The following is a 227,820-nucleotide window of genomic DNA, read 5'->3' as shown; positions in this document are numbered from 1 at the left end:
GGTCTGTTCTCCAACGTCTCGCATGCTACTCCCTCGCGGGCCGGCTGCCAGCCCCAGGCGATGACCGTCGCGACAAAAGCGCAAGTTTATGCAAGCGCGAGCCTGCGCCATGGCCGCAGACTGGGCCGGACTTTCAGGAGCCCGCACCATGAACCTCTTTCTCTATCTGCTCACCGTACTGATCTGGGGTACCACCTGGATCGCCTTGAAACTGCAACTGGGCGTGGTGGCGATTCCGGTGTCGATCGTCTATCGCTTCGGCCTGGCGGCGCTGGTGCTGTTCGTCATGTTGCTGCTCAGCCGGCGCCTGCAGCCGATGAACCGGCGGGGTCACCTGATCTGCCTGGCCCAGGGCCTGTGCCTGTTCTGCCTGAATTTCATGTGTTTCCTCACCGCCAGCCAGTGGGTTCCCAGTGGCCTGGTGGCGGTGGTGTTTTCCACCGCGACCTTGTGGAATGCCCTGAACGCCCGGGTATTCCTCAGGCAGCGGATCGCCCGTAACGTGCTGCTGGGCGGCGCCCTGGGCCTGCTGGGGCTGGGCCTGCTGTTCTGGCCCGAACTGTCCGGGCACAGCGCCGGCCCGCATACCGCGCTGGGCCTCGGCCTGGCGTTGCTCGGTACCCTGTGCTTCTCGGCCGGCAACCTGCTTTCCAGCCTGCAGCAGAAGGCCGGGCTCAAGCCACTGACCACCAACGCCTGGGGCATGCTCTACGGCGCGGCGATGCTCGGCACCTACTGCCTGCTCAGCGGCATTCCCTTCGCCATGGAGTGGAACACCCGCTATATCGGCTCGTTGCTGTACCTGGTGATTCCGGGCTCGGTGATCGGTTTCACCGCCTACCTGACCCTGGTCGGTCGCATGGGGCCGGAACGGGCCGCGTACTGTACGGTGCTGTTCCCGCTGGTGGCGCTGAACGTCTCGGCCTATGCCGAGGGTTACCACTGGAGTGCCCCGGCACTGCTCGGGCTGCTGACGGTGATGGCCGGCAACGTGCTGGTGTTCCGCAAGCCCGCTGCCCCACGGCCTGCGGTGGCGGTGAAGACAGCATGAGCCCGGTCGGCGTGATACCCGGCTAACGCCCGGCGACCGTCGCGGTTTTCTAGGCTGGCGTTTTCAACGCTTGCCAGGGAGGCCGAATGAGCCCGCCGGAACCACCATCGCCAACCACCGCGTTACTCCCAGCCGATATCGCTGCGGGCGTCGACCCGCAGCTCGACGCCTTCGTCGCCCGCCAGAACCCGGGCCTGCATTCCCGTGACAGTTGGGCCCGGCAGCAGGTCCTCGACCATATCACCCAGACGTTCCAGGCTTCCATGGGCCCGCTGAACGAGAGGGAGCAGCGCACCTGGCTCGGTCTTTTCCATTCATTGAACGCGACCGGAAATGCCCTGGATACCGAGAGCCGGCGTCTGCTCGACGAGTTCGAACAGAACGGTCTGCGCGAGTTGCGCAAGTGGCTCAAGCAGATCAGCCGCCTGGACCTCGACCCGCAAACCACCTATCTGCACACCGCCTATGCCCTGGATCCGCAGACGCCTGGCAGCTTGCCATCGATCTTCAAGCGGGCACTCGATACCAGTAGCGTGACGGTCGTGGAGGTGGCGACGCTGTCGCTGTGGGACGCCGCACGCCTGAACTTCGCCTTCTTCGACTTCCCTGAAGTGAAAGGCCGCTGGATCAGCCATGACCAGGGGGCAGAGAGTGTCAGCAAGTACGGTCTGCTCGAGGTGGATGATTTCATCCGCATCGTCCGGGAACTGAACCTGGGCGCCGACCTGCGCCAGCGGGTCGAGAAGGCCCTGGCTCCCGATGCCGGGCTGAGCCGGGCGATCAGCGCGCACATGCACGACCTGTTCCGCTTCAACCTCTATGACGCGCCACGCAATGCCAACAACAGCGGCCTGAGCCGGGAACTGTTCGACGCCTTGCGCGATGCGCTGGAGCTCGGCCTGCCCTGGCTGAAGGTCGAGCATGTGTCGCTCAAGCTGCCGGACTCGCTGCCGGGCCGTATCGCCGAGGTGGAATTCACCATCGAGGAGGCGATCCTGCAGCTGTTTTCGTCGAGTCCTTCGGACCACGGGCGTTTCCATTTGCCGCTGCTGATCATCCGGGTCCCCGGGGTGGTCGGGCTGTACAGCTATTGTGCCGAGCGGCCGGGCGGGGTGTTGCGTCACCACGTGTCGCAGGCGGCCTTCGAACATGAGTTCAAGGCCCTGCTCCAGGTCGACAACGCCCGCGGACAACTGGGCTGGCTGATCTCCTCGCTGTCCTTCGAGCAGCAGGGCCGGCTCTGGCCACTGCTCGATCCCGAGCACAAGCCAGAGGGCCTGAACTGGGCCGCCGGGAAACTCTACGACGCCTTTCACTGGGTGTTTCCGGTCCGGACCCTGGATGACCTGGAGTTTGCCTACCAGCCCACCGGGCAGGATCCACAGCAGGCGTTGAGCACGTTCTACAGTTGGCGTTTTCGCGTCAATGTCGAGGCGATGGCGGTGTCCAAGGGGCAACAGGATTGGCGGGCGGTCAAGGAGGGGGTGATCACCTTCATGCACCATTTGCTCGACCTGTTGCTGACGCCGGTGCCGGGAGGGCTGGGCAGTATCGGCCGGATCGTCACGGCTGCCCTGGGCATGAATCTGGTGATGGAGCTGTACGAAGGGATCGAGCAGGCCGGGCAGGGTCATCCGGAAAGCCTGCTGCAGGCTGGGCTGGAAATCGGCAGCCTGTTGCTGATGGGCGGCTTGCATGGCTATGCCGGGCGCCTGGCTTCGCGACACATTGCCAGCGAGTTCGCCCAACTGGACCGGTACCGCATGGTGCCGGGTGGGAGCACGGTCACCCGCCTGTGGAAAGACAGCCTGATTCCTTATGCGCGCAAGCGTCTCGAACTGGCCTCGGTGTTCGATGGCGACGGGCTGGGCCGCCAGGGTGGCAAGCTGTATGGCCAGGCCAGGGAGAACGATCAGGAACTGACGGTCGAGCTGCAGTACGACAAAATCCTGCCGGGTTATCGGGCGGTCCCGGCCGACCCTGCGGCATTTCACCCGCCGATGGCCTACGATCCCGAGTCCCGGCGCTGGTCGGTGTCCCTCGACGACAGTCGAACGCTTTCGGATACCCGCCTGCTCGAGCGCATGGTCGCTCTGAAAGGGGGGACCCCGGAGCAGTTGCGGCGGGTTCTGGAGACCAGTGGCGTTTCCCGCGAGCATCTGGACCAGGTCTGGTCGGGGCAACTGCCGCAACCGGCGCTGGTTGAAGCGCTGGAGCGTTTCGAGGTCGAGCAGGGGATCGCCGGGATCGTGGCCGCCGACGAAGAGCAGGGCCTGCTGTCGCCCATGTCCCAGCGCGTGCTGTTCTGCCTCTTGCCTCACTTGTCACTCTGGCCCGAGGACCTTTGCCTGCGGGTTCATGACAGCAACGGCGAACTGCAGCAGGTTTATGGCCGGCGCCAGCGCCTGGGCATGTTCAGTCGCTCGGTAAACATCAGGCAACTGGCGCAGGGCGGTTTCGTCGAGCATTCCGGGGTGGCCGGCGCGGCGATGACCACCCTGGCCCATGAAGCCGGCGTGCTCGACCTGATCCTCGGCCTGTTGCCTGGCGAGACACTGATCGGCGGCATGGAGCCGGTGGTACGACGTGTGCTGGTGGGCGAGGTGCGTCTTCAACTCGGCGTGATGGCGCGTGAGCGTTCGGCAGAACTGTTCGACGCTCTGGGCATGTATTCGGGCTGGTTGAAGATCGATGCTGGCACCAGTACCCATGCCTCGAGCAGCGGCGCCATCGGCTACCTGCCGGTGTTCCTCGGCGGCATACCGCATTCGGTGGTGACCCTGCGCCTGTTGTATCCACACCTGTCGTTGCCCAGGCTGGCGCAGTTCCTGCGGGACAATCCGCTGTCGTCGACGCAGGTCGGGGAGTTGCTGGACGCTCGACGTGTGCCTTATCGGCTGCGCTACAGCCTGGATCGCGAGCAGCAGTTCAGCGTCCTGGGACGTGTGCTGGATGGCATTCGCCAGGTGCGTTCGTTCCATGAGTCAACGGATGCCTGGTTGCAATGCATCGCCGACGACTTTCTCCATGATCGCCTGGGCAGCGGCCTGAGGTGGGTCGAGGGTGACAGTGCGGCCTTGCCCGTGGCGGACCGGTTGTCGCTGCGTCGATACGGGCAAGGCGCCTACTCCACGTTGCAGGCACGCCACCAGCCGAACGTCGACCTGTCGGTGCCGAGCCAGAGTTTCTATCTGGCACTGGCCGCGTCGCTCTCGACGCGGGAGCAGGGACTGCTGGGGATGTCTTCGCCGCAGGACATCCAGTCGCTGCGCGACGGCATCTTTGCCTATCTGCTGACGTTGCGTCGGGAGGACGGCAGCCTGGGCCTGCGGCTGGAACAGTATGCGCGCCCGCTTCCGGTCAGCCCCCTTGCGGTGGCGGCTGTGCCAGGGCTGTACACGCTGGATCGGCGTTGGCTGGTACGCCTTGGCGAAGACTTTCATGAAGTCGAATGGGATGGTTTGTTCGGTGAGTGGCGGGGGCGGCACCCGACGGCCATGGGCGCCTATGGGCCCTTGCTGGAACACAATGGGCGCGGCGGCTGGTGGCATGAGTTCGAGCAGCCGTTGGCCTGGAGCGCGGAGCGGGCGCTGCGGCGCCTGCTGGGGGACGGCCCGGAGCTTTCCGAGAGTCTGGTCCGCCAGGTGCTGGGCACCAGTGGGGTGCCGGACAGCCTGCCCGGTCGGCTGCTGTTCGAGAACCAGGTGCCGGTGCCGCTGCTGGACGAGGTCAGCCGGCACTTCGGCCTGGCCCGCCCGCCGGCCCGTGCTGAGGCCTCCAGTGAACTCGCGCCCTTGGTGAGCGTTGTCCGGGAGCAGTTTCCGTCACTGAGTGAGGAACTGGCGCAGGCCATGCTGGAGCAGGCGGAGTCGTCCGAATGCCGGCTGATTCGCGAGTCCCGGCGGCTGCCGCTGGGGTTGGCCGAGGAGGCCCGCTACCTGAGTGGCGAGATCGACGTCTGCCGGCTGTACGAGAGCCTGTGCCTGCCCACCGAGAGAACCGACGTCAACGATACGTTGCTGTTGCAGTTGCTCGAACATTTGCCCGGTTGGGAGCCGAGCCTGCGGATCGAGTTGCGCCGCGATACGGCGGCCGGTCCGTTGATCGCCCGTGTCGGGGTCGATACGGCCATGACTCGCCGGATACTGGTCAAGAGCGATGCGGGTTATGAATCGTTCGCCATGGAGCGCGATGGTGCCCGCAGCCTGGCGACGGTTCATGAGGATCCGTTTTCCGCCGTGCTGCTGGCCTTGCCGCAATTGCGGCGTACCACTCTGGGGATCGCTCATCTCGGCGAGACGGTCGAGCAGGATCTGAAAAGGGTGATGTTCCAGAGGGCGGCAAGTGATCGCAATCAGCTCAGGCGCCTGCTCGGACAATCTCCGGTCATGCCCTGGGCCCACCTGCCGCAACGCCTGGTGCGCCTGGTCGGTGGCACGCTGGGCTATCCGCTGACCGGACGGGCAAGAGCGAGCGGCTATCCGCCCGGCCTGCTCAGAAAGCTCAGGGGGCTCTATCGCGGTTGTAGCGATGCGCAGTTGTTCAGCATTCTGGCGGACCTGGGCCGCACGACCGAGGAACGCACCCGGGCTGTCGAGGGGCTGCAGGCCGAGTATCGCCGGCTCAGGAAGGAACTGGCTGCCTGGGTGGCTGCACCGCTGCTCTATGAGCCCGAGTCTTTCTCTGTCGATAGCCGGGTCGTCCCGCGTCGGGAGATTGCCCGGCGTATCCGGCGCTGCTGGCGTCGCCAGAGCACCGGGGCGCAATCGCCGTTGTCCTACGTGTTGGTGCTCGACGGCCTGGAAGTCGAGGATCTGCCGGAGCTGAATGCCGATTTCAGCCATGTCACGCTGCTGTCGATGAACAACATGGGACTGGAAGGCGTTCGCTACCTGAGCCGGTTCCTGAGAAGCTTCACCGGGCTGACCACCTTGCGCATGGAGCGTAGCGGCTTGAGCAGCCTGCCCAACGGTATCTCCCAGTTGCAGAAGCTGCAGGTGCTGTCGCTGGAGAACAACCGCGTGCGCCTGATCCGGGGTACTGCACGGGAGCTGGAGGGATTGACGCAACTGCTCGAACTCAATCTCAATGGCAACCCGCTGGCCGTGCTCCCCGATTTTGCCAGCCTGCAGCGTTTGCGGGTGCTGCGGCTCAGTCACACCGGTATTCACGAATGGCCCCCCGGATTGCTTGGGCTCAGGGATCTGGTGAGGGTTGAGCTGCGGATGAACACCATCAGCGATCTGCCGGTGCAGTTGTTCAATGGGAACGATCAGCTCTGTCATGGGACCGATCTGTCGGGTAATCCACTGTCCTCCCAGGCACTCAGTGCGATTCTCAACTACCGGCAACGGCATGAGCAGCAGGTGAACTTCGGCATTGAGGACCTGCCGGTATCGTCCACGTTCGGGATCGACCGTTGGGCGGTGGGTGGCGAAAAGACCCCGCACAGGATCGCACTGTGGCGTCAGCTCAGGGATCTGCCGGGGGCGGACGTGTTCTTCCTGCTGTTCGAGCGCATGAGCTCCCCGCCGACCTTCTTCAGTGTGCACTATCAGGGGGCGCGCAACGATCTGAGTGCGCGGGTCTGGCGAGTGCTCGAGGTGGCCTCGCAGAGCCTGAGCCTGTGCAACCGGTTGTTTCAGATCGAGGGGCACTGGCGTTATTCGGGGTCCACCAGTTACCAGATTTTCAACCGCCTGGAGTTTGCCGTGAATTGCCACGAGGCCTTGAAGCTGGAGCCGCAGGCCGCCGAGTCCCGCTTGCTGACACTGTTGAGAGGGCAGTTCCGCCTGGAGGCCATGCGCCTGGCAAGCACTGTCCGGCATACGTCGCCGCTTTTCTGGTATCGGGCCTACTATGATGCACTGGCGCGGGACCTGGCCTTGCCCGACCAGTTCAATGGCCTGTTCAGCACCAGCCCGGTACGGCTCAGCCCACGACAGATCGAAGAGATGAAGGCGCAGGTGCTGAGCCAGGAGCTTGCCGTGCAGTCTCCCCAGTCACCGGTCACCGATCCGTCACGGATGTTGCTGAGTGAGGTACTCGAAGAGTTGCCCGAGGAGGTTGCGCCGGAGCCGCCCGAGGTGTTGCCCGAGTACCTGCCCCAGGAGGATGCCATGCCGGTCGAGGATGGCAGTTCTGCGCTGGTGCGGTTCCTGGTGAGCAACGATGTCTGGAGCAATTTCCTGATTCATGCCCATGACGCCGATTTTCAACGGGTCTTCGGCAAGCTGCTGGCGTACGACAGCCATCCGGAAGACAACGAGTATCGCCTGCTCTGGCGTACCCGGATGAGCCAGTTCCAGTACAACACGCGGCGTTCGGTCTGGGTCAGGTACTGGACCATCCGGGCACTGCTCAAGGAGGGGGTATCGGCCTTGGGCAGTGCCTGAGGCCGATCGGTCGCAAACGCCTCAGCCTTTCCAGACCTGCGGGTTGACCAGGTCCTGCGGGCGCTCGCCGAGCAGGGCGCTGCGCAGGTTGGCCAGCGCCCGGTTGGCCATGGCTTCGCGGGTTTCATGGGTGGCCGAGCCGATATGCGGCAGGGTCACGGCATTCTTCAACTGGAACAGGGGCGATTCGGCCAGCGGCTCCTTCTCGTAGACATCCAGCCCGGCACCGCGCAGGGTGCCGGCCTGCAGCGCCTGGATCAGTGCCGGCTCGTCCACCACCGGGCCGCGGGAGATGTTCACCAGGATCGCCCCCGGTTTCATCAGGCCCAGCTCACGCTCGCCAATCAGATGGCGGGTCTTCTCGCTGAGCGGCACCACCAGCACCACGAAGTCGGCTTCGGCCAGCAAGGCGTCGAGGCTGCGGTACTGGGCCCCCAGTTGCTGCTCCAGCTCGGTCTTGCGGCTGTTGCCGCTGTAGAGAATCGGCATGTTGAAACCGAAGTGGCCGCGGCGGGCGACGGCGGCGCCGATATTGCCCAGGCCGACGATACCCAGTGTCTTGCCATAGACGTCGGTGCCGAACAGGTCCGGGCCGATGGTGGCTTTCCACTGGCCGGCCTTGGTCCAGGCATCCAGCTCGGCCACCCGGCGAGCGGTGCTCATCAGCAGCGCGAAACCGACGTCGGCGGTGCTTTCGGTGAGCACGTCGGGGGTATTGGTGAGCATGATCCCGCGTTCGCTGAGGTAGGCCACGTCATAGTTGTCGTAGCCGACCGAGACACTGGAAACCACTTCGAGCCTGCCGGCGTTTTCCAGCTGGGCGCGGCCCAGCTTGCGCCCGACACCGATCAGGCCGTGGGCATGGGGCAGGGCTTCGTCGAACTGGGCACTGAGATCGCCAAGCTTGGGATCCGGGACTATCACCTCGAAATCCTGGCGCAGTTGCTCGACCATGGCAGGGGTGATGCGGCTGAAGGCAAGTACGGTTTTTTTCATCGCGAAGCTCATCGAACGGCGGGGATAGCAAGCACGCTATCATTTTTCGCCGGGGGGCTGTAGGGGCGAGTAAGGCTTGAGGGCTCCTTCGCGGGCAAGTCGGATCGCCGCACCGCCGGCTCCTACAGGTCATCAGTCGCTTGCGGATTTGTGGTTCGACACGGACCTTGTAGGAGCGTGGCTTGCCCGCGAAGGGGCCCTCAAGCCTGCACACAATCCTGGGCTCTTCCACCGTCTCAGGTCGCCAGGCGTACGCTGCTCAGTTCATAGGCGGCCAGCTCGGCCTGGTGGGCGGCGAGGATTTCCGGCAGCGAGCCGCGCAGGTACTCGACCCAGGTCTTGATCTTGGCATCCAGGTACTGCCGCGATGGATAGATCGCGTACAGGTTCAGTTCCTGGGAACGGTACTCGGGCATCATGCGCACCAGGCTGCCGTTGCGCAGGCCTTCGATGGCCGCGTACACCGGCAGTACGCCGACGCCCATGCCGCTGGTGATCGCGGTTTTCATCGCGTCGGCCGAGTTCACCAGGAACGGCGAGCTGGACAGGGTCACCGCCTCCTGGCCATCCGGGCCGTTGAAGGTCCAGTTGTCCAGGGCCGTTACCGGACTGACCAGGCGCAGGCAGGCGTGGTTGAGCAGTTCGCTGGGCTTGCGCGCGCAGCCGTTGGCTTTCACGTACTCGGGCGAAGCGCAGACGATGCTGTAGGTGATGCCCAGCCGTTGCGAGACGAAACCGGAGTCGGGCAGCTCCTTGGCGAGCACGATGGACACGTCGTAGCCCTCGTCCAGCAGGTCCGGCACGCGGTTGGCCAGGGTCAGGTCGAAGGTCACGTCCGGGTGGGTCTTGCGGTAGCGGGCAATCGCATCGATCACGAAATGCTGGCCGACCCCGGTCATGGTGTGCACTTTCAGCAGCCCGGCCGGCCGCGCATGGGCGTCGCTGGCTTCGGCCTCGGCTTCCTCGACGTAGGCCAGGATCTGTTCGCAGCGCAGCAGGTAGCGCTTGCCGGCTTCGGTCAGGGCGATACGGCGGGTGGTACGGTTGAGCAGGCGGGTTTGCAGGTGGGCTTCCAGGTTGGAGACCGCGCGCGAGACGTTGGCCGTCGTGGTGTCCAGTTGTACGGCGGCGGCGGTGAAGCTCCCGGCTTCGGCCACGCAACTGAAGGCGCGCATGTTTTGCAAAGTGTCCATGGGGCTCTCTCTGGGGCGATGGTAAATTGTGACACGAAGTAACAGGGCGATGTGCAGCTTGTCTCCGCCCGAATGTGGCGCTTTTGCGCCATCGGCTTCATTCGACCCGCCAGGCCCCCTTCACCTTGGCGTCATAGTAGTCGTCGATGTAGGCGAAAAACACCTCCTTCAGGGCTTCCCGGGCCAGTTGCAGGTGGTGCTCGTCCAGGTTGTCGCGGGCGGCCTTGGCGGCCTCGAACAGGCTATCGACGACGTGGCTTCCAGCCGGTGAGATGCGCCTCCTGATTTCTTCGAGCTCCTGAACGATCAGCGTCTTTTCGCTGCCATTGGCAATATTGTTCAGCAGCTTGTCGAAGGCGTTCGCATGCTTGTGAACATAGCCGTCCCACCAGTCGATGTCGGCCTGCGTGCGCTTGCTCAGTTTGCCCAGGGCGAGCGGTAACAACAGGTCCAGCGACTGGCTGCCCAGCTGTTCCCCGAGCAGGCTGTGCAGAAGGCCGCCGAGGCCGACCTCGACCGTCAGCGGGGTGGGGGTATCGATGGTCCGATTGACATTGTCGGTTTGCGTGAGGAGTTTCTGGCTCAACAGCAACACCGGTTTCCCCTCCTTGATCTTCAGCGAGAACGTCGCCGAGACGCCATGTTGCTGATACACCACCGTGCCGGCGATCATCGCCACGATAGGCGCCGGGTCGAAGCCGTTGACGCCGAGCCGGGACAGGCCGCTCGAGACCAGGTTCTGCAGGCTTTCCAGGCTGTTGAACTGGCCGTTGAGCGTAAGGTCCAGGTAGGTCCCGCTCAGGTGCGGGTCATCGTCCTTGACCGACGACAGGCTGAGTTTCACCGAGGTTTGCGCACTGGCACCGGCGGCGACCTTGAGTTTTGCTTCGGTGCTGATGCTCCGGGTTTCGGTGTCGGCCTTGGCCGTATGGATCTTCAGGCTGTCCGGGCGCAGCAGCAGTGCATGCTCCGTGAACCGCTGGCTGATGGCCCGGTCCTCTTTCGAGTCTTCAGCGATATCGTTGCTGATCTTGAGATGGATGTATTGGTTGGCCAACTCCCGGGAGCGGCTGTCGACTGCCTCTGTGAGCTCTTTTCGCTTGCGGGAGTCCAGATTGCGCAGTACCGCGCTGGTCAGTTGCTCGCTGCTGTTGTCGACATGTTCGTCTATGGCGCTGATTAATTGCTGCGCTGTGGTGTTGTCGCGGTGTGTTCTATCAAGGCGCGTTCTGGCGAGCTCCGGGTAGCTGTCATGCAACCCGATGATATCCATCGCCTGGTTTTTCGTGGTGTGCAGGATGTCCGCCTTTACCGTCGCCCCCAGCGTGACGACGCCCAGGCCATCGAATTCGGCGCTACCGGTCAGGGCAACCCGCGTGCCGCGTTCGATCTGGAACGGCTGGGCCTTGGGGCTGTGTCGCTCGAACCCCGGCGAGGCGAGGCCGTTTTCCCGCAGCTTTTTTTCCAGGTAGAGCTGGCTCTGGGCGGCAAGCCGGATGTTGCGCTTGTAGTGGTTGCAACTGGCGAACAGGTTGCGGCTCTGGGTGAGCATGTCGCGCTTGGAGCCGTTCCACCAGGTCCATTTGGAGCGGCTGCGGGCATTGGCATAGGCGTCGATATCGCCGTACTTGCGGACGGTGGACTTCTCGACCGACACACCTGCCTGTGCCGAGGCCACTCTGGCTGACAACTTTGCCGTCACCCCCGCGCTGACGCTGGTGGTATCCCTGATGATGCGGCCCTGGGTGGTGCTCAGTCCCGTGGACAGCTCCATGCCTGGCACGATACTGGCCATGCCCGGTACCCCCATGCCCACTCCCAGCCGGGTCTGGTTACCCAGTGAGCCACCCTCGGCCACCGTGGCCCGGCTTTTGGCCAGGGCCTGGTCCAGCACGGTTTTGCTGCGCTGGTCGCGGCTGGCACGAAACTGCCATTTGAGCATCCGGCACAGGTCGCGTTGCTCCTCGTGCTCCTGGCGTTGTGGTTCGGCGCCGGTGCGGGCGAGTTCGTCAAATGATTGCTGGGCCGCCTTGAAGTACTCGTAGCAGGCCTGTGCCTCCTTTTTGCCGAGGCTGGCCGGGTCGGGGGCGCCGCTGGTGCGCGACAGCAACTGTCGGTAGAGCTTTTGCTGGGTGGCACGCCGGGCAGGCGGGCTGTCTGCCAGCTTTTCCAGGAAGTGATGGGAAAGCGTGCCAACGGTTGTCGGGGGGCGGTCCTGGCTGGCAGGGGCCGCTTGGACGCCTTGCAGGTGTTGCGTGAGGTCCTGCGGGGACGGGTTCAGCGACGGGGCTTCGTCGTGGTACGAGTCCATGCGGGTGAAGCTGAGCAACCTGGGGGCTGCAGGATCGCTGGGAAACAGGGCCTGCTTGTTTTGCACCGCGCTGGAGAGCTTCATGGTTCGTCACTCCGGCGCCTGGCAGCGTCGCAGGAAAAAATCGCAGGCGTCGAGGATGCCGGTCCTTTCGCCCAGGCAGGGTTCGACGAACAGGGCCTTGACCGCCTGGTCGCGGAACCAGGTATCGAACAGCAGCATCACGGGGGCATCGGGGCCCTGGACGATAAAGTCGGGCGAGCCACTACCGGCCGGTGCATCGGGGCGGGCGAGCATGAGCAGCAGTCTTGGCCGGTCGTACTCCAGCCAGAGCCGGTGCTGATCCCAATCGGTGGCGAGTTGGAAGTAGTCGGCCGGCGGATCCGGCAGTTGGCGGCTCAGAAGGCGGATGAAGTCATCACGGATGGCTTCGGACATGGTGAGCGTCCTGTTTCAGTCGGCGGAGTGTTTGGCGGCACTGGAGAGGTTGAAGAAGGTGGTCAGTTCTCTCAGTACCTGTTCCGGGGAGTGGGCCGGGCGGATCAGCCCCCTGACGACGGGTGTCGTCTCCTGGCAGTCGATGCTCATGTGGCTGCGGCACAGGCTCAGGTTGAGCTGTTGCCAGTGCCGTACCGCGATGTGCCCGACGCCCTGCAATGCCCGGCTGACCCGGTAGCCGTCGGCGTACTCGAGGGTGCAGGGATCGCCATCCAGAGTCAGCAGGTGCAAGCGGTCTTCGCGCCGTTCGACCGCGATTCGCAAGTCGTCGAGCAGGCAGTGTTGCAATGCATCCAGGGGATCGGGAGGGGCGAGGGAGCGGTAAAGACCACAGCGCTTGCGTAGTTCGAGAGACAGATTCATGGAATGCCTCTGACTTGTGTTTTTTATTGTCAGTCCGGTGACAACGTCGATATGGATTCAGACTGGCATGGCGGTTGGGTCGCCAATATCACAATGCGCTCATGGACCGGGTCGCTCCGGCACGTCATTTCGCCATCGCCTGCGACGGATTATCGCGGGAACGGTAACAAATATTCGCAGGAATCCACGCTTATCGCCGTGCCGGGCGCCCCCTAGAATTGCCGCTCCAAAGCTTCTCCATCCATGTCGGGAATTCGCAGCAGTGCCGCGTCGCATCAGCAGAGAGTTGAAGACTCTCAGTGTTTGGGCTTTATCCTTGGCTATCAGCGGCTGCATCGGAACCGGAGGAATTGCCCCACAAGGCAAGAGCCTCGCCGCCAACACCCTTTCCACCGACGAAGCGATCCGCAGCGCCGCGCGCGATGCCCACTGGCCGACAGCCCGTTGGTGGCAGGCCTATGGCGATCCGCAACTCGACCAATGGCTCGACCTGGCCCTGCAAGGCAGCCCGAGCCTGGCCATGGCCGCCGCCCGGGTGCGCCAGGCGCGGGCCCTGGCCGGTCTGGCCGAATCGGCCGAGGCGCTGCAGGTCAACGGCCAGTCGACCCTCAAGCGCCACAAGTGGGCCACCGATCCGTTCTACGGGCCCGGTGATTTGGCTGGCTCCAACACCTGGGACAACAATGCGGCCCTTGGCCTGAGCTATTCCCTCGACCTCTGGGGCCGCGAGAGCAACGCGACCGAACGCGCCGTGGACCTGGCACACATGAGTGCCGCCGAGGAGCGCCAGGCCCGCCTGGAGTTGCAGGGCAACATCGTGCGGGCCTACATCCGGTTGTCGCTGCATTACGCCCAGCGCGATATCGTCGAGGCGACCCTGACCCAGCAGACGCAGATTCTCGACCTGGCACAACGCCGCCTGGCAGGCGGCATCGGTACCCAGTTCGAAGTCAGCCAGGCCCAGGCGCCGTTGCCGGAAACCCACCGCCAGCTCGATGCGCTGGACGAGGAAATCGCCCTGAGCCGCAACCAGCTGGCGGCCCTGGCCGGTTTCGGTCCGGGCGAGGGCGCGCGCCTCAAGCGTCCATCGCTGTCTCTGCGCACCGCACTGAAACTGCCGTCGGCCCTGCCGGTCGACCTGCTCGGCCAGCGCCCCGACGTGGTCGCCAGCCGCTGGCAGGTCGCGGCCCAGGCCCGCGGCATCGACGTGGCCCATGCCGGTTTCTACCCCAACGTCGACCTGGTCGGCAGCCTCGGCTACATGGCCACCGGCGGCGGCATGCTGGAGTTCCTGGCCGGGAAGAAATTCAACTACAGCGTCGGCCCGGCGATCTCGTTGCCGATCTTCGATGGCGGCCGCCTGCGTGCCGAACTGGGCGAAGCCACGGCCGGCTACGACATCGCCGTGGCTCATTACAACCAGACGCTGGTCAATGCCCTCAAGGGTATTTCCGATCGATTGATCCGCCGCGAGTCGCTGGACAAGCAGCAGGCCTTTGCCGCCGAGTCGGTGGCGGCGGCGCAGAAAACCTACGACCTGGCGATGATCGCCTACCAGCGCGGCCTCACCGACTACCTCAATGTGCTCAATGCGCAGACCCTGCTGTTTCACCAGCAGCAGGTCGAGCAGCAGGTCCAGGCCGCGCGCCTGAGTGCCCACGCCGAGCTGGTCACCGCCCTGGGCGGTGGCCTCGGTGCAGGCAACGATGTACCGGCGCCGGAGCGCAGCATGCCGTCCAGACCACCCGCCGTAATGGCCGCCTTCGATCACTGAGAATCGCCCCATGACTCCCTTGCCCGCCCCGGTGCGCTGGCTGTACTCCCTCGAATGGCGTCGCGGTTTCTTTGACTGGGCGCGTAGCGATGGCGTGACCTGGGTCTATATCTTCAAGGTCCTGGCCGCCGCCTTCCTGACCCTCTGGCTGGCCATGCGCCTGGAGTTGCCGCAGCCGCGCACGGCGATGATCACCGTGTTCATCGTCATGCAGCCGCAGAGCGGCCACGTGTTCGCCAAGAGTTTCTATCGCCTGCTCGGCACCCTGGCCGGCTCGGCGATGATGGTGTTGCTGATCGCCCTGTTCGCGCAGAACACCGAGCTGTTTCTTGGCGCCCTGGCGATCTGGGTCGGGGTCTGCTCGGCCGGTGCGGCGCGCAACCGCAACTTCCGCGCCTACGGTTTCGTCCTCGCCGGCTACACCGCGGCGATGGTCGGCCTGCCGGCCCTGGCACACCCGGAAGGGGCGTTCATGGCGGCGGTGTGGCGGGTGCTGGAGATCGCCCTGGGGCTGGTCTGCTCGACCTTCGTCAGCGCCGCGATCCTGCCGCAGAGCGCCAGTGCGGCGATGCGCAACGCGCTCTACCAGCGCTTCGGCGCCTTTGCCGGGTTCGTCAGCAGCGGCCTGCGTGGCCCCCATGCCAGCGCGGCGTTCGAAACCGCCAACATCGGTTTCATCGCCCAGGCCGTGGGCATAGAGGGCCTGCGCAGCGTCACCGTCTTTGAAGATCCGCACATGCGTCGGCGCAACGGTCGCCTGAACCGGCTGAACAGCGAGTTCATGGCCCTGACCACCCGCTTCAATGCCCTGCACCAACTGCTGGAGCGCTTGCGCGCTGACCAGGCCCCGACGGTGTTCGCCTTGATCGAGCCGGGCTTCCGGGGCCTGGCCGAACTGCTCGACGGTTTTGCCGGGCGCGGCCTGACCGACGCCGATGCCGCACGCCTGGCGCAGCAACTGGCCGACTACAAGGCGAGCCTGCCGGAGCAGGTGCGCAGCCTGCGTTCGGCGTTCCTGGAGCGCGAGCCGGACGAAGCCGACCTGCTGGATTTCCACACTGCCTTCGAACTGCTCTACCGCTTCGTCGAGGAACTGCACAGCTATGCGTTGACCCACGCGTCCCTGGCCGACCACCGCCACGAACGCGAGCAGTGGGACGAATCCTTCGTGCCCAAGACCAACTGGCTGGCGGCCTCGGCGTCGGGCCTCCGGGCCGCGTTCATCCTGCTGGTGCTCGGCAGTTACTGGGTCGCCACCGCCTGGCCGAGCGGGGCGACCATGACCCTGATCGCCGCCGCCACGGTCGGCCTGTCGGCCGCGACCCCGAATCCCAAGCGCATGTCGTTCCAGATGGCCTGCGGGACCTTTCTCGGCGCGCTGATCGGCTTTGGCGAGATGTTCTTCGTGTTCCCCTGGATCGACGGCTTCGCGCTGCTGTGCCTGGTGCTTGCCCCGGTGTTCGTGCTGGGCGCCTTCCTCGCCTCGCGCCCGGCCTACATGGGAGTGGGGGTCGGCCTGCTGATTTTCTTCAGCACCGGCTCGGTCCCGGACAACCTGACGGTCTACAACCCCTACACCTTCATCAACGACTACATCGGCATGGTCATGGGCATGCTGGTCTGCGCGGCGGCGGGCGCGATCATCCTGCCGCCCAACAGCCGCTGGCTCTGGCAGCGGCTGGAGCAGGACCTGCGCGAGCAGGTGGTGTTCGCCATCAGCGGCAGGCTCAAGGGCCTCGGTTCGGCCTTCGAAAGCGGTACCCGCGACCTGCTGCACCAGGCCTACGGTTTCGCCGCGGGCCAGCCGCAGGTGCAGAGTTCGCTGTTGCGCTGGATGTTCGTGGTGCTGGAGGTCGGCCACGCGATCATCGAGCTGCGCAAGGAACAGGCGATCCTGCCGGTGCATCCGGCCTATGCCGAATCGCAGCCGTGGCGCCAGTCGATCCGGGTCATGGGCCGCTCGCTGATGCGCCTGTTCATCCAGCCGGGCGCCAGCAACCTGGAGCGCGCACTGGTGGCGGTGGACCACGCCATCAGCCGGGTCCAGGCCACCGACGAACCCTTTGCCCGCCACTTCGACACCTCGGTGCTGCGCCGGGTGCAAAGCTACCTGCACTTCATCCGCACCTCGCTGCTGGACCCGCGTTCGCCGCTGGCGGCCCTGGGCCACCCACAAGGAACTGCCCATGCTTCGTGAAATCGCCTTCCACGGCCTCTACCTGCCGACCGTGACCCTGGTGTTCCTGGTGGCCGCCGGGGTGGGTTGGGCGCTCGACCGCTTCATCGCCAGCCATGACCTGTACCGCTTCTTCTGGCATCCGGCGCTGCTGCGCCTGAGCCTGTTCAGTTGCATCTTCGGCGCCCTGGCGCTCACTGTTTACCGTTGAGAACGACCCGATGAAAAAGCTCTTCAGCCTGCTCGCCACCTTGCTGGTCCTGGCCCTCGCGATCTGGATCGGCCGGCTGCTGTGGGTGCAGTACATGGAAACCCCCTGGACCCGCGACGGCCGGGTACGCGCCGACATCATCAACGTCGCGGCGGACGTCACCGGCGAGGTGGTGGACGTGCCGGTGCGTGACAACCAGGTGGTGAAGAAGGGCGACCTGCTGATGCAGATCGACCCCGAGCACTATCGCATCGCGGTCAAGCAGGCGCAGTCGCTGGTGGACTCGCGCAAGGCCACCTGGGAGATGCGCAAGGTCAATGCCCATCGTCGCGCCGACCTGGACAACATGGTGATTTCCAAGGAAAGCCGCGACGATGCCGGCAACCTCGCCGACGCGGCCCTGGCCGACTACCAGCAGGCCCAGGCGCAACTGGAGGCGGCACAACTGAACCTGGCACGGACCCAGGTGCGCGCGGCGGTGGACGGCTACGTCACCAACCTCAACGTGCACCGCGGCGACTATGCGCGCATGGGCGAGGCGAAGATGGCGGTGGTCGACATGAACTCGTTCTGGGTCTACGGCTTCTTCGAGGAGACCAAACTGCCCCATGTGAAGGTCGGCGACCCGGCGGACCTGCAACTGATGAGCGGCCAGGTGCTCAAGGGGCACGTGGAAAGCATTTCGCGGGGTATCTACGACCGTGACAACCCCGAGAGCCGCGAACTGATCGCCGACGTCAACCCGACCTTCAACTGGGTACGCCTGGCCCAGCGGGTGCCGGTGCGGATTCACATCGACGAGGTGCCGGACGGTGTCTTGCTGGCGGCGGGGATCACCTGCACGGTGGTGGTCAAGCCGACCGCGCAGTGACCTGGGGCAGCGGCAGGCTGCAAGGGCCCCGAAGATCACCGCCAACGCCTGGCTTCACTCGGTCGTTGTGGGGCCATCACGGCGGATGGTGCCTAGAGCCGGCCTCCCAAGCCGAACTTCTTCATCAGCACCTTCTCCAGCAGGCCCTTGGGCAGCAGGTTCGCCATCAATGGCAAGGCCCGGCTGCCGTTGCCCAGGCGCAACAGACGTGGCGGATTGGGCTGGCTGGCGGCCCTGAGCAGGCCGGCGGCAAATTCGCTGGCCGGCGTCGGCCGGTTCTGCGAGGCGTTGGCCCGCGCGCGGATGCCCTCACGCAACGGCCACCAGGGCGATTCCTCGGCAATCAGTTGCTCGGCCTCATGGCTGGCATTCCGGGCGAAATGGGTGTCGATCGCCCCGGGCTGCACTTCCATCACCCGCACACCAAAGGGGGCCAGTTCCATGCGCAGCGCATCGCTCAGGGCATGCACCGCCGCCTTGGACGCGCAGTAGGCGCCGGCGAACGGAGTGACCAGCACGCCCGAGACACTGCCGACATTCACCACCAGCCCACGGCTGCGGCGCAGCGCCGGGAGCAGGGCGCGGGTTACGCCGACGACGGAAAACACATTGGTTTCGAACTGCCGCTGCATGGCCTCGACACCGCCATCGAGCAGCGGACCCATGGCGCCGTAGCCGGCGTTGTTGATCAGGATGTCCAGGCCCGCCGGCTGCTGCCCGATACGTTCGGCCAGCTGTTGCAGGGCCTTGCCATCGTTGACGTCCAACTGCACGGCGGTGAACCCGGCGGCGGCCAGGGCAGCGACATCCTCGGCCTTGCGTGCGGTGGCCCAGACCTCATGGCCGGCCTGTCTGAAACTGTCGGCCAAGGCGCGGCCGATACCGCTGGAGCATCCGGTGATCAAGGTGACGGGCATGGGCACATCCTTATGAGGCCTGGGAGTCGAAGACCTCCGAGAATACCTTGTCCGTGACAAAAAGGAGTGAATCGAGCCCCTGTTTGATCTTTTCCCGGTTGGTGCCGTGCATGCGGCTCTGGCCACCGTGACCATCGAGAAAGAACAGGGTGGGTACGAACTCGATCTCGATAGCCGGTTGCATCAGCTTGAAGATCGGATAGCTGAGCTGGAAAAACGCCACCTTGTCCCGATAGGGCCCGGCGGCCAGTGCCGCGATTTGCGGCTTGAGTTGTTCGCAGGGCGGGCAGCCGCGACCGTAGATCAGCACGACCGAGGGCTTGGGGCGGATGAGCGGCACTTCCAGACTGCCCAGCTCGCTGCGGAACGCGCGCCGGGTCTTTATCTCGGTCACTGAGGTGTGGCTCTTCATTCTGACTCCCTGCCTGGGTTGCACCGCCAAAGGGTTATTCAACGCCAAAATCAGAGGGTTGTAACCTGTCAAAAATGACAGGTGGCCAAGTGCCATCATTGTCGGTTTCAGCCGGAAAAACTGCCCTGCAGACGCTCTGCGCGAAACTCCAGAGTCTGTGGACGGTAGCCGGGACGCAGGGGCGGCATTGGCAGGCAATCTTCCCAGACTCCTGCGGCCTGCAACTGGCCAGGACCGCGATAGCGGGGGGCGCTGTAGCTGTTTTCGGCGAGGTTGACGGTGTCGCCCGGAGCGTAGGCGGCGATGCGCCAGCGCAGTTCCACCAGGGGCACGCTGTTGTCGTTTTTCATCTTCAGTTGCAGCGGTCGGTCGGCCGGGCAGTGCTCGGGGGCGTAGCTGATACGCATCTCCAGGCGCGCCAGTTGCCGGGCTTCGCGGGTATCCATCCAGGCCACCCAGGCGGCCACCATGCCCAGTCCGGCCAGCGCGGCCAGGGAGACCGGCAAGGCCTTGGCCGGGTAGCGCAACAACAGGATCAGCCAGGTGATGATCAGCAGGACGCCGATGAACATGAACGGATGCCTCGATAATGCGGGAAGCCTCATCCTGACAGTGTAGGTGGCGCGGGTCCATCCTGGAGATTTGCCCACCTGTCAGGGAGCGTGGCTCTTACAATTCGGGGGCAGTGTTGTGAGCGCAATGGGGGCACCCGCGCCCTGCCCGCCGCGGATAGGGGACGCGGCGGGCAGGGCTCAGGTGGTGGAACGCGGGAGTCACTGGGCGATGGTTTTCACCGAGACGCCCCGCTCGACCGGAGTCGAACGGCCGTAGATATCTTCGAAACGCTCGATATCGTCTTCGCCCAGGTAGCTGCCCGATTGCACTTCGATGATCTCCAGCGGGATCTTGCCCGGGTTGCGCAGGCGGTGCACCGAGGCGATCGGGATGTAGGTGGACTGGTTCTCGCAGAGCAGGAACACGTTTTCGTCACAGGTCACTTCGGCGGTGCCGCTGACCACGATCCAGTGTTCGGCGCGGTGGTGATGCATCTGCAGCGACAGGCACGCTCCCGGCTTGACCGAGATGTGCTTGACCTGGAAGCGTCCGCCCATGTCCACCGAGTCATAGGAGCCCCATGGCCGGTAGACTTCGCAGTGGTTCTGGGTTTCGCTGCGGCCCTGTGCGTTGAGGGTGTTGACCAGTTGCTTGACGCCCTGGACCTTGTCCTTGTGGGCGATCATCATCGCGTCCTTGGTCTCGACCACCACGATGTTCTCCAGGCCGATCACCGACACCAGTTTGCCGTTGCCGTGGATCATGCAGTTGCGGCTGTCCTGGATCACCACGTCGCCCTTGCTGACGTTGCCGTTCTCGTCCTTCTCGTGCACATCCCACAGCGACGACCAGCAACCGACGTCGCTCCAGCCGGCGGTGAGCGGCACCACGCAGGCGCGCTGGGTCTTTTCCATCACCGCGTAGTCGATCGAGTTGTCCGGGCACTGGGCGAAGGTGGCTTCGTCGAGGGTCACGCTGTCGGCATCCTGCTGGCTGCGTTCGAGGGTCAGCAGGCAGGTGTCGTAGATGTCCGGATCGTGCTTTTTCAGCTCTTCGAGGAAGCGGCTGGCGCGGAACAGGAACATGCCGCTGTTCCAGTAGTAGCCGCCGGCCTCGACGAACTCGTTGGCGCGTTTTTCATCGGGCTTCTCGACGAATTGCGAGACCCGGCTGACGCCTTCCGGCAGCAGCGCGTCGTTGCTCGACTTGATGTAGCCATAGCCGGTTTCCGGCTTGGTCGCCGGCACGCCGAACAGCACCATCTCGCCACGTTCGGCGGCCACGGTGGCCAGGGCCAGGGCGCGCTGCAGGCCCTTCTGGTCCTCCAGCACATGGTCGGCGGGCAGCACCAGCATCAGCTCGTCGCGGCCTTCGTTGACCAGCAGCATGGCGGTCAGGGCCACGGCGGGTGCGGTATTGCGGCCGAAGGGCTCCATCAGGATGCGCTGGGCTTCGAGCTGGCGTGCCTGCAGCTGTTCGCTGACGATGAAGCGGTGGTCCTTGTTGCAGACCACGATCGGGGTGTCCATGCCTTCGAACACCAGGCGTTCGATGGTCTGCTGGAACAGGGTCTGCTCGCCGGTCAGGGCGAGGAACTGCTTGGGAAACTGCTTGCGCGACAGTGGCCAGAGACGGGAGCCGCTACCACCAGAGAGGATTACCGGGATCATGCTGTTACTCCTTTAAACGATATTGGGTTCAGAGCTACTGTGTGCTGTCTTGTTGTTGTCCAGTGCCGGACGATGCGCGTTGGCGGGAGCAGCACCTGTCGAGCCCGCACGCTCAGGTCGCGTTCGTCCGGCGAATTCATCAGCGGGTCGACACCGGGCGCTTGACCCAGACCGGCGACAGGCTGCTGCCGCTGCCGGTGACGTAGAGCACCGCCGCTTCGCCGCGTTCCAGCGCGACCGGCTTGAGGTCACTGACCTTCTGGTTGCCGTCGTACAGGGCGAAGCTGACCTTCACCGGGTTGATCTCGCGTTCGCCACGACCCTTGGCGGCCACCGACTGGACCACGTCGGTCTTGCCATCGGCGGTCTTGAGGGTCAGCGCCTTGTCGCTGAGGTTCTGCACGCGTACCAGGGACTTCTGCTTGTTCTTGAACGGTGGTTCCTCGATCAGCTGTGGCTGGCCGCTGGCGTTGTTGACCAGGGTGTAATAGTGATCGGGGGCGAGTTTCACCGGCAGGCTCTGGCTGCCGACCTTGGCGCTGTAGTCACCGCCGGGCATGAAGCTGAAGTCGCTGCTGGCCAGTGGGGCGACGTCGTTGAGCGCGGTGGCCCCGACGGTGGCGCTGACTTCCTGGTTGCTGGCGTTGTACAGGCGTACGAAGCTCGAGCCTTTCGGTGCGGTCGGGCCGTACAGGGCGGCGTCGCCGGCGGCCCAGACCTGCAGCGAGAGCAGGCTCAGGCCGGCGGCCATGACCAGGGTCTTGAGGGTACGGCCGTGGGTGTTACCAGTAGTAGTAAAAGTCATGGTGCATACCTCTTTTTCAGTTTTGCGCCTGTGCAGGCGACTCGGATCGGGTTGTGTTCAGAACCAGGTTCTGTTGGCGGATACCCGCGGCTTTCAATTGCGCGACCCACTGCGGGTCGGCATCGCCGATTTCGTTGTTGACCGGCAGGTAGCGCTCCGGGAATTCCCAGATCAGCACCTGTGGCGGGTTGTTCTTGAAGGCGTCGCTTTTCAGGTAGGCGAGCATCGGCAGGATGGGTCCATGGCCGTCCTCGGCGTAATTGACCACGTCGCTGTGCAGTGCCTGCTTCAGGGCGCCGACGAAGTTCCATTTCGGGTTGGCGCTGTAGCTGGTGCCGATCAGTGCCACCGGCACTTCGTTGTCGGCGAACAGGGCGTCGCCGCCGGCCGACTCGCTGTCGACGGCACGGGTGACACGTTTTTCCAGCGGCTCCTCGGCCGGCATCAGGTTCTCGAACAATGGGTCCAGCGGCAGGAACTGACGCAGGTCGCCCTTGTGTTCCTCGGTCTTCCCGGCCTCGGTGACGAAGCGCTGCGGCTGGCCGCTGAGCGGCATGGCCTGGGCTATCGCGTTGGCCAGTTGGTTCGCGGCGACCTGGGCACCGTCCGGGGTCCAGTGGGTGTCGGTGCGCAGGAATACCTGCTGGCCGTTCTGCTTGGCCTGCTGCAGCGGGCCGAGCAGGTCGGGGGCGAGGATGTGCCCGGCGGCGACGCGGGCGTGGAAGTCACGGTACAGGTCGGCATGGATGCTGGCCGGACGCTCGTCGCCGAGGTGTTCCGGATACAGCCGGACCTTGGCCGGAACGATCGCCATCACCAGGTTCACGCCCTTGGCCTTGAGGGTCTGGCGCACGCCTTCGACCAGTGCGTAGTTGTCTTGCAGGTTCTGCTGCTGGCCGGCGGTCGGCTTGAATTCCTCGTCGCTGTAGAGCCATTGGTCACGGCCCAGTACCACGCCGGGACGGCCTTCGTTGAACAGCTTGAAGTCCAGCGCGGCCCAGAGGTTGGTGCCCAGGCGCTTGATCGGGAACTCGTCGTCGTAGCGGGTCTCGACGGCCTTGGCCCAGCGCCCGTTGAGGAACGTGGCGTCGGGGTTGGTGCTGAAGCCGATGAGGCCGCGCAGGGACCACAGGCCCAGCGCCAGCAGCAGGGCGAGGAACAGCGCGATATAGAGGATGCGTAATGAGCGGGTCATGGTCGGCTCCCTCAGAACTGGAAGTAGAGGAACGGCGAGAAGCTCTGCGCCGAGAGTTTGAGAATCGAGGCGATGAACAGCAGCAGCACCAGGGCGCGCATCAGGTAGCGCGGCCAGTCGGCGACCCAGTAGGCCGGTTGCACCTGGGCTTCGACGCCGACGGTGTAGCCGGGCTCATGGATGCTGCCGGCCGCCTCGCCGGGCGCGGCCTTGATCAGGCCGGGTTGGGCGCTGGCCGGGCCATCGGCCGGCTTGCCTTTCGCCTTGGCGGCGGGCGGGTCGCGGTACAGGTCGCGCAGGCCGAAGAACGCCAGGGTCGCGTAGGCCACCACCAGGGTCGCCACCTGCAGGCCGGTGAGGCTGGCGCGGTTGAGTTCCGACAGCGACCAGTCGCCGAAGCTGAACATGGCACCGTACATGCGGCCGGCCACGTGCAGGTTCTCGGCACGGAAGATCACCCAGCCCATGATCACCAGCAGGAAGGTCAGGGCCCAGCGGATCGGGTTGAGGCTGCGCGGGGTGGTGTTGATGCCCAGGGCCTTTTCGATCGCCAGCCACATGCCGTGCCAGGCGCCCCAGACGATGTAGGTGATGTTCGCCCCGTGCCACAGGCCGCCCAGCAGCATGGTCAGGAACAGGTTGCGGTAGGTGATCAGGGTGCCGCGGCGGTTACCGCCGAGGGTGATGTACAGGTAGTCGCGCAGCCAGGTCGACAGGCTGATGTGCCAGCGCCGCCAGAACTCGGTGATCGACTGGCTGATGTAGGGCTGCTTGAAGTTCTCCATGAAGCGGAAGCCCATCATCAGGCCCAGGCCGATGGCCATGTCGCTGTAGCCGGAGAAGTCGAAGTACAACTGCGCGGTATAGGCCAGCGCGCCGAGCCAGGCATCGCCGGTGGTCGGATGTTGCAGGGCGAAGCAGTGGTCGGCGACCACCGCCAGGGTGTCGGCGATGAACACCTTCTTGATGAAGCCCTGCATGAACCGCGTGGCACCTTCGGAGAACTTGTCGAGGGTGTGGGTGCGGTGGTTGAACTGGTCGGCCAGGTCACGAAAGCGCAGCACGGGACCGGCGATCAGGTGCGGGAAGATCGCCACGAAGGCCGCGAAGTCGATCAGGTTGCGGGTCGCCGGGGTGTCGCCGCGGTACACGTCGATGATGTAGCTGATGGACTCGAAGATGTAGAACGAGATTCCGATCGGCAGCAGCACGTGGGTCAGGATGAACGGTTCCAGACCGAACGAGGTCATGATCGCGTTCAGGCTGTCGACGCCGAAGTTGGCGTACTTGAAGTAGCCGAGGATGCCCAGGTCGACGGCCACGCCCAGCAGCAGCCAGCGCTGGGCCGGTTTGCTGCGTACGCCGGCGGCACCGACTTTCAGGCCGATCCAGTAGTTCCACAGGGTCACGCCGGCGAACAGCGCCAGGAAGTCGACCCGCCACCACGCGTAGAACACGTAGCTGGCGACCAGCAACAGCAGGTTGCGATAGCGTTGCCCGCTCAGGTAGTACAAGCCGAGAAAGATCGGCAGGAACAGGAACAGGAACACGTTGGATGAGAAGACCATCCCGATCTCTCCTTGTCTGATCAACAGTCCGGGGCCAAGGCCCCCCCAAACCCCCCATGCAATCCGGGGGGCGTCGATCGTTCCCACGCTTTGCGTGGGAACGCCTCTCAGGACGCTTGGCGTCCGCTTTGTGACGCAGGGCGTCACGGGCTGCGTGCCCACGCGGAGCGTGGGCACCATCGGGTTCGTTAGCGGTTACCCTTCTCGTGCGCCGGGTCGTAGACCCGGGTCAGGTCGCCGCCGAGGCGGAAGGCCTTGAACGGCTGCATCCCGTGCTTGCGCTGCAGCACATCGTCCGGGCAGGTGTAGAGCGTGCAGTAGGGCTCCAGCCAGGCGAATTTGCTGTCGACCTTGAGATCGGTCATGTCCTGCTCGCGGCCGTTGCGGGCCTGGAACTGGCTGGGGTCCTGGACGCCGGCCAGCACCCGGTCGCCGAGGCGCTTGAGGGCAGCGTTGTTTTCCTGGCGCAGGTCGACGCCGTTGGCCAGGGCGAAGCTGGCGATCATCGCCAGCGGCGGCAGCGCATAGTTGTGGTAGGCCAGGGCGCGTTGCTGGCGCTTGAGTTCGTTGGGCAGGAAACCCTGCGGGTCGACCTGGTTGGCACCGACCTTGTATTCCTTCACCGCCCAGTCGAACAGGTCGCGGCGGTCGGTGGCGATGGCGGTTGCCATCACCGCCCAGGCGGCCCAGTACGAGTGGTTGTTGGTCTTGTCCAGCGGCAGGTTGTCCCAGTCGCTGACCACCTGGTCGGCCAGCTTGCCGAACCAGGCCTCGATCTGCTGCGCCTCCTTCTGGTGGGTCGCCAGCGGACGGGAGTCGGAGAACTTCAGGCGCAGGTAGGACGAGGCCATGCTGCCCAGCGCCCATTTGCGCATGGACTTGCCGGTGTGGTTGAAGTCCCTGGAGGTCAGCGCATCGGCCTGGGCCCAGGCGGTCAGCCAGTTCAGCGTACAGCTCAACTCCTGCGGGCGGCCGTCACGCATGAACTGCATCACCTGTTTGCTGGTGCCGCGCTCCATGCTGGTGATGTCGGCGGTGCTGTCGCGAAAGGCCTTTTCCGACTGCACGTTGAGGGTCGCCCGGGCCTTGTCGGAACCCTCGTACTTGCTGCGGAACTGCAGTTGGCCGGTGTAGGGCTGGGGCATGGCCTCGCAGCCCTCGCTGCTGTCGCCGCTCTTGACCTTGTCGACGGCGGCGAAGTAACCCTGCGGCGGACGCAGTGGCGCCGCCGCCTGGGCGGAGCCGGCGACGATCGCCAGGCCCAGCAGGGAAGGAACGAGCAGTGTGCGGATAGTCATCTTCAGGCACCTCATAACCCGGCCTGGGCCCGGTGGGGCTCGGCGCTGGGGAATACGTTGCGTTTGCAGATCTTCGCCTCGACCTTCTGGGGCGCGGTGCCCGGTTCCGGGCCCTGGACTTCCACGGCCAGCAGGTTCTGGTTGGCCCAGTCCTCGTCGGTGCGCAGTTCGAAGGCGAAACGTCCGTCCGTGTCCGATGTTTCCGGTTTCTCGATCTTGATGTCCTCGTGGCGACCGTTCATGTACCAGAGGGTGGCTTGCAGGGTTTTCACCGAGGTGTCGGCGAAACGGATGTCGACCTGGTGGCCGCTGTTGCGCAGGTCGCGGTTGTTGCTGTTGACCAGCAGCTCGTTCTTGCCCGGCTTGACCGTGGTGCTGGCACTCATGTCGGCGTTCTTGCCTTCGCAGCCGTTGTCGAGCAGGGACATCATCTGCCGGTAGATGGTTTCCTGGTCCAGGCGGTAGAGCGGCGAGAACTCCCAGATGAGAATCTTCGGTGGTTTCTTCTGGAACTCTTCGCTGCCCAGGTATTGCAGCATCGAGCCTTCCAGGCCGCCGCCGGGGAAGGCGACGTTGAGAATGTCGGCACCGATGTACTGCTGCAGGAAACCGGCGAAATTGTAGTTCTTGCCACTGTGGCTGGTGCCGACCAGGGTGATCTGCGGGTCGCCGGCGTCACCGAACAGGTCGCCGTCTGCTGCCTCACCCTTGGGCTCGGTGGCGAACTGTTCCATGTACTGGATCGCGTAGCTGGTGCCGCACAGCTGGCCGGCCATGTTGTGCAGGGTGCCGGTCTTGCCCATGCGGCCGGAAACGTGGGTCTCGAATTCGCGATGGGGGATGTCGGCGAAGCCTGGGACCTTTTTCACCGTCTCGGCGACGATCTTCGCCGTGCGTTCGGCACCGTACGGGGTCCAGTGCTGGTCGCCACGGAAGTAGAAGTCGTGGGCCTGCTGCTCGTTGGTCAGTGGCGACAGGTCGGGCACGTGGTAGCCCATTTTCGCGAAGCGGCCGAGCATCGCCTGGTAGTTGTGCAGGGCCTTCTGGTAGTCGAACTTGTCGCGCTCGGCGGGGAACAGCTTGTTGCGGTTCACCAGGCCACGGGTCGGTTGGTAGACCACCACCAGTTCGACGCCCTTGCTCTTGAAGGCATCGTGCAGTTGCTGCAGGCGCTTGTAGCCGGCCGGCGTGGTGTCGAACTCGGTGCGCAGGTCTTCCTGGGTACGGAACAGCCAGTCGCCCTGGGCCTGGACCAGGGTGGTGAAGTTCTGCTGGTAGCGGGTCACGTAGTTCTTCGCGTCATGGGCCGCGGGGCACAGGCTGCAGCAAGGCTCGGCGGTGAATTTCGGCGCTTGCACTTCCTCGGCCCGCAGGTTGCCGCTGGCGGCGAGGATCGCGGTGGCAAGGGCAGAGAGGCCGAGCAGTTTGATCAGGTGTGGGTTCATTAAGGTCGTCCTCAATCGCGCATTTCGGTCTGGCGTTCGACGGGGTCGATCAGCACGGCTTTCTGCTGGCGCACCAGCAGGTCGAGAATTTCATCCTGGCGATCACCCAGCACGCCGGTGAAGGTGATGCCGCTGCTCTTGGCCGGGGCGAGCATCGACACCCGGTACAGTTCCAGGCTCAGCGGCGAGTCGATGGACAGCGGGCCGCTGCCGTTGCCGGCCAGTTCGCCGCCGACCACGATCAGCGAGACTTCGGCGTCGAACGGGTCGAGCTTGATGTCGCGGTCGGTGTCGCTCAGGTCCTTGATGTGGCCGTAGATGCCGGTCAGGCCGTTGGCCATCGACAGGTTCTCGTACAGGCGCACGTTGACGCTGTTGCGGATGCGGATGCCGTGGCGCTTGTTGCCGATCAGCCGGTTGGCGTAGATCAGGTTGTCGGCACTCTCGTAGAGGGTGATGCCGTCGGTATGGTTCTTGTAGATCTCGTTGTAGGCGATCAGGTTGTTGACGCTGTTGCGGTCGATCACCAGTCCCGAGAGGTGGTTGTCGTAGCTGCGGTTGTTGAAGATGAAGCTGTCGTTCACTTCCCGGGAAATGATGATGCCGTGCTTCTTCTTCGTGCCGTACACGGTGTTGTCGGCGATGATCAGCCGGTGCGAGCGGTCGTGGGGGTCGATGCCGTAGACGATGTTGTCGCGATAGGTATTGCCCTTGAGCACGAAGTCACGGGTTTCATAGCAGTAGAAGCCGTACCACATGTCGCTGAATTGCGAACCGATGATCCAGCCGGTCGGTTCGGGACGCTTGAGCACCTTGGCCATGTTCGGCGTGTACTGGGAAATACTCACACCGTAGGACTTGCTGTTGGAGTAGCCGAAGCTGGCCATCGTGCTGTTGACGATATAGGTCTCGGTGCCGCCCCAGGCCAGCAGGAACGGACGGAATTCCTTCGGCGAACGGAAGGTCGCCGGGCCGTTGTCGGCCTCGCGCCAGCCGGTGACCTTGGTGTCGCGCACGAACAGTTGCCCGTCGTTGACCAGGAACGCGCCGCCTTCCTGGGACAGCCGCAGTTCCTGGGTCTGACCGTCGATTTCGAGGATGCCCTTGCGCCCGACCACGATCGGAATCCTGGCCAGGAATACGCCCGGCGAGGTTTCGCTGATGTACTTGGCCGGCAGCTTCTTCACCAGGTCCTTGAGGTTCAGGTAGCCGTCGTCGATGAAGATCGCCTGGGGGATGCCGTGCTGGCGCACCACCCATTCGGCCATCTTGTTGTCACCGCCGATGAAGTCCTTGAGGGCGTCCTCCTGCATCATCCGGCGCACGCTGATCTTGCCCGGCTGGCCGCGCACGATCTTCGCCGCGACGGCCTCGGCGGTGTAGCCGCCGAGGTCCGGCAGCTTGGGCTTTTCCAGGTGCAGCGGTTCGCTCGGCGCGGTGCTGACGGTATAGGTCTTGGCCTGTTGCAGTTCCTTGGCAATGATCGGCGCCTGGCCGCTGGCGGTGGCCGGCTTCTCGACGTTGGCGAACGCCGTGCTGCCGGCCAGCAACAGGGCGGCAGCGAGAGCGCTGAGCGAACCTTGCATGGCGATCTGATTCATCTTGGAAACTCCCTTGGCGGCCGGCATCAGAAGCGCCAGATCACGTCGATGAATGCGCGGTGCATGTAGGAATCGACGTCGTGGCCGTAGGCGCTGCCCGGCTTGAACACGCCGCCGCGAAAGCGCACCAGCGCCGAGGGTTCGTCGATCGACTGGCTCAGGGCTGCCGGCAGCAGGCCCTGCTTGAAGTACTTGGTGACCACCAGATCCATCTCCTGGCCCATGTCCTTCTTGCCGTCCTGCAGCGGCAGCGAGGTGCTGGAGAGCAGGGCGCCGGTGCTGTCGTCATAGGTGTTCTGCGCGGCGTTGATGCCGTTGCTGCCGACGTCCTTGTTGCCATCGACACGCCAGAACTTGTGGTAGACCAGGCTGGCGTCGTAGTCCTCGCGCAGCTGCCAGGAGCCGAACAGGGTGGCGGTCTGCAGGTTGTTCAGTTCGCCACGGAAGGCTTCGCCGAAGCGGTGCATGCGTGAGCGGGTGCCGGTGAAGTTCGAGCGGTTGCTTTCCAGGCCGTTCTGTTCGTAGTCGCCGCTGGCACGGGCGTAGGCGGCACCGACCTGCCAGTTCGGATCCAGGCGCAGGCGCACGCCGAGGTCGGTGGCCCAGCCGTTGACGCTGTCGCCACGCTTGGCTTCGGCCGGACGGGTACCGTCGGCGTTGAGCGGGTTGACGCTATCGCGGTGGCCGCTCATGCCGGTCAGGCTGGCCCAGTAGTTGATCGTGTTGGTGTTGCGGAAGTTGTAGGCGTCGCTGTTGGCTTCCAGGCCGAGCCAGGTCAGGTTGCCGTTTTCCTTCTTGTCCAGCGGGTCGCTGGCGACACCCGGGGTCGGGTAGTCGAGCTTGCCGTCGTCGTGGCTGTGGTGGGCGCGCAGGCCGACCCACTGGCCCGGGGTCCACTGGTAGGCGACGTCGCCGTAGACGTGCAGGCGGTCCTTGTCCTTGGGCGCGAGTTCGGTGAGGTCGGTGCGGTATTCGCTGAAGCGTTCGGCGGTCCCCAGGTTGGCGCGCAGCAGGGTGGTGTCGAAGGTCCAGTTCAGCGCTTCGATATTGGTGTCGCGCCACTGTCCGTCGTCGTTGCGCAGGCGCTGGCGACCGAACTTGAGGATCTCGCCGGGGTAGGGCGTGAAGCCCTTGTAGCCGACCCAGAACTCACGCAGGGCCAGGTAGCTCTTGTCCGGCTTGCGGGCGTCGTTGCTCGAGCTTTCCTGGTCGCCATTGGCCTGTTGCAGGGTGTCGGTCTCGATGATGTCGGTGGCGGTCACCGCCTGGCCCATGGCGTAGGCGCTCCAGTTGCCGCTTTCGCCGTAGACCCAGGGGCGCAGGTCGAGGCCGATGCCGTTGGCGTCGCCACCCTTGAGGGTGCCGAGGTCGCGATCGTCTTCCGACTGCGCGGTGATCTTCGCTTCCAGGCCGAAATTCTGGGTTTCGGTGAGGGCGGCCAGGGTCGGCGTGGACCAGGCCAGGGCAAAGCTCAGGCCGATGCCGGCCTTCACGAAAGGATTGAAAGTCATAGGGTCTTTTCCTCGCTGTCGCCTTCCTGCAGGACTTGTTGCAGGTCCAGCGCGTTGCGGCTCAGGGTGCCGCGCAGGCGCTGCTCCTGCTGCAACAGGCGCTGGGCGTCGGCGCGCTGGGCAGGCGGCAGTTGTTCGTCGAGTTGCTGGGCCAGCTCATTGGCTTGCGGCGTGTCCTGGGTTTTTGCCAGTTGGCCGAAGACATAGGCGTTGAGCGGGTCGGGCTTGGTCCCGCGACCCTGGGAAAACAGTTGGGCAATGGCGTAGTCGGCGCTGTTCTGGCCGTTGCGGGCGGCCTTGAGCAGGTGGTCGAGGGCTTTCTGCGGGTAGACCTGGCCGAGGTAGCCGCGGCGATAGATCTGCCCCAGGTAGTAGTCGGCGGCGACTTCGCGGCCGACGGCTTTCTGGAAATGCGCCTCGGCCTGTTTCGCGTCCGCCGGCACCCACTTGCCTTCGTAGTAGAGCTTGCCCAGCAGCAGTTCGGCCCGCGGCTGGTCGGCGGCGCGACCGTTGTTCAGGTACTCCATCATCTGGTCGACGTTGCCCAGGTCGGGGTAGTCGTAGAGCAGTTGCGCCAGGCTGACCCAGGATGCCGGGTATCCGGGGGCGATCTTCTCGAGCAGTGCCTGCGCGGTTTTCGTATCCGGCTGGCCGAGGCTCGAGTCGGCCAGTACCCGGGCGACGCTGTCGACCCGCTGGGCACCGACTGCACCGCGGCTGTAGGCGGCCTGCAACTGCTTGAGCAGTTCGGCCTGCTGGTCCGGCTGGGCGCGTTTCTGGTAGACGGTGGCCAGCTCGACGTAGCAGATGTCGGTGCTGTTGAGCGCGGCCTTGCAGATTTTCTCCACCTCGTCCAGGTGCTGGTCGTAGGTACCCTGGGTGCGATAGAGCAGGACCTGGGCCAGCCCCGCTTCCGGGTAGCCGGCGCTGCGCCACTGGTCGATCTGGCGCTGGGCGTTGACCTCGGGGAAGCTCTGCGGGAATTGCAGGTAGAGCATCGCCAGGGCGATCAGGGTGTTGCCTTCACCATTGGCGAAGGCCTTTTTCAGCAGGGTCTCGGCCTCGTGGTGCTCGGCTTCGGTCGCGCCGGGCTTGGCCACCAGCAGGCGCCCCAGGCGGGCCTGGGCACGGGGCGAGGTGTCGGCGGCGGCGCGGTAGGTCGCCTCGGCCTGACGGATCTGTGCCGGGTCGCGGCTTTCCACCTGGATATCGGCCAGGCCGACCTGTGCGTCGCTGTAGCCCAGGTCCGCCAGTTGGCGGTAGTTCTGCTCGGCCAGGGCGGTGTCGCCGCGCTTGAGCGCCTCGTTGGCCAGGCGCTGGTCGGGCAGACCGGCGCAACCGGCCAGGCCGATCGCCATGGCCAGTGTCAGGGGCAGGGGTCTGAAGGTCGTCACAGGCATGTCCTCCGCTTACAGTCCGGCGGCCATGGCTTTGTCGATCAGCCAGTTGAGGTTCGGGCCACGGTCGCTGTGCACTTCCACCGGACGGCCGGCGAGGCTGCTGTCGAGGCTTTCATCCGGCTTGATCAGCACGCGGATGTCGGAGGACAGGTCGTCGCTCTTCAGGCTGGAGCTGCTGACGATCCGGCCCTGGCGTACCTGCTCTTCGCCGGCGACCTGGAAGTTCACGCGGGTGCCGGGACGTACTTCGCCGAACTGGCGATAGGAGAAACGTGCCTCGACGTTGGCCACGCTGTTGCGTGGCACCAACTGGAAGATCACGTCGCCCTTGCTGGCGTACTGACCGTTGGCGACCAGTTGCTGGGCGACCACGCAGTCGCACGGCGAGGTCAGGGTACCGGTCATCTGCTTGCCGAACAGTTCCTCGACCTTGGCCGGTTGCAGCTGGTCTTCGTCCAGGTGGCCCTTGAGCACGTCGAGCATGCTGGTGCTGAAGCTCGCCAGTGGCGCGCCCTTGGCGGCGATGCCGTCGTCCTTGAGCAGGCTCTGCACGGTACCGTCGCGCGGCATGGTGACGTTCACCCCCGGCACGCTGACCAGGCCGGCCTGAGCGTGGCTGACGAAGTACATGCCGTAGATCGACTTGAGCACGAAGCCGAACGCCGCCAGGCCGACGACGAACACGCCGACGCTGAAGGTCACCGCACGCAGGCGGCCAAGCGGGCTCAGGCCGGTGCCGTCGTCCTTCTTGCGCCGGGCCTTGGTGAAGTTGTCGCGCTGCAGGGTGGCGAGCACGTCGCCCATGCTGACGATATCACCGGCCAGGTGCGAGGTGATCAGGTGGCGCAGGGTGGCGATGTCCTGGGGTTCCAGGTTCTGGAACTGGCAGCCGACGCGACCGTGCTGGCGGTCGTAGGCGCGGATCTGCAGTTCGACATCCATGCCCAGGCCGAGGTTGTCGATGACGAACATCAGACGGCCCTTGTACACCTCGCCGAGGGTCAGTTCCTGTTGCTGCTGCGGCGGCAGGTTGAAGCTCAGGCCGCCGGCGGACAGGTCGTGCACAGGCACTTCCATGGGCTTGCCCGCGCTACCGAAGAAACGCAGCTTGGCCGGGATCTTCACCCGGGCGTGCTGGCGCTGGGCTTCGGATTCGTGGACGACGTTGGCGTTGACTTTAGAGTTCATGAGTTAAAGCTCCATTGGCTAATTCAGGCGAGTCGGGTCAGACCATCGTCATCAGCACGGCGATGAAAATGCTGCCGGCGGAGAAGGTCATGGTCCGGGACGACCAGGTGTTGAACCAACCTTGAAAGCTGGCGAGGTCGCGGCTCAGTTTGGTGTCCTGGCGGGTCCAGGACTGGCGGTCGAGGCGGAAGAACACGTAGATCTTCATCAGTGCGCCGACGATCTGGTTGTAATAGAGGATCGCCGGGTAGGCCGGGCCGATGCTGTGGCCCGAGCAGGCCAGCAGGATCGTCAGGATCAGGCGGGTGATGCCGATCCACAGCAGGTAGGCGAGGATGAATTCGATGCCGTACTTGAAGCTGGCGATCAGCGCCACGGTCAGGCCCAGCAGCGAGGTCCACATCGACACGCGCTGGTCGAACAGCACCACGCTGGTGAACAGGCCGAGGCGGCGGATACCCAGGCCCAGGGCGCGGGAGTTCTGGCGCAGGTTGTTGCCGTACCAGCGGTACATCAGCTTGCGGCTGGACTTGATGAAGCTCTTCTCCGGCGGGTGCTCCACGGTATGGATCGCCGCGTCGGGCACGTAGAAGGTGTCGTAGCCCAGGCGCATCAGGCTGTACCAGCTGGACTTGTCGTCACCGGTGAGGAAGCGGAAGCGGCCCAGGCGCCAGTGTTCCAGCGAGTCGCTCTCGACGTCGGCGATGAAGCCGGCATCGGTGACCACGCTGGCGCGGAATACCGACATGCGCCCGGTCATGGTCAGTACGCGCTTGGACAGGGCCATGGAGCACATGTTGATGTGGCGCTGGGCGAAGCGCAGCTTGTGCCATTCGCTCATGACGTAGCCGCCGCGCACTTCGCAGAATTCGTTGGTGGTCAGGCCGCCGACGTTGTCGAACAGCTGGAACCAGGGCACGGTGCGGCGCACCACGCCTTCGCTGAGGACGGTATCGCCGTCGATCACCGCGACCACGGCACGCTCGTCCGGCAGGTGACGGGAGATCGCCCGGAATCCGTAGGCCAGGCCGTCGCGCTTGCCGGTGCCGGCGATGCGGACGAAGTCGAGGGTGACGCGCTCCGGCGGGTTCATCCGCGCCCAGAGGCTCTTGACCAGCAACTCATCGGACATTTCCACCAGCGAGCAGACCACGGTGGTGGGGAAGCCGCAGTCGATGGCTTCGCGGATCACCGATTGGTAGACTTGGGCGGTGGTGTGGGCGTCGATGCGAAAGCTGGTGACCATCAGGAACACGTGGGACGGGTCCGTGGCCTTGCCCAGCTTGCGCAGTTTGCGCCGCAGGTGCGGGTAGACGATGTAGAGGAAGATCATCCCGCGCACGAAATGGGTGGCGCCCATGGAGTAGCGCCAGATACCCACGGCACCGATCAGGAAGATGAAGTCCTTGGATTCGGCATCGAAGGTCGAGGTGGGCAGCAGTGAGGCCAGGCCCATCAGCAACGTCAGGTAGAACAGCCAACCGGCGGCCTGGAGGAGGCCATGTTTCAGCCTGTACATAATCTGCATCCATCTGTGTCTCGGGCGAGGCCCGATGGGGTCGTTAGCAATCCTGGGGGCGAGGCGCCCGGTGGGGCGCCATCGTCAGCAAGCCGGCTCCCGCGGGGAGGGGAGGGACCCGAGGGGCCGGCCTGCTGGCGATCAACCGCGTTGCGGTTGCCGCGGGTTTACCAGCAGATCCCTTCGGCGCGGCCGCCGGCGCTGGTCGGCTTGGACATGAAGCCGACCAGGTCGATGACCTGCTTGCCGTGTGGCGCGTTCTCGGCCAGGTCGCGGAACTTCTCGTCGCGGTTGCCGAGGATGATCACGTCGCTGTTGTCGATCACGGCGTCGAAGTCGGCGTTGAGCAGGGACGACACGTGGGGAATCTTCGATTCGATGTAGTCCTTGTTCGCCCCGTGGACGCGGGCGTACTCGACGTTCTTGTCGTAGATGCTCAGGTCGAAGCCCTTGCCGATCAGCATTTCCGCCAGTTCCACCAGCGGGCTCTCGCGCAGGTCGTCGGTACCGGCCTTGAAGCTCAGGCCGAGCAGGGCGACCTTGCGCTTGTCATGGCTGGCGACGATGTCGAAGGCGTTCTGTACCTGAGTCTCGTTACTGCGCATCAGCGAGTTGAGCAGTGGCGACTCGACGTCCAGGGAGCCGGCGCGGTAGGTCAGGGCGCGCACGTCCTTGGGCAGGCAGGAGCCGCCGAAGGCGAAGCCGGGGCGCATGTAGTACTGGGACAGGTTGAGAGTCTTGTCCTGGCAGACCACGTCCATCACTTCGCGGCCATCGACGCCGACGGCCTTGGCGATGTTGCCGATCTCGTTGGCGAAGGTCACCTTGGTGGCGTGCCAGACGTTGCAGGTGTACTTGATCATCTCGGCCACTTCGATGTCCTTGCGGATGATCGGCGCGTCGAGTTCTTCGTAGAGGGCCTGCAGGACATCGCCGGAAGCACTGTCGAGTTCGCCGATGACGGTCATCGGTGGGTAGTCGTAGTCCTTGATCGCGGTACTTTCGCGCAGGAACTCGGGGTTGACCGCGACGCCGAAGTCGACGCCGGCCTTCTTGCCCGAGCAGTCCTCGAGAATCGGGATCACCACGTTCTTCACGGTGCCCGGCAGCACGGTGCTGCGTACGACGATGGTGTGGCGGGTGGTCTTGTCGCGCAGGACGAAACCGATTTCACGGCACACCGATTCGATGTAGTTCAGCTCCAGGTCGCCGTTCTTCTTGCTTGGCGTACCGACACACAGCATCGACAGATCAGTGGCCCGAATCGCCTCGGCGAAGTCGGTGGTGCCGCGCAGTCGACCACTGGCAATACCTTGGGCCAGCAGCGGCTCCAGACCCGGTTCGACAATCGGCGACTTGCCGTTGTTGATCAGGTCGATCTTGTCCTTGGAGATATCAACGCCAACGACATCATGGCCTCGTGCAGACAGGCAACCGGCACAGACTGCACCGACGTAACCCAAACCGAATATGCTAATGCGCATTGCATTTACCTCTATCTTAATTACGCCATCAAATGGCGGAAGTTAATGTAGCCAGTAGTCGTAATGCACTCGAAAGTCTCACCGGAAGAGGTTGCTCTACCGAGTGCAGGCATATAAATATCGAGTGGCTAAATAATTGCACTCAAGCTGTGCGCAACTTGGCCTTGTTATGAGGGACATGCCCTTTAATGTGGCCGACCTTCTTCAGGACGGTCCTTGTCAGCGGGCTTGCCGTCCGCTTATGCCCGTGGCAGAGCCTTTGGGGTATAAGCCGGCAAGTGTCTGACTGGTGCATTGTCTGGGTGGCCGCCCTGGCCTTCGTAGGGGATATTAATGATGCGTATCTCCTGTCCTTTGATGGATTGCAATTGGCTGGGCTCTTTCGTAAGTCCTAGGTTCAAACTTAAACAAGTTATCCAGCCTGCCTGTAAGTCATCTCTTACAAAATCGTTGAGACTCGTCACGGGTGGTATGAGCAATGGAGGGGAACATAAGTTCCGATCCGCTCATCCTGTTTTCGGAAAATTCTTGAAATATTGTTGGAGATGGCACTGCTTTCATATTGATAGCACTTCTCGTTTCGCCCTTTGATTACGGGGACGAAAAACGCTGCGATGGTTCTATGCCATCATGGGAAAAATTTTTTGGTGCCACTACGAAAAAAAATGAAAAAAGTCGAGTGAAAGAATTTTCATTGTTGTTACGGTCAATTTTATGGCGTCAGAAAAATGGATTTCCGGGGTGGCGCACGAAGGGGAGGAGAGGAAATCGTGGGTTCTACACATTGCGTGCAGTGCACCAGGTCGGGGCAGGGTAACAGAAAAATCGCCTTGGGCCGGCAATCATTTTCCTCAAGGGGAGAATCGCCTGCGAGAGCCAATGGGCTTTGACTCCCCGGCGACGAGCGTTCAAGCCGGCACCCGAGAGTAAACCGGCGCCCGTTGTTCGCGGAGCTGCTGCCATGATTATTGTGGGAGTGGGGCTTGCCCGCGAAGCTTTTGCCGCTCTCGAAGACGCCTTCGCGGGCAAGTCCGCTCCCACCGTGCAGGGGGCTGTGCCTTGAAACGGTTACTCCTGCGCGTGGTCGCGGAGGAACACCAGGTTGTCCGGCTTGGAGAGTTCTGCGCTGAAACGGTAGCCTTGTTCGTCGAACGTCTTCAGATTTTCAGGGTTGGTGATGCGTTCGCGAATCACGAAGCGGGCCATCATGCCGCGGGCCTTTTTGGCGTAGAAGCTGATGATCTTGTACTGGCCGTTCTTCTGGTCACGAAACTCGGTATTGATGATGCGGGCGTTGAGCGCCGAGCGTTTGACCGCCGAGAAGTATTCATTCGAGGCCAGGTTCAGCAGTACGTCGTCACCTTGTGCGGCCAGGGCTTCATTGAGCCATTCGCTGATGCGCGTGCCCCAGAAGGCGTAGAGGTCCTTGCCGCGGCCGTTGGCGAACTTGGTACCCATTTCCAGGCGGTACGCCTGCATCAGGTCCAGGGGGCGCAGCAGGCCGTAGAGCCCGGAGAGCATGCGCAGGTGGGTCTGGGCGAAGTCGAAGTCGGCGTCGCTGAAATCCTCGGCGTTCAGGCCGGTGTAGACGTCGCCCTTGAAGGCCAGCAGGGCCTGCTTGGCGTTGTCCGGGGTGAAGGCCGGGGTCCAACTGCCGAAGCGCGCGGCGTTGAGGCCGCCGATCTTGTCGGAGACATGCATCAGCTCGCTGATCTGTGCCGGGCTCAGCAGGCGCAGTTGTTCGATCAGCTCCTGGGAGTGGTCGAGGTATTGTGGCTGGGTATAGCGTTTCGTCACCGGTGGTGTTTCGAAATCGAGGGTCTTGGCGGGGGAAATCACCATCAGCATGAAGTCGTCTCCTGTAATCGTCGGGGGATTCTAGGGGGTTGGGCGGTTTGGCTCCACCTATGATGCCGATAGCGGCCGGGTGCTTGTCTTTGGGGCTTGGCGATTTTTACGCAGGATTGTCATGCGACCCGGGACTGCAGGAGCCGGGCTTGCCCGCGAATGGGCCGGAACACGCGCAGCAGGAGGGGCGGACGTTGAGATCGGCTATAGTGCGCAGGTTCCTGTCACGGAGACATCCTTCTTGCGTTTTCTTCTTTTATGCTCGGCCCTGCTGGCCTGCCTGGGCGCCGCGGCCGCGCCGAACGACGTCGCGACCCTGGATCGCAGCACCTGGCCCGAGGCGCTGAGCAGCCCGGCGCTGTTCGATGTCGCCTCGCGGGCGGAAATCCTCACCTTCGCCCATGCCCTGCTGGTCAGCGAGATGACCGACGAGCCGGCCCTCAGGCAGCGCCTGGGGCTCAGGCAGATCAACATGGCGTCGATCAACCGGGTGCGTGCCCGTCTCTGGTCGCGCCTGCTGCAGAACTACAACTTCGCCCAGCAGAGCTGCGAGCAGGACGCTTCGTTCTGCTATTACGTCGAAGACATGGACAGCCTGCGCGAACAGGCCGGCAAGTTCCGCGTGCCGGAAGACTCCTTCTATATCCGCTGGGCCGAGCCGAGCCGGGCGTTTCACGAGCGCTACCTGGATGAACTGCTGCGCATGGCCGCGCTGTTTCCCCAGACCAGCAGCGAAATCGCCCTGTTCGGCGAGCCCGAGCGCAATGGCGAGGATTTCCATGATCGACTGTTCCTGCTGAGCTTCGACGGCGGTCCCGGTCCGGTCGCGGGCAATACCGACAAACTGACCGGGTACCTGCGCCGGCAGAAGATGAATGGCCTGTTCCTTGTCCTGGGCGGCGCCCTGCAGGCGCGGGTGGACAAGAGCTCGATCATGGCCGTACGGGAGCTCTATAAACAGCAGTGCGTAGGTATCGAGGGCTGGCAGTATCGCTCCCACAGTCACTGGCAGGACTGGCAGGATTCGGTGCAGCGCAGTGCCGCGCTGGCACAGAGCGTGTTGCCGGAGAACTACCTGCCGTTGTTCCGCCCGCCTTATGGCCAGCGCCAGGCGGACAGCGGGGCGTTCTTCAGGAAGCAGGGCTTGCAGGTGGTGTTGTGGGACATCGATTCGGCCGATGGGAGTGGCAAGCTCAGCGCCGAGCAGTCCGCCCAGCGGGTGATGACCCTGATGCTGTTGTGGCGGCGTGGTGTGATCGTGTTCCACGATGCCCAGGACAAGGCGCTTGGTGCATTGCCCTGGCTGTTACGGCAGACGGCGGAAAGTGGCCTGGGTTGGCGTGATTGCAACGACGCGTTTCGCTAGTGCGTTGTGGGAACGTCCGCCGTGCTCGCCAACCGTGCCATAAGCTGGGTTCTCGTGGCTTGAAGGCTCGGGATGTAGGAAATTTCGAAGGAATTCGGGGCAGGTGGACTTCCGACTTTAACGGGGTCCGGCCTGCTCGCCAAGGGCTATTCGTCACTCTGAAAAATAAACTTCAAAAAGTCGTCAAAGTGCTTTTTCCTGTCACGGGTTTTGCGGTATTACGGAGTCAGACCGCCGAAACCTGCAACACAGGTGGCGTCTGCCAAGACCCCACCTTGTGCACAGAGCGCCTGCCCCTTCCAGGCGAGTTCGGCGGTCACTTCGAGGCGCGATGCCGTCCAGGCGTCGCGTCGACTGGCTCCCACAAAGGTGACCGAGTATGGATGATCACGGACGCACGCCTTCTTCCAACCAGCCAATCCTTTACGTGCTCGATACCAACGTACTGATCCACGATCCAAACGCGTTACTGAACTTCGAGGAGCATCACGTCGCCATCCCGATGACGGTCCTGGAGGAACTCGACAAACTCAAGAGCGGCCACCACAGCGTGGCTTCCGAATGCCGTCAGGCGATCCGCCTGATCGACAAGACCCTGGGCGATGCCAGCCCCGAGGACGTCGAGCGGGGAGTGCCTATCCAGCGGGGCAAGAGTGGTCCCAAGGGGGCGCTGTCGATCCTGATGAGCAAGCGCAACGAGCCCAATCTGTTGCTGCCGGAAAACCTCAACGACAACATCATCATCAACCAGTTGGTCGACCTGCATGCGCGTGACAAGGGGCTGCGCCTGGTACTGGTGACCAAGGACATCAACATGCGCCTCAAGGCGCGTGCCTGTGGCATCGCGGCCGAGGACTACAGCACCGACCAGTTGGTCGATGACGTGGACCTGTTGCCCAAGGGCTTCCACAACGTGCCCGGCTCGTTCTGGGACCGGGTCAGCAAGGTCGAGACCCGTCAGGGGCATGGGCGCACCTGGCACCAGGTGCAGATGACCGACAACCTGCCGGCTGTGCACGTCAATGAGTTCATCATCGATGAGCAGGGTTTCGTCGGTTGGGTGAAGGAGATCGATGCCGATGTGCTGCTGATCCTCGACCTGCATCAGGAACCGCTGCTGCACCAGGAGGCCTGGGGCCTGAAACCCCGCGACATCTACCAGAGCCTGGCGCTGTACGCCTTGCTCGACCCGGACATCCACCTGGTCAACCTGACCGGTGCCGCCGGTTCCGGCAAGACCATCCTGGCCCTGGCGGCCGCCATCGAGCAGACCATGGTCAGCAAGCGCTACCGGCGTATCATCGCCACCCGCAGCGTGCAGGGCCTGGACCAGGAAATCGGCTTCCTGCCCGGTACCGAGGCGGAGAAGATGGAGCCCTGGCTGGGAGCGATCACCGACAACCTCGAAGCCCTGCACATGGATGACGAAAGCACCCATGGCAGCGTCGACTACATCCTCAGCAAGGTGCCGTTGCAGTTCAAATCCCTCAACTACATCCGGGGCCGCAGCTTCCAGCAGAGCCTGATCCTGATCGACGAATGCCAGAACCTCACGCCGCACCAGATGAAGACCATCATCACCCGTGCCGGCGCCGGTTCCAAAGTGGTGTGCCTGGGTAACCTGGCACAGATCGATACTCCCTACCTGTCCGCGACCAGTTCCGGGCTGACCTACCTGACCGAACGCTTCAAGGACTTCCCGAACGGCGTGCACATCACCCTGCAGGGCGTGCCGCGTTCGATCCTGGCCGAATACGCCGAATCCCACCTGTAACCGCAACCCGGGCGGCCGCGCGCCGCCCGGTCCGGTGCCCATCTCGGGCGTGCGGAAAACTGACCCGCGGGTTTACAATCGACACTCCTGATCAGGAGTATCGCCGTGCTGACTCATCTCGATTCCCAAGGTCGCGCCAATATGGTCGACGTCACCGACAAGGCCGTGACCTTTCGCGAGGCGCTGGCCGAAGCGCGGGTGCGCATGTTGCCGCAAACCCTGCAAATGATCGTCAGTGGCGGTCACCCCAAGGGTGACGTGTTCGCCGTGGCGCGTATCGCCGGGATCCAGGCGGCGAAGAAGACTTCCGAACTGATTCCGCTCTGCCACCCGCTGATGCTCACCAGCGTCAAGGTCGAGCTGAGCGCCGAGGGCGAGGATGCCGTGCGCATCGTGGCGCGCTGCAAGCTGTCCGGCCAGACAGGGGTGGAGATGGAGGCGCTGACGGCGGCCAGTGTCGCGGCGTTGACGATCTATGACATGTGCAAGGCGGTCGACCGTGGCATGACCATCGAGAACGTGCGCCTGCTGGAGAAGCTCGGCGGCAAGAGCGGTCACTATCAGGCGGATGCGTCATGAAGCTCGATGTGCAGTTCTTTGCCCGCTACCGGGAAGTACTCGGGGTGGATGCCGAACAGGTCGAGGGCGAGTTCGCCACGCTCGGGCACTTGCGCGACCACCTGCTGCAGCGCGGTGGCAACTGGCAGGTGCTGGCCGAGCAGGGCCTGATGTGCGCGCGTAACCAGGAACTGTGCGGGGTGGGCGAGCCGCTGGTCGACGGGGACGAGGTGGCGTTCTTTCCTACCGTGACCGGAGGCTGAGATGGCGGTTCGTATCCAGGCCGGAGCCTTCGATCCGGGCGCCGAAGTCAATGCGTTGCACGCGGCGAATGTGGGTATCGGCGCGGTGGTCAGCTTTGTCGGCTATGTGCGTGACTTCAATGACGGGCGCGAAGTGGCCGGGATGTTTCTCGAACATTATCCGGGTATGACCGAGAAGGCGCTGGGCAAGATCATCAGCGAGGCCGAACAGCGCTGGCCGCTGCTGCGGCTGGAGGTTCTGCATCGGATCGGGGCGCTGGAGCCGGGGGAGCCGATCGTGTTCGTCGGTGTGGCCAGTGCCCACCGCCAGGCGGCGTTCGACGCCTGCAACTTCGTCATGGACTATCTCAAGACCCGGGCGCCGTTCTGGAAGAAGGAAAATACCGCCGAGGGGCCGCGTTGGGTCGAGGGGCGGGCCAGCGACCAGGCGGCGGCGCAACGCTGGAAGTAGCGGTCTGCTTGAGGGCCTCTTTGCGGGCAGGTCCGGCTCCTGCAGTCAGTCGTCGTTCACCCGCTCTGTGTACGCCAAAGGCCTGCTGGAACTGGGGCGTGTCGGTTGCCGCATCCCCGCGAAGACCGCGGTGAAATCACGGTAAATCTCCCTTCACGGCCACCTCGGGCCGGCTGCATTTGCTCGTTGACGGATTGTACATATAAGTCCAGTATGGATTTATAAGTACAAAATCAAGTTGTTTTCTTCTGTCTACTGCCGTGTCACAACACCTCCAATAACCAGCGGGAGCCCCAGCATGAAGAAGTTCACCCGGATCTGTGCCGTTACCCTGAGCCTGCTCACCAGCGCCAGCCCGTTCGCCGCCGAGAAGACCTTGCGCATCGGCATCGAGGCGGCCTATCCGCCGTTTGCGTTCAAGACCGCCGAAGGCAGGATCGGCGGCTTCGACTACGACATCGGCAATGCCTTGTGCGCGCAGATGCAGGTCAAGTGCGAATGGGTCGAGGGCGAGTTCGACGGGCTGATTCCGTCGCTCAAGGTCAAGAAGATCGATGCGGCGCTGTCGTCGATGACCATTACCGACGAGCGCAAGAAGTCGGTGGATTTCACCCACAAGTACTACTTCACCTCCTCGCGGCTGGTGATGAAGCAGGGTGCGGTGGTGGATGATCAGTACACCAGCCTCAAGGGCAAGACCATTGGCGTACAGCGTGCGACCACCACTGACCGCTACGCCACCGAGGTCCTGGAACCGCGGGGTATCAAGGTGGTGCGCTATGGCAACAACGAAGAGATCTATATGGACCTGGCGTCCGGGCGTCTGGATGGCATCTTCGCCGACACCATTCCGTTGAGCGATTTCCTGGCGATGCCGCGGGGCGCGGGCTATGCCTTTGCAGGGCCTGAACTGAAGGACCCGAAATATGTCGGCGAAGGCGCGGGGATCGCCGTGCGCAAGGGCAACAGCGAGTTGCTGGGTCAGTTGAACAAGGCCATCGACGGTATCCGTGCCAGTGGCGAATACCAGAAGATCGAAGGGAAGTACTTCAAGTCGGATATCTACGGCGACTGAGTGCCGGAGCCCGCTCGCCACAATGGGGGGCTGTCTGATAGCTCCGGCTGCTTCAGACCTCTGCCTTCAATTCCTTCAGGTGCTTGTAAACGGTCGCCCGGCCCATGTTCAGCACGTTCGCCACATAGTTGGCCGCGCTCTTGCCCTTGAACGCGCCCTCGGCATGGAGGGCCAGCACCAGCTCGCGCTTGTGGTCGCGGGTCAGCAGGTTGAGCCCCAGTTGCCGCTGGCGCAGCCAGTTGTGCAGGAAAGTGTTGATCCGTTCCTGCCAGTCATCACGAAACAGTGCATCCGGTTGCGGCACCAGCTTGCTGGAGGAGAGGAACAGGTCCAGCGCAGCCTTGACGCTTTCAAACAGGGAAATATTCAGATTGATGCACAGCACCGCCAGCGGAGTGCCCTGGCTGTCACGCAGGACGGTGCTGACACTGCGAATCTTCTGGCCATCCCAGTTGAGCTTCTCATAGGGGCCGATATTGCGCTCGCTGACTTGCCCGTCAAGCATGTCCTCCAGGGCTGCATCGTCGCCAATCTCGCGTTTGGAGATATTGTTGGCGATGTAGTCGACCTTTTGTGTGCGCAGGTCGTGCAGCACCACTTCCGCATGGGGAAAGAACAGCGTGGCAATGGCGTCGGCAATGGCTCGGAAATTATCCAGGGCGGGATCCTGTCGGGGTGTCATGGTCTTCTCCAGGCGGCGTCAGCGCCCCGGTAAGGGCGCTGGCAGTGTGCCGTAATCGCCGGCGGTCGTCATCCCAGGCGGGCAGGCGAGAGCATCGCGGCGGTCAGGCCGAAATGTTCGAGGTGGGCCGGCAAGGCCTGGCCACGCACCAGGGCAGCGCTGGCCTGGCCCATGGCGGGAGAGGTCTGGATGCCGTAACCGCCCTGCGCCGCCACCCAGAACAGACCTGTGACCGAAGGGTCGAAACCGGCCACCAGGTTACCGTCGCTGACAAAACTGCGCAGGCCGGCCCAGGTGCGGGTCGGGCGGCGGATGCTCAGGGTGGTGGCTTCCTCGATCTGGTAGATGCCCATGGCAATGTCCAGTTCCTCGGGTTGTACGTCGTGGGGTTCGACCGGGTCGGCGTTGGCCGGCGAGCCCAGGAACATGCCGGCATCCGGTTTCATGTAGAACGATTCGTCCAGGCTCACCAGCATGGGCCAGTGATGGGTTTCCAGGCCTTCGGGCGGTGCGAAGATAAACGCGGTCCGGCGCTTGGGCTGCAGGCCCAGCGCGGCGGCACCGGCCAGATGACCGATATGATCGGCCCAGGCACCGGCAGCGTTGATGATCACCGGGGCGCTGAAGGTCTGTCCGTTGGTCAGAACTTGCCAGCGGCCGTCGGCATCGCGCTCCAGGCCGAGGACTTCGCAGTCGGTGTGGATTTCCCCGCCTTGGCGACGGATGCCGCGCAGGTAGCCCTGGTGCAGGGCATCGGTGTCGATATCGCTGGCGCTGGGGTCATAGAAGGCGCCGTGGACCTTGTCCCGGCGCAGGATCGGCAGGCGTGCGCAGGCCTCGTCGGCGCTGAGCTTCTGTACCTCGGGGACGCTGGCCTTGGCGCTCAGGTACTGCGACTGCAGTTCGTCCGGGTCGCCGTTGAAGTCTACTGTCATCTCGCCACGGGCGGTGAGCAGCGAGTGTTCGGCGAAGCCGGCGGGTGGATGATCGAAAAAGTCCCGGCTGGCGAGGGTGAGCGCGCGGACCTGTGCGGTGCCGTAGGCGGCACTGTAAAGGGCAGCCGAACGGCCGGTGGAATGGTAGGCCGGATGCGACTCGCGCTCGAGCACGATGACCCGGCCGTGTGCGGCGAGCCAGAAACCGGTGGACGCGCCGGCAATGCCGCCGCCGATGATGATGAAATCTGCCTGGCTCATTCAAGGTCTCCTGAAAGGTGAGGTTGGGGGGGCGGGCCTGCCGAAAAAGGGCTGGGCAGTCTTTGCGGCGGGCCGCGTTATCGTTCTTCCCGGGCAGGCCCGCCCCACAGTGCGGGGGACAAGGTGCGATCAGCGGGCGTTGTGCAGATGATAGAGCGCATTGGCCAGCGCGATATCTTCCAGGCCCAGGCCGATGGAGCGGAAAAAGACATGCCGTGCGTACTCCGGGCGCGGGACCTGTCCACTCAGCAATTCGGCCAGGTCGCCACGAATGCTGTCGGCCTCCCAGTCGTGCTTGCAACTGGCAATCAGCATCTCTCCCGCCGAGTCCGGGGTGGTCTTGCGGTAGTCGCAGTAGACCTCCATCGCTTCCAGGGCTTGCGGCGGGATTTCATGGGCGCGCGGCGCATTGGTGCTGATGGAGGTGATCAGGGCCGGTTTGCCCAGTGTGCGCGGATCAATGACCGGGGTCGCGGAGGAGGTGCAAAGCATGATCACATCGGCCTCCTCCAGGGCTGCGTCGAGGTGCGCGACGAGTTCCAGGTGGGGTTCGATCTCCAACAGGCGCCCGCGGGTTTCGGCACCGAGGTTGGGCGAATACAAGCGTATGCTCCGCCATTCACGCAGGTTCCTGGCATAACGCAGGTGTGCCTGGGCCACCGGGCCACTGCCGACGATCGCCAGGCGGCTGGCGCTCGGCGCAGCCAGGGCGTCCACGGCCACTGCGGTGGTCGCCGCGGTACGGGCAGTCGTCAGCTCGCCGGCGTCGCAAAGCAACAGCGGCTGGCCGCTGTCCATGGACATCAGCAGGGTCCAGGCGGTGACCAGCGGACCCTGCTCGCGCACGATATAGGGCGAGGTCTTGATGCCGTAGACACGCTCCTCGGCCAGCACTCCCAGGTAGTTGATGAAATCACCGTCCCCTTGTGGAAAACCGACCTGTTGCTGGGCCGGTTGCACCGCCTTTGCGGCTGCGAGATCACGGAACAGTCTGCGCATGATCTGCGGTACGTCGAGTTGCTGCAGTAACTGATGCGCCTGCGGCTGTGCAATCACGTAAGGGGTGGGGCTGGGCATGCGTGGGGTTCCCTTGGATTTTATTGAACTGTTTTGTCTATTATGGACTTTTAGTTCAATTCAGCAATCCGCAGGCGAAAAAAAACGCCGACTGCGAACAGGCGGCGTTCTTGCGTGGCGCTTGGGGTGTGCGTCAAGGACGCTGACGCACCACCGGTCGCAGCAAGTGCGTCGGCGGCATCTCGCAACTGATCTTGCGCCCCAGCAGTTCCTCGATCGACGGCAACTGGTAGGAGTCGTCCTCGCCGGCGAAGCTGATGGACACGCCATCGGCCCCGGCACGACCGGTACGCCCGATACGGTGTACATAGTCATCCGGCACTTCCGGCAGGGTGAAGTTGATCACGTGGCTGATGCCGTCGATATGGATCCCGCGCCCGGCGACATCGGTGGCCACCAGTACGCGGATCTTGCCTTCGCGGAAACCTTCCAGGGTCTTGATGCGCTTGTGCTGCGGCACGTCGCCGGACAGTTGGGCGGCGTTCACGCCGTCACGCACCAGGCGTTCCTCGATACGCCGCACCTCGTCCTTGCGGTTGGCGAAGACCATCACCCGTTCCCAGCCGTTGTCGTTGACCAGGTTGTACAGCAGCTTGTACTTGTCGGCCGAGGCCACCGCATAGATGTGCTGCTCGACGTTCTGGTTGGCGACGTTCTGCGATTCGATCTCGACGATCGCCGGGTCGGTGGTCCATTGCCGGGCAAGGTTCATCACGTCGTCGGTGAAGGTCGCGGAGAACAGCAGGGTCTGGCGTTCGCTTTTCGGCGGGGTCTGGCGAATGATCTGGCGAACCTGCGGGATGAAGCCCATGTCGAGCATGCGGTCGGCTTCGTCCAGCACCATCACCTCGACCATGTCCAGGTGCACCTCGCCGCGCTGGTTGAAGTCCAGCAGGCGGCCCGGGGTGGCGACGAGAATGTCGCAATGACGGGCTTCGAGCTGCTTGAGCTGCTTGTCGAAATCCATGCCGCCGACGAACTGCATGACGTTCAGGCCGGTGTACTTGGTCAGGTCGGCGGCGTCCTTGGCGATCTGCACCACCAGTTCACGGGTCGGCGCGATGATCAGTGCCCGCGGCTCGCCCATGTAGCGCTCGGCCGGAGGTGGTGTCTGCAGCAACTGGGTGATGGTCGAGATCAGGAAGGCGGCGGTCTTGCCGGTGCCGGTCTGGGCGCGGCCGATCGCATCCTTGCCGGCCAGGGTGTAGCCCAGCACCTGCGCCTGGATAGGCGTGCAGTAGGGGAAGCCCAGGTCGTGGATGGCGTGCATCAGTTCCGGTGCCAGCCTGAAGTCGTGGAAGCGGGTCTTGCCTTCCTGGGGTTCGACGACGAAGTCCTCCAGCTTCCACGGTGCCGGTTTTGGCTTCGGCGCCCGCTCGCGGCGTGGCTGGGCGGCCTTGGGCTTCCCGGCGCTGGGCTGGCCGGAGGGCTGTGGGGCGGCGGTCGGCTGGGCTTTCGGTTTGGCCGCGGGCTCGGCACGTTCCGACGACTGGCCGGTCAGGCGGCTTTCTGGTGGGGGAGTCGGAGTGCCGGTACCTGGTGCGAGCTGCTCAGTCTCGCCTTTACCGAATATTTTTTTGAGTGCTTTGAGCACGGTCGTCTCATCAATTGGTTAAGGAATGTACGCCGGCCAGTGTAATGCAAGAATCGGGCGCGGCGTAGTGCGTTACGGCGATCAGCGCAAACGAGCGGCCAGCCAGGTGCCGATGTCGTTGATTTCCTCCGGTAACACTTCGTGGCCCATTGGGTATTCCTGCCATGTCGCGGTGACATCATTGCGCTTCAGGTGCTCGTAGGCGGTGCGACCCATGGCGTTCTGCACCACTTCGTCGTAATGGCCATGCAGGCAATACACCGGAATCCGTTGCTGGCTGGCCGAAAGCTGCAATTCGTCACTGAAGGTCGGGGCGTAGGTCGACAGGGCCAGCACGCCACCGAGGGCGCCCTGCCACCTCAGGAAAGCGGTGTGCAGCACCACCGCGCCGCCCTGGGAGAAGCCGGCGAGGAAGATTCGCGTCGGGTCGATACCTTCGGCCCGCTGGGCCTCGATCAGTGCGATCACGCTGTCTGCCGAGGCCTCGAGCTCTTCGTGGCTGATGGAGCGCGCCGGGCTCATGGCCAGGATGTCATACCAGCTGGGCATGGCGTAGCCGCCGTTGATCGTGACGGCGCGGGTTGGAGCCTGGGGTAGCACGAACCGGGTGCTCGGCAGGCGCTCCTGCAGGGCCTCGGCCACGGGCAGGAAGTCGTAGCGATCGGCGCCCAGGCCGTGAAGCCAGATGACACAGGCATCGGCGGGTTTGGCCGGGTGGATGATCAGGGGATCGGTCATATCTGCTCCATTTGCTCCATTAATGTGCGTGCGCTCCGATTGGGTGCGTGATTGCAGTGCACAGCTGGCGTATCTGTTAAGAAGATGTCGCAACTTTGAAAGTTTTCTTGTTGACCTCTGGCTGAATCGCTTTACCCATCACTGTGGTACGGGCTTTGCTATGGGAGATTCGAGTGTGTGCTTTCCCCCGCTGGCGGTAACACTAACAGGCTAGCGTCAGCAGTGGGATAGCACGAATCCGGCTAACGGATTCGGATTGATGTTCGCCACCGGCCGGGAAGGCTCCGCGAACACAGGGCGCAAGCCGTTCGGCCGATTGGCGGGCAATGAGTGCACCCCGGGGATGTCCCCCAACTAGACTCATGGCTCAAAGTCTTTGTCGCTGACCCAAAAATAAGCCAACCCGGGTCAACTAACGCCTCATAAGGGTGCGACAAGGCTCTAGCTCCGACACAACAAGAGCAACTGGAGGTTTGAATGAAGATGTTGAAATCCACCCTGGCAGTCGTGACTGCTGCTGTCGTCCTGGGTGTCAGCGGTTTTGCACAAGCGGGTGCCACCCTCGATGCCGTTCAGAAGAAGGGTTTTATCCAGTGCGGTGTGAGTGATGGTCTGCCAGGTTTCTCGGTACCTGACGCCAGCGGCAAGATCATCGGTATCGACGCCGACGTCTGCCGCGCCGTTGCCGCTGCCGTGTTCGGCGATGCGACCAAGGTCAAGTTCAGCCAGTTGAATGCCAAGGAGCGTTTCACCGCCCTGCAGTCCGGCGAGATCGACATCCTTTCGCGTAACACCACCATGACCAGTTCCCGTGACGCGGGCATGGGCCTGAAATTCCCCGGCTTCATCACCTACTACGACGGCGTGGGCTTCCTGGCCAACAACAAGCTGGGCGTGAAGAGTGCCAAGGAACTGGATGGCGCGACCATCTGCATTCAAGCCGGTACCACCACCGAACTGAACGTGTCCGACTACTTCCGTGCCAATGGCCTGAAGTACACCCCGATCACCTTTGACACCTCCGACGAAAGCGCCAAGTCGCTGGAATCCGGTCGTTGCGACGTACTGACTTCGGACAAGTCCCAACTGTTCGCCCAGCGCAGCAAGCTGGCTTCGCCGAAGGACTACGTGGTTCTGCCGGAAACCATTTCCAAGGAGCCTCTGGGCCCGGTCGTGCGTAACGGCGACGACGAGTGGCTGGCCATCGTGCGCTGGGTCGGCTACGCGCTGCTCAACTCCGAGGAAGCCGGTATCACCTCGAAAAACGTCGAGGCTGAAGCCAAGTCGACCAAGAACCCTGACGTAGCCCGCCTGCTGGGCGCCGACGGTGAATATGGCAAGGACCTCAAGCTGCGCAAGGACTGGGTTGTGCAGATCGTCAAGCAGGTCGGTAACTACGGCGAGATCTTCGAGAAGAACCTCGGCAAGAGCACTCCGCTGGAAATCGATCGTGGCCTGAACGCCCTGTGGAACAACGGCGGTATTCAATACGCACCTCCTGTGCGCTGATTGATCTGTCGCCCGGCGGGCCAACCGCCGGGCGATCTTCCCTGTTCCGTTTTTTCTGGGGCACTTCATGCAAAATCAAGTCGGCGCACCAAAGCAGAGGCTCAGCCTCAGCGATCCGCGAGTGCGTGCGTGGTTATTCCAGATCATCACGGTTGTCGCGGTGATCGCCTTGGGCTGGTACCTGTTCCACAACACCCAGACCAACCTGCAACACCGGGGCATCACCTCGGGCTTCGGTTTCCTCGAGCGCAGTGCCGGTTTCGGTATCGCTCAGCACCTGATCGACTACACCGAATCCGACAGCTATGCGCGTGTATTCGTCATCGGTCTGCTCAACACCCTGCTGGTGACCTTTATCGGTGTGATCCTGGCGACGATCCTGGGCTTCATCATCGGCGTCGCGCGGCTGTCGTCGAACTGGATCATCAACAAGCTGGCGACCATCTATGTCGAGGTGTTCCGCAACATCCCGCCATTGCTGCAGATCCTGTTCTGGTACTTCGCGGTGTTCCTGACCATGCCGGGGCCGCGCAACAGCCATAACATCGCCGATACGTTCTTCGTCAGCAGCCGGGGCCTGAACATGCCGGCGGCCATCGCCGCGCCAGGCTTCTGGCCGTTCGTGGTCAGCCTGGTACTGGCCATCGTCGCGATCGTCTTCATGACCCGCTGGGCCAACCGGCGCTTTGAAGAAACCGGCGAGCCGTTCCACAAGTTCTGGGCCGGGCTGGGGTTGTTCATCGTTATCCCGCTGCTCTGCACGCTGGTCTTCGGCGCGCCGGTGCACTGGGAAATGCCCAAGCTGCAAGGCTTCAACTTCGTTGGCGGCTGGGTATTGATCCCTGAACTGCTGGCGCTGACCCTGGCCCTGACGGTGTACACCGCGGCGTTCATCGCCGAAATCGTCCGTTCGGGTATCCGTTCGGTCAGCCATGGCCAGACCGAGGCGGCGCGCTCCCTGGGGCTGCGCAACGGTCCGACCCTGCGCAAGGTGATCATCCCCCAGGCCCTGCGCGTGATCATTCCACCGCTGACCAGCCAATACCTGAACCTGGCGAAGAACTCGTCCCTGGCGGCCGGTATCGGTTATCCGGAAATGGTTTCGCTGTTTGCCGGTACGGTGCTCAACCAGACCGGGCAGGCCATCGAAGTCATTGCCATCACCATGAGCGTGTACCTGGCGATCAGTATCAGCATTTCCCTGCTGATGAACTGGTACAACAAGCGCATCGCGCTGATCGAGCGGTGAGGAAAGGCCCATGAGTTCCCATACCTTCAAACCTGACATGCCCCCACCGAGCAGCAGCATCGGCGTGGTCGCATGGATTCGGGCCAACATGTTCTCCAGCTGGATCAACACGCTGCTGACCCTGTTCGCCTTCTATCTGATCTATCTGGTGGTGCCGCCGATCCTGCATTGGGCGATCCTGGATGCCAACTGGGTCGGCACCACCCGTGCCGACTGCACCAAGAGCGGTGCCTGCTGGGTGTTCATCCAGCAGCGTTTTGGCCAGTTCATGTACGGCTACTACCCGCAGGAACTGCGCTGGCGCATCGATTCGACGGTGTGGCTGGCGATCATCGGTGCGGCGCCGCTGTTCATCTCGCGCTTCCCGCGCAAGGCGATCTACGGCCTGTGCTTCCTGGTGGTGTTCCCGATCGTCGCCTTCATCCTGCTGCACGGCGGCTTCGGCCTGGAAACCGTGGCGACCAGCCAGTGGGGCGGCCTGATGCTGACTCTGGTGATCGCTACCGTCGGTATCGCCGGCGCCCTGCCGCTGGGCATCCTGCTGGCGCTGGGACGACGTTCCAATCTGCCGGCGATCCGTGTGGTCTGCGTGACCTTCATCGAGTTCTGGCGCGGCGTGCCGCTGATCACCGTGCTGTTCATGTCCTCGGTGATGCTGCCGTTGTTCCTGCCCGAGGGCATGAACTTCGACAAGCTGTTGCGGGCACTGATCGGGGTGATCATGTTCCAGTCGGCGTATGTCGCCGAAGTGGTGCGTGGCGGCCTGCAGGCCATTCCGAAAGGGCAGTACGAAGCCGCGGCCGCGATGGGCCTGGGCTACTGGCGCGCCATGGGCCTGGTGATTCTGCCGCAGGCCCTGAAGCTGGTGATCCCCGGCATCGTCAACACGCTGATCGCATTGTTCAAGGATACGAGCCTGGTGATCATCATCGGTCTGTTCGACCTGCTCAACAGCGTCAAGCAGGCCGCCGCCGACCCGAAATGGCTCGGCATGGCTACCGAGGGCTACGTGTTCGCCGCCCTGGTGTTCTGGATTTTCTGTTTTGGTATGTCCCGCTACTCCATGCATCTGGAGCGCAAGCTGGACACAGGCCACAAGCGTTAGGAGTCAAGTGATGAGCGAAGCGATCAAACAGCCTGTGGGTCCTGAAGGCATTATTCAGATGCAGGGCGTGAACAAGTGGTACGGGCAGTTCCACGTACTGAAGGACATCAACCTGAACGTGCGGCAGGGCGAGCGTATCGTGCTCTGCGGTCCGTCCGGCTCGGGCAAGTCCACCACCATCCGCTGCCTCAACCGCCTGGAAGAGCACCAGCAGGGCCGCATCGTGGTCGATGGCGTGGAACTGACCAACGACCTCAAGCAGATCGAGGCGATCCGCCGTGAAGTCGGCATGGTGTTCCAGCACTTCAACCTGTTCCCGCACCTGACCATTCTGCAGAACTGCACCCTGGCGCCGATGTGGGTTCGCAAGATGCCCAAGCGCAAGGCGGAAGAAATCGCCATGCACTACCTGGAGCGCGTGCGTATCCCGGACCAGGCGCACAAGTTCCCCGGGCAGCTCTCCGGCGGCCAGCAACAGCGTGTGGCGATTGCCCGTGCACTGTGCATGAAACCGAAGATCATGCTGTTCGACGAGCCGACCTCGGCCCTCGACCCGGAAATGGTGAAGGAGGTTCTGGACACCATGATCGGCTTGGCCGAAGACGGCATGACCATGCTCTGCGTGACCCACGAAATGGGCTTTGCCCGTACCGTGGCCAACCGCGTGATCTTCATGGACAAGGGCGAGATCGTCGAACAGGCGGCCCCGAACGACTTCTTCGACAACCCGCAGAACGATCGGACCAAGACGTTCCTCAGCCAGATCCTGCATTGATCGACTGGCGTTGAATGAAGAACCCGGACCTGGTCCGGGTTTTTTTATGGGGCGGCATCGACTGTCGCCTGCGGCTTGAGCGCCCGCCGGTTTCTGGGATAGGCTAGTGAAAATTCATCCTATGATTGGATGTCAAGGCGAGACCATGTCCCCAAGCATTCCCCTGATCAGGCGCTCCCTGGTCGACCAGGCCCTGGAGCAATTGCGCGAACGCATCACCCGCGGCACCTGGGTGGTGGGCGAACGCCTGCCGACCGAGCCGGAGTTGGCGGCCGAGCTGGGCATCAGCCGCAACACCATGCGCGAGGCCATGCGTGTGCTGGCGTTTTCCGGGTTGATCGAGATTCGCCAGGGCGACGGCAGTTATGTGCGGGCCACCACCGATCCGCTGGCGACCATGCAGGCGTTGTCGCGCTGTTCCCTGGACCAGGCGCGCGAGACGCGGCACAGTTTTGAAGTCGAGGCCATTGGTCTGGCGGCCCTGCGTCGTACCGATGAGGACCTCAAGGGGTTGCGTGAAGCCCTGGATGCCAGCAGCCACCACTACCATGGTGATCTCGACTGCTTCATCTCCTGCGACCTGGTCTTTCACCAGCGGCTGATCGACGCCGCGCACAACCCCATGCTCAGCGAGCTGTATCGCTACTTCTCCAGCGTGATCGCCAGCGCCTTGCGCCAGACCCTCGACATCACGCCCCGCCGCCAGTCGGTGTTCGATCTGCATGTCGCGCTGCTCGAGGCAGTCGAGCAGCGCGATCCCGAACGCGCCAAGGCCCTGTGCAGGACCCTGATCAATGAACCTTGAATCCGAGACCATCATGCCCCGTTCCATTTCCGAGGCCGGCGCCTCGACGCAGCCGCGCCGAGGCGAACTCGATCCGCTGCTGATCGATGCCGAAGCCGATGACGCCATCGTCCAGCAGGCTCACCCGGTACTGCGCCGTCCCTGGCTGTTGCTGCTGGGGCTGGTGCTGGTGGCGCTGAACCTGCGCCCGGCGCTGTCGAGCATGGCACCGATGCTCAGCGAAGTGTCCCGCAGCCTCGGCTTGTCGGCGGCCAAGGCCGGCCTGCTGACGACCCTGCCGGTACTCTGCCTGGGCCTGTTCGCGCCCCTGGCGCCGGTGCTGGCCCGGCGTTTCGGCAGCGAGCGGGTGGTTCTGGGGATTCTCCTGACCCTGGCCGGCGGCATGCTCCTGCGCAGTTCCCTGGGCGAGTTCGGCCTGTTTGCCGGCAGTATCCTGGCTGGCGCGAGCATTGGTGTGATCGGCGTCCTGCTGCCGGGGATCGTCAAGCGTGACTTTGCCAGGCATGCCGGGACCATGACCGGGGTCTACACCATGGCCCTGTGCCTGGGGGCGGCCATGGCGGCGGGCTCGACCGTGCCACTGAGTCAGCACTTCGGTAACAGCTGGTCGCTGGGGTTGGGCTTCTGGGTGGTGCCGGCCCTGGTGGCGGCCGTGGTATGGCTGCCGCAGGTCGGCAGCCGGCAGGGGGCGCACCAGGCGGCCTATCGTGTGCGTGGCCTGTTGCGTGATCCGCTGGCCTGGCAGGTGACCCTGTACATGGGCCTGCAATCGTCGCTGGCCTACATCGTGTTCGGTTGGCTGCCTTCGGTGCTGATCGGCCGTGGCCTGACGCCAACCCAGGCGGGGATCGTGCTCTCCGGTTCGATCCTGGTCCAGCTGGCCAGTTCCCTGGCGGCGCCCTGGCTGGCGACCCGTGGCAAGGACCAGCGACTGGCGATCCTGGTGGTCATGCTGCTGACCCTGGGTGGCCTGTTCGGTTGCCTGTACGCGCCCCTCGACGGCCTGTGGGGTTGGGCGATCGTGCTGGGGCTTGGGCAGGGGGGGACCTTCAGCCTGGCACTGACCCTGATCGTCCTGCGTTCGCGCGATGCCCATGTGGCGGCGAACCTGTCGAGCATGGCCCAGGGCATCGGCTACACCCTGGCGTCGATGGGCCCGTTCGCGGTGGGCCTGGTGCATGACCTCACCGGCGGCTGGCAGGCGCTGGGCTGGATTTTCGCGGTGGTCGGCCTGGGTGCGATCGCTGCCGGGCTCGGGGCCGGGCGGGCGCTGTACGTGCAGGTCAACAGCGAAAAACTCTGAATGGCCCCGTACTCCCGGTATTCGAATGGCGAATGCCGATAGTCAGCGGCGCATTTGCGGACTATCGTGCAGGCGATCCTTTTACCTGCACGGAGCCCGTACATGAGTGATACCCACAGCGCGTTGATTACCGAGTTCTACAAGGCCTTCCAGCGGCTGGATGCCGAGGCGATGAGCGCCTGCTACACCGAGGATGTGCTGTTCAGCGACCCGGCCTTCGGTGAGTTGCGCGGTCGTGATGCCGGCGACATGTGGCGCATGCTCACCACCCGGGCCAAGGACTTTTCCCTGACCTTCGACAATGTCCGTGCCGACGAGCGCAGCGGTGGTGCCCATTGGGTGGCGACCTACCTGTTCAGCCAGACCGGCAACGTCGTGGTCAACGATATCCAGGCCCGCTTCGTGTTCCGCGACGGCAAGATCTGCGAGCATCACGACAGTTTTGACCTGTGGCGCTGGGCCCGCCAGGCATTGGGGGCCAAGGGCTTGATCCTGGGCTGGACGCCGCTGGTGAAAAATGCCGTGCGTGGCCAGGCGCTCAAGGGACTCAAGGCATTCCAGGCAGGCCGCTGAGGTCTGTTAAGATCGTTTCCCCGTTTCCGCTCAAGCCGCCTGCCACGTGAACACCAGCCCGGAACCCGTAGTCATCGCCGAGACCGTCGTGCCGGCGACCAAATCCTGGTTCGTCTATCTGGTGCGGGCGGCCAACGGTTCGTTGTACTGCGGTATCAGCGACGACCCGCAGCGGCGTTTCGCCTCGCACCAGAGCGGCAAGGGCGCGCGCTTCTTTCACTCGAGCCCCGCGGTGGCGCTGGTCTACGTCGAAGCGTGCCGTGACAAGGGCGATGCCCTGCGTCAGGAGCGCCTGATCAAGAAACTGCGCAAGAGCGCCAAGGAGGCGTTGGCGGCGAGCTTTTGCCTGGAAGCCTTTTCGGTCGGGCGAAAATGACCCGCGCTCCCTGGCCGTACCGTCGGCCATTAGTGCCTTCGATAGGGCGATATCAGCCAGGTCGGGTAGGCTGGCGCCGATTTGCAGGCTAAGCTGCGGACTCCTACTCGTACGGCGGATCCCGGCATGTCTGAGCTGATTCTTCACCACTATCCAACGTCCCCCTTTGCCGAAAAGGCTCGGCTGCTGCTGGGTTTCAAGGGGCTGTCCTGGCGCTCGGTGAACATCCCGCCGATGATGCCCAAGCCTGACCTGACGGCCCTGACCGGTGGCTATCGCAAGACTCCGGTGCTGCAGGTGGGCGCGGATATCTACTGCGATACCGCGCTGATCGCCCGTCGCCTGGAGCAGGAAAAGGCTTCGCCGGCATTGTTCCCCGAAGGCCGGGAGATGGTGGCCACGACGTTTGCCGCCTGGGCCGATTCGGTGGCCTTCCGGCATGCCGTGGCTCTGGTGTTCCAGCCGGAATCGGCGGCGGTGCGTTTCGCCCGGTTCTCCCCGGAACAGGCCAAGGCCTTCATGGCTGACCGTGCCGGGTTGTTCAGCGGTGGGTCGGCCACCCGGGTTCCGCTGGAGGAAGCCAGGCATTCATGGCCGGCCTTCATGGCCCGACTGGAACAGCAACTGCAGCGTGAGGAAGGTGACTTCCTGTTCGGCGAGCCATCCATCGCCGATTTCTCGATGGCGCATATCCTGTGGTTCCTCAAGGCTACGCCGGTCACTTCGCCGCTGGTGGATGAGTACCCTGCAGTGCTGGCCTGGTTCGAGCGGGTGATGGGCTTCGGGCACGGTGCCTCGAACGTGATGACGGCCGAGGAGGCGGTACAGGTGGCACGGGAAGCTGTGCCGGCAGAGCTGCCCGAGGAACCTTTCGTCGATCCGAACGGCTTCACCGCGGGGCAGCAGGTGGTGATTGCCGCCACGGACTACGGCGTCGACCCGGTGGCCGGCGAGCTGCTGTTTGCCGGCAGCGAGGAACTGATCCTGCGGCGTGAGGATGAGCGGGCGGGGGTGGTGCATGTGCACTTCCCGCGGCTGGGGTTCCGTATCGAGCCGCGTTGAGCGGCGTGGGCCCCGCGTGCAGCAGCATTCTGTAGGAGCCGGCGGTGCGGCGTCCGACTTGCCCGCGAACAGGCCCGTGCGGCCGCTGAAAGCTTCGCGGGCAAGCCCGCTCCTACAGGGCGGAGTCACTTGAGGGCAGCGAGGATGTCGTCTGGTCGATAACCGCGAATCAGCGTGCCGTTGACGTCGAGTATCGGAATCCCGCCGCCGCCCAGGGCCTGGTAGGCCTTGCGCGCCTGCGCGTCCTTTTCGATATCGAATTCCTTGAACGGAATGTCCTTCTGGTCAAGAAAGCGCCGGGTCGCCTGGCAGTAGCCACACCATTCGGTGGCGTAGAGCACCACCCGGGCCTGGCTGCGGGTCTGCTCGGACACCACCGATTCGGGGTGGAACACCCGCTCGATCCTGCCCCAGTTCTGGTAGACCACGACCACCAGCAGGATCAGCAGGAACTTCTTCAGCACGCCAGCGAGCATCGATCAGTCCTTGCGGCGCTTGAGCTGATCGGTGAGCTGGGTCGGCAGGCCCTTGATGATCAGTGTGCCGGCTTCCTCGTCATACTCGATCTTCGAGCCCAGCAGGTGTGCCTCGAAGCTGATGGACAGCCCTTCGGCCCGACCGGTGAAGCGGCGGAACTGGTTCAGGGTGCGTTTGTCTGCCGGGATTTCCGGGGACAGGCCGTAGTCCTTGTTGCGAATGTGTTCGTAGAACGCCCGGGGGCGATCCTCGTCGATCAGCCCCGAGAGTTCCTCCAGGGCCACCGGCTCGCCGAGTTTCGCCTGGCTGCTGGCATAGTCGACCAGGGCCTTGGTTTTCTCGCGGGCGTCGTCTTCGGGCAGGTCCTCGCTCTCGACGAAGTCGCTGAAGGCCTTGAGCAGGGTACGGGTTTCGCCCGGGCCGTCGACGCCTTCCTGGCAGCCGATGAAGTCGCGGAAGTACTCCGAGACCTTCTTGCCGTTCTTGCCCTTGATGAAGGAAATGTACTGCTTGGACTGCTTGTTGTTCTGCCACTCGGAAATATTGATCCGCGCGGCCAGGTGCAACTGGCCCAGGTCCAGGTGCCGGGACGGCAGGACGTCCAGTTCGGCGTTCACCGCCACGCCTTCGCTGTGGTGCAGCAGGGCGATGGCCAGGTAGTCGGTCATGCCTTGCTGGTAGTGGGCGAACAGCACGTGGCCGCCGGTGGAAAGGTTGGACTCCTCCATCAGCTTCTGCAGGTGTTCGACCGCCACCCGGCTGAAGGCGGTGAAGTCCTTGCCGCCATCGAGGTACTCCTTCAGCCAGCCGCTGAACGGGTAGGCGCCCGATTCGCCGTGGAAAAGACCCCAGGCCTTGCCTTGCTTGGCGTTGTAGCTTTCATTGAGATCGGCCAGCAGGTGCTCGATGGCCTGGGACTCGCTCAGTTCGGAGTCACGGGCATGGAGCACGGCGGGTGTGCCATCGGGTTTCTTGTCGATCAGGTGGACGATGCAATGACGGATCGGCATGGGCTTCTCGGCTGGTGGTCGGGGGGAGAGGCGCGGCTCCCCGGGTAAAGCCGTCAGTGTACCGTACCGTGGCGCTGAAGCAGCGTTTGGCGGAACAAACTTGACCAATCAGCGGTTTCTGGCAGTTTTTTTTCGAAAACGAGCGCAAAAGCTGACCAAATGGCTAGGTAGAGGCGGATATTTCCCCGTCTCTGTGCTAGCTTTGCCCCGTCTTGCGCCAAGGTATGCGCGCAAAGCGTGTTTTCAGCAGGTGTCAGGTCGAACCAAACCCCGTTTTTGTTATCTACATCCGCGATCCGTCGCGGTTTATCAGCGGGGTGTCAGGTCCAAAAGGCTTGGCTCGATGGCTGGCACTGCACTCTGCAATCCAAATGAATTTGATAGGGAAGGAACATCTCAATGGCTATTACCAAAGACCAACTGATCGCCGATATCGCCGAAGCTACCGCTCTGCAGAAGACTGAAGTGCGCAAGGTTCTCGAGCAACTGACCGATATCGTTGCTGATCAGCTGGAAAACGGCGGCGAAATCACTCTGCCAGGCGTTGGCAAACTGAAAGTGACCGAGCGTCCTGCCCGTACTGGCCGTAACCCTTCGACTGGCGCTGCCATCGAAATCGCTGCCAAGAAAGTGATCAAGCTGGTTGTAGCCAAGGCCCTGACCGACGCTGTCAACAAGTAAGATGCCGTGAAACCGTGCCTTGGAGCGATCCGGGCACGGTTTTTTTTCGCCTGCGAAATGGCGTTGTTCGATTTATCCCCGGCTTGGCCCGCCGGCAGGCATCCAGCGTTCCTGGCGCCAGGCCTGTTGCCGGGCCTTGTCCTGGAAGGTCCAGGCGACGAAGCGGCTCTGCTTCTGGCCCTGGGACATCTCCACGACCCGGCTTTCCAGGACACCGGCCTTCTTCAGGGCCGCCTCGATGGCAGGCAGGTTCGAGGCCTTCGATACCAGCGTACTGAACCACAGCACCTGGTTCGCCAGCGGCGAGCTTTCGCTGATCAGTTGCGTCACGAAGCGCGCCTCGCCACCTTCGCACCACAACTCCGCCGCCTGGCCGCCAAAGTTCAGCACCGGCAGCTTGCGCTTGGGGTCGGCCTTGCCGAGGGCCTTCCATTTACGTCGACTGCCACTCCGGGCCTCATCGAGGGAGGCGTGAAACGGCGGATTGCACAGGGTCAGGTCAAAATGCTCGTCACTGCCCAGCAGGCCGCTGAGGATGTGTTTCGGGTTGTCCTGCTGGCGCAGGCTGATGGCCCTGTTCAGGCCGTTGGACTGGACGATCGCCTTGGCGGCGGCAAGGGCCGTGGGGTTGATGTCGGAGCCGAGGAACTGCCAGCGATAGTCGCCATGGCCGATCAGCGGGTAGATGCAGTTGGCCCCGACGCCGATATCCAGCACCCGCACGGCAGCACCACGGGGAATCACGCCGTCGTTGTGTTCGGCCAGCAGGTCGGCGAGGAAGTGCACGTAGTCGGCCCGGCCCGGTACTGGCGGGCAGAGGAAGTCCGCCGGGATGTCCCAGTGGGCGATGCCGTAGAAGGCCTTGAGCAGGGCCCGGTTGAACACGCGCACGGCCGCCGGGTCGGCGAAGTCGATGCTTTCCTTGCCGTAGGGGTTGATGATCACGAACTGGCCCAGCTCCGGGCAGCCCTTGATCAGTTGCGGGAAGTCATAACGCCCCTGGTGACGGTTGCGCGGATGCAGTGCGGCTTTTTCGCGTGGCTGTGCCGCCTTGGCCGGGGCGGCCTTGGCGGGTTTTTTACGGGGGGGCTTGGGTTTGCTTGGGGCGTTCATGGGCAGGGTCGGTTCAGGTAAGGCTCGATTGACCGGCATTGTCCCACATTCGCCCGCTCAGGGCTGGAATGCGCCGATGAAGATCGCCGGGTCGACCCGGGCGTCGTTCAGGCTGATGTTCCAGTGCATGTGCGGCCCGGTGGCGCGTCCGGTGGCGCCGACCTTGCCGACTACGGCACCGCGGGCCAGGGTCTGGCCGACCTGCACGTCGATCTTCGACATGTGGCAGAACATGCTGATGAAACCCTGGCCGTGATCGACGAACACGGTGTTGCCGTTGAAGAAGTAGTTGCCGGTGAGGATCACCTTGCCGGCGGCCGGTGTCTTGATCGGCGTACCGGCCGGCACCGCGAAGTCCAGCCCGGCGTGGGGGTTGCGTTCCTCGCCGTTGAAGAACCGGCGTACGCCGAAGCGGCTCGACAATGGGCCGTTCACCGGTTTGTCCAGCAGCAGGTTGCTCGGCGTGCCCGGACTGAAGCTGCGATAGGCGCGCAGTTGCACCGCCAGTTCCTCATCGATGCGCTTGAGGTCGGCCGGGTTGGGATTGACCTGGCGGGTGTTCTTCAGCGTGATGTGCTGTTCCGGGTATTGCTTGCTGCCGACGCTGAAACCGAGATTACGGCTGCCCGAGCTGATCTGCTGGTTGCCGGGCTTGACGCTCAGCGGGATGCCGACGATCGCCAGCCAGTTGTTCTGCTCTTTGACCACCAACACCGGTTTGCCCTGGTAACTGGCCTTGGGCGCCTGGGCCGCCGTGCCGAGGTCGACCACGGCGACGCCGCCGGGTACCGGTTTGTTCAGCAGGCGGGTGATGTAGCTGTCGGCGTGGGCATTGCAGGCCAGGCCCAGGAGCAGCAGGGCGGCAAGAAAACGCGGCATGTTCAGATCCCTTGAAAGTCAGTCCAGTAGCGAGAGGGTCACGGGTGTCAGGTGGTTGTCCTCGACCCGCACCTGCAATTCGCCCTCGGCCAGTTTCGCCTTCAGCCGTTGGCCGGGGCGGGTCTGCCCGGCATTGCGGATGGCCTGGCCGCGTTCGTCCAGCAGGATGCTGTAGCCGCGTCCGAGGGTCGCCAGCGGGCTGACCACATGCAGGGTTTGCATCTGGCTCTGCAACTGCAGGCGCCGCGCCTTCAGGCCCTCGCGCATGGCTCGGGGCAGGCGTTCGGCAAGGCTGTCCAGGCGTTGGCGCAGCAGCGCCAACTGACGGCCCGGATGCTGGCCGGCGAGGCGGGTTTCCAGGCGCAGGAGCTTTTGTCGGCGGTTATCGAGCTGGCGTTCAAAGGCCCGGCGCAAGCGCATGTCCAGGTCATCCAGGCGCTGGGCCTGCTGACGCAGGCGTTCGCCCGGATGCCGCAGGCGCCGGGCCAGGCCGTCCAGGCGCAGGCGCTCACGCGCCAGTCGGTCCTGCATGCGCATCACCAGGCGACGATGCAGGTTCTCGACCCGGCGTTGCAGGTCGCTGGAATCGGGGGCCAGCAGTTCGGCCGCGGCCGAGGGCGTCGGGGCACGCACGTCGGCGACGAAGTCGCTGATGGACACATCGGTTTCGTGGCCGATGGCGCTGACGATCGGCGTCACGCAGGCATCCACGGCGCGGGCGACCGCTTCTTCGTTGAAGCACCAGAGGTCTTCCAGCGAGCCGCCGCCGCGGGCCAGGATCAGCGCGTCGAAACCCTTGGCGTCGGCGATTTTCAGGGCGCGAACGATCTGCGCGGTGGCCTCGCGGCCCTGGACCGCAGTGGGGATCAGGGTCAGTTCCACCTGCGGTGCGCGCCGACGGAAGACGCTGATGATGTCGCGGATCACTGCGCCGGTCGGCGAACTGACGATACCGATCCGTTGGGGGTGGGCCGGCAACGGGACCTTGCGTTGCGCGCTGAACAGGCCTTCGGCACCGAGCTTTTCCTTCAAGGCTTCGAACGCCAGGCGCAGCGCGCCATCACCGGCCGGTTCGACGGTGTCGAGAATCAACTGGTAATCGCCGCGGCCCTCGAACAGCGAGACCTTGCCGCGCACCTTGACCGCCAGGCCATCCTTCAGGGCCTGGCGTACGCGGGCGGCGTTCTGCCGGAACAGCGCGCAGCGCACCTGGGCGCCGCTGTCCTTGAGGGTGAAATACACGTGGCCGGAGGCCGGGCGGGCGAGGTTGGAGATTTCGCCTTCGACCCAGACATTGCTGAACACGTCTTCCAGCAACACCCGCGCGCGGCCGTTGAGCTGACTGACAGTAAGGACTTCGCGGTCGAGGCCCAGACGGGAAAAGGGGTCTTTGATCATGGCGGGCATGATAAAGGCATTTGCTGGCCGATCACCATGCTCAGTGAATGGAGGCCACTATTCTTGTGGGTTTATCAGGATGGCTTTTTTGCGGCCACCCAACAGGAACTTCCGTGTCTGGAAGGGCGCAATCGCCAGCCAGCCTGGCCCCACAAGGGGCAATCAGTGTTGCAGGTGCTGCCGGAAGCACTCGACGAACTGTGCCACCAGCGGTGTCGGTTCCTGGCGGCAGGCCAGGGCCAGGGTGCTCTGGCAGTCCGGGTCACTGAGTGGCAGGAAGTGGATGTTGGCCGGGGCGATGTCCCGCATCGACTCCGGCAGCAGGGCGATGCCGAACCCGGCCTGGATCAGTTGCAACTGAGTGGTCTTGCGCGATACCACTCGGGCCGCCTTGGGAAAGAACCCCTGGCGCATGCACAGCTCGGCCGACAGGTAACTCAAGCCACCCCGCTGGGGATGGGGGATGGAGATGAAGGCTTCGTCCCTGAGCAGTGCCAGGTCAATGCCTTCGGTCGACCCCGCCAGCGCATGGTCCGGTGGCACGGCCAGCAACAGGCGCTCGCTGAACAGCGGCAGGATCTGTACGCCTTCGCGCTGGCGCAGCACCGGCAGGCGCAACAGGCCGACATCCAGCCGACCCTCGGCCAACTCTTCAAGTTGCGCCTCGGAAGACAACTTGGCGATATCCATCGAAGCGCCCGGGCTCTGCTCCAGGTAATGACCGATTGCCCGCAGCAGGCGTCCGCTCATCGGCACGGTGCTGGAATGGCTCAGGCGCAACGTGCCCAGTTGGCCATTGCCGACCTGGGTCGCCAGCTCGCTGGCCTTGTTCAATTCGTTCAGCAGGTTTCTCGCCCTTGGATAGAAGGCCTCGCCAGCCGCTGTCAGCCGCGGCTGGCGTGCGGTGCGCTCGAAAAGGGGCGTTTGCAGGTGATGTTCCAGTTCCTTGATCTGCCGGCTCAAGGCGGACTGGGCAATGAACAGGCGCTCGGCGGCCGCACTGAAACTGCCGGAGTCGGCGATTTCGACGAAGTAACGCAACTGGCGGGTGGAAATCACAAGTCATGCCTTTTCGAGATGAGTGAAGGGCTTTGAACATATTAGTCGCAAGGCTCGCCAATGGCTAAAGTCAAGCGAACCCATTGTGGAAGTCGTTTCTCATGAGTGTCGTCGCGTTGTTGAGCCAGTGGCCGTTCAGTGCCACCGACTGGCTGGTGGTGGAACTGGGTGTCGCCCTGGCCTATATCGTCTTTGGCGTGGCCGGTTTCGGTACGGCGCTGGTGGCCGGTCCGATCCTGCTCCTGTTCATGCCGTTGTCGAAGATCGTGCCGTTGCTGGTGTTGCTGGATTTCGTCGCGGCGTTCGGCAACCTGCTGCCGTCGCGCAAGGATGTCGCCCGCTCGGAACTGTTGCGCCTGTTGCCCTGCATGGCGGTGGGTTGCACCCTGGGCGTGGTGTTCCTGCTCAACCTCAAGTCCGACATCCTGCTGTTGCTGATGGGCCTGTTCATCAGCGCCTATGCCCTCTACAGCCTGCTGATCAAGGTTCGGCCCACACAGTTGAAGGCTGGCTGGGCAGTGCCCATGGGGACGATGGGCGGGATGTTCGGCGCGTTGTTCGGCAGTGGCGGCTTTCTCTATGCGATCTACCTCAACAGCCGGCTGCCCAAGGATGCGGCCCGGGCCACGCAGAGCGCGCTGATCAGTTGCAGCACGGTGGTGCGTCTGTCGCTGTTCGTGATCGCCGGGGTCTACGCCGAACTACCTTTATTACTGTTGGCGCTGTGCCTGCTGCCGGCAATGGCGTTGGGGCTGTGGATCGGCCGGCGGGTGACGGCGAGATTGTCCCGTGAAGCCTTCGTGCGTCTGGTGACCTGGCTGGTGCTGGCCAGTGGCATTGCGCTGATCAGCCGCTACTTCAGTGCTTGACCTGGGGGGGCAGGGGATTAAGCTGCTGCGCCGGGTTGCCGAAAAGCTGTTCTCTCCCGACGCACCCGCCCGTAGCCATGAAGTCCCTGAGCATGAACACCCAAAGCATCATCGTCCCGAAAATCTCCACCCTGCCGGTTCACGAACCTCGTGCCCGGGCGATCCTGCGTTGGCTGGTACGCAAGAACATCGTCGAGGAGCAACTGAGTACCTGCGGCCGCACCGGCAATCGCATGGCCTACGCCATCGCCCCCGGTGCGGCCAATGTGGTCCTGCGTCCCGAGGCGCTGCCGTTCGGCGAGCCGATCAACGGCCTGGAGATCGTCACCAAGCGCTGCATCTATACTCCGTCCAGGGGCTTTCTCGAAGAGGCCGGCTGTGCCGAATGCCGCCGGGAAGTCGGCGAGGCGCTGTTCGACAGCCTGGAAGACTGGATGCCGGGGCGCACCGAGAACTTCATCTGCCCATTGTGCGGGCATGAGGACGACATCAACGGTTTCCTGTTCCTTCAGCCCTGCGCCTTCTCCAACCTGGGATTCATCTTCAATAACTGGCTGGAAGCCGGTTTTAGGCAGGCGTTTCTCGACGAGTTCGCCGACTGGCTGGATCAGCCCGTCGCCTGGGTGCAGGTCGAGCTGTAAATAGGCCAAGGTTTACATTGAGCCGGGGCCCTGGTGTGAGTATAATGGCGCGCTTCCATTTTCCCGCCCGGGAGCCCCCGCGATGCTGCGTATCAGCCAAGAAGCCCTGACTTTCGACGACATTCTCCTTGTGCCCGGTTATTCCGAGGTGCTTCCCAACGAAGTCAGTCTCAAAACCCGTCTCACCCGTGGCATCGAGCTGAATATTCCGCTGGTTTCCGCTGCCATGGACACCGTCACCGAAGCTCGTCTGGCCATTGCCATGGCCCAGGAAGGCGGTATCGGTATCATCCACAAGAACATGACCATCGAGCAGCAGGCTGCCGAAGTGCGCAAGGTCAAGAAGTTCGAGGCCGGTGTCGTCAAGGACCCGATCACCATCGAGGCCGACGCCTCGGTCCGTGACCTGCTCGAACTGACCCGCATGCACAACATCTCCGGCGTGCCAGTGCTGCACGATGGCGACCTGGTGGGTATCGTCACTTCCCGTGACGTGCGTTTCGAAACCCGCCTGGATGTCCCTGTCCGCGAAGTGATGACGCCGAAAGAGCGTCTGGTCACCGTTCGTGAAGGTGCCGACAAGGCCGAAGTCCGTGCGCTGCTGCACAAGCACCGCCTGGAAAAGGTCCTGATCGTCGACGACAAGTTCGCCCTCAAGGGCATGATGACCGTCAAGGACATCGAGAAATCCAAGGCCTACCCGCTGGCCAGCAAGGACGACCAGGGTCGTCTGCGCGTCGGTGCCGCGGTCGGCACCGGCAAGGACACTGGCGACCGCGTGACCGCGCTGGTCAATGCCGGCGTTGACGTGGTGGTGGTCGACACCGCCCACGGTCACTCCAAGGGTGTGATCGACCGCGTTCGCTGGGTCAAGGAAAACTTCCCGCAGGTGCAGGTGATCGGCGGCAACATCGCCACCGGCGCTGCGGCCAAGGCCCTGGCCGAGGCGGGCGCGGATGCGGTCAAGGTCGGTATCGGCCCGGGCTCGATCTGCACCACCCGTATCGTCGCCGGTGTCGGCGTCCCGCAGATCAGCGCCATCGCCAACGTCGCCGCTGCCCTTGAAGGCACCGGTGTTCCGCTGATCGCCGACGGTGGCATCCGTTTCTCCGGCGACCTGTCCAAGGCCATCGTGGCCGGCGCCTCCTGCGTGATGATGGGTTCGATGTTCGCCGGTACCGAAGAAGCGCCAGGCGAGATCGAACTGTTCCAGGGCCGTTCCTACAAGGCCTACCGCGGCATGGGTTCGCTGGGTGCGATGGCGCAGTCCCAGGGTTCCTCCGACCGCTACTTCCAGGACTCCTCCGCAGGTGCCGAGAAGCTGGTGCCGGAAGGTATCGAAGGTCGCGTACCCTACAAGGGCACCCTGACCGCCATCGTTCACCAACTGATGGGCGGCCTGCGTTCCTCGATGGGCTACACCGGCAGCGCCAACATCGAGGAGATGCGCACCAAGCCCGAGTTCGTGCGTATCACCGGTGCCGGCATGGCCGAATCTCACGTCCACGACGTGCAGATCACCAAGGAAGCTCCAAACTATCGCGTAGGCTGATAGTGATCGCCTCCTGGCGCTGGTCGGGAGGCGATTGACGAATTTGAACCGGGGCTGTTGATGACAGCCCCGTGTTGTTTCTGATTTCACAGACGAGAATGAGCCATGGCCCTCGACATTCACGCCCACCGCATCCTGATCCTCGACTTCGGTTCCCAGTACACCCAACTGATCGCCCGCCGCGTGCGTGAGATCGGGGTGTACTGCGAGCTGCATCCGTTCGACATGGACGACGAGGCGATTCGCGAATTCGCTCCCAAAGGCGTCATCCTCGCCGGCGGCCCCGAGTCGGTACACGAAGCCAACAGCCCACGCTGCCCGCAGGCGGTGTTCGAACTGGGCGTACCGGTCTTCGGTATCTGCTACGGCATGCAGACCATGGCCGAACAGATGGGCGGCAAGGTCGAAGGTTCCGAGCTGCGTGAATTCGGTTACGCCCGCGTTGACGTGGTCGGCAAGAGCCGTCTGCTGGACGGTATCGAGGACCACATCGACGCCGACGGCCTGTACGGCCTCGACGTGTGGATGAGCCATGGTGACAAGGTCACCCGGATGCCGGAGAACTTCCACATCCTGGCCAGCACCCCGAGCTGCCCGATCGCCGGCATGTTCAACGACGACCTGCGCTACTACGGCGTGCAGTTCCATCCAGAGGTGACCCACACCAAGCAGGGCGGCCGCATCCTGTCGCGTTTCGTCCTCGACATCTGTGGTTGCGAAGCGCTGTGGACCCCGTCGCACATCGCCGACGACGCCATTGCCCAGATCCGCGCCCAGGTTGGCAGCGACAACGTCCTGCTGGGCCTGTCCGGCGGTGTCGACTCCTCGGTGGTCGCGGCGCTGCTGCACAAGGCTATCGGCGACCAGTTGACCTGCGTATTTGTCGACAACGGCCTGCTGCGCCTGCACGAAGGTGACCAGGTGATGGCCATGTTCGCCGAGAACATGGGCGTCAAGGTGATCCGCGCCAACGCCGAGGAGCAGTTCCTCAACAACCTGGCCGGCGAAGCCGACCCGGAGAAGAAGCGCAAGATCATCGGTCGCACCTTCATCGACGTGTTCGATGCCGAATCCTGCAAGCTGAACAACATCAAGTTCCTGGCCCAGGGCACCATCTACCCGGACGTGATCGAATCGGCTGGCGCGAAGAGCGGCAAGGCCCACGTGATCAAGTCCCACCACAACGTCGGTGGCCTGCCGGAAGAGATGAACCTCAAGCTGGTCGAGCCGTTGCGCGAGCTGTTCAAGGACGAGGTTCGTCGCCTCGGCCTGGAACTCGGTCTGCCGTATGACATGGTCTACCGTCACCCATTCCCGGGCCCGGGCCTGGGCGTGCGGATCCTTGGCGAAGTGAAGAAGGAATACGCCGACCTGCTGCGTCGCGCCGACCACATCTTCATCGAGGAACTGCGCAAGGCCGATTGGTACCACAAGGTCAGCCAGGCTTTCGTGGTGTTCCAGCCGGTGAAATCGGTAGGTGTGGTCGGTGACGGCCGTCGCTACGCCTGGGTCGTGGCCCTGCGTGCGGTGGAAACCATCGACTTCATGACTGCGCGCTGGGCGCACCTGCCTTACGAACTGCTGGAGACGGTCAGCGGCCGGATCATCAACGAGATCGAAGGCATTTCCCGCGTGACCTACGATGTGTCGAGCAAGCCGCCGGCAACTATCGAGTGGGAGTGATCCCTGCCTGATGTAGGCTCAAGGCGTTAAAACAATGGCGGTCGATACCTCGGTATCGACCGCCATTGTCGTTTCTGGCTATAGGAAAATTCGCTGCTCTTAACCGTCGCAATATCCTGAAAACACACTGGTCTTCTTGCGTTTTCTATCTCTGTACACTCAAGAAACTCTCGCGCGGAGCCCCGACCATGGTGATCAAGAGCGGACTGCGTTTCATGCAGAAAGCTGGACCGGCCAATCGCGGTTGACAAAATGTCAACTTTTTATCATTCTATATCCGTGGGCATGAAACGACATGCACGTCATATCCAGAAAGCCGTTCAGCGATGCGGCAAGAGCCTACCCAAACGATGTTGAAGCTATCGACCGCACCTATCGGGTCTTGCGATCCGGCGAGTTCGATACACCGCAGGCGCTTAGGAAGGTTTTTCCATCACTGGACAACTTCAAATACAAGGATAAGTGGTGGGTACTCGACATTGGTGGCAACAATCTTCGCCTGATTGCCTTCATCGAGTTTCGCGACAACCGCCTGTACGTCAAGCACATCGTGACTCATGCCGAGTACGACAAGCTTTGCAAACGTTACCGGAAGGAGGCTGATTGATATGGGGTTTGCCGCCATCAAGGAAAAAGCCCATGCCTTGTTCAGCGAGGCGGGCTTCATTAGCCGCATAGCCAATGATGACGACTACGCCAAGGCGCTGGCGTTGATGGATGATCTGCTTGAGGACTATGAGGTCAACCGTCCGCTGATCGAAATCCTGGCTCGCTCCATTGAGAGTTGGGAAAACGAGTCTGAGGAGTTTGTGGCGTTCAACGCACGGGTGGCAAAGTTGGGAGGCGTTGACGTGCTTCGGTTGCTGATGGAGCAACATGGTCTAGGAGTGGCTGATCTGCCAGAGATTGGTAGCAAGTCACTGGTGTCCAAGATTCTTAATGGCCGTGGCCGCAACTTGACCCGCGACCACATTGCGGCATTGAGTAAGCGGTTTGCGGTCAGTCCTGCACTTTTCTTTTGATCGCGCCACTTTTCCATCCATACCGGCAGCTTCAGGTGCGTTAAGTGTTGCTCATCTCCCTGTTGACCTTGCCGAGAGACTTCGATTGGCATCTGACTTGATCACGTCATTGAAGTGGTGCCGGACCTGGTCGGGCTCACCAAGGCCACCGGCAAACTCGGTGCGGTGAGCCCCGAGTTGCTGGCACTGGTGCTGTGAATCATCGGCTGGCAGCGCCTCAGCGGCGCGCCACATCCGAAAAGTAGAACTTGTCCAGCGTATGCCGCGACTCGGTGTACTCGAACTGCCGGCCGTCCTGCAGGAAGGTCTGGTTCTTCACCACGATCACGTGGCTGGCGCCGTCCAGGTCCAGGTGCTGCAGGTCGTCCTTGCTGCAGCGCATCGCCTCGATGGTGCGCTGGGCGAAGCTGATGTTCAGTTGCAGGGTTTGCTCGATGTAGGCGTAGATCGAGTGTTCGGCGATCTCCCGGGTGAGGCCGGGAATCAGCTCGGCGAGGAAGTGGTTGATGTCGAGAATGATCCGCTTGCCGTCGATGCGCCTGACCCGCTTGATCCGGATCACCGGGCTGCCCGGTTCGCCCTGCAGGCGTTCCTGCAGGAAACCCTCCAGCGGTACTTCACTGAACTCCACGACTTCCGTACCGATGTTGTTGCCCAGGCTCGAATGGGCTTCCTGGAAGGTGACGATGCCGCCGAGCTGGAACTCGATCGGGCTGCGTGACAGCACGAAGGTGCCCTTGCCGTGGATCTTCTGGGCAAAACCCCGTTCCTGCAACTGCTCGATGGCCTTGCGCACGGTGCCGCGGCTGGCCTGGTAGCTGTCCATCAGCTCGGTTTCCGAAGGGAGCCGGGCGCCTTTTTCCAATTGTTCGGTGGTGATGCTGGCAAGCAGATCGCTGTAGATCTGGTTGTATTTGCTCATGGTGTTCGCTCTGGATCGGAAATCGCCCGGTAACAGCGTAGCGGACGGGATGTCCCAAGGAATGGAACCTTAAGGGCAGGTCGAGGCTTTGTCCATTTGTCGGGCTTTTTGCCAATAAACGCTCAACTCGTCTGTACGAGTTGTTGCTTTAACTCGTACAGACGAGTAACGTCTACTCATGTGCTGCGACAACCTCCAATAACAATCAGCGCGGAAGAAAAATCATGAGCCACGACTATCCGAATATAGCCCGCCAGTTGCTGAGCAGCCTCGGCGGTGCCGACAACCTCGAGCAGGCCGCTCACTGCGTCACCCGCCTGCGGCTGGCGCTCAAGGACCCGAACAAGGTCGACCGGGCCGCGTTGTCCGCGATCGATCTGGTCAAGGGCTCGTTCTTCACCGGCGGGCTGTTCCAGATCGTCATCGGTCCCGGCGAGGTGGAGCGGGTTTACGCCGCGCTGCGCGAGGCCACCGGCCTCGCCGCATCGACCATCGCCGACGTCAAGAAGGCCGGCGCCGACAAGAGCAACGCCATGCAACGCCTGGTGCGGGTGTTCTCCGATGTGTTCATGCCGATCCTGCCGGCGCTGATCATTGCCGGCCTGCTGATGGGGGTGAACAACCTCATGGGCGCCAAGGGCATGTTCGTCGATGGCAAGACGCTCCTCGAAGCCTATCCGTCGCTGGAGGGGCTGTGGAGCCTGATCAATCTCATGGCCAACACCTCGTTCGTGTTCCTGCCGGCGCTGGTCGGCTGGTCGGCGGCCAAGCGTTTCGGCGGTAGCGAAATCCTCGGTATCGTCCTTGGCCTGATGCTGGTCCATCCCGACCTGCTCAACGCCTGGAACTACGGCAAGGCGGTGGCCGGCCTCGACGGTCAGAGCCTGCCGTACTTCGATATCTTCGGCTGGTTCCGGATCGAGAAGGTCGGCTACCAGGGGCAGATCCTGCCGATCCTGCTGGCCGCCTACGTCATGAGTGTGATCGAGAAATGGCTGCGCGCGCGGGTACCGAATGCCGTCCAGTTGCTCGTGGTGCCGATTACCACCATCGTCGTCACCGGTGTTCTGGCCCTGGCGATCATCGGCCCGGTGACCCGTCACCTGGGCATCCTGATCACCGAGGGGATGGTCTGGCTGTTCGACGTGGCACCGGCGGTCGGCGGTGCGGTGTTCGGTCTGTTGTATGCGCCGCTGGTGATCACCGGCATGCACCACATGTTCCTCGCAGTGGACCTGCAACTGATCTCCGGCCATGGCGGTACCTTCATCTGGCCGATGATCGTGATGTCCAACCTGGCCCAGGGCAGTGCAGCGCTCGCGGTGTTCTACATGAGCCGCAACGCCCGGGATCGCAGCATGGCCTCGACTTCGGCGATTTCCGCCTACTTCGGCATCACGGAACCTGCGATGTTCGGCGTCAACCTGCGCTACAAGTTCCCGTTCTACGCCGCCCTGATCGGCTCGGCCCTGGCCAGCGTGTTCCTGTCGCTGAACAAGGTGCTGGCCTCGGCCATCGGTGTGGGCGGCCTGCCGGGTTTCATCTCGATCGTCCCGCAGTCGATTCCGGTGTTCATCATCGGCATGGCCGTCGCGATGCTCGTGCCCTTTGCCCTGACCTGTGCGCTGAGCCTGAAGATCGTGCGCCCCGGCTATCGCGTCGCCTGATATCGACTCCACCGACTACAAGGGAATCTCCATGCAAGACTGGCAACGCTCGGTGATCTACCAGATCTATCCGAAGAGCTTCCATAGCCATGCAGGCCTGCCCACCGGCGACCTGCTGGGGGTGGTCGACAAGCTCGACTACCTGAAGTGGCTGGGGGTCGACTACCTGTGGATCACGCCGTTCCTGCGCTCGCCGCAACGCGATAACGGCTATGACATCAGTGACTACTACGCCATCGACCCGAGCTACGGGACCATGGCCGATTGCGAGTTGCTGATTGCCGAGGCCGGCCGACGCGGGATTCGGCTGATGCTCGATATCGTGGTCAATCACACGTCCATCGAACATGCCTGGTTCCAGCAGGCCCGCAGCAGCCTGGACAACCCCTACCGCGACTTCTACATCTGGCGTGACCAGCCGAACAACTGGCAGTCGAAATTTGGCGGCAACGCCTGGGAGTACGAGGCGCAGACCGGCCAGTACTACCTGCACCTGTTCGATCACACCCAGGCCGACCTGAACTGGGACAACCCCCGGGTACGTGAGGAAGTGTTCCGCATGATGCGCTTCTGGCGCGACAAGGGTGTCGGTGGTTTCCGCCTGGACGTGATCAACCTGATCTCCAAGCCGAAGGACTTTCCCGAGGATGCCTCCGATGGCCGGCGTTTCTATACCGACGGTCCGAACGTTCACCAGTACCTGCAGGAAATGCACCGTGAGGTGTTTGCCGGCCATGATCTGATCAACGTCGGCGAAATGTCCTCCACCAGCCTGGAGCACTGCATCCGCTATTCGCGGCCGGAGTCGCGGGAGCTGTCGATGACTTTCAACTTCCATCACCTGAAGGTCGATTACCCGAACATGGAAAAGTGGGTGTGTGCCGATTTCGACTTCCTCGAACTCAAGCGCATCCTCTCCGACTGGCAGCTTGGCATGCAGGCCGGCGGTGGCTGGAACGCGTTGTTCTGGTGCAACCACGACCAGCCGCGGGTGGTCTCGCGCTTTGGCGACGACGGCGAGTATCGCGTGCACTCGGCCAAGATGCTCGCCACGGCGCTGCACTTTCTCCAGGGCACGCCCTACATCTACCAGGGCGAGGAGCTGGGCATGACCAACCCGGGGTTCGAGCACATCGACGACTACCGCGATGTCGAGACCCTCAACATCTATCGCATCCAGCGCGATGCCGGCCAGTCGCCGGAACAGAGCATGGCGGCGATCATGCAGAAGTCCCGCGACAACGGGCGCACGCCGATGCAATGGACTGCCGGTCCGAATGCCGGTTTCACCTCGGCGCAGCCCTGGATCGGCGTGCCGCCGAATTCCGCCTGGATCAACGTCGAACAGCAGTTCGAGGACCCGGATTCGGTGCTTCATCACTACCGCCGGCTGGTGGCACTGCGGCGCAGCGAAGCACTGATGGTCGAAGGCAGCTATCGGCAACTGCTGCCCGAGCATCCGCAGGTCTGGGCCTATGTGCGTGAAGGCCGTGGTGAACGCCTGCTGGTGATCAACAACTTCTATGCCGACAGCTGCGAGATAGCCTTGCCCCACGGGATTTTCGAGCCGGGGCAGCAGCAGCGCCTGCTGATCAGCAACTACCCGGACTGTCCGATCCGGGAGCGGGAACTTTTCCTGCGTCCCTATGAGTCCTTTGTACTTAGTCTTTCAGAAAAATAGGAAAAGTCGTTCATCAAACGCAGCTCGTAGTAGGTCGTGTGCTGGAGGGCCACGTCTGAAAATCGAATCTCGACAATAAAAACAATGAGAACAGCGGAGTGGTTAATGAAGACAATAAGTAGAGGTCTGCTGGTGTCCTGTGTCTGCCTCGGCCTGCCGTTTCCGGCCGAAGCACTGGAGTTCGCCGGCTACCTGCGCAGCGGCATCGGTGGCTCGACCAACGGCGGCAAGCAGAGCTGCTTCCAGTTGCCGGGGGCACCGTCCAAGTATCGCCTGGGCAACGAGTGTGAACAGTATGCCGAACTGGAACTGCGCCAGGACCTGGCGACCCTTGACGACGGTTCGGTGCTGAGCGTCGATGCCATGGCCTCGTTGTACAACCGATATGGCCGCAACCTCAGCTTCGACGGCGAGAACGGCGCGGCGCGGATGCCGCAGATGTATGCCCAGTGGTCGAAAATGCCATCGCTCAACGGTGGTTCGCTGTGGGCCGGGCGACGCTACTACAAACGTAACGACATCCATATCTCCGACTTCTACTACTGGAACCAGAGCGCTACCGGCGGCGGTATCGAGGACGTGCTGATCGGCGACCTCAAGTACAGCTACGCCTTCTCGCGCAAGGACAACCTGTACCAGAAGGACTACATCAACCGGCATGATTTCAACGTCGCCGGCTTCAAGGTCAACCCCGATGGCGAGCTGGAGTTCGGTGTCAGCTATATCGATGCACCGCGGCGCAACGATACCCACCAGGGCTGGGCGATCACCGCGCAGCATGTTCAGAAGAACTTCCTCGGCGGCAAGAACAAGTTCGCCCTGCAATACGGTGAAGGGCCGGGCACCGGCCTTGGCTACACCGGTGACCCGCGCCTGGATACCAGCAGCAGGAGCTACCGGGCGGTGGAGTTCTTCGACTGGCAAGTGACCCCGCGCTTCGGCGGCCAGTTCGAAGCGGTCTACCAGAAGGATATTCGCCCCGACGGCCAGGACCAGAACTGGATCTCCCTGGGCGTGCGTCCGGCCTATGCGCTCACCGAACAGTTCAAGCTGGTGACCGAACTGGGTCATGACCAGATCGAGGCCCCGGGCGGTACCCGCAAGCTCAGCAAGTTCACCTTCGCGCCGACCTGGTCGCCGAAAGGGCCGGACTTCTGGGCGCGTCCCGAAGTTCGTCTGTACTACACCTACGCCAGTTGGAACGCGGCGGCACAACGGGCGGCCAACGAGTTGGCGGCCGGCTCCGCGCTGTCCGACAGCGGCGCGTTCGGCAATGCGCTGCATGGTTCCAACTTCGGCGTACAGGTCGAGTACTGGTGGAAGTAGCTTCATGCCGGGGGCAGGGGCCCGTCGGCGCGTCACGGAACAACAATCAGAAGGTGATCTCATGAGCGCAATTCCTTCCCTGGAACTGCTGGCTCCGCTGTCCGGGGTGCTGATGCCGCTGGACCAGGTGCCCGACCCGGTATTCTCCGGTCGCCTGATCGGCGACGGTGTGTGTATCGATCCGACTTCCGGCGTGCTCTGCGCCCCCCTGGCCGGAGTGGTCAGCAACATCCAGGACAGCGGACATGCCATCAGCATCACCGATGAGCGTGGCGTGCAGGTGCTGATGCATATCGGCCTGGATACCGTGAACCTGGCGGGCAAGGGCTTCACCGCATGGGTCGTCGAGGGTGAGCGGGTGGAGGCGGGCCAGCCGCTGATCGAGTTCGACGCCGATTACCTGGCACTGCATGCCCGCAGCCTGCTGACGCTGGTGCTGGTGGTCAGTGGCGAGCCCTTCAGCGTGCTGGCGGACACGCTGGTCGACAGCGGCCAGCCGCTGCTGCGCCTGGGCTTGCAGGCCCCGTCGAATGGCGTGCCGCTGCCTGAGCATGAAGAGCAGGAGGGCGAGGCGCTGTTCTCCAGGCCGCTGACCCTGCCCAATGCCAACGGCCTGCATGCCCGCCCGGCAGCCGTCCTGGCCCAGGCGGCGAAAGGCTTTGCCGCCAGCATCCAGTTGCACAAGCGCCAGAGCAGTGCCAATGCCAAGTCGCTGGTGGCGATCATGGGCTTGCAGACGGTCCAGGGCGATGTACTGCAACTGAGCGCCATCGGTGAGGACGCCCAGGCGGCCCTCGACAGCCTGATCGCGTTGATTGCCGATGGCTGCGGTGAAACGGGAGTCGCCCAGGCACCGCAGGAAACCTTCGAGGCCCCGGAGCAATCCACCATGACTCTGCTGCGCGGCGTTTGCGCCTCGCCGGGTGCGGCCCTGGGACGGGTGGTGCAACTGGCCGAGCAGGTGCTGAATGTCCAGGAGGTCGGCACTGGCGAGGCACAGGAGCGTGCGCGCCTGGACGCCGCCCTGCTGCAGGCGACCCGGGAGTTGCAGGCCTTGCAGGACAGCGCCGCCGGCAGCGCCCAGGTGGAGATCTTCCGCGCCCATCAGGAGCTGCTGGAAGACCCGGATCTGCTGCAGCAGGCGCAGGCGCTGCTGGCTCGGGGCAAGAGTGCGGCCTTTGCCTGGCGGGCGGCCACCGAGGACACCGCCGCCCTGTTCCGGCGTCTTGGCAGCGAATTGCTCGCCGAGCGTGCCCTGGACCTGACGGATGTCGGCCAGCGCGTGCTCCGGCTGATCCTGGGCGTTGAAGAGCGTGCAGCGCCACTGCCGGACGAGGCGATCCTGATTGCCGACCAGCTCACGCCATCGCAGACGGCCAGCCTGGATACCCGGCGGGTCATGGGTTTCGCCACGGTCGGTGGCGGTGCCACCAGCCATGTCGCGATCCTCGCCCGGGCTCTTGGCCTGCCGGCGTTGTGTGGCCTGCCGGTGCAGGTACTGGAGGTCGCCAACGGCACTCCGGTGCTGCTCGATGCCGACCTCGGACAGTTGCATCTCGAGCCCGCAGATGCGGATGTCCGGCAATTGCTGGTCAAGCGCGAGCAGCAGCGCGAACGCCGCGAGCGGGACAGCGAGCTCTCCCACCATGCCGCGTTGACCCGCGACGGCCAGCCTATCGAGGTGACGGCCAACGTCGCCTCGCTGGAGGAGGTGAAGCAGTCCCTGGCCCTGGGCGGGGAAGGGGTCGGTCTGTTGCGTTCGGAGTTCCTCTACCTGGAGCGCAGCAGCGCGCCGAGCGTCGAGGAGCAGGGCGCGACCTACCTGGCGATTGCCCGGGCCCTGGGCCCTGAACGCAACCTGGTGGTTCGCACGCTCGATGTGGGTGGGGACAAGCCGCTGGCCTATGTACCGATGGACAGTGAGGCCAATCCGTTCCTGGGTATACGCGGCATCCGCCTGTGTCTGCAGCGTCCGGAACTGCTGCGTCAGCAACTGCGGGCGATCCTCGCCTGCGCCGGGCAGACGCGGCTGCATATCATGCTGCCGATGGTCGCCCGCCTGTCCGAGCTGCGGGAAGCCCGGCAATGGCTGGTCGAGGAGGCGCGGACGCTGGGGATTGCCGAGCTGCCCAAGCTGGGGATCATGATCGAGGTGCCTTCGGCGGCGTTGATGGCCGACCAGTTCGCGCCAGAGGTGGACTTCTTCTCCATCGGCACCAACGACCTGACCCAGTACACCCTGGCGATGGACCGCGACCATCCGCAACTGGCGAGCCAGGCCGACAGCCTGCACCCGGCGGTGCTGCGCCTGATCGCCAGTACCGTCAAGGCCGCCCATGCCCATGGCAAGTGGGTCGGTGTGTGTGGCGCGCTGGCTTCCGAGGCGCTGGCGGTACCGGTGTTGCTGGGGTTGGGGGTGGATGAACTGTCGGTCAGCGTGCCGTTGATCCCGTCGATCAAGGCGGCGGTGCGGGAAGTCAGCCTGGCTGAATGCCAGGTTCTGGCGCAGCGGATTCTTGGGCAGGAAAGCGCCGAGCAGGTGCGCGGCATCCTGCGTGATCATCAACAGGCGACGGCGGCTGCGCCGGTACTGGAGCACTGAACATGTTCGAGAAATTCAGGCAAGCGTTCTGGAAGGCGCTGACACCGGATCTGGTGCCGGAAACCACGGCCTCAGCGAGCGGTGGCGGACCATTACCGCCGACGGATGAGCTTGCCGAGTCGCTACTGGCGGCGCTGGGCGGGCCGGCCAATCTCAAATCCCGACAGCGGGTGGCGCTGACGCGCTTGCGGGTCGAGCTGCACGATGCCGGCCGGCTCGACCCGTCGGCGTTGCGTAGTGCCGGGGTCCAGGGGCTGATGAGCTTGCCCGGTGGTGTGTTTCATCTGTTGGTGGGGCTGGACTGACGGCTCATTGCCACCCCGGCCTTACTGTTTCCCAACTGCGGGTGTATCGTATTCGCCTTTTGCGAGCCGTGGGCTTGCGGCTGATTCGGTGAGGTGGTTGGGGTCATGTCTTTTTCCCGTCGACAAGTACTCGGTGGCCTGGTCGGCCTGGCGGTCGTAGGTGTGGGAGCCGGTGGTGCGTCGCGCTACTGGCTGGGGAAGATGGCGGACGCCGAGGCCGGGCATGACTACGAACTGATCGCCGCGCCGCTGGACGTCGAGCTGGTGGCGGGACACAAGACTCCGGCCTGGGCCTTCGGCCCCTCGGCGCCGGGCACCGAACTGCGGGTGCGCCAGGGCGAATGGCTGCGGGTGCGTTTCATCAACCACCTGCCGGTGGCGACCACCATCCACTGGCACGGCATCCGCCTGCCGCTGGAGATGGATGGCGTTCCCTACGTTTCGCAACTGCCGGTGCTGCCCGGCGAGTACTTCGACTACAAGTTCCGCGTACCGGATGCCGGCAGCTACTGGTATCACCCCCACGTCAGCAGCAGCGAGGAGTTGGGGCGCGGGCTGGTCGGGCCGCTGATCGTCGAGGAGCGCGAGCCCACCGGGTTCCGCTACGAACGCACCCTCAGCCTGAAGAGCTGGCATGTCGATGAAGAGGGCGCCTTCCTGCCGTTCAGCATTCCCCGTGAGGCCGCCCGGGGTGGCACGGCGGGGCGGCTGTCGACGATCAATGGCGTGTCGCAGGCGGTGGTCGAGCTGCCGGCCGGGCAGATCACCCGGGTGCGCCTGCTCAATCTCGACAACACCCTGACCTACCGCATCAACATCCCCGATGCCGAGGCGCAGATCTATGCCCTGGACGGCAACCCCGTCGAGCCACGGCCGCTGGGCAAGGAATACTGGCTTGGCCCGGGCATGCGTATCTGCCTGGCGATCAAGGCGCCAGCGGCCGGTGAGGAGCTGGCCCTGCGCAACGGCCCGATCCGGCTCGGCACCTTCCGTTCGGTGGCCAACAGCGATGCACCGAGCCAATGGCCACCGGCGCTGCCTGCCAACCCGATTGCCGAGCCGGACCTGGCCAATGCCGAGAAGCTCAACTTCAATTTCGAGTGGGTTGGCTCGGTCTCGGTGAACGTCGATAATGGCAAGCCGCCCAGCCTCTGGCAGATCAACGGCAAGGCCTGGGACATCACCGACAAGACCTGCGCCGACCGGCCCATCGCCAGGCTGGAGAAGGGCAAGAGCTACATTTTCGAATTGAAGAACATGACCCAGTACCAGCACCCGATCCACTTGCACGGCATGAGCTTCAAGGTGCTTGCCTCGAACCGCAAGACCATCGTTCCGTACTTCACCGACACCTACCTGCTGGGCAAGAACGAGCGCGCGCGGGTGGCGCTTGTGGCGGATAACCCGGGGGTGTGGATGTTCCACTGCCATGTGATCGACCACATGGAAACCGGCCTGATGGCCGCCATCGAGGTGGCGTGATGCGGCAGATTCGCCCGGCTGCGATCATCGATCGCAGCCGCGACCAGGATTTCATGCGTGAAGCGTTGGCGCTGGCGGCCGAGGGCGCGGCCCTGGGCGAGGTGCCGGTGGGGGCGGTGCTGGTCCAGAACGGCGAGATCATCGGGCGGGGCTTCAACTGCCCGATCAGCGGCAGCGATCCGAGTGCCCATGCCGAGATGGTCGCCATCCGCGCGGCGGCCCAGGCGGTGAGCAACTACCGGCTGCCGGGCAGCACCCTCTACGTGACCCTGGAACCGTGCAGCATGTGCGCCGGGCTGATCGTCCATTCGCGGATCGCGCGGGTGGTCTACGGTGCCCTGGAGCCCAAGGCCGGTGTGGTGCAGAGCCAGGGGCAGTTCTTCACCCAGGGCTTTCTCAACCACCGGGTGCTGTTCGAAGGTGGGGTGCTCGCCGAGGAGTGCGGCACGATCCTCAGCGAGTTCTTCAAGGCCCGCCGCAGCAAGGCCTGATGGCGGTTACTTGCGCGCGACGATCACCGCGCGCATCGGCGCCGGCAAGCCTTCGATGGTTCTGCTGTGGTCGCTCGGGTCGAGGAAGTCGCTCAGGGACTGGTACTTCATCCATTCGGTTGCGCGCTGTTCCTCGACGCTGGTGGTGCTGACATCCACGCAGCGCACGTCGCTGAAGCCGGCCCGCCGCAACCAGCGTTCCAGCGCTGGCACCGACGGCAGGAACCAGACGTTGCGCATCTGGGCGTAGCGGTCCTCGGGCACCAGTACCTGGTTCACGTCACCGTCGACCACCAGCGTCTCCAGCACCAGTTCACCACCCTTGACCAGGCAGTCCTTCAGCGCCAGCAGATGCTCGATGGGCGAACGCCGGTGGTAGAACACGCCCATGGAAAATACCGTGTCGAAGCCTTCCAGGTTCGCCGGCAGGTCCTCGAACGGGAACGGCAGGTGCCAGGCCGCATCCTGCGCCAGGTAACGTTGCACGGCCTGGAACTGGCAGAAGAACAGCCAGTTCGGGTCGACGCCGATCACCGTGTCGGCGCCGGCACCGAGCATGCGCCACATGTAGTAGCCGTTGCCGCAACCGACATCGAGGATGCGTTTGCCCTTGAGGTCCAGGTGCGGGGCGACTCGCGACCATTTCCAGTCCGAACGCCATTCGGTATCGACATGCACGCCGAACAGCTCGAATGGTCCCTTGCGCCACGGACTCAGGCCCATCAGTGCGCTGCGCACCTGGGCGCGGGTCGCGTCGTCGCAGTCGCTGTCCAGGGTCAGGCCGCCGAGCAGGTCGATCGTCGTCGGTTCCAGTGCTGGCAAGGCGTCGAGCGCCCCCTGCCAGCGCTCAAGGTCGCCATGACCTTTCTCCAGCCGGGTATCGAGCTGGGCCTGCAGGCTGTTGGCCCATTCGGCCAGGGGAGTACGCGCCAGGCGGCGGGCGAGGGGTGACAGATCGATCATGGCAGGGCAATCAACGAGGCAAAGTTAAGGCATTGGAACCAGGGCACGACTTTCGAGAAACCCGCCGCCAGCAGGCGTTCGCGGTGTTCCTCGAGGCTGTCGGGTTTCATCACGTTTTCGATGGCGCTGCGTTTCTGGGCGATTTCCAGTTCGCTGTAGCCATTGGCGCGCTTGAAGGCGATATGCAGGTCGGTGAGCAGCGCATGCTCCTCGGGGTCGTTGAAACGCAATTTCTCCGACAGGATCAGCGCTCCGCCGGGCAACAGGGCCTGGCGAATGCGTCCGAGCAGGGCCAGGCGCTGATCCGGGGCGATGAATTGCAGGGTGAAGTTCAGCGCCACCACCGAGGCCGGGCGGAAGTCCAGGGCGAGGATATCGCCTTCGATCACCTCCACCGGCAGCAACTCCTGGAACATCGAGTCCTGGGCGTTGAGGTATTCGCGGCAACGTTCGACCATCGCCGTGGAGTTGTCCACCGCGATCACCCGGCAGCCGTCGCTGCGCACGTGCCGGCGCAACGCCTGGGTTACCGCCCCGAGGGAACTGCCCAGGTCGTAGAGCACGCTGCCCGGCTGGGCGAACTGGGCGGCGAGCACGCCGAGGTTCTCGACGATGGTCGGGTAACCGGGAACCGAGCGCTTGATCATGTCCGGGAACACCCGTACCACATCTTCGTTGAAGGCGAAGTCCGGCACCTGGGCCAGGGGCTGGGCGAAAAGGCGATCAGGTTCTTTGCTCACGGCGGTTCCGGCGACAATCGAAAAAGGGTCGGCATTTTAGCCAAGTTGGCGCCGGGATGCGCGGTTTGTCGGATAAAGCGCCTGAGGCGTTGGCGCGGGCTTCAGGCGAAGCCCGGCTCCTGCCTGTTGGCCTTTTGCGAGAACGCCGAGGCGGCAATACCCCATTGGCCGATCCAGTAGGCAATGATGATCAGGTAAGGCGCGGCGGCGAACTTGACCACGAAGCGGTCGATGCCGATCAGGCTGTCGGAGAAGGCGAACACCAGCGCGCCACCGGCAGCCAGTCGCGCCGAGCGTTGCGGCACGTCGCTACCCAGCCGTGCGAGGGCTCGCCAGAGCATGCAACTGATGGCCAGGGCATACACACTCACCGGCACCAGCAGGTTGCCCAGCCCCTTGGACATCAGCACGCCCAACAGCGCGGTGCCGATGAGCAGGGCCACGATCAGCTGGACCGGCGCCAGGCGCCGGCAGTCGCCGAGGTAGGCCTTGAGATAGCACAGGTGGGCGACCAGGAAGGCGCCCAGGCCGAACACGAACAGATCGCCCGGCCAGGCCAGCAGGATGTCGCCGAGCAGCGAGAACACCAGGCCCAGGGCCAGCCAGCGGCGATATTCGCCCCCCGGTGCGTCATGCAGCCAGCCGAGCAGGGCCAGCACCGGCAGGGGTTTGGTCAGCAGGCAGATCAATGGCGAGTCGATACTCAGCCCATACAGGAACGCGACGGCGCCCATCAGGGCGAGAATCAGCCAGGGCATGTCAGTTCACCACGATCGGGCAGTCGAAGCTCTGTACCGGCGGGACTTCCGGTTCCCAGGGCTGCTGGTAGGTCAGGCGCAGGCGGCCGGTGCCGGTGGCGAAGGCCTGGAAGCGCCAGGTCGACTGGCCGGCGGCGCCGATCACATCGCTGTTTTCCGGGTTGTGGTAGACCTCCGGGCCAAGGCTTTTCAGCACGCCGCCGGCGGAATCCTGGATGGCCCAGCGATAGCCCGTGGTGGGGTTGCTCGGCAGGCTGAGGATCATGTTCTGCCCGTTCTTGAGCTGCATCGGACAGTCACGCTGGTTTTCCACGGTCACGTTCTGGCGCGGTTGCTGCGCACAGGCAGCGAGTAGCACAAGGCTTAACGGAAGCAACAGACGAGTCGGGGTCATAGTGTCTCCAATCATTACAGCGATGCTGGAGCATAACCCAAGATGCGGCCGATGCGCTGGGCGGGATCGAAGCTGTCCTGGCGGGTCGGGGCGCATGGGGGGACGAGGAGCGTCAAGGGAGGCATTCCCACGCGGAGTGTGGGAACGATCAGGGAGCGCTGAGGTATTGGCATTTTTGAGTGCTCCCACGCTCCAGCGTGGGGGCGCTCAGCGACCGCTCCCGTGACGCAATGGTCAGAAAAGCACTTTCGCCACATCGGCAAAACGCTTGGCGAAGTGCACGGTCATGCCTTCCTTGAGGTAGTCCGGCAGTTCCTCGAAGTGGCCGCGGTTGGCGTCCGGCAGGATCAGTTCATGGATCTTCTGCCGGCGTGCCGCGATCACCTTCTCGCGGACCCCACCAATGGGCAGCACATGCCCGGTCAGGGTCAGCTCGCCGGTCATGGCCACGCCCTTCTTCGGCGGCTGGTTGCGGGCCAGTGACAGCAGGGCGCTGGCCATGGTCACCCCGGCACTCGGACCGTCCTTGGGGGTGGCGCCTTCCGGTACGTGCAGGTGGACGAAGGCCTCGTCGAAGAATCGCGGGTCGCCGCCGAACTGCTTGAGGTGCGAACCGACATAGCTGTAGGCGATTTCCGCCGACTCCTTCATGACGTCACCCAACTGCCCGGTCAGCTTGAAGCCGCGGTTGAGGGTGTGGATGCGTGTGGCCTCGATCGGCAGGGTGGCGCCGCCCATGCTGGTCCAGGCCAGCCCGGTGATCACGCCGACGCCGCTGAGCACCTGCTCGTTGCGGAATACCGGCATGCCCAGCGAGGCTTCGAGGTCCTTGGGGCCGATCTTGATAACGCTGTCCGGTGCATCCAGCAGCTTGACCACCGCCTTGCGCACCAGCTTGCCCAACTGCTTCTCCAGCTGGCGCACGCCGGACTCGCGGGCATACCCGTCGATCACGGTGCGCAGGGCGCTGTCGCTGATCGACAGGCTGGTTTTCGCCACACCGGCCTTTTCCAACTGCTTGGGCCACAGGTGACGCTTGGCGATCGCCAGTTTTTCCTCGGTGATGTAGCCCGACAGGCGAATCACTTCCATGCGGTCCAGCAGCGGTCCGGGGATCGAGTCCAGGGTGTTGGCGGTGCAGACGAACAGCACTTTCGACAGGTCCAGGCGCAGGTCCAGGTAATGGTCGAGGAAGTCGACGTTCTGCTCGGGGTCGAGGGTCTCCAGCAGCGCCGAAGCCGGGTCGCCCTGGTAGCTCTGGCCCATCTTGTCGATCTCGTCGAGCATGATCACCGGGTTCATCACCTCGACGTCTTTCAGCGCCTGCACCAGCTTGCCCGGCTGGGCGCCGATGTAGGTGCGCCGATGCCCCTTGATTTCGGCCTCGTCGCGCATGCCGCCGACGCTGAAACGGTAGAACGGCCGGCCGAGGGATTCGGCGATGGACTTGCCGATGCTGGTTTTGCCCACGCCTGGCGGGCCCACCAGCAGCACGATCGAGCCGCTGATCTCGCCCTTGTAGGCGCCGACGGCGAGGAATTCGAGAATCCGCGCCTTGATGTCATCGAGGCCGGCGTGGTGCTGGTCCAGCACCTTGCGCGCGTGCTTGAGGTCGAGCTTGTCCTCGCCGTACACGCCCCAGGGTACCGCGGTGGCCCATTCCAGGTAGTTGCGGGTGACGGCGTATTCCGGCGAACCGGTCTCGAGGATCGCCAGCTTGCCCATTTCCTCGGTGATGCGCTTTTGCGCATGGGCCGGCAGGACCTTGCCTTCCAGGCGCTGCTCGAACTGCTCGATATCGGCGCTGCGGTCGTCCTTGGTCAGGCCCAGCTCCTGCTGGATGACCTTGAGCTGTTCCTTGAGGAAGAACTCGCGCTGGTGTTCGCCGATCTTGCGGTTCACCTCGGCGGAGATCTCTTTCTGCAGGCGGGCGACCTCGACTTCCTTGCGCAGCATCGGCAGCACTTTTTCCATGCGCTTGAGCATCGGCACGCAATCGAGCACTTCCTGCAGCTCATTGCCGGTGGCCGAGGTCAGGGCGGCGGCGAAGTCGGTCAGCGGCGATGGATCGTTGGGGCTGAAGCGGTTGAGGTAGTTCTTCAGCTCTTCGCTGTACAGCGGGTTGAGCGGCAGCAGTTCCTTGATCGCATTGATCAGGGCCATGCCGTAGGCCTTCACTTCGTCGGTCGGCTCGCTCGGCTGGTGCGGGTATTCGAGTTCCACCAGGTAGGGTGGACGGTGGTGCTTGAGCCAGGTGCGGATGCGCACGCGGGTCAGGCCCTGGGCCACGAACTGCAGCTTGCCGCTCTCGCGACTGGCGTGGTGGACCTTCACCAGGGTGCCGTACTCCGGCAGGCTCTTGGTGTCGAAGTGGCGGGTATCTTCGGTCGGGGTATCGACGAAGAACAGGGCCAGGGAATGGTGATCGGACTTGCTCACCAGTTCCAGGGTCTCGGCCCAGGGTTCTTCATTGACGATGACCGGCAGGACCTGTGCCGGGAAGAACGGGCGATTGTGGATCGGGATGATGTAGACCGTGTCCGGCAGGTTCTGCCCGGGCAGCGCCAGGCTGGTGCCGGATGATTCGCGATTGTCCTGGCCGGCGTCGTGACGATCTTCGGCGTTGGTCTGTTGGGTCGGGTGATCGGGGAATTCTTGCTGGTTGCTCATTGGGGCACCTGCACAGTTGAGTATGCAGGTTAGATGGGGCGAGCCGGTGGCGGTTTCAATGGTCCGCTGCTATAGCTTTGGTCAAACCGGCCGATAGCCCGGGCATGAACCTGTACATCTTTCATCTTCGTGTAGAGGTTTTAAGGGGCATGAGTCGTTCGTCGGCTGGCTCAAGATAGTGGCAAAACGCCTCATTTCTTGCGTGATCTTCTGCCCGAGCCTCGGTAATCTGCACTTGCTGATCCCTTTGCGCCAGGGCAGGCCATCTTTTTAATGAACCAGTGAGTAGTTGTTGTATGGCCCGCCCCATTTCATTGCCTGGATTGTTTCTGTGTGTTGCTGGATTGCTCGCCAGTGGCCCGAGCCATGCCGCCGGCCTGCAGGCCGATCTGGTCGACCAACAGGGCAAGCCGCTGGTGGGGGCGGTGCTGACCCTGCAGGGTGGCGCCGCACCTGCCGCCATCAGCCTGAAGGCCGACATGGACCAGCGTAACAAAGAGTACGTACCCCACGTGCTGGCGGTGCATACCGGGACCCAGGTCAAGTTTCCCAACAGCGACAATATCCGCCATCAGGTCTATTCCTTTTCGCAACCCAAGCGCTTTGAACTGCGCCTCTACGAGGGTACACCGTCGGATCCGGTGTTGTTCGACAAGCCGGGTGTGGTCGTGCTGGGCTGCAATATCCACGACTGGATGCTCGGCTACATCTACGTCACCGACGATCCCTGGTTCGCGACCAGCAACGACAACGGCCGGATCGCTTTCGACAAGCTGCCCGCCGGCCATTATCGCGTCACGCTCTGGCACCCGCAGGTCGCGGACATGCAGCCGCAGGCGGGCGGCGAAATCGATGTGCCGGCCACGGGGTTGAAGCAACGCTTCAGCCTGACGATTCAACCGCTGTCGTCGGATGCTCCGTCGGCGCCAGCATCGAGTGCCTTTGGTGATGCCTTCAATAAAGCTCTCAGTGAACCTGCGCAGTAGTTTTCAGGCGCGGATCGCCGTTGTACTGACCCTGCTGTTGCTGGTGGTGATCGGTGCCTTGTACTTCAGCGTCAAGGTGGCGACCAACGAAGCGGTGCAGCGCCAGGCGCGTGCGCAGCTGGAGGTCGGTACGCGGGTTTTCGAGCGTCTGCTGGACGTGCAGAGCCGGCGCCTGGGTGATGGCGTGCAACTGCTGGCGGCGGATTTCGGCTTTCGCGATGCGGTCTCCAGCGGCGACTCGGCGACCATCCGTTCGGTGCTGATCAACCACGGCAAGCGTATCAATGCCAACGACATGATCCTGTTGAGCATGGATGGCACGGTCATGGCCAGCACCCTGGCCGATACGCCCGACGGTACGCCATTCCGTTTCGACCAGGCACTGCGCGAGGCCCGGCGCAACCGGCAATCGGCCCTGATCGTGCCGCTGCAGGGCAAGCCGCACCTGCTGGTCGAGGCGCAGGTGCTGGCGCCGCTGCCGATCGCCCGGGTGGTGATGGGCTTTTCCATGGACAACGCCTTTGCCTCGCAACTGCGTTCGCTGACCAACCTCGAGGTGTCGTTCCTCAGCGTCGATCGGCAGCAGGTCGGCGAACTGGTCAGCACCCAGCCGGCAGCACTGGCACCGAGCATCACCCGGTTGATGCTCGAAGCGTCCGGTGGGCATGACACGCAGATGACCGAGCACCTCAGCCAGAACTTCCTCAGCCAGTCGCTGAGACTGGCCAGCACCAGCGACAACAATGACAGCCAGGTCATCGCCCTGTTGCAGAGCCCCCTGGATGTGGCGATGCAGGCCTTCGCGCCGCTGGACGAAAAGATCCTGCTGATCGCGCTGGTCGCGCTGCTGGCTTCGCTGGTCGGGGCCCTGCTGCTGGCGCGTAGCGTCTCGCAGCCGGTGCGTTCTCTGGCCCAGGCCGCCGAGCGCATCGGCAAGGGCGACTACGAGACGCCGGTCAGGTTGCGGCGCAGTGATGAACTGGGTCTGCTCGCCAGGATGTTCAATACCATGCAGGGTGCCATCGCCGAGCGCGAACAGCAGTTGGCACACAATGCCCTGCACGACCTGCTCACCGGCCTGCCCAACCGCGCACTGGCGATGGAGCGGCTGAGCAGCACGATAGACGCCGCCCGCCCGGTGGCGCTGGTCTACCTGGGTATCGACAACCTGCGTACCGTCAACGAGACCGGAGGACCCGGCGCGGTCGACCAGGTGTTGCAGAGCGTTGGCAAGCGCCTGAAGTCGGCCCTGCGCGCGGGCGACACGGTTGCCCACCTGATTGCCGGGGAATTTCTCCTGCTGCTGCAGGGCACCGGCAGCGAGGGCGCGGTGGCGGTTGCCGACCAGATCCAGCAATTGCTGCTCAAGCCCCAGCGGATCAACGATCACGACGTGGCGCTGGATTGCCGGATGGGGATTGCGGCGTTCCCGAACGATGGCCAGGAGGCGGAGGAACTGCTCGAGCGTGCCGCCATCGCCATGCAGGACGCCGCGCAGATGCCCGGCCGCCTGCAGATCTACGAAGAGGGCCGCGACCTGGCCCATCGCCGGCAGATCGCCCTGATCCGCGACTTGCGCCATGCCGCCGCCAACGGTGAACTGCTGCTGCACTACCAGCCCAAGCTGGATATCCGCCAGGGCCAGGTGCGCCAGGCCGAAGCCCTGCTGCGCTGGCAGCATCCGCAGTTCGGCATGGTGTCGCCGGGAGAATTCATCACCCTCGCCGAACGTACTGGCAGCATCCAGATCCTCACCCGCTGGGTGATCGAGGAGGGCATGCGCCAGCTCTCCGAGTGGAACCAGCGGGGCCTGCACCTGCAACTGTCCCTGAACATCTCCGCCGATGACTTGTTGATCGGCGACCTGCCCGACCGGGTTTCGGCGCTGCTCGAGGTGCATCGCCTGCCCGCCGAACAACTGATCTTCGAGATCACCGAAAGTGCGGTGATGCGCGAGCCGGAACAGGCCCTGCAGGTCCTGCAACGCCTGCGTGCCTGTGGCATCAGCCTGTCGGTGGACGATTTCGGTACCGGCTACTCTTCGCTGGCACACCTCAAGCGCCTGCCGGTGCAGGAGTTGAAGATCGACCAGTCCTTCGTCCGCAACCTGGACGAAACCAGCGAGGACGCGGTGATCGTGCGTTCGACCATTGAAATGAGCCACAACCTGGGCTTGAAGGTGGTGGCCGAAGGGGTGGAGTACGAACACAGCCTGCGCCTACTGGAGCGTTGGCATTGCGATACCGCCCAGGGTTACCTGATCAGTCGTCCGCTGAGTGCGGCGGCGTTCGAGGCCTGGGTCGCAAAACCCTTGAATTCACCCTCTGCCATGGTCCACTGACTGCTATGAAACGTCGTTATTCCCTGTTGTGCCTGCTGGGCCTGCTGGGCCTGGGAATCAATGCCGCCGAGGCCGATAACGGCCGCCTGATCGCCACAGGCGGTGCCAGCAGCCTGGAGGGCGCGGCGGGCGGAGGCATCACGCCGTGGGCGGTGCTGACCGGCTATGGCGAAAAGAACGAATGGGGCGCCACCGCGTTCGCCACCACCGTCAACGTCCCGGACTATCGGCTCGACGTAGTCGGGCTGGCAGCCTCCTATGACAACCGCGTGGAGCTGTCCCTGGCCCGTCAGCGCTTCGACCTGGGCTCGCTGGTGCACAAGCTCAACCTGCCGGAAGATCATCTCGGCCAGGATATCGTCGGGCTCAAGGTCCGGCTGTTCGGCGACCTGATCTACGACACCCTGCCGCAGGTGTCCCTGGGCCTGGAGTACAAGCACCAGACCAACTTCGACATTCCCGAACTGGTCGGCGCCAAGCGTGACCAGGACGTCGAGGGCTACCTGGCCGCCAGCCGGCTGTTCATCGGCGCGGCCTTCGGCTACAACCTGCTGGTCAACGGCGGTGTACGCTACAGCCGGGCCAATGAGCTGGGGCTGATGGGCTTCGGCGGCGATCGTCGCGATACCCGCAGCGTGCTCAAGGAAGGCTCCGTGGCGGTACTGTTCAACCCGCGCTGGGCCGTGGGCGTGGAGTACCGGGAAAAGCCGGACAACCTGTCCTTCGCTGGTGAAAGCGACTGGGCCGACGTATTCATCGGCTATTTCCCCAACAAACACCTGTCCTTCGTCCTGGCCTACGCCCGGCTGGGAGAAATCGCCACACTGGATAACCAGAACGGCACTTATCTGTCCGTACAGGGGAGTTTCTGATGCGGGGTTTGAAACTGCTGCTGGTTGCTGTCCTGCTGGCCGGTTGTGCCCAGCAGCCGCCCAGGGATGACAGCCTCTACCGCGACCTCGGCGAGCGTGCCGGGATCACCCGGATCGTCGAGGGCATGCTGCTGAAGATCGCCCACGACCCGCGGATTGCCGAGCGCTTCCGCAAGATCGACATCGTGCGCCTGCGCAACAAGCTGGTCGAACAGTTCTGCGTCGAGGCGGGCGGGCCCTGTGTCTACACCGGCGATACCATGGCCGAGAGCCACAAGGGCCAGAATGTCAGCCGCAGCGATTTCAATGCGCTGGTCGAGGACCTGATCGCGGCGATGGATGAGCAGGGGATACCGGTGCGGGTACAGAACCGCCTGATCGCCCGGCTGGCGCCGATGCGCGGCGAGGTGATCGAACACTAGGTGTCACGGAAGAAAGGCGGCCCTTGAGAGGCCGCCTTTTTCATGTCTGCCGCACGTTACTCGGACAGCTTGTACGCTAGCACGTAATCACCCTGGCGGGTGCCCAGCGAGCCATGCCCGCCGGCCATCACCAGTACGTACTGCTTGCCGTCCTTGCCGGTGTAGGTCATCGGCGTGGTCTGGGCGCCCGCTGGCAGGCGGCCTTCCCACAGTTGCTTGCCGTTCTTCACATCGTAGGCGCGCAGGTACTGGTCCAGGGTACCGCTGAGGAAGGCCACGCCACCGGCGGTGGTGAAGGTCCCGCCCAGGCTCGGCACGCCCATGCTCAGGGGGATCGGCACCGGCGAGCTGTCACGCACGGTACCGTTCTTGTGCATCCAGAGCGTCTTGTGGGTGGTCAGGTCGACCGCTGCCACATAACCCCAGGCCGGTGCCTGGCAGGGCAGGCCCATTGGCGACAGCAGGGCTTCGAGGATCACCCCGTATGGCGCGCCCTTGTTCGGCTGCACGCCTTCGGTTTCGCTCTTGCGGGGGCCCTGGGAGGCGATCTCCGCCGCCGGAATCAGCTTGGAGCGGAAGGCCATGTAGCTCGGGTTGACGAAGGCGATCTGGCGCACCGGGTCGACCGAAATGCCGCCCCAGTCGAACACGCCGAAGTTGCCCGGGTAGACGATCGAGCCCTGCAGCGATGGCGGGGTGAACGGGCCCTCGTAGCGCAGCGACTTGAAGTCGATCCGGCAGAGCATCTGGTCGAACGGTGTCACGCCCCACATGTCGCGCTCTTTCAGGGGCGGCGGCATGAAGTTGAGGTCGGACTTGGGCTGGGTCGGCGAGGTGTGGTCGCCGGCGACTGCGCCCTGTGGTACCGGGATCTCGTTGATCGGCACGATCGGCTGGCCGTTGCTGCGGTCGAGCACGTAGATGCTGCCCTGCTTGGTCGAAGCCAGCACGGCCTGCTTGACGCCGTCGGCGGTCTTGAGGTCCATCAGGGTCGGCTGGCCGCCGACGTCCATGTCCCACAGGTCGTGGTGGGTGAACTGGTAGGTCCAGCGCACATGTCCGGTGTCGATATCCAGTGCGGTCAGGCCGGCGGCGTATTTCTCCGAATCGGGGGTGCGGGCGCCACCGAACTGATCCGGTGTCTGGTTGCCCATCGGCAGGTAGAGCATGCCGAGTTTTTCATCGACGGCGAACATCGACCACATGTTCGGCGAGTTGCGGGTGTAGGTCTTGCCCGGGGCGATCGGGGTGGTGTCGTCCGGGTTGCCGCTGTCCCAGTTCCACACCAGCTTGCCGGTGCGCACGTCGAAGGCGCGGATCACGCCGCTGGGTTCGTCGGTGGAGACGTTGTCGGTGACGTGGCCGCCGATCACCACCAGGTTGCGGGTGACCGCCGGCGGCGAGGTGGAGTAGTAGCCACCGGGGGCGAAGGTGCCGATGTTGGCGCCGAGGTCGATCTGGCCCTTGTCGCCGAAGTCTTCGCACATCTTGCCGGTGTCGGCGTTCAGGGCGATCAGGCGGGTATCGGCGGTGGGCAGGAAGATCCGCCGTGGGCACTGGTTTTCCTGGCCGGTGGCGACCAGGCGGCCGCTTGGCGCGTTGTCGGCCGCCAGCGACGCGGTGGCGGACGCGTCGGTTGTGGACGGCGCGGTATTGGCGATGTAGGCGTTTTCATCGTGATAGGCCACGCCACGGCAGGTCATGTGGGCCCAGCCCTTGAAGTTCGCCGCCTTCTGCGTGGAAAGTTTCGGATCGAAGCGCCAGATTTCCTTGCCGGTATCCGGGTCGAGGGCGATCACCTGGCTGTGGGGCGTGCACACGTAGAGCATGCCGTTGACCTTCAGCGGGGTGTTTTCCGCCGTGGTTTCGCCGGGATCGTTCGGCCCTGGAATGTCGCCGGTGCGGAAGGTCCAGGCCGGTACCAGCTTGTGCGCGTTCTGCGGGGTGATCTGCGCCAGCGGCGAGTAGCGATCGCCATGGGCGCTGCGGCCATAGGAATCCCAGTCGCCATCGGCCGTGGCCGGTGCGGTGTTGCTCATGCCAGGGACGCTGTCGCGATCGAGCTGGCCCTTGATTTCACCCGGGTTGGTGAATTGGCTGGCGACGGCGGTGGCGCCGGCCAGCACCACGGCCACGCCCAGCGCGCCGGTACCCATCGGTGCGGCACCGCTGTGCAGCAATGGCCGGCGGAACCACGGCAGCAGCATGACAATACCCAGGGCGAACAGCAGGGCCAGGCGCGGCACCAGTTGCCACCAGTCCAGGCCGACTTCCCACAGGGCCCACAGGGTACTGGCGAACAGCACCAGGGCGTAGAGGCCCAGGGCTGCCCGGCGGGCGGCCAGCAACAGGCCGCCGGTCAACAACAGGCCGATGCCGGCCAGCAGGTAGTACAGCGAGCCACCCAGCAGGCTCAGCCTGATCCCGCCGGCCAGCAGGGCGAGGCCCATCAACAGCAGCACGATACCGAGCAGGCTCGGTAGCAGGCGGCCTCGATTCGAAGCACGGTCAGTGCTCATGGTTTGGTTTCTCCGTGACGTTGAAGGTATCCCGCGCTGTAATCACTGTAGATGACGATTCGGCGGGGACTTCGTTCAGATAAATTGCCCGAGGGACTTCCACGCGGGAGCCGCAACAGGCAGGCGCTGCTTGCGGGGCGGGAAGTCGAGGGGGGAACCGGAGCGTTTTCAGCCGCGAACTTTGCTGATTAAACGATTCAGTTGTTAGCGCACAAAGGATAAACCCATGTCTATCGCGGAAACAGGGGGTTCCCTGACATGGATCATTTCAGATTCGGTAACAGTCTTCGGGTGGGTGGTGGTGAGCAGGCCGGCCTGCTCACCACGGTCTTGCCTGGGTGAATGTCAGAAGGTGGTACGCAGGCCGACCTCGATGCTGCGGCCCGGCGCCGGCGCGATATCACGCAGGATCGAGCTGGCATAACGCACGGTCTGGTTGGTCAGGTTTTCGCCCTTGACGAACGCCAGCCACTGGCTGCTGCCGATATCGAAGTGGTAGCCGGCACTGGCGCCGAAGGTGGTGTAGGCCGAACTGCCGGACTCGTTGGACGGCACCCGTCCCTGGCCCGCCGCATGCTCCACATCGATCCGCGCCTGCCAGCGATCCAGCTCCCACAGCAGGCCGCTGTTCAGGCGTAGCGGCGCGATCCGCGGCAGGGCCTCGCCGGTATCGAGGTTGGTGGCGCGGGTGTAGTCGCCGGACAGTTCGAGGGCGAACTTGCCGTAGGCGCCTTCACCCAGTTTCCAGTGATCCTGGGCCTCGAACCCGGCGAAGCGGGCCCGTACGCCGGAATAGCGGTATTCGGGGATGCCAGCGGCGTCTTCCTCGCCGTCGTCGTTGAGGGTACGACCACTGCCGAGCAGGCCGATGTAGTTGGAGAAGTGGCTGTAGAACACACCGAAGCTGCCCTTGTGGGTGCCGTTGTCGAAACGCAGGGCCAGGTCGCTGGATACGGCCTTTTCCTTCGACAGGTCGGGGTTGCCGACTTCATAGGTGCCGGTGGCGACGTGGGCACCGTTGGCATACAGCTCGTAGAAGGTTGGCGCGCGCTCGGTGTAGCCCAGGGTCGCGGCCAGCGCCCAGACCGGCGTCAACTGGTAGACCGCGCCGGAGGACAGGCTGCCGGCGGTGAAGCTGTTGCTCCGCTCGGCATTGGCAAAACGCTCGTTGCCCTTGGCATCCGGGTCGATACGCGTGTGTTCCAGGCGGCCGCCGAGGCTGAAGGTCAGACGCTCGCTGGCCTTGAGCTCTTCCAGCAGGAACAGCGCGCCGGCGTCGGTGTCGGTTTGCGGAACGAAGGCTTCCTCGCCCAGTGCGGAAAATTCGTTGCGACTGACCTGGGCCCCGACCACTCCGTTGAACGGGCCGACCGGCAGGTGGCGGGCCTCGACCCGGGCCTCGTAGCCCTTGTTCCTGAAAATCGTGCCGGTTTCGCCCCCCTCGATTTCCCGATGCTCGTAGTCGGTGTAGCCGGCATCGAGTTTCACCGAACTGAACGGCCCCTCGAGGTTGCGGATTTCCGAGGCGAAGGCGTAGTGGTCCTGCTTCATGCGGATGCGCACATCCTGCTCGGCCGGTGAGCCGTAGTTGCTGTCGTAATTGCTGTAGGACAGCCCGGCGTAACCATTATCCCAGTGGTAGGAGCCGCCCACGGCACCGCCATCCTGGCGACCGTCGCTATTGCCCAGGCGGCCCTTGCGTCCGTCGCCGTCCTCGCTGGCCGGTGCATTGCGGCTACGGGCGTAGCCGGGAATCCGCAGGTCGTTGAACTCGCGGGCGTTGGCGTCCAGGTGCAGGGCGAAGGTGCCGTCGCCGGCTTCCAGCTTGCCGGCGCTGCTGCGGGTGGTGTCGGCGCCGCCGTAGCGCAGTTCGCCGGCACCGTGGATGCCGTCGATGGGGCTGGTGGGAATGCGGTTGTCGAAGGTGTTGACCACCCCGCCGATGGCACTGCCGCCATAGAGCAGCGCCGCCGGGCCACGGACGATCTCGATCCGTTCGACGTTGACCGGATCCAGCGGTACCGCGTGGTCATAGGACAGCGCCGAGGCATCCAGCGCGCCGACGCCGTTGCGCAGCAGGCGGATGCGATCGCCGTCCTGGCCACGAATGATCGGTCGGCTGGCGCCCGGGCCGAAGTAGGACGACGACACCCCGGGTTGCCTGTTCAGGGTTTCACCGAGGCTGCCCTGTTGCTGCAGGGTCAGGTCGTCGCCTTCGAGCACGGTGCTGGGGGCGGCGGGCTGTTCGCTGCCCAGGGGGTTGGCGGTGATGACCTGGGGTTGCAGCTCCAGGGCGTGGGCCGGGCCCGCGATCAGCAAGGCGGCGGCCAGCGGAGTCAGTCGGGTACGCAGGGGGGAGGAGAGGGACATCGATGTTTCCTTGGCAAGCGCGATGCGAAGCGCATCGGTGAGTCGAAAGAGCAGGCGGATGACGGAGGGGGTGTCCGACGAATGGTTATGATTTGTTATAACGTAACACAGTTTTTCGATTTTAAAACACTGCCCCTGCAACGTATCTCGACGCGGCTAGACTCAAGTAAGGGCCATTGCGCCATCTGCTATCGGTGGCTCTTCCCCCTGGCGAAGGGCTCGGCTAAGGTGCGCGCCTTGTTCCATTTCCTCATCGAAGGTTCGGCATGACCGAAACATCCAACAATCCGCTGCATGGGGTGACCCTGGAGCAGATCCTCAATGCCCTGGTGGCCCATTACGAGTGGCAGGGCCTGGCCGAGCGCATCGATATCCGTTGCTTCAAGAGCGACCCGAGCATCAAGTCGAGCCTGACTTTTCTGCGCAGGACGCCGTGGGCGCGGGAGAAGGTCGAGCGGCTGTACGTGAAGTTGATGCGCACCCGACGCTGAGGTCCTGCCGTGGAGTCGAAGCGCGTGTCCGGCCAGCCGCCGCTGCGCCGCATCCGCTCGCGCGCCGTGCTGCTGGCCGCGGCGGTGCTGGGCTGGAGCGGCCTGGGCATCCAGATGTACCTGATCCTGATCTCGCGCTGGCAGGCCGGGGCGAGCCTGCTCGGCGGGTTGATCACCTTCTTCAGTTTCTTCACCGTGCTGACCAACACCCTGGTGGCGGTGGTGCTGACCTGTGAAGTGACGTCCCGCGATTCGTGGGGCCGGCGCTTTTTCCTCAAACCGTCGGTGCGCACGGCGATCGTCGCCAATATCGTCGTGGTGGGGCTGGCCTACAGCCTGTTGCTGCGCTCGTTGTGGCATCCCCAGGGCTTTCAGTGGCTGGCGGATGAACTGCTGCACGACGTGATGCCGGCGCTGTTCGTGGTCTATTGGTGGGTGTGTGTGCCCAAGGGCCGCTTGCGCTTCCCGCAGGTGTTGTCGTGGCTGGCCTATCCGCTGGTGTATTTCGCTTATGTGCTGCTGCGCGGGCACCTGATCGGCGCGTATCCGTATCCCTTCGTCGATGTTGACCGGCTGGGTTATCCCCAGGTGTTCGTCAACGCCGGGCAGATACTGTTGGGCTTCGTGCTGGTCTCGCTGCTGCTGATCGGCATGGATCGTTGGGGTGGCAGGCGGCGGACTTGAGGCTTGCAGTGAGTGGGGCGGCCCACCCACTGCCGAGGCCGGAGATTACTCTTCGGCGCTACCGTCCAGGCGCCAGTAGCCAGCGGCCTTGACGAACGCCTCATCCAGGCCGTGGATGTCGAGCAATACCCGGCGCACCTTGCGCGACAGCCCGGCCTCGGTGGCGACCCAGGCGTAGAGGCTGCCGCTTGGCGGGGTCAGTTGCTCGACGGTTTGCAGCAGACCCTGTCCTGGCGCGTCGCGTCGCACCCAGATCACTTCGACCTGTGCCTGGCTGTGCAGGGGCTGCTGTTCAGCCGCGTTCTCCACCTCGACCACCACCAGCGCGCGGCGGTTGGCCGCCAGGCCCTCCAGGCGCCGGGCGATGGCCGGCAGGGCGGTTTCGTCGCCGATCAACAGGTAGCTGTCGAAGATATCCGGAACCACCAGCGAACCCCGTGGCCCGCCGATATGCAGGAACTGGCCGGGTGTGGCCTGTTCCGCCCAGGTCGAGGCGGGGCCGTCGCCATGCAGGACGAAGTCGATATCCAGTTCACCCCGCTCCAGGTCATAGCGACGCGGCGTGTAGTCACGCATGGCCGGCAGCGGGCCGTTGTCCTTGGCGCCAATCACCAGGGTTTCCAGCGCAGCCTGTTCGGCGGCGGTCTGCGGGAAGAACAGTTTGACGTGGTCGTCCGTGCCCAGGCTGATGAAACCCGCCAGTTCCGGGCCGCCGAGGGTGATGCGGCGCATGCGCGGCGTCAGGTCCCGCACCCGCAACACTTGCAGGCGGCGGCGCCTGATCTCGTGCATGACCCGATGAATGCCTTGGCGATTGACTTCGTTCATTGCGCTTGCTCCGAATGGGACTGGGCGGACACGGGACCATCGACGATGGCCTTGGCGGTGTTGTTCAGCAGGTCGCGGACCCGCAGGATTTCCTCCGGGCTCCAGCGTCCGTGATGCAGTTGCAGTGCGTGGCGCAGGTTATGCACCGCCTCGTGGATTTCCGGCGGCCGGTGGTGACCGCGCAGGGAGCGCTTGCTGACATCGATGCGGGTGCGCACGCCGTCCAGGGCCACAGCCTGTTCGCGCAGGAACTGGCGACCGTTGTCGGTCACGCTGTAGCGCTTTTTCCCAGCCTCGGCGTCGCCGCTGATCAGATCGCTTTCCTCAAGGAAGGTCAGGGTCGGGTAGATGACCCCCGGGCTCGGGCTGTAGGCACCGTCGAACATGCCTTCGATCTGGCGGATCAGGTCGTAGCCATGGCAGGGCTGTTCGGCGACCAGGGCCAGCAACAGCAGTTTCAGGTCGCCCGGGGCGAACACCCGCGGGCCGCGGCCGCCGCGTTCACGGCCGGGGCGGCGTTCGAAGCCGTCGTGGCCATCGCCGAATTCGCGGTGGTGGGGAGGGTGGTGATGCTCTCTCATTTTCTCTTTCTCCTCTGTTCTTAAGATATACCGTAAGATATATCTTATTCCTAAGGCAAGAAAAACCGACGAACGTGCTGATGGGCGAGAGGGGCGTTGGGAACGGAGAGACAGGCACTGGAGGTTTCGCGGCGCGGAGGGATGTGGTGTTTTCGCTGGTTTGCCTGGGATGCTTCCTACGTGAAACTGCGAAAAGCACTCTGAGCAAGCCCGGGACCGCTCCGTACCATGCCGCCAGGTTTCGAAAAGGCGGTGTTTATCATGTCCAGGTTAGTGTCAGGGGTGCTGTCGCTGGGGGTCCTGCTGGGCTCCTGGTCAGCCCATGCGAACCTCAAGTCGACACAGAACGCCCCGGCCAGGGTTGCCGAGGTGAAGGCGCAATCTTCCATCGACAATGTCATCGATCGTGCCCATCAGTTGATCGGCACGCCCTACCGTTGGGGCGGCATGTCGGTGAAGGGCTTCGATTGCAGCGGGCTGCTGGTCTATCTGTTCCAGAACGAGGCCGACATCAAGCTGCCGCGGACCACGGTGGGCATGCGCCGTTCCAGCGCCAGGACTATCCAGCGTGGCAGCCTGAAGCCGGGTGATGCGGTGTTCTTCAACCGCAATGGCCAGGGCAATGTGAGCCATGTCGGGCTGTATGTGGGCGAGGGCAAATTCATTCACTCCCCGCGCAGCGGCAAGAGCGTGCGCATCGACTCGCTGAACAATGCCTACTGGAAGAAGAGTTATACCCTGGCCAAGCGCTTTCACAGCAGCCCCTGATGGGGGGCTGACGTAAATTCCCCACCCTACAGGTGCGCCACAGCCTGCGGCTTGCACAGGGTGCTGCTGTCCGGCTGCAGGTAGTCGGTCAGAATCGGCGCCATCCCCTTGAGCACCTGCACCGGCAACGCCGAGGTGAACTTGAAGTTCTCCGCCGAGCGTCCGGGCACGAAGGCGGTCAAGGTGCCGAAGTGGTGGGCACCGATGTAGAAGACGAACGTCGCGGTGCGGTTGATCGACTTCGAACTCAGCACCCGCCCACCCGCGCCGATGCTTTCTATCCGGTTGTCCCCGGTGCCGGTCTTGCCTCCCATGGCCAGCGGCGTGCCGTCGGGCAGTTTGAAGCTGCCCGACACCCGCCGCGCTGTCCCTGCGTCCACCACCTGCGACAAGGCTTCGCGCAACGCCGTAGCGACCTCGGAGGGCATGATTCGCTTGCCCTTGCCCGGGTCGTTGGTCACTCGGGTTTCATACGGCGTATGGGCGGCGAAGTGCAGGCTGTCGATGCGCAAGGTGGGCAGGCGTACGCCGTCGTTGAGGATGATGCCGATCAGTTCGGCCAGCGCCGCCGGCCGGTCGCCGGAACTGCCGATGGCCGTGGCCAGTGACGGCACCAGGTGGTCGAACGGATAACCCACCTGCTGCCAGCGCCGATGGATATCGAGGAACGCCTCGATCTCGACCATGACCCGGATACGACTGTCGCGGGCACTCTTGTGCCTGCTCTTGAACAGCCAGCCATAGACTTCCTGGCGTTCGAACTCACTGGCGGCCACCGCCTGGCTGAACCTGGCCTGCGGGTTCTTCAGCAGGTAACCGAGCAGCCACAGATCGAGCGGGTGGACCTTGGCGATATAGCCCTGGTCCGGCAGGTCGTAGGCGCCGGGGCCGTAGCTCTTGTAGAGCTTGGCGAGGCGTTCGTCGCTGACCTTCTCGGTCTTCAGGTGGGCCCGCACGAAGGTATCGAAGGTTTTCTGCGGCGCCTCCGGCAGCAGGTAGCGGTGCACCGCCGCCAGGCGGATCGGCGTCGGGTGCATGCTGTCGAGAAAGGTTTCCAGGCGTTCCTGGGAGTCCTTGTTCCGATACTTTTTCCAGAATCGCAGCATGAACGCCGTGCCTTCGCGGTCGGCGAAGCGGGCCAGGTATTCCTGGCGGCGCGGGTTGTCATCGTCCTTGAGCAGTTCGGCGCTGTTGTTCGGGCCCTGATAGGTGCTGTAGCGCACCAGGTCGCGCATGAGGCGGATGAACGGCAGGTTGATCGACTCGCGCAGGGCTTCGAGCAGGGTCGGGTTGCGGCCGTTGTCCTCGTTGCGGAAGTTGTGGAAGCGATGCAGGCCGCCGCCGGTGAAGAAGCTTTCGCCGGGGCTTGCCGAGTACTGTCGGTTCAGCGCCGCATCGAGCATGGCGGGCAGGTTGCGGTCGCTGTTCTGGGCCAGGTAGTCCAGGGCCCAGCGGGTGATCCGGTCCTGGTCGTCGACTTCGACCTTTTTCAGTTGCGCCGGCGATTGATCGCCATAGCGATCATGCAGCTCGGCAATGATCTGCAGGTAGGTGGTCAGCACCCGCAGCTTGGCGGTGGAGCCCAGTTCCAGCTTGCTGCCTTCGTTGATGTCGAAGGGCTGGTCGGTGCTGTCGGTCTGCACCCGCACCCGATAGCTGTCCGGCGTCAGTTCGAACAGGGTGAAGCTGTAGCGCACCTGCTGGGTACTGGTGGCGGTGAGCAGCCGATCGCCGAGCAGGCCGATGGACTGGGCGAACTGCGGATTCGCCAGCTTGCGGAGGTAATCGCTGACCTGGCCCTGCAACTGCGCCTGCAGGGTGCTGGTGGCCGACAGGTCGAGGCGGTCAAGGTCGTAGAGCGGGCGGTCGAGCATCGCCGCCAGGCGGCTGCGGGCGACGCTGATACCCTTGTTCGATTCGATCGGCTGTATCGTCGGTTCCTGCACCCAGTCGCGGTAGCTGACCTTGCTCGCCAGGGCCGCGGCGGCCAGCGGTGCATCGATGACGCCGTTCTGGGCCAGCAGGCGCAGGTGGCTGTCGGTCAGCTCGGCCAGCTCATCGCGGCCCCGGGCCAGGTAGTGCGAGGGGCGACGCTGGGCGATCATCAGCGAGAGCACTTCGCGCAGCGCCAGACCGCGTCTGGCCAGGCTCTGCGGGTCGCTGGCGGTACTGCTCAACCGGGCGTTGACGTCGTTGAAGTCGGCGCCGTACCAGACCCGCAGGCCCTCGGCCAGGCCATGCACCTCGCCGTGCCCCGGCACGGCCGACAAGGGCACGCTGTTGAGGTAGTCGCGGACCACGTTCTGCCGCACTTCCAGGGTCTGCGGGCCGCCCTGGTAGGCGCGCACGCTGGCGGAAATCATCTGGCGGATCTTCTCGCCGCCGGACAGGGTCAGGCCATCGGGCGAGTGTCGATACTTCTCCAGTTGCGTCGCCAGGGTACTGCCGCCGGCGCTTTGCCCGCCGAGATGCAGAACCTTGCCGATCTGCGACAGCACCGCCTTGCCGAAACGCGGCCAGTCGACGGCGGGGTTGGCCTGGGGCTGGCCGGGGTCGAGCAGGTCGCGGTTCTCGATGAACAGCAGGCTGTTGACCACCAGTGGCGGAATCGCCGCGAAACTCCCGTACAACTGCTGCGGGTAGTTGTACTGGTAGAGCCCGGCGCCGCGGCAGTCGGTGATCGACAGGCCGGCCTGGATCTTTTCCGCATAGGGTACGAAGAAGCCGGCCTTGCCGTAGTCGAGCAGGGCGGGGGAGAAGCGCGCCTGTGCCTCGATCAGGTAGCCGCGTTTGGCCAGCCGGCCGAGAAACGTGCCCAGGTCGCTGTAGCCCAGGCGTTTGTCGAAGGGGCCCTCGCCGGGATAGAGCATCGAGTCGCTGGGGCCGTTGGCCATGGCGTAGTCGAGATTGCCGGCAAAGCGGCTGATTTCCCGGGCCTGGATCCTGGAGGTGCGCATTTCCCTGGAGGCGGCGACGCCGAGCAGGATCATCGCGAGCAGCACCACCAGCCAGAACAGGCGCCACCAGAGGCGCCGCTTGTGGGGTTTTTTCGGTACGGGCGCTTCATCCGGACTGTCGGTTGCTGGCACAGTCCTGGTCGAATCGGAATCCCACAGAGCGCCCATAGTCGATTCATCCATACGCAGATTGATCGCACTTGCCTGAAGCTTAGACGCTGGTAAAGGGCTGCGAAAATTTTGTTAATGCAGTCAGTTATTTCCTGCATACGCTGACTTTTCGTGACAATCATGCCGGGAAGACGACGCCTGCCATGGTTTTTGTCGAGGCCCTGCAAGCCTTGGAATAGAGCTGTCCATTGGCGCAAGGTCGAAAAGGGCCGGGACATGACGCGATCTGCCCGGCGTGCCATACTCCCACGGGTTTTTCGTCCGGCCGGGCCGGCTTCTGCCAGCGAATGCACCTCTGTTTTCAGCGCTTCTGCCGAGATTTCCAGCTGAATTTTCTGATTTATAGAGTGAAAAGCCCTGCCATTGGATTCCTATACTGCATCGCCCGCTGATCCCGTCGGTTTTCCCTGCGGGACGGGCCCGCTCACGAAGCGGGTCCGCTGTCGGGAGCCCGGGCCCACTCGCCTGCCGCTCCCTTGTTCGGTGGTTCATACCCAATAACAAGATGAGGTTGTACCCATGCCAGTTGGCACCCACCTGCCCCACGGCGAGACCGCTCAAGGCGGCCCGCTCAAACGCGAACTCGGTGAACGGCACATACGGCTGATGGCGCTCGGCGCCTGTATCGGCGTCGGCCTGTTCCTCGGTTCGGCCAAGGCCATCGAAATGGCCGGTCCGGCGATCATGCTCTCCTACATCATCGGCGGCCTGGCGATCCTGGTGATCATGCGCGCCCTCGGTGAAATGGCCGTGCACAACCCGGTGGCCGGCTCCTTCAGTCGTTATGCCCAGGACTATCTCGGCCCGCTGGCGGGCTTTCTCACCGGCTGGAACTACTGGTTCCTGTGGCTGGTGACCTGCGTCGCGGAGATCACCGCGGTGGCGGTGTACATGGGGGTCTGGTTCCCCGACGTGCCACGCTGGATCTGGGCCCTGGCGGCGCTGTTGAGCATGGGCACCATCAACCTGATCGCGGTGAAGGCCTTTGGCGAGTTCGAATTCTGGTTCGCCCTGATCAAGATCGTCACCATCATCGCCATGGTGATCGGCGGTGTCGGCGTGATCGCCTTCGGCTTCGGCAACGATGGCGTGGCCCTGGGCATTTCCAACCTGTGGAGCAACGGTGGCTTCATGCCCAATGGTGTCAGCGGCGTGCTGATGTCGCTGCAGATGGTGATGTTCGCCTACCTGGGCGTGGAAATGATCGGCCTGACCGCCGGTGAGGCGCGCAACCCGCAGAAAACCATTCCCGACGCCATCGGCTCGGTGTTCTGGCGCATCCTGCTGTTCTATGTCGGCGCGTTGTTCGTGATCCTCTCGATCTACCCGTGGAACGCCATCGGCACCCAGGGCAGCCCATTCGTGATGACCTTCGAACGCCTGGGCATCAAGACCGCCGCCGGCATCATCAACTTCGTGGTGATCACCGCCGCGCTGTCGTCCTGCAACGGCGGCATCTTCAGCACCGGGCGCATGCTCTACAGCCTGGCGCAGAACGGCCAGGCACCGGCGACCTTCGCCAGGACCTCGAGCAATGGCGTGCCGCGTCGTGCGCTGCTGCTGTCGATCGCGGCCTTGCTGCTGGGCGTGCTGCTCAACTACCTGGTGCCGGAAAAGGTCTTCGTCTGGGTGACGTCCATTGCCACCTTCGGCGCGATCTGGACCTGGGCGATGATCCTGTTGGCGCAACTGAAATTCCGCAAGGGCTTGAGCCGTGCGCAGGTCGCAGGCCTGCAGTACCGCATGTGGCTGTACCCGGTCAGTTCGTACCTGGCGCTGGCGTTCCTGGTGCTGGTGGTCGGGCTGATGGCGTACTTCCCCGACACGCGCGTCGCGCTGTATGTCGGCCCGGCGTTCCTGGTGCTGCTGACGCTGTTGTTCCACGTGTTCAGGCTGCAGCCGGGCAATGCCTCGCCGGCTGCGAACCCGGCGGCGTAGACCTCCGTTGAAAAGACAAGGCCCCGGTCGCATGACCGGGGCTTTTTTGTGCGCTACGAAATGTTGGGGAGCCTGATGTTTCTGCGTTGTGGTTACGGACGTCTTCGCGGGCAAGCCCTGCTCCTACAAGGTAGCGTCGTATACAAGGTCTGCGAACGCCGTAAAACTGTAGGAGCAGGGCTTGCCCGCGAAGACGTCATCCGCCACACCGCCAAACCCGGCGCGCAGCCGGATCAGGCAGGAACGGCGCGCATCGGCTGGCCCAGGCGCTTGTTGAAGTCCAGCCAGGCACCGAGCAGGGCCAGCAGGCCGGCACCGACCAGCGCGGTGAAAACCTGCATGGCGACGGCATCGTCGGCCAGGGCGTTGACCATGTCCGCCAGCGGCGCCAGCAGTACGCCCAGGCAGAACACTTCCAGCGAGTAGCGACCCATGCGGCACGTCTGTTGCGCCAGCCAGTGGCGGGTCCAGTTGCCCGTGGGCAGCAGCTTGGCGGTGACATAGGCCAGTGCCAGGAAATGCAGCAGACGTACCGGCGACAGGTCGGTCTTGCTGATCGGGTACAGCCAGTTGCTCAGTGCGGCCGGCATGATGGCGTCATGAATCTGCGGCCAACGCCAGGAGAGGGTGATCACCCCGGCAATCAGTGAATAACCCGCCGCCGCGACGAACAGTGGCCGGCGCAGCAATGGGCGCCGGTCCGGCAGGCGTGGCCGCTGGCCGTGGATGGCCGTCGCACCGCCGAGGATGAACAGCAACTGCCAGGTGACGGGGTTGAAGTACCAGACGCCATCGCCGATTGCCGCCAGGTTCCAGCCCAGTACGGGCGCCAGCAGGTACACCGTCAGCGACACCGCGACCACCGCCAGGGGCTGGCGCAACAGCAACGGCAGCACCAGCGGCAGGCCGAGCAACAGCACGATGTACAGGGGCAGCGGGTCCATCAGGTTCGGTTTGAAGCGCAGCAGCAACTCGTCCGTCAGCGCCTGTTCGGGATGGCTGACGAAATGCTGCAGGCCCATTTCCTGGATCAGGTCGCGGGTTTCCACATGGCTGTTGGCGAAGAACACGATGCCCATCAGCATCGCCAGCAGGAAGATGTGCACCACGTAGAGCACCCAGGCGCGACGCAGGATCTTCACGCAGGCGATCAGGTAGCCGTCGCGTTGCAGGATCTTGCCGTAGGCGAGGACCGCCGCGTAACCGGCGAGGAACACGAAGACCTCCGCCGCATCGCTGAAACCGATATTACGCAGGGTGATCTGGCCGAGTGGGTTGTGGGGCACGTGATCCCAGAAAATGAAGATCAGCGCCAGTCCCCGAAAGAAGTCGATGCGTGGGTCGCGTCCGTTCAGCATGGCAGCGGGCTCTGTGGGCGAATGTTGAATATGACTGCCGCGGCTGTCGGAAATTGCACTGCTTGGGCGGCGGCGCGCAGGGTGGCGCGAATCGCCGCGAATTGCAAAGGTGGGGTATTACTGAATGTCACAATTATTTGCCAGGGCGGCTGGCTTGGCCGACGACGGATGGACGGCCCGGCCCGGGGTCGCCAGGCCGGCCGATCCAGGGGTTACTGGCCGTCGAGGAAATTCAGCAGGGCGGCGTTGAAGAAGGCCGGGTCCTGCAGGAACGCGAAGTGGCTGGCATTGGGCAGGATCAGCAGCCCGGCGCCGGGAATGGTCGCCGCCATGTACTCGGTGTTCTCACGCTTGATCGCCTCGTCGCGGTCGCCATCGACGATCAGCACCGGGGTCTTGATCTTCGCCAGGTCGGCATCGCTCCAGTTCGGCTGGCTGGCCCACATATGGCTGATCTGCTCGACGAAGGCGTCGTACTCCTTCGGTGTTGGCGACAGCTTCACGTATTCCTTGCCGGCCCGTTCGATGTAGGCGGCGAAGGTCGGGTTCTTCTCGACGTTCTCCTTCACCCCGGCGGTGGTGCTGTTGGCGGCGAAGGCGAAGATCCTGCCGACGCGGCTCGGGTGACGGATCGCCAGGTCCAGGCCGAGGATCGCGCCGTCGCTCCAGCCGACGATGTCGGCCTTGGCGATTTTCAGGTGGTCGAGCACGGCGACCACGTCGTCGGCCATCAGGTCGTAGCCGTAGGGGCGGCTGTCGCGCGAGCTGCGGCCATGGCCGCGACTGTCGAGGGCGATCACCGTGTGTTTCGCCGCCAGGGCCTTGACCTGGTTGCCCCAGTAGTCGGAGTTGGCGAGGCCGCCGTGCAGCAGCACCACGGGTGAGCCATGACCGGTGCGGGTGTAGTAGAGCTTGATGCCGTTGACGTTGGCATAGCCGCTTTGCACGCCAACGACCGGGGCCGGGGTGGGCGGCAGGGTTTCCCAGCGTTCGGCGGCGTGGGCCAGGCTGAACGACAGCATCAGGCAAGCGACGGCGATGAAGCGATTTCCCATGTTGATCTCCTGTTGGTGAAAGCCAAAACTCGTCTGTACCTGTTATTTCTGACAGTAGACAGACCCACCGGGCAATCCTAGTCTTGAGGAATCGCCACGCTGGTATCGCGTAGTACGTGGACGCCCATCCCGGTCGTTATCGGACGGGGTTTGTTCGGCTGCGGAATGGATGACATAGCCTTGCGTGCGCTGCCCAAGAATTTTTCGACCTATGTTTATATCGGGGTGCTCAATACCCTGATCCACGGGTGCGTCTTCCTCGCGCTGCACGGCGGCATGGCGTTCAGCCAGGCCACCAGCAACCTCTGCGCGTTCGCGGTGGCCGCTACGTTTTCCTTCCATGCCAACGCGCGCTACACCTTCAGGCAGGCGGCCTCATTGCCCCGTTACCTGGCCTTCGTCGGTTTCATGGCCGTGCTCAGTTTTACCACCGGTTGGCTGGGTGACTGGCTGACCATGCCGGGGCTGGTGACGCTGGTGGTGTTTTCGGGGGTGAGCCTGGTGCTCGGTTACTGCTATTCAAGCCAGGTGGTCTTTCGGGACAAGGCCAAATGAAGATTTCCCTGGTGGTGCCCGTGTACAACGAGGAGCAGGCCATCCCGGTGTTCTACGAGGCGGTGCGACGGGAACTGCTCGCCGAGCCGTATGAGGTCGAAATCGTTTTCGTCAACGATGGCAGTACTGATCGTACCGAGGCGTTGTGCAAGCGCCTCGCGTTGGCGGAAGGCAATATACTGGCCGTGAATTTTTCGCGGAACTTTGGCAAGGAGGCTGCGCTATTCGCAGGACTTGAGTATGCCAATGGCGATGCGGTCATCCCCATCGATGTCGACCTGCAGGACCCTGTCCAGGTCGTTCCGCAACTGGTGCGCAAGTGGATGGAAGGGGCGAAAGTGGTCCTTGCCAAGCGCCGTAGTCGGGCAACGGACAGTTTCTTCAAGCGAGAGACCGCGCGAGGTTTCTACCGCCTGCACAACTGGATCGCTTCGACAAAGATTGAGAAGGATGTCGGTGACTTTCGCCTGATGGATCGCGAAGTGGTCGAGGTGATTAAGACCTTGCCGGAGCATCAGATCTTCATGAAGGGCATTCTTTCCTGGGCAGGGTTCGATACCGAGATCGTCGAGTATGATCGTGCCCTGCGTTCTGTAGGCGATAGCAAGTTCAACGGCTGGAAACTCTGGAACCTGGCGTTGGAGGGCATTACCTCATTCAGCACTGTGCCACTGCGGCTGTGGACTTATATTGGCGGTTGTCTGTCGATGTTCTCGATTTTTTATGCCGTGTTCATTGCGGCAGAAAAACTGCTGTTTGGCAATCCGGTTGCCGGCTATCCCTCGTTGATTTTTGCCGTGCTGTTTCTGGGCGGTGTGCAATTGATCGGTATTGGCGTGTTGGGTGAGTATGTAGGGCGCATCTACATGGAGGCCAAGCACAGGCCCAGATATGTCGTGAAAGGTGTGGTCAGGCGTGGCGAGCAGTTGAAAAGTCCACGGACAATCGTGTGGAGAAAACCTTGATCTGGAATGTTCCGCTCACACCCAGGCGGCGTCTTGGCTTCTTTCTGGTGATGTCGTACCTGTTCATTTCTCCGTTGATTTTGGCGGACTACAGCTACATTGACGATAATTGGCGCCTTTTTGAGGCGGGGACCGGTTGGCTGAGAGAGGGCCGGTTCATGATGGTGTACCTCTATAAAGGACTGAGTTTCACGTCTGCTGCCCCGAATATCTTTCCCCTGCCACTGATTCTTTCAACGTTCTGCATGGCGTTGGCCCTGGACAGGTTCAGCGTTGATTATTTTGGCCAGCCGGTCATCACCGAGTGCCTGGTGGTGCTGCCACTGCTCTGTACGCCATTTCTGCTGCAAGGCTTTTCATATCAGTATGATGGTGCAGGCATCATGTTCGGAATTGTCCTGGTGGTTTACTCGATCATCTTTCGGCATCGACTGTTGTCCCTGCGACTTTTATTGCCGAGTCTGCTGTTAACGCTTGCACTTGGTTTCTATCAACTGACGATCAATGTTTTCATCGGTCTCTGTTGTGTCGAGGTTCTGCGCGCGATGCTCGATAAAACCGCATTGAAGGACATCCTGCTGGTGCTCGCCATGAGAGTCCTGCACATGCTTTTTGCGGGGGGCTTCTACTTCCTTTGTGTTTTCACGTCCATGAGCGACGACCGCACAAGAATGGTTCCGGCGAATGCGCAGGGCCTTGCAGCAGTGATTGATAACTTTTACCGCATCAATCAGACCGTGGCAGGAGTAATGGATCCTGCCGCCGGTTGGATGACATTGGTGTTATCCGTTCTTGCCGCTTTATGTGTCCTCAAGGCTGCTGTGCAAATTGCAAGCAGTGACGAGGCTTTTGCTTTCAAGTTGTTGCGCTTGTGCCTGACCGCGAGTTCGGCATTCCTGTTGCTGTTTGTGCTTTCCGGTGCCGGGCTTTTTTTCAAGGATTTCAACGATGGCGCAAGGACTTTGTTGGGGGCCTCAGCGTTGCTGATGGGGTTGTTTTACCTCAGCCTTCGCTTTTTGAAGGGGATTCATCCGGGATTGACCTGCCTGCTGATCCTACCGTTGGTTTACATGCTAACTTTTTCCTTCGCCTATGGCCGCCTGTTGGTTGTTCGAAAAGAGTTTGAAAACAGCATGAATCTGGAAATCGCTCACGATATCGACAGGAGCGCAGTGTTGCGGAACCTGAAGGTGATCTACGTGAAAACCAATGATTTAGCTCTCGGGCTTCCGGCTGGCGAGAGGAGTATGGCATTGATCCCGGCGCTCAGGTATGTACTCAATGCCGCTGATTATCTTGTACTTCCCGAAAGTCTACGACGCTTCGGCATTACCAGCGAGTGGCTTGATGATGATGAGCGTGAAATGGCCGCGCTGGCCGAGTTGCAGGGTTCCGAGCCGCTGGTCGAGCGGCGTTTTTATGCGATCTATTCAGTTGGAGACCGTGGCTATATCGTCGTCAAGCATCTGAAAGCTTCTGAATGATGGCCACACTCGCCTGAAAAGTGGCCCTGCCTGGAACAGGGCCTGTTTCGGCTCACACCGCATTCGGTTCGAAACTGTCGGCCCGGGCCATCTCCCACATGCGCGAGTAGAACTTGCCGTTGACCTCGCCGGTCAGCAGTTCGCCGGGCTTGAGGAACACGTGCAACTGCGAGAACAGCTTGATCTCGGTGGCCGACATGCGCCGTACCAGATGCTTGGCTTCCAGTTGCGAAGGATGCTGCAGCCCTGCGGCGGCGAGCATTTCGGCCAGGGCCCTGAGGGTGTTGCGGTGGAAGCTGAACACCCGCTGGGCCTTGTCCGGTACCACCAGGGCACGCTGGCGCAGCTTGTCCTGGGTGGCGACGCCGGTCGGGCACTTGTTGGTGTGGCAGCTCTGCGACTGGATGCAGCCGATGGCGAACATGAAGCCGCGCGCCGAGTTGGCCCAGTCGGCGCCGATGGCCAGCACGCTGGCGATATCGAAGGCGCTGACGATCTTGCCGCTGGCACCGAGCTTGATCTTGTCCCGCAGGTTCAGGCCGACCAGCGTGTTGTGCACGAACAGCAGGCCCTCGCGCATTGGCGAACCCATGTGATCGGTGAATTCCACCGGCGCGGCGCCAGTGCCGCCTTCCTTGCCGTCGACGACGATGAAGTCCGGGAGAATGCCGGTTTCCAGCATCGCCTTGGCGATGCCCATGAATTCCCACGGGTGACCCAGGCAGAACTTGAAGCCCACCGGCTTGCCGCCGGACAGCTCACGCAGTTGCGCGATGAAGTGCATCATCTCGATCGGCGTCGAGAAGGCGCTGTGGCTCGACGGCGATACACAATCCTCGCCCATCGGTACGCCACGGGTCTCGGCGATCTCCCGGGTGACCTTGTGCTTGGGCAGGATGCCGCCGTGGCCGGGTTTGGCGCCCTGGCTCATCTTGATTTCGATCATGCGCACCTGCGGGCTCTGCGCCTGGGCGGCGAACTTCTCCGGGTCGAAGCGCCCGTCGCTGGTGCGGCAACCGAAATAGCCGCTGCCAAGTTCCCAGGTCAGGTCGCCGCCATGTTCGCGGTGATAGGGGCTGATGCTGCCTTCACCGGTGTCGTGGGCGAAATTGCCGAGCTTGGCGCCCTTGTTCAGGGCGCGGATGGCGTTGGCGCTGAGGGAGCCGAAGCTCATCGCCGAGATGTTGAACACCGAGGCCGAGTACGGCTGCTTGCACTGCGGCCCGCCGACGGTCACGCGAAAACTGGCGGGGTCGCTCAACGGCGCCGGGCGCATCGAGTGGCCGATGAACTCGAAGCCTGACTCATAGACATCGATCAGCGTGCCGAAGGGCTTGTCGCCGCCTTCGTTCTTGGCCCGTGCGTACACCAGCGAACGCTGGGAGCGGGAGAAGGGCAGGGCATCGCTGTCGGATTCGAGCAGGTACTGACGGATTTCCGGGCGAATGCCTTCGACCAGGTAGCGGATATTGCCGAGGATCGGATAGTTGCGGCGCACCGCGTGAGGGCTCTGCAACAGGTCGAACACCCCCAGCAGGCTCAACAGGCCGGTGGTCAGGGTGAATGGCCAGAGCCAGTCATGTTCCAGGAACGGCAGGCTGGCGAGGGTGAAGATCACGCAGCCGGCAAAGAAGGCGTAGCGGCTCAGCAGGGACAGGCTCATACGGTTTCCTTGGGTTCGGACTCATCAGGTCGGTCAGGCATTCTGCGCTTGCAGAAATATCGAGAACAGCTCGGACTGGGACTTGATGCCCAGCTTGCTGTACATGTGTTTCTTGTGGACTTTCACGGTTTCGATGGAGATTTCCAGCTTGCGGGCGATTTCCTTGCTCGAGCAGCCGCTGAGCATCAGGCGCCCGACGTCCAGTTCGCGGGCGGTCAGTTGCGCGCCCTTGAGCTGCTGCACCGAGGCTTCCAGCTGGATGCGCCAGTCGCCCTGCGGCGCAGTGGGCGGCGTGACGTTTTCCGGCAGTTGTTCGTGGGGCAGGCGTTGGCGCAACAGGCCCAGCACCCAGGGCTGGATCAGCGACAGCAGGGCGATCTGCTCGTCGCTGAAGCGGCGGGTGGAGCCCAGCGACAGGCAGAGGGTGCGGTCGTCGTCGAGCTGGCAGTTGAACTGGATCTCGTCGGCCACCACGTTCAGGCGGAAGTAGCGCTGGTAGTACTCGGTCAGTTCGAAGTGTTCCGGGGCGACCTCGGCCAGGCGGTACAGGCCGGTGCGCGACTGCTCGCGGCTGGCGATGTAGAACGGGTCCAGCAGGTACAGGCCCTTGAGGTAGTCCTGGAACAACGGGTCGGGACTGCCGTCCTCGCCCGGGCATTCGGCGAAGACTTCCGGGCGGCCCTGGGCGCTGAACAGCAGGGCGACCCAACTGTCGAACGGCACGTACCGGTTGAGCAGGCGCACCAGTTGCGTCCAGAAATTGGGCCGGTCCAGGGCCTCGATCATTTGCCCCACCGAACGGTGCCAGGCGATGTCATCCAGCGACAGTGTCATTCATCTACCCCTATCGAGTTACCCCGGCGGCGTGATTCCCATGGCCCGGCGCGGGTGCGCATACTGCGGCCACAGGTCATGACCGCGGACTCATTCTGCCAGTTCGGCGGGTCGCGGCGGTTGAACAGAACAAGGAATACCCATGAAAATCGAACTTGCCCAGCTCGCCGGCCGGGACAACGATACAGCTTACAACCTCGAGCGCGCCCTTGCCGCTATCGCCGCCTGCGCCGCCGATACCCGGATGATCGTGTTTCCGGAAACCCACCTGATGGGCTTCCCGTCCGCCGAGACCGTGGCCCGGGTCGCCGAGCCGCTGGACGGGCCGACCGTGCAGGCGGTGCAGCAGGCCGCCCGCGAGCGCGACCTGACGGTGGTGATCGGCATGGCCGAGAACGACAACGGCCGGTTCTACAACACCACCCTGATGATCACCCCCGAGGGCATTGCCCTGCGTTATCGCAAGACCCACCTGTGGGCCTCGGACCGTGGCGTGTTCAACCCCGGCGATGGTTATGCGACCTGCGAATGGAACGGGGTGCGGGTCGGCCTGCTGATCTGCTACGACATCGAGTTCCCGGAAACCGCCCGGGCCCTGGCGCAACTGGGTGCCGAGCTGCTGATCGTCACCAACGGCAACATGGACCCGTACGGGCCGACCCACCGCACCGCGATCATGGCCCGCGCCCAGGAAAACCAGGCCTTTGCGCTGATGGTCAACCGCGTCGGCGAGGGCGATGGCGGCCTGCTGTTCGCTGGCGGCAGTGCCCTGGTGGACCCGTTCGGGACGCTGCTCAAGGAGGCCGGGCGCGAGGAGAGCCATTTCAGCGTCGAGCTGGACCTGAGTCAGTTGGCGGCGGCCCGGCGTGACTACAGCTACCTGAACGACCAGCGCCTGCGCTTGCCGGGCGAGGTGGTCGAGCGGGCCGACGGGGTACGGGAGTTGCTGATTCCCCAGGCCTGATCCCTGCGTTGTTGCGGCCGGCCCTTTCGCGGGTTACTGCGTGATCCGGCCCACGCACTCATAAGAATTTTGTGACACCGCTGCACTTTCGCCGAACTCGGCTCTGCCATAAATCCAATAACATTCGGAGTAGTCGCCTCATGGCTCGTTTGCAACGCACCCTTTCGCTGGGGTCGGTGGTGCTGTTCGGCATCGCCTACATGACGCCGATCATCGTGCTCGGCACCTTCGGTATCCTCGCCCAATCCACCGCGGGCATGGTCCCGGCCGCCTACCTTGCGGCATTGGTGGCGATGTTCTTCACCGCCATGAGCTACGGGCGCATGGCCGCCGCCTTCCCGGTGGCCGGTTCGGCCTACAGCTATGTGCGCAAGGCCATCAGCCCGAAACTCGGCTTCATCGCCGGCTGGGCGGTGTTGCTCGACTATCTGTTCCTGCCCATGGCGATCTGGCTGATCGGCGCGGCGTACTTGGGTTCGGCCTTTCCCGCCGTCCCGCAGCCGGTCTGGGTGCTGGCCTTCATCGTCATCACCAGCCTGATCAACATCGTCGGCCTGCGCCTGGCCAACGGCGTCAACTCGCTGTTGATGCTGGTGCAGTTCCTGGTGCTGGTGGCCTTCGTCGCCCTGGCGATCCACTATATCGGCGGCGACGCGAGCAAGCCGTTGTGGACCCTGGCCCCGTTCTTCAACGGTGACATGCAGATGCCGCTGGTGATGAGCGGCGCGGCCATCGCCTGCTACTCGTTCCTCGGTTTCGACGCGGTCAGCACCCTGACCGAGGAAACCCGCGATCCGCGGCGTACCATCCCGCGGGCGATCATGCTGATCACCCTGATCGGCGGGCTGATCTTCGTTGCGGTGTCGTACTTCGTGCAGCTGGCCCACCCGGCATTCGTCTTCGACAACGTCGACTCGGCGGCGTACGAGATCGCCCGCAACATCGGCGGCGACCTGTTCGTCAGCCTCTTCCTGATCGGCCTGATCGTCGGCCAGTTCGCCTCGGGCTTGTCGGCCCAGGCCAGCGGTTCGCGCCTGCTCTATGCCATGGGCCGCGACGGTGTGCTGCCGAAATCGTTCTTCGGCAGCCTGAGCGAACGCTTCGGCACACCGATCAACAGCATCCTGCTCTGCGCCGTGGTGGCCTTGCTGGCGTTGAAGCTGGACGTCACCACCTCCACATCGTTCATCAACTTCGGCGCCTTCCTGGCCTTCAGCCTGGTGAACCTGTCGGTGATCTTCCATTACTGGATCGGTGCGCAGCAGCGCGGTCTGCGCGAGCTGCTGCTGTTTCTGGTCTGCCCATCGATCGGCCTGCTGGCGGACCTGTGGCTGATGATCAGCCTCGATCACCTGGCGATCTACCTGGGCGTGAGCTGGCTGGCGATCGGCGTGGTGTACCTGGCTTTCCTCACGGGCGGCTTCCGCCAGCAGCCACCGGAGATGGATTTCCAGGAAGCCAACTGACGCGTATGGCGAACCGCCTCGATCAGGAGGCGGTTTTGTTCTGGCGGATCGGCAGCTCGATCCTGAAGGTCGTGCCCACGCCCAGCTCGCTGCTGACCGTGATCTGCCCGGCATGCTTCTGCACGATGCCGTAGGACAGCGACAGCCCCAGCCCCGTGCCCTTACCGATCGGCTTGGTGGTGAAGAACGGATCGAAGATCTTCTGCAGGGTCTGCGGGGCCATGCCCGAGCCGTTGTCGGCCACTTCCAGCCAGACCTTCTCCCCCGCGCTGCCGCCGCGCAGGCTGATGGTGCCGCGCTCGGGGCCCATGGCCTGGGCGGCATTGACCACCAGATTCATGATCACCTGGTTGATCTGCGAGGGCAGGCATTCGATTTCCGGCAGGTCGGCGTAGTCCCTGACCACATCGGCCTTGTACTTGAGTTCGTTGGCGACGATGTTCAGGGTCGAGTCGATTCCCTGCTGCAGGTTGCTCCACTGCCATTCCTGGCTCGAGTCGACCCGGGAGAAGTTCTTCAGGTCCTTGACGATCTGCCCGACCCGGGCGATGCCGTCCTTGGATTCCCTGATCAGCAGCGGAATGTCCTCCTTGAGGAAGTCCAGTTCGATCTTCTCGCGCAAGGCCTGCAGGCGGCCGAGCAGTTCGGGTGAGGCGATGCCTTCCTCGGCGCTGTGGTAGGCGTCGAGCATTTCCCACAACTGGGTGAAGTAGCCGTCGAGGGTGCCCAGGTTGGAGCCGATGAACCCGATGGGGTTGTTGATCTCATGGGCCACACCGGCCGCCAGCTGGCCCAGGGAGGCGAGCTTTTCCGACTGCACCAGTTGACCCTCGAGTTGCTTGCGCTCGTCGATCTCGTGCTGCAAGGCCAGGCTCGCCTGGGTGAGTGCCTGGGTGCGCTGTTCGACCAGTTCCTCAAGGTGATGCATCTGCAGGCTGGCCTGGCGGGTCATGTCCCATTTGTTGGTCAGGGTATTGGCCAGTTGCTGGACCTCGATATTGTCGAAGGGCTTCTTCAGGATCAGCAACCGGTCATGGCCGTGCAGGCGATCCAGCAGGTCCTCCCAGGAATAGTCGGTATAGGCGGTGCAGACCACGATCTGCAGTTGCGGATCGGCCTGCCACAGGTGCTCGATGGTTTCGACACCGTCCCAGCCCTGGGGCATGCGCATGTCGACGAAGGCCAGGGCATAGGGGCGTTCTTCGGCCAGGGAGCGTTCGACCAGCGCCAGGCCTTCCTGTCCACCATAGGCGGAGTCGAGTTCGAACGGCTGGCTGCCGACGGCCTTGGCCTCATGGCCGAACAGTTGGGCCTCGATCAGGTCCAGGTCCGGGCTCTCGTCCTGCTCCGGCATCAGGATCTTGCGAAAGTCATCATGGATCGATGGCGTGTCGTCCACCAGCAGGATGCGGCGGTTCGGCTGTGTTGTCATGGGACCCCCACGGCGGTTTTCAAGGGCAGTTCGAGAGTGAAGACGGCACCCTTGCCGGGGCCGTCGCTATGGGCGCTCAGGTGTCCGTTCATTTCCATCGCCGCCAGGGCGCAACTGTGCAGGCCGAAGCCGTGGCCATCCTTGCGGGTGGTGAAGCCATGGGCGAATATCCGCGTCATGTTTTCCGGCAGGATGCCTTCGCCGTCGTCCTTGACACTGATGCGCAGGGTCGTGTCGTCGACCACCCGCACCTGCAGGGTGATCTGCCGGGCACGGTCGGACAGGTTGGACATCGCCTGCTTGGCGTTGCTGATGAGGTTGATCAGGATCAGCAGCATGCGGTGCTTGTCGCCCATGATCCGCGGGACATCGCCGTAGTCGCGGATCACGACGACGTTGTGTCGGGTCAGGGCGCCGGAATTCATGCGCAGGGCGTCCTCGAGCAGGTCGCCGACGTGCAGCGCCTCCTCCAGGCTGGAAACCCCGGCATAGGATTGCTGGGTCGAGACGATTTCCTTGATGTGGTCGACGCTCTTGCTCAGTTGGCCCAGCTCCTCGGTCATGCCCTGCTGCTCGACGGCGATGGCCTCGACGAGCTGGTTCAGGTAGCCCGGCAACAGCTTGCCCTTGGCATCATGGGTGAGGAACTCAGCGAGGTCATCGGGGTGCTCGTTCATCAGCCCGACCGCCTTGGCCAGGCCCTGTGCCTTGCTGTTGCGCAATTTGCGGGCGACCAGGTCGGCGGAGATGTTCACGCTGTTGAGCACGTTGCCGACGTTGTGCAGCACGTTGGTGGCGATCTCGGCCATGCCGGCGTGGCGGGCGGTCTCCACCAGCTCGCTCTGGGCGTCGCGCAGTTCGCGGGTGCGCTCCTCGACCCGCTGCTCCAGATGCTCGTTGGCGGTCTGCAGGGCCCGGTTGATCTGGTTGATCTGCGCATAGCTGCGGGCCAGGCGACTGGCCAGGTACAACAGCAGCACGGCCATCAGCGCCGAGAAAATCAGCAGGTACAGGTGATACTGCTGGTCGATCCGTTCGGCGCTCTGCTGGTCCTGGTTCAACTGGTCGGTGATGGCGTCGAGGCTTTCTGAAACCGGTACGGCGGCAATCTCGTCCAGCAGGGTATTGACGTTGGGTTGTTCGCGCAGGATCAGTTGTACGTGGTTGAGCAGGATATCGATCGGCGCCTTGAAGGCCGGCGGCAGGCGTTGCTGATCGACCGTCAACTGGTTGATGCCCAGCAGGATTTCGTTAGCCCTGTCGTCGGTGGTGATCTGGGAGAATTCGAGGGTACTGAGCAACAGGTCGTAGATATCGTTGGAGGTCGATTGCAGCATCAGTTTGTCGACATCCTCCAGCGTGCTCAACTGGCGCTGGATGTCGTCCTCGGCGGTGGGCAGGAAGGCCAGCGAGTTGCGCAGCACCGCGTTGCGTGACTTGAACTGTTCGACCAGCCGTTCTTTCTCCTTGAGTGCCTGGTTCAGCGTCGCGCGACGGTCCTTCCAGGCCCCGGAGGTATCGGTCGGCTGGCTCACCTGCAGCGCCTGGAAGGCCTGCCAGTGCGTGTGTATGCCGACCTGGGGTCTGATCAGCGGATCGTAGTTGCGGGCCACGGCGATCCTGGCCTTGAGGATCTCCGTATCCCACTGGGCGTCCAGTTGCTTGATCTGGCCGATCAGGTCGCGGCCTTCGGCGTACTCCTGGGTCAGGTCGCTGCGCGACATGACGTAGAGAAACACCAGCACCGCCGCCAGCACCGAGGTCAACAGTGGCAGGAGGATCCGGTTCAGCAGGCGCCTGGTCGGGTTCATTGCGGCTTGCCTCCCTGTTCACCGGTCAGTGTCTTGAGAAACAGCACGATCAGGCGTTTGTCCTCGGCCGAGGGGATGCGCCCCAACTGATAGGTGAACATCACGTCGACCGCCTCCTCAAGGGTCTTGGCCGAGCTGTCATGGAAGTAGGGGGCGGTGAGGGCCACGTTGCGCAGGCTGGGCACCTTGAAGACATGCCGGTCGTCCTCGTCCCCGGTGACCAGGAAGCGCCCGTCGTCGGCTGCGGTCGGGTTGCCGCGGGCCTTGAAGTAGTCGCCCATCACGCCGAACTTCTGGAACATGTTGCCGCCGATGTTCACGCCCTGGTGGCAGGCGATGCAGCCATAGTCCTTGAAGCGCTGGTAGCCGTACTTCTCGTCGAGGCTGAGGATGTCGGTGTTGCCCTTGAGGTACTGGTCGAAGCGCGAGTTGGGCGTCAGCAGGGTGCGTTCGTAGGTGGCCAGGGCGTTGCGCACGTTGGCCTCGGTCACGCCATCGCGGTAGGCGGCGGCGAAGGCGGCCTTGTAGGCCGGGTCCTTGACCAGGGTATCGATGATGTTCGGCCAGTTGTTGCCCATCTCGATGGGGCTTTGCAGCACCTGGCCGACCTGGTCCTCCAGGCTGTCGGCCCGGCCATTCCAGAACTGCTTGAAGTTCAGTGCCGCGTTGAACACGGTGGGGGTATTGACCGCGACGGTCTCGCCATGGAAACCGATGGACAGCGGTTTGTCGTCGACTCCGCCCTTGTCCAGTTGGTGGCAGGTGGCGCAGGACAGGCTGTCGTTGATCGACAGGCGTTTTTCGTTGAACAGCTGGCGGCCCAGTTCGACCTGGCGCGGGTCCTGCTGGGGGATGTCCGGCAGGGGCTTGAGCGGTTCGTCCAGTGGCAACGCCAGGACGGGTTGGCCCCAGGCGCCGGCGAGCAGTAGCAGCACGAGCAATCGACGAAGTGACATTGCAGGCTTCCCTGGCTGTAAGGGTCGTGGGGGCGTTCAGTCCTGTCCCGGCGCTTTTTCCCGCCAGTCCTGTAACAAGCTGGCGAACGCGTTGGCTTCGACGGCTTTGCTGAAGTAGTAGCCCTGCACCTCTTCACAGGCATGGGCCTTGAGAAAGTCCAGTTGCTCGCGGGTCTCGACGCCTTCGGCAATGGTGTTCAGGTTCAGGCTCTTGCCCAGGCTGATGATCGCGCTGACCAGCGCCGCATCATTCCGGTCGCCGGCGAGATTGCGCACGAACGACTGGTCGATCTTCAGCACATCGACGGGAAAGCGCCGCAGGTAGCTGAGGCTGGAATAACCGGTGCCGAAGTCGTCGATCGCCAGGCGAATGCCCAGGGCCTTGAGCGCGTGCAGCACCTCGAGCGTGGCGTCGATGTTCTGCATCAGGATGCTTTCGGTGATTTCCAGTTCCAGGCAGCGCGGGTCCAACCCGGTTTCCTCCAGCACCTGGCGGATTCCGTCGAGGTAGTCCCGTTGGCGGAAGTCGATGGGCGAGACATTCACCGACATGACCAGCCGGCCCAGACCCTGCTCCTGCCAGGCCTTGGCCTGGCGGCAGGCCTGCCCGACCACCCAGCGGCTCAGTGGAACGATCAGTCCGCTGTCCTCGGCCACGGGAATGAAATCGCCGGGGAAGATCCAGCCGCGCTCCGGGTGCAGCCAGCGAATCAGCGCTTCCGCACCGACCACCTGGCCGCGCCTGAGGTCCAGCTTGGGCTGGTAGTGCAGGACGAACTCATCGCGCTCCAGGGCCAGGCGAATGCCCGACTCGATGGACTGCTGCCGACGCGCACGCAGGTTCATGTCCTCGATGAAGAAGCCGAAGTTGCCCGGCCCTTCCTCCTTGGTGTTGCGCATGGCCGTTTCGGCCTTCTTGACCAGGCCCAGCGCCTCTTCGCCATCGCCCGGGTACAGGCTGATGCCCATGCTCGCGGTGACCCGCAGGGCATGCCCGGCCACTTCCAGTGGGGTGTTCACGGCATTGAGGATCTTTTGCGCGATGCCGTTGGTCTGGTGCGGGTGGGCGATATCGGGCAGTACCAGGACGAATTCGTCGGAGCCATAGCGAAACACCGAGTCCGACTGACGCAAGGCGCCGATCAGGCAGCGAGCCACATGCTTGAGCATTTCGTCGCCGACGGGGTGGCCCAGGGCATTGTTGATGCGCTTGAAGCGATCCAGGCCGATGAACATGACCGCGGTCTGTTCGTCGTGCCGCTTGGCCAGGGCAATCGCCTGGCTGAGCCGGTCGACCAGCAGGGTGCTGTTGGGCAGTTCGGTGAGCACGTCGAACTGCAGCAGGCGCGAGACATGCAGCAGTTCCTGGACGCGCTCCTCGACGGTCCGCTCCAGTTCGCTCATGCGCGTGGCCATGTCCCGGGCCAGTTGCCATTTCCAGGTCAGGGCGCTGGCCATCTGGCGGATTTCCAGGCTGTCGAAGGGTTTCTTCAGGATCAGCAACTGGTCGCCGAAGGCCAGGCGGTCGGCCATCGATTCCCAGGAGTAGTCCGAGTAGGCGGTGCACAGGGCGACCTGCAGGTGGGGGTCGACTTTCCACAGCTGTTCGATGGTTTCCAGACCGTCCCAGCCCGGCGGCATGCGCATATCGATGAAGGCCATGGCGTAGGGCCGGTTGGCGGCCTGGGCCAGCCGGACCAGTTCCAGGGCCTCCTGGCCCTGGTAGGCCGAGTCCAGCTCGAAGACCTGGCGTTGCGGTTGGTCGACGCCGAACAGCAGGGTTTCGGTCGACTCCAGGCTCAAGTCTTCCTCTTCTTCCGGGCCGAGGATCTTGCGGTAGTCCTGATGAATCGAAGCGGTGTCGTCGATGATCAGAATGCGCCGGTTGGCGGCGCCGGTCAGCGCGGTCATCACGAACTCTCCAGGTTGGGCAGTGCCTGCGGAGCGATGCTGCCCCGCTGCAGCAGCCGGGCGGCCTCCTGAGTGTCGACAGGCTTGCTGAAGTAGTAGCCCTGGGCGGCCATCGGCGAGCCGGTGGAGATCAGCGAGCTGCGCTGTTCCAGGGTCTCCACGCCTTCGGCAATGATGCCCACGCCGATTTCACGGGCGAAATTGATGATGGCCTTGAGGGTGGTGGCGCTGTCGGCATCCTGGGTGGCATGGTTGATGAACGACTGTGCCAGCTTCAGGTGATTGACCCGGTAGGTCTTGAGGTAGTCGAAGGAGGAGTAGTCGGTACCGAAATCGTCGATGGCGATCTTCACTCCGAGTTCGCGCAGGCGCGGCAATACGTCGTTCTGCGTCCACTTGGTCTGGGCCAGGGTCGCCTCGGTGACATCGAACTCCAGGTCCGATGGCGACAGCCCCCAGCGGGCGGTGGTCTCGACGACATCGTTCAACAGTTCGCCACCGCTCTTGAGCTGGGCCAGCGACAGGTTGATCGCGATCACCGGCGGTGCCACGCCCTCGTCGCGCCACTGGCGCATCTGCTGGCAGGCGTGGTCCAGCACCCAGTGGCCGAGGGCGACGATGGTGCCGGTCTTTTCCGCAGCCGGTATGAACACGTCGGCCCCGAGCAGGCCGCGCTGGGGATGGTTCCAGCGCACCAGCGCCTCCATGCCGAGGATTTTGCCGGTGGTGAGGTCCACTTCCGGCAGGTAGTGCAGTTCCAGCTGATCCTGAGTGATGGCTTCCCTCAGGTCGTTGGCGATGGAGACCCGTTCGCTGACCTCCTGGTTGATCTCCTCGGAGTGGAAGTGGTACTGGTTGCGGCCCTTTTCCTTGGAACGGTACAGCGCCATGTCGGCCTGCACCAGCAGGGTGTCGGCGCTTTCGCTGTCGGCGGCGTAGGTGCTGATGCCGATGCTCACGGAAATCCGCACCTCGTTGCCATCGAGGCTGTAGGGTTCGACCAGGGCATTGCGGATTCTCGCCGCCAGGGCGCCGGAAATGGACGGATCGTTCATTTCCGTCTGCAGGATCGCGAACTCGTCGCCCCCCAGTCGGGCGACCACATCGCCTTCGCGGGTGCAACGCCTGATACGCTGGGACACTTCCTGCAGCAGCAGGTCACCGACCGGATGGCCCAGGGTGTCGTTGATCCGCTTGAAGTGGTCGAGGTCGAGGTAGAACACCGCGAACGGCGAGGCGCCGCGCTGGGCGGCGGCAAAGCTCTGGTGCAGCCGCTCGATCATGGTCGAGCGGTTGGCCAGCCCGGTGAGCCCGTCGGTACGGGCGAGCTGGGCGATCTTTTCCTCGGCGGCCTTGCGCTCGGTGATGTCGATGATGATGCCTTCGACCTCCAGCAATCGGCCTTCGGCATCGCGTACCGGTACGTAGCGGTTCTCCACCCAGCGCCACTGGTCGTCGCCGGTATGCAGGCGAAACTCGATGGAGGCGCCCTGGGCATCCCTGTCCAGCACCCGGGCCATGGCGGCGTCGACCTTGGGCTGGTCCTCCTCGTGGATCAGTTCCCGTGTCCAGTCGCTGGAGGCCACCAGGTCCTTGGCCACGTGGCCGAACTTGGTGATGTTGTGGGAGATGTACATCAGCGGGAACGAAGGTTCGCCGCGCAGGCGATAGAGGATGGTCGGGCTGTTCTGCACGATGATGTTGGCGTCGGACAGCTCGCGGGTGCGTTCCTCGACGGCCTGTTCGAGCTGGTCCATCTTCAGCTCGGCGTCCTCGGTCATCTGCCATTTGACGGTCAGGGCACTGGCCATCTGGCGGATCTCGATCGCATCGAAGGGTTTTTTCAGGATCAGCAGGCGATCACCCATCTCGACGCGGGCGTTCATGTCCTCCAGCGAGTAGTCGGAGAAGGCGGTGCACAGCGCGACCTGCAGCTTGGGATCGACCTGCCAGAGCCGTTCGATGGTCTCCAGGCCATCCCAGCCCGGCGGCATGCGCATGTCGATGAAGGCCATGGCGTACGGCCGGCCCTGCTCCAGCGCCTGCTCGACCCTGGCCAGGCCTTCGCGGCCCTGGAAGGCCGAGTCCAGCTCGAAGACGTGCTCCAGGCGGCTGACGCTATCGCCGAACAGCGCCTGCTCGGCCGCTTGCAGGTCGTCTACGCCCCCTCCAGGGCAGAGGATCTTGCGGAAGTCCTCGTGAATGGACACGGTGTCGTCGATGATCAGGATACGACGGTTGATCGTGCTCATCGCGACGTCCCTGCCAGCCGGTTGAAATGCACTGAACGCATACAAAGAGGTCCTTTTCCCAGGCTACACAGCGAATGCGCGCTCGACTGCTTGCAGCATAGATGCAGTTTTGTCGCGGTGCTGGCGAAGTTGGGTCGATCCCCGATCACATGGCGCAAAAGCATCTACCCTTAGGGCGAGGACAGGGATCGCCAGCCATTCGGGGGTCCCGCAATCTGCAGCCCACGACGACATGAGGTGCGCCATGGATGAATCCGCCGTCAGACCCCGTATCCTGCTGGTCGATGACGAGGAGTCGATTCTCAACAGCCTGCGGCGCCTGCTGCGCAGTCAACCCTATGAACTGGTCCTGGCCGACAGCGGGGCGCGGGCGCTGGAGATCCTGGCCGAGCAGCCCGTCGACCTGGTCATCAGCGATGCGCGCATGCCGAACATGGATGGTGCGACCCTGCTGGCACGCATTCATGACCTGTATCCGTCGACCCTGCGGATCCTGCTGACCGGCTATGCCGACCTGGACATGATCACCAAGGCGATCAACGAAGGGCGGATCTACCGCTATCTCAGCAAACCCTGGAATGACGAGGAACTGACGCTGACGGTGCGCCAGGCCCTGGCCTTCCAGCACTCCGAGCGCGAGCGCCAGCGCCTGCAGGCGCTGGCCCGGGAGCAGAACAAGCAGTTGCAACAGCTCAACGCCACCCTGGAAAAACGCGTGCTGGCGCGTACCAGCGAAGTCCAGCAGACCGCCGACATGCTCGACCTGGCCTATGAAGAGCTCAAGCGCAGCTACGCGGTGACCGCCGAGGTGTTTTCGCGGATGGTCGAGTGGCGCCTGCCCAAGGACAAGCAGACCAACCGGGCGGTGATCGACCTGGTGCGGGCCTGGTGCAAGGCCACCGGCCAGGACGAGACCGACAGCCGCAACCTGGCCATGGCCGCGGCCCTGCACAATATCGGCAAGATGGGTTGGACGGACGGCATGATGGGCGCACCGGCCGACCAGTTGCACCATACCGAGCGTGAGCGTTATCGCGGTTATCCCAAGCAGAGCGAATCGCTGCTGATGACGCTGGAGCCGATGCAGGACGCGGCCCGGCTGATCCTGCACCATCAGGAACGCTGGGATGGCACCGGTTTTCCCGATCATCTCAAGGGCGAGGCGATTCCCCTGGGCTCCCGGGTGCTGAAGCTGGCGGTCGATTTCGTCGAGCTGCAGCACGGGCTGATTCTCGAGCGGCGGCTGAACAGCGACGAAGCCCTGCTGTTCATCCGCAAGTATGCCGGGCGACTCTACGATCCCGGGCTGGTGGAGGAATTCGTCCGGGTCTGTGCCGAGCACCTGAGCGATGTCACCACCGGCGATCCGACGGTCAAGGTGCTGGGCACACGCGAGTTGGAGGCGGGCATGGTCCTGGCCCGCAACCTCAATGCCGACAACGGCATGCTGTTGCTCAATGCCGGCAAGGTCCTGAGTGCGCCACTGGTGGAGAAACTGATCGGTTTCGAGGCCATGGAGGGCGCCAAGTACAGCGTGTTCGTCAAGGTGCCCGAGGAGGTCTCGCCACTGGAGCAGGCCACCTGAACCCGGCCTGGCAAGCCTGCTTTCGGTGGGCTTGCCAGTTTCCCGCACGGGTGTGATCCTGCCGGCTTTTGCCAGGATCGCGTTGACGCCATGACTGTTTCTGCTGCCTCCAAGACTATCCGTATCGCCGCGGCCCTGCTGATCGGCCCCGATGGCCGTACCCTGCTGGTGCGCAAGCGTGGCACCCAGGCCTTCATGCAGCCGGGTGGCAAGATCGAACCCCATGAGCAGCCGGCGCACGCCCTGGCCCGCGAACTCGAGGAGGAACTGGGGTTGCGGGTCGATCCCGCTGACGCCCGCTACCTCGGCCGGTTTTCCGCTCCCGCGGCCAACGAGCCGGGCTTCGAGGTGCAGGCCGAGCTGTTCCAGTTGCACGTCGCCGAAACCGTGGAACCTGCGGCCGAGATCGAGGAAGTGGTGTGGATCGATCCGGCGGGCGACGGCAACCTGTGCCTGGCGCCATTGACACGGGACCTGATCCTGCCGTTCTATCGGGCTTCGCTGGAACCCACCGCCTGATCGACACCGCACAGGGACTGCCCATGATTGCGCTTCAAGACCTGCTGATCTTCGCTGCCGCTTCGCTGTTGATGGTCCTGACCCCGGGACCGAACATGATCTACCTGATCTCCCGCTCGATCTGCCAGGGGCCCAAGGCCGGGGTGGTGTCGCTGTTGGGCGTGGTGGGCGGCTTCTTCGTTCACCTGTTTGCCGCGGCACTGGGTTTGACCGCAGTGTTCATGGCCGTGCCGCTGGCCTATGAGGTGCTCAAGTGGGCCGGTGCGCTGTACCTGCTGTGGCTGGCCTGGCAGGCGCTCAGGCCCGGCGCGCGCTCGCCGTTCGAGCCGCGCCAGTTGCCGCCGGACTCCCCGTTGCGGTTGATGACCATGGGGTTTCTCACCAGTGCCCTGAACCCGAAGATCGCGGTGTTCTACCTCTCGGTGTTTCCGCAGTTCATCAGCCCGGAGCACGGCTCGGTGTTCGCCCAGAGCCTGATTCTCGGCACCACCCAGATCAGCGTGAGCTTCACGGTCAACCTGCTGATCGCGCTGTTTGCCGGCGGCCTGGCCAGCTGGTTCAAGCACAACCCGCGCTGGCTGGCGCTGCAACGTTATGTCATGGGCTTCGTGCTGGGCGGCCTGGCCGTGCGGCTGATGTTCGAGCAGCGCCGTTCGGCCTGAGCCGGGAAAGCCCGTGGTGGAAAGCGACGGGGTGAGCGCAAGGCTCGCCCCGTTGTCGTTTCAGCGTACCGCGCTGACGCCGTCGAGGGTCGAGAACGAGGTGTCCTTGGCTGTCAGCAGGAAGTCGCGCATGTAGGGCACCTCCAGCATGTCCGTACGAATCGCCGCGTAGAGTGTGGCGAACAGGCCCTTTTCGCCCAGGCGCTTGGCCCTCACGTAGCCGCGCGAGCTGTACTCGTGCAGCGCCCAGTGGGGCATGCCGCAGACGCCTCGGCCACTGGCCACCAACTGCATCATCATCACCGACAGTTCCGAGGTGCGCACCTGCGCCGGCTCGACGTCGGCCGGTTCCAGGAAGCGGGTGAATATGTCCAGCCGATCGCGTTCCACCGGGTAGGTGATCAGGGTTTCCCGGGCCAGGTCCTCGGGGACGATATAGGGCCTGCTCGCCAGGGGGTGCTGGTTGGCGACCGCGAGCATCGCCTCGTAGGTGAACAGCGGCACGTAGGTCAGGCCTGGCAGGTCCAGCGGGTCTGAGGTGACCACCAGGTCCAGGTCGCCGCGGGCCAGGGCGGGCAGCGGGGCGAAGGCGAAGCCGGAGGCCAGGTCCAGCTCGACTTCCGGCCAGGCGTCGCGGAACTGGTCGATGGTCGGCATCAGCCACTGGAAGCAACTGTGGCACTCGATCGCCATGTGCAGGCGCCCCGCGGTGCCGCCGGCCAGCCGGGAAATGTCCCGCTCCGCCGCGCGCAGCAGCGGCAGGGTGGCATCCGCCAGTTGCAGCAGGCGCAGGCCGGCGCTGGTGAAGCGTACCGGCTTGGTCTTGCGCACGAACAACGCCATGCCCAGGCGTTCCTCCAGTTCCTTGAACTGATGGGACAGGGCCGACTGCGTCAGGTGCAGGCGTTCGGCGGCCTCCACCAGGCTGTCGGCCTCACGCAGGGCATGCAGGGTTTTCAAGTGACGGATTTCCAGCACCTGGGGCTCCATGAGAAAACTTTGGTAAGAAGTGCAATGTGAGTGAGTTTGTCTCATGTTGAGCCGGCTGTCGACCGGCGCGCCGAGCAGAAATGCCTTCACCTGCCTGATGGGACGAAGCCGCTGGAGCAATCTTCATCAAACTGTCACCGAACTGTGGCAGCGCGCTTGCACAAATATCATCAGACTCGCGCTCCACTGGGGTTCTGCGTTTCGGTATTTTTTCATGCGTGTACGTTTTCTTTCAGCGGCAGTCCTGCTGGCCGCCTTGCTGTTCGGCTTGCCGGCGTTTGCCGCGGGTCGCTGCGATGTCAATGTTCCCACCGAGCATGTCGACCTGGATCAGGTCAGCCTGGCCTACCAGAGCATCGGTCGTGCCTCGGATCCGGCGCTGCTGCTGATCATGGGCCTGGGTGGCCAGTTGATCCACTGGCCGGACGAGGTGGTGGTTGCCCTGTGCCAGCAGGGCTTCCGGGTGATCCGTTATGACAACCGCGACGTCGGCCTGTCGATCTGGCGCCAGGCGCCGGCGAGCGCCAACCTGACGTTCGAGGTGTTGCGCTACAAGCTCGGCCTGCCGGTGGCGGCGCCCTACAGCCTGAGCGACATGGCCGGCGATGCGCTGGGATTGATGGATGCGCTGCAGGTCGAGCGGTTCCACGTGCTGGGCGCCAGCATGGGCGGGATGATCGCCCAACGGCTGGCGGCCATGGCGCCGCAGCGGGTCGAGAGCCTGACGCTGGTGATGACCAGCTCCGGTGCCGAGGGTTTGCCGGCGCCGAGTGCGGCGCTGGTGCAGTTGCTGTCGCGGCGCAGTGCGCCGAACCGTCAGGTGGCGATCGAGCAGCAGGCCGACCTGCTGGCGGCGCTGGGCAGCCCCGAGGTGAAGGATGATCGGCACAAGCTGCTGCAACAGGCGGCGACGGCCTATGACCGGGCGTTCAATCCGGAAGGGGTAAAGCGCCAGATCATGGCGATCCTGGCCGAACCGAGCCGGGTGCCGCTGCTCAATCAGCTGCGGGTGCCGACCCTGGTGGTGCATGGCACGGCCGATCCGTTGTTGCCGGTGATGCATGGGGTGCACCTGGCGGCGCATATCCAGGGTAGCCAGCTGGTGCTGATTCCGGGGTTGGCCCATCGGTTCCAGGAGGCGTTCAAGGCGCCGTTGCTGGCGGCGGTGTTGCCGTACCTGCGGGCGCAGCAGCAGGATGTCGGCCATGTGGCGCAGCTCTGAGGCGAGCAGGACTGCCCCCCGCTGTAGGAGCGTGACTTGCCCGCAAAGTTTCTATGGCCCTTGAGGTCGCTAAAAGCTTCGCGGGCCAGCCACGCTCCTACAGTTGATGGGGCGCTTCTGAAAACTCCCTGGTGCTCAGCGAATGATTTTTTCCACCTGGATCGCCAGTTTCTTCAGGCGGTACCAGAAGCTGCGCTCGGAAATCCCGATCATCTGCGCGGCGGCGGCCTGGACACCGTTGGCCTCGTGCAGTGCCGCCAGGATGTAGCCCTTTTCCACTTCCGCCAGGGCCGCGTCGAGGTCCTTGGGGATCGCCGGGCCGGCGTGCAGCGCCACGGTCGGGTTGCCCGGCTCCGATGGCTGCGGGGTGAACAGGTAGGCCGGCAGGTCGCTTTCCTCGATCACCGGGCTGGTGGCGACGATGGTCGCCCGTTCCACGCAGTTCTGCAGTTCGCGTATGTTGCCCGGCCAACTGTAGTTGGCCATCGCCTGCAGGGCCTGCGGGCTGAAGCCGGTGATGCGCTTGCCGGCACTGGCGCCCAGGGCGTGGGCGAAATGCCGGGCCAGCGGGGCGATATCCTCGACCCGCTCGCGCAGGGCGGGCAGGGGAATCGGGAAGACGTTCAGGCGGTAGTACAGGTCTTCGCGAAACTCCTTGTTCGCCACCGCTTCGAGCAGGTTCTTGTTGGTCGCGGCAATCACCCGCACATCGACCTTGCGTTCGCGCGGATCGCCCACCGGCTCGATCACCCGCTCCTGCAGCGCGCGCAGGATCTTCGCCTGCAATGCCAGCGGCATGTCGCCGACCTCGTCGAGGAACAGCGTGCCTTTGTCCGCCTGCATGAAGCGCCCGACCCGGTCCGAGACGGCACCGGTGAAGGCACCCTTGCGGTGGCCGAACATTTCGCTTTCCAGCAGGCCCTCGGGAATCGCCGCGCAGTTGACCGCGACGAAGGGTTTGTCGGCGCGGCTGCCGTGCTGGTGGATCGCCCGCGCGACCATCTCCTTGCCGGTGCCGCTTTCGCCGGTCAGCAGGATGGTGGCGCTGCTCTCGCGTACCGAATCGATGGCTTGCAGTACCCGGCGAAACGTCGGGCTGTCGCCCACCAGGCTGTCGATCTGCCGGTGTTCGTCGAGTTCGGCGCGCATCCGCGCGTTGTCGCGCAGGATGTCGCGGAACTGCAGGGCCTTGCTGACGGTGATGTCCAGCTCGTCGATGTCGAACGGCTTGGCGATGTAGTCGAAGGCACCGTTGCGCATGGACTGCACGGCGTTCTTCACCGTGCTGTAGGCGGTCATCACGATCACCGGCAACTGCGGGAAGCGCGACTTGATCTCGGCCAGCAGTTGCGGGCCGTCCATGCCGGGCATGCGCCAGTCGCTGATGACCAGGTCGATCTCTTCCTGGTCCAGCACCACCAGGGCCTGCAGGCCGTTGCCGGCGGTGAACACCTGGATATCGTTCTGGCTCAGGGCCGAGCTGAGCAGGTCGCAGAGCTTGGGTTCGTCATCGACCACCAGGACCTTATGCGTCATCGTCGTGTTCCTCGTCATCCCCGGCGTCCAGGTCTTCGCCATGGGCCGGAATGTACAGCTTGAAGCACGCGCCTGCATCTTTCTCGCTGGTGCATTCGATCCGCCCGTCGTGGTTTTCCATGATCGAGAAGACCTTGGCCAGGCCCAGGCCGGTACCCGAGGCCTTGGTGGTGACGAACGGGGTGAAGATCCGCTCGATCATGTCCGGTTCGATGCCCTGGCCGGTGTCGCTGACGCTGATGATGGTGTAGTCCTGGTCCTTGCCGATGCCCAGGGTCAGGCGCCCGCCGTTGGGCATGGCGTCGATGGCGTTGAGGATCAGGTTCAGACAGGCCTGTTTCAACTGGCCGGCATCGGCGTACAGGGTGACGCCGGGGGCCTGGTCGTCGATCCGCGCGTCGATGTTGTGGGTCGCCAGTTCCGGGGCGCAGAAACCGAGAATCTCCTCGGCCAGGGCCCGGGCCGGCTGAATGGCGCGGATCGGTGCGCTGGGCTTGGCGAAGTCGAGGAACTCGGTGATCAGGTCATTGATCCGCGACACTTCGCTGATCACGTATTCCAGGTGCCGCTTGTCGTTGTCCGGCAGGCTGGCCCGGCGGTGCAACAGTTGGGTGGCGGTCTTGATGATGCCCAGCGGGTTGCGGATTTCGTGGGCCAGGCCCATGGCGACTTCGCCCAGGGCGTGCAGGCGGTCGCGGCGGCGCAACTGGGCTTCCAGGTGATGCAGTTCGCCCAGGCGCTCGGTCATGTGGTTGAAGGTGTGGCTGAGCTCGGCCAGCTCGTCGCTGCCGATCACCGGAATGCGCTTGTTGTAGTTGCCGGAAATGACCGCCCCGACGCCCTCGGCCAGGCCACGCAGTGGCAGGGTCAGGCGTTGCGAGACCAGCCAGCCGACACTCAGGGACAGCGCCGAGCCGACCAGGAAGATCAGGATGAACAGGTTGCTCTGGTTGACCAGCCCGACCAGGCTGGTGTGGCGCAGCAGGCCACTGAAGATCACCCCCTGCAGGTCGCCGGTATCGTTGAAGATCGGCCAGTACAGGCCGCTGTAGCGGCTGGTGAACAGCTCGCTGGGCAGGCGGGTCTCGCGCAGGTTCTTCTCGATTTTCGCCGGTACTTGCAGCGGGTGGTCCTCGAAGCGCTGGGTCGAGAAGATTTCGGCGAAACCCTTGGCGTTCGCCAGGTACAGACGCAGGTCGAGGGAGTGCACGTCGGCCACGCTGTTGAGGAAGCTGCTGTCCAGGTAGGTGGCGATCAGCAACTGATAATCGACCCCCTCCTGGGTGCTCTGGAACGTCGAGACCACCACCCCGGTCGGTACCTCGGCGACCTTGATGGTCTGCAGCACGGCATTGGGCGCGGTGTTGATCTGTTCGACGATGTCTTGCGAAGCGGTGCTGAACACCACCTTGTGATCCTGGGTGCGGATTAGTGCGACGACGTCGATGCCCATCGCGTCGGCGATATCGGCGGTCAGCTTGTCATGCTTGGCCGCCTGGCGTGAGGTCGGTGGGCGGGTGTAGAGCAGGAACAACTGCGCGACCCGCGCGTTGTCGCGCTGGATCTCGCTGATCTCGTCCTTGACGATCTTGGTCGATTCCTGCAGCCAGATGCGCACGTTGCTGTCGAAGATCTGCGACAGGGTGGTCGCCGCCAGCTCGGCGGCGATCATGGTCGGCACGACGCTGACCAGCCAGAACGCCAGCAACAGTTTGCGTTGCACGCTCCAGCGCGAGATCGAGAAGGGGCGGCGTTTACGGCGGCGTTCTGGATTGGAGTTCATCAGGTTTCGTTTATCGCTGCAGCCATGGCGGGGTCGAATCGATCCGGTCGGACAACCCATTTGACCAGTTTCAGGACATTGTTGACCAGCCGGTTTCGATGGTGAAAGAACAGGTTGTTGCCCTGGAAGGTGCAGCCCAGGCGAATCTTGCTCGCATAGCCGGCCTGACCGCATTCGTACAGGGCGATACCCTGCTCGATACAGTGCTCGACATTGGCCAGCCAACTGCGGAAATAGAGGTTGTGTTGACGGGTTTCGTTCAGGTCGTGGCCGAAAAATTTATCGATCAGCCGTTCCTTGTCCAGCAGGATCAGGTTGAACGCCACCAGCCGCTCGTCGATCCAGTACAGGACGCAGGCGGCGCGTTCTTCCAGTTGTTCGAGCACACCGGTGAAGTAGTCCGCCGGCAGGCGTTCGAACTGGGTTTCGCTGCGAGACAGGGTCGACTCGTACAGGCGCATGACCTGTGGCAGCACATCGTCGATGTTGCGTCGCCACTCGATCCGCGGACCGGGAGCGCGCAGCTTGCGCCGCAGGTCCTTGCGGGTGGACTTGCCCAGGGTGCCCAGGTAGGCGTCGATCGAGCCGAAGGCCACCGGCAGTGTCGAGCCGGGCAGGCTCGGCAACTGCTGGAAACCGGCCATTTTGCAGGCGCTGTTCCAGTCGTTGTCGGCACTGGGCGCGTCCTTGACCGCCGTGAGGCTGATGTTCAGGCGGGCGGCGTCTTCCCGAGCGAGCAACAGCAGGCGCTCCAGCAGGGCCTGGCGGCGTTGCGCCGGCACCTGGCTGGCGATGCCGGCATGGCACTGTTCCGCCACCGGCGAGCCAATGGCGTAGAGCCCCAGTTCCAGAAGCCCCGGTAGCGCCCGGTTGACCCAGCCAGTGATGCGCTTGGCCACGCCTTGCACCGTGGTGTCGAGCTTGTAGCGGGTGGTGAAGGCGGGGGCGACGGCCAGCAGGCAGCCGTCTTCGAACAGCGCCAGGTAGCGCCATTCGAAGTCGTCGATGCCGGCCTTTTCCACCGCCAGGTAATACTCCCAATTCTCCAGCGCACCCGGGAAACAGTCGTTCCAGGCTGCGCGTTCAATGGCCTCGATGCTGGAGAAGGCTTGGGCGTCAATCACGTGGTCTGTCCTTAGGCCCGTTGCCGATAGTCTTCGCGTACGCTCAGGCGCTCGATGAAACCGGCACTCAACTCGATCACCTCGCGGTACTGCAGGTCGACGGTGATCATGTGATAGCAGTTGTCGAGCATGACCTTGGTCACCGGGCCACCCAGGTGCTTCTCGACATAGTTGGCGTTCCACGGGCTGGTGATATCGTCCTCGACGGAGTGAATCACCAGCGCCGGGGTCCGGATCGACGGCATGCGGCGCATCACCACGGCGTTCATCCGGTGCAGTTCGCGCACCGTGATGCCCTCCATGGTCAGCAGCCCGGCATCGCTGCTCTGGCCGGCCTTCATCTGGCGCTCGACGATCGCCCGCAGGCGCTCGTTCTTGATGCCGTACGGCGGCTTCTCCTCGAACCGACAGATATGCACGCCGAACGGGATCTTCATCAGCAGCGGCGTCAGGAACGCCAGCTTGTTGATGCTCCAGCCGTCGTAGCGCAGGGTGGTCGAATACATCAACAGCCCTGTGACCTGGCCGGGGAACTCGGAGGCCAGGTACATGGACATGACCGCGCCCATGGACAGGCCGCCGACGAACACCTGTTCGTGGCGCTGCCTGATGCCGACGAAGGTCTTGCGCACGCCCTCGTACCAGTCCTGCCAGCCGGTGGCCTGCAGGTCGGCATTGCCGCCGCAATGACCGGGCAGGGTCGGTACGTACACCGTGCACGTACCGTCCTTGACCAGGCCCTGGGCAACCTTGCGCAGTTCCGTCGGGGTGCCGGTCAGGCCGTGGATCAGCAGGACCCCGACCGGACCGTCGCCGAGGACGAAGCCGGCATCGCCTTCGCCCAGATCGATCGCTGCGCTGTTCACCGCTTCATGGCCCGGTTCAGCAACTGCTCGAGCAGTTTCAGGCCCAGATCGATTTCTTCGTAGGTGATTTCCAGCGAAGGCGCCAGGGTGATCACGTTCTTGTAGTAACCGCCCACGTCCAGCACCAGGCCCAGCTTGCGGCCGTCGACGATCATGTCGCCCTTCATGCCTTCCTCGACCATGAAGTCCAGGGTCGCCTTGTCCGGGGTGAAACCGTCCGGGCCGCAGATTTCGCAGCGCAGGGCCAGGCCCAGGCCATCGACGTCGCCGATGATCGGGAAGCGTTTCTGCAGGTCCTGTAGGCCTTCGAGGAAGTACTTGCCCTTGGCCATGACCATCGCACCGTAGTCGATTTCGCTGGTCATCTTGAACATTTCCAGGCCTACCGCCGTACCCAGCGGGTTGGAGGCGAAGGTGGAGTGGGTCGATCCTGGCGGGAACACGGTCGGGTTGATCAGTTCCTCACGGGCCCAGATGCCGCCCAGCGGGTTCAGGCCGTTGGTCAGCGCCTTGCCGAAGACGATCACGTCCGGCTGCACGTCGAAGTGCTCGATCGACCACAGCTTGCCGGTCCGGTAGAAGCCCATCTGGATTTCGTCGACCACCAGAAGGATGCCGTGCTGGTCGAGGACCTGCTTGAGTTCGCGATAGAAGTTCATCGGCGGGATCACGTAGCCACCGGTGCCCTGGATCGGCTCGGCGTAGAACGCGGCGTATTCGCTGGCGCCGACCTTGGGGTCCCACACGCCGTTGTATTCGGTTTCGAACAGCCGGGCGAACTGTTTCACGCACTCGCTGCCGTATTCTTCCTTGGTCATGCCTTTCGGGCCGCGGAAGTGATACGGGAACGGGATGAACTGCGCGCGCTCGCCGAAGTGGCCGTAGCGGCGACGGTAGCGGTAGCTCGAAGTGATCGACGAAGCGCCCAGGGTACGGCCGTGGTAGCCGCCCTCGAAGGCGAACATCAGGCTCTTGCCGTTGCTGGCGTTACGCACGACCTTCAGGGAGTCTTCGACCGACTGCGAACCGCCGACGTTGAAGTGTACGCGACCGTCGAGGCCGAATTTCTTCTTGGCGTCGACCGCGATCATTTCCGACAGCTCGATCTTGCCCTTGTGCAGGTACTGGCTGGCGATCTGCGGCAGGGTATCGATCTGCTGCTTCAGGGCGTTGTTCAGGCGTGGGTTGGCATAGCCGAAGTTCACGGCCGAATACCACATCTGCAGGTCGAGGTAGGCCTGGTCTTCGGTGTCCCACACGTAGGAACCTTCACAGCGGCTGAAAATGCGCGGTGGCTCGATGTAGTGGACGGTATCGCCGTAGGAGCAGTACTTGGCTTCTTTATCCAGAAGCACGCGGTCTTCGGCGCTAGCGATGCGAATCTCAGACATGGTGGAAGAGTTCCTGAGTTTGGGAAGGGTTTTCGGCGCCGTCGAGCGCGAAAGTGGTGGCGTTGGCGGCTTCGCTGCTGGGCAGCAGGGCCAGCAATGCCGGAAGTTCGCCGAACGATTCGAAACGCGCATGCGCGATGCCGTTGCGTTCGCAGTGATCGGCCAGGCGGCCCTTGGCGAATACGAAGTCGGCGGTGCCGGCCACGCACATGTCCGATTGACCGTCACCGATCACCAGCACACGCTTGCCCTTGGGCGTGGATTTGCACTTGCAGTTGCCGGAGGCCGCACGGCAGGCGTCGCTCGCATGTGGGAAGTCGATGCGCCAGCTGTTCTGGTCGACCTGGCGCAGGCGGTTGGCCAGGATCGGCAGCAGGGTCACGTAGTTGCGCGACAGAATCCGCGCGATGCCTTGCTCGATGCCGTCGCTGACCACTTCGATGGTCGCGCCCAGGCTCATCACGTGGTCGACGAAGTCGGGGAAGTCCGGGTCGATATCGATGGTGTCGAAGTAGGCCAGCAATTCGGCCGGCGTTGCCTTGACCAGGGCCAGTTGGCGGCTGAGGCATTCACGCGAACCGATGTGACCGTCCAGCCATTCCTGCTCGATCGCTTCCCAGCTCGGGTCGGCGAAACGTTCCAGGATGTTGTCGATCGCGTCGGTGCGGGAAATGGTCCCGTCGAAATCACACACGATATGCCAGTGCATCATCTGCAGTTACCTGTTGAATAAGAGCGCACCTTGCGCATGTCAGGGCTAGAGCACGGAGCGTGCCAAAGCGCTGAAGGCCCTGTATTCACGGGGTTTGCCGGATGTTTGTATGAAATTGGCTACAAGGAGCTACAATTTTTGTAGCTTGCTACAAACAAGATCAGTGCTTGCCTAAGGCAGGCGCTCTGGTGATTGATGCGCGCATGTTCAGAACAAGGAAACGTCTCATGGCCAGGTTTACCCCCACATTGCTGCTTGCCGGTCTGCTGGCCCTGGGCGGCTGGAGTGCTGCTGCGCTGGCCGAGGAAGGGCTCGGCGGGCAGATCGGTCTCGGTATCGGCTATCAGCCCCATGACCCTTCGGGCAGCAGTTACGACACTGTGCCGTTGCCCTATCTGGACCTGGATTGGGGAGACGTCAGCCTCAGTGGCGACGATGGCCTGACCTGGGATGCCTTCAAGGGCAGCGGCTTCACGGCCGGGCCGTTCATCAACTACCTGCCGGGGCGCAACGCCGACGGCGACCTGCGCGGCTTGCGCAATGTCCCGGACATGGCCCAGGTCGGCGGTTACGTGCAGTACGCGCCGGCCGACTTCTGGCGGGTATTCGTGCAGGTCGGCAGTGCGGTCGGTGGAGGCAATGCCCAGGGTGGCCTGCTCGGCAAGGTCGGCGGCGAACTCGGCTATCCGCTGGGCCTGGGCATCATCGGCAGCAGCAACCTGAGCGCCCATTTCGCCGATGCCCGGCAGACCCGGACCTTTTTCGGCGTGACCGCCGAAGAGGCCCAGGCTTCGGGGATCGAGCAGTACAAGCCGGGTGGCGGGCTGCAGAACTTCACCCTGACCCAGAACTTCGCGGTTCCGCTGGGGGGCAACTGGTCGCTGATGACCAGCGCGAGCTGGATTCGCCTGGTGGGCAACGCGGCTGACAGCAGCATCGTCAGGGAACGTGGCAACAGCAACCAGGGCCAGGTGCAGACCGCGATCAGCTACAAGTTCTGACAGGAAGGGGGCGATCGGCTGGCTGAGGGTCCCCGGCGGGTTTTGCCCGGGCGGGCAAAACTGGTCTGCCGTTTGCAATGGACCTCCCGGTAATCACTGTCCGGGAAACTTTCAGATGGCTCGTCCTGCTTATCGCCTGTTGGCCTATTCGCTCTGGGACCTGGTGCCCATTGTCATGGCGCTGGCCCATTTCGCCTTCGTACTCTGGCTGGTACTGGGTTTTCACGACCACTCCTGGTGGCTGATCATCCCGACGGCACTGCTCTATGCGGTCAGCCTGTCGTGGAGCATCAACAGCATCTCCCACAACCAGATCCACAATCCCTATTTCACCCCGCACTGGATGAACCGCGGCTTCGACCTGCTGCTGTCGCTGACCATCGGTTTTTCCCAGACGATGTATCGCGATATCCACAACCGCCACCATCGCGGCAACTCCGACCTGCCGCGGGAGGACGGGACCACCATCGACCCGCTGTCGATCTACCTGCATGGCAAGGACGGCCAGCCGGACAACGTCTGGGCCTACACCTTCCTGAGTTTCTTCCGCGATGATCCGAAGGCCTACTACGAGGAAATGCAGCGCAAGCATCCGGCGGATGCGCGCTGGGTCAAGGTCGAGATCTGTGCGACGGTGGCGTTCTACCTGGCACTGGCGGCCTATGACTGGCACGCGGTGCTGGTGCTGCTGCCGTTCTGGTACCTGGGGCAGTCGCTGTCCTCGCTCAACGGCTACTACGAGCATCTGGGTGGCAACCCGGACCTGCCGATCGCCTGGGGCGTGAGTTCCTACAGCCGGCTCTACAACCTGATCTGGATGAACAACGGTTATCACGCCGAGCACCACTACCGGCCGAAGATGCACTGGACCAAGGTCAAGGCGTTTCATGCGCAGATCAGGCAGCAGCAGCGCGAGGCGGGGGTGAAGGTGATTCCACTGGCCCATGGCCTGGGCTTTCTGCTCAGGCACCGCTGAAGGGTGGAGCCGCGGGCCTGGAGTTGTCTCAGTTCTCCTCGCCCTCGGCAAGCAGGGCGATCCCGCCGATGATCACCAGCACGCCGATCCAGTGCAGTGGGCTGATCTGTTCGCCCAGCCCCAGCCACGAGCCGAGCAGCACGGCGATGAACACCAGCGAGCTCAAGGGGAAGGCCAGGGACAGGCTGCTGCGCCGCAGGATCAGCATCCACACGAAGAACGCGCCGATGTAGCAGGCGATCGCTACCCAGACGCCCGGGTTGACCAGCACCGCAGTGAGCCACTGCAGGTTGAAATCCACCTGGCCCAACTGGTCGCCGCCGACCTTGGTGGCGATCTGGCCAGCACTTTCGAAGAGGATCAGCAGGGCCCAGAGGACGATGGTGCCCAGGCGGCCGTGAAGCCAGTCGATGTGTTTGACATTACTCATAATCAGGTTCCTTCAACTCTCAACTGCCAGCGATGGCAACCAGCATGACGCCCAGGGTGATCACCAGGGTGCCCATCCAGCGACGGCGGCTGACGGTTTCCCCCAGCACCACCTTGCCGGCCAGCACCACCCCGCAGTAGCCCAGCGCGGCGGCTGGGAACAGCAGGCTCAATGGCGCCCGGGACAGGGCCTCGAGCCAGACCAGGAATTCCACGGCATAGGCACCGATCCCGCACCACAGCAGCGGTGCGTTGAATACCTGGCCCCAGAAGGCGTTCAGGCGAAAGCCGCCTTCCAGCTCCGGCAGGCGGTCCAGGCCGATCTTGAAGCAGAGTTGGCCGACCACGTCGAGGACAATGGAGAAGGCCACCAGTAGAACAACGGTCAGGGTCACGGAAACAGCTCCTCGAACAGCGAGATCAATGCCTGGTTGGTGGTCGCGTTGCGTTGCAGGTCGGCCGCGCTCCAGCGTTCGGCCGGCGGCTGGTCGGACCTGGCTTCCCAGCGCTTGAAGGCGTTGCTGAAGGCCGGCTGGGCGAACTCGCCGCAGATATCGATGCCCAGCACGCGTTTGCGCGCCGCCAGGGCGCGGAGGGCGTCGAGCAGGTGGGTCAGGCGCATGCCGCCCTGGTCCCAGTTGGTGGCGGCATCCTCGCTGGCCAGCACGTCCTTGTCGATGGTGATCCAGATCGCTTCGGTGGGCAGGCTCTGGATCAGTTGTTCGAGGAAGTCCGGCCAGTGCTCGTCGGCCAGGTTGCGCCAGTGCAACTGGTTCTCCTGCTGCTGGTGGCCGGCACCGTCGCCGATCCGCCCCCAGACCTTGGACGGCGCGTGCTGCCAGGGGAACAGCTGCAGGACGCCGCGGCGCAGGGCGCCGAGGTTGCCACCGCGCAGTTGCGGGGTATCGAGGTCCTCGCTGCAGGGGCCGAGGGTGACGATGCGCTGGATGTTCGGCAGCTTGAGTGCGCGGTTGACCCACGAGCCGCAGTGCCGGCGCGGGGCCAGGTGGACCCAGTCGGGGTGGTTGTCGAAGTGGATCAGGCTGACCGGTTCCGGCAGGTTGTCGAGGAAGGCCGGGGTCAGGTGATGGTAGTCGCCGGAGCCGACGAAGATGATCTGTGGCTTGCCTGCCGCTGGCGCGACGAGCTGGCGCAGGCGTTCGGTGAAGCGCCGGTACTGGCGTTCGGTGGTCCACAGACGCAGTTTCGGGCCGAGGTCGAGCAGGTCCAGGCGCCGCGCGCGACCACTGTCGAGCAGGTTGCGGATCGGCGCCTGGACCGTGAGGCTGTGGTCGAGATCTAAGATGTTCAAAACGTCGTTTTTCCCGTGGCAGCGCCCGTGCATCGGATGCCCTGCCCAGGCTGGAGGGCAGGTGTTTCGGGCTTTGGCGGGGAAATGCAAAGGGCGGGCCAGACAGCTGTGCCGCCGTCATGGGAGCGCCGCCTTGATCAGCAGGCGGCTGTCAGTGACTCAAACCGTACTTCTTCACCTTGTCGAACAGGGTGGTCTTGGCCATGCCCAGTTCCTGGCTGGCCTGGGTCAGGTTGCCGCCACTGCGTTGCAGGGCTTCGTTGAGCAGGTTGCGCTCGAAGGCTTCCACCGCTTCGGCGAAACCCAGGCCGCCAGCGCTCTGTGCGCCGGGCTTCTTGAAGGCCGGCAGGCCGAGGGCGAAGCGCTCGGCGACGTTGCGCAGTTCGCGTACGTTGCCCGGCCAGTCGTGGCTCATCAGGCTCGACAGGGTCTGGTTGTCCAGCTCCGGCGCGGTACGATCGAAACGCAGCGACGACTGCTGCAGGAAGTGTTCGAACAGTTGCAGGATGTCCTCGCGCCGTTCGCGCAGTGGCGGCAGTTCCAGGGTCACCACGTTCAGGCGGTAGTAGAGGTCGCTGCGGAACTCGCCGGCCTTGCCCAGTTCGTCGAGGTCGGATTTGGTCGCGGCGATCACCCGGCAGTCCACCGCGACGCTCTGGTTCGAGCCCAGGCGCTCCAGGGTGCGTTCCTGCAGGACCCGCAGCAGCTTGATCTGCAGCGGGATCGGCATGCTTTCCACTTCATCGAGAAACAGCGTGCCGCCGTGGGCGTGCTCGATCTTGCCGATCCGCCGCTTGCCGGCGCCGGTGAAGGCGTTGGCCTCGTGACCGAAGATCTCGCTCTCGAAGAGGTTTTCCGGCAGGCCACCGCAGTTGAGGGCGACGAACTGTTGCGACTGGCGCCGGCTGAAGTCATGCAGGCAGCGGGCGACCAGTTCCTTGCCGGTACCGGTTTCACCTTCGATCAGCACGTTGGCCGATGTGTCGGCGACGTTGGCGATCAGCTCCCGCAGGTTCTGCATCGCCGGCGAGCGACCGATGATCCGCCCTTCCAGGCTGTCGCGCTCGGCCAGTTGCCGGCGCAGCGACCAGACTTCCCGCGACAGGCCACGTTGTTCCAGGGCGCGGCGGGCGACCTCGACCAGGCGTTCGGGCGAGAAGGGTTTTTCCATGAAGTCGTAGGCACCGTTGCGCATCGCCCCGACCGCCATGGAGATATCGCCGTGGCCGGTGATCAGCACCACCGGCAGGCTGCGGTCGCGGGCCTTGAGGCGGGTCAGCAGTTCCAGGCCGTCGATGCCCGGCAAGCGGATATCGCTGATGACGATACCGGGAAAGTTGTCGCCGACCCGTTCCAGGGCCGCTTCGGCGCTGGAGACACCTTCGCAGGGAATGTCTTCGAGGGACAGCGCCTGCTGGCAGCCGAGCAGTACATGGGGATCGTCTTCGACGATCAGGACGGTCAGGTCGTTGTTCATATCGGCTCGGCCTTGGCAGGGATGACCCGCGGTAGATGGAGGACGAAGGCGGTGCCGCCGCTGGCCGGGTGCTCCACGCCCAGGTTGCCGCCGGCCGCCGCCGCCAGGCTCGCCGAGAGCGTCAGGCCCAGGCCGAGGCCTTGTGCGCCGGGCTTGGTGGTGAAAAAGGGTTCGAACAGGTGCTTGCGCGCTTCCAGGCCAATGCCGTGGCCGTTATCGCGCACTTGCAGGCGGTACTTGCCTTCGGCGAAGTCGCCCTCCAGCCACAGTTCCGGCAACGGCTGCGCCTGCATGGCGTCGAGGGCGTTGCCGAACAGGTTGACCAGGATCTGCTCCAGGCGGGTCGGATCGATCGCCAGCTGGACGTCGTCATGGTCGCGGTGGATTTCCAGGTGCATGGCCTCGATGCGGCCGCTCAACAACTGCAGGGCGGCATCGATGGATTTGCCCAGGTTGGCCTCGCCCTTGTCATCGCCCCGGCGGGCAAAGGCGCGCAGGCTGGCGGTGATGCGGCCCATGCGGTCGATCAGGTCGTTGATGGTGCGCAGGTTGGTGCTGGCCACCTCCAGCTCGCCGCGTTCGAGAAACCGAATGGTGTTGCCGGACAGGGTACGCAAGGCCGCCAGGGGCTGGTTCAGCTCGTGGGCGATGCTGGTGGACATCTGGCCGATGGCGGCCAGCTTGCCGGCCTGCACCAGTTCATCCTGGGCCCGGCGCAGGGTTTCCTCGGCCTGGCGCCGCTCGCGGATCTGGTCCTTGAGCCGGTCGTTGCTGGCGCGCAGGTCGGCGGTGCGTTCGGTGATGCGTCGTTCCAGCTGGTTGTTGGCCTCCTGCAGGGCTTCCCGTGCGGCCAGGCGGGTGGCGAGCACCTTGCGCCGCTCGTTCCAGGCGATCAGCAGGAACGCCACCAGGGCAAAGGCCACCGCGACCAGGATGCCCTGGTTGGCCGCTTCCCGCCGCAGGTCCTGCAAGGGCGTGAGCAGGGTGAAGTTCCAGGGGGTGTCGGCCAACTGGCGGGTCTGGGCCAGGTAACTGACATTGTCGCCGTCCTTGACCAGGTCGGGGTTGGCGGGGAAGGTCAGGGTCTCGACGCCATCGCCGAGGCGTTCGCGGGCCAGCGGCTGCAGCTCGTTGAGCGGCCACCAGTAGTATTGCAGGCTGCGCGCCAGGCGATCCTTGGTCTCCGAGCTGAGCGGGCGGACCGACTTGAGGCGTCGGCTCGGGTCGCTGGAGAGAATGATGATGCCGTTCTCGTCGCTGACGAAGGCTTCCAGCCGGGCACGCTGCCAGCGTTCCTCAAGGGCTTCGAGGCGCACCTTGATCACGGCCACGCCGATGATCTTGCCTTGTTCCTCAAGGCCGTGGGCCAGGTAGTAGCCGGGTTCGCCGAGGGTGCTGCCGATGCCGTAGAAGCGTCCCGGCTGGCCGCGTACGGCGTCCTGGAAATAGGCGCGGAACGACAGGTCTTCGCCGAGGTAACTGTCGCTGTCGCGCCAGTTGCTGGTGGCCAGCACCCGGCCGGAGGTGTCCAGCACATAGATCGCCCGGCTGCGGCTGCGGCGGTTGAGGCCTTCGAGGTATTCGTTGACGGTCTGGCGATGGTCGGCGTCGGGCTCGCGCAGCAGGTCCGAGACGCTGGACTCAAGTTCCAGCAGGCTGGGCAGGTAGGTGTACTTGCTCAGTTCGCTTTCGACGGTGCGCGCATGCAGTTCCAGTGCGCGCTGGCCATTTTCGCTGAGGGTGCGGATGCCGTAGTGCTCGCTGATGCGATAGCCGGCATAGCCGAGGCCGATCATCAGCAGGATGATCAGCGGCGGCAGGAACAGGTGACGGATCAGGCGGGGTTTCACGGCGAGTGATGGCGGCGTCGCACGATAGAGATTGGGGTCGCATTTCATCACAGATGCCTTGGGTCAACCAGATCGTCTTGGCGGGAGCGGCGCTGCTGCCCGCGAGGGCAGCGAGTGCGCTGAAGGCTTCGCGGGCAAGCCCGCTCCCACAAGACTGCGCAGTCCGCGGATACTGCGGTCCGGCCCTGTCAGTGCTGCAGGATTTTCTCGAGGAAGTGCTGCGCACGGTCGGAGCGGGCGCTGATGTCGCCGAAGAACTCTTCCTTGTTGCAGTCTTCGATGATCTTGCCCTGGTCCATGAAGATCACACGGCTGGCGACCTTGCGGGCGAAGCCCATCTCGTGGGTCACGCACATCATGGTCATGCCTTCCTGGGCCAGCTGGACCATCACGTCGAGCACTTCGTTGACCATTTCCGGGTCGAGGGCCGAGGTCGGTTCGTCGAACAGCATGACGATCGGGTCCATCGCCAGCGCCCGGGCGATCGCCACGCGCTGCTGCTGGCCGCCGGAGAGCTGGCCGGGATGCTTGTGCGCATGGGCCGACAGGCCGACGCGATCGAGCAGTTGCAGGCCTTTTTTGGTGGCTTCTTCCTTGCTGCGGCCCAGCACCTTGATCTGCGCGATGGTCAGGTTCTCGGTGATGGTCAAGTGCGGGAACAGCTCGAAGTGCTGGAACACCATGCCCACTCGCGAGCGCAGTTTCGGCAGATCGGTCTTCGGGTCGGCGATGGAGGTGCCGTCGACCACGATGTCGCCTTTCTGGAACGGTTCCAGGGCGTTGACGCACTTGATCAGGGTCGACTTGCCCGAGCCCGACGGGCCGCAGACCACCACCACTTCACCCTTTTTGACTTCGGTGCTGCAATCGGTCAGCACTTGGAAGTCGCCATACCACTTGTTGACGTTCTTGATAGAGATCATACGGCAAACCTTTTTTGCAGACGCTTGACCAGCAGCGAGGCGGCGAAGCTGATTGTGAAGTAGACCAGGCCGGCGAAAATCAGGAACTCGTTGGAACGGCCGACGATATCGCCGCTCGAGCGTGCCGAGTTGAGGAAGTCCACCAGGCCCACGGTGTAGACCAGCGAGGTGTCCTGGAACAGGATGATACTTTGCTGCAGCAGCAGCGGGGTCATCTTGCGGAAGGCCTGGGGCAGGATGATCAGGCGCATGGTCTGGCCATAGCCCATGCCCAGTGCCTGGGCGGCGCCCATCTGGCCCTTGGGAATCGACTGTACGCCGGCCCGGACGATTTCACAGAAGTACGCCGCCTCGAACATCATGAAGGCGACGATACAGGAGGTGAATGCACCGATCGGCGTGTCTTCGCCGGTGATCCAGCGCAGCACGAACGGTACCGCCAGGTAGAACCAGGTGATCACCAGCAGCAGCGGGATCGAGCGGAAATAGTTGACGTAGGCACCGGCGATCGCCGACAGCAGCTTGTTGTGGGACAGGCGCATGAGTGCCAGCAGGGTGCCGATGATGATCCCGCCGACGACGCCCAGGGCCATCAGTTGCAGAGTCATCAGCATGCCGTTCCACAGGCCGGGGATGGCCGGGACGATGTCGCTGAAATCGAATTCCATTATTTACCCCCCACGGAGATCAGGCCGGGCACCGAGACTTTCTTCTCGACCAGGCGCATGAGCAGCATCAGGCTCATGTTCAGGGTGAAGTAGATCAGCGTCGCCAGGGTGAAGGCTTCGAACAGGTTGGCGGAGAACTCGGCGGTCTGCTTGGTCTGCGCGAGCAGTTCCATCAGGCCGATCAGCGAGGCGACGGACGAGTTCTTGAAGATGTTGAGGAATTCCGAGGTCAGCGGCGGAATGATGATCCGGTAGGCCTGGGGCAGCAGCACGTGCCAGTAGATCTGCGGCAGCTTGAAGCCCATGGCGCGGGCTGCCGATTCCTGGCCGCGGGGCAGCGCCTGGATACCGGTGCGCACCTGTTCGCAGACCCGTGCGGCGGTGAACAGGCCGAGGCAGATCACCACGCTGATGTAGGCCGAGGTGGTCGGGTTCAGGTCCTGCTTGAACCATTCCTGCAGGTTCGGCGGCAGCAGGTCGGGTACCAGGAAGTACCAGATGAACAGTTGCACCAGCAGTGGCACGTTGCGGAACAATTCCACGTAGCAGGTCGCGATACCGGCTACCAGACGGTTGGGTACGGTGCGCATCACGCCGAGTATGGAACCCAGGACCAATGCAATGATCCAGCCCACGATGGCGATCGCGATGGTCCAGCCCAGCCCGGAGATGAACCAGTCGAGATAGGTCTCGCTGCCCACGCCGGTGGTCTTGAAGAACACGCCCCAATCCCAGTTGTAATTCATTCGGGTCTCCCCTCAGGTCGATCGATGTACGAGCACGTGCTTCCCGGGACTCCGCCCCGCCCGCCAGTGTCTGTCGGGCACACCGGTACCGCTCGCGGTCCGAGTGTTGTTCCAGTTCGATTCAGAAGAAGCCAGTACAGCAGGTGTTCAACAGACTTCCCGGGCCGTGCTGGCGGCCCCGGGAAGTCAGGTTAGCCGTGACTCAGATCTTTGCATCCGGCGCTGGCTTGTCGTTCGGATTCTCGATCAGGGCCTTGAGCTCCTTGCTCATCGGGAACTGCAGGTTCAGGCCTTTTGGCGGAATCGGCTGGGTGAACCACTTGTCGTAGATCTTGTTGATCTCGCCGGACTTGTAGAGGCCCACGATGGCGTCATCCACGGCTTTCTTGAACGCCGGGTCGTCCTTGCGGACCATGCAGCCATAGATTTCGTAGGACTGTGGAGTACCGGTCACTTCCCAGTCGGTCGGCTTCTTGGCCTTGGCCATTTCGCCGGCCAGCAGTGCGTCGTCCATCATGAAGGCCACGGCACGGCCGCCTTCGAGCATCTGGAAGGACTCGCCGTGGTCCTTGGCGGAGATGACGTTCATGCCCATCTGCTTGTCGGCGTTCATCGCCTTGAGGATGCGCTCGGAAGTGGTACCGGCGGTGGTCACCACGTTCTTGCCCTTGAGGTCGGCGAAGTCCTTGTAGGTGGAGTCCTTCTTCGACAGCAGGCGGGTACCGATCTCGAAGATACCGACCGAGAAATCGACCTGCTGGGCGCGTTCGGCGTTGTTGGTGGTGGAGCCGCACTCGACGTCGACGGTGCCGTTCTGCACCAGCGGGATACGGGTCTGGGAGGTGACCAGGTTGTACTTGACCTTCAGGTCAGGCAGGTTCAGGTCTTTCTTGATACCTTCGACGATGGCCAGCTGGATATCGTGGGAGTAGCCGACCGGCTTGCCGGAAGCATCAGCGATGTAGGAAAACGGAATGGAACTGTCGCGATGGCCTAGGGTGATGGTCCCGGACTCTTTGATCTTCTTCAGGGTGCCGGTCAGTTCGGCAGCGGAAACTGGAGTGCTGATCAGAGCGGCAGCGATTGCGGCGCCCAGGATGTGGGGAACGATGCGCATCGGTTACTTTCCTCGAGATTGTTTTTCTTATGGAGCCTTTCAGTCGGCTCGGGTACTGCGAACGGCCCGCAGGGCCCAAGGGGCTGAGTGAGCATTCGGTAATGGAAGTATAGAGCACGACTCGTGCCACACCCGGCGATGTGGGCTTATCTATTGATTTGTAAGGGTTTTTTGTGGTTTTCGAGCGAAGGGGGAAGGGACTGGCGTCCGGTTCGCCGAATGCTGGCCGAACGGGCGTTCGGAAAACCGAATGGTAGAGGGGGGAGCGGGGGCGCTATTCGCGGCGGTGCGCCGCTCCTACCGATCCCGACCCCGGTTTCTGGAGCCCCATGAACCGCAGGAGCGGCCGGCCGACGCTCGGTTGCCCGCGAATAGGCCGGCCGCCCTGCCCGGAATCCTGAAGCAGCCCAGGCAGGAAAGTCAGGCCGCCTCGATCTTGCTGCGCGCCTGCTCGACCTTGTCCAGGTAGTCCTGCAGTTTCTGCTGCTGCTCAGGGCTGGTGAACAGCCCCAGCTTGCTGCGCCGCCAGAGAATGTCCTGGGCGGCGGTCGCCCATTCTTCACTGCACAGGTAATCGACTTCACGGCTGTAGAGGCCAGCGCCAAGGTGTTCGCCGAGGTCGCCGAGCGTCTGTACGCCTTCCAGCAGGCGCCAGGCACGGCTGCCGTAGGTGCTGGCCCAGCGCCGGGCGATTTCGCTCGGCACCCAGTCGAAGCGTTTGCGGATCGCCTCGGCCAGGGCCTGTGGCGTGGTTATGTCTTCGCCACCGGGCAGGGTCGAGGCAGCGGTCCAACTCGGCCGCATCTGGGTGAAGAACGGGGCCAACTGGCTCATCGCCGACTCGGCCAGCTTGCGGTAGGTGGTCAGCTTGCCACCGAACACCGACAGCAGTGGGGCTTCCTCGGTATTGCCCGACAGCGCCAGGGTGTAGTCGCGGGTCACTGCCGACGGGTTGTCGGATTCGTCGTTGCACAGCGGGCGCACGCCGGAATAGCTGTGCAGGATATCGCCACGGGCCAGTTGTTTCTTGAAGTGCGCATTGACCACCTTCAACAGGTAGTCGGTTTCCGCCTCGGTGATCGCCACCTTGGCCGGGTCGCCCTGGTATTCGCGGTCGGTGGTGCCGATCAGCGTGAAACGGTCCAGGTAGGGGATGGTGAACACGATGCGCTGGTCCTCGTTCTGCAGGATATGCGCGTGTTCGCCTTCATACAGCCGAGGCACGATCAGGTGGCTGCCCTGGATCAGGCGGATGCCGTAGGGCGAGTCGAGCTTCAGGTCATCCTTGATGAACTTGGCGACCCAGGGGCCGGCCGCGTTCACCAGGGCCTTGGCCTGGATCGAGAAGCGTGCGCCATCGGCGCGCTCCATCTCCAGGTGCCACAGGCCCTTGGCACGGCGGGCGCTGGTGCAACGGGTGCGGGTGTGGATATGCGCACCCTTCTCCCGGGCAGCCATGGCGTTGAGCACCACCAGGCGAGCGTCGTCGACCCAGCAGTCGGAGTATTCGAAGCCCCTGCCGATTTCCGCCTTGAGCGGGTTGTCGGCGCCGAACTTGAGGCTGCGCGAACCGGCAAGCTTTTCGCGTTTGCCCAGGTGGTCATAGAGGAACAGGCCGGCGCGAATCATCCAGGCCGGACGCAGGTGCGGGCGATGCGGCAGGACGAAACGCATCGGCTTGACGATGTGCGGGGCCTTGGCCAGCAGGACTTCCCGTTCGGCCAGGGCTTCGCGCACCAGGCGGAACTCATAGTGTTCCAGGTAGCGCAGGCCGCCATGGATCAGCTTGCTGCTGGCCGACGAGGTGTGGCTGGCCAGGTCGTCCTTTTCGCAAAGGAACACCGAAAGACCGCGACCGGCTGCGTCCGCGGCAATCCCGACACCATTGATGCCACCGCCAATCACGGCGATGTCATAGATCTCGGCAAGGGGTGGTGCAGGCAAGGTGGTGGAAGTCATCGGCGAGCCTCGCATGGCGGTTGCTATATTTGAATTCGAACATTTATGTTCATTTTCGAAAATATTAGCTGATATGTACGCACGCAGCTACCCGCTTCCGATTGAAAAAATTCATCAGAAAGGTCTGAAAGGAAAATTATCGAACATCGAGGCGGCGTGGGGAGGGTAGTGCGGTAGCGGGCTTGCGCGCGCAGCTCTGAGGGGCTGCGCTGGCCCTTCGCGGGCAAGCCAGCTCCCGCAGCGGTTGTCAGTGTCCCGGGCTCTGCCGGGGCAGGGATGTGGCAGCCGATCAGACTACGTCGAGGCGGATCTTGTGCTGGTTGAGCAGTTGCGCCAGGGCCGGAACCGGGGCCTGGTCGGTGACCAGGCAGTCGATCAGGGTGATCGGGCCCAGGCGCACCATGGCATTGCGGCCGAACTTGCTGGAGTCGGCGGCCAGGATGACCTGGCGGGCGTTGGCGATGATCGCCTGGGACACCCGCACTTCCTGATAGTCGAAATCCAGCAGGCTGCCGTCCTCGTCGATGCCGCTGATGCCCACAAGGGCGAAGTCGACCTTGAACTGATTGATGAAGTCGACACTGGCCTGACCCACCACGCCACCGTCGCGACGGACGTTGCCGCCGGCCAGTTGCACTTCGAAGTCGTCCTTGGCGCTGAGGATCGACGCCACGTGCAGATTGTTGGTGATGATCTTCAGGTGATTGTGATTGAGCAGGGCGCGGGCAATCGACTCGGTGGTGGTACCGATATTGATGAACAGCGAGGCATGATCGGGAATCTGCCGGGCGATGGACTCGGCGATCCGCTGCTTTTCGTCGCGCATCTGGTCGGCGCGCATGGCGTAGGCGGTGTTTTCCACGCTGGAGTCATAGGCGGCTCCGCCGTGGTAGCGGCGCAACAGGTTGGAGTCCGCCAACTGATTGATATCGCGGCGGATGGTTTGCGGGGTCACGACGAACAGCTGGGCCATTTCCTCGATGCTGACATAGCCGCGTTCGCGGACCAGCTCGAGGATTTGCTGCTGGCGGGGAGGCAGATTCATGGGGCGTCCTTTGGGCTGCCATACAAATTCCACCATGATGCCGCAGGAAGAACCGGTCTGCCACTTGCAGGGCCGCTGAAACGATTCTCAGGTCGCAAACCGGGCGAGTGCCGGTCGCTCGGCGTGGGCAGTCGGATACGACTGGATTGTTGCGGGGGGATTGCGTGATTGTGGTCAAGCGTGGAGCCGTATTCGCGGGCAAGCCACGCTCCTACAGAAAACGGTGTCGTACACGACACGAGTCCTGCAGGAGCGGGGCTTGCCCTCGAATGGGCCCTTAAACCCGGCTCATCCGACTCAGTGGCTCTCTTCGTGCGGTTCCCAGTCGCGGGTACGGCTCACGGCCTTTTTCCAGCCACCGTAGAGTTTTTCCTTCTCGGCTTCGGCCAGTTGCGGTTCGAACTCGCGCTCGATGACCGCCTTGCCGCGCAACTCTTCCAGGCTGCCCCAGAAGCCGCAGGCCAGGCCGGCCAGGTAGGCGGCACCGAGGGCAGTGGTTTCACGCATTTGCGGGCGTTCGACCTGGGTGCCGAGGATGTCGGCCTGGAACTGCATCAGGAAGTTGTTGGCAACCGCGCCGCCGTCTACGCGCAGGGCCTTGAGGCGTTCGCCGGCATCCTGCTGCATGGCGTCGAGCACGTCGCGGGTCTGGTAGGCGATCGACTCCAGGGCAGCACGGATGATGTGGTCGACCTTCACGCCACGGGTCAGGCCGAACAGCGCGCCACGGGCATAGGGGTCCCAGTACGGGGCTCCCAGGCCGGTGAAGGCCGGGACCAGGTAGACGCCGTTGCTGTCCTTGACCTTGTTGGCGAAGTATTCGGTGTCGTAGGCGTCGTTGACGATCTTCAGCTCGTCACGCAGCCACTGCACGGTGGAACCGCCGTTGAACACCGCGCCTTCCAGGGCATAGGCCACTTCGCCGCGGGGGCCGCAGGCGATGGTGGTGAGCATGCCGTGGTTGGATTTCACCGCCTTGGTGCCGGTGTTCATCAGCAGGAAGCAACCGGTGCCGTAGGTGTTCTTGGCCTGGCCCGGCTCCACGCACATCTGGCCGAACAGTGCGGCCTGCTGGTCGCCGGCGATACCGCCGATGGCGATGCCGCTCTTGGTGCGACCGTAGATTTCCGAGGAGGACTTCACTTGCGGCAGCATTTCCCGCGGAATGTCGAGGATTTCCAGCATCTTCGAATCCCACTCCAGGGTGTGGATATTGAAGAGCAGGGTGCGCGAGGCGTTGGTGTAGTCGGTGACGTGGGTCTTGCCGCCGGTGAATTTCCAGATCAGCCAGCTGTCGATGGTGCCGAACAGCAGCTCGCCATTGCGCGCACGCTCGCGGCTGCCTTCGACGTTGTCGAGGATCCACTTGAGCTTGGTGCCGGAGAAGTAGGGGTCGGTGACCAGGCCGGTGGTTTCGCGGATGTAGTCTTCATGCCCGTCGCGCTTGAGCTGCTGGCAGATCTCGGTGCTGCGGCGGCATTGCCAGACGATGGCGTTGTAGATCGGCCGGCCGGTGGTCTTGTCCCAGACCACGGTGGTTTCGCGCTGGTTGGTGATACCGATGGCGGCGACCTGGTCATGGTGCAGGCCGGCTTGTGCCAGGGCCTCGACCATCACTGCGCTCTGGGTGGCGAAGATTTCCATCGGGTCGTGCTCGACCCAGCCGGCTTGCGGGTAGTGTTGCTGGAATTCGCGTTGGGCGGTGCAGACCACGTTGGCGTCGCGGTCGAAGATGATCGCCCGGGAGCTGGTCGTACCCTGATCGAGGGCAATGATGTAGTTCTTATTCTGAATGTCGGTCATTTTCGATTGCCTTGGACTGGTATAGGGAAAAATGTTCAGGCGGGTCCCATCAAGGGAAGACGATACCCGCCGGGTCTGGCGTGACGCGGTGGATCAGGAAGCGCGAACCTTCTTGGCAGCGGTCGCAGGCTCTTCCTCTACGGCGGTGGTGCTGGGCAGGTGGCGGGCGATCATCCCGCGATAAAGGGCGGCCCCGAGGCTGGCACCGAGAATCGGCGCGAAGATCGGAACCAGGAAGTACGGAATGTCGCGCCCGCCAGTGAAGGCTATTTCACCCCAGCCGGCAACGAAGGTCATCAGCTTGGGCCCGAAATCCCGTGCCGGGTTCATCGCGAAGCCGGTCAGTGGGCCCATGGCGCTACCGATCACCGCGATCAGCAGACCGATCAGCAGGGGCGCCAGCGGGCCGTTGGGCAGGCCGTTGTTGTCGTCGGTCAGGGACATGATCACGCCCATCAGGATGGCGGTGATCACCACTTCGACCAGGAAGGCCTGGGCCGTGGTCAGGGCGGCATTCGGGTAGGTGGAGAACACCGAGGCCAGCTCCAGGCTGGCTTGCGAACCGCGAACCATGTGGTGAGCCTGTTCGAAATCGAAGAACAGGTTGCTGTAAAGCGTGTAAACCAACGCAGCCGCGCAGAAGGCGCCGGCGATCTGGGCGATGATGTAGAACGGCAGTTTGCGTTTTTCGAAGTCGGCGAACAGGCACAGCGCAATGCTGACGGCCGGGTTGAGATGCGCACCGGAAACGCCGGCGGTCAGGTAGATCGCCATGCTCACGCCGACCCCCCAGATGATGCTGATTTCCCACAGGCCAAAACTGGCACCCGCGACCTTGAGCGCGGCGACGCAGCCGGTGCCGAAGAAAATCAGCAGGGCAGTCCCGAGGAATTCGGCAATGCATTGTCCCGATAGCGATGGTTGTTTCAGAGCGGTAGTCATTGGATACCTCGATTTTTGTTGTTGTGTGACGCCAGACCCGGTGGTTGGCGTGGTCTTCACATCGACTGTCGGGGATCCCCATCCCTGAAGTCGACTTACCGCTGGGTATTGCTGGATTAGGACTATGATCTTCAGATTCGAAAAAATATAGACAAGAAACACTGCTGTCAAAGGTCGAAAGTGAACGGTTATCCACATTGTGACTATTGATTGAGTGAATGAGGTTGTTTGGCTTGTAGGAATATGGCGAGCTTGCAGGTGCCTCCTGAGATTTCTGACCCTTGAACTAGAGGGTTTCGTGCCGCCAATAGAGCCTTTTGCGCAGGGATGACCTAAAATCCGCGCTTACCTACCCGTCTGCCAGGATTGATCATGACGCCTGCCTTGGATCTGCGAAAAAAGTTCGTGCCGAACATCGTGTGCACAGTTACGAACATGATCCGAAAGCCGCCTCCTATGGCCTGGAGGCCGCGGAAAAGCTCGCGCTCGCGCCGGCCCAGGTGTTCAAGACGTTGCTGGCGAGCAGCGAAAAAGCCGAATTGCTGGTGGCGGTGGTACCGGTCGTCGGAAGTCTGGATCTGAAGGCTCTGGCCCACGCCGCCGGGGTGAAGAAAGTCGAGATGGCCGACCCGGCTGCCGCCCAGCGGGCGACGGGCTATCTACTCGGTGGCATCAGCCCGTTGGGGCAGAAGAAGCGCTTGCGCACGTTCATCGACCAGAGCGCCCAGGGTTTCGCGACCATCTTCGTCAGTGCCGGACGCCGTGGTCTGGAGGTCGAGCTGGCCCCGGCGCTGCTGGCCGAGCATACCCAGGCGAAGTTCGCGGACATCGGCCGCGCCTGAGCGGTCTGTATGGCGTAAATTCAGCGGTTCTGTCACTGGGCGACGATGGGGGGAACGAGCACACTGACGCTCTTGGACAAGGAGAGAGAGGACGTCATGCAGCTTGAATTTCACCAGGTCGATGCTTTCAGCGAACGGCCCTTCAGCGGCAATCCGGCGATGGTCTATCGGCTCGACACCTGGCTGGCCGATGAGTTGATGCAGAAAATCGCCGCCGAGCATAATCTGGCGGAAACCGCCTTTCTGGTCCGCGAGGGCGCTGCCTGGCGTATCCGCTGGTTCACCCCGACCACCGAAGTGCCGCTCTGCGGCCATGCCACCCTGGCCAGCGCATTCGTATTGTTCGAGGTCTACGGCGAACGGCAGGAGACCCTCGAGTTCGTCTGCAAGGCCGGTGCACTGAGTGTCAGTCGTGAGGCTGATCGGCTGTGGCTGGATTTCCCGGTGAGGGTGCCAGGTGGAGTCGGTGTCACCGTCGAGGTCGAACGGGCACTCGGTACGCCGGTGATCGATGTACTGGGGGCCAATGAGTTGTTCGTGGTGCTGCCCTCCGAACAGGCCGTGCGCGACTGCACGCCTGACTGGGCGGCGGTGGCCAGGCTGCCCTGGCCGGGCGTGATCGTCACCGCGCCGGGCGAGCGGCATGATTTCGTCTCGCGCTATTTCGCCCCGGCCATCGGTATCAACGAGGATCCGGTTACCGGCTCGACCCATTGCGCGCTGATTCCCTACTGGGCGCAGCGCCTGGACAAGACTGCGCTGACGGCCTATCAGTGTTCGCCGCGGGGCGGGGAGCTGTTCTGCCGGCTGGAAGGCGAGCGGGTGAAGATCGGCGGCCAGGCCACCCTGGTGGCCAGTGGGCGGCTGACACTGGTCTGAGTCGGCAGAGCGGCGTTGTGGCCGCTTGCTCGCGAAAAACGCGCAAGTCCCTGTGGGAGCGGGCTTGCCCGCGAAGAACGATGACGCGACCTAGGCCTGAAACAGCACCAGGTGCTCGGCGGCCACGCGGATCCCGACTTCCTCGCCCGGCTGGTGATCGGCATGGCTGGGGAAGATCGACTCCAGTTGGCTGCCGCTGGGCAATTGCAGGCGATAGAGGGTCGCGGCACCGAGGAACGTCCTGCTGGTGACCCGTGCCTTCAGCGAACTTTTCGGCGCCGGGACGATGTCGTCCGGGCGCAGCAGTACATCCACCGCCGTGCCCGCCGGCCAGGCATAGGCGCGGTTGCCACGCAGCACACCCAGTTCGGTCTGCACCGATTCGTGCGTCTGCAACTGCCCGCGGATGAAGTAGCCCTGGCCGATAAAGCTGGCGACGAATGGCGACGCCGGCTCGTGATAGAGGTTATAGGGCGTATCCCACTGCTCCAGCCGACCTTCCTTGAAGACCCCGACATGATCGCTGACGGCGAAGGCCTCTTCCTGATCATGGGTGACCAGGATCGCACTGGTGCCGCGCAGCTTGAGAATGTCGCGGACTTCGTGACTGAGCTTGCGGCGCAATTCGCCATCGAGGTTGGAGAAGGGTTCGTCGAGCAGCAGCAACTGCGGCTCCGGTGCCAGCGCCCGGGCCAGGGCCACCCGTTGCTGCTGGCCACCGGAAAGCTCATGGGGATAACGCTGGCCCAGGCCCTTGAGGTTCACCAGCTCCAGCAACTCGGCGGTGATCCGCTCCAGGTCCGGGTGCCTGCGAATGCCGAAGGCGATGTTCTGCGCGACGCTCAGGTGCGGAAACAGCGCGTAGTCCTGGAATACCATGCCGATTCGGCGTTTCTCCGGGGCCAGGGTGAAACCGGCCCTGGAGATGACCTCGCCGGCCAGCTGGATCTCGCCCTGGTGGACCGGCTCGAAACCGGCAATGGCGCGCAGCGTGGTGGTCTTGCCGCAACCCGAAGGGCCCAGCAGGCAACCGATGTCGCCGGCATTGAGATGCAGGTTGAGGTTCTGCACGACTCGCTGGTCCTGGTAACCGCAAACCAGGTCGTGCAGATTCAGCAGTAGCGAATGGCTCATGCAGGGCGGTACGCCGGCTTGACCAGGAACTCGAGCAGGGCCTTTTGCGCATGCAGGCGGTTCTCGGCCTGGTCCCAGGCGACCGAGCGCTTGTCGTCGAGCAGGTCGACGCTGATTTCCTCGCCGCGGTGGGCGGGCAGGCAATGCATGAACACGACGTCCGGGGCTGCCAGGTCGAGCAGTTCACGGGTGACCTGCAGGGGTGCGAACAGCTCCAGGCGCTTGGCGGTTTCCTCTTCCTGGCCCATGGAGGTCCAGACGTCGGTACTGACCAGATGTGCACCGCGCACCGCTTCCCGTGGGTCGCGGACCAGGCGTACCCGCTCGCCGGCCTGGGCCAGCAACGCCGGGCTCGGGTCGTAGCCTTCGGGGCAACTGATACGCAGTTGGAAGTCGAACTGGATCGCCGCTTCGATGTAGCTGTTGCACATGTTGTTGCCGTCGCCGATCCAGGTCACGGTCTTGCCCTGGATCGAGCCGCGATGTTCGAGGAAGGTCTGCATGTCGGCGAGCAACTGGCACGGGTGCAGTTCGTCGGACAGGCCGTTGATCACCGGTACGCGGGAGTTGGCGGCGAACTCGGTCAGGGTGCTGTGCTTGAACGTGCGCAGCATGACCACGTCGAGCATGCTCGACAGCACGATGGCGCTGTCGCCGATGGGCTCGCCACGGCCCAGTTGGGTGTCGCGCGGCGACAGGAAGATCGCCTGGCCGCCCAGCTGGATCATGCCGGCTTCGAACGAGACCCGGGTACGTGTCGAGGATTTCTCGAAGATCATCCCGAGAATACGGCCCTTGAGCGGCTCGAACAGGACACTTCGATCACGCAGGTCCTTCAGCTCGATGCCTCGACGAATCAGCCCGGCCAGTTCAGCGGGCGTGCAATCCATCAGGGAGAGAAAGTTCCTAGCGCTCATCATTGACTACCTTTTTGCAACAGACCGCAGATGCTCAAAACCGGGTTTTTCGGAAAAACGGGTGAGACCTGCGGCGTAAGCCGCACGGGGCGACGAAATAGGGGGAGACGCGATCGTATAAGAAAATGTCGCGTGATACCAATAGGAGGCTTCGTTTTGGAATGATGAAACGAGGGCGCGAGGGTTATTTCCGCGCTTTTTGCTACAGTTTTCCAAGCCGGTACCGATAATCGCAATGTGCCATTTGTACACGGCTGCCACCGCCTTTGGCAATTGACGCGGCGGCGGCAGGCGGCTGCGGGTCGTTTTCTGAACCGGTGGTCGAATCTTTTGCGGTCATGCTCGCGTGGCCAGGCAAAAGCGGAAACATTTCCTAAACTATGTGGCTAGGTTATAAATGTGTCATTGCAGACACACAGAGGCTTTGGAATGGAATCGAAAGAGCAACAGCTCATGGAATTGCTAAGGCTGACTGCACAGGCGCTGACGCATATGACTGCCTCTGTGACCGCAATGTCTTTCGAATTGTTGCGCAGTGACGACGAAGTCACGCGTGCGTCCGGACGACGAATGATCGATCGCATGGCCACCATCAGCTCCGGCCTCGACGAACATTGGCGCTTGATCGGCGAGCTGACCGGCGTGCAGGTGGCCCACGAGCAGGTCCAGACCGTCCAGGAAATCCAGATGCAGTCCACCCCCAGGTTGCCCCTGTCCTGATCCCCGCAGGCGCCATCGGCTCGCCTGATACTCCCCGATTCACAAGACGAACGTCGCTGGCAGGCCTGTCCGCCACGGGCCATAGTTCTGTTTCCGCAGCCTGTCGGGCTGCCCAGAACAAGACAGAGACTGGCCATGACCAAGACTCTTCACCACCGTGCCTGCCATCTGTGCGAAGCCATTTGCGGCCTGACCATCGAAACCACCACCACTGCCGATCAGGTTCAAATCACCTCGATCAAGGGGGATGCCCTGGACACGTTCAGTCGTGGCCATATCTGCCCCAAGGCGGTGGCGTTGCAGGATATCCAGAACGACCCTGATCGCCTTCGCCAGCCGATGCTGAGGGTGGGTGAGCAATGGCAGCCGATCGGCTGGGAGCAGGCCTTCGATCTGGTGGCGGAGCGCCTGGCCGCGATCCAGCAACAGCATGGGCCGAATGCCGTGGCGACCTACCAGGGCAACCCGAGTGTGCATAACTACGGGCTGATGACCCACAGCAACTACTTCCTCGGGCTGCTCAAGACCCGCAACCGCTTCTCCGCGACTTCGGTCGACCAGTTGCCGCAGCACCTGAGCAGTTACCTGATGTACGGCCACGGACTGCTGCTGCCGATTCCCGACATCGATCACACCGACTTCATGCTGATTCTCGGTGGCAATCCATTGGCCTCCAACGGCAGCATCATGACCGTGCCCGATGTGGAGAAGCGCCTGAAGGCGATCCAGGCGCGTGGCGGCAGGCTGGTGGTGGTCGATCCGCGGCGCAGTGAAACCGCAGCCATCGCCGACCAGCACCTGTTCGTGCGTCCGGGAGGCGATGCGGCCTTGCTTTTCGGTCTGCTCAACACGTTGTTCGAGGAAGGTCTGACCCGTGGCAGCCATCTGCCGGTGGACGGCCTGGATGAGGTGCGGGCCGCAGTGGCGCCGTTCACGGCGCAGGCGATGAGCCCGCTGTGCGCCATCCCCGCCGAGCAGATCCGGCAGTTGGCGCGGGATTTCGCCGCGGCGGACAAGGCGGTCTGCTATGGGCGGATGGGCGTTTCCACCCAGGCCTTCGGCACTCTCTGTCATTGGCTGGTGCAACTGCTCAACCTGGTGACCGGCAATCTTGACCGGGTGGGTGGTGCCTTGTGCACCGAGCCGGCGCTGGATCTGGTGGCCTCCACCGGCGGCGGGCATTTCAATCGTTGGCAGAGCCGGGTTTCCGGCTTGCCGGAGTATGGCGGTGAGTTGCCGGTATCGGCGCTGGCCGAGGAAATGCTCACGCCCGGCGAAGGGCAGGTGCGGGCACTGGTGACGGTGGCCGGCAACCCGGTGCTGTCGACGCCCAATGGCCGACAGTTGGAACAGGCGCTCGCCGGTCTGGAGTTCATGGTCAGCATCGACCTGTACATCAACGAGACCACCCGGTACGCCGATCTGATCCTGCCGTCGACCTCGGCGTTGGAGAACGATCACTACGACACCACGTTCAACCTGTTCGCCGTACGTAACGTCACGCGCTTCAATCGGGCGATCCTGGCCAAGCCCGAAGGGGCCCTGCATGACTGGGAGATCTTCGTTGGCCTGGCCAGGGCGTTTGCCGCCCGTACCGGCAAGGAACTGAAGCCGACGCTGCCACCGGCGCAGATGATCGATATGGGCCTGCGCCTGGGGCGCTATGGCGACGGCTCCGAGTACAAACTGTCGGTACAGCGGCTCGCCGAGCACCCCCACGGGCTCGACCTTGGCGCGCTCAGGCCCAACCTCGGCAAGCGCTTGAAGACACCCGAACAGCGTGTTCGGGCCGCGCCACCGGAAATTCTCGCCGACCTGGAGCGTTTTGCCGCGCAACAGCTGCCGCAGGCGGGGGAGTTGTTGATGATCGGGCGCCGCCATGTGCGCAGCAACAACTCCTGGATGCACAATTACCATCGCCTGGTGAAGGGCAAGCCGCGGCACCAGTTACTGATGCACCCGGATGACCTGGCCAGCCGCAGGCTCGAAGACGGGCAGCGGGTGCGGGTCAGTTCACGGGTCGGGACGATCGAGGTCGAGGTGGTTGCCAGCGTCGAGATGATGCCGGGGGTGGTGAGCCTGCCCCATGGCTGGGGGCATGCGCGCCCGGGCGTGCAGATGGCGATCGCCAGCGGCCAGCCGGGCTCCAGCGCCAATGACCTGACCGATGAGCGGCAGGTGGACCGGGTATCGGGCAATGCGGCGTTGAATGGCGTACCGGTACGGGTGGTCGCGGCTTGAGGGCCGTGCTGTCTGGCCACAGGCGGCCAGGCTCATGCGATTATCATCGGGGAGACCGAGCAGCGCGCTCGGCTTTCCGATACAATGCCTCACCGTGCCGACAACCGAGTCGGAAAGTTTTTGCCGAGGTGTTCCATGGATATCATCGAAACGATTAAAGAGCAGATTGCCAACAACACCATTCTGCTTTACATGAAAGGCTCGCCGAATGCCCCTCAGTGTGGCTTCTCCGCGAAAGCCGCGCAGGCGGTCATGGGTTGTGGCGAGAAGTTCGCCTACGTGGACATCCTGCAGAACCCGGAAATCCGCGCCAACCTGCCCAAGTACGCCAACTGGCCGACCTTCCCGCAGCTGTGGGTAGCCGGTGAACTGGTCGGCGGCAGCGACATCATGGCCGAGATGTTCGCCAACGGCGAACTGCAGACCCTGATCAAGGACGCTGCCCAGAAAGCCGCGGCCAAGACCGAGGCCTGATCGGCGGTGGCGGCGTCGGGCTTGCCGAAGCCAGCCGCTTGGCGCGCAAGCCCTGACCGCACCGTTTCTGACGCCCAATAAAAAGCCCCGCCTCTCGACAAGAGGGCGGGGCTTTTTATTGGGTGACGTTTTTACTCGTCGCCCATCTGCGATTGCAGGTAGTTTTCAAGCCCGATCTTGTCGATCAGGCCCAGCTGGGTTTCCAGCCAGTCGATATGCTCTTCTTCGGATTCGAGGATATCTTCCAGCAGTTCGCGGCTGCCGAAGTCATTGTGTTTCTCGCAGCAGGCAATCGCTTCCTTCAGATCCTTGTGGCCTTGTCGTTCGAGCCTCAGGTCGCACTCAAGCATTTCCCGGGTGTGCTCGCCGATGAGCAGCTTGCCCAGATCCTGTACGTTGGGGATGCCTTCCAGGAACAGGATGCGCTTGATCAGCTTGTCCGCGTGTTTCATCTCGTCGATGGACTCGTGGTACTCGTGCTTGCCCAGCTTGTTCAGGCCCCAGTCCTCATACATCCGCGCGTGCAGGAAGTACTGGTTGATCGCGATCAGCTCATTGGCAAGGATCTTGTTGAGCTGCTGGATGACTACTTTATCGCCTTGCATGATGGGGTCCTGCCCTGTAATCGCTGTCTATAGGGCGGAGTTTGATCCCGGCAACTTCGAGTGTCAAACCTAAGTTATTGAATAATATATGAAAATTAATCGGAATAAGAATGTTTTTATTCTGCGTTATGCCGCTAAGCAATTGAATTGCGGACATAAAAAAACCGGACACCAAGTCCGGTTCCTTAAAATTCGCTGTTTTATGCGGCAGAAAATTCTACGGCATAGGGCAGGGCGGCCTGGCTGCTTTGCAGTTCGGTCAGCGTTTCACGCACCACCTGCTTGGCCAGGCAGGCACACTTGCCGCATTGGCTGGCAACGCCGGTCGCCTGGCGTACTTCACGGTAGCTGCAGCAGCCTTCGAAGATCGCATCGCGGATTTGTCCGTCGGTAACGCCATTGCAGAGGCAAACGTACATAGGGTGGGAACCGTCGCTGGTTGGAACTCGATTGCCGTTGATCTTAATGTTAACGAGAATGATTGTCAAAGTGGTTTGGGCGGGCATTTCGGCGATTCGAATACCGTCTGACGAATGGCGTGCGGGCCATAGGGGGACGGCTTTGCAAAAACCGTTTAGGAGCGTCAAAAAACGCGGTGTATGATGGTGGGTTCCAAGGACACGAGGTCGTCGCGTCATGGGCTTGTCGCTTAAAGGGGGCATCCTTGCACCGACCTCGTTCTGAACGTGACTATCACCAGGAGATATCCAATGAGCGTACTCGTAGGCAAACCAGCCCCCGACTTCACCGTGCCGGCCGTACTGGGCAATGGCGAAATCGTCGACAGCTTCACCCTGTCCTCGGCCATCAAGGGCAAATACGGCCTGGTGTTCTTCTACCCGCTGGACTTCACCTTCGTCTGCCCATCCGAGCTGATCGCCCTGGACCACCGCATGGCGGACTTCCAGGCGCGTAACGTCGAAGTGGTTGCCGTGTCCATCGACTCGCACTTCACCCACAACGCCTGGCGCAACACCGCCATCAACGACGGCGGCATCGGCAAGGTCAAGTACACCATGGCTGCCGACCTGAAGCACGAAATCGCCCAGGCCTACGACGTCGAGTCCGAAGGCGGCGTGGCTTTCCGTGGCGCCTTCCTGATCGACGACAAGGGCATCGTCCGCTCGCAGATCGTCAACGACCTGCCACTGGGCCGTAACATGGAAGAGCTGATCCGTCTGGTCGACGCCCTGCAGTTCCACGAAGAGCACGGCGAAGTCTGCCCAGCCAACTGGAAAAAAGGCGACAAGGGCATGAACGCCTCGCCAGAAGGCGTTGCCGCCTACCTGACCGAGAACGCCGGCAAGCTGTAAGCCGCCGCTTCACGGACAAAAAAACCGGCCTCAGGGCCGGTTTTTTCATGGGCGCGATTCGTTCGGGCGGGATCAGTCGTTGAAGTCTTCCCAGCCGCCCATTTCCTTCCAGCGGTTGACGATGCCGCAGAACAGCTCGGCGGTCTTCTCGGTGTCGTAGCGCGCCGAGTGGGCCTCGCGACCATCGAAATCGATACCGGCGGCCTGGCAGGCCTTGGCCAGTACGGTCTGGCCGTAGGCGAGGCCGGCCAGGCTGGCGGTGTCGAAGCTGGAGAACGGGTGAAACGGGTTGCGCTTCATGTCCAGGCGCGCCACGGCGGCGTTGAGGAAGCCGAGGTCGAAGCTGCTGTTGTGGCCGACCAGGATCGCCCGCTTGCAACCGTTGGCCTTGAGTGCCTTGCGTACGCCGCGGAAGATGTCGGTCAGCGCGGTTTCCTCGCTGACTGCCATGCGCAGCGGGTGATCGAGCTTGATCCCGGTGAACTCCAGGGCCGCTGCCTCGATGTTGGCACCTTCGAACGGCTCGACCCGGAAGAAGTAGGTGTGCTCGGGGAACACGAAGCCATCTTCGTCCATGCCGATGGTGGTCGCGGCGATTTCCAGCAGGGCGTCGGTGGCGGCGTTGAAGCCACCGGTCTCTACGTCGACGACCACTGGCAGGTAGCCGCGAAAGCGTGCGGCCATCGGGTGGCGGGGGCCACCTGAAGCACCGTTGCCTTCCAGTTCGTCGTCGAAATGATCATCACTCACAGGGTTTCCTCCAGCAGGCGCCAGCGCAGTTTTTCACCGGCGCGCAGCGGGATCACGGACAACTCGCCAAACGGCAGGCTGGCGGGGGCGGTCCACTCTTCGCGAACCAGGGTGATGCGCTCGCTGTTCGGCGCCAGGCCGTAGAAGCGCGGGCCGTGCAGGCTGGCGAACCCTTCGAGCTTGTCCAGGGCATTACGCTGCTCGAACGCCTCGGCATACAGCTCGATGGCCGCATAGGCGGTGTAGCAACCGGCGCAGCCGCAGGCGGCTTCCTTGGCGTGCTGGGCGTGGGGCGCCGAGTCGGTGCCGAGGAAGAACTTCTCGCTGCCGCTGGTGGCGGCGTCGAGCAGGGCCGACTGGTGCGTATTGCGCTTGAGGATCGGCAGGCAGTAGTAATGCGGCCGAATGCCACCCACCAGCATGTGGTTGCGGTTGTACAGCAGGTGGTGGGCGGTGATGGTCGCGCCGACGTTGCCCGACGCCGCGTTGACGAACTGGACCGCGTCGGCCGTGGTGATGTGCTCGAACACCACCTTCAGCGTCGGGAAGCGCTCGACCACACGACTCATGTGCTCGTCGATGAATTGTTTCTCGCGGTCGAACACGTCGACCTCGCTACGGGTCACTTCACCGTGCACCAGCAGCGGCATGCCGACTTCGGCCATGGCCTCCAGGACGGGGAAGATCTTGTCCACGCTGGTCACGCCGGAGTCCGAGTTGGTGGTCGCGCCAGCCGGGTACAGCTTGGCCGCGTAGACGAAACCACTGGCCTTGGCGGCGCGGATCTGCTCGGGTTGGGTGCGGTCGGTGAGGTAGAGCACCATCAGCGGCTCGAAACGGCTGCCGGCTGGCCGCGCCGCGAGAATGCGCTGGCGATAGGCGTCGGCTTCGTCGGCATCGCGCACCGGTGGCACCAGGTTTGGCATGATGATGGCGCGACCAAAGGTGCGCGCAACATCCGCAACAGTGTGGGGTAACGCAGCACCATCGCGAAGATGGATATGCCAGTCGTCGGGACGCAGCAGGGTCAGGCGGTCGGACATTGGGGATTCCAGGCGGGTCGAACTCAGGGGAATGCTACCGGAAAAGACTCTCTCAGGCACTCGCTATCAAGTTTTGCCGGATGCAACCGATATCCCGAAGGTATGGCGTAGAACCGGTACGTCAGTCTCACAGCCGTAGAACCATTGGAGCCTCCCGTGCGCCAGCGTTATTTAGCCCTGCTCAGTATGTTTGCCAGCCTGCCGGCCATGGCGTTGACTTTCCAGACCCGTCTGGAAAGCATCGAATGGAAGGTGGAAGGGGACAAATTCGAGTGTCGGCTGACTCAGCCGATCACCGACTTCGGTGCCGGCGAGTTCGTGCGACGTGCGGGCGAGCAGGCGATTTTCCGGCTCAAGTCCAATAACCACATGTTCGGCGGCGGTTCGGCGACCCTGCTGGCCGCGGCGGTGCCCTGGCAGCCCGGGCGCGGCGACATCAACCTGGGCTCGGTGAAAATCGGCAATGGCGATGTGCTGTTCAACAGTTCCCAGGGCCAGGCCGGCGGCCTGTTCCATGGGCTGCTCGAAGGCCGTAGCCCGTTGGTCCGTCACTATTCCCGTGAGGGCGGGGTTTCCGAGGTGCGCCTGTTGCCGGTGAAGTTCAACCAGGCCTACAGCGACTTCCAGAGCTGTACCGCCAAGCTGCTGCCGAAGAATTTCGAGCAGATCAAGCAGGCCGAGGTCGGTTTTCCGGATGGCGGCATCGAGCTCAACGCCCAGGCCAAGGCCCAATTGCAGGTGATGCTGGACTTCATGAAGGCCGATCCGACCGTCAATCACATCGAGCTCGACGGCCATTCGGACAACAGCGGCAACCGCCTGACCAACCGCGACCTGTCACGTCGACGTGCGCTGGCGGTGATGGATTTCTTCAAGGCGGCCGGTATTCCGGAGTCGCAGATCGTCATGCGTTTCCATGGCGAGCGTTACCCGCTGGTGCCCAACACCAATCCCGCCAACCGGGCGAAGAACCGTCGGGTCAACATCCACCTTGAACGTGCCCCGGAGGCTCCCGCCGCACCCGCTCCCGCCGCGGCAGCGCCCGCTGCGCCGACGCCCGAGAAGCCAGCCGAAAAGCCGGCACCGACCGCAGCGGCTGGCAGCGCGGCGAAAACTTCCTGAAACGGCTGTTCTCGTCGCGCTCCCGACAGTATCTGTCGCATTGACATCCTTGGCTGTCGCGCCTCTGTAAAACCACGAACCGGGTCGGTAGAATCGGGCCTTTCCGTACAACCCCCGTGGAGTGATGGCATGGCCGACGTAAAAAAGGTCGTTCTCGCGTATTCCGGCGGCCTGGACACTTCGGTGATCCTCAAGTGGCTGCAAGATACTTATAACTGTGAAGTGGTGACCTTCACCGCTGACCTGGGTCAGGGCGAAGAGGTCGAGCCGGCTCGTGCCAAGGCGCAGGCCATGGGCGTCAAAGAGATCTATATCGACGACCTGCGCGAAGAGTTCGTACGCGATTTCGTCTTCCCGATGTTCCGTGCCAACACCGTCTACGAAGGCGAGTACCTGCTGGGTACTTCCATCGCGCGTCCGCTGATCGCCAAGCGCCTGATCGAAATCGCCAACGAAACCGGCGCCGACGCCATTTCCCACGGAGCCACCGGCAAGGGTAACGACCAGGTGCGTTTCGAGCTGGGCGCCTACGCGCTCAAGCCGGGTGTGAAAGTGATCGCTCCGTGGCGCGAATGGGACCTGCTGTCCCGTGAGAAACTGATGGATTACGCTGAAAAGCACGCCATCCCGATCGAACGTCATGGCAAGAAGAAATCGCCGTACTCGATGGATGCCAACCTGCTGCACATCTCCTATGAAGGCGGCGTGCTGGAAGACACCTGGACCGAGCACGAAGAAGACATGTGGCGTTGGACCGTCTCCCCGGAGAACGCTCCCGACAAGCCGCAGTATCTGGAACTGACCTACCGCAACGGCGACATCGTTGCGCTGGATGGCGTCGAAATGACCCCGGCCACCGTGCTGGCGACCCTGAACCGTATCGGTGGCGCACACGGTATCGGTCGTCTCGACATCGTCGAGAACCGCTACGTGGGCATGAAGTCCCGCGGCTGCTACGAAACCCCTGGCGGTACCATCATGCTGCGCGCGCACCGGGCGATCGAGTCGATCACCCTGGACCGCGAAGTCGCTCACCTCAAGGATGAGCTGATGGCCAAGTACGCCAGCCTGATCTACACCGGCTACTGGTGGAGCCCTGAGCGTCTGATGCTGCAACAGATGATCGACGCTTCGCAGGTTCACGTGAACGGCGTGGTTCGCCTGAAGCTGTACAAGGGCAACGTGATCGTGACCGGCCGCAAGTCCGACGAGTCGTTGTTCGATGCCAACATCGCAACCTTCGAGGAAGATGGCGGCGCCTACAACCAGGCCGATGCTGCCGGCTTCATCAAGCTCAACGCGTTGCGCATGCGCATTGCCGCGAACAAGGGCCGCAAGCTGTTCTGATCCAGTGCCTGCCTGAAAAGAACCCGGCCATGCAGGCCGGGTTTTTTTGCGTCGTGAACAGTAGGCGGAGTGCGCCTCGGGGGCATCTTCTCGTTCGGCCTGCTGGTTGAGGTATGCGGCGGGAGAGATAAGGCTGATCTGGCGCGAACAGGCGGTACCAGGGGTCAATCCGGGTGCTCCTCCCGTTGATGGTGGAGCCCGAAGCGGTAGTTCTTCGCCAGTTCCCACACCTGGCGCACACTCAACTCCAGCGTCTGGGCAATCTCCTGGGCGGTGTATCCCAATGCCGCGTAGTGCATGGCATGGCCGGCGATCACGTCATCATCCTGCAGGCCGCCAACGTCCGGCTGGGGATGGCGGTACCTCCTGGCAGCCGCCAACGGGCGTCGCTGGGCGATTTTCAGCCCCTGATCCCGGGCCATTCTTTTTATTTCTTCCTTGTTCATCTTCAACGAATATTGCAAGGCATAAATGCCTGCGCCCTTCGTTATCAGGTCTTTCAGAAGTTCAACTTTCCTTGTGTAGTCCTCCTCTGTTTCAGTGGTTTTTTCCGAACAGCCTGCTGCTGTTCGATTGTTGGCGGGTGACTCTTTTTTTGCGCTGGTATCTATCGTTCCACCGCTTTTGATGAACTCGCTGATGGCCAGTTCCAGTTCGTGAGGTTTACAAGGAGTATTCTCTTTGTTTATTTTTGCGTTTTTCATGATATATAGCCTGCTCGTGGAAGTGGATAGGCTGTAATGGATTTTCCTGCGAGGGGACCGGGTCGAGGCGGTTCCTGTTTTCAAAGAAGCTAGCGGGAGAAATTTTTGCCTGCAAGGGAAAAGCATGTTGCTCAGTTGTCGGTAATTTTTTCGGTTGGCAAGTTTTAATGTTTTGGTAAGCGTTCTTTTGGTGATGTAGTCCGTTTCTTTAAGTTGAGGTTGGTGTGGATGTAAATTGTCTTGGTGCTGTTTTGTTATGATTTTTTTTGAATGTTTTTAATTATCCTTTTGCAAAGATTTATCTGGTGCCGGAGCACAGTCTTTTCTGTCGGGCCTCGCCGAGGCTCGTCCAGCCGGGTTCCTGATTGACAGATAAACGCTTTTTGGCCGGGCTTGTGTCATCAAATGATAAACATGTTTATTGCGTGGCCCAGGCCCTGGCGCGACATCGATTCAGGTGTGACGGTCGACTGTGGTGCCCGAGGCAAGGCCGGTTGGCACTGGAAACGGTCTTGTGAGAGGGCGCGTGGGGGGGGGGGGCCGCAGGTGAGTGGGTTATTTCTTGTTGCAGAAAACCAATAGACATTCAATGCCTGGTATCTCTAAGGTTGATGTGTAATAAGCAAGGTGTCGTGAGTCGTATGTTTGTTCATTTTGTTTATTGGTTTCTTTTTCCGCTTCATGAGGCGATATCCATGCAGCGAGCCAGGGGCTTGTAGCGCAGAATCTCCGAATGGGGGTGTCATCACCTCGTTCCTGAAAACGGTACTTTTCTTGTGGTGCTTTTTTTGTAGGGCAATTCCTTGTTGTTTGTAGGGAAGGTCTTTGGCTGATACTGCCTGGGGTAGGTGCTATGCCCAGGAGGTTGTGACTAGGCTATTGTGCTGATTCTGAAAATTCGAACAGCGAAATTTGGACTTGCCCATGAATAAAGTGCTGATCGTGGATGATCATCCCGTCATTCGTCTTGCCGTACGTATGCTGATGGAACGGCATGGATACGAAGTCATCGCGGAGACGGATAACGGCGTGGACGCCTTGCAACTGGCGCGAGAGCATACGCCGGACATAGTTATACTCGATATAGGAATTCCCAAGCTGGATGGGCTTGAAGTGATTGCCCGTCTAACTTCCATGGGGCTCTCTTTCAAGGTGCTGGTGTTGACTTCGCAGGCTCCCGGTCATTTCTCCATGCGTTGCATGCAGGCGGGAGCTGCCGGTTACGTGTGCAAGCAGCAGGACCTGACCGAGATGCTCAGCGCCATCAAGGCCGTTCTATCCGGCTACAGTTATTTCCCCAACCAGGCATTGCATACCGTGCGTTCCAGCATGGGCAATGCCAGTGAGGCGGATATGGTCAACCGGTTGTCCGGCCGCGAGATGATGGTGCTGCAACAACTGGCCAGGGGAAAGAGCAACAAGGAAATCGCCGATGGCATGTTCCTGAGCAACAAGACCGTGAGTACCTACAAGACACGTCTGCTGTTGAAGCTCAATGCCCGTTCCCTGGTCGACCTGATCGAACTCGCCCAGCGTAATGGTCTGGTTTGAGCGCCGTTCCGGCAGTGTGGGGGAGGCGTTGGCAAGGTCGGAGTGATGAGGGCGGAACGGCACGCCTGTCGTCATAGCCAAAAGCCTCCGAACAGGAGGCTTTTGATGGGAGGGGCACGTTACTACAGGTCGAAATCGTAATCAGCCAGCTGCTTTTGCAGGCGGCGTTCTTCCAGCAGGTTGTCGATGGTACGACGCTTGCTCAGATTGGTCTTCGCCACCTCTACTTGAGGCTCCGTTTCGTCCGGATCGACCTGCATCAGGTCGTCCTCTATATCCAGCGCTTCTTTATCGGTACTCATAAAGTCAACTCCGGGCTAAGACTGCCGTTGGCGCTCCTTATATCGATAATTAACGATCGGGTAAAAAAGATTTTTTCAATCGACTTATCAATAATAGTAATGGAGGCTCAATCGTCGGATGTCTTGTGCTTGTATTCGCACAGATCCTCGATTCGGCAACTGCCACAGCGCGGCTTTCGGGCCTGGCAAACGTAGCGGCCGAGCAGGATCAGCCAATGATGGGAGTCGAGCAGGTACTGTTTAGGCACGAATTTCATCAATTGTTTTTCCACTTCCAGCACGTTCTTCCCGGGTGCCAGCCCCGTGCGGTTGCTGACCCGGAAAATATGCGTGTCGACCGCCATGGTCGGCTGCCGGAAGGCGGTATTGAGCACCACGTTGGCGGTCTTGCGGCCAACCCCGGGTAATGCCTCCAGGGCTTCACGGGTTTGCGGCACCTCGCTGCCATGCAGCTCGATCAGCAGTCGGCAGGTTTCGACGACGTTTTTTGCCTTGCTGTTATACAGGCCGATGGTCTTGATGTACTCGGACAGCCCTTCGACCCCCAGCGCGTAGATCGCTTCGGGGGTGTTGGCGACCGGGTACAGCCGTGCCGTCGCCTTGTTCACGCCGACGTCGGTGGCCTGGGCGGAAAGAATCACGGCAATCAGCAACTCGAACGGTGACGAGTACGCCAGTTCGGTCTTGGGTTCCGGATTGTCTTCGTGGAGCCGACGGAAAATTTCCAGGCGTTTGGCGGCATTCATGGGGCAGTCATTTCCTTGGAAGCACTCGGTGTGAGGTTGAACGCAGGGTCCAGGCTTGTTTCAGGGCCAGCAGCAGACCGAGCAGGAGAAACGCCCCTGGCATCAGCCCGGCCAGGCGCAAGCCGCTCGCTGCGGCGAATACCCTGACAGGCTCTGGGGGCGCCGAGCCGATCCACCATTGCAGGTGGGCGAACAGCGTGCCGTCCGCCAGCAGTTCGCGCAGCAGCCCCAGGCAGATCGACAGGGCGCCGAAGCCGGCGAACAGATGAACATTCTCTCTCAACCCGCCTGCGCGGAAAAAGCCCAGATGTTCCAGCGCCAGGCATTGCACGCCAAGCAGGGCCAGGTAGAAGCCAAGGGCCTGCTGCAATTCCCAGGACCAGACCTGCAGTCCCAGCGAGACCAGGCTGGCGCTGGCAGCGGCGAGCAGGGTCTGCGCCGGCCACGCCAGGGCTGGATTGAGCCAGGGTTTCAGGGCGCGGCTCGATGCGCCATAGAGTACGGCCACCAGCAGACTTGCCAGCCACAGGGACGCGGCCTTGATCAGCGAGTCGCTGGCTCCGAGCAGGGGGGCGAGCATCAATGAGCCGGGCAGCAGTGTGCTTCTATTCATTGGTCCGGCTCTCCCAGCAGTTGCCCGCGGTGCTCGTCGAAGTAGCGCAGGGCGTCATGGGTCGCATCGACCGCCGCCCGCGAGGTGATCGTGGCACCGGCCATCTGGTCGAACTGGCCACCGTCCCTTTTCAGCTTCCACGCCGTGTCGGGAGTATCCGTGCGTGACTTGCCGAGAAAGGTGCCCAGCCAGGCGCCGCCGTCCTCGGCGATCCTGGCACCCAGCCCGGGAGTTTCCCGCTGCGACAGGGTTTTCACGCCCAGCAGTCTGCCGTTCGTGTCGATACCGACCAGCAATTCGAGCGGCCCGCCGTAACCCCGGGTTCTGCTCTGGAGCACGATGGCCACCGGCTTTCCGTGCAGCCGCATCCGATAGCCTTGAGTCAGGCTGCTATGGGCCAGCTCACTGGCGTCCAATGCCAGCGACTGGCGCTCGTATTCACCGGGCGGGAGCACCTGGGACAGCGCTCGCGTCTGGACTGCCAGTTGCTGCGCCTGGATGCGCGGTGTCACCTGTCGCTGCAGATCCCAGACCAGGCCCGCAAGCAGCGCTGCCAGGGCGACCACCATCACCAGCGAGCCGGTTCTGTTCATGGCGTGCTGCGCTCGTCACGAGGGACCGACCAGCGCTCCACAGCCGGCACCGCCAGGTTCATCAACAGCACGGCGAAGGCCACGCCATCGGGGTATGCACCCCAGGTGCGGATAAGGTAGGTGAGCAGCCCGACCCCGGCACCAAACAGCAGGCGGGCCCTGGCACCAGAAGGGCCTGAGACCGGTTCGGTGACGATGAAGAAGGCTGCGAGCATGGTCGCGCCGCTCAACAGGTGAAACAGCGGCGAGCCGTTGGAATCCGAACCGCTGCCGTTCCAGCCGATCAGGCTGGCGAGGAACAGACCCGCCAGCATCCCGACCGGGGCATGCCAACTGAAAACCTTCTGTTTCAACAGCAACAGGCCGCCGGCGAGAAAGGCCAGGTTGACCCACTCGGTGCCCTTGCCGCCCCAACGGCCGAAAGCGGCATGGCTGGCGAACAGTTCTTCCATGGTCAGGCTTTTATTGAGCCGCAGGCTGTCGAGGGCGGTCGCCTGGGCCCAGGCGTCGGGCTGGCCGGGCAGATGCAGGCCGAATACCTGCTGCAGGCCGCCGAGCAGGTCCAGGCCATGGGGCGCCGGCCAGTGTGTCATCGGCTGCGGGAAACTCACCAGCGCCAGTGCATAACCGAGCATCGCCGGGTTGAAGGGATTCCTGCCGATGCCACCGTACAGGTGCTTGCCCGCCAGCAGGGCGCCAGCGCTGGCGAACACCGCCAGCCACCACGGCGCGTAGGGTGGCAGCGCCAGGCCGAGAAGGGTGGCGCTGACCAACGCGCTGCCGTCCTGCAACGCGGGCCGCAGCGGACGTGCGCGCAGCCGCAGCACAGCGGCTTCGGTCAGCAGTGCGGTGCTCGCACACAGCAGCAGATTGATCGGCACGCCCCAGCCATACAGCCCGAGCAGCACCAGCGCGCCGGGCAACGTGGCGAGCAGCACCCACTGCATGGCCTGTCGGATGCGCCTGTCCGGCTGGTCAGGGCGCAACATGGGCATTGACCTGGCGCTGGGCCTCCTCGAGCCTGCGTTGGGCGTCGCTCAGCGCCTGTGCCGAGGTATCAGGGCGGCGCTGCAGTTTGCCAAGTTCGGCACGGGCATAGGCCAGTTCAGTTTTAAGGGCCCTGAGCTGCTGATCGATCGGCCTTTTTTCGATACGAACCAGATCGGGGGCGGGCTTCCCGGAGGCATCCTCGGCGGCATGCAGGTCGCGCTCGGCCTGTGCGAGCGCGGCGCTGAGGAGGGCGACCTGCTCGGCTGGCGCCGCATTCGCCTCGGCCTTCTTCAGCTCGGCGCGGCGCATGGCCAACTGGATCTTCGCGCGCTTGAGTTCGGCATCCTGGGGCATCGCGGGCGCCGGGGTGGCGGGAGCGGCGCTTTCCAGGCGGGCAAGGGCCAGCTCCGCGGCTTCGAACTGTTGCTGCAGCACCACCAGTTGTGCGGCCTGCTCGGCAGTCGGTGGATGGCCGAAGGCCTTCAGGGATTTGTTCAATTGCGCACGGCTCATGGCCACGTCGATCCTGGCCTTTTTCAGCGCGGCATCGGAGTCCAGGGCCTTTTGCGCCTTGACCCGTTCCAGGGCGGCCTTGACCGGATCGTTCGCCGTGTGGTCGGTTTGCGCCGGGCGCGCCGCCCTGGCCTGGCGCTCGGCATTGCGTCGTTGTTCCTCGCCCTGCAGCCGGGCGTTGTGCCGGTCGAAGCGGCGCCGGGCGCGGGCGCGTTTTTCGCTGCGAGCCTGCTGTTGCCCGGCGTCATGGGCCAACCCGCCGATAATGGGGACGACATTGGCCGGCAGCGGGCGCATTTCGATGCAGTCCACCGGACAGGGCGCCACGCACAGATCGCAACCGGTGCATTCGTCGAGGATGACCGTGTGCATCAGCTTGGCGGCACCGACGATGGCGTCCACCGGGCAGGCCTGGATGCACTTGGTGCAGCCGATGCACTCGGCTTCGCGGATGAACGCGACCTGGGCCGGTGCGGTGCCGCGTTCCGTATCCAGTTCCAGGACCGGTACGCGCAACAGGCTGGCCAGGGCGGCGATGGTTTCACTGCCGCCCGGCGGGCACTTGTTGATCGCTTCACCGTTGGCGATGCCTTCGGCGTAGGGTTTGCAGCCCTGGTGGCCGCATTTGCCGCATTGGGTCTGCGGCAGCAGCGCGTCGATGTGTTGAATCAGACTCATGACTTGAACAGTCCGTTGAAACCGAGAAAGGCCAGGGCCATGAGGCCGGCGCTGATCAGTTCGATCGGCAGCCCGCGAAACGGCAGGGGCACTTCTTCATGATAGGTACGCCGGCGCAGGTCGTGGAACAGGGCCAGGACCAGCCAGAAACCCAGGCCGCCACCCAGGCTCGACAGCGCCGCCTGCCCTGGGCCGTGGTCGTCCTGCGTGGCGATCAGGGCCACGCCGAGAATGCCGGCGTTGGTCAGCAGCAGCGGCCACAGCCGTTCGAACGGCAGGCCGGGCAGCCAGCGCGCCAGCAGCTTCAGGCTCGGGCCGATCAGGGCGAAGCTGACGGGCAGGAACACCAATACTTGCAAGGCGCCCAACTGCAGCGGCAGCAATACCAGGTGATAGAGGCCATGGTTCAGCAGGGTGGCGACCAGCATCACCCAGGTGGTGGCGATGCCCAGGGCATGCAGCCGGCGGCGCTCGCCCCGGGTGTCCTGCAGCAACGGATCGACGCCCAGCGGCCAGTGCAACACGACGTTGTTGATCAGGGCGGCGCTGACGAGGGTGAGAAGGAGGTCGGTCATTGATCGTGCCGGGCAAGCGTATGGCGTGAATTATCCGGCAAGCGAACGGGCCGTACTAGCTATGAAACGTCGCGGGCCACGAAGATCGTGGCCCGCGAGGTCAGGCAGGACAGCGTTACTTGATCCGCTGGCCAGGCTTGGCACCGCTGTCCGGGCTCAGCAGGTAGATTTCCTCGCCGCCGGGGCCTGCGGCCATGACCATGCCCTCGGAGATGCCGAAACGCATTTTGCGCGGCTTGAGGTTGGCGATCATCATGGTCAGGCGACCTTCCAGCTCGGCCGGGTTCGGATAGGCGCTCTTGATTCCGGAGAACACGTTGCGCTGTTCGTCACCGATGTCCAGGGTCAGGCGCAGCAGCTTGTCCGCACCCTCGACCGCCTCGGCCTTGACGATCAGCGCGACGCGCAGGTCGACTGCGGCGAACGTGTCGAATTCGATCTCCGGCGACAGCGGGTCCTTGGCCAGTTCGCCGTTGCCCTTCGGCGCGGCGCTGCCGGTGTCGGTCTGGCTGGCGGCGAGATCTTCCTTCGAAGCGTCGGTCATCGCCTGCACTTTTGCCGGGTCGATACGGGTCATCAGCGGCTTGAACGCGTTCAGTTGATGGTTGGCTAGCAGGTTGGCGTGATCGTTCCAGGTCAGCGGCGGGACGTTGAGGAACGCCTCGGCATCGGCGGCCAGCAGCGGCAGCACCGGCTTGAGGAAGATGATCAACTGGCGGAACAGGTTGATACCCGCGGCGCAGACGGCCTGGACTTCATCCTGCTTGCCTTCCTGCTTGGCCAGGGCCCATGGCGCCTTGTCGGCGATCCAGGCGTTGGCGCGGTCGGCCAGGACCATGATCTCGCGCATGGCGCGAGCGAAGTCGCGGCTCTCGTAGGCATCGGCGATGCTCGGGGCCGCAGCACGGAAGGCCTCGGTCAGCTCGGGAGCGGCATCGCCCGCGACCAGCACACCGGCGTTGCCCTTGTGGATGAAACCGGCGCAACGGCTGGCGATGTTCACCACCTTGCCGACCAGGTCCGAGTTGACCTTCTGCACGAAGTCGTCGAGGTTCAGGTCGAGGTCGTCGACGCCCTTGCCCAGCTTGGACGCGTAGTAGTAGCGCAGGTACTCCGGCGACAGGTGGTCGAGGTAGGTCCGGGCCTTGATGAAGGTGCCGCGGGACTTGGACATCTTCTGGCCGTTGACGGTCAGGTAGCCGTGCACGTTGATCCCGGTAGGCTTGCGGTAGCCCGCGCCTTCGAGCATAGCCGGCCAGAACAGGGCGTGGAAGTTGACGATGTCCTTGCCGATGAAGTGGTACAGCTCGGCCTTGGAGTCCTTGCCCCAGAACGCGTCGAAGTCCAGTTCCGGACGGCGGGCGCAGAGATTCTTGAAGCTGGCCATGTAGCCGATCGGTGCGTCCAGCCACACGTAGAAGTACTTGCCCGGCTCATCCGGGATCTCGAAGCCGAAGTATGGCGCGTCGCGGGAGATGTCCCACTCCTGCAGGCCGCTGTCCAGCCATTCGGCGATCTTGTTCGCCACGGCATCCTGCAGCGTGCCGCTGCGGGTCCAGCCTTGCAGCATGGCCTGGAAGTCCGGCAGCTTGAAGAAGAAGTGCTGGGATTCCTTCAGTACCGGCGTGGCACCGGAAATCGCCGACTTCGGATCCTTCAGGTCGGTCGGGGCGTAGGTGGCGCCGCATTTTTCGCAGTTGTCGCCATACTGGTCCTCGGTGCCGCATTTAGGGCAGGTGCCCTTGATGAAGCGGTCGGCCAGGAACATCTGCTTTTCCGGGTCGAAATACTGGGTGATCGCCCGGTTGGCGATGTGCCCCGCGTCGCGCAGGCGCAGGTAGATCTGCGTCGACAGCTCGCGGTTCTCCTCGGCGTGGGTCGAGTGGAAGTTGTCGAAGTCGACCAGGAAGTCGGCGAAGTCGCTGCTGTGTTCGAGCTGGACGTTGGCGATCAGCTGTTCCGGCGTGATGCCTTCCTTCTCGGCACGCAGCATGATGGCCGAGCCATGGGCGTCGTCAGCGCAGACGTAGATGCATTGGTTGCCGCGGTGCTTCTGGAAACGCACCCACATGTCGGTCTGGACATACTCGACCATGTGGCCGAGGTGGATGGAACCATTGGCATAGGGCAGGGCGCTGGTGACGAGAATCTGGCGTGGCTCGGACATGGGGCTCGGCTACTTGAAGTGAAACGGAGACCGGACACTATAAAGCGCCGGGAAATATATTTCACCTGTGGCGGTTTCCCCCTCTTAGTCGCGACAAATCAATGTCTGGCATGTCGCATCGGCCCAGAACGGTTACGATAGCCGTCTGTTTCACTCAGCCTTTTTCGGGAGTTGCCCATGAGCGCAGTCAATCGCGCAGCGGTGGAGGCCGTCCTTCGCCAGTACACCGATCCTTATCTGAACCAGGACCCGCTCAGCGCCGGGTGCGTGAAGGCCATCGACATCCAGGCCGACCGCGTCAGCGTCCGCCTCGAACTGGGTTATGCCGCCGGGCTGTTCAAGAACGGCTGGGCGCAGATGCTGCAACTGGCTATCGAAGGCCTGGACGGCGTGGCCTCGGCCAGGGTCGAGATCGACTGTGTGATTGCCGCCCACAAGGCCCAGGCGCAGATTCCGGGGCTGGCCAACGTAAAAAACGTGGTGGCGGTGGCGTCCGGCAAGGGCGGGGTGGGCAAGTCGACCACCGCCGCCAACCTGGCCCTGGCGCTGGCCCGCGAAGGGGCCCGGGTGGGAATTCTCGATGCGGATATCTACGGCCCGAGCCAGGGCGTGATGTTCGGGATCGCCGAAGGCACCCGGCCGAAAATCAAGGAGCAGAAGTGGTTCGTGCCGATCGAATCGCTGGGCGTGGAAGTCATGTCCATGGCCTTCCTGACCGATGACAACACGCCGATGGTCTGGCGTGGGCCGATGGTCTCCGGCGCCCTGCTGCAACTGGTGACCCAGACCGACTGGGGCAACCTGGACTACCTGGTGATCGACATGCCGCCGGGCACCGGCGATATCCAGCTGACCCTGGCGCAGAAGGTCCCGGTGGCCGGCTCGGTGATCGTCACCACTCCGCAGGACCTGGCTCTGCTCGATGCGAAGAAGGGCGTGGAGATGTTCCGCAAGGTGAACATTCCGGTGCTGGGTGTGGTGGAAAACATGGCGGTGCACATCTGCTCGAACTGTGGCCATGCCGAGCACCTGTTCGGCGAGGGCGGTGGCGAGAAGCTGGCTTCGCAGTACGGCGTCGAGTTGCTGGCCTCGCTGCCGTTGTCGATGGTCATCCGCGAGCAGGCCGACGGCGGCAAGCCGACCGTGGCGGCCGAGCCGGATGGGCAGATCGCCATGGTCTATCAGGAACTGGCGCGCCATGTGGGCGCGCGGATCGTGCTGCAGGAAGCGGCAAGCCAGGCGTTGCCGAACATCACCATCAGCGACGACTGACCGGTAGGGTTGCTTGTGCTGGGCTGTCCGCCCAGCACAAGCAACCTTCGGCGCGGCCCGGGAAAACATCCGGGCACAAAAAAGCCCCGCATCTCGTCAGAGAGCGGGGCTTTCTACTGAATCAACAGAAGTTAAATAACTTCTACTTCTTCAGCTTGCATGCCTTTCTGGCCGCGGGTAGCGACGAAAGAAACCTGCTGGCCTTCTTTCAGGGTCTTGAAACCGTCAGCCTTGATAGCTTTGAAGTGTACGAACAGGTCGTCACCGGATTGTGGGGTGATGAAGCCGAAGCCTTTTTCATCGTTGAACCACTTGACGGTACCGGTTTGGCGGTTAGACATTTGATGTCTCCTTGGACAAAGTTAACTGCGGCTCAGGAAACGCCCTGGCCGAGACTGAGTGCAAAGAGCAGGAAAAATTCTTGGAGATGGTTGGATCGAAATTCAACATCGTGGAGAGATTCTCAGTGACACAAGCAGCACAGTGATGCCACCTTAACCCTTTTTCCAGAACGTGCCAATGGTCTTTGCCAAGGTTTCGCCTATTTCGTGACTGACGGTGTCCCGGCCGGCCAGCAGGCGCCCGCCACAAAGGTTTTTGCGGGGTTTGGCGGGGTGATCCGGGTTAGCTATTTTGTGGCAAATCGAGCCCCGGACTTTGAACCGGGCGATGCGCCCCGGTAAGATGCCGGGCAGAATTTCTCCACCTCGCTATTCAGGACACCCGCCATGAGCATCAAATCGGACAAGTGGATTCGCCGCATGGCGCAAGAGCACGGCATGATCGAACCCTTCGTCGAGCGCCAGATGCGTGGTGAAGGCGCCGATCGGCTGATTTCCTTCGGCGTGTCGAGCTATGGCTACGACGTGCGTTGCGCCGACGAGTTCAAGGTGTTCACCAACATCAACTCGGCGACCGTCGATCCGAAGAACTTCGATGCCGGCAGCTTCGTCGATATCAAGAGCGATGTCTGCATCATTCCGCCGAACTCCTTCGCCCTGGCCCGTACCGTCGAGTACTTCCGCATTCCACGCAACGTGCTGACCATCTGCCTGGGCAAGAGCACCTACGCGCGCTGCGGGATCATCGTCAACGTGACCCCGCTGGAACCGGAGTGGGAAGGCCACGTGACCCTCGAGTTCTCCAACACCACCACCCTGCCGGCGAAGATCTACGCCAATGAAGGCGTGGCGCAGATGCTGTTCCTGGAGTCCGACGAGGAGTGCGAAGTCTCCTACAAGGACCGCGGCGGCAAGTATCAGGGCCAGCGTGGCGTGACCCTGCCGCGCACCTGACGAAGGGCGGCAAGTCCGAGGGAATTCCTGGGCGCCGGTGCACTCTACAGAGTGTACCGCCCTGGTTGGCGCAAGGCTGGCCGGGTCATTTCGCCCAGGAGTCACCCATGAAGATCGATCCAAGCATCAGTGCCGAACTGGCAAGACTGGAACCCAATCAAGTGGGCCTGCTGGCCTGGTCATTGCTCGCCCATCCACAGAGCCTTTCCGGTGGTATTCCCGGCCAGCCGGATCCCGATACCCCCAACGAACAGCCCACCGAACCGGGTGAACCGGTGCTGCCCGACGAGCCACCACCGGCGCCGGTGGCCTGATCCGTGCCCGACTGGACGGCCGCGTGCCGTCCAGGGGTCGCCTGTTTCAGTCCTTGCAGGTAGTCTGCGCCAGTGCCATCAACGCGCACTCACGGATATCAGACAATAAGAAGGGCTGCCCATGACGTTTTCCATTCCCCTGGGATTTTCCCGGCTCCTGCTGTCGGCGCTCCTGGTCGCCACCCCGTTGGCCGAGGCTGCCGAGCTGGCGCAGGGTGCTGCGCCGGTGCAGGTGGTCGGTCGGCTCGACCGGATCATCCAGCAGGGTGTACTGCGAGTCGGCACCACGGGTGACTACAAGCCCTTCAGCTACAAGAGTGGCGAGCATTTCATCGGCCTGGACATCGAGCTGGCACAGGAGCTGGCGCAATCGATGGGGGCGAAGCTGCAGTTGGTGCCGACGACCTGGCCGACGCTGATGAACGATTTGCAGGCGGACCACTTCGACCTGGCGATCAGTGGCATCTCGGTGAACATGGAGCGCCAGAGAAAGGCATTTTTTTCACAGCCTTACCAGCGTGATGGCAAGACACCGATCACCCTGTGCTCCCGCCAGCAGGCCTTCCAGACCCTGGAACAGATCGACCAGCCGCAGGTGACGGCCATCGTCAATCCGGGAGGCACCAACGAGAAATTCGCCCGGGCCAACCTGAAACAGGCGCGGATCGTCGTGCATGACGACAACGTCACCATCTTCCAGCAGATCGTCGACGGCAAGGCGGACCTGATGATGACCGACGCGGTGGAGACACGCCTGCAGGAGAAGCTGCACCCGCAGTTATGCGCGGTGCATCCGGACCAGCCGTTCGATTTTTCCGAGAAGGCGGTGCTGTTGCCACGGGACATCGTGCTTAAACAGTACGTTGACCAGTGGTTGCACCAGGACATGGAAAGCGGGCGGTTCGCCAAGCGCATGCAGAAGTGGCTGGCCTACCCATGGCAGGCCGCCCATAACTGAGGCAGAGCGTGATGGCCTCTTCGCGGGCAAGCCACGCTCCTACAGTATTGCGCCGTACACGTATTCCGGGCATGGCAGCAACCCCTGTAGGAGCGTGGCTTGCCCGCGAACAGGCCCTCAGGCCTTGCGCAATTACTTGAGGTTACCGCTGAGGAACTGCCGCAGCCGCTCGCTCTGCGGGTTGCCCAGCACGTCCTCGGGGGCTCCCTGCTCCTCCACCAGCCCCTGGTGCAGGAACAGCACCTGGCTCGATACCTTGCGGGCAAAGCTCATTTCGTGGGTGACCATGATCATCGTCCGGCCTTCCTCGGCCAGCCCCTGGATCACCTTCAGCACTTCGCCCACCAGTTCCGGGTCGAGCGCCGAGGTCGGCTCGTCGAACAGCATCACTTCCGGTTCCATCGCCAGCGCCCGGGCGATTGCCACCCGCTGTTGCTGGCCACCGGAGAGAAACGCCGGGTACTGCTCGGCGACCCGCGCCGGCAGGCCGACCTTGTCCAGGTAGCGGCGGGCCCGCTCCTCGGCCTCCTTGCGATCGACGCCCAGCACCCGGCGCGGCGCCATGGTGATGTTTTCCAGCACGCTCATGTGGCTCCACAGGTTGAAGTGCTGGAACACCATCGCCAGGCGGGTACGGATGCGTTGCAACTCGGCTTCGTCGGCGACGCGCATGCCGTTTCGGTCGCTGACCATGCGGATCGCCTGGCCGTCCAGGGTCATGGCACCGTCGTTGGGCGTTTCCAGGAAGTTGATGCAGCGCAGGAAGGTGCTCTTGCCCGAACCGCTGGCGCCGATCAGGCTGATCACATCGCCCGTCCTGGCCTTGAGCGAGACGCCCTTGAGCACCTCGTGGTTGCCATAGCTCTTGTGCAGGCCTTCAATGGTCAGTTTGTACATGGGTACCTCAAGGAGAAAGTAGATAGCCGCTGCGATAGGCTTCGTGGCCGGCGACATGGGCGATGACCATGCCGGCGGTCGCCATGCGGCGCAGCGAACGGGCATAGAGCAGGCCCGCGGTGGCGCTGTGAACAGGGGTGACCCGGTCGCTGATCGGGTCGATGACTTCGGCGATCAGTTGCCCGGCTGCCAGGTACTGGCCCGGCAGGGCATGGAATACCAGCAGGCCGCCGAATGGCGTGGCTACCGGTTCGACCCCGGCCAGCGGCGTCGCCGGATAACGCAGTGCCGGCAGTGGCGCGATCTCGCCTTCGATCACCCCGAAGTGGCTCAGGTAGTCGAGGATCGCCTGGCAGTCCTGGCTCGCCAGCGGGTGGGTGACATCACCCTGGCCGCGCAATTCGACGGTCACCGAAAAGCTGCCCATGGGCATCGCGAAGCGCTCGCCGAAGCGTTGCTGCAGGTCCCACCAGAGCAGGGTGAAACACTCGTCGAAGGACTGGCCGCCGGAGTCGGTCGCCAGCAGGCTGGCCTCGGAACCGATATAGCGGGCCAGCGGCTCGACCTGCGGCCAGGCCTCGGGCGTGGTGTACAGGTGGGTGACGGCCTCGAAGTCGCAATGCAGGTCGAGCACCATGTCGGCATCGCAGGCGATCCCTTGCAGTGCCAGTCGCTGGGATTGCAGTTGGGTGGCCGGGACCTCCGCCGCCAGCGCCGTCTTCAGTTCGCGCCGGATCAGCCACAGGTTGTGTCGCGGATCATCGTTGAGCAGGGGCTCGACGCGGTTGCCGATCTCCTCGCTGAGGTCGACGAACCAGCGGTTGAAGTTCTGCCCGCTTTCCAGCTCGTAGCGTCCCAGGGGCACGTCCATCAGCACCTGTTCCAGGCCGATCGGGTTGGCCACCGGTACCAGCACGATCTCGCCCCGCAGGCGGCCGGCCTGCTCCAGCTCGGCCAAGCGCTGCTTGAGGTGCCAGGCGACCAGCATGCCGGGCAGTTCGTCGGCGTGCAGCGAAGACTGGATATAGACCTTGCGTTCGGCCTGTTCCGGGCCGAAGTGGAAACTGTGGATCTGACGTGCGGTGCCCGGTACGGGCGCCAGCAGGTCATGAGTGACATGACGCATGGGCAAGTCCTAGTGGGCCGGGCCGAGGAAGGCCAGCCAGCGGCGTTCGGCCAGCCGGAACAGGCCGACCAGGGTGAAGGTGATCGCCAGGTAGATCACCGCGGCGATGCCGAACGACTGGAAGGTCATGTAGGTCGCCGAGTTGGCGTCCCGGGCGATCTTCAGGATATCGGGAATGGTCGCGGTGAAGGCCACCGTGGTCGAGTGCAGCATCAGGATCACTTCGTTGCTGTAGTACGGCAGCGAGCGGCGCAGGGCCGACGGCATGATCACGTAGGCGTAGAGCTTCCAGCCGGTGAGGCCATAGGCCTTGGCCGCCTCGACCTCGCCATGGTTCATGCTGCGGATCGCCCCGGCGAAGATCTCCGTGGTGTAGGCGCAGGTGTTCAGGGCGAAGGCGAGGATGGTGCAGTTCATCGCATCGCGGAAGAACGAGTTGAGCAACGGCTGGTTGCGTACGGCCTCCAGGCTGTAGATCCCGGTGTAGCAGATCAGCAACTGGATATACAGCGGCGTACCGCGGAACAGGTAGGTGTAGAACTCCACCGGCCAGCGGATGCGGCGCTTGGGCGAGACCCGGGCGATCGACAGCGGGATCGACAGCAGGAAACCGATGAAGATCGAGGCGCTGAGCAACCACAGGGTCATGGCCAGGCCGGTGATGTGCTGGCCGTCGCTGTAGAGGAACGGGCGCCAGTATTGTTCGAGCAGTTCGATCATCGCACGGCCTCCCGGGCACCGGCGGCATAACGCCGTTCAAGCCAGCGCAGGACATAGTTCGAGGCACTGGTGATCAGCAGGTAGATCAGGGCGGCGAGCACCAGGAAGTAGAACAGTTGATAGGTGCTCTTGCCCGCATCCTGGGCGGCCTTGACCAGGTCGGCCAGGCCGATGATCGAAACCAGCGCGGTGGCCTTGAGGATCACCATCCAGTTGTTGCCGATTCCCGGCAGGGCGAAGCGCATCATCTGCGGGAAGGTCACGAAGCGAAAGCGCTGGGCCCGGGTGAGGCCGTAGGCGGTGGCGGCTTCGAGCTGTCCGCGCGGCACGGCGAGAATCGCGCCACGGAAGGTTTCGGTGAAATAGGCGCCGTAGATGAAACCCAGGGTAATGACCCCGGCGGCGAACGGGTCGATCTCGATGTATTCCCAGTCCATCGCATCGGTCAGGCTGGAGAGCCAGGTTTGCAGGCTGTAGAAGATCAGCAGCATCAGTACCAGGTCGGGTACCCCGCGGATCAGCGTGGTGTAGATCTGCGCCGGCAGGCGCAGCAGGCCGATGCTGGAAAGCTTGGCACTGGCGCCGAGCAGGCCGAGCAGCACGCTCACCAGCAGCGACAGTATCGATAATTTGATGGTCATCCAGGTGCCTTGCAGCAGGATCGGGCCGAAGCCCTTCAAGCTGAAGGCGGAGAGCCCCAGGGTGTGCAGGAGGTTGTCGAACATGAACGTGTGCCTTTGGCCGTCAAGAAAGCGCCCCCTTTTGCAGGGGGCGCCCAGGGGATCACTTCCCGCTATACAGATTCAGGTCGCCAAAGTGCTTCTTCTGGATTTCGGCGTATTTGCCGTCCTTGTGTAACGCTTCGATACCTTTGTCCAGCAGAGCCTTGAGGTCCTTGTTACCTTTTTTGATACCGATCGCGGTTTTCGATGGCAGCAGCGGATCGTCGATCGCCTTGCTGACTTCGTAGCCGGCGCCGGCTGGCGACTTCAGGAAGCCCAGTTCGGCCTGGAGCATGTCCTGTACCGAGGCGTCGAGACGACCGGAGGTCAGGTCGGCGTAGACCTGGTCCTGGTTGGCGTAGGCCTTGGTGGTTACCCCGGCCTTGTCCAGCACGGCCTTGGCGTAGGCTTCCTGGATGGTGCCTTGCTCGTAGCCCACGGTCTTGCCCTTGAGGGATTCGGGGGTGGAGTAGTTCGCCCCTTTCTTGAACACCAGGGAGGTCGGGCCGGAGAACAGCTCGCTGGAGAAGTCGATGGCTTTCTGGCGGGTTTCGGTCACGGTCATCGACGAGATCACACCGTCGAACTTGTTGGCATTGAGGCCTGGAATCATGCCGTCGAAGTCGCTTTCGACCCATTTGCATTTGACTTTCAGCTCGGCGCAGATGGCGTTGCCCAGGTCGATGTCGAAGCCGACCAGGCTGCCGTCAGCGGCCTTGGATTCGAAGGGCGCGTAGGACGGGTCCACGCCGAAGCGCAGTTCCTTGTATTCCTTGGCCATGGCGACGCCTGCGCCCATGCAGAGAGCCAGTGCGGAAAGGGTCAGCAATGCTTTTTTCATTATTTAATCCCTGAAGACCAGAATGAGCGCTTGTGGCGCACTAAGTACTGTTACTGGAACGCGTATGACCGGATAAAAGTAGCAATTTCCGAACCATAGTCCCGAACAAGCGTTTCAAAAGGTAGGAATATGGCTACAAGCCAGCTCATCATGCCCGAAATCGGGCAGCAAAAAACTGGCGCACACTATTGGTGCGAAAAATCCTGCAAGTGAGAACGTCCCCGGTCCTGGGGTGAGTGGCTTTGGGAGCCGGGTAGCCCGAGGGGGCCCTGCGGACGTACTCGTGGATGAGCTGGGGGGCCGGCGATCCGGCACCCCGATATCATCCGCGAAGGGCTGACGCTACTTGCCCGGTGTCAGGGTCAGGCGACTGCTGCCGTAGGCCTTGTCGAGGTTCTGCGGCTGCATCGGGAAACTGACGTACTGGGCCTTCAGCCAGGCATCGAGGCCATTGGCGTAGTACGGGCTGGCCGGGTTGCCGGACTGGCCCGGGCTCTGCTGGCCGGTCATCGGTTCGAGCTGGCCGAAGTCGACGATCATCCGCACGGCCGGCGCCAGGATGGTCTCGAAGTCGCTACCGCCCCACAGGTAGGCCGTGGTGTTCAGGGTGGTGTGATCGCCACCGACCTGAACCGGGCCACGCAGGCTCTGGCCGCTGGCGTTCTTCCATTCGAGACGGTGCAGCTTGCCCCATTGCCAGGCCTTGCGGTCGCCGCCCAACTGGCTGTCGCCGGCGCTGATCGCCGCCGCCAGGCTACGGGCGAGAATTGCCGGCTTGTCTTCCTTCTGCGGGGTGCGGCTGTCATCCCAGAACGGGCTGTCCTCGCGCCCCAGCAGGTGATCGGCCTGGGCCGAGTAGGACAGCCGGCCGTTGGCGATGAAGGCCTGCCATGCCGGGCCGTTCTCCGGGCCGAGCTTGTCGAGGAAGATCTGCTTCATGCTTTCCTGCAGGAACAGCTCGTACAGCGCGGCGTCGGCCGAAACCGGGCTGAGTCTGCCATCGAACGCCATCAGCCGGCTGAGGGCTTCCCGCGCCTTGGCGCGTTCGGCCTCGGGCAGGGCGTCGATGGCCTGCTTGAGGGGCTGGGCCATGCCCGGAGCCTCGAACATCCGCTTCAGCTTGTCGGCGAAGGTGGTGCTCTGGTCGTACTGCATGGCGATGGTGCTGCGGCTGTCCTGCTTGCTGGCGCTGGCCAGTTGCGCCAGGCGTTCGCCACGCTCCGGGTAGTACCAGGAGTTGGACAACTGCATGCCGTAGCCCTTGGCCGCCGTGCGCTGGTTGGCGGTGCCGAGCCAGCCTTGCGGCGGGGTCTGGTCGTAGGGGTGGAGCATCGCGTCGGCATAACCGTCCCAGTCGAAGCGGCTGTCCCAGCCCGGCGACGGCAACAGGCCTTCGCCTTCGCGACGGTTCGGGTAGCGGCCGGTGACCTGCCAGCCGATGTTGCTGGCGTCGGCGAAGATCATGTTCAGGGCGATGGCGCGGATTTCCCGGCTGGCGTCGGAGGCTTTCTCGGCGTTCTGGGCGCGGGACAGGTCGAAGAACGCGTCGAGGCTCCTGTCGTCCTTGAGCGGCGCGGTCTGCAGGGCCAGGCCATAACCGCCGGCCAGCGGTGCATCGCCCAGGGCGCTGTTGAGCAGCGGGCCGTGGCGGGTTTCGTAGACGGTCTCGCGGATCGAGCGCTGGCCCTTGATGAAGTAGGTTTCGTTGCGCACGAGCGCCGGCAGCCATTTGCCGTCGGCTTCGTAGTACAGGGCGTTGCCCTGGCGCTTGAGCTTCTCGAGGAACAGGTCCTGGCTGTCGCCCGGTACCGCCGCGAGGCTCCAGGCGACCTTGCCGTTGAAACCGCTGAGGATGGCCGGCAGGCCGGCGACCGAGAGGCCGGCGGCCTGGTACTTGGGCGCGCGGATCTGCACGTAGTTCCAGGCGGCGCTGGCGTTGGTCGGTTGCTGCAGATCGGCGGCCAGCAGGCTCTTGCCGCTGCGGCTGCGCTGCGGGGCGATGGCCCAGTTGGTCGAGGTGCCGGCGCCGAAACCGTTCAGCGCGCTGACTTGCGCCGAAGCCTTGTCGACCGCAGCCAGCCCGGCGATCTGGCTCAGGGCCACGCCCTTGAGCTTGTCCGCCTCGGCCTGTGGCAGCGGTTCGTCGGGAGCGGTCGGGGTCAGCCAGGCGAGTTTGTCGATTCCGACTTTCTGGGCGATGACCAGCGAGGAGATCTCTTCCGGCAGGTTGGCCGACAGCTGGAAGTTCAGCAGGCAGAAAATCAGTGCGGAATCTTCCGGCTTCCAGTATTCGGGCAGGTAGCCGGTGCTGGCCAGGTCCGGCGGCAGCTTGTCGCGGTAGCGGAACAGGTAGGCGTTGACGCCCCGCGCGTAGACCTCGAAGAAACGCTTGAGGCGTGGCGAGGCGGCGTTGTACAGCTCGCCGGCGCTTTTCTTCAGGTTGACCGCGCGCATGAACCGGTCGGTATCCAGGGCCTGGGCGCCGTTCATCTCGGCCAGGCGGCCCTGGGCCAGCAGGCGCAGGGTGACCATCTGGGTGATACGGTCGCTGGCGTGGACATAACCCAGGGTGAACAGGGCGTCATGGAAGCTGCTGCTTTCGATCAGCGGCATGCCCAGGCTGTTGCGGCGCACCGAAACGTTCTGTGCCAGGCCCTTGATCGGCTGCACGCCGGAGGTCGGCGGCAGGCTGTCCCGGGCGTTCCAGGATTGGCAGCCGGCCAGGCCGAGCAGGCCCGCCACGGCGGCGGCGACGCCACATTTTTTGAAGAAGAGAGGGTAGGCTGGCGAGGCCATGGCAAGGCTCCTGCGGGGGTAGCGTCAGTAAAGGCGCTACGTTAGTGAGCGGGACCAGGCCGCGCAAGACGGGGGCTGCGGTTATTTTGCGGTTTTGTGCGATCCTGGCGGTTCCTGGCGCAAGGGGAGTGAACAAGACGATGGACAGGGCGGCATTGATCGTGATCGACCAGCAGCAGGGCATCCTTGAGCCGCGGCTCGGGCCACGCAACAATCCCGCGGCCGAGGAGCGGATCGCCGAACTGCTGCAGCACTGGCGCGAGCGGGGCTGGCCGGTGGTGCATGTGCAGCATCTTTCCCGTTCGTCGGAATCGGTGTTCTGGCCCGGCCAGTCGGGCGTCGAGTTCCAGGAGCGGTTTCGGCCGTGGCCGGGGGAGTGGTTGATCCAGAAGGATGTACCGGATGCTTTCTGCGCCACCGGGCTGCAAGCCCGTTTGCAGGCCGCGGGAATCCGTGAGCTTGTGATCGTCGGCGTGGCGACCCACAACTCGGTGGAAGCGACGGCACGTACGGCGGGCAATCTTGGCTTCGCCACCCGGGTGGTCGAGGATGCGTGCTACACCTTCGACAAGGCGGATTTTTTCGGCCAGATGCGCACTGCCCAGGAGGTGCATGCCATGTCCCTGGGCAACCTGCATGGCGAGTACGCGACGGTGGTGTCCGCGGCCGAGGTGATGGAGCGCTAGGCCCCGACAGGAGGGATCAGCCCATCGCTTCATCCACCAGTATCTGCAGGGTCTGTCGCGAACAGCGCTCGATTCGTGCCTCGACGCCATAGACCTCGGCGAACAGGCGCGCATCGAGGATCGCCTGCGGCTCGCCGCTGGCGAACAGTTGCCCCTGGCGCAGGACCGCGAGGTTGTCGGCATACCGCGCGGCGAGGTTGATGTCGTGCAGCACCACCACGGCGATCAAGCGGTGTTCACGCACCAGCGACTGCACGCAGGCCATCACCTTCAACTGGTAGTTGAGGTCCAGGGCACTGGTGGGCTCGTCCAGCAGCATCACCTGCGGCCGGCGGGCGATCAGTTGCGCCAGGCTGACCAGTTGCCGCTGGCCCCCGGACAGGCTGCTCAGCCACTGGTCGGCCAGATGGGTGATACCGATGCGCCGCAAGGCGTCGAAGGCTTCATCCAGGCATTGCTGGTGCGACAGCCGGCCGACGCGCAAGGCCGCGACCACGCTTTCCATCACGCTCAGGCTCAGGCCCGGTGGCAGGTTCTGCGGCATGTAGGTGACCCGCCGGGCGCGTTCCGCCACCGACAGGCGTGCCAGGTCCTCGCCGTTCAGGCGCACCGCGCCGCTCATGCTTTCCAGGCCGGCGATGCCGCGCAGCAGGGTCGACTTGCCGGCCCCGTTGGGGCCGATCAGTGCGGTCAGCGTGCCCGGCTGCAAAGCCGGCAGGCTAAGGCCGCGGACCACCTGGCGGCGGCCGTAGCCGATCACCGCATGTTCGACCGTCAGGCCTTGTGTTTGCTCGCTCATGGTTGCCTCCCACGCTTGAATACCAGCACGACGAAGATCGGCACGCCGACCAGGGCGGTGACGATCCCCACCGGCACCACCACACCGGGCATGATCAGCTTGCTGGCGATCGACGACAGCGACAGCAGCAGGGCGCCGACCAGGGCGCTGGCCGGCAGCAGGAAACGCTGGTCCTCGCCGACCAGGATGCGGGCGATGTGCGGGCCGACCAGGCCGATGAAGCCGATGGTGCCGACAAAGGCCACCGCCGTCGCCGACAGCAGGCTGATGCGCAGCAGCGAGGCGAAGCGCAGGCGTTTCACATCGACACCGAAGCTCATCGCACGGTCCTCGCCCATGCGCAGCAGGGTCAGGCGCGGGGCGGCGGCAAAGGAGAAGGGCATGACCAGGGCGATCACCAGCGCCAGGATACCCAGCTTGTCCCAGTTGGCCCGGGTCACGCTGCCCAGGGTCCAGAAGATCAGCTGTTGCAATACGTCCTCGGTGGCGACCAGTTGCAGCAGCGCCACCACCGCGTTGCAACTGAAGACCAGGGCGATGCCGAACAGCACCAGGCTCTCCACCCCGGCGCCGCGCAGCCGCGACATGGCCTGCAGCAGGAACACCGAGGCGGCGGCGAAGACGAAGGCCGAGAGGGAGATCGCCGTGTTGTTCGACAGCCAGGCGGTGGTCACCGGAAACACGATCACCAGCGAGGCGCCCAGGGCTGCCGCCGACGACACGCCGAGGGTGAACGGACTGGCCAGCGGATTGTTGAGGATCGCCTGCATTTCCGCCCCGGCCAGCGACAGTGCGCAGCCGACCAGCACGGCCATCAGGGTGTAGGGCAGGCGCACGTTCCAGACGATCACCTGGTCGGTCAGGCTCAGGTGGCCGGGGTGCAGCAGGCCGTCGAGCAGCGCGGCCAGGCCCAGGCCGGAAGGACCGCTGGCCAGGTCGACGAGCATCGCGCACAGCAGGGCGCCGCCCAGCAGCACCAATAACCACAGGCGGCGCAACAGCAGGCGGCGATAACCCTGGCTGGCCGTGGCCAGGTCCAGGGGCGAAGCGTTCAGGGATGTGGTCATCACGATCAGTTGGGCCCAGGCATCGTCTCACCGCCTTGTAGGAGCGGGCTTGCTCGCGAAGCGGCCAGTGAGGCCTTCAAAAGCTTCGCGGGCAAACCCGCTCCTCCAGGGCGGTGTGGGGCCGGGAGGCCCTTTTCCTCAGGGGGCAAGGCGGTTATTTGGCTTGCGCGTCGATCCAGTACGCACCCTTGAGCGGGGTGTCGAGGAACTGTTTGTTCATCGCATCCAGGGTGTCCTGCGGGTTCAACCGGGCGAACAGCTCCGGGTGAATCCACTTGGCCAGAGCTTCGATCGCCAGCAGGTTGTACGGCGAGTTGTAGAAGTCATGCCACAGGCCGTGGGCATTGCCAGTGCGGATCGCCCGCAGGTTCTTGAACTCGGGCCGCGCCAGCACCGTGTCGAAGGCCGCGCGGGCTTCGTCCTGGCCGACCTCGGCACCGAGGACCAGGCCCGGCTTGTGGTTGCCAGTGGCGACATACAGGTCCGGATCGGCCTTGAGCGCGTACTCGACGCTGATGTCGCCGAGCGCACCCGGCACCACGCCTTCGGCGATGTTCACGCCGCCGACGGTACGGATTACTTCACCCATGCCGCTTTTGCCGGTGGTATGCCCCGGCGCCTGCCAGGCACCGGCCAGCAGTTCGAGGAAAACTTTAGGCCGCTGGCTGTCCGGCAGGTTGCCGACCTGGTCGGTGATGGCTTTCAGGTGCTGGTCGTAGAAGTCCAGGTAGGCCTTGGCTTGCGCCTGGCGACCGAGGGCCAGGCCGAGGGCGTCGAGGCTGGCGTGGGTGCCCTTGATCGGGTTGATCCGGAAGTCGACGAACAGCACCGCGACACCGGCCTTGGCCAGCACATCGGCGACCGGGCTGTGTTCGGTCGGGCCGTGGCCGGAGATGCTGAACACTGCCAGGTCGGGCTTGAGGCTGAGGATTTCCTCGGCGCTGACGCTCTGCTCCGAGGCCTGGCCGATCAACGGGATGTCCTTGACCTTCGGGAACCTGGCGGCATAGGCCGCATAGGTGTGCGGGTCGAGCAGGCGCAGGTCGTTCTGCCAGCCGACGATGCGCTGGAACGGCGCCTCGCGGTCGAGCAGGGCGAAGGCGGAAATCAGCCGGCCCTCACCGAGCACCACGCGCTGGACGTGGTCCGGTACATCCACCTTGCGGCCCAGCACGTCGGTGACTTCATGGGCCGAGGCCGCCGTCGCGGGGCCAAGCAGCAGAACGGTGAACAGGGCACTCAGGCGCAACAGCGCACGGGGTTTGATCATCGCGATTTCTCCAGGGGCAGGCGGCGCATCAGACGTCACTCCAGCGCCGCAACGGGGTGTGGTAAGCGCCGCTCGGTTGTCGCAGCGGCAGTTCATCGGCGTGTTGCGCACCCAGGCGCCGGATCGCCACATCCATGCCTGGCGGCAGGGGTTTCCTTCTCCCGGGCCATGGCGGGGTGCAGCGCGCCCATGGCCACCAGACCGAACACCGGTGCCAGGGTGCCGGGCAGGGACAGGGGTTGCAGACGGGAGGCGGAGGGTTGGGGCGACGATGGCATGCGGGACAACCTGTGCTAAATTAAAATCAATCTTATTTAGATTCGGTAGTCTAAAGAGCCCGCCTCGGCGGACGGGGCGCTCTTTGTATTGGAACCGCATACAAACGCTTCTCAACATATTCCATTACATTTCATTTCTACAGGCCGAGAACTTTCGGCTATCTCGTAGCTTTTTTCGGATACTACCTTTCCTCATGAGCAAGCCAGATCACCTGTTGATCGTCGATGACGATCCGGAAATCCGTCAGTTGCTGTCCGAGTACCTGACCAACGCCGGCTATCAGACCTCTACCGCCTGCGATGGCAAGGAGATGCGCCGGCGCCTGGAGTTGAATGTCATCGACCTGATCGTCCTCGACCTGATGCTGCCGGGGGAGGATGGGCTGAGCCTGTGCCGCGAACTGCGGGTGACCTCCAACATCCCGGTGATCATGCTGACCGCCCGTGGCACTCTGGTGGACCGGATCCTCGGCCTTGAACTGGGTGCCGACGATTACCTGCCCAAGCCGTTCGACCCCCGGGAGCTGCTGGTGCGGATAAAGGTGGTGTTGCGCAGGGCCCAGAGCTTTCCCGAGCGGGCGCGGATCGACGATGTGCCGACCATTCGCTTCGCCGGCTGGCAACTGGATACCCGGGCCCGCCAACTGCTGTCTCCGCAGGGACTGGTGATCAGCCTGGGCAATACCGATTTCCGTGTGCTGCGCCTGCTGTTGCAGCATCCCAACCGGCCGTTGAGCCGGGATTTTCTGCTCAACCACGTGTTTGAAAAAGACAGCACGCCGTTCGACCGTTCGATCGACGTGTGCATCAGCCGCCTGCGTCAGCAACTGGAGCCGAGCCTGATCAAGACGGTGCGCAACGAGGGCTACATGCTGACCGCCACCGATGTGGAACCCCAGTCGTGAGATGGTGGCCGGGTTCGCTGTTCGGTCGGCTGGTGCTGATCCTGGTGACCGGCATGCTGGCGGCGCAGATCCTCACCAGCAGCATCTGGTACGACGTGCGCCACAGTCAGGTGCTGGAGATTCCCACCCGCCTGATCGCCACCCGGCTGGCCAATATCGTCCGTCTATCGCATCTTGATCCGCAGCGTGCGGACAGCCTGATCGAGCTGATCGACTCGCCGAACTTCCACCTGACCTTGAGCGAGCAGGCCAGTGGTATCCCCAGCCGCCTGAGCGAAAAGGACCTGGATACCGAGCGGCTGCTGAACAAGGTGCTGTCGGAGAAGACCGGTTACTCGCAGACCCTGCGTCTGCTGCAACTGTCGGTGGTGGATCAGCAGGGGCAGATCGCCGGCCTGTCCACGCTGTTCGGTGCCCGTCCGGCGATCGGCCGCTTCCTGATCGACCTGCGCCTGCCGGATGGCCGCTGGCTGCTGGTGGAGGCCAGGGAGGAACAGGGCTGGACCAGCACTTCGCCGCTGGACCTGCTGTTCGACTACGTGATGCGCATCTATCTGCTGCGGATCGTCGTGGTGGTGATCATTGCGCTGCTGGCGGTGCGCCTGGCGATCCGTCCGCTGAACGCCCTGGCCAAGGCCGCCGAGGCGCTGGGCCGGGACATCCGCCGACCGCCGCTGCCATTGGACGGGCCGACCGAGGTGCGACGCGCGGCCCAGGCCTTCAACGTCATGCAACAGCAACTGATCGCCAGCATCGCCGAGCGCACCCGCTTCCTCGCGGCGATTTCCCATGACCTGCGCTCGCCGATCACCCGGCTGCGCCTGCGCACCGAACTGCTTGAGGACAACCAGGTCAAGGAGCGCTTTCGCACGGACCTGGAGGACATGGAACACATGGTTTCCAGCACCCTGGACTTCGTCAGCAGCGGGGAAGTGAACGAGGAACGCCAGAACATCGATATCAATGCTCTGCTGCGCAGCCTGCAGGCCGACCTGGAAGATATCGGCGAGCCGATTCGTGTCGAGGGCTGGGCGCAACGGCCCTTGCCCGGCTATGCCCGCAGCCTCAAGCGCTGCGTGCAGAACCTGCTGGAGAATGCGGTGCGGTATGGTCGCGAGGTGGTGGTGCGGATCGAGGACGAGTCGCAACAACTGCGGATCGTCATCAGTGATCGCGGCCCGGGTGTTCCCGAGGCGCTGCTGGAGCAGGTGGTGGAGCCTTTCTATCGGGTCGAGGGCTCGCGCAATGCGAAAACTGGCGGCTATGGCCTGGGGCTGAGTATCGCCCATACCATCGCGGCGGCCCATGGTGGCCGGATGATCTTGCGCAATCGCGAGGGCGGCGGGCTGGAGGTCACGCTGGCGTTCGAGCGGCGCGATGACTAGGTGCAAACCGCTTGGCCGTGGCACTGATCCGTGCCTGAGGGGCGAGCTGCATCACCTGTGGGGCCGGCCTGCTGGCTATCCGCCAAAGGCGGCCATTGCGCGCCTTGATGCAGCGTTCGCGAGGATGCTATCGCCAGCCAGCGGTATGCCGCCCGGCCGCCACCCACAACAGCGATGCCCGGGGTCTCAGGCGCCGTGGCACTTCTTGAATTTCTTGCCGTTACCGCATGGGCACGGGTCATTGCGGCCCACGTCCTTCAGGGCGTTGCGGACCGGCTCCTGGTGCGCGTGGTTGCAGTGCGGGCCGTGAACGTGGCCGTGATCGTGGTGCGCGTGATCATGATCGTGGTTGCAATCAGGGCCATGGACGTGAGGTTGCTGGGTCATGCTGGAATTACTCCGAAATAAGATCGCCGGGAATTATCTCGCCTTTGTGCTCCAGGTGCACGTCATAGCCGATGAATAATCCGGTTTCAAGGGTGCCTTCCAATCGATAGGGGATTGGCGTGCCGAGTTTTTCCAGGCGCTTGGCCAGCGGTTTCATGTACTGCCAGAGGTTGGTTCGCACCGGCACCACGAAAAACGCCCGGCTGTTGGGCTCCACGGTCATCCAGCGGTCGTAGTCGCCTTCGGCCAGCAGCCACTGGTCCAGATAGATCCGATAATGCAGGGCACGCACGGTCAGGGTGTTGTCATTGGGGTTGTCGAGGCGAAAGTGCAGCTTGAACTTCTGTTGCAGCAGCGTGGCCTTGACCAGTTCCACCCGGACCACGCTCAGCTCGGGGTCCCGCGGCCCGGCATCGAGCCAGGAGGTGCAGCCGGACAGCGCCAGGGCGGCCAGCAGGGCGAACGCAGCGAGTGTCCTTGGGTGCATGGCTTCCTCCTCTCGAAGCCCAGTCTAGCCGGCTACCCGCCGGTTGTGGCGGTAAAACTTCCTGGTCCATACTCAAGACCGGCCGGCAACGGATCGAGCCGGTGGACAGGAGCAGGGTCATGAGCCTTTACGAGATTGTCTTCAGTGGCGAGCTGCTTCCCGGTGCCCCCGCCGAGCAGGTGCGCAGCAACCTGGCGCGCTTGTTCCAGGCCGATGCCCAGCGCATCGAACGGCTGTTCTCCGGGCGCCGGCTGGTATTGAAGAACAACCTCGATGCGGCGGCTGCCGAAAAGTACCGTTCGACCATCGAGCGGGCCGGGGCGCGGGTCGAGGTACAGGCGATGCAGGTGGATGCGGTCGAGCCGGGCGCTGTGCCCGAGCCGGCCGGCCGTGCCCGGGTGGTGCCACGTGATGCCTACATGGCTGCGTTCAGCGAGGTCGATGCACCGGACTATGCGCTGGCCGAGGTCGGCAGCGATATGCAGGACCCGAGGCCCGTGCCGGCTGCGCCGGTGTTCGACCTGTCGGCGTTCAGCGTGGCGCCGGTGGGCAGCGACATGGGCCAGATCCCGGCACCCGCCGCACCTGCGGTGCCGGACACCTCCCGCCTGAAACTGTGTTGAGCGGCCTCAGCCGGCCAGGTAGCTCGAACAGCACTTCTTGTATTTCTGCCCGCTGCCGCAGGGGCAGGCGTCGTTGCGCCCGGCCTTGAGCGCCACGGTCGGGTCGATGAAGTACCAGCGTCCGCTGTTCTGCACGAAGGCGGAACGTTCGCGATGGCTGTGTTCGCCGCCGTTGTCATGCCAGCGGGCGGTAAAGGTCACGAAGGCGTGCTCGGGCTGGCCGCCGAACACCTCCGAACCTTCCACCTCCAGGCCCAGCCAGGTGCTTTGCGCGCTCCACTCGGCGATGGACTGGCGGTCCAGGCCGCCCTGCTGGATCGGCAGGGTGGTCGCCACCAGGTAATCGACCAGTCCCAGCACGTAGGCGCTGTAGCGCGAGCGCATCAGCGCTTCGGCGCAGGGCGCCGGATGACCGGCGTGATAATGGCCGCAGCAGGTGTCCAGCAGGTTGCCGCTGCCGCAGGGGCAAATGGATACGCTCACGGGAGTCACCACCAGTATTTGCCGAAGTTTTCCGGGTTGGCCCAGAACTTGGCGTTGAGCCAGTCCGGGACCTGTTTGTATTCGCGCAGGTCGTAGGTGAACAGGGTCAGTACCTGCTGGTCGCGCTGGAAGCGCTCGCTGCTCTGCAGGGCCAGGGCGAAGAAGTCGCTGTCCTGCCAGTCGGCGGCCGGCATGTCCACCAGCACCGCCATGCGGCTGGCATTGAGGTTGCGGATACCGCCGAGCAGTTCCCGGCCGGCACGTTTGGGCAGGTGTTCGAGGCAGTCGAGCACCAGGGCCAGGTCGAAGCGTCGTGCCGCCAGTTCCGCCGGCAGGGCACCCGGCCCGGCGAAGGCGACCTGGGTCTGGGGGTGCGCCGCCTGGAAGGCCTCGAGCGCCGGAAAGCTGCTCGCGCCTACCAGCAGCAGGGTCTGCGGGGCATAGCGGTCCAGGAGTGCGGCCAGGGCTTGCTGGGGCGTGCGGGAAGAAATGCTCTCGGTCATCGAAAATCCTCAATCAGGACTGTAAAGACTAGTGGATAGGCCGCTCTGAATCGATGAATTTCGTCGAACCGGCGGGCAAAGCTACCGTTGGAGAATAATTTCTCCAGGCCACTGGCAAATTGCCTGTGCAAGCCGTTACTGTGCGCCCAAAGAATAAATTCACGAGAGGGGCGTATGAAGGTGCTTTGGGGGTTGGGGAAAGTCCTGACGCTGCTGTTCTGGCTGGTGGTGCTGGTCAACCTGGTGAACCCGCTGATCAGTCCGTTCCGCCTGTTGGTGAATCTGGCCGGGAGCCTGCTGTTGTTGACTCATTTGCTGGAAGTGGCGCTGTTCGACGGCAGCCTGCGCGAGCGTGCCCATCCCTGGCGTGATCGGGCGCAGATCCTGATATTCGGCATGTTCCACGTGCAGGTTCTGCCACTGCCATCCCGTGAGGAGGCAAGCCATGCGTAGTCTTTGCCTGCTGGCAGCGCTGTGCAGTCCCCTGGCGTTCGCCCAGGTCGTCAGTGTCGAGTCCCACTCCGTGTTGCGTCTGCCGGGCAATACCAGTTCCCTGCAGTTGGAACGCCTGGAGGTGGCCGACAACGGCACCCTGCTGGTTCCTGCGGGCATCACCCGTCTGGAAGTGGGTCAGTTGCACCTCGGACGCGAGGCGCGTATCGCCATCGTGCCCAGTGAGCAGGCTTTCGAGCTCAAGGCCGTACGCGCCGAACTCGACAGTGGCAGCCAGATCACCGCTCGCGGTGCTCCGGGTACCTATCAGAAGGCGCCCTTGCCTGGGCGGAACCTGAATGTACGGATCGACGCGCTGAAAGGGCCGCTGTTGTCGGTGGATGCCCGTGGCGGGACCGGCGTTCCGGGTTATGTCGGGCTCGATGGGGCCAACGGCGCGGAGCCGGGCTGCACCTGGGGCAGTGCCGGACGCGGCTCGGACGGTGACAATGGCGGAGATGGCCGCCAGGGTGCGCCGGGGGCGCAGGTCCACCTGCAGTTGCCGCGAGACTACCCGGCCGAACAGATCAAGGTTCAGGTCGATGGCGGAGCCGGTGGCCCGGCGGGAGCGGCGGGACGCCCGGGGGCGGGTGGCAAGTCCAAGGGCTGCTTCATTTATGACACGGCGGCTGGCAAGCCTGGCCGACCTGGCCTGGCCGGGCAGCCAGGGCCCCAGGGCGAGGCGGGCAGTGTCACCATCCAGCGGCTTTAGGACGCCTGAGGGGCGCCGGTCGGGCGCCCCTGCAAGCCCGTCTAGAACATCGGCCGCGCCGCGACGATCGCCACCAGCGCCAGGCCGATCAGCAGATTGACGCCCACCAGCCGCCGAATCCTGCCCAGTACCGCCGCTCCCTCGGCCCATTGCCCGGCTTCGACCGCCTTGCGCAGTTCCGGCAACTGCAACGACTGGATACGAAGAAACAGTGCCAACATCACGATGTATAGCCCCATCATGATCTGCACGTAACGTGGCGCCGTCTCGAACCCGCTGAAGCGCAGTTGCAGCAGGCCCACCCCGCTGATCGGCAGAACCACCACCGCGATCCAGACCCAGACGAAGAACCGCTGAAACACCTGGACCCACAATTTCAGGCGGGCCGGCCCCTCCAGTGCGGCCATGGCCGCCGGGCGCAGGACCATCCAGGCGAAGAACATGCCGCCGACCCAGATCAGGGCCGCCAGCAGATGCAAGGTGTAGGCGAGAGCAAAAACGGTCATTCGGGCACTCCGTTCGGCGCGGGATGAATTAGCGGGGTATGATAGCGGCCATTCGAACCACTGAAAATTTATCCAGCGTTTTTCGCGCCCGAAGAATCATGATCAGCACCGAACTCAAAACCACGATCCAGGGCGCCTACTCGCGTTTCCTCGAAGCCAAGAGCCTCAAGCCGCGTTATGGCCAGCGGCTGATGATCGCCGAAGTGGCGAAGGTTCTCGGCGATATCGACACCGACGCCGAAGGCCGTCGCGACGGCGAGCCGGCGGTGGTGGCGGTCGAGGCCGGCACCGGTACCGGCAAGACCGTCGCCTACAGCCTGGCCGCGATCCCCACCGCCAAGGCCGCCGGCAAGCGCCTGGTGATCGCCACCGCGACCGTCGCGCTGCAGGAACAGATCGTCTACAAGGACCTGCCGGACCTGATGCGCAGCAGCGGGCTGAATTTCAGCTTCGCCCTGGCCAAGGGCCGTGGGCGCTACATGTGCCTGTCCAAGCTCGACATGCTGCTGCAGGAGGGCCATGCGCAAACCGCCACGGCCCAGTTGTTCGAGGAGGAAGGCTTCAAGATCGAGGTCGATGAGGCCAGTCAGAAGCTGTTCACCAGCATGATCGAGAAACTGGCCGGCAACAAATGGGACGGCGACCGCGACAGCTGGCCCACCGCCCTGGAGGACGCCGACTGGGCGCGGCTGACCACCGACCACAGCCAGTGCACCACCCGCCACTGCCCGAACTTCGGCCAGTGCGCCTTCTACAAGGCCCGCGAGGGCATGGGCAAGGTCGACGTGATCGTCACCAACCACGACATGGTGCTGGCCGACCTCGCCCTTGGCGGCGGCGCGGTGCTGCCGGACCCGCGTGACACCCTGTACGTGTTCGACGAAGGCCATCACCTGCCGGACAAGGCCATCGGCCATTTCGCCCACTACACCCGCCTGCGTTCGACCGCCGACTGGCTGGAACAGACTGCCAAGAACCTGACCAAGCTGCTGGCCCAGCACCCGCTGCCGGGTGACCTGGGCAAGTGGATCGAACAGGTCCCGGAGCTGGCGCGGGAGATCAAGACCCAGCAGCAGTTCATGTTCAGCGCCTGCGAGCAGTTGGCCGACTTCCGCAGCGGCGAGGACATGGAGGGCCGCGAACGGCCGCGCCATCGCTTTGTCGGTGGGGTGATCCCCGAGCACCTTCGGGAAATCGGCATCGAGCTGAAGAAGGGCTTCGCCCGTCTCAACGACCTGTTCACCCGCCTGACCGACCTGCTCAAGGAAGGCATGGACGGCGAGGTCAGCATCGGCATCACCAGCAGCCAGGCCGAGGAATGGTATCCGCTGTTCGGCAGCCTGCTGTCCCGCGCCCAGGGCAACTGGGAACTGTGGACCGCGTTCACCACCGAGGACCCCGAGGACAATCCGCCGATGGCGCGTTGGCTGACCCTGGCCGAAAGCGGTGCGCTGTTCGACATCGAGGTCAATGCCAGCCCGATCCTGGCTGCGGACATGCTGCGCCGTAACCTGTGGAACGTGGCCTACGGCGCCCTGGTGACCTCGGCGACCCTGACCGCCCTGGGCACCTTCGATCGTTTCCGCATGCGTGCAGGCCTGCCGAAGACCGCGGTGACGGCAGTGGTACCGAGCCCGTTCCATCATGCCGATGCCGGCGTGCTGCGGGTGCCGGATCTCAAGGCCGACCCCCGTGATGCCGCCGCCCATACCGCGGCGATCATCCGCGACCTGCCGGAACTGGTCGAAGGCTCCCGTGGTTCGCTGGTGCTGTTTTCCTCGCGCAAGCAGATGCAGGACGTGTTCGACGGCCTGGATCGCGACTGGCGCCGCCAGGTGTTCATCCAGGGCAACCTGTCCAAGCAGGAAACCCTCAACAAGCACAAGGCGCGGGTCGACGCTGGCGATTCCAGCGTGCTGTTCGGCCTGGCGAGCTTCGCCGAGGGGGTCGACCTGCCCGGTGCCTATTGCGAACACGTGGTGATCGCCAAGATTCCGTTCGCCGTACCGGACGATCCGGTCGAGGCGGCGCTGGCCGAGTGGATCGAGGCCCGTGGCGGCAATCCGTTCATGGAGATCGCCGTGCCGGACGCCTCGCTCAAGCTGGTGCAGGCCTGTGGCCGGCTGCTGCGCACCGAGGCGGACCGGGGGACCATCACCTTGCTCGACCGGCGCCTGGTCACTCAGCGCTACGGGAAGGCTATCCTCAATGCCTTGCCACCATTCCGACGTGAAATATCTTGATGTGACGTAGGTTAAATCGCCTATTTCGTTGTCTATGGAGGGCGCTTTCGAGGGCCGCACGAAACTGCCCAGCCGCTTTCGTGCAGAGCCCGGCGCCACGCAGGCCGTTGACTGGCCGATAGGGAGAACTGGATTCAAATGATTCGCCGTACGCTGCCCACCGTTTTTGCTCTGCTGTTCGCTGCGCCATTGCTGGCCGCGCCTGCGGGCCAGCAGACCCTGTTCAACTTCGTTCGCCCCGCCGATGTGGTGCAGGTGGTGACCAATGGTACGGATCTGCCGCAATCCAACGCCGAACAGACAGCCGAGGGCGAGGTGCTGCGTCGCGTCACCTTCACCCCGACGGCACAACCGAGTCTGCGTCTGACGCCCCAGAGCGGTGCGTGGGACTGGTCGCAGTCCGGGGTGATGAGCCTGCGCATCCAGAGTGCGATGGACTGGGCGCTGACGCTCAACGTGACGATCCAGAGCAACGACGGCAAGACCCTCACCAGTCGCGTCGACCTGCCGGCCGGCCCGGCACAGACCCTGCTGGTGCCGTTGCAGGCCTTTTCGCCGCTGAGCCAGGGCATGCGCGCCGGCCCACCGATGCCCCTGAGCGTGGATGGCCAGCGGGTGCTGCTGGCCAGCAGCGTGGGTGAGCTGGACCGCAAGCAGGTGGTGTCGGTGACCTTGTCGATGGACAAGCCGAAAGTGGCGCAGAACATCCTGCTGGAGCGCTTTGGCGTGCAGAACGGCGATGATGTGATCAAGGCCGCCTACAGCTCGCTGGTCGATGGCTACGGCCAGTCGAACCGCGCCAGGTGGCCGGAGAAGGTCACGTCCGATGAGCAACTCAGGAGTGCGGCCAACCGCGAGGGTCAACAGCTCAAGGGCTGGCTGGCCGAGCGTGAACGCAACGGCCTGGACAAGTTCGGTGGCTGGACCAAGGGCCCGGGCTTCGACGCCACGGGCTTTTTCCGTACCGAGAAGCATGACGGGCGCTGGTATCTGGTGACGCCGGAAGGCCATCCGTTCTATTCCCTCGGGGTCAATACGGTCAGCGCCAGCGACCAGCAGACCTATGTCGAGGGGCGTGAATGGATGTTCGGTGACCTGCCCAGGGACGGCGAGCCCCTGGCCGCCTACTACGGCCAGGGCGATAACAGCGTCGCCCTGGCCTCCAACGCCGGACGTGGATTCAACCGTGGACGCTGGTTCGACTTCTATGGTGCCAACCTGCAACGTACCTATGGCAAGCCTTGCGTCCAGCCCAAAGAGGGTGAGCCGGAGCCGCCGTGCGCCGAAGGTTTCGATGCCAAACGCTGGCAGACGCACACTCTGGACCGACTGCAGGCCTGGGGTTTCAACACCATCGGCAACTGGAGCGATCCGGCCCTGGGCCTGAACGATCGCGTGCCTTACACCCTGCCGCTATCGATCGTCGGTGACTACGCCAGCATCAGCACCGGCAACGACTGGTGGGGCGGTATGCCCGACCCGTTCGACCCGCGCTTTGCCATGGCGACCGAGCGTGCAGTCGCCATCGCTGCCCGCGATCATCGCGACGACCCGTGGCTGGTGGGCTATTTCGCCGACAACGAGCTGGCCTGGGCCGGTCCTGGCGACGATCCGAAATCCCGCTATGCGCTGGCCTATGGCACCTTGCGCCTGACCACCGACGTGGCCGCCAAACGTGCGTTCCTCAAGCAGTTGCGCGACAAGTATCGCAACCAGCAGGGGCTGTCGAAGGCCTGGGGTGTGGATATCCCGACCTGGGAGCAGATGGAGGACCCGGGCTTCGAGGCGCCGCTGCCGAACCCGGAGCACCCGGAAATCGAGGCTGACCTCAAGTATTTCCAGAAGGTCTTTGCCGATACCTACTTCAAGACCATCTCCGATTCGCTGAAGTGGCACGCCCCCAATCACCTGCTGCTGGGCGGACGCTTTGCCGTCAGTACACCGGAGGCGGTGGCCTCCTGTGCCCAGTACTGCGATGTGCTGAGCTTCAACTTCTATACCCTGCAACCCCGCGACGGCTACGACTTCGACCAGTTGAAGGCGCTGGACAAGCCGGTGCTGATCACCGAATTCAACTTCGGCTCACGCGATCGTGGCCCGTTCTGGGGCGGGGTGACCGAGGTGGCGAAGGAAGAGGATCGTGGTCCGGCCTACGCCAACTTCATCAGGCAGGCGGTGAACGAGCCGTCCATCGTCGGTGTGCACTGGTTCCAGTATCTCGATCAGCCGGTGACCGGTCGCCTGCTCGATGGTGAAAACGGTCACTTCGGGTTGGTGGGTATCACCGACGTGCCGTTCCAGGGCTTCGTCGAGAGCGTGCGCAAGAGCAACCTGCAGGCCATCGAGCTGCTGGGCAAGGCCGCGGAGAAAGCCAAGGTCGACGCCCAGCAGAAGGCGGCCAAGGGCATCGACCACGACGACAGTGGCGGCAAGGGCCGCTCCGGCAGCGCCGGCTCGGGTGCCGCCGGGCATGCCGGCGGACACTCGGGCAACGGCCACTGATCGAAAAGACGCCCTGGGCCGACTCAGTGGCGTCTTTTCCTACAGGGCGGGTGTAAGAACCGTTCGACCCGTGTCTGTTCCCAAACCCGACAATCGCTGGAACAATGCACGCACTTTGTCAGGCGTTTGCCCGGGGGAATTCAAGGGTGCAGATTCAGGGTCATTTCGAGCTTCAATTCGAGGCGGTTCGCGAGGCGTTCGCGGCCCTCTTCGACGATCCCCAGGAGCGCGGCGCCGCGCTCTGCATCCGGATCGGCGGGGAAACCGTGGTCGATCTCTGGGCCGGCACCGCCGACAAGGACGGTGCCGAGGCTTGGCACAGTGACACCATTGCCAACCTGTTCTCCTGCACCAAGACCTTTACCGCCGTCGCTGCGTTGCAACTGGTGGCCGAGGGCAAGTTGCAGCTGGACGTGCCGGTTGCCCGTTACTGGCCCGAGTTCGCCGCCGCCGGGAAAGAGCACATCACCTTGCGCCAGCTGCTTTGCCATCAGGCCGGCCTGCCGGCCCTGCGCGAGCTGCTGGCACCGGAAGCCCTCTACGACTGGCAGGTGATGGTCGATGCGCTGGCCGCCGAGGCGCCCTGGTGGACGCCCGGTGACGGCCACGGCTATGCGGCGATCACCTATGGCTGGCTGATCGGCGAGCTGTTGCGCCGGGCTGACGGCCGCGGGCCGGGCGAGTCCATCGCCGCGCGGATCGCGCGTCCGTTGGGGCTGGATTTCCATGTCGGCCTGCCGGATGAGGAATTCCACCGGGTGGCGCACATCGCCCGGGGCAAGGGCAATGTCGGTGATGCGGCGGCCCAGCGGCTGCTGCAGGTGACCATGCGCGAGCCGACGGCGATGACCACTCGTGCATTCACCAATCCGCCGTCTATCATGACCAGCACCAACAAACCGGAATGGCGGCGCATGCAGCAGCCGGCAGCCAATGGACACGGCAATGCGCGCAGCCTGGCCGGCTTCTACAGCGGCCTGCTCGATGGCAGCCTGCTAGAAGGCGAAATGCTCGACGAATTGACGCGCGAACACAGCCTGGGCATGGACCGGACCCTGCTGACCCAGACCCGTTTCGGCCTGGGCTGCATGCTGGACCAGCCGGATGTCGCCAACGCCACGTTCGGCCTCGGTGCCAGGGCTTTCGGACATCCGGGGGCAGGAGGCTCGGTCGGCTTTGCCGATCCGGAGCATGATGTCGCCTTCGGTTTCGTCACCAACACCCTGGGCCCGTACGTTCTGATGGACCCGCGGGCCCAGAAGCTGGTACGGATTCTGGCCGGCTGTCTGTAGAATGCGTGCGCAAAGCCCCAGGTCGGAACCCTGTGGCTTTTCTGCTTTCGAAACGTCTGTTTATACGGCCCTAGGGCCCTTGTAACTACTACTTCATTTTGTGGATCTCCAATGTCATCTAACAAGTCCCTCGCCCTGGCCCTTTGCCTGACCATCACCGGTTGCGCACAAACTCCACAAGATGCAGATGGCGGCCACTGGTGGTCGTTCGGTTCTTCGGACAAGGTGGCCGAGAAGGACGCTGCCCAGGCTTCGACCGGCGCGCCCGCTCCCGCGGCGGCCAAGGACGCCAAGGCCGCAGCACCTGCCGCTGCCAAGGCTGACGAGAAGCCGGTGCCCCTGGCGACTGCCGTCGCTGCCGCGACCAACCCGACGCCTCCTGCGGAAACCCACTGGTGGTGGCCGTTTGGCGGCTCGAACAAGGCCAAGGATGCCGACCAGCCGCCGGTCAAGGCCGTGCCGATGCCTGATCCGAAAATCACCCAGGCCTGGCTCGACGACCATGAGCCGCGTCTGCGCGCCGCTATCCAGGACACTTCGCTGAAGCTGGAACGCCGCGAGAACGTGCTGGTGGTGGTGGCCCCGATCGATGGTTTCTACAATCCCAAGCGTCCGGAAATGCTGCTGCCCATCACCCTTGGCCCGTTCTCCAAGGTTGCCAAGGCAGTCGAGTCCGACCCGCAAACCGCAGTACTGGTGTTGGGCCATGGTGACAACGTCCTGGGTACCGAAGCTGCCCAGTCCCTGAGCCAGCAACGTGCCCAGTCCATCGCGGCGATCTTCCGCCTCAGCGGCCTGCAGCGTGATCGCCTGATCCTGCGCGGCATGGGTTCGGTGATGCCACGTGCGGCCAACGACAGCAATGAAGGGCGTGCGCTGAACCGTCGCATGGAAATCATCCTGACTCCGCAGAACACTATGGTGGCCTTGCTGAGCAAGTACAGCATCCCGGCTCCGGCTCCAGTGCCGGCGACCATGGTCGCCGCCCAGGACGTCAAGCCTGCGGCAGCGGCTCCGGCAGCCAAGAAACCGGCTTCAGCCGCCAAGGGCAAGGCCGCCGCGGCCAAGAAAGCTCCGGCCAAGGCTCCGGCGAAAAAGGCTCCGGCCAAGAAAGCTGCGCCAGCCAAGGCGACTGTGGCGAAGAAAGACGCGGCAGCCGACAGCTCGGCCAAGAACTGATTCGCGACCGACCGATCCTGGATTGAAAAGGAAAGCGCCATGACCCAAGCCCTGGCCGATATGCGCCGCGACTACACCCGCGATGGCCTCACCGAGGCCCAGGCCCCGGCCGAGCCGTTCGCGCTGTTCCACCAGTGGTTCGCCGAGGCGGTGAAGACCGAACAGGCACCGGTGGAGGCCAACGCCATGACCCTGGCGACCGTCGACGAGGACGGTCGGCCACATTGCCGCATCCTGTTGCTCAAGGGCCTGGACGAACAAGGTTTTACCTTCTTCACCAACTACGAGAGCGACAAGGGCCGGCACCTGGCGGCGCGGCCGTTCGCGGCCATGACGTTCTTCTGGCCGACCCTGGAGCGCCAGGTGCGGATCGAGGGGCGGGTGGTCAAGGTCTCGCCAGAGGAATCGGATGCCTACTTCCAGGTGCGCCCGCTGGGTAGCCGCCTGGGGGCCTGGGCGTCACCGCAAAGCCGGGTGATCGCCGACCGTGCGGAACTGGAAGGCCTGCTTCAGGCCACCCAGGCCCGGTTCAGCGATACCCAGCCGCATTGTCCGGAGCACTGGGGCGGCTATCGCCTGCTGCCGGAACGCATCGAGTTCTGGCAGGGCCGTGCCAGCCGCCTGCATGACCGCCTCGACTATCGCCTGGCGGGCAATGGCTGGACGCGTTCGCGCCTGGCTCCCTAACCCGGAAACTCTGCAGCGGCGGCTTCCAGCCAACGCTGCAGATCCCGCCGCTTGACCTTCTGCTTCCTGGCATCCTCGAGACGCTGCAGCATGAACTTTTTTCGTGCCTCGTTGTCTCCCGCAAGAGATAATGCGAGGTCACGATCCATCCAACGTCTGGTTTTCACATACAGCCACCCGTGGAAATACAAACCGGCGGCAGTGGTGATGGCGATGATGAAGTAATCCATGACGGTCCTTGTGGCAGGCGGGGCGGGCGTTTTGAAAGCGCGCTACCCTGTGCCCGTTTCTGATGTGCGCCGAGTCTGTACTGGCGCTGAATGAAAGCCATTTTATCCGCAGGCTGTCGTGACAGAGGTCAAGCCGCGGAGTTTAATTGAACAATGTCCTTTTGGAGCTGCCTCCCATGCGTAAGTCTGTTCTGCTGATTGCTTCCTTCTCCACAATGGCCATGCTGCTCGGTGGTTGCACCAACAGCCTGACCGGCGATACCTATTCCCGTGATGAGGCCCGTCGCGTACAGACCATCCGCCTGGGTACCATCGAATCCCTGCGTCCGGTCCAGATCGAAGGCACCAACTCGCCAATCGGTGCCGGTGCCGGTGCGATCGTCGGTGGTGTTGGCGGCAGCGCCATCGGTGGCGGCCGCGGCAGTATCGTCACCGCGGTGATCGGTGCGGTGGCCGGTGGCGTTCTGGGCAACATGGCTGAAAAGGGCCTGACCAAGACCCAGGGCGTGGAAATCACCGTACGTGAAGATGACGGCAGCCTGCGTGCCTACGTGCAGGAAGTGGCGCCGAACGAGATCTTCCGTGTCGGCGAGCGTGTGCGTATCTCCACCGTCGGTGGTACCAGCCGCGTTTCCCACTGATCCCTGCGATCAGGCTGTAACAGAAAACCCCGGCCAGTTTCCTGGCCGGGGTTTTCTTTTGTCCGGAGCGTACCGGTCCGCTCCCTCACGGCGCCTGCCGCTGTAGGAGCAAATCTGCTCCGGCGATGGCAAGTCAGGTTCCCACAGGGTAAGTCTGCTCTTGCAATGGCAAGCCATGTTCCTATGGAAGGGCGCTGCGCCGGCTGGCCATGGCCGTGACCACGTAGCCGATCACTGCCGCGAGAATCGAACCGGTGAGGATACCCATGCGATCCATGCCGGCGTAGTCGCTGCTGCCCGGGATGAAAGCCAGGGAACCGACGAACAGGCTCATGGTGAAGCCGATCCCGCAGAGGACCGCCACACCGAGCAGTTGGCCCCAGTTGGCGCCCTGGGGCAGTGCCGCCATGCCGGCCTTGATCGCCAGCCAGGTCAGGCCGAATACCCCGATGGTCTTGCCGACCAGCAGGCCGGCGGCAATTCCCATCGGTACGTGATGGGTGAAGCTCTCCAGGCTGATGCCCACCAGCGATACACCGGCGTTGGCGAAGGCGAACAGTGGCAGGATGCCGAAGGCCACCCAGGGATGCAGGGCATGTTCCAGGTTCAGCAGGGGTGACGGCTCGGCGTTCTTCGTACGCAGCGGGATGCAGAACGCCAGGGTCACGCCTGCCAGGGTCGCATGGACGCCGCTCTTGAGCACGCAGACCCAGAGAATCAGGCCGATGATCAGATAGGGGCCGAGATTGATCACCCTCAGGCGATTCATCGCGATCAGGGCCAGCAGGCAGGTACCCGCCAGCAGCAGAGAAAGCTCCGACAACTGGCCGGAGTAGAACATCGCGATGACAATGATCGCCCCGAGGTCATCGATGATCGCCAGGGTCATCAGGAACAGCTTCAGCGACACCGGCACACGCTTGCCCAGCAGGGCCAGTACACCGAGGGCGAAGGCAATATCGGTGGCCATGGGAATCGCCCAGCCATCGAGTGCCGCCGGGTTCTCCCGGTTCATCAGCCAGTAGATCAGCGCTGGCACCACCATGCCGCCGATCGCCGCCGCGCCCGGCAGGACCACTTGCGAAGGCTTGGACAGATGGCCTTCCAGCACCTCGCGCTTGACCTCCAGGCCGATCAGCAGGAAAAACAGTGCCATCAGGCCATCGTTGATCCACAGCAGCAGCGGCTTGGCGATCTTCAGGGCGCCGACCTGGGCGACCACCGGAACCTCCAGGAAGCCGTTGTACAGGTGCGACAGCGGTGAGTTGTTGATAATCAGGGCCAGGACTGCAGCGGCAATCAATAACAGGCCGCTGGCGGCTTCCAACTGAAAGAACCGTGTGAAAGTGCTACGCAGGGGCAAGGTTCGCCCTCCATCGATGAAGTCAAAAGGTGGGACACCCAAACCCGTACCCTGAGTTGTTAAAGCAGAACCTGTATTTCTATTTGCGATAACCAGAAAGCTGGGGGATCAACTCATGGCAGCCTAGCAGTTACCTGTCCAAATGCGTCCTCACTGTATCTGTGCCGGTTGTAGGAAAATTCCTATAGTTGCTGCTGGGTGAATCTTTCACCTTGTTCTTTTCGTGGTTTGGCCTTCAGCTATGCGACGCCAGCCCGTCAGCGCCTTCGGGCGTGTCCGTGACAACGAGTAATCCATCATGAGCGATAACCGACAGTGGTCCCGGGAAGCGATCCGGATCATCGAGGCCGATTTCCAGCGCAGTGCCGATACCCACCTGATTCCCCTGCCATTGCCCGGGCTGCCGGGTATCGAATTGTATTTCAAGGATGAGTCCAGCCATCCCACCGGCAGCCTGAAGCATCGTCTGGCGCGCTCGCTGTTCCTCTATGCGCTGTGTAACGGCTGGCTGAAACCGGGAGCGCCGGTGATCGAGGCGTCCAGCGGTTCGACGGCGATCTCCGAGGCCTACTTCGCCCGGCTGCTGGGGCTGCCGTTCATTGCGGTGATGCCGGCAACCACGTCCCAGGAAAAAATCGCGCAGATCGCCTTCTACGGGGGCAAGAGCCATCTGGTACAGGACCCGACGCAGATCTACGCCGAGTCCGAACGCCTGGCCCGCGAGAGTGGCGGTCATTTCATGGACCAGTTCACCTATGCCGAGCGGGCCACCGATTGGCGGGCGAACAACAACATTGCCGAATCGATCTTCCAGCAGTTGCGCTTCGAGCGGCATCCTGAGCCGAGCTGGCTGATCTCCAGCCCTGGCACCGGCGGCACCACCGCGACCCTGGGCCGTTACGTGCGCTACCGCCAGCACTGCACCCGGGTACTGTGTGCCGATGCCGAGCGTTCGGTGTTCTTCGAGTATTACCAGAGCGGCGATGCCAGCCTGCGTCTGGACTGCGGTTCGCGGATCGAGGGTATTGGCCGGCCACGGGTCGAGGCGTCGTTCCTGCCCAAGGTCATCGATGCGATGGTCAAGGTGCCGGATGCCCTGTCGCTGGCGGCCATGCACTACCTGGCACGGCGCCTGGGGCGGCGGGTCGGCGGTTCCAGCGGGACCAACCTGATCGGTGCGCTGATGGCGGCACGGCAGATGGTCGAGGCCGGGGAGAGCGGTTCGATCGTGGCGATTCTCTGCGATGGTGGCGAGCGTTATGCCACGACCTATTACGACGAGGCCTGGCTCAAGGCCCAGGGGTATGCCCTGGGTGAGCTGATCGAGCAGGTGGCGGCCACGGTCGAGCGGGGCGAGGCGTTGCCCGGGAGCGTTCTGCGCGCGGGGATCTGAGGGTGGCTGGCGGTTGCCAGCCGCGAACCATCAGCTACAGGCTGAACCCGCCATCCAACGGGATGATATTGCCGGTCATATAGGCTCCGGCGGTGCTCGCCAGGCTGATGGCCAGCGCCGCCATCTCTTCCTCGCGGCCCCAGCGTTTCATCGGGATCAGCGCGCAATCCTGCGCCAGGGCCTGTTCGTCCTCGACGATATGCCGGGTCATCCTGCTCGGGAAGCGCCCGGGGGCGATCACGTTGACGTTGATATGCTGGCTCACCAGTTCCCGCGCCAGTATCCGCGACATCTGGTGCAGCGCCGCCTTGCTCGGGCCATAGGCGTAGGCCTGTTCCCCAAAGGAGGCGATCCCCGCCACCGAGCCGATGTTGATGATGCGTGCCGGATTCTCTGCCGACCCGGCCCGGCGCAGCAGTGGCAGCAACTGCTGGATGCAGCCGAACACCGCCGTGACGTTCAGTTGCATGACCTTCTCCCAGCCCTTGGCCGGGTAGCTGTCCAGCGGCGCTCCCCAGGTGGTGCCGGCGTTGTTCACCAGAATGTCCAGGTGGTCGACGAGCCCCGCCAACTGCGTGGCCAGTTCCATGACGCCCGCCTCGCTGGCCAGGTTGGCAGCCAGGGCATGGCAGCGGCCGAGGGCGCCAAGCTCCGCGGCGGTCTGCCGGCAGGCCTCGGCATCGCGAGCGCAGACATAGACCGTGGCACCGGCCTCGACATAGGCCTTGGCGATCATCCTGCCGATACCACGGGTGCCGCCGGTCACCAGAGCGGTGCGGCCTTGCAGGGAAAAGTAGGGGTGCATGGCGAGTCCTGAGCGGGAAAGGGTCGTCATACCCTAGCCGCCGGACTCGGCCAGTGGAGCCATTATTGCCCCGGGGAATGTCGCGTCATGCCCGTGGAACCGGCCGGCCCGCGCCGGCCTGGGTCACTGGCGTACACGCAGGGTCAGGCCCTTGAGGAAGTTGCGCAGCAACTGGTCGCCACAAGGACGGTAGTTGTTGTGGCCGACCTTGCGGAACAGCGCACTCAGTTCCGGCTTGGAAATCGGGAAGTCGACCGACTTGAGGATCGCGTGCAGGTCGTCTTCCTTGAGTTCGAACGCCACCCGCAGTTTCTTCAGGATGATGTTGTTGGTCACCGGCAGTTCGATCGGCAGCGGCGGGCGGCTGTCGTCCTTGCCGCGCTTGAAGATCACCAGACCGTCGAGGAAGTGGGCCATGACTTCGTCGGGGCAGTGCACGAAGCCTTCTTCGTCATCCTTTTTCAGGTAGCTGACGATATCGGTCCGGGAGGTTTCGAAACCGGTCAGCCTGATGATATCGGCGAGCTTGGCGTCGCTGATATCGAGCATGTAGCGCACGCTGCGCAGCACATCGTTGTGAATCATGGGGACAGTCCTGGGGGGGGGGGGTAGACGCCGCGTATCCGCAGCGGCGTTGAAATTAAAACTTTTCCTTGGGCGACAGGTAGCGCCACTGGCCGACCGGCACCTTGCCGATGGAGACACCGCCGAGACGAATCCGGCGGATGGCCACGACCTGGAGGCCGACGGCTTCGCAAAGCTGGGCGATCAGGCCCGGCTGCGGGTTCTTCAGGGCGAAGCGCAGGCGGTTTTCGTTCTGCCAACTGGCCTTGGCCGCCGGCAGTTCGCGACCCTTGACGGTGATACCGCGGCCAATTCGTTCCAGCCCGTTCTCGCTCATCTGGCCGCTGACTTCGACCACGTACTCCTGCTCGACCTTGGCGATATCCTCGGTCAGCTTGCGCAGGACCTTCCAGTCCTGGGTGAACACCAGCAGGCCGCTGGCATTGGCCTGCAGTTCGGCTGCACTGCTCAGGCGCAGGAAGTGCCCGCGCAACGGGCGCTTGCCGTAGCGGTGCTCCTCGGACAGGCTGGCGGCGCCCAGCAATTGGCGGGCGCTGTCGGTATCGAGGCCGGCGGGCTGGTTCAGCAGCAGGGTCACCGGCTCTGGCGCGGTGGCCTTGGCATTCGGGTCCAGCTCGACCTTCTGGCTGTCGACCTTGAACTGTGGCTCGTCGATGACGTCGCCGTCGACCGTGACCCAGCCACCCTCGATGAACAGCTCGGCCTCCCGGCGGGAGCAGCCGACCAGCTCGATGAGGCGTTTGGAAAGGCGAATGGGTTCAGACATGACAGCGGCCGTAACGAAAAAGGGCTGTCATTGTACCTGCCCGGCCCTCACAGCAGGCGAGTTTGTTTCCCGCTCAGCGTTTCAGTTGCAGGTGCAGCAGTGGATACGGCTGCCCCATACCGTCGTGCTCCGAACGCCCGACCACCTCGAAACCCTGTTTGAAGTAGAAGCCGATGGCCTGTGGATTCTGTTCGTTGACGTCTAGCCGGTCGGCGTTCAGATGGTCGATCGCATACCACAGCAGCAGCTTGCCCAGGCCCTGCCCGCGGTGTGGCGGGGCGATGAAGAGCATCTCCACCTTGCCTGCCGCGACGCCGGCGAAGCCGCTGATCCGCTGGCGTGAATCGCGGGTGCAGATCAGCATCACCGCGTCCAGGTAGCGCGTCAGCACCAGGTTCTTCAGCAGCTCGATGTAGCTGTCCGGGAGAAAATCGTGGGTGGCACGTACGGAGGCTTCCCAGACCTCGGTCAATTCCAGGTAGTCGTTCGGCCTGGGGGTGTAGATGGCTGAGTGCTGGCGCATGTCGCCGTTTCCTTGTCTGACGCGAGGCGGGTCGTTCAGCCAAACGATAGTCGTAAAAAAGCCCCGCATCTCGTGGAAAGAGCGGGGCTTTTCGACTTTTTTACGGCTTACAGGCGCTCGGCCCAGAGATCGTACTCGTCGGCGTCGGTCACCCGGCACCAGATCTTGTCGCCCGGCTTGAGGTCGCCGGCACCGTCGATGAACACGTTGCCGTCGATTTCCGGTGCGTCGAAGAAGCAGCGGCCAACGGCGCCGTTTTCGTCGACTTCGTCGATCAGCACTTCGATTTCCTTGCCGATGCGCTGTTGCAGGCGAGCCGAGCTGATGGCCTGCTGGTGCGCCATGAAACGCTCCCAACGGTCCTGCTTGACCTCGTCCGGGACCACGTCCAGGCCCAGGTCATTGGCCGGGGCGCCTTCGACCGGCGAGTACTGGAAGCAGCCGACGCGATCGAGCTGGGCCTCGGTCAGCCAGTCGAGCAGATACTGGAAGTCTTCCTCGGTTTCGCCGGGAAAGCCCACGATAAAGGTCGAACGGATGATCAGTTCCGGGCAGATCTCGCGCCAGTTCTTGATCCGCGCCAGGGTCTTGTCCTCGAACGCCGGGCGTTTCATGGCCTTGAGCACTTTGGGGCTGGCGTGCTGGAACGGGATGTCCAGGTACGGCAGGATCTTGCCGGCGGCCATCAGCGGGATCAGTTCGTCGACGTGCGGGTACGGGTAGACGTAGTGCAGGCGCACCCAGACGCCCAGGCTGCTCAGGGCTTCGCACAGCTCGGTCATGCGGGTCTTGACCGGGGCGCCGTTCCAGAAGCCGGTGCGGTACTTCACGTCGACGCCGTAGGCACTGGTGTCCTGGGAGATCACCAGCAGTTCCTTGACGCCGGCCTTGACCAGGCGCTGGGCTTCGTCGAGGACGTCACCGACCGGGCGGCTGACCAGCTTGCCGCGCATCGACGGGATGATGCAGAAGCTGCAGCTGTGGTTGCAGCCTTCGGAAATCTTCAGGTAGGCGTAATGGCGTGGGGTCAGCTTGACGCCCTGTGGCGGCACCAGGTCGATCAGCGGGTTGTGGTCCTGGCGTGGCGGCACCACCTCGTGCACCGCGCCGACCACCTGCTCGTACTGCTGCGGGCCGGTCACCGCCAGCACGCTGGGGTGTACCTCGCGGATGTTGCCTTCTTCCACGCCCATGCAGCCGGTGACGATGACCTTGCCGTTTTCCTTGATCGCTTCACCGATCACTTCCAGGGACTCGGCCTTGGCACTGTCGATGAAACCGCAGGTGTTGACCACCACGACATCGGCGTCCTGGTAGGTGGAGACGACGTCATAGCCTTCCATGCGCAGTTGCGTGAGGATGCGCTCGGAGTCCACGAGGGCCTTCGGGCAACCAAGACTTACGAATCCGACCTTGGGATTGGCCGGCGCGGTGGGGGTGGACATGTCTAACCTCGGTTGGGGTGTCAGGTCGTTCGGCGACGCGCAGGGTCGGCGGCGACGGGCGCTTGCCGCGCCTCTGATCAAAAAGTGCGCAATTCTAGCGGCGGACGCGGCACTTGAACAGCTTTATGGAGGGAAATGCGACGAGTGCTGCGCTATGCTTCGCCGCGTTGCGCTTCGCTGTTATTTTTTGTTTCAAATTACCGGCAAAAGATTGAGCATCGGCAACGGTAGCAAAAGCAGCGCATGCTGCACTGACATGCTGAACTGAAAAAAGAATAGTGCTTCTTTGAAGAAGCCCCGGTCCGGGTTGTGGGGGAGTAGTTGATGGGTCAGGCAGTGAGTCAGGCGCAAGCCGGGCACCCGGCGGCGAAGCCGCTGGGCATGCTGGTTGCCGCGGTGGGGGTGGTGTACGGCGATATCGGCACCAGCCCGTTGTATACCCTCAAGGAGGTGTTCGCCGGCGGCTACGGGGTTCAGGTCAATCACGATGGCGTCTTCGGGATTCTGGCACTGATTTTCTGGTCGTTGATCTGGGTGGTCTCGATCAAGTACGTGTTGTTCATCCTGCGCGCGGACAACCAGGGTGAGGGCGGGATCATGGCCCTGACCGCGCTGGCGCGAAGCGCGTCGGCGTCCTACCCGCGGTTGCGGGCGATACTGATCATTCTCGGTCTGATCGGCGCGGCGCTGTTTTACGGTGACAGCATGATCACGCCGGCGATCTCGGTGCTGTCGGCGGTGGAGGGCCTGGAGCTGGCTTTCGATGGCCTGGAGCACTGGGTGGTGCCCCTGGCGCTGATTGTGCTGGTGGGGTTGTTCCTGATCCAGAAACACGGCACGGCGAGCATCGGCAAGCTTTTCGGCCCGGTGATGGTCGCCTGGTTCCTGGTGCTGGCGTTCCTGGGGGTGCATGGTATCGCTCAGCATCCGGAGGTGCTCAGCGCGCTGAACCCGATGTGGGGTGTGCGCTTCTTCATCGTGCATCCCGGCATGGGCGTGGCGATCCTTGGCGCCGTGGTGCTGGCGCTGACCGGTGCCGAGGCGCTGTATGCCGACATGGGGCACTTCGGTCGCAAGCCCATCGCCCGTGCCTGGTTCGCCCTGGTGCTGCCGGCGCTGGTGCTGAACTATTTCGGCCAGGGTGCCCTGCTGCTGGAGAACCCGGAGGCGGCGCGCAACCCGTTCTACCTGCTGGCACCGTCCTGGGCACTGATCCCGCTGGTGGGACTGTCGACCCTGGCCACGGTGATCGCCTCCCAGGCGGTGATTTCCGGAGCCTTCTCGCTGACCCGCCAGGCGATCCAGCTCGGCTATATCCCGCGCATGTACATCCAGCACACCTCGAGCGCCGAGCAGGGGCAGATCTACATCGGAGCGGTGAACTGGACCCTGATGGTTGGCGTGATCCTGCTGGTGCTCGGTTTCGAATCGTCCAACGCACTGGCTTCGGCCTACGGCGTGGCGGTGACCGGCACCATGCTGATCACCAGTATCCTGGTGTCGGCGGTGATGCTGCTGTTGTGGAAATGGCCACCGATTCTCACCGTGCCGATCCTGGTCGGGTTCCTGCTGGTGGATGGCTTGTTCTTCGCCGCCAACGTGCCGAAGATCGTCCAGGGCGGGGCTTTCCCGGTGCTGGCGGGGATCGTGCTGTTCCTGTTGATGACCACCTGGAAGCGCGGCAAGGAGCTGCTGGTCGATCGCCTCGACGAAGGTGGCCTGCCACTGCCGATCTTCATCGGCAGTATCCGCGTGCAGCCGCCGCACCGTGTGCAGGGTACGGCGGTGTTCCTCACCGCGCGCCCGGATGCGGTGCCCCATGCCTTGCTGCATAACCTGTTGCACAACCAGGTGCTGCACGAGCAGGTGGTGCTGCTCACGGTGGTCTACGAGGATATTCCGAGGGTGCCGGCCCAGCGTCGCTTCGAGGTCGACGCCTATGGCGAGGGCTTCTTCCGGGTCATTCTGCACTTCGGTTTCACCGACGAGCCCGACGTGCCGGAAGCGTTGAAGCTGTGCCATCTCGACGAGCTGGATTTCAGCCCGATGCGTACCACCTACTTCCTCAGCCGCGAGACCGTGATTGCCTCGAAACTGGTCGGCATGGCCCGCTGGCGCGAGTCGCTGTTCGCCTTCATGCTGAAGAATGCCAACGGCAACCTGCGGTTCTTCAAGCTGCCGGTCAACCGGGTGATCGAGCTGGGGACCCAGGTCGAGATGTAATCCCGGAGCATGAAAAAGCCCCCGTTACCTGGCGGTAGCGGGGGCTTTTTTATCGGTCTGGCTTGAGCCTACTCAGCCTTGTCCTTGTTCTGGCGCTTGTCGATCGCCGCGATCAGGCGCTTGGCCAGTGCCGGATAGTTCTCGTCGAAGTGGTGCCCGCCTGGCAGTTCCATCGGCTCGCCCACGGCGGTCTTGGTGGTGCAGCCGCTTTCGTCGACCTCTTCCTTGCCGTAGATGCACAGCACCTTGGCTGCTGGCAGCCTGGCCATGTCGGGGCCGGTGTCCAGCTCCATGCCGGCCTTGCCCAGCCAGCCGTCGACGTGGATCTCGAAGCTGCCGCTGCGGGCGAAGGCCAGCAGGATAATCGCGTCCACCCGCTGTTGTTCGGCTTCCGGCAGGTGGTTGTAGATCGCCGGCAGTACGTCCGCGCCAAACGAGTAACCGGTCAGCACGAAGCGCTTGGTGCCCCATTTCTGCCGGTAGTGCTGCATCAGTTCGGTCAGGTCGACGGCGCTCTGTTCCGGGCTCTTGTGTTGCCAGTAGTAGCGCAGGGTGTCGATGCCGACCACCGGGTAGCCCATCTTCGCCATTTCGCCGGCGACGTCACGGTCCAGGTCGCGCCAGCCACCGTCGCCGGAAAGGAACAGGGTCACTGTGTCGGTGGTCTGGCCGGCCGGCACCTCGACCACCGGGATCGCCAGGCCGCCGTTCTCGTTGCCCACCAGCATCTTGCGCAGTTCGTTGTTCAGGACCTGCGGCAGATGGATGTCGTAGTCGCTGATGCTGGTCTCGGCGTTGGGTTGATCGCGCACGAAGGCCGCGCTCGGATCGTCCGGACCGTCGTTCCAGGCCACCAGCCAGTGGCCATGGGCCGCGGTTTTCGGTACTGGCGTGCTGCAGCCCGGCTGCTCGAGGGTGAAACCGACCGAGATGGCCTGGGCCTTGTCGTTGCTCTGGCTGGCCAGCCAGTTCCAGGCCAGGGAGGCGCCGGGGCCGATGCCGGTGACCACGGTGGCCGGACCGTTCAACTGCTTCATCGCCGCGTCGAGCGCAGCCTGCTGCAGCTTGCAGTCGTCCTTGGGCAGGATCACCTGGACAATCTGCGCCGAGCCACCGCGGCTCAGGGCCGCCAGTTGCTTGTCGCTCAGGGCGTCTTCGGCGAGCGTGGCAACGATGACCTGGGCCTTGGGCTTGGTGCCGGGAATCAGGCGGGTCAGGGGCGAGCCATCGGGCTGGGCCAGGTGTTCGATGGCCGGTTCCGGCGCGGGACGCTTCGAGAACCAGTAGCCGACGCCGAGAAGCGCGGCCAGGACTACCACTATTACCAGTACAAACCGCCAGGAGCGTCGAATCATCAGCGTTTCACCAATCCAGTCAAGCCACCCGCGATCAGGGCAGCGGTATCGGCCAGGGCGACCAGCGGATCGAGTCCGGCTGGTACGGCCATGTAACGGGGTTCCCAGTCAGGCTGGAACTTGTCCTTGAAGCGGCGCAGCCCCTGGAAGTTGTAGAGCTGCTCGCCGCGCTGGAACACCATCGAGCCCAGGCGCTGGGTCAGTGGTGCACCCCGCCGCGGTTGCAGGCCGGAGAGCGGCACCATGCCAAGGCTGAAGCGGGCATAGCCCTGCTGCTTGTAGTGCTGGATCAGGCCGACCATCAGGAACTCCATGGTCAGCTTCGGTGCATCGGGGTGCGAGCGCATCAGGTCGAGGCTGGCCAGCTCGTGGCTGTGGGTCTCGAGCAGGTTGGCGAACGCCACCGGGCGACCTTCGAAGTGGATGATCGCCACCCGGAAGTGATTGATGTAGTCCGTGCTGAAGCGGCCCAGGGAGAAGCCTTTCTCGCGGACGTTCTTGCCGGTCAGCCAGGCGTCGGAGATCACCTTGAGCTCGTCCATCGGTGCCTGTCCCGGCTCGTAGATCTCCAGGGACAGGCCGTCGCGGCTGCCACGGTTCCAGGTGTAGCGCAGGTCCTTCATCTCCTTGCCCTTGGACTCGAGGTCGAAGCGCTTGAGATCGACCCGGGCCTCTTCGCCGAGCTTGATGGCGGTCAGGCCGATGTCCATGTAGTACGGCAGGTTTTCGGCGCGAACCTGATAGAACACCGGACGGGCGTGATGGGTGTCGCACAGGTCGCGGAACTGCCAGATCAGTTCGGCACGCTGGCGCGCCGGGCCGATCGGGTCGTATAGCGCCACCAGGCTGCGGCCGCGGCGGGCATACATGAGGAAGGCGGTATCGCTGGGGTGGAACAGGAACGCCTTGTCGCCGGTCAGCGCCAGGCCGCCGTCGGGCTGGTCGGAGGCCAGCAGGATCTTGTGGGCGCGCTCCAGTTCTTCGGCGTTGGGCTGGTGGATCACCGGGCGTTCGGTGCGCAGCAACCACGTCAGCGAGACCACCACCAGCAGCACGGCGGCGCCCAGCAACGAGCGCAGGCCACGGGGGGCGTCACCATCCAGTGCGAACTGCCACCACAGTTCATGGCTGTAGGGCACGTCCTGGTAGGCGAACAGCAGCAGCCATACCGACGCGCCGAGTACACACAGGCTGGCCACCAGGTACAGCGGCGAGAACGGCAGTTCGGTCAGGCGGCTGGGGCGGTAGAAGGAGCGGCGGAACATGCCCAGCAGGCAGGCGGTGGCCGTCAGCATGCTGGCTTCTTCCCAGTCGAAGCCCTTGAGCAGCGAAAGCAGGGCGCCGACCAGCAGCAGGATCATGGTCAGCATCCAGGCGGCCGACAGGCGCCGGCGCAGGCCCTGGGCCAGCAGCAGGCAGAGTACGCCGACCAGGCTGGCACCGAAGTGCGAGGCGTCGATCAGGCGGTCCGGCACCAGGAAGTCGATACCTTCCAGGCGGGTGTCGATTTCCGGGGTGGCGCCGGAGAACAGCAGGGCCACACCGGAGAGGAAGACCAGTACCGCGAGGATCGGCGCGGCCAGGCCGGAGGCCACGCGCATGCTCTGGCGCGAGGCGATCAGGCGCTGGGCTTCGGTGCTCAGCAGCGCCAGGCAGGCCAGCAGCAGCGGCAGCAGTACGTAGATCAGACGATACAGCAGCAGCGCCGCAGCCAGTGGTGCCGCGCCCAGTTCATTGGTGAAGGCGGCCAGCAGGATCGCTTCGAACACCCCGACACCGCCGGGCACGTGGCTCAGTACCCCGGCCGCCAGCGCCAGCAGGTAGACCAGCAGGAAGGCACCGAACGGCGGCGCCTCCGGCAGCAGCAGATAGAGCACGGTGGCCGCCGCCGCCACGTCCAGGGCGGTGATGACCAGTTGCAGCAGGGTCAGGCGCGCACTGGGCAGGCGCAGGGTCCGGCGGCCGACCTTGACCAGCAGATTGTTCGGAATCGGTTGTTCCGGCAGGCGACGGCGATAGATGCCCAGCGCCAGCAGTGCGGACAGACCGAGGATGGCAACGGCGATGCCGCCCAGCAGATAGGGCGGCAGGTGCAGGGCCTGGGAGGCCGCCGGCAGGTTGCTCAGGGTCGCCAGGGCAGCCAGCGGTGGCAGGGCGCAGCCCAGCGACAGGCTGGCGAACAGGGTCATCCGTGCGACTTCGGCGGCGCCCAGGCCATTGCGGGCGTAGAGACGGTAGCGGACCGAACCGCCGGAGAGCAGCGACAGGCCGATGGCATTGCCGATGGCGAAGGCAGTGAAGCCGCCGAGCATCAGTGTCTTGCCGGGCAGTTGGACATCCGCGTAGCGGCTGGCGGACCACTCATAGCCGAGCAGGATGAGGAAGCCGATGGCGGTGGCCGCCACCGCTCCGCCCAGGGCCGGCTTGGGCACGCTCATGATCGAGTCGTGCAGTGCATCCAGGTCCAGCTCCATCAGCAGATGGCGACAGGCGACCAGGGCAATGGCGAACAGCAGCAGGGTGACGGCCAGGCCGACGGATTGGCGATATTTGCTCAACAGATCCAGCCAGCGCAAACGGGTGGCTGCAATCGGGTGTGTCGCTGTGACGGAGTCTTGTGGTTCAGACGAGTTGGCGCGCATCAATCACCTCTAGGATTGTGCGCGACAGGATGGAGGTATCCAGCCAAGTTACCAATCCCTATGGACAAAATAATTACAAATATTAACGCGTCTCGCCGCTTTGCGGCGACCCACGCCCCGGGGCTTTTGTAGAGGAAGTTTGTTGCGAATTCAGCATAGCCTGTGCAGCGATTGACTCCGATTTCCGTCGAGGGTTCGTGCGGTTGGCTGGAAGGACTTTTTCGACGGATACAAAAAAGGCCACTCTTTCGAGTAGCCTTTTCTGATATTTGGTTGCGGGAGCCGGATTTGAACCGACGACCTTCGGGTTATGAGCCCGACGAGCTACCAGGCTGCTCCATCCCGCGTCAGTGAGGCGGCATTCTACAGTCGAACGGCGCGCTGTCAACCATTAATGGTCCGAAAGGTCAAAAAAATGCAGAAATGCCGGGAATGACTCCATGGCTTCCATAAGCCTCAGGCAGCCAAGGCTTTTTTGAATCGAAGGGGAGTGGTGCTGGGTAGAAATAGCCAGAAACAAAAAAGGCCATATCTTTCGATATGGCCTTTCCTGATGTTTGGTTGCGGGAGCCGGATTTGAACCGACGACCTTCGGGTTATGAGCCCGACGAGCTACCAGGCTGCTCCATCCCGCGTCTGATGTGGCGGCATTCTACAGATCTGTGCGGGTCTGTCAAACCCTAATTTCAAAAAACCTCTTTATTGTTCAACTGCTTAGCCTCTCCCGACAGGCTTTGAGGTAGCTCGGGGCCATGCCAGGCAAGGGTTTCAGCTCTATTGTGGTCGAAGCGTCGATTGAAAAAATAAATTCATTGGGGCTGATCCGCCCAATCTGCGAAGGAGGTGCAAACTACTGGTGCTATATACAGTTACTGGTGCGATACTGGCGCTCTATGGCATCCGTTTCCAGGACTGTCCTACATGACGCAACGCAAAATCATTCACGTCGACTGTGATTGCTTCTACGCCGCCATCGAGATGCGTGACGATCCGAGCCTGGCAGGCAGGCCAATGGCGGTGGGCGGTTCAGCGGAACGCCGGGGGGTGATCGCCACCTGCAATTACGAGGCACGGGCATTCGGTGTGCGTTCGGCGATGTCCTCGCGGCACGCCCTGGGGCTGTGCCCGGACCTGCTGATCGTGAAGCCGCGGATGGAGGTGTACAGGGAGGTTTCCAAGGAAATCCAGGGGATCTTCCGCGACTATACCGACCTGATCGAGCCGTTGTCGCTCGACGAGGCCTATCTCGATGTTTCCGACAGCCCGCACTTTTCCGGCAGTGCGACGCGCATCGCCCAGGATATCCGGCGACGGGTCTCCCGGCAGTTGCACATCACGGTCTCGGCAGGTGTTGCACCGAACAAGTTCCTGGCGAAAATCGCCAGCGACTGGAGAAAACCCGATGGGCTGTTCGTGATCACGCCCGACCAGGTGGAGGACTTTGTCGCCGAGCTGCCGGTGAGCAAGCTGCATGGCGTCGGCAAGGTCACGGCACAGAAGCTGGAGCGGCTGGGGATCGTCGACTGCCTGCAGTTACGCGAATGGGGCAAGTTGGCCCTGGTGCGCGAGTTCGGCAGTTTTGGCGAGCGTCTCTGGGGGCTGGCGCGGGGCATCGACGAGCGTCTGGTGCATAACGACAGTCGGCGGCAGTCGATCAGCGTGGAAAACACCTATGACACCGATCTGCCCGATCTTGAGCATTGCCTGGAAAAACTGCCGGAATTGATGGAGACCCTGGCCGGACGCATGGCGCGGCTGGACAGCAGCTATCGACCGGGCAAGCCGTTCGTCAAGGTGAAGTTCCACGACTTCACCCAGACCACCCTGGAGCAGGCCGGGGCCGCTCGGGATCTGGAGAGTTACCGGCAGTTGCTCAGCCAGGCGTTCGCCCGGGGTGGCAAGCCTGTTCGCCTGTTGGGAATTGGCGTGCGCCTGCAGGATCTGCGCAGCGGGCATGAGCAACTGGAGCTGTTCAGTCGTTGAAGGGCCCGCCTCGCAGAAGCTGGGCCCCCGATCGACTCAAATAGCCCCGGGATCGGCCACCAGGCGTCCGGCGTTCCTGGTCAGCGACTTGAGGAACTCCCGCTGCAACTCGGGATCGTTGCGGGTCAGTTCGATCAGGCTCTGTTCCAGCTCGCTGGCTTCCTCTTCCAGGCCCAACTCCGACAGGCGCTTGACCCGATGCACCCACTGGCTGACATCGTCGCCCTCGAGGTCGTCGTAGATCAGCGCGTGAGCCTCGACCAGCTTGCCGCGCAGCTTGCTACTGATGGACAGGCTGGAGTCGGAATGGATCTGGTCCTGGGTGTCCTCGACCCGAATCGTCAGGCTGCCGATTCGGTTCAGGTCCTGCTCGGCAAACGGACTGTCGAGCAGGTTCAGGCGCAGGACGCCGTGGCGGTCGGTGGTCAGTTCGTAGGTCTGGCGACCGGCTATCACCTCGACCGGACGCTCGGCCCAGGGCAGGCTCGAGTATTCCATGCGCTTGTCGCGCTGGACTTCCTCGATGGCGGCCAGGTTCTGCTGCGCCCGGCCATGGGACTGCATGTTCATGAACGGGTTGAGGCCGTCGACACCGTAGCTCAGCCAGTCGTGGGTCACGCTGGTGGGCAGGGAGCCGAGGGCGAACACGTTGACCACGTTGGCGCCGATGCCACCGACCAGCGCCACGGCGCCCAGCGGTATCTCGTAGGCCTTGCGCCAGGGCTGGTAGGGTGTATAGCGGTCGTAGCGACGGGTGACATCGAACTCGGTGACCTCGAAGGTCTTCTGTTCGTGGATGCGTACGCGACGCTGTGGCAATTCGAGGATCTTCGGCTCGCCGACATCGATCTGCAGGCTGTGTTCGAGCAGTTTGCGCTCGACGCGTTCCTCGTGCTCGCTGCGCTGTGACATCGGGTTGGCACAGCCGGCCAGCAGCAGGGCGCCGCACAAGGCGGCGCCCCCTAGGGTCAAGGTACTTCGACTGGACATGAGGGCTCTATCCGGGTTCAGCGACGGATACGGGCCTGGAGGAACGACAGGACGTCGGCAACCGGCAGCACCTGCGCCTCGCTCTCGGTACGGCTCTTGTATTCCAGGTTGCCTTCGGCCAGGCCACGGTCGCTGACCACGATCCGGTGAGGGATACCGATCAGCTCCATGTCGGCGAACTTGATGCCCGGGCTGGTCTTCTTGTCGCGGTCGTCCAGCAGCACCTCGAAACCGGCAGCAGTCAGCTCGGCGTAGAGCTTGTCGGTGGCTTCGCGAACCTGCTCGGTCTCGTAGCGCAGCGGTACCAGGGCGATCTGGAAGGGCGCGAGGCTGTCGCTCCAGATGATGCCGTTGTCATCGTTGTTCTGCTCGATGGCCGCTGCCACCACGCGGGATACGCCGATGCCGTAGCAGCCCATGGTCAGGGTGACCGGCTTGCCGTTCTCGCCCAGCACCTGGCACTTCATCGCTTCGCTGTACTTGGTGCCCAACTGGAAGATGTGCCCGACTTCGATGCCGCGCTTGATTTCCAGGGTGCCCTTGCCGTCGGGGCTCGGATCGCCGGCGACGACGTTACGCAGGTCGGCGACGGTCGGTACGGGCAGGTCACGCTCCCAGTTCACGCCGAAGTAGTGCTTGTCGTCGATGTTCGCGCCGATCCCGAAGTCGCTCATCAGGGCGACCGAACGGTCGATGATGATCGGCAGTGGCAGGTTCAGCGGGCCGAGGGAGCCGGCGCCGGCGCCGATGGCGTCACGCAGTTCGGCGTCGGAGGCCATGACCAGCGGGCTGGCGACGCCAGGCTGGTTGGCGGCCTTGATTTCGTTCAGTTCGTGGTCGCCACGGACGATCAGGGCAATCAGCTTGCCTTCTTCCTCGGCGTGGACGATCAGGGTCTTGACGGTCTTTTCGATCGGCAGGTTGTAGCCTTCCACCAGTTGCGCGATGGTTTTCGCGTCCGGGGTGTCGACCAGGCGCAGCTCCTCGGTCGGTGCGGGGCGCGAGGTTTCGCGAGGTACTGCCTCGGCCTTCTCGATGTTCGCCGCGTAGTCGGAGCCGTTGCTGAAGACGATATCGTCTTCGCCGGACTCGGCCAGTACGTGGAACTCGTGGGAACCGGCACCGCCGATCGAGCCGTTGTCGGCTTCCACCGGACGGAAGCGCAGGCCCAGGCGGGTGAAGATGTTGCAGTACGCCTGGTGCATGCGGTCGTAGGTGACCTGTAACGACGCCTGGTCGGCGTGGAAGGAGTACGCGTCCTTCATGATGAATTCACGGCCGCGCATCAGGCCGAAGCGTGGACGGATTTCGTCCCGGAACTTGGTCTGGATCTGGTACAGGTTGATCGGCAACTGCTTGTAGCTGCTCAACTCGTTGCGGCACAGATCGGTGATCACTTCCTCATGGGTCGGGCCGGCGCAGAAATCGCGGTCATGGCGGTCCTTCAGGCGCAGCAGCTCGGGGCCGTACTGTTCCCAGCGGCCGGATTCCTGCCACAGTTCGGCTGGCTGGATACCCGGCATCAACACTTCCAGGGCGCCGGCCGCGTCCATTTCCTCGCGCACGATGGCCTCGACCTTGCGCATCACGCGCAGGCCCATGGGCAGCCAGGTGTACAGGCCGGAGGCGAGTTTACGGATCATCCCGGCGCGCAGCATCAGCTGGTGGCTGATCACGACCGCATCGGAAGGCGTTTCTTTCAGTGTGGCGAGCAAATATTGACTGGTGCGCATGAATTGGCCGTTGTCGGTGCTTATGACTGGAAATGACGGAGCATTGTACGGGCGGGATACGGCGGCGTACAGGCATGAGGCGGGGGAGCCTGGCTCCCCCTGTATTTATGGGGTTTCCTGGCTTTCTTCCTGGGGAGATGGCGCGGGGCCGCCATGGCGAATCTCCTGATACCAGTGCAAGGCGATCAGGATCAGGGTCGGAATGCCCATTATCGCGGTCACGATGAAGAACTTGTGGTAGCCGAGTTTTTCCACCATCACTCCCGAGTAGCCACCGATCAGGCGCGGCAACAGCAGCATGATCGAGCTGAGCAGGGCGTACTGGGTGGCGGAGAACTTCAGGTTGGTCAGGCTCGACAGGTAGGCGACGAAGGCCGAGGTGGCCATGCCCGAGCTGAAGTTGTCGAGGGAGATGGTGACGATCAGCATGTTCAGGTTCGGCCCCATGTCGGCCAGCAGCATGAACAGCAGGTTGGTCGCGGCCGAGGCGGCGCCGCCGATGAACAGGATCGGCAGTATGCCGAAGCGCACGATCAGCAGGCCGCCCATGCCGGCGCCCACCAGGGTCATGATCAGGCCGAAAATCTTGCTGACCCCGGCGATCTGGTCCTTGGTGAAGCCCTGGTCGATGTAGAAGACGTTGGCCATCACCCCCATCACCGTGTCCGACATCCGGTAGGTGGCGATCAGCCCGAGCAGCAGCAGGGCCTGCCAGCGGTAGCGCACGATGAAGTCGTTGACCGGCGTCAGTACCGGCGCCAGGCCGCGGCGCCCCAGGCGCGACAGGCAGAGGGCAGTCAGGGTGGTGTAAAGGATCGCGCGCAGGAAGGCGCGGTCCTCGAGCAGCAGGTCGAGCAGGGTGACACCGTGGAACAGCACGCTGGCGAAGTCGGTGTTGTAGAGCTGGGTGAACATCGCCGGTACCGAGACCAGCAGGATGATCAACACGAATACCGAGGCCAACTGATGGATGAAGCTGTAGCGTCCGGCCGACAGCTGCGTGCGCAATGGCACCGGCGGCTCGCGCATCAGCAGGGTGGTAAGCAGCGCCGGGATCATCAACACGCCGAACAGCACGTAGGTGCCGGTCCAGGCCGAATGCTTGTAGCTGAAGCCGGTGGAGCCGAAACCTTCGGCGAAGAACAGTGCACCGGCCGTCGCCAGCAGTGCCGCGACCCGATAACCGGACATGTAGCTGGCGGCGAGAGCGGCCTGCTGGCTGTCGTTGGCGATTTCCAGGCGATAGGCGTCGACCGCGATATCCTGGGTGGCGGAGGCGAAGGCGACGAGCACGGCGATCGCGATCAGCCAGGACAGGTGCTTCTGCGGGTCGCAGAAACCCATGCCGATCAGGCCCAGGACAATCAGTGTCTGCGCCAGCACCAGCCAGGAGCGGCGGCGTCCCAGTTTGCCCAGCAGCGGCAGGCGCCATTGGTCGAGCAGGGGCGACCAGACCCATTTGAACGCGTACGCCAGGCCGATCAGGCTGGCATAACCGATGGTTTCACGGGCGACGCCAGCCTCGCGCAGCCAGACCGAAAGCGTCGAAAACACCAACATGTAAGGCAGACCGGCAGCGAAACCGAGCAGCAGCAACACTAATGTCGAGGGGCTGGCATAGGCAGCAAGCGCGGCGCGCCAGGTTTTACGGGGCATGGGCTGGAATCTGCCTCAGGGTTGACGGAAACAAAGCGCGCACTCTAACCGCTGTGCTCTATCGGGCGCCAGCCATGGCGCCTGATATCGACACGATTGTTCAGGACGCTGATGCCCTCGGTGCGCAGCCGGGCGCGCTGCTCGTCGCCGGACGGGCTGCCGGCCGGCAGGCTGATCCGACCGCCGGCACCGAGGACCCGGTGCCAGGGCAGGCGGGTATCGGCCGGCAGTTGGCTCAGGGTGCGTCCGACCCAGCGGGCGGCGCGGCCGAGTCCCGCCAGCTCGGCGAGCTGGCCGTAGGTGACCACCTTGCCCTCCGGCACCTGGTCCAGGGTCAGGTAAAGGGCGGTACGGCGCATCTGCGCGGGGGTTTCGCTGGCGGCTTCTTCGCTCACGCGTTCATTCCTGTAGCAATTCTTACCTTTTATGTAGGTATTTTCTGAATTATTGAGAGTGATTACTGAACTCGCTAGTTGATGCCCGGTCAGTCCTTGTTCAGGCGGCATCCAACGCGATAATGCCGGTTTTTTCTTGCAAACCCGAGTCCAGTGTTACCCATGTTGTCCAGAACCCTGTTTTGCCTTGCTGTTTTCAGCGCCTCCACGCCCTTGCTGGCCGATACCGTCTGGTTGAAGAACGGTGATCGCCTGAGCGGCAAGATCAAGCTGTTCGACGGCGGCAAGCTGGTGGTCCAGACCACCTATGCCGGCACCGTGTCGCTGGACTGGTCCCAGGTCAAGACCCTGGAAAGCGACCAGGAACTGCTGGTCAAGCAGGATGCCTACAGCGGCGAGAAGGCCAAGTCACTGCAGGCGGCCGATGCCGGCAAGGTGACCCTGGCCAATGGCGAGGCGCCGAAAACCGTCGAGCTGGCGAGCATCCAGCAGATCGTCAAGCCCAAGCCGCTGATCGAGGACATGGTCTGGAAAGGCAATGTCGACGTGGCCATGGACTACAAGCGTGCGGAAAAGGACACCGACGACTACGACATCGACTTCAAGACCACCGCCCGCCATGGGGCCTGGCGCCATCATGCCGAAGGCGAGTACAACCGCGAGTTCCAGGACCGTGTGGTGACCACCGACAACTGGGGCGTCGAGTACGCACTCGACCGCTTCCTCACCGATAAGTGGTTCTGGCAGGGGCGGCTGACCTACAAGCGCGACCGGGTCGAGGACCTGTCGCGCCAGCGCACCATCGGTACTGGTCCCGGCTATCAGTTCTGGGATGACGAACTGGGGGCCTTTTCCCTCGGTTCGCTGCTCAACAACACCAACTATGAATACTCCGATGGCGAAAAGAACTTCTATTCGTTGGGTGTGAAGTGGGATTACAACCGCTACCTGGTTGGCAAGACCATCGAACTGTTCACCAATGGCGAGTTCGGCCGGCCGCTGAGTGGCCCCGCCAAGTATTCCCTCGATGCCCAGCTTGGCCTGCGCTACAAGGTCACCGAGTGGGCTTCGCTGAACCTCAAGGCCGAACGCGACATTATTGATGGTAACGAAGAAACCAGCCTGAACAAGACCCGCTACACCGTCGGTTTCGGCGTGGCCTGGTAGGTTCGTCGCTCGCACCGGCGGTCGGTCGACCGCCCCTGGCAACCGCCGCGGATAATGATTACCTTGTCATTGAGTTGCATTTGCGTGCGCCGGCAGGCGCGCGGTGTTTGCAGTTCGTCAGTCAGCCAGAGCAGGCCCCGGGTGAGTCGGGATGCTCGTCCGTCGGTGACGGATTTTCGATGAGGAGTCATTAGGTGAGCGTTGAAGCAGCCAAGAGTGCGCGCGAATTGTTGCTCAAGGAGTACCGGGGCGTGCTGTCGACGCATTCCAAGGCCATGCCCGGCTTCCCGTTCGGCTCCGTGGTGCCCTATTGCCTGGATGACCAGGGGCGCCCACTGATTCTCATCAGCCGTATCGCCCAGCACACCCACAATTTGCAGAAGGACCCGAAGTGTTCGCTGCTGGTGGGCGAGCGTGAGGCCGAGGATGTCCAGGCGGTCGGTCGCCTGACCTGCCTGGCCCAGGCGCAGAAGCTGACCGAGGCGGACGCCATCGACGCCGCCGCCGAGCGCTACTACCGCTACTTCCCGGACTCGCGGAACTACCACAAGGCCCATGATTTCGATTTCTGGGTGCTCGAGCCGGTCCGTCATCGCTATATCGGCGGTTTCGGCGCGATCCACTGGCTGGATCAGGTGACCCTGGCCAACCCGTTCGCCGGCAAGGCCGAAGCGAGCATGGTCGAACACATGAACAGCGATCACGCCAAGGCCATCGCCCACTATGTGGCGTTGGCCGGGCTGCCCAGTCGCGAGCCGGCGCAACTGGTGGGAATCGACACCGAGGGCATGCACCTGCGCATTGGCCAGGGGCTGTACTGGCTGGGCTTTGAAACACCTTGCAATACGCCCACCGAGGTCCGCGAAGCCCTGGTTTCCCTGGCCCGCGCCGAGCACTGGCCGAAAAAGCAGGCCGTCGAGGGTTGAATTCACGGGTTATCGACGGCATCTGAGAGTAACTGGAAGGACTTCTTCCGAAGAGGACTTATTCGATGCGCGCTTTTCTTTTGCTCTTTCTACTGTTTCCAGTGTTGGAGCTGTACGTATTTTTCCAGGTCAGCACGGCGATCGGGTTCTTCCCGGCGCTGGCGCTGATTATCCTCGGCTCGGCGATCGGCGTGCTGGTATTGCGGGTGGCTGGCCTGACCACCGCCTTGCGCGCCCGTGAGAGCCTGAACCGTGGCGAGTTGCCGGCGCAGACCATGCTCGAGGGGTTGATGCTGGCCCTGGGCGGCGGCCTGCTGCTTTTGCCAGGTTTCATCAGTGACGTGTTCGGCCTGCTGTTGCTGCTGCCGATGACCCGCCGCCTGGCGGCCGAGCGGATGCGTCGGCGGGCCGAGGAGCAGGCCCAGCGCCAGCGCGCCTTCGCCGATGACCTGTATGCCCGTGGCCAGCCGGGTGGTGCGCTGGCCAACGGTCGCCAGCCGCAGGTGATCGAGGGCGAGTTCGAGCACCGTGACTCCTGAATGCTGCGCTGTACCCGCACACGGCACCTTCGGGTGCCGTGTGCATTTTGGTCGTTCAGCGACCGTGTAAAAAAAATCGTCAGTCACCCTTGTAATCGATTTTGGTGCCCCTATGTAACGGTCACCGCAAGGTTTTGGCGAAAATCGCCAGACAGTCTTCCACGGTTCGCTCGTCGAGCCGTAACCGGCAACGCCGGATTCGTTAACCGGCCGGTACAGATTCCGGTCGCTGAAAATCATAATTAGGAGAGATCGACAATGAAGCTTCGTCCTCTGCATGACCGCGTCGTCATTCGTCGCAGCGAAGAAGAAAAGAAAACCGCCGGCGGTATCGTGCTGCCAGGTTCGGCTGCCGAGAAAGCCAACCACGGTGAAGTTCTCGCTGTAGGTGCTGGCCGTGTGCTGGACAACGGTGAAGTGCGTGCGCTGTCTGTGAAGGTGGGTGACAAGGTCGTATTCGGCCCGTACTCCGGTAGCAACACTGTGAAAGTAGACGGCGAAGACCTGCTGGTAATGAGCGAGAACGAAATCCTCGCCGTTATCGAAGGCTGATTCCCCGCTCATTCTTCCCGTTACTACAAAGTATTTAAGGAAAAACGATCATGGCTGCTAAAGAAGTTAAATTCGGCGACTCCGCCCGCAAGAAGATGCTGACTGGCGTTAACGTTCTGGCTGACGCGGTAAAAGCGACCCTGGGCCCGAAAGGCCGTAACGTGATCATCGAGAAGAGCTTCGGCGCTCCGACCATCACCAAGGACGGCGTTTCCGTCG

202 protein-coding genes, 2 tRNA genes and 1 pseudogene (1 of these 205 running past the window's edge) are annotated in these 227,820 nt (G+C 63.5%); 87 read left to right on the top strand and 118 right to left on the bottom strand.

Features of this window, described 5'->3' with window-relative positions; all coding sequences use genetic code 11:
• Positions 1-148: 148 nt before the first annotated feature.
• Entirely contained in the window at positions 149-1,051 is a 903-nt protein-coding gene (locus ACMGT0_RS26565) for a DMT family transporter (RefSeq protein ID WP_054060421.1), read from the top strand.
• Positions 1,052-1,137: 86 nt separating this feature from the next.
• A complete protein-coding gene (locus ACMGT0_RS26560) occupies positions 1,138-7,446 on the top strand; it encodes an NEL-type E3 ubiquitin ligase domain-containing protein (RefSeq protein WP_416770464.1) in 6,309 nt (2,102 codons plus the stop codon).
• Positions 7,447-7,467: 21 nt separating this feature from the next.
• Here the strand turns inward: ACMGT0_RS26560 and ACMGT0_RS26555 are convergent, their stop codons facing one another.
• The 5 genes from ACMGT0_RS26555 to ACMGT0_RS26535 form a co-directional block, all read right to left on the bottom strand.
• The gene (locus ACMGT0_RS26555) at positions 7,468-8,442 is read right to left on the bottom strand and encodes a 2-hydroxyacid dehydrogenase (protein ID WP_054060426.1); all 975 of its coding nucleotides are present in this window, start codon (positions 8,440-8,442) and stop codon (positions 7,468-7,470) included.
• A gap of 236 nt (positions 8,443-8,678) precedes the next feature.
• On the bottom strand, positions 8,679-9,635 hold the full coding sequence (locus ACMGT0_RS26550; protein ID WP_054060423.1) for a LysR family transcriptional regulator: 957 nt from the start codon (positions 9,633-9,635) through the stop codon (positions 8,679-8,681).
• A gap of 97 nt (positions 9,636-9,732) precedes the next feature.
• Positions 9,733-12,030, bottom strand: a complete 2,298-nt coding sequence (locus tag ACMGT0_RS26545; protein WP_416770461.1) for a hypothetical protein — start codon at positions 12,028-12,030, stop codon at positions 9,733-9,735.
• A 6-nt stretch (positions 12,031-12,036) separates the two neighbouring features.
• Complete coding sequence (locus ACMGT0_RS26540) at positions 12,037-12,384, bottom strand: hypothetical protein (protein WP_054060424.1); 348 nt, start codon at positions 12,382-12,384, stop codon at positions 12,037-12,039.
• A 15-nt stretch (positions 12,385-12,399) separates the two neighbouring features.
• Complete coding sequence (locus ACMGT0_RS26535; RefSeq protein WP_054060425.1) at positions 12,400-12,807, bottom strand: hypothetical protein; 408 nt, start codon at positions 12,805-12,807, stop codon at positions 12,400-12,402.
• Positions 12,808-13,069: 262 nt separating this feature from the next.
• Between ACMGT0_RS26535 and ACMGT0_RS26530 the strand changes: the two genes are divergently transcribed.
• From ACMGT0_RS26530 to ACMGT0_RS26515, 4 genes are read left to right on the top strand one after another with little or no spacing between them, the layout of a single operon-like run.
• Positions 13,070-14,581: an efflux transporter outer membrane subunit gene (locus ACMGT0_RS26530; RefSeq protein WP_054061714.1), complete on the top strand. Its 1,512-nt coding sequence runs from the start codon at positions 13,070-13,072 to the stop codon at positions 14,579-14,581.
• Positions 14,582-14,591: 10 nt separating this feature from the next.
• Positions 14,592-16,778, top strand: coding sequence for an FUSC family protein (locus ACMGT0_RS26525; RefSeq protein ID WP_416770459.1), 2,187 nt, complete (start codon positions 14,592-14,594; stop codon positions 16,776-16,778).
• On the top strand, positions 16,768-16,968 hold the full coding sequence (locus tag ACMGT0_RS26520; RefSeq protein WP_010445139.1) for a DUF1656 domain-containing protein: 201 nt from the start codon (positions 16,768-16,770) through the stop codon (positions 16,966-16,968). The genes ACMGT0_RS26525 and ACMGT0_RS26520 overlap by 11 nt, the downstream gene beginning before the upstream one ends.
• Positions 16,969-16,978: 10 nt before the next feature.
• The gene (locus ACMGT0_RS26515; protein WP_054060197.1) at positions 16,979-17,839 is read left to right on the top strand and encodes an HlyD family secretion protein; all 861 of its coding nucleotides are present in this window, start codon (positions 16,979-16,981) and stop codon (positions 17,837-17,839) included.
• A 92-nt stretch (positions 17,840-17,931) separates the two neighbouring features.
• Here the strand turns inward: ACMGT0_RS26515 and ACMGT0_RS26510 are convergent, their stop codons facing one another.
• The 16 genes from ACMGT0_RS26510 to yaaA all read right to left on the bottom strand — a co-directional run bounded on the left by ACMGT0_RS26510 (position 17,932) and on the right by yaaA (position 38,255).
• Complete coding sequence (locus ACMGT0_RS26510) at positions 17,932-18,756, bottom strand: SDR family oxidoreductase (RefSeq protein ID WP_054060198.1); 825 nt, start codon at positions 18,754-18,756, stop codon at positions 17,932-17,934.
• Between the two features lie 10 nt (positions 18,757-18,766).
• On the bottom strand, positions 18,767-19,168 hold the full coding sequence (locus tag ACMGT0_RS26505) for a thioredoxin family protein (RefSeq protein ID WP_054060199.1): 402 nt from the start codon (positions 19,166-19,168) through the stop codon (positions 18,767-18,769).
• Positions 19,169-19,275: 107 nt separating this feature from the next.
• Positions 19,276-19,740 (bottom strand): hypothetical protein, encoded by a 465-nt coding sequence (locus tag ACMGT0_RS26500; RefSeq protein ID WP_054060200.1) that lies wholly within the window; start codon positions 19,738-19,740, stop codon positions 19,276-19,278.
• A 201-nt stretch (positions 19,741-19,941) separates the two neighbouring features.
• The gene (locus tag ACMGT0_RS26495) at positions 19,942-21,393 is read right to left on the bottom strand and encodes a mannose-1-phosphate guanylyltransferase/mannose-6-phosphate isomerase (protein WP_054060201.1); all 1,452 of its coding nucleotides are present in this window, start codon (positions 21,391-21,393) and stop codon (positions 19,942-19,944) included.
• Between the two features lie 139 nt (positions 21,394-21,532).
• Positions 21,533-22,198 carry an alginate O-acetyltransferase AlgF gene (locus tag ACMGT0_RS26490; protein WP_416770455.1) on the bottom strand — a complete coding sequence of 222 codons (666 nt, stop codon included), beginning with the start codon at positions 22,196-22,198 and terminating at the stop codon, positions 21,533-21,535.
• A 16-nt stretch (positions 22,199-22,214) separates the two neighbouring features.
• On the bottom strand, positions 22,215-23,393 hold the full coding sequence (locus ACMGT0_RS26485) for an alginate O-acetyltransferase (protein WP_054060203.1): 1,179 nt from the start codon (positions 23,391-23,393) through the stop codon (positions 22,215-22,217).
• An 11-nt stretch (positions 23,394-23,404) separates the two neighbouring features.
• Positions 23,405-24,961: an MBOAT family O-acyltransferase gene (locus ACMGT0_RS26480; RefSeq protein ID WP_054060204.1), complete on the bottom strand. Its 1,557-nt coding sequence runs from the start codon at positions 24,959-24,961 to the stop codon at positions 23,405-23,407.
• A gap of 188 nt (positions 24,962-25,149) precedes the next feature.
• Positions 25,150-26,259 (bottom strand): mannuronate-specific alginate lyase, encoded by a 1,110-nt coding sequence (locus ACMGT0_RS26475; RefSeq protein WP_301600503.1) that lies wholly within the window; start codon positions 26,257-26,259, stop codon positions 25,150-25,152.
• Positions 26,260-26,270: 11 nt separating this feature from the next.
• The gene (locus tag ACMGT0_RS26470; protein ID WP_054060206.1) at positions 26,271-27,704 is read right to left on the bottom strand and encodes an alginate O-acetyltransferase; all 1,434 of its coding nucleotides are present in this window, start codon (positions 27,702-27,704) and stop codon (positions 26,271-26,273) included.
• An 11-nt stretch (positions 27,705-27,715) separates the two neighbouring features.
• On the bottom strand, positions 27,716-29,305 hold the full coding sequence (gene algG / locus ACMGT0_RS26465; protein WP_192842766.1) for a mannuronan 5-epimerase AlgG: 1,590 nt from the start codon (positions 29,303-29,305) through the stop codon (positions 27,716-27,718).
• Positions 29,306-29,331: 26 nt separating this feature from the next.
• On the bottom strand, positions 29,332-30,816 hold the full coding sequence (locus ACMGT0_RS26460; protein WP_054061710.1) for an alginate export family protein: 1,485 nt from the start codon (positions 30,814-30,816) through the stop codon (positions 29,332-29,334).
• Complete coding sequence (gene algK / locus ACMGT0_RS26455; protein WP_054061709.1) at positions 30,813-32,216, bottom strand: alginate biosynthesis TPR repeat lipoprotein AlgK; 1,404 nt, start codon at positions 32,214-32,216, stop codon at positions 30,813-30,815. Before algK ends, ACMGT0_RS26460 begins: the two co-directional genes overlap by 4 nt.
• 9 nt (positions 32,217-32,225) lie before the next feature.
• Positions 32,226-33,404 (bottom strand): alginate biosynthesis protein Alg44, encoded by a 1,179-nt coding sequence (locus tag ACMGT0_RS26450; protein WP_054057818.1) that lies wholly within the window; start codon positions 33,402-33,404, stop codon positions 32,226-32,228.
• A gap of 37 nt (positions 33,405-33,441) precedes the next feature.
• Positions 33,442-34,923, bottom strand: a complete 1,482-nt coding sequence (gene alg8, locus ACMGT0_RS26445) for a mannuronan synthase (protein ID WP_054057819.1) — start codon at positions 34,921-34,923, stop codon at positions 33,442-33,444.
• Between the two features lie 167 nt (positions 34,924-35,090).
• Positions 35,091-36,407 (bottom strand): nucleotide sugar dehydrogenase, encoded by a 1,317-nt coding sequence (locus tag ACMGT0_RS26440; RefSeq protein ID WP_054057820.1) that lies wholly within the window; start codon positions 36,405-36,407, stop codon positions 35,091-35,093.
• 1,068 nt (positions 36,408-37,475) lie between these two features.
• A complete protein-coding gene (yaaA, locus tag ACMGT0_RS26435; protein ID WP_416770451.1) occupies positions 37,476-38,255 on the bottom strand; it encodes a peroxide stress protein YaaA in 780 nt (259 codons plus the stop codon).
• 241 nt (positions 38,256-38,496) lie between these two features.
• Here yaaA and ACMGT0_RS26430 point away from each other — a divergent pair, with 241 nt between their 5' ends.
• From ACMGT0_RS26430 to ACMGT0_RS26405, 6 genes are all read left to right on the top strand, one after another.
• A complete protein-coding gene (locus ACMGT0_RS26430) occupies positions 38,497-39,621 on the top strand; it encodes a polysaccharide deacetylase family protein (protein ID WP_054061708.1) in 1,125 nt (374 codons plus the stop codon).
• 379 nt (positions 39,622-40,000) lie between these two features.
• On the top strand, positions 40,001-41,395 hold the full coding sequence (locus ACMGT0_RS26425; protein ID WP_054057824.1) for a PhoH family protein: 1,395 nt from the start codon (positions 40,001-40,003) through the stop codon (positions 41,393-41,395).
• A 105-nt stretch (positions 41,396-41,500) separates the two neighbouring features.
• Positions 41,501-41,974 (top strand): cyclic pyranopterin monophosphate synthase MoaC, encoded by a 474-nt coding sequence (gene moaC / locus ACMGT0_RS26420; protein ID WP_054057825.1) that lies wholly within the window; start codon positions 41,501-41,503, stop codon positions 41,972-41,974.
• Entirely contained in the window at positions 41,971-42,216 is a 246-nt protein-coding gene (locus tag ACMGT0_RS26415) for a MoaD/ThiS family protein (RefSeq protein WP_054061707.1), read from the top strand. Before moaC ends, ACMGT0_RS26415 begins: the two co-directional genes overlap by 4 nt.
• Before the next feature lies 1 nt (position 42,217).
• Complete coding sequence (gene moaE, locus ACMGT0_RS26410) at positions 42,218-42,667, top strand: molybdopterin synthase catalytic subunit MoaE (protein WP_054057827.1); 450 nt, start codon at positions 42,218-42,220, stop codon at positions 42,665-42,667.
• A gap of 298 nt (positions 42,668-42,965) precedes the next feature.
• Positions 42,966-43,742, top strand: a complete 777-nt coding sequence (locus ACMGT0_RS26405; protein WP_054057828.1) for an ABC transporter substrate-binding protein — start codon at positions 42,966-42,968, stop codon at positions 43,740-43,742.
• 52 nt (positions 43,743-43,794) lie between these two features.
• On the opposite strand, the gene ACMGT0_RS26400 is transcribed toward ACMGT0_RS26405, so the two are convergent.
• The 5 genes from ACMGT0_RS26400 to ACMGT0_RS26380 all read right to left on the bottom strand — a co-directional run bounded on the left by ACMGT0_RS26400 (position 43,795) and on the right by ACMGT0_RS26380 (position 49,029).
• Positions 43,795-44,424 carry a helix-turn-helix transcriptional regulator gene (locus ACMGT0_RS26400; RefSeq protein ID WP_054061706.1) on the bottom strand — a complete coding sequence of 210 codons (630 nt, stop codon included), beginning with the start codon at positions 44,422-44,424 and terminating at the stop codon, positions 43,795-43,797.
• A gap of 68 nt (positions 44,425-44,492) precedes the next feature.
• Positions 44,493-45,620 (bottom strand): NAD(P)/FAD-dependent oxidoreductase, encoded by a 1,128-nt coding sequence (locus tag ACMGT0_RS26395; RefSeq protein ID WP_416770447.1) that lies wholly within the window; start codon positions 45,618-45,620, stop codon positions 44,493-44,495.
• Between the two features lie 129 nt (positions 45,621-45,749).
• The gene (locus tag ACMGT0_RS26390) at positions 45,750-46,697 is read right to left on the bottom strand and encodes an ornithine cyclodeaminase family protein (RefSeq protein ID WP_054061704.1); all 948 of its coding nucleotides are present in this window, start codon (positions 46,695-46,697) and stop codon (positions 45,750-45,752) included.
• A 133-nt stretch (positions 46,698-46,830) separates the two neighbouring features.
• Entirely contained in the window at positions 46,831-48,291 is a 1,461-nt protein-coding gene (gene rhlB, locus ACMGT0_RS26385; protein WP_054057832.1) for an ATP-dependent RNA helicase RhlB, read from the bottom strand.
• An 81-nt stretch (positions 48,292-48,372) separates the two neighbouring features.
• A complete protein-coding gene (locus tag ACMGT0_RS26380; protein ID WP_054057833.1) occupies positions 48,373-49,029 on the bottom strand; it encodes an alpha/beta hydrolase in 657 nt (218 codons plus the stop codon).
• A gap of 477 nt (positions 49,030-49,506) precedes the next feature.
• Between ACMGT0_RS26380 and ACMGT0_RS26375 the strand changes: the two genes are divergently transcribed.
• The 9 genes from ACMGT0_RS26375 (at position 49,507) to ACMGT0_RS26335 (ending at position 57,786) form a co-directional block, all read left to right on the top strand.
• Positions 49,507-50,538 carry an amino acid ABC transporter substrate-binding protein gene (locus ACMGT0_RS26375; RefSeq protein WP_054061703.1) on the top strand — a complete coding sequence of 344 codons (1,032 nt, stop codon included), beginning with the start codon at positions 49,507-49,509 and terminating at the stop codon, positions 50,536-50,538.
• A gap of 67 nt (positions 50,539-50,605) precedes the next feature.
• On the top strand, positions 50,606-51,787 hold the full coding sequence (locus ACMGT0_RS26370; RefSeq protein WP_054057834.1) for an amino acid ABC transporter permease: 1,182 nt from the start codon (positions 50,606-50,608) through the stop codon (positions 51,785-51,787).
• Between the two features lie 10 nt (positions 51,788-51,797).
• A complete protein-coding gene (locus ACMGT0_RS26365) occupies positions 51,798-52,892 on the top strand; it encodes an amino acid ABC transporter permease (RefSeq protein WP_054057835.1) in 1,095 nt (364 codons plus the stop codon).
• A 10-nt stretch (positions 52,893-52,902) separates the two neighbouring features.
• Positions 52,903-53,667 carry an amino acid ABC transporter ATP-binding protein gene (locus tag ACMGT0_RS26360; RefSeq protein WP_054057836.1) on the top strand — a complete coding sequence of 255 codons (765 nt, stop codon included), beginning with the start codon at positions 52,903-52,905 and terminating at the stop codon, positions 53,665-53,667.
• Between the two features lie 145 nt (positions 53,668-53,812).
• The gene (locus tag ACMGT0_RS26355; RefSeq protein WP_054057837.1) at positions 53,813-54,472 is read left to right on the top strand and encodes a FadR/GntR family transcriptional regulator; all 660 of its coding nucleotides are present in this window, start codon (positions 53,813-53,815) and stop codon (positions 54,470-54,472) included.
• Entirely contained in the window at positions 54,462-55,775 is a 1,314-nt protein-coding gene (locus ACMGT0_RS26350; protein WP_416770443.1) for a CynX/NimT family MFS transporter, read from the top strand. The genes ACMGT0_RS26355 and ACMGT0_RS26350 overlap by 11 nt, the downstream gene beginning before the upstream one ends.
• A gap of 102 nt (positions 55,776-55,877) precedes the next feature.
• A complete protein-coding gene (locus ACMGT0_RS26345) occupies positions 55,878-56,348 on the top strand; it encodes a nuclear transport factor 2 family protein (RefSeq protein WP_416770441.1) in 471 nt (156 codons plus the stop codon).
• 46 nt (positions 56,349-56,394) lie between these two features.
• Positions 56,395-56,724 carry a GIY-YIG nuclease family protein gene (locus ACMGT0_RS26340; protein ID WP_054061701.1) on the top strand — a complete coding sequence of 110 codons (330 nt, stop codon included), beginning with the start codon at positions 56,395-56,397 and terminating at the stop codon, positions 56,722-56,724.
• Between the two features lie 126 nt (positions 56,725-56,850).
• Positions 56,851-57,786, top strand: a complete 936-nt coding sequence (locus ACMGT0_RS26335) for a glutathione S-transferase family protein (protein ID WP_054061700.1) — start codon at positions 56,851-56,853, stop codon at positions 57,784-57,786.
• Between the two features lie 125 nt (positions 57,787-57,911).
• On the opposite strand, the gene ACMGT0_RS26330 is transcribed toward ACMGT0_RS26335, so the two are convergent.
• On the bottom strand, positions 57,912-58,262 hold the full coding sequence (locus ACMGT0_RS26330) for a glutaredoxin family protein (RefSeq protein ID WP_054057842.1): 351 nt from the start codon (positions 58,260-58,262) through the stop codon (positions 57,912-57,914).
• Positions 58,263-58,265: 3 nt separating this feature from the next.
• Positions 58,266-59,273, bottom strand: coding sequence for a nucleoid-associated protein YejK (yejK, locus tag ACMGT0_RS26325; RefSeq protein WP_054057843.1), 1,008 nt, complete (start codon positions 59,271-59,273; stop codon positions 58,266-58,268).
• 399 nt (positions 59,274-59,672) lie between these two features.
• On the opposite strand from yejK, the gene ACMGT0_RS26320 reads away from it, so the two are divergent.
• On the top strand, positions 59,673-59,954 hold the full coding sequence (locus ACMGT0_RS26320) for an HU family DNA-binding protein (RefSeq protein WP_010445708.1): 282 nt from the start codon (positions 59,673-59,675) through the stop codon (positions 59,952-59,954).
• A 72-nt stretch (positions 59,955-60,026) separates the two neighbouring features.
• On the opposite strand, the gene rlmF is transcribed toward ACMGT0_RS26320, so the two are convergent.
• The 4 genes from rlmF to ACMGT0_RS26300 form a co-directional block, all read right to left on the bottom strand.
• Positions 60,027-61,067, bottom strand: coding sequence for a 23S rRNA (adenine(1618)-N(6))-methyltransferase RlmF (rlmF, locus tag ACMGT0_RS26315; protein WP_054057844.1), 1,041 nt, complete (start codon positions 61,065-61,067; stop codon positions 60,027-60,029).
• Between the two features lie 57 nt (positions 61,068-61,124).
• Positions 61,125-61,946 (bottom strand): M23 family metallopeptidase, encoded by an 822-nt coding sequence (locus tag ACMGT0_RS26310; RefSeq protein WP_054061698.1) that lies wholly within the window; start codon positions 61,944-61,946, stop codon positions 61,125-61,127.
• A gap of 18 nt (positions 61,947-61,964) precedes the next feature.
• Positions 61,965-63,344, bottom strand: coding sequence for an exodeoxyribonuclease VII large subunit (gene xseA / locus ACMGT0_RS26305; RefSeq protein ID WP_054061768.1), 1,380 nt, complete (start codon positions 63,342-63,344; stop codon positions 61,965-61,967).
• A gap of 162 nt (positions 63,345-63,506) precedes the next feature.
• Positions 63,507-64,403 carry a LysR family transcriptional regulator gene (locus ACMGT0_RS26300; RefSeq protein ID WP_416770436.1) on the bottom strand — a complete coding sequence of 299 codons (897 nt, stop codon included), beginning with the start codon at positions 64,401-64,403 and terminating at the stop codon, positions 63,507-63,509.
• A gap of 101 nt (positions 64,404-64,504) precedes the next feature.
• On the opposite strand from ACMGT0_RS26300, the gene ACMGT0_RS26295 reads away from it, so the two are divergent.
• From ACMGT0_RS26295 to ACMGT0_RS26270, 6 genes are all read left to right on the top strand, one after another.
• Positions 64,505-65,272 carry a sulfite exporter TauE/SafE family protein gene (locus ACMGT0_RS26295; protein ID WP_416770434.1) on the top strand — a complete coding sequence of 256 codons (768 nt, stop codon included), beginning with the start codon at positions 64,505-64,507 and terminating at the stop codon, positions 65,270-65,272.
• 92 nt (positions 65,273-65,364) lie between these two features.
• Complete coding sequence (locus tag ACMGT0_RS26290) at positions 65,365-65,913, top strand: hypothetical protein (RefSeq protein WP_054057406.1); 549 nt, start codon at positions 65,365-65,367, stop codon at positions 65,911-65,913.
• 82 nt (positions 65,914-65,995) lie between these two features.
• Positions 65,996-67,465: an IMP dehydrogenase gene (gene guaB / locus ACMGT0_RS26285; protein WP_054057407.1), complete on the top strand. Its 1,470-nt coding sequence runs from the start codon at positions 65,996-65,998 to the stop codon at positions 67,463-67,465.
• A gap of 105 nt (positions 67,466-67,570) precedes the next feature.
• The gene (gene guaA, locus ACMGT0_RS26280) at positions 67,571-69,148 is read left to right on the top strand and encodes a glutamine-hydrolyzing GMP synthase (protein ID WP_054057408.1); all 1,578 of its coding nucleotides are present in this window, start codon (positions 67,571-67,573) and stop codon (positions 69,146-69,148) included.
• Positions 69,149-69,443: 295 nt separating this feature from the next.
• Complete coding sequence (locus ACMGT0_RS26275) at positions 69,444-69,755, top strand: type II toxin-antitoxin system HigB family toxin (protein ID WP_017902439.1); 312 nt, start codon at positions 69,444-69,446, stop codon at positions 69,753-69,755.
• Position 69,756: 1 nt separating this feature from the next.
• A complete protein-coding gene (locus tag ACMGT0_RS26270) occupies positions 69,757-70,170 on the top strand; it encodes a helix-turn-helix domain-containing protein (protein ID WP_054057409.1) in 414 nt (137 codons plus the stop codon).
• 217 nt (positions 70,171-70,387) lie between these two features.
• Here the strand turns inward: ACMGT0_RS26270 and treR are convergent, their stop codons facing one another.
• Positions 70,388-71,092 (bottom strand): trehalose operon repressor, encoded by a 705-nt coding sequence (treR, locus tag ACMGT0_RS26265; protein ID WP_054057410.1) that lies wholly within the window; start codon positions 71,090-71,092, stop codon positions 70,388-70,390.
• Between the two features lie 224 nt (positions 71,093-71,316).
• Between treR and treP the strand changes: the two genes are divergently transcribed.
• From treP to tadA, 7 genes are all read left to right on the top strand, one after another.
• On the top strand, positions 71,317-72,759 hold the full coding sequence (treP, locus tag ACMGT0_RS26260; RefSeq protein WP_054057411.1) for a PTS system trehalose-specific EIIBC component: 1,443 nt from the start codon (positions 71,317-71,319) through the stop codon (positions 72,757-72,759).
• A gap of 31 nt (positions 72,760-72,790) precedes the next feature.
• On the top strand, positions 72,791-74,440 hold the full coding sequence (treC, locus tag ACMGT0_RS26255) for an alpha,alpha-phosphotrehalase (protein WP_416770431.1): 1,650 nt from the start codon (positions 72,791-72,793) through the stop codon (positions 74,438-74,440).
• 105 nt (positions 74,441-74,545) lie between these two features.
• A complete protein-coding gene (locus tag ACMGT0_RS26250; protein WP_054057413.1) occupies positions 74,546-75,766 on the top strand; it encodes a maltoporin in 1,221 nt (406 codons plus the stop codon).
• Positions 75,767-75,827: 61 nt separating this feature from the next.
• On the top strand, positions 75,828-78,368 hold the full coding sequence (gene ptsP, locus ACMGT0_RS26245; RefSeq protein WP_416770429.1) for a phosphoenolpyruvate--protein phosphotransferase: 2,541 nt from the start codon (positions 75,828-75,830) through the stop codon (positions 78,366-78,368).
• Positions 78,369-78,370: 2 nt separating this feature from the next.
• The gene (locus tag ACMGT0_RS26240; protein WP_054057415.1) at positions 78,371-78,673 is read left to right on the top strand and encodes a PTS transporter subunit EIIB; all 303 of its coding nucleotides are present in this window, start codon (positions 78,371-78,373) and stop codon (positions 78,671-78,673) included.
• A gap of 105 nt (positions 78,674-78,778) precedes the next feature.
• Complete coding sequence (locus ACMGT0_RS26235) at positions 78,779-80,155, top strand: multicopper oxidase family protein (RefSeq protein WP_054057416.1); 1,377 nt, start codon at positions 78,779-78,781, stop codon at positions 80,153-80,155.
• Positions 80,155-80,646, top strand: coding sequence for a tRNA adenosine(34) deaminase TadA (tadA, locus tag ACMGT0_RS26230; protein WP_054057417.1), 492 nt, complete (start codon positions 80,155-80,157; stop codon positions 80,644-80,646). Before ACMGT0_RS26235 ends, tadA begins: the two co-directional genes overlap by 1 nt.
• Positions 80,647-80,652: 6 nt before the next feature.
• On the opposite strand, the gene cmoB is transcribed toward tadA, so the two are convergent.
• The 5 genes from cmoB to lon all read right to left on the bottom strand — a co-directional run bounded on the left by cmoB (position 80,653) and on the right by lon (position 86,171).
• Positions 80,653-81,609 carry a tRNA 5-methoxyuridine(34)/uridine 5-oxyacetic acid(34) synthase CmoB gene (cmoB, locus tag ACMGT0_RS26225; RefSeq protein ID WP_416770426.1) on the bottom strand — a complete coding sequence of 319 codons (957 nt, stop codon included), beginning with the start codon at positions 81,607-81,609 and terminating at the stop codon, positions 80,653-80,655.
• Complete coding sequence (cmoA, locus tag ACMGT0_RS26220; RefSeq protein WP_054057419.1) at positions 81,606-82,349, bottom strand: carboxy-S-adenosyl-L-methionine synthase CmoA; 744 nt, start codon at positions 82,347-82,349, stop codon at positions 81,606-81,608. The genes cmoB and cmoA overlap by 4 nt, the downstream gene beginning before the upstream one ends.
• A gap of 101 nt (positions 82,350-82,450) precedes the next feature.
• Complete coding sequence (locus tag ACMGT0_RS26215) at positions 82,451-83,107, bottom strand: lysoplasmalogenase (protein ID WP_416770424.1); 657 nt, start codon at positions 83,105-83,107, stop codon at positions 82,451-82,453.
• Between the two features lies 1 nt (position 83,108).
• Positions 83,109-83,501 carry a protease inhibitor I42 family protein gene (locus ACMGT0_RS26210; protein WP_054057421.1) on the bottom strand — a complete coding sequence of 131 codons (393 nt, stop codon included), beginning with the start codon at positions 83,499-83,501 and terminating at the stop codon, positions 83,109-83,111.
• A gap of 234 nt (positions 83,502-83,735) precedes the next feature.
• On the bottom strand, positions 83,736-86,171 hold the full coding sequence (gene lon, locus ACMGT0_RS26205; RefSeq protein WP_054057422.1) for an endopeptidase La: 2,436 nt from the start codon (positions 86,169-86,171) through the stop codon (positions 83,736-83,738).
• A 296-nt stretch (positions 86,172-86,467) separates the two neighbouring features.
• On the opposite strand from lon, the gene ACMGT0_RS26200 reads away from it, so the two are divergent.
• Genes ACMGT0_RS26200 through ACMGT0_RS26185 form a run of 4 tightly spaced genes read left to right on the top strand, consistent with a single transcriptional unit; the run spans position 86,468 to position 90,792 of the window.
• Positions 86,468-87,157: a methylamine utilization protein gene (locus ACMGT0_RS26200; protein ID WP_054057423.1), complete on the top strand. Its 690-nt coding sequence runs from the start codon at positions 86,468-86,470 to the stop codon at positions 87,155-87,157.
• Complete coding sequence (locus ACMGT0_RS26195) at positions 87,141-89,498, top strand: putative bifunctional diguanylate cyclase/phosphodiesterase (protein WP_054057424.1); 2,358 nt, start codon at positions 87,141-87,143, stop codon at positions 89,496-89,498. Before ACMGT0_RS26200 ends, ACMGT0_RS26195 begins: the two co-directional genes overlap by 17 nt.
• A gap of 5 nt (positions 89,499-89,503) precedes the next feature.
• On the top strand, positions 89,504-90,370 hold the full coding sequence (locus ACMGT0_RS26190) for a DUF3034 family protein (RefSeq protein WP_054057425.1): 867 nt from the start codon (positions 89,504-89,506) through the stop codon (positions 90,368-90,370).
• A complete protein-coding gene (locus ACMGT0_RS26185; protein WP_054061688.1) occupies positions 90,370-90,792 on the top strand; it encodes a group I truncated hemoglobin in 423 nt (140 codons plus the stop codon). Before ACMGT0_RS26190 ends, ACMGT0_RS26185 begins: the two co-directional genes overlap by 1 nt.
• Before the next feature lie 56 nt (positions 90,793-90,848).
• Here the strand turns inward: ACMGT0_RS26185 and ACMGT0_RS26180 are convergent, their stop codons facing one another.
• Both ACMGT0_RS26180 and ACMGT0_RS26175 read right to left on the bottom strand, forming a co-directional pair.
• Positions 90,849-93,242 carry a glucose/quinate/shikimate family membrane-bound PQQ-dependent dehydrogenase gene (locus tag ACMGT0_RS26180; RefSeq protein WP_416773551.1) on the bottom strand — a complete coding sequence of 798 codons (2,394 nt, stop codon included), beginning with the start codon at positions 93,240-93,242 and terminating at the stop codon, positions 90,849-90,851.
• Between the two features lie 414 nt (positions 93,243-93,656).
• Entirely contained in the window at positions 93,657-95,681 is a 2,025-nt protein-coding gene (locus tag ACMGT0_RS26175; RefSeq protein ID WP_416770420.1) for a TonB-dependent receptor, read from the bottom strand.
• Between the two features lie 266 nt (positions 95,682-95,947).
• On the opposite strand from ACMGT0_RS26175, the gene ACMGT0_RS26170 reads away from it, so the two are divergent.
• Positions 95,948-96,172, top strand: a complete 225-nt coding sequence (locus ACMGT0_RS26170) for a VF530 family DNA-binding protein (protein WP_054057429.1) — start codon at positions 95,948-95,950, stop codon at positions 96,170-96,172.
• Positions 96,173-96,181: 9 nt separating this feature from the next.
• Positions 96,182-96,856: a Pr6Pr family membrane protein gene (locus ACMGT0_RS26165; protein WP_054057430.1), complete on the top strand. Its 675-nt coding sequence runs from the start codon at positions 96,182-96,184 to the stop codon at positions 96,854-96,856.
• A gap of 45 nt (positions 96,857-96,901) precedes the next feature.
• Here ACMGT0_RS26165 and ACMGT0_RS26160 read toward each other — a convergent pair whose 3' ends face one another.
• Positions 96,902-97,684, bottom strand: coding sequence for a siderophore-interacting protein (locus ACMGT0_RS26160; RefSeq protein ID WP_054057431.1), 783 nt, complete (start codon positions 97,682-97,684; stop codon positions 96,902-96,904).
• Positions 97,681-98,265 carry a PadR family transcriptional regulator gene (locus tag ACMGT0_RS26155; protein WP_416770418.1) on the bottom strand — a complete coding sequence of 195 codons (585 nt, stop codon included), beginning with the start codon at positions 98,263-98,265 and terminating at the stop codon, positions 97,681-97,683. Before ACMGT0_RS26155 ends, ACMGT0_RS26160 begins: the two co-directional genes overlap by 4 nt.
• Before the next feature lie 261 nt (positions 98,266-98,526).
• Between ACMGT0_RS26155 and ACMGT0_RS26150 the strand changes: the two genes are divergently transcribed.
• Positions 98,527-99,033: a C40 family peptidase gene (locus ACMGT0_RS26150; RefSeq protein WP_054057493.1), complete on the top strand. Its 507-nt coding sequence runs from the start codon at positions 98,527-98,529 to the stop codon at positions 99,031-99,033.
• A gap of 26 nt (positions 99,034-99,059) precedes the next feature.
• Here the strand turns inward: ACMGT0_RS26150 and ACMGT0_RS26145 are convergent, their stop codons facing one another.
• The gene (locus ACMGT0_RS26145; protein WP_416770416.1) at positions 99,060-102,158 is read right to left on the bottom strand and encodes a transglycosylase domain-containing protein; all 3,099 of its coding nucleotides are present in this window, start codon (positions 102,156-102,158) and stop codon (positions 99,060-99,062) included.
• A gap of 522 nt (positions 102,159-102,680) precedes the next feature.
• Here ACMGT0_RS26145 and ACMGT0_RS26140 point away from each other — a divergent pair.
• Positions 102,681-104,099 (top strand): amino acid permease, encoded by a 1,419-nt coding sequence (locus ACMGT0_RS26140; RefSeq protein WP_416770414.1) that lies wholly within the window; start codon positions 102,681-102,683, stop codon positions 104,097-104,099.
• Positions 104,100-104,332: 233 nt separating this feature from the next.
• Here the strand turns inward: ACMGT0_RS26140 and ACMGT0_RS26135 are convergent, their stop codons facing one another.
• Together ACMGT0_RS26135 and ACMGT0_RS26130 are read right to left on the bottom strand one after the other, a co-directional pair.
• Positions 104,333-105,457 (bottom strand): OpgC family protein, encoded by a 1,125-nt coding sequence (locus tag ACMGT0_RS26135; RefSeq protein ID WP_054057435.1) that lies wholly within the window; start codon positions 105,455-105,457, stop codon positions 104,333-104,335.
• Between the two features lie 212 nt (positions 105,458-105,669).
• Positions 105,670-106,512: an alpha/beta fold hydrolase gene (locus ACMGT0_RS26130; protein ID WP_416770412.1), complete on the bottom strand. Its 843-nt coding sequence runs from the start codon at positions 106,510-106,512 to the stop codon at positions 105,670-105,672.
• 165 nt (positions 106,513-106,677) lie between these two features.
• Here ACMGT0_RS26130 and ACMGT0_RS26125 point away from each other — a divergent pair, with 165 nt between their 5' ends.
• Genes ACMGT0_RS26125 through ACMGT0_RS26115 form a run of 3 tightly spaced genes read left to right on the top strand, consistent with a single transcriptional unit; the run spans position 106,678 to position 109,516 of the window.
• Positions 106,678-107,067 carry a GtrA family protein gene (locus ACMGT0_RS26125; RefSeq protein WP_054057437.1) on the top strand — a complete coding sequence of 130 codons (390 nt, stop codon included), beginning with the start codon at positions 106,678-106,680 and terminating at the stop codon, positions 107,065-107,067.
• Positions 107,064-108,032, top strand: coding sequence for a glycosyltransferase family 2 protein (locus ACMGT0_RS26120; protein ID WP_416770409.1), 969 nt, complete (start codon positions 107,064-107,066; stop codon positions 108,030-108,032). The genes ACMGT0_RS26125 and ACMGT0_RS26120 overlap by 4 nt, the downstream gene beginning before the upstream one ends.
• A complete protein-coding gene (locus ACMGT0_RS26115; protein ID WP_416770408.1) occupies positions 108,017-109,516 on the top strand; it encodes a glucosyltransferase domain-containing protein in 1,500 nt (499 codons plus the stop codon). Before ACMGT0_RS26120 ends, ACMGT0_RS26115 begins: the two co-directional genes overlap by 16 nt.
• Positions 109,517-109,568: 52 nt before the next feature.
• Here the strand turns inward: ACMGT0_RS26115 and ACMGT0_RS26110 are convergent, their stop codons facing one another.
• On the bottom strand, positions 109,569-111,179 hold the full coding sequence (locus ACMGT0_RS26110; RefSeq protein ID WP_416770406.1) for an FMN-binding glutamate synthase family protein: 1,611 nt from the start codon (positions 111,177-111,179) through the stop codon (positions 109,569-109,571).
• Between the two features lie 33 nt (positions 111,180-111,212).
• Complete coding sequence (locus ACMGT0_RS26105) at positions 111,213-112,013, bottom strand: response regulator transcription factor (RefSeq protein ID WP_416770405.1); 801 nt, start codon at positions 112,011-112,013, stop codon at positions 111,213-111,215.
• A 142-nt stretch (positions 112,014-112,155) separates the two neighbouring features.
• Here ACMGT0_RS26105 and ACMGT0_RS26100 point away from each other — a divergent pair, with 142 nt between their 5' ends.
• Both ACMGT0_RS26100 and ACMGT0_RS26095 read left to right on the top strand, forming a co-directional pair.
• Complete coding sequence (locus tag ACMGT0_RS26100) at positions 112,156-112,977, top strand: carbon-nitrogen hydrolase family protein (RefSeq protein WP_054057442.1); 822 nt, start codon at positions 112,156-112,158, stop codon at positions 112,975-112,977.
• A gap of 140 nt (positions 112,978-113,117) precedes the next feature.
• Positions 113,118-114,443: an APC family permease gene (locus ACMGT0_RS26095; protein WP_416770402.1), complete on the top strand. Its 1,326-nt coding sequence runs from the start codon at positions 113,118-113,120 to the stop codon at positions 114,441-114,443.
• Between the two features lie 22 nt (positions 114,444-114,465).
• Here ACMGT0_RS26095 and ACMGT0_RS26090 read toward each other — a convergent pair whose 3' ends face one another.
• From ACMGT0_RS26090 to ACMGT0_RS26070, 5 genes are read right to left on the bottom strand one after another with little or no spacing between them, the layout of a single operon-like run.
• Positions 114,466-115,875, bottom strand: coding sequence for an ATP-binding protein (locus tag ACMGT0_RS26090; RefSeq protein WP_054057444.1), 1,410 nt, complete (start codon positions 115,873-115,875; stop codon positions 114,466-114,468).
• Positions 115,872-117,686, bottom strand: coding sequence for a DAHL domain-containing protein (locus tag ACMGT0_RS26085; RefSeq protein WP_416770400.1), 1,815 nt, complete (start codon positions 117,684-117,686; stop codon positions 115,872-115,874). The genes ACMGT0_RS26090 and ACMGT0_RS26085 overlap by 4 nt, the downstream gene beginning before the upstream one ends.
• The gene (locus ACMGT0_RS26080; RefSeq protein ID WP_416770398.1) at positions 117,683-118,642 is read right to left on the bottom strand and encodes a cytochrome-c peroxidase; all 960 of its coding nucleotides are present in this window, start codon (positions 118,640-118,642) and stop codon (positions 117,683-117,685) included. Before ACMGT0_RS26080 ends, ACMGT0_RS26085 begins: the two co-directional genes overlap by 4 nt.
• Before the next feature lie 36 nt (positions 118,643-118,678).
• Positions 118,679-120,553: a putative bifunctional diguanylate cyclase/phosphodiesterase gene (locus tag ACMGT0_RS26075; protein WP_416770396.1), complete on the bottom strand. Its 1,875-nt coding sequence runs from the start codon at positions 120,551-120,553 to the stop codon at positions 118,679-118,681.
• Positions 120,553-122,805, bottom strand: coding sequence for a putative bifunctional diguanylate cyclase/phosphodiesterase (locus tag ACMGT0_RS26070; RefSeq protein ID WP_416770394.1), 2,253 nt, complete (start codon positions 122,803-122,805; stop codon positions 120,553-120,555). The genes ACMGT0_RS26075 and ACMGT0_RS26070 overlap by 1 nt, the downstream gene beginning before the upstream one ends.
• A 244-nt stretch (positions 122,806-123,049) precedes the next feature.
• On the opposite strand from ACMGT0_RS26070, the gene ACMGT0_RS26065 reads away from it, so the two are divergent.
• From ACMGT0_RS26065 to ACMGT0_RS26055, 3 genes are all read left to right on the top strand, one after another.
• Positions 123,050-124,390 (top strand): HD domain-containing phosphohydrolase, encoded by a 1,341-nt coding sequence (locus tag ACMGT0_RS26065; protein WP_054057449.1) that lies wholly within the window; start codon positions 123,050-123,052, stop codon positions 124,388-124,390.
• Between the two features lie 90 nt (positions 124,391-124,480).
• Complete coding sequence (locus tag ACMGT0_RS26060; protein WP_054057450.1) at positions 124,481-124,909, top strand: NUDIX hydrolase; 429 nt, start codon at positions 124,481-124,483, stop codon at positions 124,907-124,909.
• A gap of 23 nt (positions 124,910-124,932) precedes the next feature.
• Positions 124,933-125,571 carry a LysE family translocator gene (locus ACMGT0_RS26055; RefSeq protein ID WP_054057451.1) on the top strand — a complete coding sequence of 213 codons (639 nt, stop codon included), beginning with the start codon at positions 124,933-124,935 and terminating at the stop codon, positions 125,569-125,571.
• Positions 125,572-125,631: 60 nt separating this feature from the next.
• On the opposite strand, the gene metR is transcribed toward ACMGT0_RS26055, so the two are convergent.
• A complete protein-coding gene (gene metR / locus ACMGT0_RS26050; RefSeq protein WP_054057452.1) occupies positions 125,632-126,549 on the bottom strand; it encodes a transcriptional regulator MetR in 918 nt (305 codons plus the stop codon).
• 226 nt (positions 126,550-126,775) lie between these two features.
• On the opposite strand from metR, the gene ACMGT0_RS26045 reads away from it, so the two are divergent.
• Positions 126,776-127,783: an alpha/beta fold hydrolase gene (locus ACMGT0_RS26045; RefSeq protein WP_054057453.1), complete on the top strand. Its 1,008-nt coding sequence runs from the start codon at positions 126,776-126,778 to the stop codon at positions 127,781-127,783.
• Between the two features lie 135 nt (positions 127,784-127,918).
• Here ACMGT0_RS26045 and ACMGT0_RS26040 read toward each other — a convergent pair whose 3' ends face one another.
• The 6 genes from ACMGT0_RS26040 to ACMGT0_RS26015 are packed head-to-tail and all read right to left on the bottom strand — an operon-like array spanning position 127,919 to position 135,195.
• Positions 127,919-129,319 carry a sigma-54-dependent transcriptional regulator gene (locus ACMGT0_RS26040; protein WP_054057454.1) on the bottom strand — a complete coding sequence of 467 codons (1,401 nt, stop codon included), beginning with the start codon at positions 129,317-129,319 and terminating at the stop codon, positions 127,919-127,921.
• Positions 129,309-131,102 (bottom strand): sensor histidine kinase, encoded by a 1,794-nt coding sequence (locus ACMGT0_RS26035; RefSeq protein ID WP_054057455.1) that lies wholly within the window; start codon positions 131,100-131,102, stop codon positions 129,309-129,311. The genes ACMGT0_RS26040 and ACMGT0_RS26035 overlap by 11 nt, the downstream gene beginning before the upstream one ends.
• The gene (locus ACMGT0_RS26030) at positions 131,102-132,226 is read right to left on the bottom strand and encodes a GNAT family N-acetyltransferase (protein ID WP_054061674.1); all 1,125 of its coding nucleotides are present in this window, start codon (positions 132,224-132,226) and stop codon (positions 131,102-131,104) included. Before ACMGT0_RS26030 ends, ACMGT0_RS26035 begins: the two co-directional genes overlap by 1 nt.
• An 11-nt stretch (positions 132,227-132,237) precedes the next feature.
• Positions 132,238-133,092, bottom strand: a complete 855-nt coding sequence (locus tag ACMGT0_RS26025; RefSeq protein ID WP_054061673.1) for an alpha/beta hydrolase — start codon at positions 133,090-133,092, stop codon at positions 132,238-132,240.
• Complete coding sequence (locus ACMGT0_RS26020; RefSeq protein ID WP_054057458.1) at positions 133,089-134,483, bottom strand: aspartate aminotransferase family protein; 1,395 nt, start codon at positions 134,481-134,483, stop codon at positions 133,089-133,091. Before ACMGT0_RS26020 ends, ACMGT0_RS26025 begins: the two co-directional genes overlap by 4 nt.
• Entirely contained in the window at positions 134,476-135,195 is a 720-nt protein-coding gene (locus ACMGT0_RS26015; RefSeq protein ID WP_054057459.1) for an MtnX-like HAD-IB family phosphatase, read from the bottom strand. Before ACMGT0_RS26015 ends, ACMGT0_RS26020 begins: the two co-directional genes overlap by 8 nt.
• Before the next feature lie 227 nt (positions 135,196-135,422).
• On the opposite strand from ACMGT0_RS26015, the gene ACMGT0_RS26010 reads away from it, so the two are divergent.
• Together ACMGT0_RS26010 and ACMGT0_RS26005 are read left to right on the top strand one after the other, a co-directional pair.
• Positions 135,423-136,196 (top strand): MipA/OmpV family protein, encoded by a 774-nt coding sequence (locus ACMGT0_RS26010; protein WP_054057460.1) that lies wholly within the window; start codon positions 135,423-135,425, stop codon positions 136,194-136,196.
• Between the two features lie 115 nt (positions 136,197-136,311).
• Entirely contained in the window at positions 136,312-137,172 is an 861-nt protein-coding gene (locus ACMGT0_RS26005) for a fatty acid desaturase family protein (RefSeq protein ID WP_054061670.1), read from the top strand.
• 28 nt (positions 137,173-137,200) lie between these two features.
• Here ACMGT0_RS26005 and ACMGT0_RS26000 read toward each other — a convergent pair whose 3' ends face one another.
• From ACMGT0_RS26000 to ACMGT0_RS25940, 13 genes are all read right to left on the bottom strand, one after another.
• Positions 137,201-137,602, bottom strand: a complete 402-nt coding sequence (locus ACMGT0_RS26000; RefSeq protein ID WP_054057462.1) for a transporter — start codon at positions 137,600-137,602, stop codon at positions 137,201-137,203.
• Positions 137,603-137,621: 19 nt separating this feature from the next.
• The gene (locus ACMGT0_RS25995; protein WP_054061669.1) at positions 137,622-137,996 is read right to left on the bottom strand and encodes a transporter; all 375 of its coding nucleotides are present in this window, start codon (positions 137,994-137,996) and stop codon (positions 137,622-137,624) included.
• Positions 137,993-138,913: an arginase gene (locus ACMGT0_RS25990; protein ID WP_054057464.1), complete on the bottom strand. Its 921-nt coding sequence runs from the start codon at positions 138,911-138,913 to the stop codon at positions 137,993-137,995. Before ACMGT0_RS25990 ends, ACMGT0_RS25995 begins: the two co-directional genes overlap by 4 nt.
• A 151-nt stretch (positions 138,914-139,064) precedes the next feature.
• Positions 139,065-140,342, bottom strand: a complete 1,278-nt coding sequence (locus tag ACMGT0_RS25985) for a sigma-54-dependent transcriptional regulator (protein WP_239687926.1) — start codon at positions 140,340-140,342, stop codon at positions 139,065-139,067.
• 44 nt (positions 140,343-140,386) lie between these two features.
• Positions 140,387-142,288: a sensor histidine kinase gene (locus ACMGT0_RS25980; protein WP_054057466.1), complete on the bottom strand. Its 1,902-nt coding sequence runs from the start codon at positions 142,286-142,288 to the stop codon at positions 140,387-140,389.
• Between the two features lie 140 nt (positions 142,289-142,428).
• Complete coding sequence (locus ACMGT0_RS25975) at positions 142,429-143,163, bottom strand: amino acid ABC transporter ATP-binding protein (RefSeq protein ID WP_054057467.1); 735 nt, start codon at positions 143,161-143,163, stop codon at positions 142,429-142,431.
• The gene (locus ACMGT0_RS25970; RefSeq protein ID WP_054057468.1) at positions 143,160-143,831 is read right to left on the bottom strand and encodes an amino acid ABC transporter permease; all 672 of its coding nucleotides are present in this window, start codon (positions 143,829-143,831) and stop codon (positions 143,160-143,162) included. Before ACMGT0_RS25970 ends, ACMGT0_RS25975 begins: the two co-directional genes overlap by 4 nt.
• A complete protein-coding gene (locus ACMGT0_RS25965; RefSeq protein ID WP_054057469.1) occupies positions 143,831-144,577 on the bottom strand; it encodes an amino acid ABC transporter permease in 747 nt (248 codons plus the stop codon). Before ACMGT0_RS25965 ends, ACMGT0_RS25970 begins: the two co-directional genes overlap by 1 nt.
• 202 nt (positions 144,578-144,779) lie before the next feature.
• Positions 144,780-145,694 (bottom strand): glutamate/aspartate ABC transporter substrate-binding protein, encoded by a 915-nt coding sequence (locus tag ACMGT0_RS25960; RefSeq protein ID WP_054057470.1) that lies wholly within the window; start codon positions 145,692-145,694, stop codon positions 144,780-144,782.
• Between the two features lie 420 nt (positions 145,695-146,114).
• Positions 146,115-147,653 carry a glycerol-3-phosphate dehydrogenase gene (gene glpD / locus ACMGT0_RS25955; protein ID WP_416770385.1) on the bottom strand — a complete coding sequence of 513 codons (1,539 nt, stop codon included), beginning with the start codon at positions 147,651-147,653 and terminating at the stop codon, positions 146,115-146,117.
• A gap of 289 nt (positions 147,654-147,942) precedes the next feature.
• Positions 147,943-148,698 carry a DeoR/GlpR family transcriptional regulator gene (locus ACMGT0_RS25950; RefSeq protein ID WP_054057471.1) on the bottom strand — a complete coding sequence of 252 codons (756 nt, stop codon included), beginning with the start codon at positions 148,696-148,698 and terminating at the stop codon, positions 147,943-147,945.
• 297 nt (positions 148,699-148,995) lie between these two features.
• Positions 148,996-150,501 carry a glycerol kinase GlpK gene (glpK, locus tag ACMGT0_RS25945; protein ID WP_416770384.1) on the bottom strand — a complete coding sequence of 502 codons (1,506 nt, stop codon included), beginning with the start codon at positions 150,499-150,501 and terminating at the stop codon, positions 148,996-148,998.
• Between the two features lie 93 nt (positions 150,502-150,594).
• The gene (locus ACMGT0_RS25940) at positions 150,595-151,443 is read right to left on the bottom strand and encodes an MIP/aquaporin family protein (RefSeq protein WP_054057473.1); all 849 of its coding nucleotides are present in this window, start codon (positions 151,441-151,443) and stop codon (positions 150,595-150,597) included.
• Between the two features lie 372 nt (positions 151,444-151,815).
• Here ACMGT0_RS25940 and ybaK point away from each other — a divergent pair.
• Both ybaK and ACMGT0_RS25930 read left to right on the top strand, forming a co-directional pair.
• Positions 151,816-152,285 (top strand): annotated as a pseudogene (ybaK, locus tag ACMGT0_RS25935) (Cys-tRNA(Pro) deacylase).
• Positions 152,286-152,381: 96 nt separating this feature from the next.
• Positions 152,382-153,164 (top strand): PhzF family phenazine biosynthesis protein, encoded by a 783-nt coding sequence (locus ACMGT0_RS25930; protein ID WP_054057474.1) that lies wholly within the window; start codon positions 152,382-152,384, stop codon positions 153,162-153,164.
• A 90-nt stretch (positions 153,165-153,254) separates the two neighbouring features.
• On the opposite strand, the gene ACMGT0_RS25925 is transcribed toward ACMGT0_RS25930, so the two are convergent.
• Positions 153,255-154,298: an ABC transporter ATP-binding protein gene (locus ACMGT0_RS25925; protein ID WP_054057475.1), complete on the bottom strand. Its 1,044-nt coding sequence runs from the start codon at positions 154,296-154,298 to the stop codon at positions 153,255-153,257.
• Positions 154,295-155,215, bottom strand: coding sequence for an ornithine carbamoyltransferase (gene argF / locus ACMGT0_RS25920; RefSeq protein ID WP_054057476.1), 921 nt, complete (start codon positions 155,213-155,215; stop codon positions 154,295-154,297). Before argF ends, ACMGT0_RS25925 begins: the two co-directional genes overlap by 4 nt.
• A 429-nt stretch (positions 155,216-155,644) precedes the next feature.
• Between argF and ACMGT0_RS25915 the strand changes: the two genes are divergently transcribed.
• The 3 genes from ACMGT0_RS25915 (at position 155,645) to grxD (ending at position 158,650) form a co-directional block, all read left to right on the top strand.
• Complete coding sequence (locus ACMGT0_RS25915; protein WP_054057477.1) at positions 155,645-155,935, top strand: hypothetical protein; 291 nt, start codon at positions 155,645-155,647, stop codon at positions 155,933-155,935.
• Between the two features lie 135 nt (positions 155,936-156,070).
• Positions 156,071-158,176, top strand: coding sequence for a molybdopterin oxidoreductase family protein (locus tag ACMGT0_RS25910; RefSeq protein WP_416770381.1), 2,106 nt, complete (start codon positions 156,071-156,073; stop codon positions 158,174-158,176).
• Between the two features lie 135 nt (positions 158,177-158,311).
• On the top strand, positions 158,312-158,650 hold the full coding sequence (grxD, locus tag ACMGT0_RS25905; RefSeq protein WP_017902756.1) for a Grx4 family monothiol glutaredoxin: 339 nt from the start codon (positions 158,312-158,314) through the stop codon (positions 158,648-158,650).
• Positions 158,651-158,781: 131 nt separating this feature from the next.
• On the opposite strand, the gene bfr is transcribed toward grxD, so the two are convergent.
• Both bfr and ACMGT0_RS25895 read right to left on the bottom strand, forming a co-directional pair.
• Positions 158,782-159,255, bottom strand: a complete 474-nt coding sequence (bfr, locus tag ACMGT0_RS25900) for a bacterioferritin (RefSeq protein ID WP_054057479.1) — start codon at positions 159,253-159,255, stop codon at positions 158,782-158,784.
• 200 nt (positions 159,256-159,455) lie between these two features.
• Positions 159,456-159,674, bottom strand: coding sequence for a bacterioferritin-associated ferredoxin (locus ACMGT0_RS25895; protein WP_054057480.1), 219 nt, complete (start codon positions 159,672-159,674; stop codon positions 159,456-159,458).
• Positions 159,675-159,965: 291 nt separating this feature from the next.
• On the opposite strand from ACMGT0_RS25895, the gene ACMGT0_RS25890 reads away from it, so the two are divergent.
• Complete coding sequence (locus ACMGT0_RS25890; RefSeq protein WP_054057481.1) at positions 159,966-160,568, top strand: peroxiredoxin; 603 nt, start codon at positions 159,966-159,968, stop codon at positions 160,566-160,568.
• Positions 160,569-160,640: 72 nt separating this feature from the next.
• On the opposite strand, the gene rnt is transcribed toward ACMGT0_RS25890, so the two are convergent.
• Together rnt and pyrC are read right to left on the bottom strand one after the other, a co-directional pair.
• A complete protein-coding gene (gene rnt / locus ACMGT0_RS25885; protein ID WP_054057482.1) occupies positions 160,641-161,318 on the bottom strand; it encodes a ribonuclease T in 678 nt (225 codons plus the stop codon).
• Positions 161,315-162,361, bottom strand: a complete 1,047-nt coding sequence (gene pyrC, locus ACMGT0_RS25880; protein ID WP_054057483.1) for a dihydroorotase — start codon at positions 162,359-162,361, stop codon at positions 161,315-161,317. The genes rnt and pyrC overlap by 4 nt, the downstream gene beginning before the upstream one ends.
• 156 nt (positions 162,362-162,517) lie before the next feature.
• Between pyrC and ACMGT0_RS25875 the strand changes: the two genes are divergently transcribed.
• Positions 162,518-163,483 carry a flagellar protein MotY gene (locus ACMGT0_RS25875; RefSeq protein ID WP_416770377.1) on the top strand — a complete coding sequence of 322 codons (966 nt, stop codon included), beginning with the start codon at positions 162,518-162,520 and terminating at the stop codon, positions 163,481-163,483.
• 129 nt (positions 163,484-163,612) lie between these two features.
• Positions 163,613-164,830, top strand: coding sequence for an argininosuccinate synthase (locus ACMGT0_RS25870; RefSeq protein WP_054061663.1), 1,218 nt, complete (start codon positions 163,613-163,615; stop codon positions 164,828-164,830).
• A 164-nt stretch (positions 164,831-164,994) separates the two neighbouring features.
• Here the strand turns inward: ACMGT0_RS25870 and ACMGT0_RS25865 are convergent, their stop codons facing one another.
• A complete protein-coding gene (locus tag ACMGT0_RS25865) occupies positions 164,995-165,534 on the bottom strand; it encodes a hypothetical protein (protein ID WP_054057486.1) in 540 nt (179 codons plus the stop codon).
• Between the two features lie 924 nt (positions 165,535-166,458).
• Between ACMGT0_RS25865 and ACMGT0_RS25860 the strand changes: the two genes are divergently transcribed.
• Entirely contained in the window at positions 166,459-167,085 is a 627-nt protein-coding gene (locus ACMGT0_RS25860) for a response regulator transcription factor (protein ID WP_010445030.1), read from the top strand.
• 122 nt (positions 167,086-167,207) lie between these two features.
• Here the strand turns inward: ACMGT0_RS25860 and ACMGT0_RS25855 are convergent, their stop codons facing one another.
• From ACMGT0_RS25855 to metG, 8 genes are all read right to left on the bottom strand, one after another.
• Entirely contained in the window at positions 167,208-167,387 is a 180-nt protein-coding gene (locus ACMGT0_RS25855) for a PA3496 family putative envelope integrity protein (protein WP_054057487.1), read from the bottom strand.
• A gap of 107 nt (positions 167,388-167,494) precedes the next feature.
• A complete protein-coding gene (gene nth / locus ACMGT0_RS25850; RefSeq protein WP_416770374.1) occupies positions 167,495-168,133 on the bottom strand; it encodes an endonuclease III in 639 nt (212 codons plus the stop codon).
• Positions 168,134-168,140: 7 nt separating this feature from the next.
• On the bottom strand, positions 168,141-168,746 hold the full coding sequence (locus ACMGT0_RS25845) for an Rnf-Nqr domain containing protein (protein WP_054057489.1): 606 nt from the start codon (positions 168,744-168,746) through the stop codon (positions 168,141-168,143).
• Complete coding sequence (locus ACMGT0_RS25840) at positions 168,743-169,339, bottom strand: RnfABCDGE type electron transport complex subunit G (protein WP_416770371.1); 597 nt, start codon at positions 169,337-169,339, stop codon at positions 168,743-168,745. The genes ACMGT0_RS25845 and ACMGT0_RS25840 overlap by 4 nt, the downstream gene beginning before the upstream one ends.
• The gene (locus ACMGT0_RS25835; protein ID WP_416770370.1) at positions 169,336-170,328 is read right to left on the bottom strand and encodes an RnfABCDGE type electron transport complex subunit D; all 993 of its coding nucleotides are present in this window, start codon (positions 170,326-170,328) and stop codon (positions 169,336-169,338) included. The genes ACMGT0_RS25840 and ACMGT0_RS25835 overlap by 4 nt, the downstream gene beginning before the upstream one ends.
• Positions 170,315-171,520, bottom strand: a complete 1,206-nt coding sequence (gene rsxB, locus ACMGT0_RS25830) for an electron transport complex subunit RsxB (RefSeq protein WP_416770368.1) — start codon at positions 171,518-171,520, stop codon at positions 170,315-170,317. The genes ACMGT0_RS25835 and rsxB overlap by 14 nt, the downstream gene beginning before the upstream one ends.
• Positions 171,517-172,095: an electron transport complex protein RnfA gene (locus tag ACMGT0_RS25825; RefSeq protein WP_416770366.1), complete on the bottom strand. Its 579-nt coding sequence runs from the start codon at positions 172,093-172,095 to the stop codon at positions 171,517-171,519. Before ACMGT0_RS25825 ends, rsxB begins: the two co-directional genes overlap by 4 nt.
• A gap of 115 nt (positions 172,096-172,210) precedes the next feature.
• Entirely contained in the window at positions 172,211-174,262 is a 2,052-nt protein-coding gene (gene metG / locus ACMGT0_RS25820; RefSeq protein ID WP_416770364.1) for a methionine--tRNA ligase, read from the bottom strand.
• A gap of 177 nt (positions 174,263-174,439) precedes the next feature.
• Here metG and apbC point away from each other — a divergent pair, with 177 nt between their 5' ends.
• Positions 174,440-175,534, top strand: coding sequence for an iron-sulfur cluster carrier protein ApbC (gene apbC / locus ACMGT0_RS25815; protein WP_054056611.1), 1,095 nt, complete (start codon positions 174,440-174,442; stop codon positions 175,532-175,534).
• Between the two features lie 131 nt (positions 175,535-175,665).
• Here apbC and ACMGT0_RS25810 read toward each other — a convergent pair whose 3' ends face one another.
• Positions 175,666-175,875 (bottom strand): cold-shock protein, encoded by a 210-nt coding sequence (locus ACMGT0_RS25810; protein ID WP_054056612.1) that lies wholly within the window; start codon positions 175,873-175,875, stop codon positions 175,666-175,668.
• Positions 175,876-176,262: 387 nt separating this feature from the next.
• Here ACMGT0_RS25810 and dcd point away from each other — a divergent pair, with 387 nt between their 5' ends.
• From dcd to ACMGT0_RS25795, 3 genes are all read left to right on the top strand, one after another.
• Complete coding sequence (dcd, locus tag ACMGT0_RS25805; RefSeq protein WP_010445012.1) at positions 176,263-176,829, top strand: dCTP deaminase; 567 nt, start codon at positions 176,263-176,265, stop codon at positions 176,827-176,829.
• A 107-nt stretch (positions 176,830-176,936) separates the two neighbouring features.
• The gene (locus ACMGT0_RS25800) at positions 176,937-177,143 is read left to right on the top strand and encodes a hypothetical protein (RefSeq protein WP_416770361.1); all 207 of its coding nucleotides are present in this window, start codon (positions 176,937-176,939) and stop codon (positions 177,141-177,143) included.
• A 121-nt stretch (positions 177,144-177,264) separates the two neighbouring features.
• Positions 177,265-178,101: a transporter substrate-binding domain-containing protein gene (locus tag ACMGT0_RS25795; protein ID WP_416770359.1), complete on the top strand. Its 837-nt coding sequence runs from the start codon at positions 177,265-177,267 to the stop codon at positions 178,099-178,101.
• A 132-nt stretch (positions 178,102-178,233) separates the two neighbouring features.
• On the opposite strand, the gene ACMGT0_RS25790 is transcribed toward ACMGT0_RS25795, so the two are convergent.
• From ACMGT0_RS25790 to ACMGT0_RS25765, 6 genes are all read right to left on the bottom strand, one after another.
• Entirely contained in the window at positions 178,234-178,998 is a 765-nt protein-coding gene (locus ACMGT0_RS25790; protein WP_054056615.1) for an ABC transporter ATP-binding protein, read from the bottom strand.
• A 7-nt stretch (positions 178,999-179,005) separates the two neighbouring features.
• On the bottom strand, positions 179,006-180,124 hold the full coding sequence (locus ACMGT0_RS25785) for a succinylglutamate desuccinylase/aspartoacylase family protein (RefSeq protein WP_416770357.1): 1,119 nt from the start codon (positions 180,122-180,124) through the stop codon (positions 179,006-179,008).
• Positions 180,125-180,133: 9 nt separating this feature from the next.
• A complete protein-coding gene (locus tag ACMGT0_RS25780; protein WP_054056617.1) occupies positions 180,134-180,844 on the bottom strand; it encodes an ABC transporter permease in 711 nt (236 codons plus the stop codon).
• Complete coding sequence (locus ACMGT0_RS25775; protein WP_054056618.1) at positions 180,841-181,569, bottom strand: ABC transporter permease; 729 nt, start codon at positions 181,567-181,569, stop codon at positions 180,841-180,843. The genes ACMGT0_RS25780 and ACMGT0_RS25775 overlap by 4 nt, the downstream gene beginning before the upstream one ends.
• A gap of 58 nt (positions 181,570-181,627) precedes the next feature.
• Positions 181,628-182,407, bottom strand: coding sequence for a transporter substrate-binding domain-containing protein (locus ACMGT0_RS25770; protein ID WP_054056619.1), 780 nt, complete (start codon positions 182,405-182,407; stop codon positions 181,628-181,630).
• Between the two features lie 342 nt (positions 182,408-182,749).
• Complete coding sequence (locus ACMGT0_RS25765) at positions 182,750-185,203, bottom strand: penicillin acylase family protein (RefSeq protein ID WP_416770354.1); 2,454 nt, start codon at positions 185,201-185,203, stop codon at positions 182,750-182,752.
• Positions 185,204-185,343: 140 nt separating this feature from the next.
• Between ACMGT0_RS25765 and ACMGT0_RS25760 the strand changes: the two genes are divergently transcribed.
• Positions 185,344-185,889 (top strand): cysteine hydrolase family protein, encoded by a 546-nt coding sequence (locus ACMGT0_RS25760; RefSeq protein WP_054056621.1) that lies wholly within the window; start codon positions 185,344-185,346, stop codon positions 185,887-185,889.
• Positions 185,890-185,905: 16 nt separating this feature from the next.
• Here ACMGT0_RS25760 and ACMGT0_RS25755 read toward each other — a convergent pair whose 3' ends face one another.
• The 4 genes from ACMGT0_RS25755 to ACMGT0_RS25740 form a co-directional block, all read right to left on the bottom strand.
• Positions 185,906-186,688, bottom strand: coding sequence for an ABC transporter ATP-binding protein (locus tag ACMGT0_RS25755; RefSeq protein WP_416770352.1), 783 nt, complete (start codon positions 186,686-186,688; stop codon positions 185,906-185,908).
• On the bottom strand, positions 186,685-187,755 hold the full coding sequence (locus ACMGT0_RS25750; protein ID WP_416770351.1) for a FecCD family ABC transporter permease: 1,071 nt from the start codon (positions 187,753-187,755) through the stop codon (positions 186,685-186,687). Before ACMGT0_RS25750 ends, ACMGT0_RS25755 begins: the two co-directional genes overlap by 4 nt.
• A 154-nt stretch (positions 187,756-187,909) precedes the next feature.
• Positions 187,910-189,025, bottom strand: a complete 1,116-nt coding sequence (locus ACMGT0_RS25745) for an ABC transporter substrate-binding protein (RefSeq protein ID WP_416770349.1) — start codon at positions 189,023-189,025, stop codon at positions 187,910-187,912.
• A gap of 92 nt (positions 189,026-189,117) precedes the next feature.
• Positions 189,118-189,303 carry a hypothetical protein gene (locus ACMGT0_RS25740; protein WP_416770347.1) on the bottom strand — a complete coding sequence of 62 codons (186 nt, stop codon included), beginning with the start codon at positions 189,301-189,303 and terminating at the stop codon, positions 189,118-189,120.
• Between the two features lie 194 nt (positions 189,304-189,497).
• Here ACMGT0_RS25740 and ACMGT0_RS25735 point away from each other — a divergent pair, with 194 nt between their 5' ends.
• Complete coding sequence (locus ACMGT0_RS25735; protein WP_054056626.1) at positions 189,498-190,208, top strand: response regulator; 711 nt, start codon at positions 189,498-189,500, stop codon at positions 190,206-190,208.
• The gene (locus ACMGT0_RS25730; RefSeq protein ID WP_416770345.1) at positions 190,205-191,593 is read left to right on the top strand and encodes an ATP-binding protein; all 1,389 of its coding nucleotides are present in this window, start codon (positions 190,205-190,207) and stop codon (positions 191,591-191,593) included. The genes ACMGT0_RS25735 and ACMGT0_RS25730 overlap by 4 nt, the downstream gene beginning before the upstream one ends.
• Positions 191,594-191,779: 186 nt before the next feature.
• Here ACMGT0_RS25730 and ACMGT0_RS25725 read toward each other — a convergent pair whose 3' ends face one another.
• Both ACMGT0_RS25725 and ACMGT0_RS25720 read right to left on the bottom strand, forming a co-directional pair.
• Positions 191,780-191,980, bottom strand: a complete 201-nt coding sequence (locus tag ACMGT0_RS25725) for an SEC-C metal-binding domain-containing protein (RefSeq protein WP_037006349.1) — start codon at positions 191,978-191,980, stop codon at positions 191,780-191,782.
• 7 nt (positions 191,981-191,987) lie between these two features.
• The gene (locus ACMGT0_RS25720) at positions 191,988-192,467 is read right to left on the bottom strand and encodes an LEA type 2 family protein (RefSeq protein WP_054056629.1); all 480 of its coding nucleotides are present in this window, start codon (positions 192,465-192,467) and stop codon (positions 191,988-191,990) included.
• A 119-nt stretch (positions 192,468-192,586) separates the two neighbouring features.
• Between ACMGT0_RS25720 and ACMGT0_RS25715 the strand changes: the two genes are divergently transcribed.
• Complete coding sequence (locus ACMGT0_RS25715; protein ID WP_416770342.1) at positions 192,587-193,090, top strand: hypothetical protein; 504 nt, start codon at positions 192,587-192,589, stop codon at positions 193,088-193,090.
• A gap of 6 nt (positions 193,091-193,096) precedes the next feature.
• Here ACMGT0_RS25715 and ACMGT0_RS25710 read toward each other — a convergent pair whose 3' ends face one another.
• Positions 193,097-193,573 (bottom strand): YchJ family protein, encoded by a 477-nt coding sequence (locus ACMGT0_RS25710; protein WP_416770340.1) that lies wholly within the window; start codon positions 193,571-193,573, stop codon positions 193,097-193,099.
• A gap of 5 nt (positions 193,574-193,578) precedes the next feature.
• Positions 193,579-194,076 carry a DUF6231 family protein gene (locus ACMGT0_RS25705; RefSeq protein WP_054056632.1) on the bottom strand — a complete coding sequence of 166 codons (498 nt, stop codon included), beginning with the start codon at positions 194,074-194,076 and terminating at the stop codon, positions 193,579-193,581.
• 174 nt (positions 194,077-194,250) lie between these two features.
• Here ACMGT0_RS25705 and ACMGT0_RS25700 point away from each other — a divergent pair, with 174 nt between their 5' ends.
• Positions 194,251-194,529 (top strand): DUF1145 domain-containing protein, encoded by a 279-nt coding sequence (locus ACMGT0_RS25700; protein WP_054056633.1) that lies wholly within the window; start codon positions 194,251-194,253, stop codon positions 194,527-194,529.
• The gene (locus tag ACMGT0_RS25695) at positions 194,522-195,280 is read left to right on the top strand and encodes a hypothetical protein (RefSeq protein WP_054061643.1); all 759 of its coding nucleotides are present in this window, start codon (positions 194,522-194,524) and stop codon (positions 195,278-195,280) included. Before ACMGT0_RS25700 ends, ACMGT0_RS25695 begins: the two co-directional genes overlap by 8 nt.
• Positions 195,281-195,321: 41 nt before the next feature.
• Here the strand turns inward: ACMGT0_RS25695 and ACMGT0_RS25690 are convergent, their stop codons facing one another.
• Complete coding sequence (locus tag ACMGT0_RS25690) at positions 195,322-195,786, bottom strand: CopD family protein (RefSeq protein ID WP_416770337.1); 465 nt, start codon at positions 195,784-195,786, stop codon at positions 195,322-195,324.
• A 98-nt stretch (positions 195,787-195,884) separates the two neighbouring features.
• On the opposite strand from ACMGT0_RS25690, the gene dinG reads away from it, so the two are divergent.
• The 5 genes from dinG to pdxH all read left to right on the top strand — a co-directional run bounded on the left by dinG (position 195,885) and on the right by pdxH (position 203,689).
• Positions 195,885-198,029, top strand: coding sequence for an ATP-dependent DNA helicase DinG (dinG, locus tag ACMGT0_RS25685; protein ID WP_416770335.1), 2,145 nt, complete (start codon positions 195,885-195,887; stop codon positions 198,027-198,029).
• 138 nt (positions 198,030-198,167) lie between these two features.
• Positions 198,168-200,531, top strand: a complete 2,364-nt coding sequence (locus ACMGT0_RS25680) for a beta-galactosidase (protein ID WP_054061642.1) — start codon at positions 198,168-198,170, stop codon at positions 200,529-200,531.
• Between the two features lie 146 nt (positions 200,532-200,677).
• Positions 200,678-201,823: a serine hydrolase domain-containing protein gene (locus ACMGT0_RS25675; RefSeq protein WP_416770333.1), complete on the top strand. Its 1,146-nt coding sequence runs from the start codon at positions 200,678-200,680 to the stop codon at positions 201,821-201,823.
• Positions 201,824-201,934: 111 nt separating this feature from the next.
• Positions 201,935-203,002 (top strand): OmpA family protein, encoded by a 1,068-nt coding sequence (locus ACMGT0_RS25670; RefSeq protein WP_054056639.1) that lies wholly within the window; start codon positions 201,935-201,937, stop codon positions 203,000-203,002.
• A gap of 39 nt (positions 203,003-203,041) precedes the next feature.
• Entirely contained in the window at positions 203,042-203,689 is a 648-nt protein-coding gene (gene pdxH, locus ACMGT0_RS25665) for a pyridoxamine 5'-phosphate oxidase (protein ID WP_054056640.1), read from the top strand.
• Here the strand turns inward: pdxH and ACMGT0_RS25660 are convergent.
• The gene (locus ACMGT0_RS25660; RefSeq protein WP_054056641.1) at positions 203,686-203,919 is read right to left on the bottom strand and encodes a hypothetical protein; all 234 of its coding nucleotides are present in this window, start codon (positions 203,917-203,919) and stop codon (positions 203,686-203,688) included. The genes pdxH and ACMGT0_RS25660 overlap by 4 nt on opposite strands.
• Before the next feature lie 176 nt (positions 203,920-204,095).
• Between ACMGT0_RS25660 and ACMGT0_RS25655 the strand changes: the two genes are divergently transcribed.
• The gene (locus ACMGT0_RS25655; protein ID WP_010450521.1) at positions 204,096-204,560 is read left to right on the top strand and encodes a glycine zipper 2TM domain-containing protein; all 465 of its coding nucleotides are present in this window, start codon (positions 204,096-204,098) and stop codon (positions 204,558-204,560) included.
• A 181-nt stretch (positions 204,561-204,741) separates the two neighbouring features.
• Here the strand turns inward: ACMGT0_RS25655 and nhaA are convergent, their stop codons facing one another.
• Entirely contained in the window at positions 204,742-205,923 is a 1,182-nt protein-coding gene (nhaA, locus tag ACMGT0_RS25650) for a Na+/H+ antiporter NhaA (RefSeq protein WP_273820229.1), read from the bottom strand.
• A gap of 295 nt (positions 205,924-206,218) precedes the next feature.
• Between nhaA and ACMGT0_RS25645 the strand changes: the two genes are divergently transcribed.
• Positions 206,219-207,316: a PLP-dependent cysteine synthase family protein gene (locus ACMGT0_RS25645; protein WP_192842647.1), complete on the top strand. Its 1,098-nt coding sequence runs from the start codon at positions 206,219-206,221 to the stop codon at positions 207,314-207,316.
• 34 nt (positions 207,317-207,350) lie between these two features.
• Here the strand turns inward: ACMGT0_RS25645 and ACMGT0_RS25640 are convergent, their stop codons facing one another.
• The 5 genes from ACMGT0_RS25640 to rimO all read right to left on the bottom strand — a co-directional run bounded on the left by ACMGT0_RS25640 (position 207,351) and on the right by rimO (position 211,440).
• Positions 207,351-208,121 carry an SDR family oxidoreductase gene (locus tag ACMGT0_RS25640; RefSeq protein ID WP_416770330.1) on the bottom strand — a complete coding sequence of 257 codons (771 nt, stop codon included), beginning with the start codon at positions 208,119-208,121 and terminating at the stop codon, positions 207,351-207,353.
• Positions 208,122-208,244: 123 nt separating this feature from the next.
• Positions 208,245-208,706, bottom strand: a complete 462-nt coding sequence (locus tag ACMGT0_RS25635) for a DUF1456 family protein (RefSeq protein ID WP_054056645.1) — start codon at positions 208,704-208,706, stop codon at positions 208,245-208,247.
• 55 nt (positions 208,707-208,761) lie between these two features.
• Positions 208,762-209,472, bottom strand: a complete 711-nt coding sequence (locus tag ACMGT0_RS25630) for an rRNA pseudouridine synthase (RefSeq protein ID WP_054056646.1) — start codon at positions 209,470-209,472, stop codon at positions 208,762-208,764.
• Between the two features lie 73 nt (positions 209,473-209,545).
• The gene (locus tag ACMGT0_RS25625) at positions 209,546-209,995 is read right to left on the bottom strand and encodes a GNAT family N-acetyltransferase (RefSeq protein ID WP_054056647.1); all 450 of its coding nucleotides are present in this window, start codon (positions 209,993-209,995) and stop codon (positions 209,546-209,548) included.
• 107 nt (positions 209,996-210,102) lie between these two features.
• A complete protein-coding gene (gene rimO / locus ACMGT0_RS25620) occupies positions 210,103-211,440 on the bottom strand; it encodes a 30S ribosomal protein S12 methylthiotransferase RimO (RefSeq protein ID WP_054056648.1) in 1,338 nt (445 codons plus the stop codon).
• A gap of 324 nt (positions 211,441-211,764) precedes the next feature.
• Here rimO and ACMGT0_RS25615 point away from each other — a divergent pair, with 324 nt between their 5' ends.
• A complete protein-coding gene (locus ACMGT0_RS25615; protein WP_054056649.1) occupies positions 211,765-213,663 on the top strand; it encodes a potassium transporter Kup in 1,899 nt (632 codons plus the stop codon).
• A 68-nt stretch (positions 213,664-213,731) separates the two neighbouring features.
• Here ACMGT0_RS25615 and ACMGT0_RS25610 read toward each other — a convergent pair whose 3' ends face one another.
• The 4 genes from ACMGT0_RS25610 to ACMGT0_RS25595 form a co-directional block, all read right to left on the bottom strand.
• A complete protein-coding gene (locus ACMGT0_RS25610) occupies positions 213,732-215,018 on the bottom strand; it encodes a virulence factor family protein (protein ID WP_054056650.1) in 1,287 nt (428 codons plus the stop codon).
• A complete protein-coding gene (gene mprF, locus ACMGT0_RS25605) occupies positions 215,018-217,660 on the bottom strand; it encodes a bifunctional lysylphosphatidylglycerol flippase/synthetase MprF (protein ID WP_273820240.1) in 2,643 nt (880 codons plus the stop codon). Before mprF ends, ACMGT0_RS25610 begins: the two co-directional genes overlap by 1 nt.
• A gap of 270 nt (positions 217,661-217,930) precedes the next feature.
• Positions 217,931-218,007 (bottom strand) — tRNA-Met (locus ACMGT0_RS25600).
• A 211-nt stretch (positions 218,008-218,218) separates the two neighbouring features.
• Positions 218,219-218,295, bottom strand: a tRNA-Met gene (locus tag ACMGT0_RS25595).
• Positions 218,296-218,581: 286 nt separating this feature from the next.
• On the opposite strand from ACMGT0_RS25595, the gene dinB reads away from it, so the two are divergent.
• Positions 218,582-219,643 (top strand): DNA polymerase IV, encoded by a 1,062-nt coding sequence (dinB, locus tag ACMGT0_RS25590; protein WP_416770325.1) that lies wholly within the window; start codon positions 218,582-218,584, stop codon positions 219,641-219,643.
• 36 nt (positions 219,644-219,679) lie between these two features.
• Here dinB and ACMGT0_RS25585 read toward each other — a convergent pair whose 3' ends face one another.
• The 4 genes from ACMGT0_RS25585 to ACMGT0_RS25570 all read right to left on the bottom strand — a co-directional run bounded on the left by ACMGT0_RS25585 (position 219,680) and on the right by ACMGT0_RS25570 (position 224,381).
• Entirely contained in the window at positions 219,680-220,633 is a 954-nt protein-coding gene (locus ACMGT0_RS25585) for a hypothetical protein (protein WP_054060935.1), read from the bottom strand.
• A 17-nt stretch (positions 220,634-220,650) separates the two neighbouring features.
• Positions 220,651-222,366 carry a proline--tRNA ligase gene (locus ACMGT0_RS25580; RefSeq protein WP_054060934.1) on the bottom strand — a complete coding sequence of 572 codons (1,716 nt, stop codon included), beginning with the start codon at positions 222,364-222,366 and terminating at the stop codon, positions 220,651-220,653.
• Positions 222,367-222,471: 105 nt separating this feature from the next.
• Positions 222,472-224,022: an AmpG family muropeptide MFS transporter gene (locus ACMGT0_RS25575; RefSeq protein WP_054060933.1), complete on the bottom strand. Its 1,551-nt coding sequence runs from the start codon at positions 224,020-224,022 to the stop codon at positions 222,472-222,474.
• A 44-nt stretch (positions 224,023-224,066) separates the two neighbouring features.
• Entirely contained in the window at positions 224,067-224,381 is a 315-nt protein-coding gene (locus ACMGT0_RS25570) for an MGMT family protein (protein ID WP_054061767.1), read from the bottom strand.
• A gap of 198 nt (positions 224,382-224,579) precedes the next feature.
• Between ACMGT0_RS25570 and ACMGT0_RS25565 the strand changes: the two genes are divergently transcribed.
• From ACMGT0_RS25565 to groL, 5 genes are all read left to right on the top strand, one after another.
• Positions 224,580-225,584: a DUF481 domain-containing protein gene (locus tag ACMGT0_RS25565; protein ID WP_416770322.1), complete on the top strand. Its 1,005-nt coding sequence runs from the start codon at positions 224,580-224,582 to the stop codon at positions 225,582-225,584.
• Positions 225,585-225,778: 194 nt separating this feature from the next.
• The gene (locus tag ACMGT0_RS25560) at positions 225,779-226,510 is read left to right on the top strand and encodes a HugZ family protein (protein ID WP_054057581.1); all 732 of its coding nucleotides are present in this window, start codon (positions 225,779-225,781) and stop codon (positions 226,508-226,510) included.
• 65 nt (positions 226,511-226,575) lie between these two features.
• Positions 226,576-227,049, top strand: coding sequence for an FxsA family protein (locus tag ACMGT0_RS25555; protein ID WP_416770320.1), 474 nt, complete (start codon positions 226,576-226,578; stop codon positions 227,047-227,049).
• Between the two features lie 258 nt (positions 227,050-227,307).
• Positions 227,308-227,601, top strand: a complete 294-nt coding sequence (locus ACMGT0_RS25550) for a co-chaperone GroES (RefSeq protein WP_010448650.1) — start codon at positions 227,308-227,310, stop codon at positions 227,599-227,601.
• Positions 227,602-227,651: 50 nt separating this feature from the next.
• On the top strand, positions 227,652-227,820 hold the start of the coding sequence (gene groL / locus ACMGT0_RS25545; RefSeq protein WP_054057579.1) for a chaperonin GroEL. It continues 1,478 nt past the right edge of the window; only the first 169 of its 1,647 coding nucleotides appear in the window; it begins with the start codon at positions 227,652-227,654; its stop codon lies off the right edge, out of view.

The organism is Pseudomonas sp. RHF3.3-3, assembly GCF_048069595.1.
GTDB lineage: Bacteria > Pseudomonadota > Gammaproteobacteria > Pseudomonadales > Pseudomonadaceae > Aquipseudomonas > Aquipseudomonas fuscovaginae_B.
The sequence above is the reverse complement of the archived record's forward strand: the minus strand, read 5'-3'. Positions and strand labels throughout refer to the sequence as shown.

Coding starts and splice junctions, on each gene's coding strand:
- ACMGT0_RS26565 (WP_054060421.1), top strand. CDS start 149: ATGAACCTCTTTCTCTATCTGCTCACCGTACTGATCTGGGGTACCACC.
- ACMGT0_RS26560 (WP_416770464.1), top strand. CDS start 1,138: ATGAGCCCGCCGGAACCACCATCGCCAACCACCGCGTTACTCCCAGCC.
- ACMGT0_RS26555 (WP_054060426.1), bottom strand. CDS start 8,442: ATGAAAAAAACCGTACTTGCCTTCAGCCGCATCACCCCTGCCATGGTC.
- ACMGT0_RS26550 (WP_054060423.1), bottom strand. CDS start 9,635: ATGGACACTTTGCAAAACATGCGCGCCTTCAGTTGCGTGGCCGAAGCC.
- ACMGT0_RS26545 (WP_416770461.1), bottom strand. CDS start 12,030: ATGAAGCTCTCCAGCGCGGTGCAAAACAAGCAGGCCCTGTTTCCCAGC.
- ACMGT0_RS26540 (WP_054060424.1), bottom strand. CDS start 12,384: ATGTCCGAAGCCATCCGTGATGACTTCATCCGCCTTCTGAGCCGCCAA.
- ACMGT0_RS26535 (WP_054060425.1), bottom strand. CDS start 12,807: ATGAATCTGTCTCTCGAACTACGCAAGCGCTGTGGTCTTTACCGCTCC.
- ACMGT0_RS26525 (WP_416770459.1), top strand. CDS start 14,592: ATGACTCCCTTGCCCGCCCCGGTGCGCTGGCTGTACTCCCTCGAATGG.
- ACMGT0_RS26520 (WP_010445139.1), top strand. CDS start 16,768: ATGCTTCGTGAAATCGCCTTCCACGGCCTCTACCTGCCGACCGTGACC.
- ACMGT0_RS26515 (WP_054060197.1), top strand. CDS start 16,979: ATGAAAAAGCTCTTCAGCCTGCTCGCCACCTTGCTGGTCCTGGCCCTC.
- ACMGT0_RS26510 (WP_054060198.1), bottom strand. CDS start 18,756: ATGCCCGTCACCTTGATCACCGGATGCTCCAGCGGTATCGGCCGCGCC.
- ACMGT0_RS26505 (WP_054060199.1), bottom strand. CDS start 19,168: ATGAAGAGCCACACCTCAGTGACCGAGATAAAGACCCGGCGCGCGTTC.
- ACMGT0_RS26500 (WP_054060200.1), bottom strand. CDS start 19,740: ATGTTCATCGGCGTCCTGCTGATCATCACCTGGCTGATCCTGTTGTTG.
- ACMGT0_RS26495 (WP_054060201.1), bottom strand. CDS start 21,393: ATGATCCCGGTAATCCTCTCTGGTGGTAGCGGCTCCCGTCTCTGGCCA.
- ACMGT0_RS26490 (WP_416770455.1), bottom strand. CDS start 22,198: ATGACTTTTACTACTACTGGTAACACCCACGGCCGTACCCTCAAGACC.
- ACMGT0_RS26485 (WP_054060203.1), bottom strand. CDS start 23,393: ATGACCCGCTCATTACGCATCCTCTATATCGCGCTGTTCCTCGCCCTG.
- ACMGT0_RS26480 (WP_054060204.1), bottom strand. CDS start 24,961: ATGGTCTTCTCATCCAACGTGTTCCTGTTCCTGTTCCTGCCGATCTTT.
- ACMGT0_RS26475 (WP_301600503.1), bottom strand. CDS start 26,259: ATGACTATCCGCACACTGCTCGTTCCTTCCCTGCTGGGCCTGGCGATC.
- ACMGT0_RS26470 (WP_054060206.1), bottom strand. CDS start 27,704: ATGAACCCACACCTGATCAAACTGCTCGGCCTCTCTGCCCTTGCCACC.
- algG (WP_192842766.1), bottom strand. CDS start 29,305: ATGAATCAGATCGCCATGCAAGGTTCGCTCAGCGCTCTCGCTGCCGCC.
- ACMGT0_RS26460 (WP_054061710.1), bottom strand. CDS start 30,816: ATGACTTTCAATCCTTTCGTGAAGGCCGGCATCGGCCTGAGCTTTGCC.
- algK (WP_054061709.1), bottom strand. CDS start 32,216: ATGCCTGTGACGACCTTCAGACCCCTGCCCCTGACACTGGCCATGGCG.
- ACMGT0_RS26450 (WP_054057818.1), bottom strand. CDS start 33,404: ATGAACTCTAAAGTCAACGCCAACGTCGTCCACGAATCCGAAGCCCAG.
- alg8 (WP_054057819.1), bottom strand. CDS start 34,923: ATGTACAGGCTGAAACATGGCCTCCTCCAGGCCGCCGGTTGGCTGTTC.
- ACMGT0_RS26440 (WP_054057820.1), bottom strand. CDS start 36,407: ATGCGCATTAGCATATTCGGTTTGGGTTACGTCGGTGCAGTCTGTGCC.
- yaaA (WP_416770451.1), bottom strand. CDS start 38,255: ATGCTGATGGTGATTTCCCCCGCCAAGACCCTCGATTTCGAAACACCA.
- ACMGT0_RS26425 (WP_054057824.1), top strand. CDS start 40,001: ATGGATGATCACGGACGCACGCCTTCTTCCAACCAGCCAATCCTTTAC.
- ACMGT0_RS26415 (WP_054061707.1), top strand. CDS start 41,971: ATGAAGCTCGATGTGCAGTTCTTTGCCCGCTACCGGGAAGTACTCGGG.
- moaE (WP_054057827.1), top strand. CDS start 42,218: ATGGCGGTTCGTATCCAGGCCGGAGCCTTCGATCCGGGCGCCGAAGTC.
- ACMGT0_RS26405 (WP_054057828.1), top strand. CDS start 42,966: ATGAAGAAGTTCACCCGGATCTGTGCCGTTACCCTGAGCCTGCTCACC.
- ACMGT0_RS26400 (WP_054061706.1), bottom strand. CDS start 44,424: ATGACACCCCGACAGGATCCCGCCCTGGATAATTTCCGAGCCATTGCC.
- ACMGT0_RS26395 (WP_416770447.1), bottom strand. CDS start 45,620: ATGAGCCAGGCAGATTTCATCATCATCGGCGGCGGCATTGCCGGCGCG.
- ACMGT0_RS26390 (WP_054061704.1), bottom strand. CDS start 46,697: ATGCCCAGCCCCACCCCTTACGTGATTGCACAGCCGCAGGCGCATCAG.
- ACMGT0_RS26380 (WP_054057833.1), bottom strand. CDS start 49,029: ATGACCGATCCCCTGATCATCCACCCGGCCAAACCCGCCGATGCCTGT.
- ACMGT0_RS26375 (WP_054061703.1), top strand. CDS start 49,507: ATGAAGATGTTGAAATCCACCCTGGCAGTCGTGACTGCTGCTGTCGTC.
- ACMGT0_RS26370 (WP_054057834.1), top strand. CDS start 50,606: ATGCAAAATCAAGTCGGCGCACCAAAGCAGAGGCTCAGCCTCAGCGAT.
- ACMGT0_RS26365 (WP_054057835.1), top strand. CDS start 51,798: ATGAGTTCCCATACCTTCAAACCTGACATGCCCCCACCGAGCAGCAGC.
- ACMGT0_RS26360 (WP_054057836.1), top strand. CDS start 52,903: ATGAGCGAAGCGATCAAACAGCCTGTGGGTCCTGAAGGCATTATTCAG.
- ACMGT0_RS26355 (WP_054057837.1), top strand. CDS start 53,813: ATGTCCCCAAGCATTCCCCTGATCAGGCGCTCCCTGGTCGACCAGGCC.
- ACMGT0_RS26350 (WP_416770443.1), top strand. CDS start 54,462: ATGAACCTTGAATCCGAGACCATCATGCCCCGTTCCATTTCCGAGGCC.
- ACMGT0_RS26345 (WP_416770441.1), top strand. CDS start 55,878: ATGAGTGATACCCACAGCGCGTTGATTACCGAGTTCTACAAGGCCTTC.
- ACMGT0_RS26335 (WP_054061700.1), top strand. CDS start 56,851: ATGTCTGAGCTGATTCTTCACCACTATCCAACGTCCCCCTTTGCCGAA.
- ACMGT0_RS26330 (WP_054057842.1), bottom strand. CDS start 58,262: ATGCTCGCTGGCGTGCTGAAGAAGTTCCTGCTGATCCTGCTGGTGGTC.
- yejK (WP_054057843.1), bottom strand. CDS start 59,273: ATGCCGATCCGTCATTGCATCGTCCACCTGATCGACAAGAAACCCGAT.
- ACMGT0_RS26320 (WP_010445708.1), top strand. CDS start 59,673: ATGGCTATTACCAAAGACCAACTGATCGCCGATATCGCCGAAGCTACC.
- rlmF (WP_054057844.1), bottom strand. CDS start 61,067: ATGAACGCCCCAAGCAAACCCAAGCCCCCCCGTAAAAAACCCGCCAAG.
- ACMGT0_RS26310 (WP_054061698.1), bottom strand. CDS start 61,946: ATGCCGCGTTTTCTTGCCGCCCTGCTGCTCCTGGGCCTGGCCTGCAAT.
- xseA (WP_054061768.1), bottom strand. CDS start 63,344: ATGATCAAAGACCCCTTTTCCCGTCTGGGCCTCGACCGCGAAGTCCTT.
- ACMGT0_RS26295 (WP_416770434.1), top strand. CDS start 64,505: ATGAGTGTCGTCGCGTTGTTGAGCCAGTGGCCGTTCAGTGCCACCGAC.
- ACMGT0_RS26290 (WP_054057406.1), top strand. CDS start 65,365: ATGAACACCCAAAGCATCATCGTCCCGAAAATCTCCACCCTGCCGGTT.
- guaB (WP_054057407.1), top strand. CDS start 65,996: ATGCTGCGTATCAGCCAAGAAGCCCTGACTTTCGACGACATTCTCCTT.
- guaA (WP_054057408.1), top strand. CDS start 67,571: ATGGCCCTCGACATTCACGCCCACCGCATCCTGATCCTCGACTTCGGT.
- ACMGT0_RS26275 (WP_017902439.1), top strand. CDS start 69,444: ATGCACGTCATATCCAGAAAGCCGTTCAGCGATGCGGCAAGAGCCTAC.
- ACMGT0_RS26270 (WP_054057409.1), top strand. CDS start 69,757: ATGGGGTTTGCCGCCATCAAGGAAAAAGCCCATGCCTTGTTCAGCGAG.
- treR (WP_054057410.1), bottom strand. CDS start 71,092: ATGAGCAAATACAACCAGATCTACAGCGATCTGCTTGCCAGCATCACC.
- treP (WP_054057411.1), top strand. CDS start 71,317: ATGAGCCACGACTATCCGAATATAGCCCGCCAGTTGCTGAGCAGCCTC.
- treC (WP_416770431.1), top strand. CDS start 72,791: ATGCAAGACTGGCAACGCTCGGTGATCTACCAGATCTATCCGAAGAGC.
- ACMGT0_RS26250 (WP_054057413.1), top strand. CDS start 74,546: ATGAAGACAATAAGTAGAGGTCTGCTGGTGTCCTGTGTCTGCCTCGGC.
- ptsP (WP_416770429.1), top strand. CDS start 75,828: ATGAGCGCAATTCCTTCCCTGGAACTGCTGGCTCCGCTGTCCGGGGTG.
- ACMGT0_RS26240 (WP_054057415.1), top strand. CDS start 78,371: ATGTTCGAGAAATTCAGGCAAGCGTTCTGGAAGGCGCTGACACCGGAT.
- ACMGT0_RS26235 (WP_054057416.1), top strand. CDS start 78,779: ATGTCTTTTTCCCGTCGACAAGTACTCGGTGGCCTGGTCGGCCTGGCG.
- tadA (WP_054057417.1), top strand. CDS start 80,155: ATGCGGCAGATTCGCCCGGCTGCGATCATCGATCGCAGCCGCGACCAG.
- cmoB (WP_416770426.1), bottom strand. CDS start 81,609: ATGATCGATCTGTCACCCCTCGCCCGCCGCCTGGCGCGTACTCCCCTG.
- ACMGT0_RS26215 (WP_416770424.1), bottom strand. CDS start 83,107: ATGCCCTGGCTGATTCTCGCCCTGATGGGCGCCGTCGCGTTCCTGTAT.
- ACMGT0_RS26210 (WP_054057421.1), bottom strand. CDS start 83,501: ATGACCCCGACTCGTCTGTTGCTTCCGTTAAGCCTTGTGCTACTCGCT.
- lon (WP_054057422.1), bottom strand. CDS start 86,171: ATGAGCAACCAGCAAGAATTCCCCGATCACCCGACCCAACAGACCAAC.
- ACMGT0_RS26200 (WP_054057423.1), top strand. CDS start 86,468: ATGGCCCGCCCCATTTCATTGCCTGGATTGTTTCTGTGTGTTGCTGGA.
- ACMGT0_RS26190 (WP_054057425.1), top strand. CDS start 89,504: ATGAAACGTCGTTATTCCCTGTTGTGCCTGCTGGGCCTGCTGGGCCTG.
- ACMGT0_RS26185 (WP_054061688.1), top strand. CDS start 90,370: ATGCGGGGTTTGAAACTGCTGCTGGTTGCTGTCCTGCTGGCCGGTTGT.
- ACMGT0_RS26180 (WP_416773551.1), bottom strand. CDS start 93,242: ATGGGCCTCGCCCTGCTGGCCGGCGGGATCAGGCTGAGCCTGCTGGGT.
- ACMGT0_RS26175 (WP_416770420.1), bottom strand. CDS start 95,681: ATGTCCCTCTCCTCCCCCCTGCGTACCCGACTGACTCCGCTGGCCGCC.
- ACMGT0_RS26170 (WP_054057429.1), top strand. CDS start 95,948: ATGACCGAAACATCCAACAATCCGCTGCATGGGGTGACCCTGGAGCAG.
- ACMGT0_RS26160 (WP_054057431.1), bottom strand. CDS start 97,684: ATGAACGAAGTCAATCGCCAAGGCATTCATCGGGTCATGCACGAGATC.
- ACMGT0_RS26155 (WP_416770418.1), bottom strand. CDS start 98,265: ATGAGAGAGCATCACCACCCTCCCCACCACCGCGAATTCGGCGATGGC.
- ACMGT0_RS26150 (WP_054057493.1), top strand. CDS start 98,527: ATGTCCAGGTTAGTGTCAGGGGTGCTGTCGCTGGGGGTCCTGCTGGGC.
- ACMGT0_RS26145 (WP_416770416.1), bottom strand. CDS start 102,158: ATGGGCGCTCTGTGGGATTCCGATTCGACCAGGACTGTGCCAGCAACC.
- ACMGT0_RS26140 (WP_416770414.1), top strand. CDS start 102,681: ATGCCAGTTGGCACCCACCTGCCCCACGGCGAGACCGCTCAAGGCGGC.
- ACMGT0_RS26135 (WP_054057435.1), bottom strand. CDS start 105,457: ATGCTGAACGGACGCGACCCACGCATCGACTTCTTTCGGGGACTGGCG.
- ACMGT0_RS26130 (WP_416770412.1), bottom strand. CDS start 106,512: ATGGGAAATCGCTTCATCGCCGTCGCTTGCCTGATGCTGTCGTTCAGC.
- ACMGT0_RS26125 (WP_054057437.1), top strand. CDS start 106,678: ATGGATGACATAGCCTTGCGTGCGCTGCCCAAGAATTTTTCGACCTAT.
- ACMGT0_RS26120 (WP_416770409.1), top strand. CDS start 107,064: ATGAAGATTTCCCTGGTGGTGCCCGTGTACAACGAGGAGCAGGCCATC.
- ACMGT0_RS26110 (WP_416770406.1), bottom strand. CDS start 111,179: ATGAGCCTGTCCCTGCTGAGCCGCTACGCCTTCTTTGCCGGCTGCGTG.
- ACMGT0_RS26105 (WP_416770405.1), bottom strand. CDS start 112,013: ATGACACTGTCGCTGGATGACATCGCCTGGCACCGTTCGGTGGGGCAA.
- ACMGT0_RS26100 (WP_054057442.1), top strand. CDS start 112,156: ATGAAAATCGAACTTGCCCAGCTCGCCGGCCGGGACAACGATACAGCT.
- ACMGT0_RS26095 (WP_416770402.1), top strand. CDS start 113,118: ATGGCTCGTTTGCAACGCACCCTTTCGCTGGGGTCGGTGGTGCTGTTC.
- ACMGT0_RS26090 (WP_054057444.1), bottom strand. CDS start 115,875: ATGACAACACAGCCGAACCGCCGCATCCTGCTGGTGGACGACACGCCA.
- ACMGT0_RS26085 (WP_416770400.1), bottom strand. CDS start 117,686: ATGAACCCGACCAGGCGCCTGCTGAACCGGATCCTCCTGCCACTGTTG.
- ACMGT0_RS26080 (WP_416770398.1), bottom strand. CDS start 118,642: ATGTCACTTCGTCGATTGCTCGTGCTGCTACTGCTCGCCGGCGCCTGG.
- ACMGT0_RS26075 (WP_416770396.1), bottom strand. CDS start 120,553: ATGACCGCGCTGACCGGCGCCGCCAACCGGCGCATTCTGATCATCGAC.
- ACMGT0_RS26070 (WP_416770394.1), bottom strand. CDS start 122,805: ATGAGCACGATCAACCGTCGTATCCTGATCATCGACGACACCGTGTCC.
- ACMGT0_RS26065 (WP_054057449.1), top strand. CDS start 123,050: ATGGATGAATCCGCCGTCAGACCCCGTATCCTGCTGGTCGATGACGAG.
- ACMGT0_RS26060 (WP_054057450.1), top strand. CDS start 124,481: ATGACTGTTTCTGCTGCCTCCAAGACTATCCGTATCGCCGCGGCCCTG.
- ACMGT0_RS26055 (WP_054057451.1), top strand. CDS start 124,933: ATGATTGCGCTTCAAGACCTGCTGATCTTCGCTGCCGCTTCGCTGTTG.
- ACMGT0_RS26045 (WP_054057453.1), top strand. CDS start 126,776: ATGCGTGTACGTTTTCTTTCAGCGGCAGTCCTGCTGGCCGCCTTGCTG.
- ACMGT0_RS26040 (WP_054057454.1), bottom strand. CDS start 129,319: ATGACGCATAAGGTCCTGGTGGTCGATGACGAACCCAAGCTCTGCGAC.
- ACMGT0_RS26035 (WP_054057455.1), bottom strand. CDS start 131,102: ATGAACTCCAATCCAGAACGCCGCCGTAAACGCCGCCCCTTCTCGATC.
- ACMGT0_RS26020 (WP_054057458.1), bottom strand. CDS start 134,483: ATGTCTGAGATTCGCATCGCTAGCGCCGAAGACCGCGTGCTTCTGGAT.
- ACMGT0_RS26015 (WP_054057459.1), bottom strand. CDS start 135,195: ATGATGCACTGGCATATCGTGTGTGATTTCGACGGGACCATTTCCCGC.
- ACMGT0_RS26010 (WP_054057460.1), top strand. CDS start 135,423: ATGGCCAGGTTTACCCCCACATTGCTGCTTGCCGGTCTGCTGGCCCTG.
- ACMGT0_RS26005 (WP_054061670.1), top strand. CDS start 136,312: ATGGCTCGTCCTGCTTATCGCCTGTTGGCCTATTCGCTCTGGGACCTG.
- ACMGT0_RS26000 (WP_054057462.1), bottom strand. CDS start 137,602: ATGAGTAATGTCAAACACATCGACTGGCTTCACGGCCGCCTGGGCACC.
- ACMGT0_RS25980 (WP_054057466.1), bottom strand. CDS start 142,288: ATGAAATGCGACCCCAATCTCTATCGTGCGACGCCGCCATCACTCGCC.
- ACMGT0_RS25975 (WP_054057467.1), bottom strand. CDS start 143,163: ATGATCTCTATCAAGAACGTCAACAAGTGGTATGGCGACTTCCAAGTG.
- ACMGT0_RS25970 (WP_054057468.1), bottom strand. CDS start 143,831: ATGGAATTCGATTTCAGCGACATCGTCCCGGCCATCCCCGGCCTGTGG.
- ACMGT0_RS25965 (WP_054057469.1), bottom strand. CDS start 144,577: ATGAATTACAACTGGGATTGGGGCGTGTTCTTCAAGACCACCGGCGTG.
- ACMGT0_RS25960 (WP_054057470.1), bottom strand. CDS start 145,694: ATGCGCATCGTTCCCCACATCCTGGGCGCCGCAATCGCTGCCGCTCTG.
- glpD (WP_416770385.1), bottom strand. CDS start 147,653: ATGACTTCCACCACCTTGCCTGCACCACCCCTTGCCGAGATCTATGAC.
- ACMGT0_RS25950 (WP_054057471.1), bottom strand. CDS start 148,698: ATGAATCTGCCTCCCCGCCAGCAGCAAATCCTCGAGCTGGTCCGCGAA.
- glpK (WP_416770384.1), bottom strand. CDS start 150,501: ATGACCGACATTCAGAATAAGAACTACATCATTGCCCTCGATCAGGGT.
- ACMGT0_RS25940 (WP_054057473.1), bottom strand. CDS start 151,443: ATGACTACCGCTCTGAAACAACCATCGCTATCGGGACAATGCATTGCC.
- ACMGT0_RS25930 (WP_054057474.1), top strand. CDS start 152,382: ATGCAGCTTGAATTTCACCAGGTCGATGCTTTCAGCGAACGGCCCTTC.
- ACMGT0_RS25925 (WP_054057475.1), bottom strand. CDS start 154,298: ATGAGCCATTCGCTACTGCTGAATCTGCACGACCTGGTTTGCGGTTAC.
- argF (WP_054057476.1), bottom strand. CDS start 155,215: ATGAGCGCTAGGAACTTTCTCTCCCTGATGGATTGCACGCCCGCTGAA.
- ACMGT0_RS25915 (WP_054057477.1), top strand. CDS start 155,645: ATGGAATCGAAAGAGCAACAGCTCATGGAATTGCTAAGGCTGACTGCA.
- ACMGT0_RS25910 (WP_416770381.1), top strand. CDS start 156,071: ATGACCAAGACTCTTCACCACCGTGCCTGCCATCTGTGCGAAGCCATT.
- grxD (WP_017902756.1), top strand. CDS start 158,312: ATGGATATCATCGAAACGATTAAAGAGCAGATTGCCAACAACACCATT.
- bfr (WP_054057479.1), bottom strand. CDS start 159,255: ATGCAAGGCGATAAAGTAGTCATCCAGCAGCTCAACAAGATCCTTGCC.
- ACMGT0_RS25895 (WP_054057480.1), bottom strand. CDS start 159,674: ATGTACGTTTGCCTCTGCAATGGCGTTACCGACGGACAAATCCGCGAT.
- ACMGT0_RS25890 (WP_054057481.1), top strand. CDS start 159,966: ATGAGCGTACTCGTAGGCAAACCAGCCCCCGACTTCACCGTGCCGGCC.
- pyrC (WP_054057483.1), bottom strand. CDS start 162,361: ATGTCCGACCGCCTGACCCTGCTGCGTCCCGACGACTGGCATATCCAT.
- ACMGT0_RS25870 (WP_054061663.1), top strand. CDS start 163,613: ATGGCCGACGTAAAAAAGGTCGTTCTCGCGTATTCCGGCGGCCTGGAC.
- ACMGT0_RS25865 (WP_054057486.1), bottom strand. CDS start 165,534: ATGAAAAACGCAAAAATAAACAAAGAGAATACTCCTTGTAAACCTCAC.
- ACMGT0_RS25860 (WP_010445030.1), top strand. CDS start 166,459: ATGAATAAAGTGCTGATCGTGGATGATCATCCCGTCATTCGTCTTGCC.
- ACMGT0_RS25855 (WP_054057487.1), bottom strand. CDS start 167,387: ATGAGTACCGATAAAGAAGCGCTGGATATAGAGGACGACCTGATGCAG.
- nth (WP_416770374.1), bottom strand. CDS start 168,133: ATGAATGCCGCCAAACGCCTGGAAATTTTCCGTCGGCTCCACGAAGAC.
- ACMGT0_RS25845 (WP_054057489.1), bottom strand. CDS start 168,746: ATGAATAGAAGCACACTGCTGCCCGGCTCATTGATGCTCGCCCCCCTG.
- ACMGT0_RS25840 (WP_416770371.1), bottom strand. CDS start 169,339: ATGAACAGAACCGGCTCGCTGGTGATGGTGGTCGCCCTGGCAGCGCTG.
- ACMGT0_RS25835 (WP_416770370.1), bottom strand. CDS start 170,328: ATGTTGCGCCCTGACCAGCCGGACAGGCGCATCCGACAGGCCATGCAG.
- rsxB (WP_416770368.1), bottom strand. CDS start 171,520: ATGAGTCTGATTCAACACATCGACGCGCTGCTGCCGCAGACCCAATGC.
- ACMGT0_RS25825 (WP_416770366.1), bottom strand. CDS start 172,095: ATGACCGACCTCCTTCTCACCCTCGTCAGCGCCGCCCTGATCAACAAC.
- metG (WP_416770364.1), bottom strand. CDS start 174,262: ATGTCCGAGCCACGCCAGATTCTCGTCACCAGCGCCCTGCCCTATGCC.
- apbC (WP_054056611.1), top strand. CDS start 174,440: ATGAGCGCAGTCAATCGCGCAGCGGTGGAGGCCGTCCTTCGCCAGTAC.
- ACMGT0_RS25810 (WP_054056612.1), bottom strand. CDS start 175,875: ATGTCTAACCGCCAAACCGGTACCGTCAAGTGGTTCAACGATGAAAAA.
- dcd (WP_010445012.1), top strand. CDS start 176,263: ATGAGCATCAAATCGGACAAGTGGATTCGCCGCATGGCGCAAGAGCAC.
- ACMGT0_RS25800 (WP_416770361.1), top strand. CDS start 176,937: ATGAAGATCGATCCAAGCATCAGTGCCGAACTGGCAAGACTGGAACCC.
- ACMGT0_RS25795 (WP_416770359.1), top strand. CDS start 177,265: ATGACGTTTTCCATTCCCCTGGGATTTTCCCGGCTCCTGCTGTCGGCG.
- ACMGT0_RS25790 (WP_054056615.1), bottom strand. CDS start 178,998: ATGTACAAACTGACCATTGAAGGCCTGCACAAGAGCTATGGCAACCAC.
- ACMGT0_RS25785 (WP_416770357.1), bottom strand. CDS start 180,124: ATGCGTCATGTCACTCATGACCTGCTGGCGCCCGTACCGGGCACCGCA.
- ACMGT0_RS25780 (WP_054056617.1), bottom strand. CDS start 180,844: ATGATCGAACTGCTCGAACAATACTGGCGCCCGTTCCTCTACAGCGAC.
- ACMGT0_RS25775 (WP_054056618.1), bottom strand. CDS start 181,569: ATGTTCGACAACCTCCTGCACACCCTGGGGCTCTCCGCCTTCAGCTTG.
- ACMGT0_RS25770 (WP_054056619.1), bottom strand. CDS start 182,407: ATGAAAAAAGCATTGCTGACCCTTTCCGCACTGGCTCTCTGCATGGGC.
- ACMGT0_RS25765 (WP_416770354.1), bottom strand. CDS start 185,203: ATGGCCTCGCCAGCCTACCCTCTCTTCTTCAAAAAATGTGGCGTCGCC.
- ACMGT0_RS25760 (WP_054056621.1), top strand. CDS start 185,344: ATGGACAGGGCGGCATTGATCGTGATCGACCAGCAGCAGGGCATCCTT.
- ACMGT0_RS25755 (WP_416770352.1), bottom strand. CDS start 186,688: ATGAGCGAGCAAACACAAGGCCTGACGGTCGAACATGCGGTGATCGGC.
- ACMGT0_RS25750 (WP_416770351.1), bottom strand. CDS start 187,755: ATGACCACATCCCTGAACGCTTCGCCCCTGGACCTGGCCACGGCCAGC.
- ACMGT0_RS25745 (WP_416770349.1), bottom strand. CDS start 189,025: ATGATCAAACCCCGTGCGCTGTTGCGCCTGAGTGCCCTGTTCACCGTT.
- ACMGT0_RS25740 (WP_416770347.1), bottom strand. CDS start 189,303: ATGCCATCGTCGCCCCAACCCTCCGCCTCCCGTCTGCAACCCCTGTCC.
- ACMGT0_RS25735 (WP_054056626.1), top strand. CDS start 189,498: ATGAGCAAGCCAGATCACCTGTTGATCGTCGATGACGATCCGGAAATC.
- ACMGT0_RS25725 (WP_037006349.1), bottom strand. CDS start 191,980: ATGACCCAGCAACCTCACGTCCATGGCCCTGATTGCAACCACGATCAT.
- ACMGT0_RS25720 (WP_054056629.1), bottom strand. CDS start 192,467: ATGCACCCAAGGACACTCGCTGCGTTCGCCCTGCTGGCCGCCCTGGCG.
- ACMGT0_RS25715 (WP_416770342.1), top strand. CDS start 192,587: ATGAGCCTTTACGAGATTGTCTTCAGTGGCGAGCTGCTTCCCGGTGCC.
- ACMGT0_RS25705 (WP_054056632.1), bottom strand. CDS start 194,076: ATGACCGAGAGCATTTCTTCCCGCACGCCCCAGCAAGCCCTGGCCGCA.
- ACMGT0_RS25700 (WP_054056633.1), top strand. CDS start 194,251: ATGAAGGTGCTTTGGGGGTTGGGGAAAGTCCTGACGCTGCTGTTCTGG.
- ACMGT0_RS25695 (WP_054061643.1), top strand. CDS start 194,522: ATGCGTAGTCTTTGCCTGCTGGCAGCGCTGTGCAGTCCCCTGGCGTTC.
- ACMGT0_RS25690 (WP_416770337.1), bottom strand. CDS start 195,786: ATGACCGTTTTTGCTCTCGCCTACACCTTGCATCTGCTGGCGGCCCTG.
- dinG (WP_416770335.1), top strand. CDS start 195,885: ATGATCAGCACCGAACTCAAAACCACGATCCAGGGCGCCTACTCGCGT.
- ACMGT0_RS25680 (WP_054061642.1), top strand. CDS start 198,168: ATGATTCGCCGTACGCTGCCCACCGTTTTTGCTCTGCTGTTCGCTGCG.
- ACMGT0_RS25670 (WP_054056639.1), top strand. CDS start 201,935: ATGTCATCTAACAAGTCCCTCGCCCTGGCCCTTTGCCTGACCATCACC.
- pdxH (WP_054056640.1), top strand. CDS start 203,042: ATGACCCAAGCCCTGGCCGATATGCGCCGCGACTACACCCGCGATGGC.
- ACMGT0_RS25660 (WP_054056641.1), bottom strand. CDS start 203,919: ATGGATTACTTCATCATCGCCATCACCACTGCCGCCGGTTTGTATTTC.
- ACMGT0_RS25655 (WP_010450521.1), top strand. CDS start 204,096: ATGCGTAAGTCTGTTCTGCTGATTGCTTCCTTCTCCACAATGGCCATG.
- ACMGT0_RS25640 (WP_416770330.1), bottom strand. CDS start 208,121: ATGCACCCCTACTTTTCCCTGCAAGGCCGCACCGCTCTGGTGACCGGC.
- ACMGT0_RS25635 (WP_054056645.1), bottom strand. CDS start 208,706: ATGATTCACAACGATGTGCTGCGCAGCGTGCGCTACATGCTCGATATC.
- ACMGT0_RS25630 (WP_054056646.1), bottom strand. CDS start 209,472: ATGTCTGAACCCATTCGCCTTTCCAAACGCCTCATCGAGCTGGTCGGC.
- ACMGT0_RS25625 (WP_054056647.1), bottom strand. CDS start 209,995: ATGCGCCAGCACTCAGCCATCTACACCCCCAGGCCGAACGACTACCTG.
- rimO (WP_054056648.1), bottom strand. CDS start 211,440: ATGTCCACCCCCACCGCGCCGGCCAATCCCAAGGTCGGATTCGTAAGT.
- ACMGT0_RS25615 (WP_054056649.1), top strand. CDS start 211,765: ATGGGTCAGGCAGTGAGTCAGGCGCAAGCCGGGCACCCGGCGGCGAAG.
- ACMGT0_RS25610 (WP_054056650.1), bottom strand. CDS start 215,018: ATGATTCGACGCTCCTGGCGGTTTGTACTGGTAATAGTGGTAGTCCTG.
- mprF (WP_273820240.1), bottom strand. CDS start 217,660: ATGCGCGCCAACTCGTCTGAACCACAAGACTCCGTCACAGCGACACAC.
- dinB (WP_416770325.1), top strand. CDS start 218,582: ATGACGCAACGCAAAATCATTCACGTCGACTGTGATTGCTTCTACGCC.
- ACMGT0_RS25585 (WP_054060935.1), bottom strand. CDS start 220,633: ATGTCCAGTCGAAGTACCTTGACCCTAGGGGGCGCCGCCTTGTGCGGC.
- ACMGT0_RS25580 (WP_054060934.1), bottom strand. CDS start 222,366: ATGCGCACCAGTCAATATTTGCTCGCCACACTGAAAGAAACGCCTTCC.
- ACMGT0_RS25575 (WP_054060933.1), bottom strand. CDS start 224,022: ATGCCCCGTAAAACCTGGCGCGCCGCGCTTGCTGCCTATGCCAGCCCC.
- ACMGT0_RS25570 (WP_054061767.1), bottom strand. CDS start 224,381: ATGCGCCGTACCGCCCTTTACCTGACCCTGGACCAGGTGCCGGAGGGC.
- ACMGT0_RS25565 (WP_416770322.1), top strand. CDS start 224,580: ATGTTGTCCAGAACCCTGTTTTGCCTTGCTGTTTTCAGCGCCTCCACG.
- ACMGT0_RS25555 (WP_416770320.1), top strand. CDS start 226,576: ATGCGCGCTTTTCTTTTGCTCTTTCTACTGTTTCCAGTGTTGGAGCTG.
- ACMGT0_RS25550 (WP_010448650.1), top strand. CDS start 227,308: ATGAAGCTTCGTCCTCTGCATGACCGCGTCGTCATTCGTCGCAGCGAA.